Below are 227,419 nucleotides of genomic sequence, written 5' to 3'. Positions count from 1 at the left end.
CATCGAGGAGGACTTGACCTCGAAGTCGAGCTGGCCAATGTCGGCGGACCCCTGCCGAAGGCGGCGCGATGACCGCCGTCGAGCCGTACGAACATTACCGAGAGCGTACGGATGCCCCGCCCGGAACAGTGTGGGGGGCATTCGGAGACCGCGACGATCTCGGCATGCTCAACTTCCTCACCTCGCAACAGACGCGGGAGGCGGCCGCGTTGGTGCGGACCGGCGAGGTGATCAGTCTGGACTACCCCGTGAACACCTTCGTGCCGAGCATCTCGGGTACGCGTCCCGCCGCGCGGCACACGATTTTCTCGAACAACCCGAACCACCGGGATGACTGGCTCGACTCGTTCTACCTGCAGTCCAGCTCGCAGATCGACGGACTGCGTCATATACGGCATCCAGAAGCCGGATTCTACGACGGCGTCGCGGACGACGAGATCGCCGAGGGAACCCCACGGCTCGGGCTCCACCATGCGTCGGAGCGCGGAATCGCTGGGCGCGGAGTGCTTCTGGACATGACGAAGTACTATGCCGATCGTGGGCTCGAGATGCCCCGGACCGAGGCCTTCACACCGCAGATCCTTGAGGCCGCCGCTGCACATCAGGAGCTGGCGTTCCGGTCGGGTGACATCCTGCTGCTCCACACCGGATGGGCCGAGAATTACCTCTCTCGAACCCCGGAGGAACGGCAACGAGGATCGGCGGGGCTGCACCAATCGCGCGCCATGCTCGAATGGCTGTGGGACAGCCAGTTCAGCCTCGTCGCCGCCGACAACCCGGGGCTCGAAGCGTTCCCCGTAGATCCGGACTCCGGTTTCTTCTCGCCCGGGGAACAGCTGCCCGAGCGGGGACCCAGCCACAACGGCATGATGCATCGCTTTGTCATCCCCCTCCTGGGCCTCATGCTCGGGGAACTGTGGCGACTGGAACCCCTCGCCCGCGCATGCGCGGCCGACGGGCGGTACGAGTTCTTTCTCACGGCCAAGCCGCTCAATCTCGTCGGCGCTGTCGGGTCTCCACCCAACGCGCTCGCCATTCGGTGACCTCCTCACCGCCCGACTCCGACCAACGAAGGACCACTCATGACCATCAATGCCCTTTCACATCTCTACCGCGAGGACCTCGATGCGGATCGTCTGCACGAGGACGAGGAGGTCGATGCGATCCTGCAGGGCGCCGTCGACCTCCACGTGCACCCGAGCCCTAGCCCCTTTCCTCGACGCATCGGCATTCTCGACGCGGCCCGGGACGCGGCTGAGCAGGGGTTCTCCGCCATCGTCGTGAAATCCCACCACGCCTCGATGCAGACCGATGTGCTCGCGCTGCACGACGCGGGCTTGGCCGACGTCGGCATCCACGTCTTCTCCGGCATTGCGCTCAATCGCACTATCGGCGGCCTCAACCCGTATGCCGTCGAGCTTCACCTCGCGCTCGGGGCGAAGGTCGTGTGGTTTCCGACGATCTCATCTCAGGCGCACATCGACTTCCATCACGTTCACCACAACAGCCGGTTCCCGACGACGAACCTTGGCCTGCGCGAACACGAGCCCATCTCTATCCTCGGTGAGCACGGCGAGCTGGTGCCCGAGGTCCACGACATTTTCGATGTGATCAAGAACCACGATGCGATCCTGAACGCCGGACATCTCACTGCAGACGAGATCGACGTGCTCGTCCGAGGTGCGCACGACGCCGGAGTGAGCTCCATCGTCGTCAGCCACCCGACCTTCATCATCGGGGCGTCTCCCGAGCGCTGCGGCGAGTGGGTGGGGCTCGGCGCGAAGGTGGAGCACTGCCTCGCCCTGGCCGTCGGTCGAGCGGAGTCCCCGCTTACGCACGAGGCGATCCTGCCGTACCTCGAGGCGTGCGGTCCGGACGGGACCATCTTCTCCTCCGATCTGGGGCAGGCCAACAGCATCCTGCCGGTGACTGGGTTCCGCCGGATGGTGCGCCGGATGCTGGATGAAGGGTACGCGGCATCCGATATTCGCACGATGGTCGGGACGAACGGCCGCCAGCTGCTTGGTCTGGACGCACCGGCATGAGGCCTCGCGAAGCGGAGGGCGTACGAGCCGGCGAGGTGCGGCGCCGCGACATGTTCGGCGATGTGCTGGTCGATGCCAACTACACCTTCGCCGATGAGTTCAATCGGCCGGTGCAGGACTGGCTGGCCAGCGCGGTCTGGGCGGACGTCTGGACACGGGAGGAAGTCCTCGACCGTCGCACCCGGAGCCTGCTCACCATCGCGATGCTCGTGGCGCTCAATCGGCCGGAAGAACTCGAGATGCACGTACGGGCGTCACTAACAAACGGGTGCACGGTCGAGGACATCCGAGAGGTGCTGCTCCATACCGGTCCCTACTGCGGCGCCCCGGCCGCGCTTTCCTCGTTCCGGGTCGCGGAACGCATCCTCGCGGAAGAAGGGTTGCTACCTCCGCGCATTTCACCGAAAGGCGTCGACCATGTATGACCCCTCTGATCCCAGAGCCACACTGCAGAAGACCGCCAGCCAGGTGCCTGCCGCATCTGAGTTCTCGGAGGCGGACTACGTGCGCTTCTACGCCGAGCCCCCGCAGATCAGCGACGACAACCGCCGCACCTGGTACGCGCGGGGCCAGAACTTCGTGATCGAGTACACGGAACTGGCCGGCGAACTCACCCTCGAGCGCACAGGGCAGGCAGACGAGTACGTACTGTATCTGCCCGGCGAGGGCATCACCGCCGTGGTGTCCACTCCCAGCGAGCGTGCTGAAGCGAACGGGCGCAGCCTCGTGATCGTTCCGCCCGGCGATAGCACCGTGACGGTGCGGGGAGAGGGGAGAGTCATCCGGATGCTCTCCCACCGTGCCGAGGACCTGACCGCGATGGCCGCAAATGCGCAGGCCTACGCCACAGCGCATCTGAATCTCGCGCCGCTCGTGCCGTGGCCGGCGCCCGTCGACGGTTACCGGGTGCGGGTCTACGATCTGTCCGGACCGGCGCCCGCAAAGCCCGGGTTTCGTGTGTTTCGGTGCACGACCTTCATGGTCAACATCTTCGAGCCCTCAGCCGGCCCGCGGGACGCCAATCGGCTCTCGCCGCATTCCCACGACGACTTCGAGCAGTGCTCGTTCGTCATGCAAGGGGAGTTCATCCACCACCTGCGCTGGCCGTGGACGACGCGCCGGTCGGCGTGGCGTGACGACCAGCACGAGCCCTGCGCGGCGCCGTCCGTGACGGTGATCCCCGCTCAGGTCATCCACACCAGCCAGTCTGTGGCGTCCGAGACCAACCAGATGCTCGATATCTTCTCGCCTCCTCGCCTGGACTTCTCGCTGAAGGAGGGCTGGGTGGTCAACGCCGACGAGTACCCGCTGCCGTGAGCCGCTCGCCCCGTGATAGGGAGGGCCGCCGCTTCTCAGACCGCTTCGCCCCACTCCGGGTCGTACCCGAACGTCCCGTCGTCATGCGCGACCACCCTTCCGGGAACGCAGCCAGGGAAATGTGCGGGAAAGAGCAGATCGTCCGGGCCCATGCCCGCGAGCAGGTCGAGGCGGGCGGAGGTCGCTTCCTCTTGGTCGACGCAGTAGTCGGTGCTGCGCGCGGGGAAGGCGAGCTGGAGCGCGTGGTGGATCATGTCGCCCGAGAAGACGGCTCTGCGGCCGGCCGATTGCAGCTCGATGCAGACGTTCCCGGGTGTGTGGCCGGCCGCGGGGACCAGTCGCACGTGCTCGCTGATGCGAGCATCGGGCGAAGAGAGCTGCAGCCGGCCTGCGTCCGCGAGAGGAAGGATGCTGTCGCCGATGTAGTCGCCGAGGCGTGCCACTTCTTCTTCCGCTCCCGTGCTCTGCCAGTAGGCGAGCTCGGCCGCCGTCGTGTGGTACGTCGCGTGGGGAAACGTCGGCGTCCATTCGCCTCCGCGGAGACTGGTGGCGAAGCCCACGTGGTCTACGTGCAGGTGAGTGAAGAGCACGGTGTCGACCTCCTCGAGCGACGTGCCCGTGCGGGCCAGCGCATCGATCCAGGTGTCTCGGCGCCTGTCGAACACCGGGTTCGGCCGGCGTTTGTCATTGCCGATTCCGGCATCCACGAGGATGGTGCGCTCCGCGGTGCGCACGAGGAACGCGCCCATGTCGATCGCGAGAGCACCACCGACGATGTACGGCTCCTGCCAGTACCACGCGTCCCGATCGACGCACCACTGGGTGATCTCCGGAAAGAAGCGCGCTGGGTCGACGCGATATCGCAGCTGCACCAGCGGGTACACCTCGGCGTCGCCGACCTGGATGCGGCGGATCGGCTCGCGCGATCCGGGCGCGCTCGCTGAGGGAGGGATCGTCATGCGGGGACCAAGCTCTCGGCATTGAATGTCAGACGGTAATACATATTAACAATCCTCCGCTACGGCGAATGCCGGGTCAAGCGGTGGGCTTTGCGGGTCGAAAGGAAATGAACATGGATGTCATACGCACGGACTTCACGGTCACCACGGACGACGGGGTCACCATCGCCGTGCGGGAGGTGCGGCCCGACGGCCCCGCTCCGCGCGTTCCGATGGTGCTCCTGCACGGGACGACCATCCCGGGACTGAGTGAGTTCGATCTGCCCGTCCCCGGCGGATCGCTGGCGGAGGACCTCGCCCGCAAGGGGCACGTCTGCTACATCCCGGACGCTCGGGGATTCGGCCGCTCCGAGCGCCCGGCCGAGATGGAGGAGGAGCCTCTCGGGCAGAAGCCGCTCGTGCGCACCATCGAGATCACGCGTGATCTGGATGCCGTCGTCGATCACCTGCGCGACGCGACGGGGCAGAAGCAGGTCGGCATTCTGGGGTGGGGTGTCGGGGCCACGTGCGCCGCGATGCTTGCTTCGCTGCGGCCGGAGAAGGTGAGCCACCTCGTCCTCTACGTCGTCGTCTATGGGGGAGTGGGTGGACATCGCATGTTCCGCGACACGGAGCGGTGGGACGATCCTGCACATCCGTACCGCCTCAACCCGGAGAACTTCGGGGGATACAAGTTCAACGTGCTGGCCGGCCTTGAGGGCCACTGGAACAGGCAGATCCCCGTCGAGGACAAGGACAGTTGGCGTGATCCGGCCATGCTCCGCGCATTTCAGCAGGCGCTGCTCGACGGTGACCCGACGTCTGGCACGCGCCAGCCGCCGTCGTATCGGAGCCCGAACGGCATGCTCGAGGACCTCCATCTGATGGCCGGGCACGGTCAGCGGCTCTTCCATGCCGGTCAGGTCTCTGCGCGCGTGATGATCGTCCTCCCCGAGTACGACGATCTCGCCCGCAAGGAGGACATCGACGTGCTCGTGGAGGATCTCTGCCACGCCCAGGAGATCGACCTCTGGGAGCCGGAGGGCACGACCCATTACCTGTTGCTCGACCGCCCGGAGCGTGGGCGCGACGCCTTCCTGGAGCGACTGGACGGATTCCTCGCCCCGGCGGACACTATCCCGTATATTGTATGATCATCATATAATCTGACGGATACGAAAGGAGGCAGGAATGCCCGAAGAGCAGCGACGCCCGGACGCGCACACCGCCTCCCACCAGGTCGTCATCGCCAAGTACGGCACGCGGGTGGGCGCGCGCAGCGAGGTGTACCTCAACTACCCGCTTTATGGGGAGGCGGATGGCGATATCCGCATGGACTACTTCGTCTGGCTCATCCGAGGCAGCAGCGGTGTCGTCCTCGTCGACACGGGCTTCTCGCCGCAGGGCGGGTCCCGTCGATCGAGGACGACGTTGGTGCCGCCTGTCGACCTTCTGGAGCGTCTCGGTCATCGGGCCGAGAGCATCGACCGCGTCGTGATCACGCACGCCCACTACGACCACATCGGAAACCTCGATCTCTTCCCGAACGCGCAGTTCCTGATCTCCCAGCGGGAGCTGGACTTCTGGGGCTCCAAGCACGCGCAGCGCCGGCAGTTCCACCACTCCACGGAAGATGCGGAGCTCCACACCCTGCAGGAGCTGCATGCGGCGGGCAGGGTCCGCACCTTCTCCGGAAGCACACGGATCGAGTCCGGAATCGACGTGATCGAGATCGGCGGGCACACGCCCGGACAGTCCGCGCTCATCGTGCAGACCGACCAGGGCCCGGTCCTGCTGGCCAGCGACGCCGTGCACTACTACGAAGAGCTCGAACGAGACATGCCGTTCACGTCCGTTGCGAACCTCGTGGAGATGTACGAGGGGTTCGACACCGTCGGCAAGCTCGTCGGGGAAGGGCGGGTGCAACACGTGGTGCCCGGGCATGACCCTGATACGTTGACGCGCTTCACACCCCTGCGGGGCGTCGGTCTCGACGACCTCGTCGCCACCATCGGCACCTGGAAGGGGTCGCAGGCATGAATTCTCGAGGGCTGCGCGGGCGCACCGCGGTCGTAACGGGGGCCGGAAGCGGCCTCGGCCGTGCATCAGCGCACCGGCTGTCGGAGGAAGGTGCCGCTGTCGTGGTCGTCGACATCGATAGCGACGCGGCTGAGCGCACCGCCACGGAGGTGCAGGGGCCCGCCATCGCGGTCCAGGCCGATGTGTCCTCGGAATCCGACGTCGCGCGCTACATGGCAGCGGCACTGGACCGCTTCGGGGGCGTCGACCTGCACCACCTCAACGCGGGCATCTTCGGTGATTTCACGCAGTTGCCCGACCTGTCGGCCGACGAGTTCGACCGGGTGATGGGCGTGAACGTGCGCGGCTCTTTCCTCGGCATCCGCGCCGCCTTCCGCGAGTTCCGCCGAGCGGGAGCCCCGGGATCCATTGTGCTCACCGCCTCGATTGCCAGTCTGAAGGGAAGTGCCGATCTGTTCGCGTACCACGTGTCGAAACACGCCGTCGTCGGTCTTGTCCACAGCGCCGCGATGTACGGGGGGCCGCTGGGCGTGCGCGTGAACGCCGTCGCCCCAGGCATCGTCCCCACCGAGCTGTTCCGCGCGGCACCGAGCGTCGCCGGCGGCAAGAACGACATGGAGCTGCGCGCATCGACGACCCCCTTGCGTCGCGCCGGGACACCCGAGGAGATCGCGGCGGTCTCCACCTTCCTCCTCAGTGATGAATCGGCCTACGTGACCGGACAGGTGTACGCGGCCGACGGCGGGGCGTCCATCGTGAACACCGTTCGTCCCTCCGGAGGCGCGGGCGCCTGGGACGCAGCGGCCGTCGACCGGGCGATCTACGCGGACGCGGGGGTGCAGCAGTGATCGGGCTCAGTGTCGGATTCATCGGTCTGGGCAACATGGGAGGGCGCATCGCGCAACGACTCGGGGGAGCGGGGGTCGAGGTGCGGGGGTTCGACCTCGACCAGGCCGCTGCCGGTCGCGTCGGCGCGGTTGCGGCCCAGAGCGTCGCGTCCGTCGCGGGCGCCAGCACGCTGATCCTCCTGTCCTTGCCGGACAGTCGCGCCGTGGAACGGGTCATATACGACGATGACGGCCTTCTGGCGAGAGCACGCAAAGGGCAGATCATCGTAGATCTGAGTACGGCGGCGCCCGCGTCGACGCGGGGGATCTCGGCCGACTTCGCCGCCCGTGGTGCGTTCTACCTGGATGCCGGGGTATCCGGGGGCGCGGCCGCAGCCGAATCGGGAACGCTGACCCTGATGGTCGGCGGCGATGAGGAGGCCCTTGAGCATGCGAAGCCGGTCCTCGACCGGTTCGCAGCAAAGATCTTCTTTCTCGGGCCGAGCGGAAGCGGGCACACCACGAAGCTGCTGAACAACTTCCTCAACGCGGTCGCTCTGTCGGCGACGGCCGAAGTGATGGTGGCTGCCCGGGCTGCGGGGCTGGACCTGGCGTCGGTGCTGGACGTGCTCAACGCCAGTTCGGGAGTGAACTTCGCGACGCTCAACCGCTTCCCCAGGATCATCACAGGCGATTATCTCGAGGGCGGTCTGTCGAACACCCTCATGCTCAAGGACGTCACCCTGTATGTCGAACTGCTCGCCCAACTGCGGGTGGCGAGCCTCAATGCGGCTGGCCCGATCGCCAGCTTCGGTCTCGCGCGGGCGCTCGGCTACGCGGATGCCATCAGCAACAGCGTCGTCGACGCGCTCGGCGACATATCCGGCGGCATCCGCATCACCCCCGACGGCGAGGAGAATTCATGATCGTCATCCGCCCTCACGAGCAGGTCGGCGCGCAAGGGAAGACGGGGTCGCGGTTCACCGGCGACGTCTATCCGTACCTCACCGGCTCTGTCGATGGTGTGACGGTCAACACGGTGACCTTCAGTCCCGGAGCGCGCACGCATTGGCACGCCCACGAGTCGGGCCAGATCCTGCTGGTGCTCGCCGGAAGCGGGCTCGTGCAGAGCGCAGGCGGCCGCGTCGAGGTGCTGCACGCCGGCGACACGGTGTGGTCGCCGGCTGGCGAGTCGCACTGGCACGGCGCCGCATCCGACTCGCTTATGACGCACATCGCCATTTCGCTCGGCACGACTTCCTGGGCGGCCCCGGTCGCAGACCACGAGTTCGTCGCCCCGACCCCGGAGGTCACGCCATGACCGAAGTCAACAGCAACGACACGCGAACGCGCCAAGAGACTCTCGAGCGAGGCGAGCGCGTGCGCCGAGAGGTCCTCGGTGACGCGCACGTCGAGGCATCGCTGGAAAACGCTACCGCTTTCGCCCGGCCGATTCAGGAGCTGGTCACGGAGTATTGCTGGGGGGTCGTCTGGGGAGGTGACGAGCTCCCGCGGGCGACCCGCAGTCTCGTGAATCTCGCAATGCTGACGGTGCTCAACCGCCCGCACGAGCTCGCGATCCATGTGCGGGGGGCGATCAACAACGGAGTGCTCCCGAGCGAGATCCAGGCCGTCCTGATGCAGACCGCGATCTACGCGGGTGTGCCGGCTTCGCTGGACTCGTTCCGCATCGCACAGCGGGTGCTGGTCGAACTCGGCCACGATGTCTGAGGCCGCGAGCGTCGGGTTCATCGGGCTGGGACGCATGGGAGTGCCCATGGTGGCCAACCTCGTCCGCGCCGGTCACGATGTCCACGGGTTCGACTTGTCATCCGTGGCGCGTGACAGGGTGCAGCAGACCGGGGCGACCGTGCATCCGGATCTGGCCGACATGGCCGGGCGCGTAGACGTGCTCATCCTCATCCTTCCGGACTCCGGCGTGGTCGAGCGCGTGGTGGAGGACTGTCTGGCGTCCGGCGTCTTGAGGCCGGGAGTTCTGATGATCGACATGAGCTCGTCCGAGCCTGCGCGCACTCGCGCACTTGCGTTGGGCCTCGCACCGGCCGGCGTCCGTGTGGTGGATGCTCCCGTTTCCGGCGGAGTCGGCGGCGCGGAGCGCGGCGATCTGACGATCATGGCGGGCGGCGATCCTCGCGACGTGGAGGACGCTCGAGTATTCCTGGAGCCGCTGGGGAGCGTCTCGGCTGTCGGCGCGCTCGGTGCGGGGCACGCGATGAAGGCGCTGAACAATTTGCTGTCCGCAACTCACCTGTGGATCACCGGCGAGGTCATGGCCGCCGGGGCACACTTCGGACTCGACCCGCACGTCATGGTGGACGCCTTCAACTCGTCCAGCGGGCGGAGCGGCTCGACGGAGAAGAAGTGGCCGTCATTCGTGCTGCCCGCGACATTCGACTCGGGCTTCGCCCTCGGGCTCATGGTCAAGGACATGCGCATCGCCCTAGATCTGTGCGAGACGGTGGGCGGTTTCCGGACGCTCAGTGAGGCGTCGGTGGCGATGTGGGAGCAGGCGGCGGAATCGCTACCAGCCGAGTCAGATCACACCCAGATCGCGACGTGGATCGTGGAGAGAGGAGGACGAGTCGACGTATACTCTGAAGGATCGTATGATCGTACGCCAAAGAGAGCATGAAGTGGCATCGACGAATTCTCTAGCGGGAACATGGACGGCTGAGCCCGTGGGACGTGTCGCGGCGCCCTTGCGCGAGCAGGTCACAGCCTCGTTGCGACAGGCAATCCTTGACTTCACACTCAAGCCGGGACAGCGCCTCGTCGAGCGCGAGCTGATCGAGCAGTTGGGGGTGTCGCGTACCACGGTGCGCGAGGCGCTCAGAGAGCTGACCTCGGAGGGCCTCGTCACGGTGATCCCGCAACGGGGCGCGATGGTCACCGCCCCCAGGTTGGAGGACGCTGCGGACCTCTACGAGGTGCGGGCATCGATGGAGTCGCTGGTCGCACGGCGGTTCGTTGAACGTGCCACCGATCGGGAGGTCGCAGATCTCGTAGCGGCTGTCGAGGAATTTGCCCTCGCGGCCGAGTCCGGTGAGGTCGAGGCCATCCGTGAGTTGCTGGGGTCGAAAGCACGCTTCTACGCGGTGCTGATTGCCGGCGCGCGCAGCGTTTCCCTGCAGCAGCTGCTGGAGGGAATCCAGGCCCGCGTGCAGGTGCTGCGTGCCACCTCGCTGTCTGAGACGGGGCGGCTTCCCGAAGCGGTCCGCGAGCTGCGCGCGATCGCGGCGGCGGTCGCTGATCGTGATGCTGAGCTGGCTGCCCGACTGTGTGCTGAGCACGTTCGAGCAGCTGCGGCGACCGCACTTCTGAGCTTGCGCGGTGTAGAAGCCGACGTCGCACAAGACTGATCATCGATCCTTCGCTGACCGTTCTGTCACGAAGGAGAATCACATGGCACTCAGTGCCCGAAAGCAAGAGATCAAAGACGAGTTCGTCCGCGTCCGCGGAGACTGGGATCCCGCGTGGGACTCCGTGCTCGAGCTCGATCCCGAGTTCATGCACGCTTACACCAACTTTGCAAAGGTGCCTTGGGAGAAGCGCCGGCTCGACCCGCTTACGCGGGAGTACATTCACATCGCCGTGGATGCAGCGGCGACCCACCTCTACGCACCAGGAATTCGCGCGCACATCCGAGCGGCACTCCGCCTCGGATCCTCCGCCGCGCACATCATGGAGGTGCTCGAATGCACCGCCACCCTGGGGATCCATGCGATGAACATCGGTGTGCCGGTGCTCGTTGCGGTGCTCGAAGAGCGGGGTTTGCGCGAGGAGCCTGCTCCGCTGTCGCCGGAGCAGGAGCGGATGAAGGAGGAGTTCACGCAAACGCGCGGCTACTGGCACTCCTTTTGGGACGACATCCTCGAATTAGATCCGGAAATCTTCGACGCCTACACCGAGTTCTCATCCTTCCCGTGGCGCACCGGCACGCTGGAACCCAAGGTTCGCGAGCTCGTCTACATCGCTTTCGATGCTGCGGCCACCCACCTCTACGTAAAGGGGCTGAAGCTGCACATCGAGAACGCCCTCGGATACGGAGCCACCGTAGGTGAAATCCTCGAAGTGATGGAGATCGCCAGCCTCCTAGGCATGCACGGCGTCGCGACGGCGATGCCCATCCTGAAGGAGGAGCTTGATCACGTCTCGGAGTGAATCGCGTCGGCCGTCGGAGGCTCGAGGCGGAATACGCGGAGCTGGAGAGCCATGAGTCGGTACCAGCCGACCAAAGTCACCACTTCGAAGATCGCGCGATGACCGAGCGCAGATTCCGCGGCCGACCACTCCTTTGCGTTAAGCCCCGCACGGCGGAGCAGCGATGTGGTTGCCTGCACGAGTACGGCCTCCACAGCACCGGCGGGGGTGAAGGTGCCTGCCTGAATCTGGCCGATCTCGGCATCCGTCACTCCCGCCGCACGTGCGCCTTGACGGTGTGCGAACCGCTCGAAGGCGCTGTCCTCGTGCGCGGCAACCATCAGGATGACAATCTCGCGCCAGCGATCAGGAAGCGCCAGGGCGAAGCGCAGCGCAAAGCCTGCCCGCTCGAGGCCGATTCCGACTGGGGGGCTCAACATCCAAGCGGCGGGGGGTCCGAGAAGCTGCCCGTCCTCGGCGACCAACCGGAACCCCACGTTCGCAGCGACGCGTTGGCCGGTCGCATAACGGTCGTACAGCTCGCGCTGGTCGCCTTCGAGAGCGACGAGATCGAGCGGTGGCACTCGATTCGTCGAGTTCCCCGCTGCAGTTGGCCCGTTGCTATCGATCGACGTCACTCAGCGCACCGCCCTGTCTCGGTTGGTGTATGACAGTATGTCAAACTGACTCGAAGGAGTACAAATGTCCGTTCGAATGGCACTGACCCGCGCGTACGTCAGGTGGCGCTATCGCGCCCGCCACGATCTTGTGCGAACCATGCGACTTCTTCCTGCGCGGCAGGCGCCCGCTCCGGTCCCCGAAGACGTCACCCGGGCGTGTGTTGTGTCCTCCGTCACTCTTCTCGGGGACCGCACCGTGGTCACCGTAGCCCCACGTAGGCAGCCGCCAGGACCGCATGTCGTCTATCTGCACGGCGGCGCCTACGTTTACGCGATCCAGGAGAAGCATTGGACGGTGATCGCGCGCCTCGTCGAGGAATCCGGTGCAACATTTCACATCCCGCTCTACGGGCTGGCCCCGGCATCGACCGTCGACGACGCCTATCCGCTGATCGACGAGGTAATGTCCCGAGTGCGCGCGGAGGCGGGATCGCAGCCGGTCTTCCTAAGCGGTGACTCGGCAGGCGGAGGTCTTGCCCTGGGGCAGGCAATCCGGATGCGCGACGCCGGCGATGAGCCCGTGCGGCAGATCCTGCTGTTCTCGCCCTGGACGGATCTGATGCTCGACGACCCGGCCCTCTTGCGATGGCACCAGCGGGACCCGATGCTCTCGCGCGACATGCTCATTGCGTGCGGTGAGTTGTGGTCGGGTGACCGTGATCCGGCAGATCCGGTAGCGAGTCCGCTGCGGGCGGATTTGCGAGGCCTTCCTCCGCTGGTGACATACATCGGCGGGCACGACCTGCTGCTTCTCGACGCGTGCCACCTGCACGCGAACGTGCGCGCGGCCGGGGGGCAGTCGGAGCTTCAAGTCTGGCCATCTGGCTTCCACGTGTTCATGGCGGCACTGTCCACGCGTGAGGCTCGTGAGGTGATGGCGGACGCCAGTCGGCGTTTCGCCGGCAACGGCATGCGCTCTCCCGCAAGTAGTCAAATTTCGGGGCGACCGTAGACGCCGAAGGATGCAGTCTCCCGCCGGCTATCTCGATCGTCGGAGTGGGTCGCTATATCGATAGCTCAGCGAAGTTGCTAACACCGCACCTCGCCGTTTCGGCTAATGATGGGAAGAGGTGAGGCGAATTGCCTCGCAGGAGGCGTGAAGTGTCCGACAGCTTCCCGGCGCCCCGGCGCGGGTGACGTCCCCTGGAGTGGTGTAGTTCTCGGCGGTGGTGTCGACGTCGTAGACGTTGGTGAGCCATCGTGCGATGGTCAGTGAGAACCGATCAAAGTCACTCACAGAAAGACACAACGCACGATGGCTCTAGACCAGTCTGCCCTCCTCGAGCTCCTCGGGGAACTGAAACTCACCGACGTCACCGACCGGATCCGGACAGCGACCGAGACGCTCTACCAGGAGCTGATCGACGCGGAAGCGGCCGCGTTCATCGGCGCCGCCCCGTACGAGCGGTCCGGCGCACGGGTCGCTCAACGCAACGGCACCCGACCCCGACCGTTGCTCACCACCGCCGGTGAACTCGATCTGCGGATCCCGAAGCTGCGGGCGGGGACCTTCTTCCCGTCACTGCTGGAACGCCGCCGACGGGTCGATCAAGCCTTGTTCGCGGTCGTGATGGAGGCGTACGTCCACGGCGTGAGCACCCGCAAGGTCGACGACCTGGTCAAAGCGCTGGGCGCCGACACGGGGATCTCGAAGTCGGAGGTGTCGCGGATCTGCGCGAACCTCGACGAGGACGTCGCCGCGTTCCGGGACCGGCCGCTCGCGGACACCGGCTACCCGTACGTGTTCCTCGACGCGACCTACTGCAAGGCCCGCGTCGGCCGGCGGGTCGTCTCCCAAGCGGTCGTCGTCGCGGTCGGCGTCGCCGCGGACGGGCGTCGGGAAGTGCTCGGTTTCGAGGTCGGCGACACCGAGTCGCAGCCGTTCTGGACCACGTTCCTGCGCTCGTTGAAAGCGCGCGGGCTGGACGGGGTGAAGCTGGTCATCTCCGATGCTCACACCGGCCTGATCGCCGCGATCGAGACCGTATTCCAAGGCTCCAGCTGGCAGCGATGCCGGGTTCACTTCATGCGCAACGTGCTCGCCAACGTGCAGAAGACCGCCGGACCGATGGTCGCATCGATCATCCGCACGATCTTCGCGCAACCCGACAAGAAGCACGTCCACGCCCAGTTCGACGAAGTCGTGCGGATGCTCGGCCGCTCCCACCCGAAGGTCGCCGAGATGCTCGAAGACGCCCGCGACGACCTCCTCGCGTTCGCGGCGTTCCCCTACGCGCACTGGCGGCAGATCTGGTCCACCAATCCGCTGGAGCGGGTGAACAAGGAGATCAAGCGTCGCACCGACGTCGTCGGCACGTTCCCCAACCCGGCCGCGCTGCTGCGCCTGGCAGGGCACGTCCTGATCGAACAGCACGACGAATGGGACGGCGCCGACCGCCGCTACTTCAGCGAGCACTCCATGAAGCTCCTCGACGTCACCGAAGAGGAGGTCGCAATCCCAGAACTCGCTGCGGCATAATCACAACAGCTGAACTCGCACGGTGTCGAGAAACTCCACCACTCAGAGGGACGCCACCCCCGGCGCGTGACCGACAGCGCGTTGCGATTCTCGAGATGTCTGGAGGCGTAAAGGTGCCGAGGCCGGGTACCCGGGCGACCGCCGCCAGATTAATTCCGCGCCCACACAGTGCCCAGAACTGAAGACGATTCGCCCGGATCGAGCAGGATCGTGGTCAAAATCTGCCAGGCTTGAACGGCGTGAATCCGGGGCCTTCTGAACAAGAACGAACGAGAAGGACGAACCTCTCCAGGTTCAGAGCCCACCCCAACTATGATCGGTCGCGGACTCTCTGGGGAGCGCCTTGCTGACACCGCCTGATCGTGACATTCTGTCTCGCGCCTGCCGGGACTGGCTTGCATGGATGGACGATCACCGAGCGGGAATCGACTACTACGCCGTCAAGATTCGTGCCCACGTGCTGCCCACGAACGACTCGGATCGAGGTTGATTGTGGTCGGATCAGAACTGAGTTCACCAGGTTCAGATCCGCGAAATTTCGGGGATCCCGGGCGCAGAAGAAACGAGCAGGATCAAGAAAGACGTAGCTCGGCGGGATTCAAATCCCTCCGTCTTCGCCAGTAAAAGACCTGATCAATTAGCATTTCTGATCGATCCTGCCACGCGATCTGCCACTTCTGCCACGTTTGGGGCGTCGCGATTGCTGAGCGGATAGTGCAGCGCGGCGCCCGACGCCCAGGCGATGTGCGAAGCTCCGACGGTACTGTTGGCCAGTTCGGCAGGGCTGCACTGGCGACCGTGAGCGCGAATCCCTCGGTCTCGGTGCGGGCGTCGTTCGGGCGCTCGAACTGAAGACGACGTCTTCTCACTTGAGTTCGGCGCTGCCATTCCTCCACAGGGCGACGCCTGTTCGCGTTGTCCCCCATCGGCCAGATGCTGGGCTGCCGGCCCTCTCTGGGAACGGGATCATCGGCGCATGGGAATCAGATACTACGCATACGCGTTCGACGCCGACCTCGCGCAGCAGGCGGTCGACGACCCGCACAGCATCCTCTCCAGCGACCCGCTCGCCGACGCGTGGGGCATGGAGCCGCATGCGAGCGTCAGCGTCGCGACGTTCGAGCAGACCTCGCCCAAGCACGAGATGCTCTACCTCGACAAGTCCTGGTCGGCTCTGCAGTCGCTCACGCAACCGCAATCGGGCGGGACCAAAGTCGGTTCCTCGCATCGCATGTTCGAGGGACACGTGACGATGCACGAGATGGGGTGGGACCCGTGGGTGAGGACGATCCTGCCGGAAGAGGTGCCGGCGATCCGCGACCACCTCTGCGCGATCGACGAGTCGCGGGTGCGGACGTGGGCGCAGACCTGGCGCAGCCGGCACGGAGCCGACGATGAGGACGAACTCCGATATGTCCTCGATTTTCTTCGACGGGCTCAAGAGTTCGTCGAATCGCTCGCGGCTGATGGCCGTGGAATGGTCTACCTCATCGGGTGACTCCGTTCGAGGGGACGCTCTCCGGATCGGCTGATGTCGGCGTCGCCCCGAGCAGGAATGTGGAACTATGCGCTGGCGGGGCTGGGGCGTTCTGAGCCGACCGCCGATGCGCTGCACAGGACGGTCCGACCGTTTGTCGATGGACCCGTGCTAGCCTAATCGCAACAAACGCAAACTGTTGCGTTCATGCTTATCGAGGTGATTTCTGTGTCCCGCGCTGCCGTGGTTGAAGAGACATATCTCCCGAGCGGGGTCGACGAGCTTGCTCCCATCTCGGACTTCCTGAACGCCCATGAGGCGGCGGGGCGGATCGTGCCTGAGCTGCGCTACTTCCTCGCCGGGGCGCGCCCCGGTGACCAGGTCGAGCTTCCGGAAGAGGTCTACCTCGCCCTCCGCAAGGTCGTTGACGCGATGCGAAGTGGCCTTGCTGTCTCGGTTGTGCCGCAGACGACACGCCTGACGACGCAGCAAGCGGCGGACCTGCTGAACGTGAGCCGGCCAACCGTCGTGAAGCTCCTCGACGAAGGTGAGATCCCTTTTGAGAAGGCCGGAACGCACCGCCGTGTTCTCCTTGCGGATCTGCTCGAGTATCGGGACCGTCGACGCGAGCGCCAGTACGACATGCTTGCCGCGACCCGCAACGACGTCGATGAAGAGAACGTCGCTCAGGCGCTCGAGGACCTCAAGTCGGCCCGAAAGGCTGTCGCGGCACGGCGATCTTCCAGGCTCCGCTCCGCTGACTGACAGGATGGGGTCGTGTTCACGGCCACTCTCGACACCAGCGTGCTGTGGCCGAGTCTGCAACGCGACTTCCTCCTGTCCCTCGCGATCGAGGGCTCCTACCGACCGACGTGGAGTTCAGCGATCCTCGAGGACTCGAGTTCCATGAGGAAGCCAAGCTCGTTGGACGCGGCACGGCGAGGGATGAGGCCGCCGAGCGTGCGTCGGACTCTCGTTGCGGCGATGCGACGTGAATTTGCCGACGCGGAGGTTGAAGGCTGGGAGCCACTGGAGGGGACTTTCGGGCTGCCCGATCCAGATGACGAGCACGTCGTGGCGGTGGCGGTCATCGCGGGAGCCGGAGCAATCGTCACCGACAATCTCAAGGACTTCCCCGCCGACAAGATCCCGCCAACGATACAAGTACTCAGTGCGCGTGAGTTCGCGAGGAATACTGTCGCGCTGAACCCGCAGCGTGCGGTGGCTGCCGTGCAGGAGATCGCGCAGCGCTCTGGGCACCACGGAGATACGCTCACCGTCGATGCGATATTCGCCATTCTCCGCGACCGATACGGCATGATCGGAGCTGTCGAGATGATGGTCGAATCGTCGAGTGAGAGCGAGCGTCCGGACGTGTTGTAGGCACTCACATCGGCTCGTTCCTGCCGCCACGTTTCTGCCACGAATCGAACCCAACCGACCTGATCGAGATGACACATCGCGCCGCTCCGTCTTCGCTAGTTCTCGCGTATTTCGTCGGCCTCCCACGCTCGCGCCTCAATCAACGGCCCCATGCCACCGCCTGCTCGGGGCGGGCGGCCCGGTTCCTGCGCCGCCGACCTCATTCGGCGCTGAACGCCTCGAGGAACCGGTCGCGGAAGTCACTCATCGGCCAGATGGGTGCGTGGGGTGAGGGCAGCATGCCGTCTTCCCATTGCCATGCGTCGATCGCGTCGAAGACCGCCGGGTCTTGCGCGACGATGCTGATCGGCACCTCGTGGCCGGCGTCTGGGCCGCTGACGATCCTGGCCGGCTGATGGTCGCCGAGGACGACGAGCACCAGATCGCGGTCGTCGGATTCGTGGAGGAACGCGAACATCGCACCGAGGGAATAGCGGATGGACTGGGCGTACGCCTGCTTCACGCGCTCCGGGTCCCGCCATACGTCGGATGCCGACTCACCTTGCAGAGGTTGCGGACCGAACACGGAGCCGTCGCCGATCTCGGACCAGGGCACGAGCGTGGGCAGCGGTGCCCATGGCGTGTGCGACGAAATGAGTTCGACCTCCGCCATGACCGGCTGGTGGGGCCCGGCGAGCTCGTGGTCGGCGAAGTGCTTCCAGGTGTACTGGTCGGGGATCGGCGCATACCCGAACGGCGGCCCGCGATAGCCGACGTTGTTCGCGTCGAGCAGGGTGTCGAAATGGTAGAACGACGTGCCGAACGACCACGTCTGCGTGTTCGCCGGCGACACACTGACCGTATGCCACCCGGCCCGCCGGAATGCCTCGCTCAACGTGAGGCGGTCACTCCGGATGACCTTGCTGTAGAGCGGCTGCCGGTCGATCCACAGCCCGGTATGGAGGGTGGAGTGCGCCAGCCAGCTGAGGCCGCCGAACGTCGGCGAGGTGAGGAACGCGCTCTGCGAGCCGTAGCCGTCGGCACTGAGCTGCGTCTCGCCGTCGCGCAGCACACGCCGGACGCCTGCCGAGAAGCCCGAGTCGTGCACGGCAACCCGCCCGTAACTCTCGACGAAGGCGAAGACCACGTCCTTGCCTGCGAGCGCGGTCAGGAGAGCGGTGCCCGGGGTGTCGCGGTACGGGTCGTCCGCGATCTGGCGCGGCAAGTCGGCGACCGCCGCAAACGCGCCCGCTGCGTGCGCGACCGACGCGCCGATGGCGTCGAGCGAGGGAGCGACTGCGGCCGGTTGGCCCGCCACCAGGTGTGAGCCTGTGAGAGCGGCGACGGCCCAGGCCGCGGTGACGACCGAGAGCGCGACCATTCCCTGCCCGCGAGCGCGCTCGCGCACTTGAGCAGGACGGATGGCCGCGCTCACGCGAAGTGCCGCCCATCCGAGCAACACGACGACCCCGACGGCGAGGACAGCGATAAGCACCACGAGGGCGCTCGCGGCGGATCCGCCGATGGCGCCACGCACGACGCCGAAGGCGTCGCCCAGCTGCTGCCAGTCGAGCGGATCGAAGGCGATGTCGAGCACCGCCCGGTACCCCGCGTCGATGCCCGCGATCGCGATCGCGACGACGATGACGATGGCGAAGGCGGCCGCGACGGTGACGCGTGCGAGTCGCCAGGGAAGCAGAAGCAGCAGGAGGACGGCGATGATCGGCTCCGCCGGCAGTGCGATGAGCGCTGCCGGAGAGCCATCCGCCACCGCTCCCGGGACGAGCGGTACGAAGACGAGCAGAACGATCGCGGCCACCAGCCAGGCCCGCCCGTTCGGGAGGACCTCCAGGCCGATTGAACTCCCTCTTCCGCCAGCTCGTGACCGTGCTGATCCCGACTGCTCGTCACGCGGGCCGACTCCTACGCCGGTCACGACGCGCGCGCCTCAGCCTCGGGATCGGCATGGTCCGCCGCACACCGGGCGTGGCCGTAAGCGGCCAGCCACACGACGTCTCGGCCGAACGACTCGACGAGCAGGGCGAGAGCGAGGGCTACGAGCAGTGCGCTCGCGAACACGGGGACCAGGCCGGATGCCGCGGTTGCCAGCGTGATCCCTTGCGCGGCGGTCACGACCTTGCGCCAGTAGCGGTACGGCAGCGGCGCGCGAAGCCACGGCAGCATCCATCCGGCGGCCAAGAAGGCGTATCGCATGAGCCCGATCGCGAGCACCCAGGGGCCGAGTGTCTGCGCGACGTACGCGCTGAGCGCGAGCAAGAGGAACGAGTCCACCTCCATGTCGAACCGGGCACCGAGCTCGGTCACGCTGTCCGTCCGTCGTGCGACCCAGCCGTCGACCGCGTCGAGCGCGAGCGCCGGCACGGTCAGGCCGATGAGGAGCGGCACCGGGATCGGCGCGACGAACGAAGCGACGACCAGCCCGGTGATGATGGCGACCAGCGCCGACCTCGTCGCAGTGACGACGTTGGCCTCGCCGAAACGCGAGGTGCGCCGGCGTCGCAGCCCGACGACGAGGATCGCCGTGCTCGCGGCGAGGTACGCGAGCGCGGCCGTCGAGCCGATTGCGGGCAGCCCCTCGACTGCCCAGATCAACGCCACGCCCACCGCACCGAGCCCCGCGAACCCTATCGGCGCGATGTGTACCTCGGTCATCGCGATCACGTGAGATCGGTGGCGCATACCCCGGTGGCGACGAGCGTGACGAGAAGTTCGTCAGATGGTGGATCGTCGAGTTGTGCCGTGTGCCTCTCGAACGGAGCGGCATGGTCGGGCAGCAGGGCGGCCGTGACATCGCGTGGCATCGGCGGTCTTCTCTTCTCGCTCTCAGGTCGGCGTCTGAGGGTGAAGATGAGGCGTGCCGGGTCGACCACGTCCCGTCTTGGTGCCTCACTATAGCCATCCGCGGGCATGGCCTCTACAGCGGGTCTCGCGCCCTGCGCTGACGTATCGCGGATCGGGCTCGAAGTCGGCCACCGCCGTCAGCGAGGGGTTTCGGGGCCGGACCCGGCGGCGAGGAAAGCAGTCCCGAAGCACAGCGCAGTCCAGGAGGGGTCAACCAATCGGTCCTGGATCTCCGCGCGGATCGTCTCCCACGGACGGCGCATGATCCACGCGTCAAGGGAGGCGGAACCCCGCACCGTTGCGATTCCCAGCCGCGACAGCCACCCCGGCGTGATGTCGGGGATCTTGAGATCGAGCACTACCCAGCGTCCGCCGCCGGAGAGGGCCGCGGCACCGTGCGCGATGACCTGTCCGCACTCCGGCACCTGCGTCAAGGCGTAGGTGGACAGGATCGCGTCGACCCCAGCCGGAAAGCTGAAGTCGGCCGCGTCGGCCTGTACGAGGCTCACGTTGCTCCAGCCGTTCGCTTCGACCCGGTCTTCGGCACGGGCGAGCATCGCGTCGGTGAGGTCGACTCCCACGATGTGACCGCGGGGACCGATCGCCGCCTCCAGCAGCCCGAAGTTCAGGCCCGTACCGCAAGCGATGTCGACCACGGTGTCTCCAGCGCGGAGGCCCAGCTCACGCAGTGCACGCAAGCGCTGCGACCGCTGCGGGTAGCCGGGCACCGGGTACAGCCGGGAGGTGATGTCATAGCGCCTGGCCTTCTTGCGGTAGATCGCCATCAGGCGCTCTCGAGTATGGTCGGCCTCGTTCACCGTGACCACGCGCCTGCCTGCGCGCCCGACTCGACCGCCGCCTTGATCCCCGCCATCTCGATATCGCTCACCCGCTGAATCTGAGCCCGGAGGGCACGGCCGGGGATGGCGCGCATGAAGCGGGCCGGGTCGACCTCGACCCACATCATGGCTTCGGTGTATCCATCGCCCGCCGGCCCGAACTCCATTCCCCAGCGCGCGACCGAGGTTCCCATCGTGCCGACGAACGCCATCGAGCGCGGTGCCTCGACGGTGGTCACCTGCTCACTCCGGCTGTGATTCCAGCCGAAGTCCCTCGCCCGCTGCTCCACCCACGCGCCGGGCCGGAGCACACCGCCGCCGCGAACCCGACATTCGAGCACCGTCGGCGCCCACTCCGGCCAGCGTCCGACGTCGCACATGTAGTCCCACACGTCGCTGACGCCCCGCGCGACTGTGATGCGGCTCTCGGTTCTGATCGTCATTGCGTCGGCTTTCGGTAGATGAGTTCCATTGCTTCAGGTTCGCGGTCACGTCCACGTCGGGACCTACGCGTCGCGTCCGCCGTTTCCGTTGTCGACGATCACGGCGCCTGCGCGGGGCGTGGACAGGACATATTTGAGAACCACCATGTCGCCGATACGACGGGTCTCGGCGAGGGGTGCGTGCCGATCGGGCGTCCAGGGGATTTCGCCGTCGCCGGTCAGCCGGGGCGCACGGCGGTCAGCGACGAAGAACGGTGCGATGGCCAGCTGCAGCTCATCCACGAGCTCGGATGCCAGGAACTGTGTGATCACCGTTCCGCCGCCCTCCACCAGGAGCGTGCGCACGCCGCGATCGCTCAGTTCGCCCACCAAGTCGGATACGGTGACCGCATCACCCAGTCCGACGACCGTCGCGCGTTCGCCCAATCGGTTGCGCGTCCGCCGGACCGCCGATCGCGGGCAGTACACGAGCTTCGTCGCCTCTCCGGCGGTGAAGAATTCCGACCGAGGATTGAGGTCGCCCGTTGCCGTCAAGGTCACCTTGAGGGGCGACGGACCCAAGCCCGCTGCGCTGCGCCTTGCCCGTCGCTCTTCGCTGCGTACCAGCAGTCTCGGATTGTCTGCGCGCACGGTGCGCGCTCCGACCAGGATGGCGTCGCTATGCGACCGCAACTCGTCCACTCGATCGAAGTCCGCCGCGTTCGAGAGGGCCAGCCGCGGCGGAGAAGCGGTGTCCAGGTACCCGTCGAGCGACATGGCGGCGCTGAGGATCACGTACGGCCTGTCGATGACGAGCTCCCCTCTGGATGGATGCCATCCCACGCGGCGGCGAGCGCGCGCGCGACGACGGCGAACGCCCCGCCGGCAACGCCCTCGCGCGGCATCCTCGCCCTGATTCTCAGCGGGATGGATGCCGCGCGCAGGACGAGCGCGACGACGGCGACGCTGCGCGGTGCCACGTCTGCTCCGACGTACGGCGCGCTCATCTGCACGGGCATCACGGCCACGCCAGCAGATCGGTGTGCGCCAGGACGGCGCAGAGGTCGCCGCGCTGTCTCTGCGCGGTACGCGATTCGCGGTACTCGGGGCCTGACGAGCGACGACCACCGAGCTGTTCCGAGGCCGCATCGACCCAGCCGTCGAACCACTCGTCGAGAAGCCGAGGGTCGTGGTCTCCCAGCCGCCAGAAGGTGGCGGCCGATCGCACCTTCCACCCGGACTCCACGAAGAGGCGCTGCGCGAGCGCGCCACCGGTCGGTCCGAGGAGTGGACGTCCGCCGACATGACGTCGCTGATGCGCGTTGAAGGCCTCCTCGAAGAGACCGTCGCGCGGATCCGCCGGGTCGAGGCGGACCTCGCCGGTCACGCTCAGGCTCAGGAGCACCGGGCAGCCGACGGCCACGCACGCCTGGACCAGCGCGTGCAGTTCCTCGGTGGTCAGCACATCGAGCAAGGCGGAGGCGGTCACCAGTGACGCGGAGTCGAGATCCCCGGCGGCAAGGTGTGCGAGCTCCCCGCTGCGGGTTCGGATGGCGACGGGCCTGCCCTCGCGATCGAGCGGGGCGACCCCGCCGGCAGCCCGTTCGACGAGCTCCGCGTTCCAGTCGTGCAGGATCCAGGTCTGCGGTCCGGGGAGGATCGGTGCCATCCAGCGCATCATCGACCCCGTTCCGCTGCCCAGGTCATGGACGACGATCGGACCGGACTCGAGCATGCCGGCTGCGGTGAGGGCGAGCTCACGGGAACGGGCCCGGGCGTCCTCGTGCTCTCGAAGCGCCAGCCAGTCGCTGCTGACCTGAATGATCTCGCTCACCCCGCGAGCCGCCTCTCGTATCCGGCGCCGTCGACTCCCCGGCGGGCACCGATGAGGACCGCGGCGGCGATCTGCGCGGACTCGCCCCATGTCCGTCCGGCCGTGCGCACCAGCGCTCTCGCCTTGAGCGCAGCACGCACATCGGGGTCCCCCGCCCACTGCCGCAGGACGGCGCGCAGCGTCTCCGGATCGTCCGCCGGAACGAGGACGCCGGCCGCGCTGCCGTTGATCGCCTCCGGCAGTCCGCCGACGTGGGCCGCCACGACCGGGATGCCGCGGGCGAGAGCCTCAGCGGCGACCATGCCGTAGCTCTCCGTCCGCGAGGGAGCGACGACGAGGTCCGCAGACAGAAACATCTCCGTCCGCCGCTCACCCGTGAGAGCCCCCGTGAGGACGACTCGCTCCTCGAGACCGGCGGAACGGATCGCGGCGGCAGTCCGCGCTGCGAACGCGGGGTCGGCGTTCAGCGAGCCCACGATCGAGCACGTCCAACCGGGCAGATCGGTCATGCCCGCCAAGGCGTGAACGAGGACATCCTGCCCCTTGTGGGGCGCGACGGCGCCGACGCACAGCATGTGGGGGACCGGGACTGATCCTGTCGCAACGGGTGCGGCATCCGTGCCGGGATGGACGACCGTGATCCGCCGGGGCATCGCGAGCGCGCGGGCGATGAGCTCAGCCCGGGTCCATTCGCTGGTGGCGATCACATGCCGCGCGGCACGCAGAGCACGGCGCTCTCGTTCGATGGTCCCCCCGGCGTCCCCGATCCCGGTCATGGCGCTCGCGACCATGTGCGCCAGCACGACGATGCGAAGGCGGCTCGAGTGCGCGTCCAGCGCGTCCGGCGCCGCAAGGGCGATCAGTCCGTCGATCAGCACGACGGAATCCCGCGGGAGATGGGACAGCGCGCGGGACAGCGCGTGCGTTCCGCCGGGGATCACCGACCTCATCCGGATGTCGAGACCGTGGGCGCGCAGCGCCTCAGCGATGCGAAGGTCGTAGACGTTCCCGCCGCTGACACGATCGGCGTCCTCGATGCCGTCGGGCACGACGAAGTGCACGGCCGCATCGTCCGCCCTGTTCACAACGTCCTCTCGTAGCTCGCCCAGGCGATGTGAGACTCGTGCAGGGTGACGCCGACCGACGACAGTCGCCCGGCCGCCGGCCCGAGTCGCCCATCGGCGACATGGGCGGCGAGTCGGTCGGCGATGACCTGGCACATCCGCTCCGTCGTGGTGTTCACCCCGTCGAATTCCGGTTCGTCGTCCAGATTGCGATAGGTCAGCGCGCTCGTGATCTGGTGGAGCGCGTCGGCGGCCCGCCCGATGTCGACGACCACGCCGTCCTCGTCCAGCTCGTCCGCTCGGAACGATGCGTCGACGACGAACGTCGCGCCGTGCAGCCGTTGCGCGGGGCCGAACGACTCCCCGGAGAAGCTGTGAGCGATCATGATGTGGTCTCGCACCGTCACGGCGAAGGTCACGCGGCATCCCCCCAATCGATCGTGTGGCACAGGTCCCCGCTCCGGCCGGTCGCGAGCCCCGCCATCACCGCGGGCAGGTCCCGCCAGGAGGAGTGGCCGGTCAGCAGCGCATCGAAGGCGGGGTCGCGCAGGAGCTCGAGCGCGAGCGTCAGCCGGTCGCGAGTCGTGCGCGTGTTCCGTCGGCGTTCGGCGACGGCGCCCACCTGGCTCGAGCGGATGGTCAGTCGTCGCGAGTGGAAGTCGGCTCCGAGCATGAGCGTCACCGGGCGGTCGCCGTACCAGCTGGCCTCGATCACCTCGCCGTCGGTCACCACGGACTCCAATGCGAGCCGCAGCCCGGACTCCGATCCGCTCGTGTTGACGACCAGATCGCGATCCGCCGGCGCGTCGCCCGGCCCGGCGAAAGCGACGCCCAGTCGCTCGGCGATCTCGCGACGCGATTCATCTACATCGACCAGCACGACGTCGAGTCCGGGGATGCTGCGGATCAGCCGCGCGACGCAGCATCCGATCATCCCAGCGCCGACGATCGTCACCCGGTCCCCGATGAGGGGGGCGGCATCCCACAGCACGTTCACCGCGGTCTCCACCGCGCCGGCGAGCACCGCGCGGCGGGCGGGCACGCCGGGCGGCACGGGGACCACAGCGTCGGCGGGAGCGACGAAGAGGGACTGATGGGGGAACAGGGTGAAGACCGTGCGGCCGCGGAGCGCTTCGGGGCCCTGCTCGACGACGCCTACGTTGAGATAGCCGTACTTCACCGGGCCCGGAAAGTCCCCCTCCTGGAAGGGCGCGCGCATCCTCTCGTGCTCGCCGGCCGGTACGCGACCCAGAAAGACGGATGCCTCGGTGCCGCGGCTGATACCCGTGTAGCCGGTGCGCACAAGGACGTCCCCCTCGCCGGCACGAGCGATCGGCCCGCGGCGGAGAACGCCGACACCCGGTCCGTCGATCCAGAAAGCCATGGCCTCGAGCAACCGAACCTCCTTGAACCTCGTGTGGGAGGGAGCGCGTGGCTGCCCTGCGTGTGAACGAATATGCTCCACGCGACGCTCCTTGACAAGGACACGGCAGGGCCACGAACGAGGTTCCGCTCACCTCGATCGCGTCGGAGCCTCTTTCGTGGCGTTCATGGGCTCGGCGTTGATCGTGGAGGAACATACGTGCTCGCGCTGCCGTACCGCTGACGGCGGCCACTCGAACTTTGCCGGTCGTCACCGTGCTCGTGCCGGCCTGACAAGGCATCGTGCCTCTTTCTTACGCGAGGCGCGGGTTCGTTGATGCAGGGCCCGGGCGAACCGTCACGTGAGGTGGTCAGCGAGCGTTTCGAGGATGCCGCGCATGCCCTGTTCGCGTTGCGGGGCGTCGGCCCAGAACCGGTCGAAGAAGATTCCGTGCTCGACGTGCGTGAGTCGCGTGCCGTCCGGGATCGATTCGAACTCGAACGAGGCGATCGATGTGGACATGTGGGCGCCGTCGAGCCACATGTCGTAGGTCGTGACGATGCGTTCGTGCTCGACGATGTCGGTGTACACGCCCTCGTAGCGCGAGAGTGGTCCGCCGTGAAACTGTGCTTCGTCGACGTCGCGGCCGCCGACGCGGAAGTCGAACGCCCACGCGCCGCGGGCGAAGGTGTCGCCGTCGCCGAACCAGTCGCGCTTGCGGTCTTCCTCGGCGAAGGCGCGCCACACGTTGTGGACGGGCACGGGGTAGTCGCGGACGAGGGTGAAACCGGAGTGCGCGAGTCGGCGTCCATCAGTCATCGGTGTCTCCTATCGGCGGAAGGTGACATGGATCGTGCCGCTCTCGGCGACCTCGGACGTCACGGTATGGGTGAGCTCGAGCCCGCGCAGGTCGTCCCAGACGCGGTTCCCTCGGCCGAGCACGATGGGGGCGATTCCGACGTGCAGGTCGTCGACGAGGCCCGCGCGGAGGAAAGCGCGCGCCGTTCGGATGCCGCCCCCGACGCGCACGTCGAGGCCGTCGGCGGCGACCGCCGCCTCGGCGAGGACGTCCTCGATCGCTCCGGTTCGGAAGTGGAACGTGGTGCCCCCCGCCATGGGTATCGGTGGTCGCGGCGCGGAATGGGTGAGGACATAGACCGGGCAGCCGAAGGGCGGCTCGTCGCCCCACCAGCCTTTCCAGTTCGGGTCGTCCGCGTTGACGTGGAGCCCGAACATGGCGGCTCCCATGATCTCCGCGCCGACATCTGTGAAGAAGGCAGCAGCGTAGGCCTCATCGATACCGGTCGTCCCTGCGCCGCTGTCGTCGCCGAATACCTTCTCGCGGAATGTGCGGGTTGCCGCGTACGAGGCCGTCAGAGGACCCCAATCTTCACCCATGGGGTTGTCTGAAGTGCCGTCTGGTGCTGCGGTGTATCCGTCGAGAGACGAGAACAGGTCGATTCGAACGCGAGTCATTTTGTGGTCTCCTCACAAGGTTGCGCGGGATAAGTGGATGCCCAGACGGTCCGCCGAACGTTCGGCCGGCGTCCGCTGCTCGCCGAGCCAGAGGTGCAGGACGTCGAGAGCGCCAGGTTGCAGAGTCGCGGTGCGCACGCGCCCCTGCTTGGTCGACGTGATGACCCCCGCGTCCTCCAGGATCCGGAGGTGCTGGAGCAGCGACGGCAACGCCATCGACAACGGGGCCAGCAGCTCGGACACCACCGCCGGCGACTTCGCCAACCGCTCCACGATCGCGCGACGAGTCGGATCAGCGAGCGCGCGAAGCACCACGTCAACTTCTTCGCGATAGCTAGGCATATACCTAACTATGGCACGATTTCGTGATCGCCTGGGTGAATGGGGGATTGGACGCGCATGGATCGTGGTGGGAACCTGACGTGGTGAACACCTTGCGAATGCGAGAGGGCAGCGACCGGCTCGTCGTCGAGCTGCATCGCCCCGACGTGCGGAATGCCATCGACGATGAGATGGTCGCCGAACTGCACGAGGTGTGCTCCGGCCTGGAGCGCGATCCTCGTGTCTTGATCCTGACCGGCGCGAGCCCAGGGGAGACGAGCACAGCGGAGACGAGCGCAGGGGAGACGAGCCCAGGGGGGACGAACACAGCGGAGAAGGGCATATTCGCCTCGGGCGCCGACATCCGGAGCCTCCTCGGGCGCGGCCGCGATCAGGCTCTCCAGGGCATCAACTCCGGGCTGTTCACGCGGATCGCGCGGCTGCCGATGCCGGTGATCGCCGCCGTGGACGGCTACGCCCTCGGCGGAGGGGCCGAGCTCGCCTACGCCGCCGACATCCGGATCGCATCCACCCGTGCCGTGTTCGGCAACCCCGAGTCCGCGATCGGGATCATGGCCGCGGCCGGCGCGACCTGGCGGCTCCTCGAACTCGTCGGAGAGCCGCTCGCGAAGGAGATCCTCTTCACCGGTCGCCGACTCACCGCCGAAGAGGCGCTGCGCGTCAACCTGGTTGCCTCCATCCACGATCCGCAGGATCTGCTCGCCGCCGCCGACGCGCTCGCCGATCGCATCGGCGAGCAGGATCCCCTCGCCGTTCGTCTCACGAAGAGGGTGCTGGCGGCGCCTCGCTCCGCGCATCCGCTCGTCGACGATCTCGCCCAGGCGATCCTCTTCGAATCGGACGCCAAGACGGAACGGATGACCCGTTTCCTCAACCGTTCGAAGGAGTCCACATGACCACCGTCCCCGCATCCGTCGGTGTCATCGGCGGGGGACGGATGGGCGCCGGCATCGCGCAGGTGTTCGCTCAGGCCGGTTCCTCCGTCCGCGTCATCGAGCGCGACGAGGCCGCTGTCGCCCAGGCCCGCTCGCGTCTCGAGGACGGCGTGGCGAAGGCGGCGGTGCGCGACGCGTCGGTGGATGCGGCATCCGTGCTCGCCCGCCTGGATGTGAGCGATGACTACGCGGCGCTCGCGGGCGCGGAGTTGGTGATCGAGGCGGTTCCGGAGGTCATCGCGCTGAAGATCGAGGCGCTGACCCGGGCCGAGCGGGTCATCGGCGCAGCCGCCTGGTTGGCGACGAACACGTCGTCGCTGTCGGTCACGGGGCTGGCGGATCAGCTCCAGCGGCCCGAGCGCTTCTGCGGTCTGCACTTCTTCAACCCGGTGCCGCCGTCCGCGCTGGTCGAGATCGTGCTGACACCGCGCACCACCCCCGAGTTGCGCGTGCTCGCCGAGGCGTGGGTCGCCGCGCTCGGCAAGACGCCGATCGTGGTCAACGACGCCCCCGGCTTCGCCAGCTCACGCCTCGGCGCGGCGATCGCACTGGAGGCGATGCGGATGCTGGAGGAGGGCGTCGCCAGCGCCGATGACATCGACACCGCGATGGTGCTGGGCTATCGGCACGCGACTGGGCCGTTGCGCACGTCCGATCTCGTGGGCCTGGACGTGCGTCTGGGGATCGCCGAATACCTGCACGAGACCCTCGGCGACCGGTTCGCCCCTCCGCAGATCCTGCGGGACAAGGTCGCCGCAGGCGAGCTCGGCCGCAAGACCGGTCGCGGGTTCTTCGACTACCGCGACGGCGCCTGACCGACACAGGGGCACCGCAGAGCGTGCCCTCACACACGTGCGCCGACCGCCATTGCGGCGGCCGGCGACGGGGAATGCTGTCTGTGGGGTTATCGCGATCCTGCGACGCGCCGACGCGTGACGAGGACATAGATGCCCAGCACGATGATCGCGCCGATGATGGAACCGATGATGCCGGCGGGCTGGAGGAAGCCGCCGTTGGGGTCACTGCCGAAGATGAGGAAGCCGAGGAATCCGCCGACGAACGAGCCGACGATTCCGAGGACGATCGTCAGCAGGATGCCGATGCTCTGCTTGCCGGGGATGACCGCACGCGCGATGAGGCCGGCGATCAGGCCGATGACGATGAGGCCGATGATGGTCCAGAGCATGATCTCTCCTTAGAGTGGGTGACCCGCGTTCCGGAGCAAGGCGCACCGGGGCGGGACGGATCCAAGGTTATGACTCGGCTGATCTTCTCGTCGCGGCCTTCCCATCGGGACCGCGGCGCTGTACGATCACGTCGCTCTGGACGGGGCTGGGCTCAGCCGAAGGCGATCGGGACTACGCGATCTCGCCGGCGGCCACGGTGTCTGCGAGCGCATACGCGCGGGGTAGGTGGTGCGCCCCGTAGAAGTCGGCCATCGTGAGTCGCTCTGCGTCGCCCGCCGACATCTCGCCCTTCGAGAGCACGGCCTCAACCGCGAGGGCGTGCATCCATCCCCCGGACAGGGTGCCGAGCAGCATCAGGTAGGGGACGCTGACCGCGTACGCGTCGCGCGGTGAAGCGCCGTGGCCCAGCAGATCCGCGGTCGCCCGGCGGGCAGCATCCACCGCCCGTGTCAGGCGATCAGCCGTCCGGGTCGCAACGGGGTGGGCGTGCTCGCGCAGACGCTCGGTGGTCTCGGTGATCCGGGTCAGCAGCGCGTCGACGGTCTCGGCCCGGTTTCGCAGGACCTTGCGCCCGACGAGGTCGTTCGACTGGATCGCCGTGGTTCCCTCGTAGATCGTCATGATCCGTGCGTCGCGATAGTGCTGGGCGACTCCGGTCTCCTCGATGAAGCCCATTCCGCCGTACACCTGGATGGCGTCGCTGGTGACCTGCAGGGCATCCTCGGTCGCCCAGCCCTTCAGGATCGGCACGAAGAACTCCGCCAGCGCGGTCGTGGCGGCGTCGGCCGATGCGGCGCGATCGAGCAGGTCCGCGACGTAGACGCCGAGGGCCCGCATCGCGAAGATCTTGCTCGACATCGACAGCAGCAGGCGGCGCACGTCCGGATGCTCTGCGATGGTGGTCCCGGCCGAGCGCTCCAGCACCGCGCCTTGGGTTCGCTGCGCGGCGTAGGCGGCTGCCTGCTGGTACGCCCGGTCGGCGATTCCGGTCGCCTGGAACCCCATGCCCGCCCGTGCGGAGTTCATCATGACGAACATTCCCGCCAGGCCGCCGTGCAGCTCTCCGACGAGATGACCGGTCGCGTCCTCGTAGGCCAGGGCGCACGTCGGGCTGCCGTGGATTCCCAGCTTGTGCTCGACCGCGAGCGTGGTGATCGCATTGCGCTCGCCGATGCTTCCGTCGTCGCCGATCAGGAACTTCGGTGCGACGAACAGCGAGAGGCCCTTCGCCCCCTCGGGGGCGTTGGGGGTGCGGGCGAGCACGAGGTGCACGATGTTCTCCGCGACATCGTGGTCACCCCAGGTGATGAAGATCTTCTGGCCGCGGATCGACCAGGTGCCGTCCTCGCGAGGGGTGGCCGTCGTGCGGATCGCGCCCAGGTCGGTGCCGGCATCCGGTTCGGTCAGGTTCATCGTGCCGGTCCACTCGCCGGAGACGAGCTTCGTGAGGAATCTCTCGCGCAGATCGTCGGATGCTGTCGCATCGAGAGCGTGGATCTGGCCAGAGGTCAGCAGCCAGCAGAGTGCGAACGCCGCGTTGGAGGCGTTCCAGATCTCGCCCAGTCCGGCCCGGATTGCGCCGGGCAGGCCGTCTCCCCCCGCCGAGACGGGGGCCTCGGCGGTGATCCAGCCGGCCTCGACGAACGCGCGGTACGCCGGCGCGAACCCGTCGGGCAGATGCACGGAGCCATCGACCAGGCGGGCGCCGTCGCGGTCGCCCACGGTCTGCAGCGGGGCGAGGACGGATGCCGCGAATTCGCCCGCGGCGGCGACGATCTCGGTGCCATCCGAGGCGGTCAGTTCGCGCCCGGTGGCACGTGCGACCACGTCGAGGCCGAAGGCCTCTCCGAAGAGGAACGCATAGTCCTCGACCGGCGGCCGGTAGGCGGAGTCAGCGGCGGCCATGATGGATCCTCCTGCGTTGGGATTTGAGACTTAGGTTCATGGTACCTGGAACTCAGTCTCAGCAGAAGGGAGTGCGCCCCGGTCGCACCGCCGCTGCCGTGGCGCATGGATTCCGTGAGGATGAGAGCTTCCACGCGTCTGCAGCCCGCCGGCGAGCGTAATGTCGCTCGCCGTGACCACTGAATACCGCCAACCGAGCGATGAGGCACCGCTTGCCAAACGCCTCATCATCGGCGATGCACTGACCTCGGAGCAACTGGACGAGCAGCTCCTGCCCAAGAAGCGAGCGCTTCCGATTTTCGCCTCCGACGCATTGAGTTCGGTCGCGTATGCGCCGCAGGAGTTGCTGATGATCCTCCTCATCGGCGGCACCGCGTTCCTCGCGTTCTCACCGTGGGTGGCCGCCGGCGTCGTCGCGCTGCTGATCGTCGTCGTCGCCAGCTACCGTCAGCTGATCAAGGCCTACCCCTCGGGTGGCGGCGACTATGAGGTCGCTCGGACGAACCTGGGTGAGGTGCCCGGCGTCGTGGTCGCCGCCGCGCTGCTCGTCGATTATGTGCTGACCGTCGCGGTGTCGGTCGCATCGGGCGTGGACAACATCATCTCAGCCATTCCCGAGCTCAATCCGGGCCGCATCGAGATGGCCGTCGGTTTCGTGATCCTGATCGTGATCGTGAACCTCCGCGGGGTGCGTGAGGCGTCGTTCGCCTTCGCCGTCCCTACCTATGTCTTCGTCGGGTCGGTCGCCGTGATGATCGTGGTGGGCCTGACGCGCACGCTCCTCGGCGACCCGCCCGTGGCATCCAGCGCGGAGTTCGCCGTGCAGGCGGAGTCGCTCACCCAAGCGGCGGTCATCCTCCTCGTGCTGCGCGCCTTCTCGAGCGGATGCTCGGCCCTCACGGGCGTCGAGGCGGTGTCCAACGGCGTGCCCGCCTTCCGCACACCGAAGGTGCGCAACGCGCAGATGACGTTGACCCTGATGGGCGGCATCGCGATCCTGCTCTTCTCAGGCCTGGTCGCGATCGCGCTCGTGTCAGGGGTCCACTACGCCGAAAACCCGTGTCACCTGATCGGCTTCGACTGCGAGGCGGGACCACAGCCCAGCCTGATGGCCCAGGTCGCCGCGGCGACCTTCGGCACGGGCTCGATCCTGTTCTTCATCATCCAGGCGGCGACGGCATGCGTGCTCCTGCTGGCCGCCAACACGGCGTTCAACGGGTTCCCGCTGCTGGGTGCAGTGCTGGCCCGCGACGGCTTCGCGCCGAAGGCCCTCAACACACGCGGCGATCGCCTCGTGTACTCGAACGGCATGGTGCTGCTGGGCGTCGCGGCGATGGTCGTGCTCGTCATCTACCGGGCCAACCTCACCACCCTCATCCAGCTGTACATCATCGGGGTGTTCGTGTCCTTCTCGATCGGGCAGATCGGCATGGTCCGGCACTGGCGACGGGTGTTGCGACAGACGCCCGCACCGTCACCGGATGCCGCGGCCGCAGCATCCGCCCGCCGCGAGCGCCGCTCCGCACACAGGGGCCTCGTCATCAACGCCGCCGGCGCGGCGATGACGATATCGGTGCTGCTGATCGTCACGATCACGAAGTTCACCCACGGCGCCTGGCTGGTGTTCATCGCGATCCCCATCCTGGCGATCCTGATGATCGGGGTGAACCGCTACTACCGCGACGTGGAGCACGAGATCCGCGTCGACGACACGACCCGCTTCGGAGCGGACGGCGACCTGGCGATCGTTCTGGTGAATCGCCTGCAGAAGCCGGTCCTGAAGGCGGTGGATTACGCGCTGGCCGCACAGCACGACAAGGCCGTCGCCGTCCACGTCGCGGTCAGCGATGAGGAGTCGGCGGCCCTGCAGAAGCAGTGGGAGGAGCACCGCATCCCGATGAAGCTGGTCATCATCGAGTCGCCCTACCGGTCATACACGGCGCCGGTCACGAAGTTCATCAAGCAGTACCGCGAGAAGTTCGGTTCCTCCGTCGTCACCGTCTACCTGCCCCAGTACATCGTCGGACATTGGTGGGAGTCGCTGTTGCACAACCGCCGGTCCCGGCGCATCGCACAGCAGCTGATGCTCGTGCACGGCGTATCGATCACTCTTGTGCCGTGGCTGCTGGACTCATCCCGACTCATCTACGGCCGCCGCTCGCGCCCGCTTCCGGGCGACCAACGGGCCGGCCGACCCGCGCCGGAGCCGCAGCGGGCAGGGCGCCGCGCGAGCCGCCCGGCCGGACCGCCCACACCCGAGACCGAGGGGCGATCCGCCGCAGCGGTACGCTGACGCGGATCATGTGGGTCCGACAGGACTGCGCACACGCGGTCTGAATGGCAACTCGAAGGGTGGTGGATCGAGGTGGTCGACGACATCGATGAGAAGACGGCGGACAGCTACCGTTTCGTGCTTCCTCGTGTCACGGGTGGTGCGCTCAGCCGACAGCGGGTCGGGCTGGGCTTCGCGCTCGCCCTTGCCGGGGGGCCGCTGCTGACCTGGTTGCTCTACTCGTTCCGTACACCCGAGTCGATCACCGCGGAAGTGCTCGCGTTCCAGCTGCTCGTCGTGGTGGTGGCGCTGATCGGCGGGATATGGCCCGCGCTTCTTGCTGCGGTGCTGTCCGGCCTGACCCTCGATTTTCTCTTCGTGGCACCGCAGTTCTCGGTCCAGATCTCTGATCCGCTGCACCTGTGGGCTCTGTTCCTGTACGTGCTGATCGCCCTCCTGGTCAGCTACATCGTCGACACGGCCGCCCGTCGAGCGCGTATCGCACAACGCGCTGCCGCCGAGGCAGAGCTGCTCGCGGCGGTCGCGGGCAATGTGCTCCGCGGCGAGAGCGCCCCGCTCGCGCTCGTCACGCGTACCCGCGAAGCCTTCGGCCTGTCCGGGGTTCGGCTCCTCGATGCGCACGGCGCCGTGATCGCCACCGACGGCGAACCGGTTCGCGACAGCCGCTTCGTCTCGGTCGCCGTCGGCCGACTCGGCGCCGCGGACCGCGCGACTCTTGAACTGCACGGGCGCGCACTGGATTCCTCCGAGCGTCGCCTGCTCGAGGTCATCATCGCCCAACTCAATGCCGCGCTCGAGCGCGCCGAGCTCACCGAAGCAGCCAGGGCGGCGGAGAGCCTCGCCGCCGCCGACCAAGTCCGCAGCGCGCTCCTCTCGGCGGTGAGTCACGACGTGCGCCGGCCCCTCGCGGCCGCCATCGCGGCCGTCGGCGGACTTCGTGCCAGCGGGCCGAACCTGTCGGACGAGGACCGGGACGAACTCGTCGAAACCGCGGATGAGAGCCTCGCCGCCCTCTCGAAACTGGTCACGGACCTGCTGGACGTCAGTCGCGTCGAGGCCGGCGTGCTCGCCGCGGCGCCGCAGCCCATCGACCTGGCCGACGTGGTGCTGGCCGCGTTGGAGGAGCTGAGCCTCGGACCCGATGTCGTCGATCTCGCGCTGGATCCGGAGATCCCCGCGGCCTGGGCCGACCCCGTGCTGTTGCAGCGGGTGCTCGTCAATGTGCTCGCGAATGCCGAGCGTCACGCGCCCGTAGGAACCCGTGTGAGTGTGACGACGGCTGTGCACGCGACGGCCGTGCAGCTGCGGATCATCGACCACGGAGCCGGCATCGCCCCCGACCGGCGCGAGGACATGTTCGCGCCCTTCCAGCGACTGGGCGACACCGACAACGGCACGGGCCTTGGCCTCGGACTGGCGCTGTCCAAAGGGTTCACCGAAGGAATGGGCGGCACGCTCACACCGGAAGACACCCCCGGAGGGGGGCTCACCATGGTGATCTCGCTGCCCCTCGCGGAGCGACCGTGAAGGTCCTCGTCGCAGACGATGACCCCCAGCTGGTCCGCGCTCTGCGGATCACCCTCTCCGCGCACGGCTATGAAGTCATCGCCGCGCCCGACGGCGCCGCCGCCATCGCCCTCGCGGGGGCGGAACGTCCGGACATCGTGATGCTGGATCTGGGGATGCCGCAGCTTGACGGCGTGGCGGTCATCGAGGCTCTTCGCAGATGGACGAGCATCCCCATCATCGTCGTGTCCGGGCGGGCCGGGTCCGCCGACAAGGTGGAAGCTCTGGATGCCGGTGCCGACGATTTCGTCACGAAGCCGTTTCAGATCGACGAGTTGCTGGCACGCCTGCGGGCACTCTCACGGCGGGCTCCGGCATCCTCCGACCAGCCGGTCGTCTCGTTCGGCGATGTTCGCGTGGATCTCGCGGCGAAGGCGGTGACCCGCGCCGGTGTGCTCGTGCACCTCACGCCGACCGAGTGGCAAATCCTGGAGATGCTCGCCCGCAAGCCCGGCGCGCTCGTGACCCGGACCGCGCTGCTCGAAGACATCTGGGGCACCGCTGAGGTGACGGACACCGGCTACCTGCGGCTCTACCTCTCGCAGCTGCGCAAGAAGCTGGAGGAGGAACCCGCCCATCCCGTGCACCTGCTCACCGAGGCGGGGATGGGATATCGACTGGTTCTCGACGGTCCACGCCGCGCAGAGGCACATCCGCCGAACCCGTGAGGTCCTGGCAGCGACCGCTGCTGCGCGCTGACGACGACCATTTCGCGGTCGGCGCCGGATCGGGGATCCTGACAGGTCCGTTGGAAACGGGAGTATCGTTTCCTTCCGTGATTCAGGACGCCGATCGATTCCATCGCCTGCGTTGGTGGGGGCTCGCCGCGATCTCGCTGGGCGTGGCGCTCATCATCATGGACGCCACGATCGTGGCGGTTGCGACTCCGGCCATCATCGAGTCGCTCGACCTCACCACCACTCAGGTGCAATGGGTGCAAGAGGTCTACACCCTCGTGTTCGCGGCTCTGCTGATGGTGTGGGGCACGATGAGCGACCGCATCGGGCGGCGCCGGCTGCTGTTGATCGGGCTCGGCATCTTCGTGGGGGCGAGCATCCTCTGCGCCTTCGCCACGAGCGGCACGTGGCTGATCGCCGCCCGCGCCCTCCAGGGCGTCGGCGGGTCGATGATCCTGCCGACCACCCTGGCCCTGCTGAACGCCACGTTCCGCGGGAGCGAACGCAGCATCGCGTTCGCCGTCTGGGGATCCACGATCGGCTCGATGGCCGCGGTCGGCCCGGTCGTCGGCGGGTGGCTGACATCGGCGTTCTCGTGGCATTGGGCGTTCTGGATCAACCTGCCCTTCGGCATCCTGGTCATCATCGGAGTTCTGATCTGCGTCCCCGAGTCCCGCCAGCGCGGGGCGAGCCGCTTCACCGACTGGGTCGGTGCGGGCGCGTCCATCCTCGGCTTCGGCATGCTCGTCTTCGCGCTGATCGAGGGACGCGCCTACGGCTGGTGGGAGGCGACGGACTCAGCGCCCGTCAGCCTCGGCGGCTTCAGCATCATCCCGATCCTCTTCGTGCTCGCCGTCGTCGTCCTCGGCGTGCTCGTCCTCCGAGAACGATCGCGGGTCGCTGCCGGCAAGTCGGTGCTGCTGGATGTCACGCTCTTTCGCATCCCCACGTTCAGCAACGGCAATGTCACCGCCCTGACCGTCTCGCTCGGCGAGTTCGGACTCATCCTCTCGCTGCCCCTGTGGTTCCAGTACGTCCTCGGCATGGATGCGCTGCAGGCGGGCCTCGCGCTCCTTCCCCTCGCGGTGGGGTCGTTCGTGGCCAGCGGATCCATTCACTCGCTGGGCAAGTACCTGAGCCCGGTGCAGATGGTCCGCCTCGGCATCCTGCTGGAGATCGTCTCCCTGGCAGTGATGGCGCTTCTGATCCGCCCCGACTCGACGCTCTGGGTCACGGGTGTGCCCCTGTTCTTCTACGGCATGGGTGTGGGGTTCGCGACCGCGCAGCTGACGCAGCTGATCCTCGTCGACGTCCCCCTGGACAAGTCGGGACAGGCGTCCTCGACGCAGTCGACCGCTCGCCAGGTCGGGTCCGCCCTCGGTATCGCGATTCTGGGAACCGCGCTGTTCACGACGCTGCGCGCAGGTACCGAGGCGCGCCTGAGCGACCAGATCGCGGCCGACCCCGCCGTCGGGGACCTCGTCGCGGGCGTCTCCGACTCGGCTGGTGCGCTCATCGCCGAACTGGCGGGCAACCCCGCAACGGCCCCCATCGCGGATGCCGCTCGCGAGGCACTCACCCAGGGTGTGTCGGTCGCCGCTTGGATCGCGATCTCCGCGCTCGTCGTCGGGTTGCTCACCACGATCCCGCTCGGGCGACGGGTCGCGGAGGAGAGTGCCGAAGAGCCGCGGGCGGTCGACGCGGAGAGCTGAGGCCGTCCACCGCGCTGGAAGGGCCATTCGCGCTTTTCATTTAACCGACAAGGTGTCGGTAAGATGGTCGCATGGAAATCCTGAAGAACGTCATCCTCGCCCTGCACATCATCGGCGTCGCCGCGCTGCTGGGAGGCGTTCTGTATCAGATCGGAGCGATGCGCCAGGGCAAGGCACGCGTGCTGCCCGCCATGATGCACGGCGCGTGGACGATGCTCGTGACCGGAGTGCTTCTGGTCGGCCTGCAGTATCCGCTCGGCAACGATGTGAACAACGTCAAGATCTCCGTGAAGCTCGCGATTCTCGTCGCCATCATCGTGATCGCCCTCGTCAACCGCAAGCGTGAAACCGTCGCCGCGTGGGTGCTCCCGGTGATCGGCGGACTGGCCGTGGTCAACGTTCTGCTGGCGACCGTCTGGCGGTAGCGCCGCACCGAGTGGGCGGTCCAGGCCGCCCCGTCCGGGGCCGCTGACTCAGTCGAACGTGGACGTGATGAACTCGAACACCGAGGCCAACAACTGGTCGCCGGTGGCGGCCTCGCGGAACAGGTCGGTCCCGTGGTAGCCGCTTTCGTCGATCAGCAGCTCTTTTTCCGGTGCGCCGGACGCGGCGTAGAGCGCTCTCACCTCGCGTTCCAGCGCACCCTCCATGTCTCCGGGCGAAACGATCATCAACGTCGGGGCCGTCACGCTGCTGATCGCCGCCTCCGCGTCCAGGGGGCCGCACTGCGCGGGCGAAGACATCACGAGCAGACCGGTGATCTGAGGCTCGGCGGCGGCGAGGATCGCAGAGACGCTCCCACCGCACGACGCGCCACCGATGAACACCCGTTCCGCGCCACGGCGGTGCAGCTCGGCCAGCGCCGCCGCGCCATCGCGATCGATGTTGTCATTGTCCGGTGACTGTTCGGATGCTCCGTGGTTGCGGTATTCGGGAAGGATGACCTGGTATCCGGTGTGCGCCAGTCGCTGCGCCAGCGGAACGAATGAGCAGATGTGGTAGCCCTGCTCGTGAGACAGCAACACCCCTCGGGGCCCCTCGCCCAGCACGAGCGCCGAGAGGTGGACTCCGTCAGAAGTCGTGAGACTGGTGACGTTCGACCGAAGCTCCTGCGGCACGCAGTCGTTGACGAGGTAGCCGTCCGCGGTGATCGTGGACTGGTGCGGCCAGGACGGCGGGTAGTCGACCGGCGGATTGCCGGGTATCGGAGCGACCGCGTCGTCCGCCGCGTTCCCCTCCACGGTGATCGACGGTGACGGTGATGGGTCATGCGCTCGGGCGCTGGTGCAGCCGGCCGTGGCGATCGCCAGCGCCGCGGTGATGCACGCCAGGCCATAGCGGATCGTTCGCGTGCCGGACGCCGCCGGAGGCTTCATCCGCGACCGGGCCGGGGGAGTCTCAATGTCGAAATCGCGCTTGTTCACGAGATGACCCTAGGTGGCGGCGTGTTTCGCAAACGTATGCTCCCCGCGCTGGCCCAGTCGAACCGACCGCGAGTGGACCACGGTCGCGGATCCGCGCATCCCTAGTCTCGGAGTGTCACCGCACGAACCACCCTGTGAGGAGGCGTCATGCCTGCCGTTGTTCTGATCGCATCGATATCCCTGGACGGATTCGCCGCCGACCGCCACCGCAGTGTGGAGCGGCTCCATCGCTGGTTCATCGGTCCCGACGCGGATGAATCGTCTGCATCAGACCCCTTCCTCACGCGCTTCCGCGCGACGGGAGCGATCGTGTTCGGCCGCAACACGTTCGACGACGGCCAGGAGCCGTGGGGAGAGGATGACGTGTTCTGGGCGCCGGTCTTCATCGTCACCCACGAGCGTCGCGATCCGGTCGTGCGGAACGGCGCGCTGTTCACCTTCGTCGACGGCGCTCGGGCGGCCCTCGAAGCCGCCGGGATCGTGGCGGGTGAGAAGGAGGTTCACGTGATGGGCAGCGCCGATGTTGCGCGGCAGCTTCTCGGCGACGGTCTGATCGATGAGATCGACCTGCACGTCATTCCTGTCATCCTCGGCGCGGGTGCGCGGCTCTTCCCGGACGACCTCGTTGACGCGATCGAGCTCGAGCTCACCGACAGCGCGGAGTCCCGTGGTGTTCAGCGTCTCCGGTACCGGGTCATGCGCTGACCGGCCGGCCTTGCAGCCGGGCCCCGAGGCGGTCGATGGGGATCCTCCGGGATACGAATGAGGTTCGGAAAACCCGCCCGGTCAGCGACCGCACCGTTCGCGGCCTCAGTCGCGAACCCGGCTGCGGGGGCGCCGGCGCGCGGGCGGCAGCTCGGGTGCCGAAACGGCAGCGCCAACGCGTGCGGTGAGGTCGCCGATCCCGTCGATCGTCATCGAGACCTCGTCGCCCTCGGCCAGCGGCGGCGGTGAGAGCCGTCCGTTGCGACCCCACAGCTCGCCCAGGCACCCGCCGTTGCCGACCGTCCCGGAGCCGAGCACGTCCCCGGGCACCACGCGCGCGTTGCGGGACGCATAGGCGACCAGCTCGGGGAACGGCCACCCCATGTTCGACACCAGGTCCTCGCCGATGATCTCGCCGTTGACCCGCACCTCGGCGCGCAGCGCGAGGAAGCCTTCGTCGTCGAGGTACGGCGCGAGCTCGTCCGCCGTCACGATCCACGGTCCGAGAGTGGTGCCGAAATCCTTCCCCTTGCACGGGCCGAGGCGCACCTTCATCTCGCGTGCCTGCAGGTCGCGCGCGGACCAGTCGTTCATGATCGTGTACCCGAAGATGTGCGATGCCGCCTGGAGCGGGTCGAGATTGGCTCCGTCGGACCCCGGTACGCCACCGATCACGGCGGCGAGCTCGAGTTCGAAGTCGAGTCGTTCGGTCACCGGTGGCCGCACCGGCTCGTCGGGGCCGAGGATCGTGTGCGGATTGGTGAAGTAGAACGTGGGCGCCTCGTACCACTCGGCTGCGACATGGCTCTTGCCCTCGACGCCCGCGCTGACACCCTCCACATGCTCTTCGAAGGACACGAAGTCGCGCACCGAGGGCGGCGTGACAGGTGCCAGCAGCCGGACTTCGCCCAGCGGACGGCGACCGGCGCCGGGATCGCCGACGGCTCGCGCGTGGAGCGTGTGCGCGGCATCCAGCCCTTCGGCGAGGACGGACGCGACGCTCCGACCGTCGGGGAACGGAATCACGTCCGGACCCTCCACGAAACCCTCTCGCACCTGGGTGCCGTCGAGCCAACGGGCGATCCTCATGCGCTGCCGCGCGTTCCGATCAGTGCCGCGGCGTTGCCACCGAGGATCCGCCGCGTGAGCTGCTCGGGCAGCTCCGCTTCGCGGATCTTCGCGACCGGGTCATCGAGCCCCATGTCGAACGGGTAGTCGCTGCCGAGGACGACACGATCCTCGCCGGCCACCTCGACCAGCGCACGGAGGGTCCGCGAGTCGTGCACGACGGTGTCGAACCAGAGTCTGCGCAGATACGTGGAGGGCGGATGCTCGCAGCCCCGGGCATCCGGACGCACGTGCCACGCGTGGTCGGAGCGCCCGATGACCGTGGGCAGGTAGCCCCCGCCGTGTGCGGCGACGATCTTCAGGCCAGGATGCCGATCCAGCACGCCGGCGAAGATCAGGTGTGACAGGGCCACCGCGTTCTCGGCCGGCTGGCCGACGGTGTTGGCGAGATAGAACCGGTCCAGCCGCTCGTCGAGGCTGCAGCCGAAGGGATGGAGGAAGATGACGATGCCGAGCTCTGCGGCACGTGCCCAGAACGGCTCGAGGCGCGGGTCGGACAGTTCGACATCCCCCGCGAACGAGGAGATCTCCACTCCGGCGAGCCCGCGGCCGAGCACGGCATCATCGAGGTACTCGACCATGCGCTCGGGATGCTGCATCGGCACCAGGCCGAGGCCCGTCAGTCGATCGGGCGCCTGGGCGACGTGCTCGGCGATCAGGCGGTTGGCCTCGCCCGCAGCCCAGACGGCCAGCCCCTCCGGGGCCCACGGATAGAAGTGGTTCGGCGAGGCGCTCACCCACTGCGTCTGGACGCCTTGCGCGTCCATGTCGGCCAGACGCACGCCGACATCGGTGAGCTTCGGGATGCGCATCCCGATCATCGGACCCGACACCGCCTGGCTCGCGGCGCCGTTGCGCCTCAGATCCAGCGCGGCCGCCTCGGCCACGAGCTCGGGCGCGCGGCGCTCGACCTCGGCGTGCAGGGAGGGGAGCAGCACGTGCGCGTGAACGTCGATGACGCCCGTCTCGGAGGCGCTCATGCCGGCTGCGCCATCTTCTGCGCGATACCGAAGATCAGTCCGCCGGTGTCGGCATCACGATTGCCGTCGATCTGCCACTGGCCGAGCTGCACGGATGCTTCGACCACCGCCTGCGCGCGGGGAATCCGACGCTCATGGAAGTCATCCCACAGTGTCTGATCGAGGTGGTCGCGGGTGGTCAGAAGTTCGGTCAGCACGTAAGAGTCCTCGAGTCCTTGGGCCGCGCCTTGCGCGATGGTGGGTGGGCAGCTGTGGGCGGCGTCGCCGATGATCACGACACGGCCGCGATTCCACGGCGCCGTGACGAGGTGTTGCGTGAACCACGTGTAGTTGGCATGGGCACCCTGTTCCAGATCCGTTCTGATCTGATGCCACGGCCCGCCGTACGCGCGCGATTCGTCGAGCATGATGCGCGTCGCCTGTTCATCGGAGACGCCCGACCGGTCCTGGGCCTTCTCGACGAGGAACGCGTACATCGAGTCCTCCCCGGTGGGCGTGTAGCCCGCGATGTAGACCGGACCGCCGTAGTACAGCTGGGTGCGCTCCACTTCGGCCGGCCGCGAGACGAACGTGCGCCAGATGCCCATGCCGGTGGGCTGTGGTTTGACAGCGATCCCGATCAGGTCGCGCACGGTCGAGTTCACCCCGTCCGCACCGACGACCAGGTCGTACAGTCCCACGCTCGTTGAGTCGATGAACAGTTCGACGGATGCCGGTGACTGCGTCAGTCCGGTCGCCTTCGCACCGAAGTGCAGGGTCGCGCCGGCACGCTCCGCGTGCGCCAGGAGGATGCGGGCGAGCTCGGCGCGCGGCATCCCCATCGCTGCGGGGTAGTCGGGTCCACCGGTCTTGACGTCCGGCAATTCCGCCACGACGGGAGCGTCGGGACCGGGTGCCCGCAGTGTGAGGCCCTCGAACGCGTATCCTGCGGCGCGGATGTCGTCCCAGGCGCCGAGCGCGTCGAAGACCCGGAGGGCGTTGCCCTGAAGCGAGATGCCCGACCCGAGCGCGGCGAGTTCGGGTTTGGCTTCGAAGACGTCCACCTCGACGCCGGCTTTCGCCAGCTGGATGGCGGCGGCGAGCCCCGCGACCCCGCTGCCGATGACGGCGACCTTGTTCACTGCGGTCATTTCAGAACCTCTCTGTTCCGGGTTGAGTGGAGATGGCTAGAGCAGGGCGACAGGGTTGATCGGTGATCCCACGGCGCCGGTGATGGGCAGCGGGGGCGCGGAGAGGAGGAACTCCCACCGGGCGAACTCCGCGCACGCGTCGGCGAGCTCGTCGAGATTCCACATCTCGCCGATCGTCAGACCCATGTTGGGGATGACGATCTGGTGCAGCGGCTGGAACGCCGGGGCATCGAATTCGTTCGGCCGGACTTCGAAACCCCACGTGTCGGTGGCGATCGCGGCGATCTCGGTGCGATGCAGCCAGCCCGCCGTCGTCAGCGAGAGTCCGGGTGCCGGGCCGCCCGCGTACTCGCCCCAGCCCTCGCGGCGTGCGCGTGCGTAACGACCGGTCCGCACGAGCACGATGTCACCGCGGCCGACGGCGCTCGAGGGTCCCTGCGCGGCGATGCACGCCTCGAGCTCGGGCGTCGTGATGGCGTAGCCGTCGGGCAGCTCGCCGGTGTCGGGGGAAAGGTGACGACCGAGGTCGAGGAGGACTCCCCGCGAGACGATGACGTCCCGCGCGTGCTCGATGCCCGTCACCAGGTCGCCCTCACTCGTGACCACGTCGCCCGCTCGCCGTCCGTTCCACGCGTTGCCGTGGTCGAAGATGTGCCCGAGCCCATCCCACTGCGTGGAGCACTGGAGCGGCATGGTGATGTAGTCATCGGCCCCGCCGATGCCGTGCGGGAACCCCTGGGTGCCGCGTTCGGCATCCGTCCCGGTGTCGGTCATCGTGTGGATGGGGTTGATGCGGCGGCGCCATCCCTTCTGGGGGCCGTCGGTGTCGAAGCTCTGCGCCAGAGAGATCACCCGGCCACGCGTGACCAGCCCCGCGGCCGCGGCGCGCTTGTCGTCGTCGATGAAGTTGAGCGTGCCGATCGCATCGTCCTCGCCCCAGCGTCCCCAGTTGCGGTAGGCCTCGGCGCGCAGGCCGATCTCAGCCTCGGGATCCTGGCGGTCCAGGTCGCCAGGGTCCTCGGAGGGCTCGAGGGCCGACCGGTCGACGGTCATCGGACGCTTCCGTCCGCAACGCACCGCACGACCTGGGCCCCGAGCCCCTGAATGGTGCCGGTCATGACGTCACCGTCGCGGAGGAACCGCTTCCAGTGCTGGCCGTTGCCGGCCGGGCTTCCGGTCAGCAGCAGGTCGCCGGGATTCAGCGGCGCAGTCTGGGATGCCGTGGACACGAGCGAGGGAACGTCGAAGATGAGCTCGGCGGTCGTGGCGTCCTGCATGACCTCGCCGTTCAGCTTCAGCACGACCCGCAGATCGGTCGGGTCGACGAAGGGAGCAGGGACGAGGAACCGTCCGGTCGGAAGGAAGCCGGGCGCGTTCTTGGCCCGGTACCAATCCGCCCCGATGTCGCCGACATCGGTCGGGAAGAGAAGGTCGCGCGTGGTGATGTCGTTCACGATCGTGTACCCGGCGACGTGGTCCATCGCGTGTTCGCGGTCGACCTGGAACGCCCGGCGCCCGATGACCACCGCCAGCTCCAGCTCCCAGTCATGGGTCTCGCTGTATCCCGGCAGCACGAGAGGGACAGCATCCCCCACGACGCACTGCGGCAGGCCCACGAAGAAGAACGGGCGTCCGCTGGCTGCCCGCGCATCCATGATCTTCTCCGCGTGCGCGCGGGTCTCTTCGGGGGTGCGGGTGGAGTCGCCCTTGGTCAGGCCCCCCATGATCAGCTGGATGACGTGCGTGCGATAGTTCGCGCCCGCCTGCAGCACCTCGCGGGGCTCGACCGGGGCGGCGAGCGACACGTCGTCCAGGGAACGCCACGGGCCCTCCGTCACGGCGAGGTCCCCCAGCCGGTCCCAGTCGGGATCGGCGAGGAAGGAGTTCAGGTCTTCCGCGCCCAGGTCGGCGGGAGTGAGCGCTCGGATGCGCTCACCGGCGACCAGACCCAGAACGGTGCGTCCCCCGTCGTCGAAACGTGCGAGCGCGAAGGGGGCCTCGAGGCCTGCGGTCATGGTGGTCATCGTTCACTCCTCTGCCGATCCGTGGTGCGGGCCGGGCGGTGCGATCGGCGACACCGCCCGGCCCGGTCTGTGGGCTCAGCCGTGCTGAGTGTAGGGGTTGAGCAGAGCGGCGCGGATCTCCTCCGGAACGCCCTCCTCGGTCGCGGACGGGCCGTCGGCCGGGGGGAAGGACTCCGTCATGGACATGGGCATCGCGCTGTTGCGGTAGATGTTGCTGGAACCCAGCGACGGCTTCCACGTGTTCGGCGTCCAGTCCGGCACGTAGTTGCGGTAGCCGCCCGTGTTGATCTCGATGCGCATCGTCGACGGCTCGCGGTAGTAGAGGAACGTCTGCTCGCCGATCCCGTGGATGGACGGCCCGTACTCGATGGCGACATCGTTCTCCATGAGCGTGTCGGCGGCGATCAGCAGCTCTTCGTAGGTGTCGACCCAGAAGGCGTAGTGGTTGACGCGACCGGCGCGCGACGAGCCGTCGAGCACGACCCCGAGGTCGTGGGACTTCTCGTTGGTGGTGAGCACCGAGAAGACCGAGATGGGGGCCTCGTCCAGGACGGTCCGCGCCATGATGCGGAAGCCGAGGACCTCGTTGTACCACTGGGCGAATCCGTCGACGTCGCTGGCCGCGATCGTGACGTGGTCGAGCTGGCGGGGTGCGCCGGCGACCTTGCTGCGCTTCTCGGGGCGATCGGGGAACACCGAGGCGGTGGTGCCCGAGGCCTGGTGGCGTTCGACATCCCAGTGCAGGGTCATCCGGTGACCCCACGGGCCCACGAACCGCAGCGCGCGACCGACCTTGTGGCCGTCGAACCACTCGACGTCCACGCCCGCGGCTTCGAGGCGCGTGGCGGCCTCTGCGAGCGCTTCGGCGCTCGAGGTGCGCCACGCCATGGTCTCGAGGGATGGCTCGTCGCCGGCCACGACGACGACGCTGTAGGAGTAGTAGTCGCCCCAGCAGCGCAGGTAGACACGGCCGTCGACCCGGTCGACCTCGGTCAGGCCCACCTGCGTCGTGTAGAACTCGACGGATGCCTCGACATCGGGTGACGTGATCGTCACGTAGGACAGGTGGGAGAGAAGCTTGATCATCTTCGATCCTTTCGATGCAGAGTGCGGTTGCCTGTCTTCAACTGTCCCGGTTGACGGGGCATAAGGAAACCGGTGAGTGCCTATGGCTTCCATCACTGATGCTTATGACGACAGACGGGCGCGCGGCATTCGCCGCGCGCCCGTCTGAGGAGGATCGACTACTTGACGATGCCGAGTTCCCTGACATCGACGATGTCGGCCTCGGGCTGCCAGCTCGCCCCGTCGAACCGATTGAGCTCGAACTGGAACACGATGCGTCCGAACGGACCGGAGTCGAAGCTGATGCCGGGGAGCGTCAGCGGGTTCTCCAGACCCGACAGGGAATCCCACGCCGCAGCGAATCCTTCGCTGTCGAGCGTCTCGGCCTGCTTGAGGGCACCGACGATCGCCGCACCCATCCCGTAGCCGCTGATCGCCAGCGAGTCGCCGATCCCGGCCTCATGGCCCTGAGCGGTCATGGCGTCGGCGTAGGCGAGGTAGCGCTCGTCGTCGGCGAAGCGGGGGTCGGAGGGATCCATGTACCACTTGAAGGCGTACGCTCCCTCGACCGCCTCGGGACCCGCCTGATTGATGGCTGCTGTGAAGTCCGACGTCGTGGACCCCAGCATCAGCGTCGGCTTCCAGCCGATCTGGTGGATGTATCCCAGCAGCGCACCGACGGTCGGGGCGCCGATGTTGACGACGAGGGTATCCACGCCGGCGGCCTGGAACTGGCTGACCTGGGCGCTGAGGTCGGAGGTGCCGGGCGCGACAAGTGCCTGCTCGGCGGGAACGATTCCCCCGGCGGCGAGTCCAGCGAGCTGACTCTCGCTCAGGTCATTGTTGAAGCCCACGTATCCGACGACGGCGTTGGGGTTCTGTTCGGCGATCCACTGTGCCTGGAGTTCGCCTTCCCACGCGACATCGGGCCAGAAGGCCCGCTGCAGCGGGTAGTTCTCGACGTCGCCGAGCGGGCTGTTGGCGGCCAGCGAAACACCGGCGACACCCTTCTGCTTGAGGTAGTCGCGGCCGGCGATCGAGATGCCCCCGAAGTTCACGACGAGGATCGCGCCGTCCTTCTCGACGAATTTGCGCTGATTCTCGACCAGGCGGGCCGGGTCGTACGCGTCGTCGGCGGTCACCAGTTCGATGGGGTGACCGTTGACTCCGCCGGCCTCATTGGTCTCTTCGATGTACGTCTCAAGACCGGTCAGACCCGGTGCGACCGAACCGGCCGGACCACTCTGAGGCCAGCTGACGCCGACGACGATCGGGGTGGTGTCCTTGCCCGCGCCGTCGCTTGACGGCGCATCGCCTCCGCGAGCGGTGCAGGCGGATAGCACGAGGGTGGCGGCGCCGAGCAGCGCGAGGGTCGTCAGCGTGCCGCGACGGATGGATTTCGTCATGGGGTCTCCTGTGGGTTGCGGTGGGTGGGCAGGGGTGGGGGTGATTCGGCGGTGCGCGCCCGCCAGATTGATCGGTACAGGCGGCTGATCAGGCCGGCGATCCCGCCAGGGGCGACGATGATGCAGACGCCGAGCACGATGGCGAAGATCAGCTGAGCCAGGTACGCCGAGGTGTCGCCGGGCACCGCCTCGCTGAACCAGGTCGGGAGGTAGACGATGACGGCCGCACCGATGATGGCGCCCCACCACGAGCGGCTGCCGCCGACGACGGAGGCGACCAGCAGCGTGATGGAGAAGACGAGCGGATAGGACTCCGGCACGACCAGACCGAGGACGAAGGCGTAGAGCGCGCCGCCGAGCCCTGCGATCGCCGAGCTGATCACGAACACGGCCAGCTTGAGCCTGTCAGCGTTCACTCCCATGGACGACGCCAGGATCGGGGACGCCCGCACGGCGCTCAGGGCCCGGCCGGTGCGACCCGCGACGATGCCGCGGAGGACGATCACGCAGATCAGCAGCACCACGAGGATGACCAGATATGCCCACTGCGCGTCGGTCAGAGCGTCGGTGGGGGAGATCAACCCGGCGCCGCTGAGGGTGATGCCGGCCTGCCCGCCGGTGAAGTCGGAGAACCGGTAGAGCAGGATCGGGAAGAGCGCCGCGATGACGATGGTCAGAAGCCCGAGGTTGAAGCCGCCGAGGCGAACGCCGGGCAGACCGATGACGACGCCGAGAAGCGTGCACAGGGCGACGGCGCCGAGGGTCGCGAGGCCGACGGGCCACTCCAGGTAGCGCATGAGCATCATCGCGGCGTAGCCGCCGACCCCGAAGATCGCGCCCTGGCCCAGGCTGATCTGTCCGGAGAACCCCATCAGGAGGTTGAGGCTCATGACGCCGATGGCGACGGCGAGCACACGGCTCATCGCGAAGAGGTCGTAGTCGGTGACGAGGAAGGGCATGATGATCGCGACCGCGATAGCCACTGCCGCGATGCCGCGCGGCAGCCAGGTCCGTAGTGAGCCGATCATGCGCGCACCGCGCTTTCGCGTCCGAGCAGTCCGGCTGGTTTCAGCAGAACCACGACGATCACCACGGCGAATGCCAGCAGCACATTGAGGTCTCCGCCCAAACCTGGGACGTAGCGACCGCCCAAGGCGGCCAGCACGCCGATGATCAGGCCGCCGAGGACGACACCGACCCGGCTGGTGATTCCGCCGAGGTTGGTTGCGGCCAGCGCCATCAGCAGCGGCACCGTCATCATGGCGGGCGACAAGCCCAGCGTGGGGGCGGCCACAACACCGGCGATCGTGCCGACTCCGCTGGCGACCGCCCACCCCGTGGCCAGCCACAGTCCTCCGGAGAGGCCCAGCAGCGCGGCCGACGATTGATTCTGCGCGACGGCGCGAAGGCGCAGGCCGAAGTTCGTTCGTGTGAGGACGAGTGCCATCGCGGCCATCGCGCCACCGACCAGCAGGACTCCCGCCACCTGCTGGCTGGTCAGCCGGAGCCCGGCGAAATGGAATACCCAGGTCCCGAAGAGCGGCGGGAAGCGACGCGGGTCGGTTCCCCAGATCATGCTGACCACGGCACTCACGCCCAACAGGAGGGTGACGCCGAGGGTGGTCAACGCGGTCTGGTTCCGGCGATCCACCCAGCGCACGACGAAGAAGTAGATCGCGGCCCCCACCGCGGCCGACACGACGATCGCGATCGGAATCGCAAGCCACAGAGGAAGCCCGAGAACCAGCGCGGTGTAGGAGATGTAGGCGGCAAGCACGGCCATCTCACCCTGGGCGAGGTTGAGCATCCCCGTCCCCTGGAAGATCACACTCAGGGCCAGGGCGAGAGCCGCGTAGACGAGCCCGGTCATCAGCCCGTCGAGCGTGATCTGGATGAACTCGATCATGCCGACTCCTCCTTCTGGCCTGTGGTCGACGATGCGGCCCCGAGGTAATGCGCCTGGAGGGCGTCGGTCGAGTGGTATTCGGCGGCCGGGCCGTCGTGCACGACGCGCCCGCGACTCAGCAGAACTGCGCGATCGGCGACAGCGAGCGAGAGTCGTGCGTTCTGCTCCGCGAGGAGGATCGTGAGGTCCCATTCGGCGCGCAGGGCGGCGAATTGGGAGAACAGTTCCTTGGTCGTCAGGGGCGCCAGACCGAGCGACGGCTCGTCGACGAGCAGGAGGCGAGGGCGTGCCAGCAGCGCCCGGGCAACCGCGAGCATCTGCGCCTGCCCGCCGGACAGTGCGCCCGCGGGCCGCCGTCGGAACTCCGCCAGCACGGGGAACGAGCGGAAGATCCGCGCCAGGTCGCCCGCGGTGTCGGATCGCCGCGCGGCCGGCCGGGCGACGCTGCCGAGGCGGAGATTCTCTTCGACGGTGAAGTCCGAGAAGGTGCCGCGTCCTTCCGGAACATGCCCCACCCCCAGACGCGCGATCTGGGGTGTGCGCAATCGTGCGATGTCCGCGCCCGCGAACGTGCGTGTGCCGCGCACGGTGATGGTCCGGCTGATCGCTCGCAGCAGCGAGGTCTTGCCGGCGCCGTTCGGCCCGAGAACGGCCACGATGCTGCCCTCCTCGACATCGAGGTCGATGCCGTGCAGCACCTCGACCTTCCCGTATGCGGCGGTGACGCCGCGCAGACTCAACAGGTTCACGCCGCCTCGACCTCCACATCGCTGCCCAGGTAGGCCGCGACGACCGCCGGGTTCTTCTGAATCTCATCCGGGCCGCCGACGGCCAGGAGCCGGCCGGCGTCGAGCACGGCGATCGTGGTGGCGTAGCGCATCACGAGGGCGACATCGTGCTCGACCAGCACACAGGTCATTCCGGTCTCCTCGCCGTGCGCGACGACGAGGTCCATGAGCGAATTCGCCTCCTGCTCGCTCAGTCCGGCCGCCGGCTCATCGAGCATGAGCAGCCGCGGACGAGCGATGAGCGCGCGTGCGATCTCGACTCGGCGCCGGTCGCCGTGCGCGAGGGCGCCGGCCGGAATCGACGCAAGGGCACCCAGGCCGACGCGCTCGATGATCTCCAGAGCCCATTCACGTGCGGTCCGTTCCTCACGGCGTGCCCGAGGAGGGGCCCAGAGCGGCGTGAAGAGACCGGCGCGGGTGCGGGTGTAGGAGCCGAGCATCACGTTCGTGAGCACGTCGTCGGCGTCCAGCAGCAGCGGAGTCTGAAACGTGCGGGCGATGCCCGCATCGGACCGCCGGAACGCGCGCATGCCGTCGAGCACTTCGCCGTCGAGGGCGATCGATCCCTCGTGGCGGTAGATGCCGCTGACGCAGTTGAACAGCGTGGTCTTTCCCGCTCCGTTGGGTCCGATCACCGCGCTGACACCCCCGCGCGGAATGTCGAAGGTCACGCGGTCCAGGGCGCGCACGCCCAGAAAGCCGATCCCGACGTCCGTGAGTCGGAGCGCCGGTGCAGACGATGTCGTCATCGAGAACTCCTTCGTTCACTGTCCATGACAGCCGATGCGCGCGCATCACGAAAGATGAACCTGCTTATGCCGTACATCAATCGCGGTGATACCCCGCGCAATCGCGTCAGGCCGTGGCGGAGTCCTGCGCAGCCAGCCCTCGGCGGACGATGAGATCCCGGGCCGCCTCGGCGAAGAGGTTGCGCATCCAGGCGTGCTCCGGGTCGCGGTTGTGCACCGGATGCCACCAGAGCGCGTTGAGCACAGGGGTGGCGTCGAAGGGAGGGTCGTAGAGCCGGATTCCGCCTCCGCTGAGAGCGACCGCGGCAAGGCCGGACTGGATCAGGCCAAGACGATCCGTACCGGCGATGAAGTGAGGCAACGCGAGGAAGCTCTCGACGATGGCGTCGACGCGCGGTTCGACGCCGAGCTGCTGGAGCTGACGACTCGCAGACGTGAAGGCCGTTTGCGACTGGTAAGTGAAGACCCAGTGCGACTCGGCCATCATCTCCATGGTCACGCCCGCCGCCGCGCGTTCATTCGTCTCCGAGGCCATGATCAGCCAGTGATCCTTGCCCAGGTCGACGTGGGGCAGATCGGAGAGGAACCCGTGCGGGATGAGCAGTCCATCCACGGACCGCAGCCGCGTGTCCACTTCGTCGATCACGGTCGGATTGTGCAGCTTGAACCGGAACCGCACACCGGGCGCGCGCTCAGCAGCCCATGCCATGGCTGCCGCGCCGACGGTGGCGAAGGCGTAGTCGGAGCCGTACACCGAGAACTCGCGGGTGGACGCTTCCGGCGACCAATTCGCCTGGATCTCGAAGATCCTCCGCGCGGATTCCAGCGCCGTGGAGGTGTGGTCGGCCAGACGCACAGCGAGCGCCGTCAGCTCGTAGCTGTTGCCGCGCCGCACGAGCAGCGGGTCGCCGAAGTGCGTGCGCAGACGCGCGAGCGACGCGCTCAGAGCCGGCTGGCTCAGATGCAGCCGCTCGGCCGCCTTCGTGACGCTCCGCTCGGTGAGGAGGGCATCGAGCGCCACCAGGAGATTCAGGTCGAGGCGCGACAGCTTGGGGCGATCGGTCATGGGGCTCTCCGCGAGTGAGTATCAGTCACATCTATGTAGCGGCCAGCTAACCATGCTTTTCCTGATCCGACGTGCGTTGTTCGCGCTGGCTGATCAACGGCGCCCGCCGGATGCGGGATTGGACCCGCATCCGGCACCGCGAGGATCAGAACGGGTAGCGCTCGACCGCGCTCTGCATCGTGATCCACTGCGTCTCGGTGAAGGTATCGAGGTTGGCCTGCGGACCGCCGAAACGACCGCCGACGCCTGACGCCTTCGTTCCCCCGAACGGGATCACGGCTTCGTCATCGACCGTCGCGTCGTTGATGTGGACCGCGCCCGATTCGATGCGGTCGGACAGCTCATAGGCGGCGTAGGGGTTCGACGTGATGATCGACACCGACAGCCCGTACTCGGAGGAGTTGATGACGTCGATCGCCTCATCGATGTCGTCGTAGATCTGCACCGGCGCGACCGGGCCGAAGATCTCCTCGGTCCAGGCGGGGTTTTCCACGGCGACGTTCGTGAGGACGGTGGGGCGGTAGTACAGGCCGTCGTACTCACCGCCGGCGGCGAGGGTGGCGCCGTGCTCGACCGCTGCCAGAACGTATCCGTGCACGCGATCACGCTGGCTCTCATCGATGATGGGTCCGAGCGGCAGACCCTGGGCGGGGTCGCCCACGGGGATCCCGTTCGCCTTCTGGGAGAGTGCGGCGATGTACTCCTCGGCGATCGAACGGTGCACCAGGTGACGACCCGTCGTCATGCAGATCTGCCCCTGGTGCAGGAACGACCCCCAGGCGCCGACGGATGCCGCGGCCTGCACATCGGCGTCGGGCAGCACGAGCATGGCATTGTTGCCGCCCAGCTCGAGGTGCACGCGCTTGAGCAGCGGGGCCGCTGCGGCCCCGATCTTGCGCCCGGCCCGCGTCGAGCCGGTGAACGAGATGCACGGCACACCCGGGTGCGTGACGAGCGCGGCACCCAGTTCGCCTCCGCCGGGCAGGACATGCAGCACGCCCTCCGGGAGTCCTGCCTCTTCGAACAGAGCGGCAAGTGCGAGGCCGCCCGAGATCGATGTGCGCGGATCCGGCTTGAGGATCACGGCGTTGCCGACGGCCAGAGCAGGGGCGACCGAGCGCATCGACAGGATCGCCGGGAAGTTGAACGGGGAGATGACGCCGACCACGCCGAGCGGCACGCGCCGCGCGATCGATGTGCGGTCCTTCACGCTGCGCAGCAGTTCGCCATAGGGGTGAGAAGCCAACGCCGCCGCCTCTTGCAGCTCGGAGACGACGAGGCCGACCTCGAACGCGGCCTTACCCTGACCCGAACCGCTCTCGGGGATCAGGACGTCCGCCAGGCGGGCCGGGTCGGACTCCAGCAGTTGTGCTGCCTTGAGCATCACGGCAGCGCGAACGGCGTAGGAGAGCTTCGACCAGCTCTTCTGCGCGGCGGTGGCCGAGACGACGGCACGGTCGAGGTCGGTGGTGTCCGCCTGAGCGATCGTCGCCAGCGCCGCGCCCGTGCCAGGGGCGGAGACCACGATCGGCTCCGCAGCGCCGGCGCGCCAGCCGTCCGAGAACAGCGTGTGGTGCCACAGGGGAGTGATGGTGTCGATTGTCATGATGTTCCGTTCTTCATCGCGGGTGGAGGGCATGCCATGTGGAGGGGAGCAGCTTCAGGACACGTACCGGGAGCCATCGCGCACGATCATGTCGCGCAGTGCGCGGGCGGGTCGGCTGAGTGTGGCCGACGCGCGCCACGCGACGACCACGTCGACCGGATCGACGATCCCGTCGGGGAGGTCGCGCGTGACGACCGCGAGGCCCTCGTGGCTCAGAGGCGAGCGCGGCCGCTGCATCGTGATCGACCAGCCGAGGCCGCGGCCCACCATGGACCGGACGGTCTCGAAGTTCTCGGACGAGTACCGCACCTCGGGCGGCGTGATGCCGGTCGTGCGCCAGATCCGGGTGAAATGAGCGTCGCTCGTCTGCGATTGCAGGGCGACGTAGGGTTCCCGCGCCAGACGCGCCAGGTCGACATCGACCAGGGGATCGGCGGCCCAGTGCCCGGCGGGCAGCAGGACCCCGACGCGCAGCTGCCCCAGCGCGGTCTTCTCGAGATCGTCGCTCAGCCCGATGTCGTAGGACAGCAGCAGATCGATCCGGCCGGTCTGCGCGTCGGTCTCGAGCCGATCGGAGTGGTCCTCGTTGAACCGCACGCGCACAGCGGGATGATCGACGAGGAATGTGTGGATGATCGTGGGCAGCATCGTCGGCCCCATGCTCGGAAAGCACCCGACGGCGACGGATCCGCGCAGTTCGCCGCCGACGCCCACCTCATCGACGAGACGGGATGCCGCGGCGAGCACGGCGCGCGCGTGCGGGAGGAGGGACTCTCCCAACGGGGTGAGCGCCGCACCGTGCGCACGGCGGCGGATCAGCAGTTCGGTGCCGAGCAGTTTCTCCAGCTGCGTGAGTGAGAGGGAGACGGCTGTCGGAGAGACGTAGAGCAGCTCCGCGGCCGCGGTCACCGAACCCTCTTCGGCCGTAGTGACGAAGTACTGCAGTTGGCGAAGGCTGAAGTCCGCTGCGCCGAGCGCAGCGCGGCCGCTGGTGGTCATCCTGCCCCTCCTTCGCTTCTATGGTGGTGCCGTTCCGGGGACGGCACCACCATAGGGTCTGTCTCAGTGCTCTGACGACCGCGCTGTGGTGACGGTCTCGTCGATCTCGACGTGGCGACTCTCCTTCGTGAAGACGGCGAGCACGACGGCGCTGATCACGCAGCCACCGATGAGGAACCAGATCACGCCGGTGATCTCGCCACCAGAGGCAGCGAAGATGCTTGCGACGATCACCGGTGTGAAACCGGCACCCAGCAGCGCGGCGAGCTGGTAGCCGAGAGATGCCCCGGTGTAGCGCGAGGTCGTTGCGAAGTTCTCGGCGAGGAATGCCGCCATGGGCCCGAACGTCATGCTCTGCAGGAGGGACAGCGCGACGAGGAACACGCCGAACACCATCCACGTGGTTCCGCTTGCCAGCGCCCAGAACAGGGGGAAGGCCAGCAATGCCATTCCGACGTAGCCGCCGAGCATGACGGGTCGACGGCCGACCCGGTCCGACAGGGCGGCGAACGCCGGGATGGCGAACGCGGCGAACAGCTGCGAGAAGGCGAACGCCCAGAGGACGACCTCGCGGGAGATCCCCGACCCGACGGCGAATGTGACGCCGAAGGTCGAGAACAATGCCTGGATGACGAACGCGCCCATGCCGACAAGACCGACGACGACCAGGACGCGCGGCCGCTGCAAGACCTTCGCGATGGGCGTGCTGCGGGTCAGCGCCTTCTTCTCTTCGGCGGCCTTCAACGCTGCGATGAAGATGGGGCTCTCCGCCACCTGCGCGCGGATGTACAGACCCACCACGAGCAGCACCACCGAGAACAGGAAGGGCACTCGCCAGCCCCAGGCCAGGAACTGGTCCTCAGGAAGCATCGCGAACAGTGCCAGGGCCGCGGTGCCGAGGAACGCGCCGGCGGGTCCGCCGGCGTTGGCGAACGACGCGGCGAAGCCGCGACGGGATCCCTTGGCGTGCTCGAGCGACATCAACGCCGCGCCGCCCCACTCCCCGCCGATCGCGATGCCCTGGACCAGACGCAGCGTGAGCAGGAGGAACGCCCCCCAGACCGGCACGGCGGGGACGAGGCCGATCAGGACGGATGCGACGCCCATGACCGTCATCGAGACCATCAGCATCTTCTTGCGTCCGATTTTGTCGCCGAAGTGGCCGAAGATGAGCCCGCCGAGCGGCCGGGACACGTACCCGGCGGCGAACGTCAAGTACGACGCGACCATGCCGAGCAGCGGATCGAGCGTGGAGAAGAAGACCGGCACGAATACGGTCGCGGTCGCGGTCGCGTACAGGATGAAGTCGTAGAACTCGATCGTCGAGCCGAAGAAGCTCGAAATGAGCACCTTCCGGAGCTGAGTCTGATCACCCTGCGGCGGGGCGGCGGATTGCGTCATCTGGGACATTGTCTCTCTCTTCGTTGATAAGACAGGCGAGCTGGTTTGTTCAGGCGGGCGAGCGGGGGTAGGTGTCAGTTGTGCGCGGACCACGCGGCGATGGCGTCGGCGGCGGGGACCGCATCCGGGATGGCGGGCGCGTCCGGGCGTCCTGCAGCAGTGCGGCTGAATCGGGGCGCGGGCGCGGGTTCGTAGGCGCCGTCGCGTTCGATGAACGTGCCGCGCGCGGCCAGCTGGGGCGCGGTGGGCGCTTCGGTCATGGACAGGACCGGGGACACGCACGCGTCGGTGTCAGCGAAATGAGCTGCCCAGTCGTCGCGGGTGCCGGTGCGGAACGCCGCCGCGAGCCGCTCTCGCAGTTCCGGCCAGCGCTTCTCATCCCACTGCCCTGGGAGATCTCCGGGCGCGAACCCCAGTCCTGCTTCCAGCTGCGCGAAGAACGGCGGCTCGAGGGCGGCGACGGCGACGTGCCGGCCGTCGGCGGTCTCGTAGACGTCGATGAACGGCGCTCCGGAGTCGATCAGGTTCGTTCCGCGCTCGTCACGCCACGCCCCGCCGGCCAAGAGCGAGTACGGCGAGGCCATGAGGTGCGAGACTCCGTCGACGATCGCCGCGTCGACGACCTGCCCGATCCCCGAGCGCTGCGTCTCCCACAGCGCGGCGAGGGTGCCCGCGATGAGGTACATGGCGCCTCCGCCGAAGTCTCCCACGAGGCTCAACGGCAGCTGCGGGGGACCATCGGCGCGGCCGACGGCATGCAGTGCGCCGGTCTGGGCGATGTAGCTCGGGTCGTGACCGGCCCGCTGTGCGAGCGGCCCGTCCTGACCCCAGCCCGTCATCCGGCCGATCACGAGGCGCGGGTTGCGCTCGAGCAGCACGTCCGGACCGAGCCCGAGACGCTCGAGCACGCCGGGGCGATACGAGTCGAGAATCACATCGGCTTGCTCGGCCAATGCCCGCACCAGCTCGGCGCCGTCCTCGGTCTTGAGATCGACCGTGACCCGCTGCTTGCCGCGTTGGAGCGTGTCGAACTTCGCGTCGATCGGCATCTGGAACGCACCGTGGGCACGGTCGATCCGCAGCACGCTCGCGCCCAGGTCGGCGAAGAACATGCCGGCGAAGGGCACGGGACCGATGCCGCCGAGCTCGATGATTCTGAGCCCCGCAAGCGGTCCCGAACGTACTGTCGGAACGCTCACACGAAAACCCGGGTCTCGTCGCGGACGTGACGCATCTCGCTGCCGAACGTGCCGTTCGCCGCGATGAACTCCTCGTTGAGATCTATCCCATAGCCGGGGCCCTCGTTGGGATACAGGACGCCGTCCTTGAAGACGGGAACCTGCTGGGCGATGTCGGCGGTGATCTTCTGCTCGGCGTTCTCGAACTGGTTGTTGATGATGAGCGGGCCGAGGTTCTCATGCGTGAACTGCGAGGCCCATTGATTCGACATCATCAGATGCGCCGACGGACTCGCCTCGAGCCCGGAGCCGATCATGCACCCGCTCATCACGGGAAGATCAGCCAGACGCGCCAGCGTCAGCCAGCGCTGTGCCTTCACCAGCCCGCCGACCTTCTGCAGCTTGATGAAGAGGCCGTCGGCTGCGCGGCGGTCGATGATCTCTTTGAGGTGGTGCAGCTCCTGCGCCGACTCATCGGCGAAGATCGGGGTCCCTACACGCTCGCGGAGGCGGGCAAGACCCTCGATATCCCAGTGGGGCAGGGGCTGCTCGACGCAGTACAGGCCGAACTCATCGAGCTTGCGGATCGTGTGCAGCGCCTGGTCGTAGTTCCAGAAGCCGTTGATGTCGATCACGAGGCGCATGTCATCGCCGATCGCTTCGCGCACCGCCCGAACGTTGCGGACGTCCTGCGCTTCGTCGCCGCCGCTCTTGATCTTGATGAGCGAGAAACCGTTCGAGACCGCGCGAAGCGCCTGATCGACGAGGAACTCCTCGGTTCCGGCGCCCGCGACCCAGCCCTGCTTGGATCCGTCCGTGGTCTTGCCGCCGAGCAGCTCGTACACCGGAAGGCCGGCGATTTTGCCCTTCAGATCGTGCAGCGCGAAGTCGACGAGCGACTTGGCCTGGTTGTTGTCGCGCACGAACGTGTCCATCTGGCCGACGATCTTCTCAATCGCCAGGGGGTTCTGGCCGATGAGGAATCGGGGCGCGATGTGCTTCTCGATGATGGCCATGATGGAGTCCGGCGTTTCGCCCCGGTACCAGGTGGAGGTGTCGCCGCTATCGCCGATACCGACCTCGCCGGTGTCGGTCGTCACGCGCATGACAACGCTGTGGATGTGCGTGATCTCGGTGCCGGGCATGTGGAACGGCACGACCAGCGGGGTCGACACCGGGATGAGTTCGACGTCTGTGATCTTCATCGATATTCCTTCGTCAGTTCTTGTTCGGATGAGAAACATGCCGCTCCGGCCCCGACCAGTGCGTCCTGCTGTGCATCGTCGTAGCCGGCCTCGGTGAGGATCTCGGCGGTGTGCTCCCCCAGCAGCGGTGCGCGATGGCGCACCTGACCGGGCGTGCGGGTGAGTTTGGCGACGGGTCCCGTCACGCGGGACGTGCGCCCCGTGCGGGGGTTGTCGACTTCGGGGAGCATGCCGCGGATGGCGAAGTGCGGGTTCGCGAAGATCGCCTCGGCATCCAGCACGGGGGCGAGGGGAACCTTGCCCCCGAGCAGCTCGACGAGTTCGGCGACGGTGTGCTCGCCCACCCAGCCCTCGACGACGGCGTAGACCGCGTCACGGTTGATCCAGCGGTTGTTGTCGCTGTTGAACCGCGGGTCCACGACCAGGTCCGGGCGCTCCATGATCGTGCAGAGCTTCGCCCACTGCGCGTCATGCGGTGCGCCCAGGGCGATCTCGCCGTCCTTGGCGCGCACCGTGTTGAACGGCGCAAAGCCCTGCAGCGCATTCCCCATGGGCTGCGGGGAGGCGCCTGTGGCATCGAACACGTTCACGACGATCTCGCTCACGGCCAGCACGGCGTCGGTCATCGCGGTGTCGACGTACTGACCCTTGCCGGAGGACTTGGCCTCGAACAGGGCCATCACCGTCCCGAGCGCGGCGAACAGACCGGGGACGGTATCGCCGATACCCGATCCGACCCGCACCCGCGTGTCTGCATCCGGGCCGGTGATGCTCATCAGGCCGCCCATCGCCTGCGCGATGATGTCGAATGCGGGCCACTCGCTGTACGGGCTTTCGCCGCCACGCTTGTCGCCAAAGCCGCGGATGGACGTGTAGACCAGACGGGGGTTGATCTCGGCGAGCGTCTCGTAGCTCAGCCCCAAACGCTCCATGACACCGGCGCTGAAGTTCTCCACCAGGGCGTCGGCGCTGCGAACCAGTTCGATCAGCACGTCCCGTCCTTCGGGCGTCTTGAGATCGAGGACGATCGAGCGCTTGTTCCGGTTGGCGTTCTGGAAGACGTTGCCGAAGTCGTGGTGCTCATCATCCGCGGCGAACGGGCCGGTCCGACGGATCATGTCGCCGCGCGGTGGCTCGACCTTGACCACGTCGGCGCCGTAGTCGGCGAGGATCGAGGTGCAGTACGGGCCCGACAGGGCTTGTGTGAGGTCGACCACGCGCACGCCGACGAGGGGCCCGGTCACTGGGTGTACTCCCGTCCGATGAGGGAGCGGGCGATGATCAGCTTCTGGATCTGGGGAGTCCCCTCGCCGATCTCCAGTCCGGACACGTCCCGGAACATCGACTGCAGGGGCAGCTCCTCGGAGTAGCCGCTGTGCCCGTGGGCGATGATGCAGTCGTGGATCGCTGCGAGCGAGACCTCCGTGGCGTACCACTTGACCATGGCAGCTTCGGTGGTGTGCCGCTTGCCCTGGTCGGCCAGCGACAGGGCGCGGTAGGTGAGCCACCGAGCCGCTTCGAGCTTGGTGGCGTGCTCGGCGATGGGAAAGCTGACGCCCTGGTAGGCGGCGATCGGCTTGCCGAAGGTGTTGCGGATGCGGGAGTACTCGATGGTCATGTCCAGCGCCTTGCGGGCCACACCGGTGGACATGAATCCGATCACCGAACGGGTGTAGTCGAACTCGCCCATGACCATCCGGAAAGCTCCGCCGACGTCGGCCAGCACCATCTCGTCCGGGACGAAGACATCGTCCATGAAGACAGCCGAGCGACCCAGCGGTTTCCACCCGGGATCGTCGAACTGCTGCACCTCGATGCCCGGCGCGTCGAACGGCACGAGGAAGCAGGTGATGCCGCCGCGGTGTTCCTGGCCGCTCGCGTCGACGAACGGCTCCGCCTTAGCGAGGGTGATGATGCCCTTGGCATGCGGCGCGAACGTGATGGAGGTCTTCTCGCCGGAGAGCTTCCAGCCGCCCTCGGCCCGGATCGCCTTCATCCGCATCGCCGAGGCGTCGGACCCGCTGCCGGGCTCCGTCAGGCCGAACGCGACGATGTGCTCTCCGGCCACGATGCCGGGGACCCATTCGGATGCCAGGTGCGGGGGGAGGAATCTCTCCAGCAGAGGGGCCGTGAAGTTGCACGTGTATGCGATCTGTGCGAGGTAGAAGTTCGCGTAGGCGAGCTCCTCGTGCGCGATTCCGAGGTGGACCTTCGTCAGCTCCCCACTCAACCGGCCCATCCCGCCGTACTCCTCAGATGTGCCCAGGCCGAGCAGGCCCTGGGCGCCCATCGCCTGCGCGAGTTGCCAGGGGAACTCGGTGCCCCGGGCGATCTCGAGGTAGCTGTCGGCGTGGGACGCGGCGAACTCGCGAACCCACGCGGCGAAGTCCTCGTACTCCTCGCAGAATGCAACCGGGGGAGTGAGCGTGGCGGCGGTGGTGGTAAGGGACAACATGGCCTCCTCTTCGAGACGTTCTGGTCGCTGCGGCAACAGCGCCGAAACTCAGGTTCGCATCGTGGATTCATATGCACTAACGCGAAAATCATGAGTCGCTCTGAAGGAAGTCTTCATATGTCCGTCGCATCGGGCGCGCCGAGGCGTGGCGAGACAGCGCTCGAGAAAGCGCCGGTGAGCAGTACGCCCAACCGGGATGGCGTAGGCGCCGCCGACGTGGAGAACGCCGCAGCCCCGCCGCCGCCCGCCGGCATCGCCGAAGGGCGGCCGGACGACGTCTGTTCGTCGCCCGGCGCGTGCCCTTACCCCGCCAGCGGCGGGAAGTGCGGGATCGGGCGTGGTCGTTCTGTCCGCTGGCCGTCCAATTCGTAGACAGTCGCCTCGGTCGCGCGCAACGCCTGCTCGAATGTGGCGAAATCCTGCTGCCCGCTGCGCTGGCGCAGCCAGAGGAGGGTCACGTGACCGTTCTTCTTCTCCGCGAAGGCGATGATGCGGCTGGGGTCGCTCTGCGGCAATGCGCCGTCACATAGGCGCCAGCAGTCATCATCCACCCGCGTCAGCTCGATGCGTCCGTACATGCTGTAGGTCATCTCAGCCTCACGCTCCGGTGGTGCTGTCGTGGGTTCAGCTCACGAATTGTCGACGTCGTTCTGGCAGGCGACGCACGTCTCTCCGTAGGGGAGCACCTCGAGGCGGCCGGCCACGATCGCGTTGCCGCACCGGACGCACCGTCCGTACGTGCCGTCCGCCAGTCGTTCCAAGGCGGCCTGGATCCGACCCACCACCTTGCGGGTCGCAGCCGTGGTGGCCCACGCGACGGGGTCGATGTTCGGCGCGGCGCGGGGTGCGAGGTCGCTGATCAGCTCTTCGCGCTCCCGCAGCTGCTGTTCCAGCGATCGGCGGATCGCCGGCACGTCGAGCTCGGGGGCGGGGCTGGATACGGATGAATTGTCGGTCAGCATGACCTCTCCTCAGGTATAAAAAAAGGCGCCGCAGATGCGACGCGCTGGATAGCCGGATGGGCCGTGGATGACACGGGATCAGGGCAGAGCGCGGAGCGGCGGGCGGAGGGGCGATGCGCCTCCGTCGAGGATCATCCGGGGCGGAAGAACCTCGTGCCGGGCTCCGGCGATATCCATGGCTCGTACCACCACGGTGGCGTCGTCAGGACGCTCCCGGGTGCACGAAGTGACAGCCATGGACATAGCCTCACCATAGCCCGGACCTGGAAAAAGGCAAGTCACCGGCATTTTTCATCGAGCGGATGCCGCCGCCTACGCCGCCGCACTCCGGCGCACGCACGCCTCAAGCCATCGGCGGACCCTGTCAGCGCAGACGGATCGCGGCGGGCTGGAGCGACACCGTGAAGGATCGTGTCTCGCCGATCTCCTCCCCGTCGATCTCGAAGGCCCGCGCTTCGGGGAGAGTCACCTCGAGCTTCTTCGCGCGGCCGTGATTGACCGAGTCGGTGTTGGTGAGCTGATCCTTCTGGAGGATGAGCCGCTTCAAGGTGTTGTCCCAGATCATCGTCTTGAGCGTGCCTGCCCACTGGGCGAAGCCCTCCGCACTGAGCACGAGGTAGTTGAGCTCGCCATCCGCCGGATCGGCGTCCGGAAGCAGGGTCAGACCGCCCTGGATCATGCCGCAGTTCGCGATGAGCAGGGTGTGACCGTCTTCGTTGCGACCGGGCTGCCCGTCCGTGGTGATGTGGAAGGGGACGACTTCGCTCGCGGCCAGGGCACGGCCGAGCGACTCGACATACGCGAGCCATCCCGCCTTGTCCTTCAGATCGTCATCGGTCTCCGCCAGCATGTGCGCGTCGATCCCGAACCCGACCATGACGACGAAGGCGTGGCGCTCCGTGCCGCCGGTGAGCTCGATGTCGACCCAGCCGACATCGAGCGGACGCGGATCGCCCGTGAGCGCCTGGGCGAATGCCGCGGGCACGTCGTTGATGGGCACGTCGAAGTTCCTGGCGAGAAGGTTTCCGGTGCCCAGCGGCACGATCGCCAGGTCGACGTCGGCGGACACCTCAGCGAGCTGCTGGGCCACGGCGCGCACCGTGCCGTCGCCGCCCGCGACGATGATCAGCTCGGCGCCCGCGGCCAGCGCTTCGCTCGTGGCTCCCTGGCCGGGGTCCTCTGCCGTGGTCTCCCACCACCCGATTTCGCCCGGGGCCGACTCTCGGCCGGCCGCGGCGAGCCCGGCTTCCAGCGTCTCTCGATCCGTCTTGGTCGGGTTCCAGATGACGGCGGTCTGCACACTCACGATGGCTCTTCTCGGGTCGATGGTCGGGGGTCGATGATCTGACCGTCGCGCGGCGACAGGTCGGGCAGGGCGCGGGTTCCGAACTCATGGCGCAGCGCGCTGAGCGCGGCGTGCCACCCGCCCAATCCGTGTACGCCCGGTCCAGGGGCGACCGATGCCGAGGCGAGGTACACCCCGTGAACCGGCGTGCGCCACGGGTCGGAACGGAGCACGGGTCTGCGAATGAGCTGCGCGAGCGACGGGGCACCGGCGGCGATGTCGCCGCCGACGTAGTTCGGGTTGTGAGCCTGCACCTGGACGGCGGTCCGCGAACTCGTGGCGAGGATGGTGTCGCGAAAGCCCGGTGCGAAGCGCTCGATCTGGCCGATGACGGCCTCCCGCCGGTCCTGCGGGCTGCCGGCCGGAACGTGGGTGTACGCCCACAGGGTGTGCCGCCCGGCCGGTGCGCGGGTGGAGTCGAACAGCGACTGCTGTGCCGCCAGCACGTAGGGCCGATCGGGTAGACGCCCGCGGTTGACCTGGTTCTCGGCATCCGCGATCTCGGCGCGCGTGCCGCCCACGTGCACCGTGCCCGCCGCACGCAGCTCGCCGTTCGCCCACGGCACCGGGTCGCTGAGCGCGAAGTCGACCTTGGCGACGCCGCCTCCGTATCGGAAGCGCTGGAGGGCGCGGCGGTACAGCGGCGGCATCCGTGACGCCGCCATCCGCAGAAAAGCGCGAGGGGTGACATCGAGCAGGATGACCCGCGCGCTCGGCAGCTCTTCGAGAGATCGCACATCGTGGCCGGTGACCACCTCGCCGCCGTGCGCGCGCAGGTCCTCGACCATCGCGTCGACGATCGCCTGGCTTCCGCCGACCGGGATCGGCCAACCCCGGGCGTGCGCGTACGCGCCCAACGCCAGGCCGGCGCCGGCAGCGGCGATGCTCGGCTGCGGCAGGATCGTGTGCGCGGCGACGCCGGTAAGGAGGGCCGGTGCGACCTCCTCGCGGAAACGGGCGTTCCACGCGAGGGTGCCCTGTTCCAGAGAGCTCACGCCGAGCGCGATCGCCGTGAGCGGATCGCGCGGGACGCGCAGGAGCGACGAACCGGTGAACTCGGCGATCTCCGCGGCGCGCTCCACGAGGGGGCGCATCAGGCGTGCGTATGCAGGGCCGTCCGGACCGAGTCCTGCGCTGGTGCGTTCCAGGTCTCGGTAGGCGATTCCGGCGCGACCGCCGTCGAGCGGGTGCCCGAACGAGATGTCCGGCGTCGCGAACCGCACCCGGTTCTGCAGTCCGAACTCACGGAAGAAGCGCGATTCGAATGCGAGAGGGTGAATCGCGGAACAGACATCGGAGAGGAAGCCGGGCAGCGTCAGCTCGCGGGTCGCCGCGCCGCCGCCGGGCCGCTCATCGCGTTCGTATACCCGCACGTGCAGGCCCGCGCGCGCGAGGGTGACCGCCGCGGCCAACCCATTGGGTCCGGCGCCGACGACGACGGCGTCCCACGCCGCCCCGCCCCTTCTCGACCGGCCACTGCTCACGAGGTCGAGGCCTCGTCGCTTCCCATCTCGTGCTCGGCCGTCGTCGCGCGCGATTGCGCCTCTGCTCTGCCCTCCGCGAGGTAGGCGAGGCGGTGGAGTGTCTCTTCGTTGCGCCAGTGCAGTCCGAGATCCAGCAGCGGCGCGGGGACGAATCGACCGGGGCCGGCTACTGCCTCCTCCTGTATGCGGACCACGGTGGACTCGCCACGCTGCTTGATGTCCAGCGTCACGCGCGCCTCGCCGATGGGCCAGCCACGCGCCCGCATCACCATCCGGCGAGGGGGGTCGTACTCCTCGACGAGCGTCGCGTCGTTGATCAGCAGCGGCCACACGCCGAACGAGTGATGCAGGCGAGAGCCCACCCGCGGCCAGGACGCGTCGACCTCGCGCATGCGCGACGCTCCGACGACCCAGGACGGAAAGAGCCATCCGTCGCCCAGCACCTCGAAGACGTCCTCGGGCGCACAGCGCAGAATCCTCACGTTGCGAGACATCGCTGCATCCTTCCGTCCATGACATCCACTATCCGGGTTCGTCGGTCTTTCCGCTGGGGCTGGCCAGGAGCCCGCCGACACGCTACGGGAGCGAGTGTGCGTGCCCCGCGCCCATTGCCTGCCTCCACTTACCGGAGTAGCGTGTTCGGCAGTTGCCCCAGACCTTGGTCGCGTTTCTTGTCGCCGACGTCGCGAATGCGCGGACTGGGAGTCTGATGGAGCTTCGCAGTGGGTCCCCTGAGGACGCCGAGGAGATCGCCATCGTGATCGAGCGGCTTGCGATGCGCTTTCCCGATGTCCCGCTGGTCGAAGTGGCCGAGATCACTCGCGAGGTCCACATCGCGCTGACCGGGCGCCCGATCCGGCGATACGTTCCTGTGTTCGTCGAGCGCGACGCCCGTGACCGTCTGCGGGAGCGCGCGCGGCACGGCTGAGGCACTGCACAAGCCAGGTCCTCCGAGGTCTTCCACCCCCCACTTCCGTGACCTCGGAGGGCCGCCCTTTGTCAAGGCCTTCCCGGCCGAGGTCGGGATGCGCCTGAATGGACGAAGGCGGTGCCGCACGGCCGATCATGAGCAGAGGGGCAGGACCCGATGGAGTCAGCGAACGAGCAGCGCGAGGGCGCGCGATCGGCGGGGACGCCGCGGAGCGAAGATCCTCCGACCGTGGCGACGGATGCCGCAACCGTCGTCGATGAGATGACCGACGACGAGAAGCGGCGCGATCAGTTGCTGCGCGCCGCCGGGTCGACCGAGCAGGACGCGGCTCCGAGGATCGATGTGACCAAGCGGGACGGCGTGACGCGCATCGACATCGTCCCCGACGCCGTGGTGCGCCCTGGCTCCCCCGACTGAGCCCTCATAGCGAGCCCCCGCTGCCGAGGGTGCACGTCCCCGCGGCCGAGGGTGCACGTCCCCGCGGCCGAGGGTGCACGTCCCCTCACCGAGGGTGCACGTCCCCGCTGCCGAGGGTGCACGTCCCCTCACCGAGCCAGCGCGCCGCGCAGGCCGCGCGCGTCGCGGACCGCGTTCCCGCCGCCGTCGTTGTTGAAAAAGGCGTAGACCTGATGACCCTGCGCCTCCCACTCGCGAATCCGGTCCGCCCACCACGCGATCTCGTCGTCTGAGTAGGAGCCGGCGTACAGGTGCGCGGTGTCCGGCCCGTGCAGGCGGATGTACACGAGGCGGGCCGTCGCGCGCAGAATGCACGGCAGGCCGGCGCCGCTCATCACGCAATACGCCGCACTACGCCGCTCGAGCAGGGAGAAGACGGCCTCATCGTTCCAGGACGGATGCCGCAGCTCGACCGCCGGACGCATCCATTCGGGTACGTGCGCCAGGAACCAGTCCAGGCGCTCATCGTCCCGCTGCATCGTCGGCGGCAGCTGCACGAGCAGCGGGCCGCGGCGCCCGGCGAGCTCATGAAGGCCGGCGGTCATCCGCTCCAGCCACTCCTCGGGCTGGAACAGGCGTCGGGCGTGCGTCAGACTGCGGGGGGCCTTCACCGTCAGCTCGAAGCCCTCGGGCAGTCGTCCGCGCCACGATGCGAAGGTCTTCGGCGGCGGCCAGCGGTAGAAGCTCGCGTTCAGCTCCACCGTGTCGAACGCGCGCACGTAGTGGGCCAGCCGGTCGCGGGGCGGAAGGCGCGGCGGGTAGAGCACGCCCTCCCAGTGGTCGTAGCTCCAGCCGGACGTGCCGACACGCGCCATCGCGTCCCCTCACCGTGCGCGCAGGCGCTTCCGCATGAACACCTGCGCCGTGCCGTCGCCTTCGTCGACGCGCTCCGTCTGCGCGTACCCGCACCGCTCGTAGAGCCGGATGTTGGCTTCGCTGAGACTGCCGGTGAACAGTTCGGCCTCGGTGGCCCGAGAATGCGCTTCGGCCGTTTCGAGGAGCCGCTGCCCGATGCCCGCGCCCTGCATGTCGGGCGCGATCGCGATGCGGCCGATCAGGAGCACCCCGTCCGCTTCGCGCGTGCGGATCGCGCCGACCAGGCGGCCGTCGACGCGCGCGACCCAGCCGCCGGCATCCTGAAGTTCGGCCTCGAGCTCCTCGAGAGTCTGGACGAGTGGAGGCATGTCGGGATCGCCGTAGATCAGCGCCTCCGAGACGAACGCGGCGCGCTGGATCGTCAGCACCTCGCCGGCGTCTTCCGGACTGATGCGAGTGAGGACGACGTCCTGCGCGGGTTCGGAGCCGCGTGACTGCGCAGTCACCGGGGCTCGGGGGCCTGGTCATCGTCGTCAGGACGAGGCGGTGCAGACGTGACATTCGACACGATCGATTCCTCCCGTTTCGTGCGATCACTGTATTCCGCAGCGCGGCGGCGCCGAACGGGCTTGACCGCCCTCCCTGCGCACGCTAATCGCTCGGATGCCGCACGCCGGCGTCGGCATCACCGCCCGGGGTGGCGCTTGTCAAGCTCTGTCGTCGCCGAATCCGGGCACGTAGCCTGACGCGATGACAGTGACGGAACTGTGGCTGGTGCGGCACGGTGAGAGCATCGCGAACACGGCCGCGACCCGAGCCGAGCTCGAGGGACTCGAGGTGATCCCGATCGACATCCGAGACGCCGATGTTCCGCTCTCTCGCACCGGCCGAGATCAGGCCGCGGCGCTGCGCACGTGGGTCGGCGAACACCGCTCCGCGCTGGACGCGTTCTGGGTCTCGCCGTACCTTCGTGCGCGCGAGACACTGGCGATCGCGCTGGGCGGCAATGCGGTGGATGCCGCGATCGACGTCGACGAGCGGCTCCGCGACCGCGAACTCGGAATCCTGGATCTGCTCACCACCCGCGGGGTGGCCACGCGGCATCCCGAAGAGGCTGCGCGTCGACGTCACCTGGGCAAGTTCTATCACCGGCCGCCGGGCGGGGAGTCCTGGGCGGACGTCGCGCTCCGACTGCGGTCCTTTCTCGGTGATGCCCTCTCCCGTCCTGCGCAGAGTGCTCTGGTCGTCGCGCACGATGCGGTCGTCATGCTCCTGCTCTACCTCCTGCTGCCGATGGAAGAGGCGGAGCTGCTCGAATTCGCGGCATCCCACACCGTCCTGAACGCCTCCGTCACGCACCTCGTTCGCGTCGAATCGGGATGGCGGCTCGTCGAATTCTCGGCCGTGGATCACCTGACCCGCGAGGGCGCCGCGGTGACCGTGCACCCGGGGAGCCCTGATGTCCACCCCGAGTGAACGCGTCACGCGAGAGCTGCTTCGCGAGTGGGGGCTGCCCGACCCGGGGGGCTCGAAGAAGTCGCGCGGACGGGTGATGGTGGTCGGCGGCTCGCGCCGTTCGCCCGGTGCGGTCGTGCTCGCCGGTGAAGCCGCACTGCGAGTCGGCGCCGGGCGGCTGGGACTTGCCGTACCGGCATCCGTCGAGGGTCAGCTCGGTGTCGTTCTGCCCGAAGCCGCCGTCTTCTCGCTTCCGCAGCACGCGTCCGACCCCATCGCCGAGCCCGCCCGCGGCGAGCTCGAAGCGGCGGATGCGGTGCTCGTGGGTCCCGGATTCGACAACGGCGACGAGACGAGATCGACGCTGCTCGCCGTCGCCGACACCGGTGTCGGGTGCGTGGTCCTGGACGCGTACGGGCTGGGGGTTCTGGCCGACGTCCCCCGCGAGCGCCTGCCCCGCGCACTGATTCTCAACCCCAACGAGGAGGAGGCGGCGATCCTCCTCGACCGCGACCTGGGCGATGACCGCGAATCCGACCTCCTCGAGATCGCGCGGCGGTTCGACGCCGTCGTCAACTGCTACGGCGTCATCGCCGACCCGCAGGGTGCCACGTGGCAGGTGCCGGCCGGAGGACCGGGACTCGGCACATCCGGCAGCGGTGACGTGCTGGCCGGCGCGATCACCGGTTTCGCGGCACGTGGCCTCGACCCGTCGCGCGCGGCGGTATGGGGCAGCTGGGTGCACGCGCGCGCGGGCGATGCGCTGACCGAACGGCTCGGCATCGGCTTTCTCGCCCGCGATCTACCTGCCGCGCTCACCGCGTCGATCAAGGACGTTCTGGGTTGAGAGGGCGTCCCGGACGCAGAACAGCGCGTTGTCAACCCCCGTTCCGACTTCGTCCTGCCTGACGCACAATGGAGGTGTTCGCGCTCATCAGGGGGTGAGAGATGAACAGCGAAAAAGTTCGGGGCGGGATCGATGACGATCTCGACGACGACATGGACGGTGTCCGGAACGACGATCTCCGTGACGACGCGGATGACTTCGAGGACGCGCTGCTGGCGGAGATGCGGCAGAAGGGTGCGATCGAGGTGTGGTGACCTCAGCCGATGCGGCTGTCGCCGGGGGGTGAGACCCGCAGCCAGCGGTAGCCGAACGGGGCCAGTTCCACTTCGACCTGCCCCTGTGGCTCGACGTCGATCCGCTCCGGGCCGCCGAGATCGAGCAGCGCGGTGCCCTCTTCCACCGTCCCGATCTGGACACGCACGCGCACCGGCACCTCGGTGAAGTTGTGCAATGCGATCATCCGACCGACGTCGGAGTTCACTGCGTGGGCGAGGATGCCGTCGCCGTCGTGCGCGAGGATTTCCAGTTCGCCCCAGCCGATCTCGGGGGACACCCGGTAACGGCTGACGAGGTGGCGGATGAACTGCAGGAGCGATCCGTCGTCGTTGCGCTGCTGCTGGACGTTCACGTGTTGTGGTGCGTAACCGTCGCCGGGAATGGGTGCGACGAGACGCCCCCGCGCGGCGCTGGAGAATCCGCCGTTCTTGCCGTCCGTCCACTGCATCGGCGTCCGGACCGACCCGCGACCGGCGATCTCGGGGTTCTCGCCCATCCCGATCTCTTCGCCGTAGAACAGCACAGGAGTTCCGGGCAGCGAGAAGAGCACGCTGTAGACCATGCGGATCCTGCGTGGATCACCCCCCAGCATCGGGGGCAGCCGGCGCGTGATCCCGCGGCCGTAGACACGCTGGGCCTCGTCGGGAGCGAAGGCTTCGAAGACCTCCTCACGCTCGGCATCACTGAGCTTGTCCAGTGTCAGCTCGTCGTGGTTGCGCACGAAGTTCGCCCAGCCCGCATCAGACGGGATCGCTGGGCGGGCGGTGAGTGCGGCGATCAGGGGCGCAGGATCACTGCGTGCGAGCGAGAGGTACAGCGCCTGCATGGAGATGAAGTCGAACTGCAGATCCAGTTCGCCACCCCGCTCGCCACCGAAGAACTGCAGCTGCTCGCCGAACGGGAGGTTCACCTCGCCGAGCAGCGCCGCATGGCCGGCCCGACGTTGAAGGAACCGCTTTAGGTCGCGCAGCAGTTCGTGCGGGTCGCCCAGGTCGACGCCTTCGGGGGGCTCGATCAGGAACGGGACCGCGTCGATGCGGAAGCCGCTGACGCCGAGGGCCAGCCAGAACCCGATCGTCTTGGCGATCTCGTCGCGGACTCGCGGGTTGGCCACGTTGAGGTCGGGCTGGTGCTTGTAGAACACATGCTGGAAGTACTGGCCACTGCGCTCGTCCAGCTCCCAGACGCTGGACTCCTCGCCGGGGAAGACGGTCGGCTGCTGCTTCTTCGGCGGCTCGTCGCGCCAAACGTAGAAGTCGCGGTAGGGGGATGTTCTGCTCCGGCGGGCCGAGACGAACCACGGATGCTTGTCGGAGGTGTGGTTGACCACGAGGTCGACGATCACGCGCATGCCACGGTCGTGCGCCGTTCGGATGACCTCGACGAAGTCGCCGTGGTTGCCCAGACGGGGATCGATCCCGTAGAAGTCGCTGATGTCGTAGCCGTCGTCGCGGTCGGGCGAGGGGTAGAACGGCATCAGCCAGAGGCAGGTGATTCCGAGGTCGGCGAGATAGTCGATGCGTTGCGCGAGTCCCGCGAAGTCGCCGGTTCCGTCGCCGTCGGCATCCATGTACGTCTCGACGTCGAGGCAGTAGATGACAGCGGACTTCCACCACAGGTCGCTGGTGTCGGTGATTCTCACAGCGCCTCCCGCAGTGCCGGAAGCAGATCTCGCTCGGCGCGATCCAGGAACGCGCCCTGGTCTCGGCCGATGCCGTGGACGTAGACGCGGTCGAATCCCAACCCGACCAGCGCGGCGATCCGCTCTGCCAGTTCGTCGGCGTCGGAAGAGACGAGCGCGCCGCTCCGCAGCTGCGCGTCGGTCGGCTCGCCCGCCAGCGCATCGAACTGCTCGGGCTGCTCGATGTCCCACAGTGATTCCGTGATCGCGGAGTGGCGCCACTGCTCCCGGGTGACGCGCAATGCCTCTTCCTCGGTGTCTTCCAGTGAGACGTGCACCTGAAGAACGCGCGGACCGGTTCCCCCCGCGTCGGCAAAGGCCTCGAGCACGGCGACCAGCTTGTCCGGGGGCTGGGCGACGGTGGCCAGTCCGTCCGCCCAACCGGCGAGCCACCCGGCCGTCTCCGGGGTCACCGCCGCGCCGAGAAGCGGTGGCGGTGTGTCGGGCAGGCTCCATACGCGCGCCCGGTGGACCGTGATCTCGTCGGCGCGCGAGACCTCCCGCCCGGACAGCAGGTCGCGGATCACCTCTACGGATGCCTCGAGCCGGGCGTTGCGGCGTTCCTTCGTCGGCCAATCGTGGCCGGTGACGTGCTCGTTGACGGCTTCGCCGCTGCCCAGCGCGGCCCAGAATCTTCCGGGGAACATCTCCTCGAGGGTCGCGAGAGCCTGGGCGCTGATCACGGGGTGGTAGCGCTGACCCGGCGCGGTGACGACACCGAGCGAGAAGGATGTCGAGGCCAGGGCGGCTCCGAGCCAGCTCCAGGCGTAACCGGACTCACCCTGCGCGACGCCCCACGGCGCGAGATGATCCGAGCACATCGCCCCATCGAAACCCGCGTGCTCCGCGCGGATCACGGCCTTGAGCAGGCTGCTCGGTGGGACCTGTTCATGCGAGGCGTGATAGCCGACGAAGACCATCCCGCAAGTGTGAAGCCTCAGGGCAGGGCCGACCAAGGCCTTGCGATGAGTGCCGAATGCCTCTATGGGCCGACCTGACGGCCGTGTTGCGTGGGTGGCGGAAAGTGGGGGATCGGGATGGGTTTGGTTCCGCCGTGCGGTCTGGCTTGCCACATCTCCAGGCTGGCCAGGACGTCTTCGGGCGTCGCGTAGACCACGGGGAGCGGCGTCACCGCCAGCCAGGTGACGTGCACCTCGTCATCCTCGGTCACGGTGATGCGCGCGGCCACCCGGGTGGTCGCGCGGTGCGACTCGCGATCGTGGATCACCCAGTTCTGCCCGTCCTGGCGCAAGAGCACGAATCGCCGCGGCACGCCCGAGCCGTTCGTCTGATCGTGCCGTCGCTCGTTCATCTCCCCGACCTCCGTTCCGTCTGCCGCGCGTCTCGTTGATCGTCGACACGCGCCAGCCCCTCTTCCACTGTGCGCCGGGGAAGGCGCTCCGGGACGGGGGTTGACAAAGCAGTGGCGGGTCATGGCGCCGCGCTGTACGGAGCTCGGGTCGAGCGGCGGGCAGACCCCGCGACGGGCTAGCTGTCGAGGTCGATCTGCGTACGGGGGTCGATGTGGGAGGTGACGACGACCGGAGGGTGCAGGAGCCGGGTGCGTCGGTCCAGTTCTGCGACCGACGCCGCATTGCCCCGATCGTTCGCGCTGTCAGCGGCAGGCATCGCGTACAACTGGCTTGCCGGCCCCAGCAGGAATTCGGCGTCCACGAGCTCGCCACCCTCGGCGAGGACGGGAACGGACACGACGTCAGACGTCTGGCTGCCCGCCAGTGCCTTCGCGTAGCGCAGCACCGCCTCACAGATGTCGGTCGGCATCAGCACGGACCTGCCGGTGTAATGCAGAGTCATCATGACCCCATGATGGGCCACTGTGCCCGCGCGGCGGCGGGGCTTGTGCAATCAGGGCCGGGCCCATAGCCTGCCCCGCGCCGTCCGGCAGCGCCGCCTTCAGGCGGTGTCCTGCTGCGTGACGGGTGCGGAAAGCGCCGTGGACTGCAGGTGCAGCATGGCCAGGGTCTCGCGCACTGCGCCGATCGGCGCCTCGATCCGTTCGTACTGATGCGAGAACCCGTTCTCGTCCACCACGACGACGGTCACCAGCGCGCATCCACGCCGCGGCAGTCTGGATCCGCCCCGTGCCGCTCGTGCAGCCATATCCGTTCCCCGAACTCGAGTGGAAGGTCGGGTCAGGACTTGCGCTGGGAGTGCACGACGAGCCCGAGCGCCAGCGAGACCGCGAAAATACCGGCGGAGAAGATCAGTCCCTGCCACGCCTCGGCGTTGAAAGCCGCGCCGAACAGGTAGAACCCGCCGAGAAACAGCACCACGTACACCAGGAACAACATCGCGCCCTCTATCCTCTTCGTCTCCATCGATCGTATCGACAGAACGACCGTCCGCACACCAGCGCGGTCGGGCTCACGCGAGCAGCTGGCTGACCAGCGTGTCGGCGAGCCAGCGTTCGAAGCGATCCGGAGACCATCCCGATTCGACCACCAGTCCGCCGTAGACACCCGTGGCGGCCAGGGCCCGGTAGATGGCCTTCGCATCTGCCGGCGAAAGCGACAGCTCCGGCTCCACCGATGCGATGAATCTGTTCATGATTCGATTGCGTCCACGCAGCTTCGCGCGCAGCAGTTCGCGTGTCTCGGGGTCCTCGTCCAACGCGGAATCCAGGATCAGCGCGACGTCGAAGTCCGTCGCGTACAGGGCGGTGATCCAGCTCGCCGCCCCACGCAGGCGTGCGACCGGGTCCGGCTCCTCGAGAACCGCATCCGCGAGGGGAATGGCGCGCGCCCGCTCGAGCCAGCGCTCGCAGATCAGCGTCAGAATATGGCGCTTCGCGCCGACTGCGGCGTACACGGTGCGGTTGGCCACGCCGGCCGCGCGCGCGATGGCGTCCATGCTCGTGGCGCCGTACCCCTGGGCGGCGAACAGCGACTGAGCGGCATCCGCGATGCGCAGTTTCGTCGCCTCGGCCTGTTCCTGCCGATAGGACGACCGAGGGGTCTTGACCGGAGCCACCATAGGCAAGAGACTATCCACTGCAGTGGATGCAGTACCACTGCACTCATTACATCAATACTGCAGGGACGAGGCAGTCATGGATGACCAACGATCGATGCCACCAGCGGTGCGCGTGCTGGAGAGGATGCTCACCGAGGGATTCGCGACCGGCAACACCGACATCGTGGACGAGCTGTGCGCGCCGGACATCGTCGAACACCAGTTCGGGATGACGGGGCAGGGGCAGGAGGCGATCGACAAGGTGAAACGCGGGATCACCGAGGTGCACCGGGCGATGCCCGACATTCACTTCACTGTGGGCGACTGGACGCAGGACGGCGACACGGTCTGGATCCGCGCCGAGGCGACCGCCACGCACACGGGACCCTTCCTCGGACCGGCGACGGGTGCGCCCGTGCACCTGACCGTGATCGACATCGCGCGCGTCGTGGACGGCAGGATCGTCGAGCATTGGGGGGTGCCGGACCGGTTCGCGATCCTCGCTCAGACCGGCCAGCTGCGCCAGCTCATCCCGACGTCGTGACCGCGACCGTGCCACGCTGCTCGGCCTCGAGCAGTTCGGCTTCTTCGCCGCTGATGGCCTCGCCGCGAGCGACCAGGCCCGCCACGTCCGAGAGCGGGATCTGCTTGAGGAACAGCGACAGGAGGAACGCCAGACCGATGAACGGCAGCAGATACCAGAAGACCGGCGCCAGCGCGTCCGCGTAGGCATTCACGATGCCTTCGCGGATCGCGTCCGGCAACTGCCCGAGGGTCTGCGGGTCCAGCGTGGCGGTCGAGTTCGCGGCATCCGCTGTCGATGCCCCCGCACCGATGAAGACCTCTTCGAGGTTCTGGGTCAGCCGCGTCGTGAAGATCGTGCCGAACACCGCGGTGCCCAGGGCGGCACCCACCTCGCGGAAGTAGTTGTTCGTGCTCGTCGCGGTTCCCACCTCTGCGGCCGGCACGGCGTTCTGCACCACCAGCACCACGACCTGCATGATCAGCCCGAGCCCTGCTCCGAAGACGAACAGGAACACGCAGATCAGCCAGATCGGGGTGGATGCCGTCAGCGTCGTGAGCGCGACCATGGCAATGCCCGTGATGAGCGTGCCCAGAATCGGGAAGATCTTGTACCGGCCGGTGCGCGTGATCAGGATGCCCGAGGTGATCGAGGTCCCGATCAGTCCCACCATCATGGGGATCATGAGCAGGCCGGATGCCGCGGCCGACGTCCCCGAGGACATCTGCAGGAACGTCGGCACGAAGCCGATGGCCGCGAACATCCCGAGGCCGAGCGTGAGGCCGATGGCGGTCGCGTTGACGAACACCGGGTTCCGGAACAGGGCGAGCGGGATGATCGGATCCTTGGCCCTGGCCTCGGTGAAGATGAACGCCGCGACGGCGGCGAGCATGCCGACGCCCCAGCCCCACGTCGCGAGCGATCCCCACCCGAAGTCGCGGTCGCCGCCGAAGTCGGTGAAGAAGATGAGACAGGTCGTCGCGGCGGACAGGAACACGACGCCCAGGACATCGATCGGCTTGGTGGCCTTCTTGCTGGGCAGGGTGAGGGCGAACAGGGCGATGACGAACGCCGCGATCCCGACCGGGATGTTGATGTAGAACGCCCACTGCCAGGTGAGGTGGTCGACGAAGAACCCGCCGAGCAGCGGTCCGGCGATCGCCGACAGGCCGAAGACGGCCCCGAGGGGGCCGAGGTATTTCCCGCGCTCGGAGGCGGGCACGATGTCGGCGATGATCGCCTGCGACAGGATCATCAGGCCGCCGGCGCCCAAGCCCTGCATCGCGCGGAAGACCACGAACATCCAGAAGTCGCCGGCGAATGCGCAGCCGATCGAGGCGAGCGTGAACAGCGCGATCGCGATGAGAAAGAGGTGGCGACGGCCGAGCACGTCCCCGAACTTCCCGTAGATGGGCATCACGATCGTCGTGGCCAGCAGGTATGCCGTCGTGATCCAGACCTGGTGCTCGACCCCGCCGAGCTGACCCACGATCGTCGGCATGGCCGTCGAGACGATCGTCTGGTCGAGGCTGGACAGCAGCATTCCTGCGATCAGGGCGCTGAAGATGATCCAGATGCGCCGCTTCGTCAGCAGAAGCGGCGCAGGAGCGGTGAGTGACATGCGGGTCCGATCGGGAAGTTCAGGGGGAGAAGACGCGGCGCGCCGCGTCGAGGCGCAGGGTGAGGACGGTGCGGAAGTCGCGGGAGTCGTCCGCGAAGTAGTCGAGGATGGCGGGGCGCAGCAGCGCGCCGAAGACGCTCACCGCCGTCGCCGTGCGGAGGTCGTCGGCAGGCGCATCGGGCCGGCGGCGCACCAGCGCGATGTCGTCGCGCTCGCCTTCGGCGGCGAGGCCGACGAAGTGGGCGAGCAGCCGCGGCTCGCGCTCGAAGACCCGTGTCAGCTCCTCGGCTTCCGCCGCAGTCAGGTCCAGGTGCTCCCAGCGCGCGACGTGCAGTTCCAGAAGATCGTCCAGCAGCGCTCCCGAGCCGGCGACGAACGCCTCCTCCAGGTCCGACGTGTCGGATCGAACCGGGATGCCGAGGACGGCGTTCTCCTTCGAGGCGTAGTAGTTGAAGAATGTTCGCCGCGACACCCCGACCTCCGAGCAGAGCTCTTCGATCGTGAATCCGGACAGCCCACGCTCGACGGTCATACGTCGCGCCTCCGTCCGCAGGCCGAGCGACGTCTGAGCCGTTCGCTGCCGGCGCGGTGAACTTGCACTATCAATCACAGAGTGCATTCTTGCACTATGTCGACGTGTGCGCAAAATCAGCGCTGAGTCGAACGACTCAGAGTGGGGGGAGGCGAGGGGAGACCGCGATCAGAGATGCGGGATCGGTCTCGTCCCAGCGCTGCCAGGTCTGCAGCCACCAGAACGCGACGAATGCCCCCAGCGCGACGATCTCGCCGATGAGGATCCACGGGAAGACCGCGTCGACGGCATCCCGCGTCGAGATCGTGATCACCACCAAGGCCAGCAGATCCACGATCATGACCCCGGCGATGGCGACGTAGACGATGCGCAGCCATCGCGGCGGCGTGGCACTGGTGGTGCGCCAGAACGCGTTGATGACGGCATCCGCTGCAATCGATCCGAGGAACAGGACCGTCGCCACGAAATGCGCCCAGCCGAGCAGCACCTCGGGCAGGGTGAGCCCGACGATCATCACGACCGCGAAAACGACCCCGCCCAGCAGCAGCGACAGCTGCGCACCGCGCACCGCACCGCGGATCGAGAGCACGATCCCGAGCAGCAGAACCCCGGCGAGGACGATCAGGTAGGTGGCCACGCCGTTCACGACATCGCTTTCGAACCCCGCGGGGACGCACTGGGCGCACTCGACCTCCACGCCGGGCACGGTCCCGGGCCGGATCACCGAGGGAACCACCGCGATGAGCGGTGCGAACAGCGCCGCCGCATCGAGCACCGCGCGTTCCGGGTCACGACCCGACAGGGCGAGAAGAGCGAGGGATGCCGCGACCAGCGCTCCGACGAAGACGTTGCGCGCCGGAGTGTAGAAATAGTCGCTCAGCGAGGGCAGCCAGCCCACCGTCGGCACGGTGAGCAGGATCGCCACCAGGATCACGACCAGTGTGCCGCCGATGCCGAGCCGAAGATACCGGTGCGTCCGCTGCGCCGAGGTCGACTCGACCGGGCGCGCGTGCGCCGCGTATGGACCCGTCTCGCTCACATCGGCTCCCTTCGTCGTCCGTGCCGGACTACCCACGGTAGGCAAGTCCGCGGGCCGGCGCACTGGGTAGGCTCGGAGGGACGGAGAGGCGGTCGCATGATCGCGCGGTTCGAAGAACTCGACTGGCAGCCGACCCGGATGGGCGAGCTCACGCTGCGCCGCCGTACCGAGCCGATGACCGGTCAGCTCATCTACGAGGTCAAGCTGGGCGACGAATATCTGATGTCGAGCCTGTTCACCGTGGCAGAGGAGGAGCTCGCCCGGCTGGGACTGGCCGCCGCCGTCGGGAGCGAGCTCGCGGTCCTCGTCGGCGGGCTCGGGCTCGGCTATACGGCGGTCGTCGCCCTGCGCGATCCGCGCGTGCGGTCGCTTACGGTGATCGACGCACTGCCCGCCGTCATCGGCTGGCACCAGCGGGAGCTGCTCCCCGTCTCGAGCGAACTGGTCCGCGATCCGCGCACGACGCTCGTGAGCAACGACTTCTTCGCCGTGATCAGACAGGAACCTGTCGAGGATCGCCGCTACGACGTGATCCTGCTCGACGTCGACCACTCACCGCGGCACCAGCTCGACCCCACGCACGCCGATCTCTACACCGTCGACGGGCTGGACGCACTGAGCCGGCACCTCACTGTCGGCGGCGTCTTCGCGCTGTGGTCCGACGACCCGCCGGACGCGGAATTCCTCGCCGTTCTCGGCGCCGTGTTCGACCGTCCCGAGGCGCACGTCGTGGAGTTCGACAACGCCCTGACCGGCGGCGTCTCGTCCAATACGGTCTACGCCGCCTCCCGTCGAGGTGGGACAGACGCATAGCGCGTCGGTGTCGCTACGACGCGGCGATGGTGGCCGTGTCGATGACGAAGCGGTAGCGGACCTCACCCCGGACGACGCGCTCGTAGGCAGCCGTGACCTCATCGGCGGAGATCGTCTCGATCACCGACGCGATGCCGTGCTCGGCGCAGAAATCGAGCATCTCCTGCGTCTCTCGGATGCCCCCGATGTTCGAGCCCGCGATCGATCGACGAGCACCGGTGAGCGAGAACACCCGGAACTGCTGCGGGGTCTCGGGCAGCCCGACGAACACCAGTGCCCCGTTCAGGCGCAGAGTCGCCAAGAAGCGGTCGACCGGGATCTCCGCGGACACCGTGTTGATGATCAGGTCGAAGCGACCGCGCAATGATGTCAGCGCCTCGGGGTCCTCGGTGGCGTAGTACTCGTCGGCGCCGAGCGCCCTGCCTTCGTCCTGCTTGGCCAGCGAGCGTGAGAGAACCGTGACGTGCGCGCCCATCGCATGGGCGATCTGGACGGCCATGTGCCCGAGCCCACCCAAGCCGATCACGGCGACACGCGTGCCGGGACCCGCGCCCCAGTGTCGCAGCGGCGAGTACGTCGTGATGCCGGCGCACAGCAGAGGTGCCGCGGTGTCCAGCGGGATCGCATCCGGGATGTGCAGCACGTAGTTCTCATCGGCGACGATCTGCGTGCTGTACCCGCCGTACGTCGGTGTGCCGTCGAGCGGCCGGGGGCCCGGGTAGTAGCGACCATTGTAGGTGGCGACGTTTCCGCGCAGGCAGAACTGCTCTTCGCCCGCGAGGCAGTTCTCGCATTCGCGGCACGAATCGACGAAGCATCCGATGCCGACGCGATCGCCCACGGCATGCCTGGTGACCGCATCGCCCACCTCACGCACGATGCCTGCGATTTCGTGGCCCGGAACCATCGGGAAGATCGCGCTGCCCCACTCCTCACGCGCCTGGTGGATGTCGGAATGGCAGATTCCGGTGAAGGCGATGTCGATCAGCACATCGTGCGGGCCCACATCCCTCCGCTGGACGGTGCCGCGCTCGAACGCGGAGCCGGTCGTGGGGACCAGAAGGGCGGGCGTGGTGATGGACATTGGAGAATCCTCGCACGGACGGGTCGGAGACGGCCGTGAGCGGGGACGGTGTGGGCGGAGGGTCGGGCGTGCTGCGCGCGAACCAGGCGCGGCCATCGATTGTCAAGGCCCCTCTCGCTGGTGGGGCGGGCCGGTAGCTTCGCACGCAGGAGGTTCACACGAACATGGCCACTACTGAGAAGTCCGCAGGCGCATCCACGAAGAGCAAGCGATCCGCCCCTGGCGGCGCGGGGGCGAAGACCACCCGGCGGCAGAATGCCGAGAAGGGCTTCGTCGCATCGAAGGAGCTCGGCGAGAACATGCAGGCAGTCCTCGTCGACCTGCTGGAGCTTCAGATGCAGGGCAAGCAGGCGCACTGGAACGTCGTGGGCCGCAACTTCCGCGACACCCACCGGATCCTGGACGAGATCATCGAGGCCGCGCGGGAGTTCAGCGACACCGTTGCCGAGCGGATGCGGGCACTGCACCTGGTGCCTGACGGACGCAGCGACATCGTCGCGGCGACCACGACCCTGCCGGAGTACCCGCAGGGCGAGATCGACACTTCCGAGACGGTCGATCTGATCACGGCTCGACTCGAGGGGACCGTGGCGACGATGCGCGACGTGCACGACGACGTCGACGAGGAGGACCCCACCACCGCCGACATCCTGCACGCGGTGATCGAGAGTCTCGAGCAGTTCGCCTGGATGGTCAGCGCCGAGAACCGCAAGCCGGCGGCCGCACGTTCCTGACTCGGTACGGTGAAGACGAACCGCTGACGACTCCGTCGCGGTCCGCATCAGCGGCATGACACCCTGGAACGTCAGACCGCACGAAGGAGAGCTCATGGCCGGCAAGTACGACCTCGACGTGACCACCCTCGGCCAGCTCCTGGAGGACCCGGAGGCGCGCGCGATCATCGTCGACGTGGTTCCGGAGCTGCCGGACCATCCCATGCTCGCCATGGTGAAGGGCATGCCGGCCAACACGGTGCTGGCGATGGCGGCGAGCCAGTTCCCCGCCGACAAGGCTGCGCTCCTCAAGGAGCGGATCTCCGCGCTGTAAGCACGAGCCCGCGTCCCATACGACCGTGCTTCCCCGCCCGCTGCCTGTCAGCGAGCGGGTGCCTGTGTCGACGTGCGAACGATCAGATGGGTCGGCAGCGGTGTGTCTTCCGTCACGCTGTCGGGCTCTTCCACCGCAAGCAGGACCTTCTGCATGATCAATTCGCCGAGCGCCGCGAAATCCTGTCGCACCGTCGTGAGCGGGGGGTAAAGGAATGCCGCCTCGGGCACGTCGTCGAAGCCCACGACGCTGACGTCCTCGGGCACGCTCAGCCCTCTTTCGCGCAACGCCGACAGCAGCCCGATCGCCATGTGGTCGTTGCCGGCGAACACGGCCATGCCCGGTTCGATCGCCAGCGCGGCGCCGATCCGGTGACCACTCGCTGCGGACCAGTCGCCATGGACCGGCTCGACCATCTCCAGCTGACGCGCCGCGAGTTCGTCACGCCACCCGCGCATGCGCTCCAGCGCGTCGGGTGCGCGCCCGGCGCCGGCCACGTGCAGGATTCGCCGATGGCCCAGTTCGGCGAGATGGCGCACAGCGGCGCGGGCGCCCCGGTATTGGTCGATCGAGACCAGGAGCGGGCTGCGGCGCGCTGTCGCGGCCGCGGCGACGACGGGGATGCTGAGATCCAGGCCGCGCACCACCTCGAGCACTCCGACATCGACGACGATGAGCACGATCGCATCCACGCGCTGCCGGAGCAGCCCCTCGATGACTCCGCGGACCCCGGCGGGAGCGGGGTCGAGAGCGCTGACCGTCTCGACGTTGTAACGCTCAGCCCGTGCGGCGAAGTTGAAGTGCATCGCGATCGATGTCGGGCCGTAGTCGGACACACCCGGTGCCACCAGGCCGATCGTTCGCGTGCGGCGGGTGACCAGCGCACGGGCGGCGGGGGAGGGGCTGTAGCGCAGCTGCGCGATCGCGTGCTCGACACGCTCCCGTGTGGCCGGACGGACGTTCGGCAGATCGTTCAGAACCCGCGAGACGGTCTGGTGGGAGACGCCCGCGAGCCGGGCCACGTCGAAGATGTTCGCCACGCGCGCCGGTCGGTCCGCCGGTCTGTCCACCGTCACGCCGGTCCTCCGCTCGTCGGTGTGACCGGTGACGGGGGCTCGGCGGCGGGCACGCTCGAACTCGCGATCTCGCTGTCTTCGTCGGGTTGCGCGACCAGCGCCATCAGCGAGTCGACCGTGAGGCCCTCTGCGGGGAGCGTGCCGACGATGCGCCCGGCGCGGAGGACGGCGACTCTGTTGGCGACCCGAAGCACCTCTTCGAGCTCGGCGGAGATGAATACGACCGACAGGCCGTTGTCGGCCAGCTCGCCGACCAGGTTCTGGATCTCGACTTTCGCGCCGACGTCGATGCCACGGGTGGGTTCGTCCAGGACGATGACCCGCGGGGACAGGGCCAGCAGCCGAGCCAGCAGCACCTTCTGCTGATTGCCGCCCGACAGCGTGCCCGCGGGGCGATCGGGGTCCGCGGGTCGGATGTCGAGAGCCTCGATCCAGCTCGCGGCCAGCTCGCGGCGCTGCTGCGGACGCAGGCGACGCAGGATGCCGCGCTCGGCCTGCAGTGCCAGGGTGATGTTCTCCTGGACGCTGAGTTCGCTGATGATCCCCTCGACCCTGCGGTTCTCGGAAGAGTAGACGAGGCCGAGGGCGATCGCCTTGCGCGGGCTGGTGAGATCCGCCGTTCGTCCGCGGACCGTGATGACCCCGGCATCCACCCGGTCGATTCCGGACAGCGCGCGGGCGAGCTCTGTGCGACCCGATCCGAGAAGACCGGCGAGGCCCAGGACCTCGCCCTCGGCCAATTCGACGTCGGCGTCGATGATTCCCGGAGCCCGGGTGATGCCGTCGCCACGCAGAACCGCTTCGGCATCCGGGGCGGCCTCGACGCGACCGCGCACTCCGAGCTCGGCGACTCCGCGTCCGAGCATCTTCTGCACCAGGTCGATCCGCAGGAGTTCGGACGGAACGTACTCGCCGACGAGTCGGCCACCGCGCAGAACCGTGATGCGGTCGCAGATCTCGTAGACCTGCTCCAGGAAGTGCGAGACGAACAGGATCCCGACACCTCGCTGTGTCAGGTCGCGCATGACCCGGAAGAGCTCGGCGACTTCGTCGGCGTCCAGGCTGGACGTCGGCTCGTCGAGCACGAGTACCCGCACGTCCGTCGAGATCGCCCGCGCGATCGCGACCAGCTGCTGCACGGCAAGGGAGTGGGTCCCCAGAATCGACGCCGGGTCGATCGCCAACCCCAGATCCGTCAGCACGTCGCGCGCACGCGCGCGCATCGCCGCCCAGTCGAGCGCTCCGAATCGGCGCGGCTCCCGCCCGAGGCTGATGTTCTCCGCCACCGTGAGGTTCGCAAGCAGATCGATCTCCTGGTAGACCGTGCTGATGCCGGCCTGTTGCGCATCGTGCGGCGTCCGGAACCGCACGGCGCTTCCCCCCAGGGTGAGAACGCCCGCGTCCATGGGGAGCGCGCCCGTGATCGCCTTGATGAGGGTGGACTTTCCTGCGCCGTTCTCGCCCATCAGGGAGTGCACTTCGCCGGCGAACATGCGGAAGTCGACATCGTCGATCGCCGTCTCCGCACCGAACCGCACCGTCGCGCCAGCCAGCTGCAGCAACGGGTGAGACTCCTCCATCAGGCCATTATCCCGGCCGAGGAGTCCGCGACCGCGCTGTCCGGGCGTGGCGTCACCTCTCTCCGCGCCACCGCGGTCTATCTGCGTCTCTGCGACCTGGTGACGATCACGCGCTGGACGACGATGAACAGCAGGAGCAGCGCTCCGATGATGATCTGCGTCCACGCCTGCTCGGCGCCCATGAACGAGATCACCTTCTTGATCGTTCCGTAGACCAGCACGCCGATCAGCGATCCGAGGACATAGCCCGTACCACCGGTAAGAAGCGTTCCTCCGATGACGACCGCGGCGATGGCGTCCAGCTCGGTGCCGATTCCGTTGCGCGGATACCCGGCGCCCGAGTACGCGGTCAGGAGCAGCCCGGCCAGCCCGCCACACACGCCGCTGATGACATAGACCAGGATCTTCGTGCTTGCGACGTTCAGCCCCATGAGCCGCGCCGACTGCTCGCCGCCGCCGATCGCGTAGACCGTCCGCCCGAAGCGGGTCCACAGCAGTACGTACGCGGCGATCGCGACCGCCACGAGCGCGATGATGCCCGTCGGGGTGATGTACCAGCCCGCGACCTGGAACCTGGTCCGCTGCAGCCAGAGAACCATCGGGTCCTCGACGCGGATCGAAGAGAGACTGACCACGAACGCGAGTCCGCGCGCCAGGAACAGCCCGGCCAGAGAGGCGATGAACGGCTGCACGTTGAAGTAGTGCACCAGGATCCCGATCAGCAGCCCGATCAATGCGCCCGAGACCAGCATGATCGGCACAACCACCGCGGCGGGCAGGCCCTGGGAGAGCAGACTGGCGCCCAGGATGCCGGTGAAGGCCATGACCGAGCCGACGGAGAGGTCGATGCCGCCGGTCAGGATGACGAAGGTCAGCCCCACCGCCAGAACGACGAGGTACGCATTGTCCAGCAGCAGTGCCGAGAGGTTTCCCGGGCTGAGGAATTTCGGGAACCGGGCTTGCGCGCTGATCAGGAGCACGATCAGGATCGCGAGGGCGGCGAAGGTCGGCATGAGCGAGGCGCGCCTGCTCATGAAGGTCGCGTAGCGGGATCGCGAGCCGGTGCGACGCGGTGCGAGATCGAGACTCTTCGTCATGACGCCACCCCCGCTCGGTCGCGGGAATCGGACCCGCTTCTGCTCCGGGCGGCGTTGATCGCGCTGCGGCCCCAGCTGTGCAGCCGTGGGGATTGGACGAGCACCACGATGATGACGACGAGTGCGAAGAAGACCGGGCTCTGTGCCGAGGGCACGCCGAGAAAGAGGATGGTCGCCTCCAGCGTCTGGATCGTGAGCACGCCGATGACGGTTCCGGCGATGGTGAATTTGCCGCCCATCAGCGAGGTGCCACCCAGTACGACGGCGAGGATGGCATACAGCTCGATGAACAGGCCCGCGGCGTTGGCATCCGCCGCCCGGATGTTCGAGCTGTAGATGATCCCCGCGATACCGGCCAGCAGGCCGCTCGCGGCATAGGCGCTGAAAACGATGCCGCGGGCGCGCACGCCCGCCAGTCGGCTGGCTTCGGGGTTGATGCCCACGGCCTCGGTGAGCACACCCAGCGCGGTACGTCGTTCGATGAGGGCGATGGCGGCGATCGCCGCGAGCGAGATCAAGAACGCGAAGGGCAGGCCGATCAGGTAGCCGGTCGCGATGAATTCGTACGGCGCGCTGTTCACGGTGGTGATGAAGCCCTCGGTGATCAGCAGCGCGACTCCGCGACCGGCCAGCATGAGCACGAGAGTGGCGATGATCGGTTGGATGCCGACGACGGCGACCAGGAATCCGTTCCATACGCCGAGTACCAGTGCCACGACGAGCGCGACGACCAGCGCGAGGAGTACGGTGCCGAGGCTCCCCGCCTCGGGGGCGGCGTCGATGATCGTCAGGGCAACGGCGCCCGAGACGGCCATGATCGCGCCGACGGAGAGGTCGATGCCGCGCGTGGCGATCACGATGGTCATGCCCAGGGCCACGAGCATCAGCGGTGCGCTGTTGCGGAGGATGTCGATCAGCGCCCCGTACAGCTCACCGTTTCGCACCGTGACGAGGATGAACTGGGGCCTGGCGATGGTGTTGATGGCGATGAGTGCGACCAGCGCGACGACCGGCCAGAACAGCCGATGCTTCACGATCGTCTTCATGCGACGCTCTCTTCTCTCTTGTTGGCGATGTACTCGATGAGGTCATCGATCGACACACCACTGGAATCGAGCTCGCCGATCTTGCGTCGGTCGCGCATGACGACGACGCGCTGCGCCAGACGCAGCACCTCCTCCAGCTCCGAGGAGATGAAGACGACCGAGAGTCCCTGGGCGCTGAGTTCGGCGACCTTGCGCTGGATGTCGGCCTTGGCTCCGACGTCGATGCCTCGCGTCGGCTCGTCCAGGACGATCAGTGTCGGCGCCGTCGCCAGCCAGCGGGCCAGCAGCACCTTCTGCTGGTTGCCGCCCGAGAGGTTGCCGGCCAGCATGCCCGGCGCGGCAGGCCGGACCCCGAGGGCGGCCATGTACTCCGCGACGACGGCATCCGCTTCGGCACGGCTGACCCTGCGCATCGCGCCGCGTCGTGCCTGGATTCCGAGGACGATGTTCTCGGCGACGGTGAGGTCGGCGATGATGCCTTCGGCGCGCCGGTCCTCCGACGAGAACGCGATCCGGTTCTCGATCGCATGCCGCGGAGTGGTGTGCCTGGTGGTTCTGCCCCTCACCTCGAGCTGACCGGAGTCTGCCCGATCGGCACCGTAGAGCAGGCGGACCAGTTCGGTACGACCTGAGCCGAGCAGGCCTGCGATGCCGACGACTTCGCCGTCATAGACCGCGATGTCAGCGGGTTCCAGCACGCCGCGGCGACCGACGCCGGTCGCCTGCAGGACGGGGGTGCCGGTGCGGTCGATCGCCCGATCGGCCACCGAGGCGAGCGCGGCGAGTTCGTCGAGCTCGCGGCCGATCATCTTCGTCACCAACGCGCCGCGCGGAAGCTCGTCGATCGCGTACTCACCGACCAGCTGTCCGTTGCGCAGGACGGTGATCCGATCGGATATCTCGTACACCTGGTCGAGGAAGTGGCTCACGAACAAGATCGCGACTCCTCGTCCGCGCAGGTCGCGGATGACGCTGAAGAGCTGCTCGACCTCACCGCGATCGAGGCTCGACGTCGGCTCGTCCAGGATGAGAGCCTTCGCGTCGAGAACCATGGCACGGCCGATGGCGACGAGCTGCTGGACGGCGATCGAGTGGCTGGAGAGCATCGACTGCGTGTCCAGGGCCAGCCCGAGGTTCTCCAGGTGCGCCGCGGCTTCGCGATGTGTGGCTTTCCAGTCGATTCCGCCACCGCGGCGCGGCTCGTGTCCGAGCATGACGTTCTCGCCGACCGAGAGGTTCGCGCACAGATTGACTTCCTGGTACACGGTCGAGATTCCGGCGCTCTGCGCATCCGCCGTGCTGCTGAAGCTGCGCGGCCGGCCGTTGACGACGATCGTCCCCGCATCCACCGAGTAGACGCCCGTCAGCGCTTTGATGAGGGTCGATTTGCCGGCGCCGTTCTCGCCCATCAGTGCGTGGACCTCGCCGGGGCGAAGAGAGAAGTCGACGGCGTCCAGCGCGAGCACGCCGGGGAATCGGATCGTGATCCCGGTCATCTCGACGACCGGGGGGACGGCGGTGTCCGCGGGCATGGTGACTCAGCTGCCTTTCCGAGCTTCTCGTCCGCACGCCGGCCGGGGGACCTGAGGGGTCCCCCGGCGGCGTGCTCTTGACCTACCTTGGTACAGGATCGGTCGGTCGATACAGGTGATTCGCGTCGCGTCAGTACAGGCGGTCGTCGAGGACCTCGGCTGCCTGCTCCTGCGTGAAGGTCTGGTCGCTCACGTAGACCTTCTTCTCGACCTCATCGCCGGCCAGGACGTCCTTCACGAGTCCTGCCGCCAGTTCGCCCAGAAGCGGGTTGCATTCGACGATGAAGTTGATCTTGCCGTCGACGAGTGCCTGCATCCCGTCCTTGACCGCGTCGATCGAGACGATCTGGATGTCCACGCCCGGCACGGCGCCGGCGGCCTCGATCGCCTCGATCGCGCCGAGGGCCATGTCGTCGTTGTGCGCGTACACCAGGTCGATCCCGTCGGCGCCGTACTTCTGGAGGAAGCCCTCCATGACCGTCTTGCCGCCGTCGCGGGTGAAGTCCCCGGTCTGCGAGTCGATCTTCTCGATGGCGGTTCCGTCGATCGCCTCGTCGAATCCTTCCGCTCGATCGTTGGCCGGCGCGGAGCCGGTGGTTCCCTCCAGGACGACCATCTTGGTCGGGGTGTCGCCGAACGTCTCGGCGGCCCACTCGCCCGCCATGACGCCCTCCTTCTTGAAGTCAAGGCCAACCCAGCTGGCGAACAGGTCGTCCGAAGATGAGACCGTGCGGTCTTCGAGGATGACCGGGATCTCGGCATCCGCGGCCTCCTGCAGGACGTCGTCCCAGCCGTCTTCGACGATCGGGGCGATCACGATCGCGTCGACGCCCTGGTTGATGAAGTCGCGGACAGCGGCGATCTGGGCCGCGGTGTCGTTGTCGGCGGCGTTGAAGGTGAGCTCGAAGCCGTTCTCGGTGGAGAACGCCGTCTTCATCGACTCGGTGTTGGCACTGCGCCAGCCCGATTCCGAACCCGTCTGCGCGAAGCCGACCGTGATCAGTTCGTCACCGCCACCGCCGTCGCCGCCCTCACTGCTGCCGCCACCTGAGCTGGCACAGCCCGTCGCCACGAGCGCCAACGCTGCCAGCAGGGCACCGCCGGCGAGAATGTTCTTTCTCATAACCACAAACCTCCTCGTTCGGGTCCGGCACCGCTGCCGGTTGGTGCCGCCGCGTCGCGGGCGGCGGCGTGACTGAATGTTAGCCTTCACATTCGCTGGGTGCGCAAGATGTTAGCGGTAACATTTCGGTAACGCAGGGGCTCTCCCTGACCTGGATGGAGCCATCCGACCACGGTCGCCGCGCGTGCCCGAGTGAGCGATCACATCCGTGCGCTGGGTGCGCGCCCGTCGGGTCGGAGGTCGGGTCTCGCGCGGCTAGCCTGGGCCCATGAGTGAATCCGCGTCCTCCCGGTCATCGGAGCGCGTGGGCGTACGCGACGTGGCCCGTGCCGCCGGGGTCTCGACGCAGACCGTCTCCCGCGTGATCAACGATCACCCCGGCATCCGCGAGGAGACCCGTCAGCGCGTGGTCGATGCCATGGCCGCGCTGGACTACCGCGTCAACAATGCCGCGCGCGCGCTCGGCACGAAGCGCACCCGCACCATCGGCATCCTCGCGTCTGACGCGAACATGTATGGACCGGCGATCGGCATCCTCGCCCTCGAGGCTGCGGCCCGCGCCGCCGGACGCTGGATCACTGCGGCGTACGCGGACGCCGGGGATCCGGCATCCGTCGTCCACGCCGCCCGGCACCTGTCCGCGCAGGGTGTGGACGGCATCGTCGTCGTGGCCCCGCATGCGCGCACTCTTGCCGCGATCGGGTCGGCGGGGGTCGGCGTGCCCGTCGTGGCGCTCCACGGCCCTGATGCGTCGGAACTGCAGCGGGACGCCGCGAGAATCGCCGTCGATCACCTCGTCGAGGCCGGGCACGCGCGGATCGCTCACCTCGCCGGTCCGGAGGAATGGCTGGAAGCTCAGGCGCGAGCCGAGGGCTTCGATGCCGCGATGAACGCGCACGGGCTCGCATCCGCCGGCGTCTGGCGGGGGGACTGGAGTGCCGCGTCGGGGATGAGGGCGGCGACCGAGATCGCCGCGGCGATCCGCGCCGGCGAGGGTCCCACCGCCGTCTTCGCCGGGAACGATCAGATGGCGCTGGGGCTCATCGCCGGTGTCGTCGATGCGGGGCTGTCCGTTCCCGACGACGTGAGCATCGTCGGTGTCGATGACAACCCGGATGCCGCGTTCTACCGCCCCCCGCTGACCACGGTGCGCCTGGACGTCGCGGGCGAGGCGGCGCGTTGCATCGCGCACGTGCTCGCCGAGCCGCAGGCCGCGGCATCCATCGCCATCGCCGCGCCCGAACTGATCGTGCGCCGGAGCGCTCGCCGCGTGTGAGGTCCGCCAACGCGGTGAGCCGAGTGGCGTGCGAAGGATGTTACCGGTAACATGCTTCGCAGCCGTATGCCGGCGTCTCGTGGCGCCGCTCCCACGTCCCAATGGAGGGTCCGCGTGACGACTTTCAGCCCCGAGCTCGAGACGACCATCGCCGGTGTGCGCAGCGACGTCGCGCGACTGCATGGCGAACTGGTCCGCTACGGGCTCGTCGTATGGACTGGGGGCAACGTCTCAGGACGCGTGCCCGGCGCCCCTCTCTTCGTGATCAAGCCGTCGGGCGTCGCGTACGACGATCTGGCACCCGAGAACATGATCCTGTGCGACCTCGACGGCGCGGTCGTCCCGGGTACACCCGGCAGCGAGCGTGGTCCGTCGAGCGACACCGCCGCGCACGCGTACGTGTACCGGAACATGCCCCAGATCGGCGGGGTCGTGCACACCCACTCCACCTATGCCGTGGCGTGGGCAGCCCGCGGCGAGGAGATCCCGTGCGTGATCACCGGGATGGCCGACGAGTTCGGCGGGCCGATTCCGGTCGGCCCATTCGCGATGATCGGCGACGACTCGATCGGCCGCGGCATCGTCGATACGCTCCGCGGCCACCGCTCCCGTGCGGTGCTGATGCAGAATCACGGCCCGTTCACGATCGGCGTCTCGGCGGAGGACGCCGTGAAGGCGGCGGTCATGTGCGAGGACGCCGCGCGAACCGTCCACATCGCTCGCGAAGCCGGACCCCTCATCCCCATCCCGCAGGACAGGATCGATTCGCTCTTCCGGCGCTATCAGAACGTGTACGGCCAGGCGACCGATGACCGCCGTGCTCTCGAGGAGCCGCGATGAGCGCCGAGGCCATCCGGGCCGGACGGACCTCGCTGGGCATCGAACTCGGATCGACGCGCATCAAGGCGTGCCTGATCTCCAGTGATGACGGGGCCGATGTCCTGGCCGTCGGCAGCCACGAGTGGGAGAACCGCTTCGAGGGCCGCGTGTGGACGTACTCCCTCGAAGACGTCTGGTCGGGGGTTCAGGCCGCCTACACCGGAATGCTCGAGGATCTCCAGCGGCGACATGGCGAGCGTGTCGAGACGATCGGCGCGATCGGGGTCTCCGCGATGATGCACGGCTACCTCGCGTTCGGCGACGACGACGAACTGCTCGTGCCCTTCCGCACCTGGCGCAATACGAACACCGGGCGGGCGGCATCCGAGCTGTCCGAGGCGTTCGGGACCAACATTCCGCTGCGATGGTCGATCGCGCACCTTTATCAAGCCGTCCTCGATCGTGAGCCGCATGTCGCCCAGGTGCGGCGCATCACGACGCTCGCCGGTTACGTGCACGAGCGCCTCACCGGCCGCTCGGTTCTCGGGGTGGGCGATGCGTCGGGGGTGTTCCCCATCGACTCGGCCACGAGGAACTACGACGCGGGGCTGCTGCGGCGCTTCGACGCGCTCGTGGCGGATGCCGCGCCCGAGGTTCGGCTCGTCGACCTGCTCCCCGAGGTGCTCGTGGCGGGGCAGCCGGCGGGCGAACTCACAGCGGCGGGCGCCGCCCTTCTGGACCGTTCCGGCCGTCTGCGCCCCGGCATCCTGTTGTGCCCACCGGAAGGTGACGCGGGCACCGGGATGGTCGCCACGAACGCGGTCGCCCCACGCACCGGCAATATCAGCGCAGGGACGAGCATCTTCGCGATGACTGTGCTGGAGCGGCCCCTGGACGAGGTGCACCATGAGCTGGATCTGGTCACCACGCCCGCAGGCGACCCGGTGGCCATGGTCCACTGCAACAACGGCGCGAGCGAGCTCGCGGCGTGGGTGGGGTTGTTCGGCCGGTTCGCCGCCGCGGCAGGCAACCCGATCGGCCCCGACGAGGTGTTCGACCTCCTGTTCCGCGAGGCTCTCCAGGGCGAGCCGGATGCGGGCGGCCTGCTGGCGTACAACCACCTCGCCGGCGAGCCCATCGCCGGGCTCGACGAGGGACGGCCCCTGTTCGTGCGCACGCCCGACAGCCGCCTCTCGCTGCCGAATTTCATGCGTTCGCAGCTCTACGGCGTCTTCGCGACGCTCAGCCTCGGAATGCGTGTCCTCGCGGGCGAGGGCGTCACCATCGACCGGATGTATGCCCACGGCGGCATGTTCCGAACCGCGGGTGTGGCGCAGCGGCTTCTCGCCGGGATGCTCGACGCGCCGGTCGCGGTCGGCGACACGGCGTCGGAGGGTGGGGCGTGGGGGATGGCCGTGCTGGCCTCGTACCTCGGCCACGCCGCACGCAGCGATCTGACCGGATACCTGGAGGGGCGCGTGTTCGCCGGCGCCGGCATCCATGTCGTCGAACCGCAGCCCGAGGACGTCACCGGATTCGCGTCCTACATCGAGCGCTACCGCGCCGGTCTGGCCGTCGAGCGCGCGGCGGTCGAGCACCTCTGAGCCCGAATGAACGCAGCACCAGCCGCTCCTGCGGGAGCGATCGACCGAGGAGAAATGCGATGACCCGCACCCCCCTGAACACGACCCTCGACGGCTACGAGGTCTGGTTCGTCACCGGCAGCCAGAGCCTCTACGGCGAAGAGACGCTGCGGCAGGTGGCAGCGCAGTCGCGAGCGGTCGCCGACGGTCTGGGCGGCCTCCCGGTGACCGTCGTGTGGAAGCCGGTGCTCAAGGACCCGGACGGCATCCGCCGCCTCGCGCTCGAGGCGAACGCCCGCGATGACGTCCTCGGGATGATCGCCTGGATGCACACGTTCAGCCCGGCGAAGATGTGGATCAGCGGCCTGGACGCGCTGCGGAAGCCGCTGCTGCATCTGCACACGCAGGCCGATGTCGAGCTGCCCTGGGCCGACATCGACTTCGACTTCATGAACCTCAATCAGGCCGCGCACGGCGACCGCGAATTCGGCTACATCCAGACGCGTCTCGGTGTGTCCCGGAAGACGGTCGTCGGACACGTCAGCAATCCCGTGGTGCGGCGGCAGATCGAGGACTGGCAGCGCGCGGCCGCCGGATGGGCGGCCGTCCGCACCCTCAAGCTCGCCCGCTTCGGCGACAACATGCGTTACGTCGCCGTCACCGAGGGCGACAAGACCGAGGCCGAACTGCGCTTCGGAGTTCAGGTGAACACGTGGGGTGTCAATGAACTGGTGGAGGCAGTGGAGGCCGCGTCGGACGTCGACGTCGACGCGCTCGTCGCCGAGTACGAGGACCTGTACGACGTCGCTCCGGAGCTGCGCGTCGGGGGAGCACGGCACCAGTCGCTGCGTGACGGTGCGGCCATCGAGCTGGGTCTGCGATCGTTCCTGGAAGGGGGCGGCTTCGGCGCGTTCACCACGTCGTTCGAGGACCTCGGTGCGCTGAAGCAGCTGCCCGGCCTCGCCGTCCAGCGCCTGATGGCCGAGGGATACGGCTTCGGTGCCGAGGGCGACTGGAAGACCGCGATCCTCGTTCGTGTCGCGAACGTCATGGGCACGGGCCTGCCCGGCGGCGCCAGCCTGATGGAGGACTACACGTATGACCTGGTCCCGGGCCATGAGCGGATCCTCGGCGCTCACATGCTCGAGGTCTCGCCGTCGCTGACGACCGCGAAGCCGCGCCTCGAGGTGCATGCTCTCGGCATCGGGGGCAAGGAGGACCCGGTGCGTCTGGTCTTCACGGCGGATCCGGGTCCTGCGCTCGTGGTCGCCATGAGCGACATGCGCGACCGGTTCCGCCTGGTCGCGAACGTCGTGGAGAACGTCACGGCCCCCGATCTGCCGAACCTCCCCGTGGGCCGCGCCGTGTGGAAGCCCGAGCCGGACTTCGCCACCAGCGCGGCGTGCTGGCTGGCTGCCGGGGCGGCCCACCACACCGTCATGACGACCGCCGTCGGAATCGAGGTGTTCCGGGACTTCGCCGAAATCGCCAAGACCGAGCTGCTCGTCATCGATGAGGCCACGACCGTGCGCGACTTCCAGAAGGAGCTTCGCTGGAACCAGGCGTATTATCGACTGGCCCAGGGCTTCTGATCCGTCCGTGGGCACCTCTCTTATGCGCACAGTTCTCTCAGGTACCCAGCACGCCCTGCGGGCGGGGGATTACGAGGCGGTCATCGCCAGCGTCGGGGCATCCCTGCGCTCCCTCACGTTCGGCGGACGCGACCTCGTCGTCCCCTATGACGCCGATCAGGTCCGCCCGTCATATCGGGGTGCGACCCTCGCGCCGTGGCCCAACCGCATCGTCGATGGTCGCTACAGCTTCGCGGGCGCCGAGCGGCAGGTGCCGCTGACCGAGCCGGCGCGCCACCACGCGCTGCACGGCCTGGCAGCGTGGCTCGACTACCAGCCGATCGACAAGGGCCCGAGCCACGTCACTCTCGCCGCGACGATCGAGCCGCAGACCGGGTACCCGTGGCGCGTCCTCGTCGCGACGACGTTCTCCCTCGGTCCGGACGGCCTGACCCAGTCCGTGCGGGCGACGAACGAGAGCCCGGATGCCGCGCCGTGGGGCACCGGACCGCACCCGTACCTGGTGGCCGGGCCTGGAAGCGTCGACGAGTGGACCCTCGAGCTGCCCGCCCGGGACGTCCTCGCCGTCACCCCGGATCGCCTCATCCCCGTCGAGCTGCGCGCGGTCGATTCCGACGACCCCGGGCGTTTCGACTTCCGCGAGGCCCGCCGGATCGGCACGGTCGAACTCGACCATGCATACACCGCGCTGACGCGCGACGAGGCGGGATTCGCCGCGGTCCGCCTCACCGTCCCCGGGCCCTCTCCGGACGCCGCCAGTGCGTCGCCCGGAGCCTCGGGGCGCGAGGGCATCGCAGCCGGTTCCGGGGTCGAGATGGTGTGGGATGCTGCGTGCCCCTGGGTGCAGATCCACACCTCGGACAAGGGAGCTGGCGTGCCGGGTCACCGAGCAGGCCTCGCTGTCGAGCCGATGACCTGCGCGCCCGACGCCTTCAACGCCGCGTCGTACGACTACGACACCGGTCTGCTCGTGCTCGACCCGGAAGCGTCGGCCGAGGCATCCTGGCGCATCGCCGCCATCTCCTGACGCCGTCGGCGATCCTCCGCCCGGGTGCGCGCATCTGCGATGCGCGCCTGGGGTGATGCTCGCCTGAGCGCGATGCTCGCCTGTCACGACACGCCGGTCACGCCTGCGGATCGCGACAGGTGAGCGGGGCTGCAGACCGCGACAGGCGAGCGGGCCCGCGTGATGCTCGCCTGTCACAACATGCCGGGTGGGCCTGCCGATCGTGACAGGCGAGCGGGCCCGCGCGATGCTCGCCTGTCACGACACGCCGCCCGCGCCTGCGGATCGCGACAGGTGAGCGGGGCCGCGTGATGCTCCCGTGAGGGCGATGCTCGCCTGTCACGACACGCCGGCCGCGCCTGCCGATCGCGACAGGCGAGCGGGTCCGCGCGATGCTCGCCGTCACGACACGCCGCCCACGCCTGCCGATCGCGACAGGCGAGCGGGTCCGCGCGATGCTCGCGTGAGGGTGATGCTCGCCTGTCACAACATGCCGGGTGGGCCTGCAGATCGCGACAGGTGAGCGGGGCCGCGCGATGTTCGCCTGTCACAACACGCCGGCCGCGCCTGCCGATCGCGACAGGCGAGCGAACGGAGAACGGCAGACAGAAGGCCCCGGAGTCTTCTCCGAGGCCCTCCGCGCTTCGCCACGACCGAGCCGGGCGGGTCGGCGCGCGTCAGCTCTTGCGCATCTTCTCCTTGAGAGAGTTCCGCGTCTCAACGGAATCGCGTTCGGCTTCCGCCTTCTTCACGTCTGCGTCCGCCTTCGCCTCGTCGATCTTGTCGCCGATCGCGTCAGTGGTGTCTTCCCACTTGTCCTGGATCTTGCGTCCGGCGGTCTCGGCCGTCTCTTTGGCGTCATCCATGAATCCCATGTGCGCCTCCTTTCGTGAAGGTAACGGTGCGAGGCTACGCTCCCAGCCTCCGCGCAGCGGGGGGTTGCGCGCGCTGAGGCGGGACGCTAGGGCAGCAAACCCCGCCGGGCGGATCGCCGCGGTGGTCGACACGCTCGCCACGTAGGTCGCCCGCGCCCGCGGAACGCGGAACGGCCGGGCGGAAGAATCCGCCCGGCCGTTCACTTCGTTGCTGTGGCTCAGCCGCGCGGGGCGCCGGAGCGCGTTCCGTTGTGCTGCGCGCGACGGTTGCCCGTCGGGCGGGCGGCCTGGCCGGCGCGCGGGTTGTGCGCGGCGGCGGCGGGCTGACCGGTACCGGTCGAGTACACGGGACGCCCGTGCTGGGCTGATCCCGACGCTGCGCGATCGCGTCCCGCGGCACCGCCCGTGGCGTTGCGTCCGGAGGCACCGCCGGTGGCGTTGCCGCCACGGCCCTGACCGCCACGGCCCTGGCCGCCGCGACCCTGCGAGGTCTGGCCGGTCCGCGGCTTGGAGGACCGCTGGACCTCGGGCTGGATCGGCGCCGGGCGGACGTGTTCGGCCCGCTCGCCGACGAGCTCGGAGATCGGCGCGGACTCGGCGTTGACCTGCTCGAGGGGGGCCTGGATGCCGGCCTTGCGAAGGAGGTCCGCCACGTCCCTGCGCTGCGAGGGGATCACGACGGTGACGACGGTACCGGCGGCGCCGGCACGCGCGGTGCGACCCGAGCGGTGCAGGTACGCCTTGTGCTCCATCGGCGGGTCGACGTGAACGACCAGTTCGACATCATCGACGTGGACACCGCGGGCGGCGACGTCGGTCGCGACCAATACGCGCACGCCACCCTTGGCGGCATCGGCGCCGAACGCCGCGAGGTTGCGCTCGCGGGCAGCCTGCGACAGGTTGCCGTGCAGATCGACGGCCGGGATGCCGGCTGCCGTGAGCAGCTTGGCGAGCTTCTTCGCCTGGTGCTTGGTACGGGTGAAGAGGATACGACGGCCACGGCCGGCGGCGAGGTGCCGGACCAGCGCCGGCTTCTCGTCGTCGCTGATCATGAACACGCGGTGAGTCATCTCACCCTGCGGGACGCTCTGGTCGTCCACCTCGTGGCGCACCTCATCGCGCAGGAAGCGCTTCACGAGGCCGTCGACACCGCGGTCGAGCGTCGCGCTGAACAGCATGCGCTGGCCGCCCTGCGGGGTGGCCGCGAGGATGCGGGTCACGCCGGGCAGGAATCCGAGGTCGGCCATGTGGTCGGCCTCGTCGAGCACGGTGATCTCCACGCGGTCGAGCCGCACGACGCCCTGCTTCATGAGGTCTTCGAGCCGGCCGGGGCAGGCCACGACGATGTCCACGCCATTGCGCAGCGCCGTTTCCTGCGGCTTCTGGCTGACGCCGCCGAAGATGGTGGTGACGGTCAGGCCGGCGGCCGCCGCGAGGGGCTGGACGGTGGCCGCGATCTGCGTCGCGAGCTCACGCGTCGGTGCGAGGATCAGGCCGCGGGGGCGGCTGGTGGTGCGACTGGCGGCGAACGCGCCGGAGAGCCGCGCGACGAGGGGGAGTGCGAACGCGATCGTCTTACCGCTGCCGGTGCGGCCGCGGCCGAGCACGTCGCGACCCGCGAGCGAGTCGGGCAGTGTGTCGCGCTGAATGGGGAAGGCCTCGGTCTTGCCTTCTGCGGCGAGAACGTTGGCCAACGACGTGGGCACGCCGAGGTCGAGGAAAGTAGACATAGAACAGCTTTCAGGCTGGGCACGCCGCAGGAAGGGCGTTGAAGGGGCGACGGCGCGGGTTCGCGCATCGGTTCGCCGTATGTAAAGAGCCGCGGCAGGAAAGCCGAGGAGCGTGACAACGACGCTGGGCGGAGCGAACCGCCGCATCCACGCTAGCACGCCAGGATGCGCATCCCCTGTGCGCGCGACAGAGCCATATGTCAACCCCCCGTAGCACATTCCCGGGCGCGCATGTGCCGACGCGTAGGGTAGGGACCAGCGATAGGCGCCCGCCTTTGGCTCTCCGCCCCTCCCGCCCCGCGGGATCCCCCGATCTGGCAGGTGTCGCAATCACTACAGTCTCCGCACCCGTGTCCACCCTCGGCGCCGTACGTCAGACGTACGCCCGCAAAGAGGACTTCCCGCCCATCACGCAGGCCTACACGAAGGTGTCGCAGGTTGTGCGCGAAACCGGCCTTCTCGATCGTGCACCGTGGTTCTACATCCTCGTGGGCACCGCGATCGCGCTGGGTTTCGGTGGGGCGATCACCGGATTCATCCTGCTCGGCGACAGCTGGTTCCAGCTGCTGATCGCCGCGGCCCTCGGCATCCTGTTCACGCAGGTCGCGTTCCTCTCTCACGAGGCCGCCCACCGCACGATCTTCACGTCCGGCAAGGCGAACGATCTTCTGGCGCTCATCCTCGGTAACGGCATCGTCGGCATGAGCCGCGACTGGTGGGGCTCCAAGCACACTCGCCACCACGCCAACCCGAACCGGGTCGGCAAGGACCCGGACATCGAGATCGACACCATCCGCTTCCTCGAGGAGGACGCTGTCAAGGTCCACGGGGCGATGAGCTTCATCACGCGCCGTCAGGGCTGGCTGTTCTTCCCGCTGCTCACGCTCGAGGGACTCAACCTGCACTACATCGGTCTGCGCCACCTGCTGGACTTCCGCCAGCCGATCAAGGGCCGCTGGCTCGAGCTGGGCCTGATCGCGCTCCGCTTCGCGGTCGTGCTCACCCCGATCTTCGTCTTCCTGCCCCTCGGTATGGCGTTCGCGTTCCTGGGCGTCCAGCTCGCCGTCTTCGGCGTCTACATGGGTGCCGCCTTCGCGCCGAACCACAAGGGCATGCCCATCATCGACGCCGACGCGAAGCTCGACTTCTTCACCAAGCAGGTGCGGACGTCACGCAACGTCTCCGGCGGCTGGTGGGCGACGTGGCTCATGGGTGGACTGAACTACCAGATCGAGCACCACCTCTTCCCGAGCATGCCCCGCCCGCACCTCGCGCAGGCCCGCGAGATCGTGATCGAGCACTGCAAGACGCTCGACGTGCCCTACACCGAGACGACTCTCCTGAAGTCCTACGGAATCGTCATCCGGTACCTCAACGAGGTCGGGCTTGCTGCCCGCGACCCGTTCGAGTGCGGCATCGTCGCGAAGTTCCGCACCAAGGGAGTCTGACCGCCGCGCGGACTGACCTTCGCGCACTTTCGACGCCGATCGCCCGCTGTGCTCCGAGCACTAGGCGATCGGCGTCGTCGTGTCTGTAGCCGCCCGCAGCGGCCGACGCATCGCGCGCCAGTACCGTGTCGGCGCCAGCCTGGCCAGAAGGTCGACCAGCCGCGCTTGTCTTCCGATGAGCGTGCGAGCTCTGCGCCGCACCGTCGCCTCGACGACGCGATACGCGGCATCCCTCGGATCGGTGTGATACATCTGAGCCTGGGCCTCAGCTGCTCTCTGGGCGACGGCCGGATCGATGGCCGCGGCGAAGCGGCCGTGCAGGATGATGCCCGTCTTGACGCCGGCCGGGTAGACGGCTCCGACCGTCACCGCGGAACGCTCCAGCTCGTGCCGCAACGACTCGGTGAAGCCGCGCACCGCGAACTTGCTCATCGCGTACGGGACGCGCCCCGCCGGTGCCGCAAGCCCATAGATGCTGACCAGATGCGTGATGTGCGCGGCCGGCTCCCGTCGCATCGCCGGCAGCAGCGCCTGGGTGATGCTCACCGTCGCCCACAGGTTCACGTCCATCAGCCAGCGCATCTCCTCCATCGTCAGCTGGCTGATGTTCCCGAGCATGGACGAGCCCGCGCAGGTGATCAGAGACTGCACGTGCGGGTGGGATGCCGCGATGTCTGCCGCGAGGGCGAAGACGGCTGCGTCATCGGTGAGGTCGAGCGCATGGGTGGTGTGGCCGGTACCGGAGAGTTCATCGGCCAGCGCACTCAGGGCGACAGCATCCCGGTCGATCAGGGCGAGCCGCGCACCGCGGCGATCGAGCTCCCGGGCTATCTCGGCGCCCATCCCGTTGGCGGCGCCGGTGATGACGCTCGTCTTGCCCCGCACATCGAGGCGCCGCGTCCTGGCCACCTGCTCCTCCACCCGATCGTCCTCGTCCGATTCTCGCCGACTTCGGGGTGGCGCCGCTGACGGTAACCTCGTCGTGAGGGGGTGCGGTGTATGGGAAAGACCTCCGATGCCGTTTTCGAGGGCGTGTCGATCGCGTCGGCTGCGGCGCGCTTGGCCGTGCGCAACCACATCCTGGTCGAGACGATCGCCCACGACGCGCAGTTCGAGGCGGAGGTCGTTGCCGCCTACGCGCGAGAGACGCTGATCGCGCTCGCCGAGGAGCAGGAGGCGGCCGCGGATCTCGCACGTCGCCAGCGCAAGACCGCGTGGGGCAAGTTCTCGGACCCGGACAGCACGCACGACTACCGAGATCGCGACACCCGCAACCTGCGCAAGCGCGACAAGCAGTACCGCGCTGTTGCGCAGGAGCTGCGCAATCGCGCCGCCGACTCCGAGGCGGTCGGCGAACTCGTCGAGCAGGCACGGGATGCCGCGTGGGGCGACGTCGAAGCCAATCTTCAGCGCAGACTGCATGTCGAGGGCATGCGCTCCGACACCGATCCCGAATACGAGACGATGCGCGGCGCGCGCATGCAGGCGCTGCGGCTCGTGGATCTGCCGCGGCTGGCCGCCCACCGTCGCCGGCTGTCAGCGGGGGAGACCCTTCAGGCGGCCGAGCTCGAACGGGAGTGACGTGCCGTGGAGACCGAGCCGCATCCGCTGCGTTATGAGTCGGACGCTCCGCTGGTCGAGCGGATGCGAGCGCTCTGCATGCGCTACCCCGAAGCGGCTGAAGTCGTCGCGCACGGCCGCTTCACGTTCCGCGCCGGCAAGCGGCAGTTCGCGATCGTCGGGGCGGCTCACGATGATCGGGACGCGGTGGAGTTCGTGCCCGATCCACTGGAGCGCGAAGCGCTGCTGGAGCGAGCGGACGTGTTCGTGCCGCCGTACGAGGGCGCGTATGGCTGGCTCGCCATTCGGGTGGACTCGGATGCCGCGGACTGGGACCTGATCTCGGAGCTGCTGGATGCCTCGTACCGTCGCGTCGCGCTCGTCCGCCAGCTCCGAGCGCTGGACGCGGACCCCGTCGTGCCTCTCAGCGACTGACCCCGGCGGGTTCATCTCGGCTCGATTCGGCGTGAGCGGGATGCTGGGGTATTCTGGACGCTGGTTTGCACGCGAGTGCGCACCATGCGCCCGTAGCTCAATGGATAGAGCATCTGACTACGGATCAGAAGGTTGGGAGTTCGAGTCTCTTCGGGCGCACACTGTGTTGAGACAGTGATTTGGGAAAGAGTGTCGGGAAACCGGCACTCTTTTCTGTTTCTGCCTGCCGCCGCCCACGTCCTGCACCGCCGGTAGCCCCTCCCCGCCGTCCACGAAGACGGGGCGAGCGAGCGTCACCGACTCGCGACCAGACGCGGGCCGGCGGGTCATTCGCGCAGCGCCCGCGAGGTATTGGGAACACCAATGGAGCGCATCGGTGAACCCGCCTTCCCTGATGGCTCCGGTGCCGCCGATAGTGGGAGTTAGGTCGCGGTGGTCCCACCCCGCCCAGCAGCAGATGACGCATCAAAGGAGATGAAATGGAACATCACCGACCACTTCGCAGACTGCGTGGTGCCGCGCTGGTCACAGCAGCAGCACTCATCGTCTCGGTCATGGCAGGTTGTTCGAGTCCCTCAGCACCGGCCGGAAATACCTCCGCCACTCCCGCGGCGAGCGCCGAAGAGGAACTGATCTCCATTCGCGTTGCGCGCGGCGCGGTGAACCTCGAGAGCGCAATCATCGCTCAGGAGCAGGGCTTCTTCGAGCAGGAGGGCCTGGAGGTCGATCTGCAGGTCACCGGTGGCGGTGGTGGTGCGGCGACAAACTCCGCACTCATCGCCGGCGAGTTCGACATCGCCGCGACGGACGCGGTCACCGCGATCCGCGCGATCAACGAGCGGATGCCGATCCTCGTCGTCGCCGGTACCAAGTCGGCCAAGCCGGATTACGAAGGCGAGGTCTCGGATGGCCTGATCGTCCCGCCGGGAAGCACGATCACCGACTGGAAGGACCTCAAGGGCAAGAAGGTCGGCGTTCCCGAGCTCGGCGGCCTGCCGTACCTGACGGTCGTGACGGCGCTGGAGGAGAACGGCGTGAGCCTCGACTCGGTCGAGATCGTTCCGGTGCCCATGGACGCGCTCGTCGCCGCCGCTCAGAACGGGCAGGTGGACGCGGTCTTCACGTTCAGCATCTTCATGCTCTCAGCGCTGGATGCCGGCTTCACCCGCGTCGGTACCGGTGTGCGGGAGTTCCTTCCCTACGCGCCGCAGTCGCTCTGGGTATCGACCGTCGAGTTCGCGGAGAAGAACCCTGAGGCGCTGGAGCGTTTCCGCGCGGCCCTGATCCTCGGCACGGAGTATGGGAACGAGAACCCTGACGCAGTGCGCAAGGTCTACCACGAGAACACGGAGCTTCCTGCTCCGTTCATCGACAACGTGATGATCCTCGAGCCGCTCGATGTGACGTTCAACCCGAAGGGCTGGGATGTCGTGCTGCGCGGGATGAAGCAGGCCGGCGAGGTGCGGGAGGACCTGACCGTCGAGGACATCGTCTGGGAAGGGGCTCGCTGAGACCGGGTTCGGTTTCCGGGCGGGGGTGAATCAAGATGACGTGGACTCAAACCATTCGTTCGAGCGCAGCGGCGACGCAGCGCGCAAGCGCGTCGCGCGGCGTGATGCTCTGGCGCGTCGGTGTCTTCGTCGCCGGGATCGCGCTGTGGGCGATGATCGCCGCGGTGGATATCGTTCCGGCAGGTCTTGTCCCCGCCCCCTCCGCTGTGGTAGTGGCCCTGGCCCAAGAAGTCGTCACGGTCGGCTATTGGCAGGCACTGGCGCTGACGCTGTGGGGAGCCCTGACCGGGCTCCTCGCAGCCGCGGTGGTCGGCATCACGATCGGTGTCATCACGGGGGCGTCGGCCGCAGCTGAGCTGTCCACGCGCTTCCTGGTCGACTTCGGACGCGCGTTCCCCGCGGTCGCTCTCATCGCCGTCCTGGTGCTGATCCTCGGTCGCGGCGTCGAGCTGAAAGCCGTGCTGGTGTTCGTGGCCGTCGTCTTCCCGATCATCCTGCAGACGCAGCAGGGGGTGCGCCGTGTCCCAACGTCAGTCATCGAGACCGCGCGCGCGTTCCGCGTCCCCCGCGCGTTGCTCGTGCGCAAGGTCATGCTGCCGAGCGCGACGCCGTCGATCCTGACCGGGCTCCGGCTGGGCGCTTCGGTGGGGATCCTGGTGGCGATCGCCACAGAGGTGCTCAGCGGCTCGCCCGGAATCGGCAACCAGATCACGGATGCTCAGATGGGGGCAAACTCCGCGCTGTCGTTCGCATACATCGCCACCGCCGGTCTCCTCGGATACGCCGTGAACGCCGGGCTCGAGAAGCTGCAGTCCACCCTCCTGAAATGGCGTCCGGCGATGGGCGGGGATGAGTGACATGAAGATCAAAACGTACGGTCCCGTCGCGACCATCCTTCTGCAGGCATGGCTGCCCATCGCCCTGGTGGCGCTCTGGTTCGTCACCTCGGCGGCCTCCACTTCGGTGTTCTGGCCCTCGCTTTCCACCATCCTCCAGACAGTGGTCGATTGGGCCGCGTCGGGCGAGCTGTGGACAGACCTGATCTTCAGCTTCGGCAACTACTTCGCCGCGCTCGCCCTCGCGATCGTCGTGGGGCTGGGATTCGGGCTCGCCATCGGTCTGCTGCCACGCGTCGGCGAGGTGCTCTCGCCGTATCTGGACTTCTTCCGGACGCTGCCCATCGTCGTGTTCGTGCCGATCGTCATCCTCGTCCTGGGGGTGGGACGCGGGCCGAAGGTCTTCCTCATCTTCCTCGCATGCGTCTGGCCGATCCTGCTCAACTGCATCGAGGGCGTCCGCTCGATCGCCCCGAGTGTTTTCGAGACCGCGCGCGGATATCGGATCCCGCTCGGATTGCGGATCCGCCGAGTCGTACTGCCGGGCGCAGCTCCGCAGATCGCCATCGGCATCCGTCTGGCTGTGACCATCGGCCTCGTCATGCTGGTCGTGAGCGAGATGTACGGTTCGACCGAAGGCGTCGGCTACTTCATTTTGCAGAGCGGCCAACGGTTCCAGCTCGCAGCCGCGTGGGGTGGCACCCTCCTGGTCGGCGTCATCGGGTGGGCGTTCACCGTGGTCTATGTCCTCATCGAGCACCGGGTGCTCGCCTGGACGCGGGAAGACGCCGACGCGACGCGTCGCGTGAGAGCACTGAAAGGAGACAGCAAGTGACTCATAACTTGACGGCGGAGGTGGCCCTCAGCGCAGTGCACGTGGGCAAGTCCTTCGGCACGGGCGCCGAACGGGTGGCTGTGATCGAGGATCTCCATCTGGACATCCGGTCCGGCGACATCACCTGTCTCGTCGGTGCCTCAGGCGTCGGAAAGACCACGCTTCTGCGGCTGCTGGCCGGGCTGGCGACTCCGAGCACCGGGACCGTCTCCCTCGCGGGCAGCGTGATCACCGAGCCGGTCGAGCAGATCGCCGTCGTCTTCCAGGACTACCGGGGGTCACTCCTGCCCTGGATGAGGGTGGCACAGAACGTGGCATTCCCCTTGGAGGGCCGCAAGGTCGCGAAGGCCGAGCGTCTTCGTCGAGCTCACGAGGCGCTGGAAGTGGTCGGCCTCGCAGAGAGCGCCGACAAGTATCCGTGGCAGCTCTCCGGCGGCATGCAGCAGCGGGTGGCGATCGCGCGCGCGCTGGCGTACGAGGCGCCGATCATGCTCATGGATGAGCCGTTCGGGTCGCTCGACGCCCAGACCCGCTTCGAGCTCGAGGACCTCGTCCTCGGGCTGCGGGACAAGCTCGGGATCACGATCGTCGTCGTCACGCACGACATCGACGAAGCGGTCTACCTCGGCGACCGCGTGGTCGTGCTGGGCGGGCGCCCGTCGCGGATCGTCGACGACGTCGAGGTGCCGCTCGGCCGGGAACGCGACCAATTGGTCACCCGGGCAACTCCGACGTTCGTGCAGCTGCGCACGCGCGTTCTCGAGGAGATCCAACAGCACGGATTGATTCAGCAGGTCGCTGCGGGATGAAGGTACGCCCCGTGCGCGGATGCTCGCGGGTGATGTGGGAGGAAACACGATGACCAGCACCGGACCCGAGGCACCTTTTGCGCTTGCCCGCTACCGCGAAGACGACCGCATCCGACTCGGTCTGGTGGCAGGCGACCGCATCCGCCCGTTGGACCAGGATGATCTGGGCGCGGCCGGCCTCAATGACTTCCTCGCCGCCGACGGTTGGGACCGACTTGAGAAGCTGGTCGGTGCCGATGGTCCGTGGCGGCCGCTGTCCGAGGTGACCTTGACGGCACCCGTCGAGCCGCGCCACGTACTCCAGGCCGGCGCCAACTACCGCACGCATGTCATCCAGCTCATCATGGCCGGCATCGCCAAGGAGGACCGCGACGTCGCGCCTGAGGAGCTTCGGACGCGGGCGGAGCGCGTGATGGACGCGCGGGCTGCCAGCGGCAGGGCCATCATCTTCCTCGGGCTCCCCGGTTGCGTCGTGGGCGGTGATGAGCCGCTTGTGCTCCCCGCGTACAGCGACCAGCACGACTGGGAGTTGGAGCTCGCCGTCGTCATCGGGAAGGAGGCGTACCGTGTGACGCCGGAGGCCGCCCCGGCACACATCGCCGGTTACACCATCGCCAACGACATCACCACGCGCGATCGCGTTTTCCCCGGGGGCGTCGGCGACATGGGAGCGGACTGGTTCCGCTCGAAGAACGCGCCGGGGTTCCTGCCGACCGGCCCGTTCCTGGTGCCGGCGCGCTTCGTCGATCCGCGCGACGCGCGCGTGGTCCTCGAACTGAATGGCGAGGTGATGCAGGACGCGACGACCGCGGAGCTGATCTACGACGTTCCGGCCATCGTCTCGGATGCTTCGCAGACGACGCGGCTCTACCCCGGCGACGTGATCCTTACCGGGAGTCCGGCGGGGAACGGTCAGCACTGGGGGCGGTTCCTGAAGGACGGGGACGTCATGACAGGTCGCATCTCGATGCTGGGCGAGCAGGTCGTCCGGTGCGTCGCCGCCGTGGATTCGTGAGGCCTGCCCTCAGGCGGTCCAGCGCGTCCCGGTAGCGAACGCGAAACCGCGCGGGACGAGCGACCTCGGCTCAGTCCAGCTCGCGAGCGGCTGCGGCGAACATCTCACGCAGCCACTCATGTCCGGGATCGTTGTCGTGCGCGGGATGCCACCACAGCGCCTCGATGAGTGGCACGGCATCGAACGGCAGTTCGTAGACCCGCAGACCGCCCATCCTGGTGATGAGCGGGACGAGCTTGCGTTGAATCAGGGCGAGCCGCTCGGTGTGCTCCACGAACAGGTGAAGCAGCGCGAAGCTCTCCGCGACCACTTCCACGCGTGGCCGGAGTCCGAGCTGCTCGAGCTGGCGGCCGACAGCGGTGAAGGCGGCCCGGGTCTGATAGGTGAAGACCCAGGGCAGCGCCGACAGATTCGCGAGGGTGGGCACGGTGTCGCCGAGCGGGTTGTCCTCTGCGGCCAGGAGTACCCAGTCGTCGCGCCAGAGGTCCAGGCTCGGGCGATCCTTCACGATCCCATGAGGGAGCAGGACGCCGTCCAGCGACGCCAATCGCGCCATGACATCGTCGATCGCCGGGCTCGACGTCGGCACGAACCGGAACCTCACGTCCGGCGCCTCCGCAGAGGCCATCCGCGACACCAGGGGCGCGATGGTGGCAAGAGCGTAGTCCGAGCCGTGGATCGTGAATTCGCGCGTCGACTCGCTCGCGTTCCAGCGAGCCTGGCTCTCGAAGACTCTGCGGACGGTACTCAGGGCAAGCGTCGTGTGTTCGAGCAGACGCGTCGCGAGGGGTGTCAATTCGTAGGCGTTGCCCCGGCGGGCAAGCAGATCGTCGTCGAAGTGGATTCTCAGGCGCGACAGCGCCGTGCTGAGGGACGGTTGACTCAAGTGCAGGCGCTCGGCCGCCCGGGTCACATTGCGTTCTCTGAGCAGGGCGTCCAGAGACACCAGGAGGTTCAGATCCAGTCGGGACAGCAGCGGGTCTTGTGGCACGTCGAACGCCTCTCGTCACGAAACAGACTATCGGTGATCCCGATGGCGGACATAGGGATTATTCGGTTGTCCAATAATCACCGGGGCCGAATGATGGAGGGAAGCACCCCACTTGCGCCGCGAAAGGCTCGAAGATGATCACTCTGCTCTCACACCTCTCCTACGTCGCGCTGACGACCCCCGACGTAGAGGCCTCGGTTGATTTCTATGTCGACCAGGTCGGCATGACCGTCGTCGGGCGCGACGACCACGGCGTGTACCTGCGCTGCTGGGGCGACTACTACAGCTACAGCCTCGTCATCGTCGCCGGCGAAGAGGTCTCCCTCGACTCCATGGCCTGGCGGACCACGAGCGCTGAGGCGCTGGAAGCAGCCGTGGGCCGAGTCGAGGCCGCCGGTGCGGCCGGTGAGTGGTTCGACGCGTACGGCATCGGGCGCGCATACCGTTTCGTCGGTCCTTGGGGCCACACCATGGTGCTGCACTGGGAGGCGACGCACCATCGCTACACCGACGGCGACCTCGCCTCTTCGTTCCCGGATCGCCCCCAGCGCCGCTCGAAGATCGCGGGAGCGCCGCGGCAGCTCGACCACGTCACGATCTGCGCGAGCGATGTCGATGCATTCGCGCAGTGGTACAACGACGTGCTCGGCTTCCGGCTCATGGCGCGAACCGTATTGGAGCAGGCGCCCATCTCCGTCTTCTCCGTTCTGACCACCAATGAGAAGTCCCACGACCTGGGCGTCGTCCTCGACGGTTCCACCCGACCTGGGCGGGTCAACCACTTCGCGTTCTGGTACGACACGCGCGAGGAAATGCTGATCGCGGCGGACCTGCTCATGGAGAGCGGCGTGCAGATCGAATACGGTCCGACGATCCACGGCATCGGGGAGCAGTCGTTCCTCTATTACCGTGAGCCGTCCACGATGCGCATCGAGCTCAACACGGGCGGGTACCGCAACTACGTACCGGACTGGGAAGCGCCGACCTGGGTCACCTCGCAGGGGTCGTTCGACATCTACCGCAACACCACGATGCCGCTCTCGCTCAGCGAGTCCTTCCCGCCCGCCGACGGCCCCACCGCCACGGAGGAAGGCGTGCCCGAGGAGATCCGGGCGCAGCTCCTGAAGGGAAAGGTCTGATGCGCGTCATGGCACCGTCCACCCCGCTCGGGCAGGGAACGTCATGAGCTCGCTGTCGGAGAATCCCACGGACCTGGATCGTACGGACCCGTCGGGCGAGGTCTTCATCCGCGCCGAGGCCTACCGCAACTGGGGTCGCTGGGGCGAGGACGACGTCCTCGGAACCCTCAACTTCATCGACGAGGCGAAGCGGGTGCAAGCCGCCCGCCTCGTGACCGAAGGCGTGAGCGTCTCGCTCGCTCAGGCCTTCGATGAGGACGGCCCTCAGCGCGGATGGAAGAAGCGCAACAATCCGGTGCACACCATGACCGGCACGGGGCTGGACCACGAGCGCGATCCCCACGCCAACCCGCACAGTATCGGCGGTGCAGACGACGTCATCATGATGCCCCTGCAGTGCTCGACGCAGTGGGACGGGCTCGGGCACATCTTCGACCGAGGGCTCGCCTACAACGGTCGCCCGGCGGGCGCGGTTGTCACAACGCGCGGTGATCTGGTCACCGGGATCGAGCACGCGGCCAGCGTGATCGTCTCCCGCGGCGTGCTGCTGGATATGGGCCGCCATCTTCGTCCGGAGACGGGCGAACTCGAGGACGGCTACGCGATCTCGGCCGAGGACCTCAACGACTGCATCGACGCGCAGGGCTCCTCGTCGCAGGTCGGACGGGGAGACATCCTGCTCGTCCGGACCGGGCAGCTCGCCCGCGTCCGACGCAACGGCTGGGGAGAGTACGCGGGAGGGCCCGCCCCTGGGCTTTCCCTGTCGACGGCGGGTTGGCTGCATCGCAGCGAGATCGCCGCGATCGCGACCGACACGTGGGGCTTCGAAGTGCGTCCGAACGAATTCGATGAATCGTTCCAGCCGCTGCACCAGATCGTCATCCCGAACATGGGTCTGACGGTCGGTGAGATGTGGGACTTCGAGGAGCTCGGCCGCGTCTGCGCCGCGAAGGGCCGCTACGAATTCCTCCTCTCCGCGCCGCCGTTGCCCATCACGGGTGCCGTGGGTTCGCCGATCAACCCGATCGCGCTCCTCTGAGCGCCGTCGCCCACCCCGTCGCAGCACGAACAAGGAGGTTCTGACGTGACAGCAGTACAGAACGTCGCCGTCATCGGCGCAGGCGTGGCCGGGCTGGCGGCAGCAATCCGGCTCGCCGACGCCGGGGTCGCTGTCGACCTGATCGAATCGCAACCCGAACTGACAGCTCTGGGGTCGGGCATCTCGCTGCAGAGCAACGCGCTGCACGCGTTCGCGACCTTGGGAGTGTGGGACGAGGCCGCTGCGGCGGGGTACGCCTTCGACGGTCTCACGCTGCGGGCCCCCGGTCCCGGCGCTCCGGTGATCGCCCGCCGCACCGAGGGCGCCACGGCCACCGAGGGTCTGCCCTCCGCGGCTGGGCTGCGCTCAGCGGGCGGGCTCCCCTCGGCAATGGGCATGCCTCGCCCGGCGCTTGCGCGGATTCTCCTGGATCGGGCGGAAGCCGCCGGCGTTCGCACGCGTTTCGGCATCCGTGTGACCGGAACAGAAGAACGCGGCACGCTCGTCGCCGTGCTCTCCGACGGCGGCGAGGTCGGTGAGTACGACCTCGTGATCGGCGCAGACGGGCTGCACTCCGCCGTGCGCACGGGACTGGGAATCGACACCGGCCCCGAGCCCACCGGCATGGGGATCTGGCGGGCCTTCGTCTCTCGCCCCGCAGAGGTCCAGACCACAGAGCTCTACTACGGCGGTCCCGCCTACATCGCCGGCTACACGCCGACGGGCGAGGACTCCATGTACGCCTTCCTCGTCTTCGACGCAGAGAAGCACTTCGACATGTCGGCGCAGGATGCCGCCCACTTCATGGTGGAAAGCTCACGCAGTTACGGCGGCCCGTGGGACGCCGTGCGCGCCGATCTTGAGGCCGGCCACGCCGCGGTGAACTACACGTGGTTCACCCAGCACGTTCTGCCGGCGCCGTGGAACAGAGGGCGCGTCGTGCTGATCGGCGACGCCGCTCACTCGTGTCCGCCCACCATCGCGCAGGGAGCGGCTCAATCGCTCGAGGACGCGCTCGTGCTCACCGAACTGCTCGAGGCGCACACGAGCGTCGACGCTGAGCTGTGGGACGAGTTCCACCGGCGACGAGTCGCTCGGGCCACCGCCGTCGTGGACGCGTCCGTCCAGCTCGCGGAGTGGCAGCGTGACGGCCAGGATCATTCCGCAGACATGCCCAGGCTGATCGGGGAGCTCGCACAGCGGCTCGCCGAGCGCGTCTGAACCGAAGAGAGGAACACTCGATGAAGATTGCGCGGTGGATGGACGGGGAGACCCTCGGTGAGGGTTTCGTCGTCGACGATCAGGTCGTCGCTTTCCCAGATGGCCAGACGGTGGCGGACGTGCTCCGTGGCGGTCTGCGACGAGCGCACGACCTGTACGCGGCTGTCGATCGCAGCGCGGCCCGACCCCTGCGGGACGTCGGGCTCCTGCCCCCCTTGGTTCCCGCATCCGTGCGAGATTTCGCCGTCTTCGAAGAACACGTGGAGGGGATGAGCGCGGATGCCGATGGCGTCAGCCACGTACCCGAGCAGTGGTATCGCGCTCCGACGTTCTACTTCACGAATCCGCATGCCATCTACCCCACCGCCGCGGTGATCCGGCCACCTGCCACCGTCAGACTCGACTACGAGTTGGAAGTCGCCGCGGTGCTGGGTGGCGACCCGGGGGAGGACCTGGACCCTGCCACGGCCGACGAGCGGATCTTCGGTTACGTGATCATGAACGACTGGTCTGCGCGCGATCTGCAGTCCCAGGAGATGAATGTTCGTCTCGGACCGGCCAAGGGCAAGGATTTCGCCACCTCTCTCGGGCCGTGGATCGTCACCGCGGACGAAGTCGCCGATCGCGTCGACGCCGACGGCTTCCTCGCGCTGCGCGCCGAGGTCTACGTGAACGACCGGCTGCTCGGAGCGGACCTTCTCTCCAACATGGCCTGGACGTTCGCCGAACTCGTCTCCTATGCATCGCGGGCATCGCGTGTGCTCCCAGGTGACGTCCTCGGCTCCGGCACGGTGGGAAACGGCGGATGCCTCGGCGAGTTGTGGGGACTTGCCGGCGGCGCCCTCACGCCGCCTCCGCTGGCAGAGGGAGACGTTGTCACGATGCGGGTGGAGCGGCTCGGAGAGTTGAGCGGCACCGTCGGGCCCGCGCGTGCGAACCCGCACCTGCTGCCGACCGCACGCGCTCGCCCGAAGCCGCGGGCGCGCACTTTCGCCGAGCCCTCGGCGTGAGCAGCACACCGCTCTAGACGGACACCCCGCGCTGGCGCGGACGGTCCTCACGGCCGAGTTCCCGAATGCGAGCGGGAGGGCGGCCGTACCGTCGTCAGACGACCCGCGCCGCCGACGTCGCGTCCTCGCGGACCGCATCGACCACATGAGCGAAGCCCGTTGATTCGCGCCGGACGATGTGAAAGTCCGGCTTGATCCGCCGCGGCGGCACCGGGGCACCCTTCTCTGCGATGCGCTCCACGAGCATCTCGACGGCGACCTCCGCGATGGCCTCGCGGCCGGGGTCGACGCTCGAGAGCGAGGGAATGGTGAACCTCGTCGCGTCGATGTTGTCGAAGCCGATCACCGCAGCATCGGCCGGCACGCGCACGCCGGCCTCGTCGAGGGCGCGCAGTGCGCCGATGGCCAACGTGTCGTTCAACGCGAAGAGTGCATCGAAGGCCGTTCCCGATGCCACCAGCGCCCGCGTGGCGGCGGCGCCGGTGTCGTAATGCCAGCTGCCGGCGGGGCGAACCAGCGCCGGTTCGTACGCGATACCCGCCTTGGCGAGTGCCTGACGATACCCGCGAACGCGCAGTGCTGCGGACCCGACGGACGTCGTCTCGTCGGGGTCGTCGGCACCGATGAGGGCGATCCGTCGACGCCCGATCTCGAGCAGATGCTCGACGGCCGCCTGTGCCGAGGACACATTGTGCATGGTGACGTGGTCAGTCGGCCCACCGAAGACGCTCTCGCCCAGAAGCACCAGCGGGAACTGTGCATGGAGCAGTTCGGCGTCCTGCTCGCCGATGTGCACAGGGCTGAAGACGATGCCGTCGGTCAGGCGGAGACGCCGACCCGCGATGACATCCAGTTCCGACGCCCGCACCCCGTTGGTCTGGTCGACCACCACCCCGAGGCCCCGCTTTTCCGCCGCCACGATGATCGAGTCGGCCAGCTCCGCGAAATACGCTTCGCGCACCGACGGGATCGCGAGTCCGATCACCCCGGTCTTTCCTGACCGGAGACCGCGCGCAGACAGATTGGGCTGATATCCCAGCTGGCCGATCGCAGCGATGACCCGGTCGCGCGTCGTCGGTCGGACGTGCGGGTGGTCGTGGACGACATTGGAAACGGTCTTGATCGATACGCCGGCGACGCGGGCGACATCGTGCAACGTGGGATTCATCTCCCGGCCCTTCTGGGTCGCCCCGCCGCCGTGTGCGTATCCGCCAGCCTATCGGCGGCCGTTTGCGCGGCGGTCGGCGGCGGCGCGCGCGCTGCGGGGATCGTGAACTTCACAGAACCCGTTGACACCTCCGCCGGCATCCGCGATCATCTCTTACAACGTTGAATATACAACGTTGCAAACGCGTTCGAGAAGCAAGGCTTCCGCGGGAGCAGGCACACGCGAAGTCCGTGCGAACAGCGGAACCGCATCGATCGTGGGCGCCCGACAAAGTTGTCCAGCATCCGAAAGGAATCACAGTGAAGACCACCCCAGTCGTCGCTGCAGCAGCCACGCTCGTACTCGCGAGCGCCCTCGTGTCATGTTCCGCAGGCGGAGATGACGGGGATGGCGGCGGCGGAGGAAACGACGCGACCAACTGCACCAACACGATCCCCAAAGAGGACCTCCCCGTCGTCACGATGTGGGCCTGGTATCCGAACATGGAGCTCGTCGTCGACAACTTCAACGAGCAGAACGACGAGGTCCAGGTCTGCTGGACGAACGCAGGCGCCGGCGGCGATGCCTATGACAAGTTCCAGACGGCCATCTCGGCCGGAAGCGGCGCCCCCGACGTGATGATGGTCGAGGCGGACCGTATCCCGACGTTCCAGGTCCAGGACGCGCTCGTCGACCTGAGCGACCTCGGCTACGAGGACGTCAAAGCGAACTTCAGCGACGGCGCGTGGAAGGACGTCTCGGTCGGCGACGCCGTCTACGGCGCCCCGGTCGACGGCGGTCCGATGGGCATGATCTACCGCACCGACATCTTCGACCAGTACGGTGTCACGCCGCCCACGACGTGGGCCGAGCTCGAGACCACCGCCCAGGCGCTCAAGGACGCGGGAGGTCCGGTCTTCGCGAGCTTCGCGGCGAACCAGCCTGCCACGACCACGGCGTACTTCTACGGGAACGGCGCCGAGCCCTTCACGTACGACCCCAGCAAGGAAGGCGAGATCGGGATCAACCTCAACAGCCCCGAGATCAAGGAAGTCCTCGACTACTGGGACGGTCTGGTCGACAAAGGACTGGTCGGCACAGAGGACCAGTTCACTCCCGAGTACATCGCGGGCGTGATCGGCGGTGACTACGCCACCTACCTTTCGGCAGCATGGGCTCCGGGATACCTCCAGGGAGCCGGCGTCGGCGAGGGCGCGGATGCGGGTGTGTGGGCGGCAGCCCCCATGCCGCAGTGGGACACGGCCGACTCGGTCGCGATCAACTGGGGCGGCTCGGCCTTCGTCGTGAGCAGCCAGGCGCAGGATCCCGAGCTGGCAGCCAAGGCGGCGTTCGGCGTGTACGCGGACCCGGCATCACTGGATGACGGCTGGCAGAACCAGATCATCTTCCCACTCAACGTCGGCGTGCTCGACTCGCCGGAGTTCCAGGACTACGAGGTTCCGTTCTTCAGCGGTCAGCAGGCCAACAAGGAGGTGTACGTTCCGGCGGCGAATGCCTACACCGGCATGACGTACACGCCGCTCGGGCAGTACTACTACTCCGCATTGACGAAGCAGATCGCCGCCATCATCGATGGCTCGGCGACCGGTTCCGAGGCTGCGGACGCCCTGCAGGCGGACGTGGTGGCATACGCCGAGGAACAGGGGTTCACCGTCAAGTGACCTGGGCCGGGGGCCGGTCCGTGCACGCGCGGACCGGCCCCGCTCATTCCCTACACAGACCCGGAGAAATCATGACTGCCACGCTCGCCAGCGCTGTGCCCACGAAACGCCGCAGATCCATCACGGCTCGTCAGAACCTCACCGGCTGGCTCTTCGTCGGCCCGTTCGGAGTCGTCTTCCTTGCGCTCCTCGTGCTTCCGATCGGCTTCGCCTTCTACCTCAGCATGTTCCAGAAGTCGATGATCGGCGGCACGAAGTTCGTGCTCTTCGGCAACTATCTGAAGGCGTTCAGCGACCCGTCGTTCCTGGACGGCGTCTGGTTCGTGATCCGGTTCTCGCTGGTGCTCATCCCGCTGCAGATGGCGGTCTCGCTCGCGATCGCGCTCATCCTCGACATCGTCATCACGCGGTACGCGCGCTTCTCGCGCCTCATGATCTTCCTGCCCTACGCGATCCCGACGGTGATCGGCGCCCTCATGTGGGGGTTCCTCTACAGCGACAACTTCGGCCCGCTCGCCGAGATCTTCGAAGCCTTCGGTCGATCAGCCCCTGACTTCCTCAGCTCGAGCCTGATCTTCTACGGGCTGCTCAACATCGTGACGTGGCAGTGGGCCGGCTACTACATGATCATCATCTACGCCGCGCTGCAGGGGATCGACCCGACCCTCTACGAAGCGGCACGCATCGACGGGGCGTCGCAGTGGCAGATCATCCTCCGGATCAAGATCCCGCTCCTGACCCCCGCACTCCTGCTGATCCTCGTGTTCGCGCTCATCGGCACCCTGCAGTTCTTCAACGAGCCGCAGATCCTCCAGCAGCTCGCCGCTGGAGCCATCCCGAATGACTTCACCCCCAACATGTACGCCTATCAGCAGGCGTTCTCGCTCGCGAACTACAACTACGGCGCGACGATCTCGTTCGCACTGGGCGCGGTGGTGTTCATCTGCGTCTACATCTTCCTGTTCGCGACCCGCAAGCGAGGGAGCTTCACGTCATGAGCGTCACACCCCTCGAGAGCACGCGCGCACGCCGACCGGCTCGAAAAACCATCGAACGTCGATCGATGCCGCGCAAGCCCGGCCGCGTGCCCTTGAACATCGTGCTCGGGCTGCTGATGCTGTACTTCCTGGTGCCTTTCTGGTGGCTCATCGTCAACAGCTCCAAGAGCGCGGCGGGCCTGTTCGGCGGCGGCAGCTCGCTCTGGTTCGCCGGCGACATCAACTACGTCCAGAACTTCATCGACCTGTTCACCTACGGTGGCGGGATCTACGCGCGCTGGCTGGCCAACTCGGCGCTGTATGCGCTCGTCGGGGGTATCGGAGCGACGGTGCTCGCGGTGCTCGCCGGCTACGGATTGGCCAAGTACAGCTTCGCCGGTCGGCGCTTCTCGTTCGCGATCCTGCTGGGCGCCGTCATGGTGCCGACGACCGCCCTCGTGATCCCGACCTTCGTGTTGTTCGCCCAGGTGGGGTGGACCAATACGATCTGGGCGGTGATCTTCCCCACGCTGCTGAATCCGTTCGGGGTCTACCTCATGAACGTCTACGCGCGCGACGCGGTTCCCGACGAGCTTCTGGACGCCGCTCGGGTCGATGGCGCGGGAGAGTTCCGAACGTTCCTGCAGGTCGCCCTGCCCATGCTGAGGCCCGCCATCGTCACTGTGCTGCTGCTGTCGGTCGTCGCGTCGTGGAACAACTACTTCCTGCCGCTGGTCATGCTGTCGGACAATCGCCTGTTCCCCGTCACCGTGGGCATCGGGCTCTGGCAGTCGACGGCGTCCACGTACGGTGCGGCGGGGAGTCAGAGCCTGTGGAGCATCATCATCCTCGGCTCGCTCGTGTCCGTGATCCCACTGATCATCGCGTTCCTCACCCTCCAGCGCTACTGGCGCGGCGGGCTCGCGATCGGAAGTCTCAAGTGACGCTGACGCGCCCTGCGGAGCTCGCCGCGTCGCGACCACTGTTTACCGTTCTGCTCGACACCCAATGAGGATCATGACTTCCGCACATCTCACCATCGACCCCCACTTCATCGTCGGACCGGTAAATCGCCGCCTCTTCGGATCCTTCGTGGAGCACCTCGGACGGTGCGTGTACGACGGCATCTATGAACCCGGCCATGCGACCGCGGACGAGCACGGCTACCGCGGCGATGTGATCGAGCTGGTCCGCGAGCTGGGTGTGTCCACGATCCGCTACCCCGGGGGTAACTTCGTGTCGGGCTACCGATGGGAAGACGGAGTCGGGCCTCGTGATCAGCGCCCGCGACGCCTGGATCTGGCGTGGCACTCCACCGAGACCAACCAGGTGGGCCTCGATGAATTCGCGGTGTGGTCCAAAAAGGTCGGCAGCGAGCTGATGTACGCCGTCAACCTCGGCACGCGCGGTGTGCAGGAGGCATTGGACGTTCTGGAGTACGCCAACATCCGTTCCGGGACCGCACTGTCCGATCGGCGAGTCGCCAACGGCGCCCCGGAACCGCACGACATCCGGATGTGGTGTCTCGGAAACGAGATGGACGGCCCGTGGCAACTCGGACACGGCACGGCACGCGACTATGCCGAACTCGCGTCCAAGACCGCCCGCGCGATGCGCCAGGTCGATCCTGATCTCGAACTCGTGGTGTGCGGAAGCTCGGGTGCACAGATGCCCACGTTCGGTACGTGGGAGCGGGTGGTCCTGGAAGAGACCTACGACGACATCGACTTCATCTCGTGTCACGCGTACTACGAGCCGCACGAGGGGGACTACGACAGCTTCCTGGCGTCGGCGGTCAACATGGATCGGTTCATCGACTCCGTCGTCGCCACGGCCGATCACGTCAAAGCGGTCCGCGGCAGCGACAAGTCGATCAACATCTCGTTCGACGAGTGGAACGTCTGGTACCAGTCCCGGTACAACGAGGTGGACCGGATCACCTCGGTCGATGACTGGCCGGTCGCGCCGCGATTGCTGGAGGATTCATACTCCGTGGTGGATGCCGTCGTGTTCGGCAACCTGCTCATCTCACTGATTCGCCACTCCGACCGCGTCACCGCGGCGAGCCTCGCCCAGTTGGTGAACGTCATCGCGCCGATCATGACCGAGCCCGGTGGGCCGGCGTGGCGGCAGACCACGTTCTTCCCGTTCGCGGTGACGTCGCGGCTCGCCCGCGGCGTGAGCCTGGAGCTGAAGCTGGACTGCCCGACGTACGACACGGGCAGCTATGGACAGGTCCCCGTCGTCGACGCCGTGGCCACTTTTGACGAAGAGAGCGGCGAGACGTCGGTCTTCCTGGTGAACCGCAGCATGGACGAGCACGTCGCAATCGACATCGACGTCCGGATGCTCGGGGATGTCAGTCTCAGTGAGGTTCGGTCGCTCCACGACGAAGACATGCACGCGGCCAACACGCTCCAGGACCCGGATCGCGTGCGCCTGCGCGGCAACGACACAGCACGCCTGCGGGACGGGACGGTCGCTCTGTCCCTTCCTCCGGTGTCGTGGACCGCGCTGACGCTGGTCACGCCATGACCCACGATTACTCGTCCAGCGCGAACTGGCCGATCGCGGCCGCCATGCTGCCGTTCGCTGCCAGCCACGATGCCGGCGCCGACGTGTGGCTCGACCACTTGGCGCAGGTCGTCTTCGAGGGGCTCGACTGCGTCGACATCACCGACAGCTGGGTCCGCCCCGGAGACCTCGACCAGGCGGCGTTGACCGACCTGGGCGCGACGATCGCCCAGGTCGGGCTTCGTCCGGTGGCCATCTCCGCGATCCGACGCAGCGTGATCGACCCCGTCGACGGCAAGGTGAATCTCGCCTACAGCCATCGCACGCTGGACGCGGCCGCGGCGCTCGGCGTGCCGGTGGTCAGCTTCGGACTGCATCGGCCCCTCCTGCCCGACCAGAAGAAGGTCCAGTGGTTCTGGACCGAGCCCGGCGCCGCCGATGAGCAGGATGCCGCCACGTGGGCGCTGGCGACCGCCCGCCTGCGCGAACTGGGTGAGCACGCGGCGACCCTCGGTATCGACGTGTCGCTCGAGATGTACGAAGACACGCTCATAGGAACGGTCGACGGTGCGCTGCGCCTGGTGGAATCCATCGGCCTCGACAACGTGGGCCTGAACCCGGATCTGGGAAACATGTACCGACTGCATCGGGATGTCGAGGACTTCCTGGACGCGAGCGCCCGGTGCGCACCGGTCGCGAACTACTGGCACGTCAAGAGCTATTCGCGCGACGAGGATCGCGCCCGAGGGCTCATCACCGCGGTGCCGGCGCCGATGGAGTCCGGCTCGCTCGATTACCGATCCGCGATCACGACCGCGATCTCTTTGGGATTCGCCGCCCCGTTCTGCGTGGAGCACTACGGAGGAGATGGACTCTCGGTGGCCGCCCGCAACGCGGAGTACGTTCGACGCATGATCGCGGTCGCTCTCGGCGAGGCGACCGCCGCGGTGCGCGAGAGGACCGTCAACCCATGACCAACGTGACCGTGATCGGACTGGGCGCCATGGGGCTGCCCATGGCGCTGCACCTCGGGCGGTCGTTCCCGGTGAAGGTGTACGACATCGACCCCGTGGCCGTGGACTCCGCAACACAGGGCGGCGCGACCCGCGCCGGAACGCTTCGCGATGCGGGCAGCGGAGCAGATGTGGTCGTGCTCGTCGTCCGCGACGCCGGTCAGCTGGAAGAGGCCCTCTTCGGCTCGGACGCTCTCGCACCCTCGCTCGCACCGGGCGCCGTCGTGGTGATCACATCGACCGTCGGCGAGCAGGCGCTGCTCAGCTCCGCTGCGCGGCTGGCGGAGCGCGACATTCTCTGCGTGGATGCCGCACTCTCGGGTGGCCCCGTGCGTGCCGGGACGGGGGAGCTGCTGGTCATGGTGGGCGGATCGCCCAAGGCGCGCGCCGCCGCCCACGGCGTCCTCGATGCGCTCGCCTCGACGCTGTGCATCGTCGGCGACCAGGTGGGGCAGGGTCAGCAGCTCAAGGTCGTCAACCAGCTGCTGTGCGGCATCCATACTGCGGCGGCGGCCGAGGCCCTCGCGCTCGCGCACAGCTTCGGCCTCGACCTGGACATGGTCATCGACGTTCTCGGGGCGGGGGCGGCGGCGTCGTTCATGCTGGCGGACCGTGGTCCGCGAATCGCACAGCGAATCCGCGGAGAAGAACCCCCACTTCGATCCCGCCTCGATGTCATCGGCAAGGACATGGGGATCGTGGGAGACGCGACCCGGGCGCACAAGGTCGCCGCGCCGGTTGCGGCTGCCGCCGAGCAGCTGTACCGCATCGGAGAGGCCGCCGGCCTTGCCGCCGAGGACGATTCGATCATCGCGATGATCCTGGCCGGAGTCAGAGGATGACGGTCATCTTCAACGATCCCGCGTCGTTTGTGGACGATCAGCTCGAGGGTTTCGCCGAACTGTACGCGGACCGGCTGCGCATGGTCCCGGGTGGTGTGGTCGGGCACCGCGAAGGGCCGCCGCGCGTCGCGGTCGTGATCGGCGGCGGCTCGGGTCACTATCCCGCGTTCGCCGGTCTGGTGGGGCCCGGGTTCGCCGCGGGGGCCGTGGTGGGCAACGTCTTCACCTCGCCCTCCGCCGCTCAGGTCTACTCGGTGGCGAAGGCATCGGATCAGGGTCGGGGCGTCATCCTGAGCTTCGGCAACTATGCCGGCGACCTGATGAACTTCGGCATCGCCGCCGATCGGCTGCGCAGCGAGGGAGTCGACACCCGGATCGTCACCGTCACCGATGACATCGCTTCGTCGCCGACGGTCGCCGGCCGCCGCGGGATCGCGGGCGACTTCACGGTCTTCAAAGTGATGGGTGCGGCCGCCGAAAAGGGGAGCTCGCTCGATGACGTCGAGCGACTGGGTCGCCTCGCGAACGACCGGACCCGTTCGTTCGGGGTCGCGTTCACGGGATGCACGCTGCCCGGCGCGGCGGCCCCGTTGTTCGTCGTCCCGGATGGCGAGATGAGCATTGGTCTCGGCATCCATGGTGAGCCCGGGGTGAGCGACACGCCTCGACTGACATCGCGGGAACTGGCGGCCGTGCTCGTCGACGGTGTCCTCTCCGAGCGCCCGTCCGCGGCGTCAGCCCGCGTTGCGGTGATCGTCAACGGACTCGGCTCGACCAAGCACGAAGAGCTCTTCATCCTGTGGCGGGACGTCGCGGAGCTGCTTCGCCGGCACGACCTCGCTCCCGTCGGGGCCGAGGTCGGCGAACTGGTCACGAGTCTGGACATGGGCGGATGCTCGCTCACCGTCATGTGGCTCGACGACGAGCTGGAGGCAGCGTGGCAGGCGGATGCCTACACGCCGGCGTACCGCAAAGTAGGCGCGGCCACCGCGAGGTTGCGCCCGGCTGACCTCGGGGCGGTCGCGGACGAGCTCGGACGCGTTCCCGAATCGACAGCAGCTGCTCGTGCGCTCGTCCCCGCGTTTCGCTCGGCCGCGGGGTTGGTCAGCCGCGTTCTGCACGACAACGAAGCCGAGCTCGGCCGCATCGATGCCGTCGCGGGTGACGGCGACCACGGTCGCGGCATGGTCAAGGGCGCCGACGCGGCCGCCGCCGCCTTGAGCGCCGCGGACGGCGGCGGTGTGGCATGGAACCTTCGCCGCGCCGGGCGGGAGTGGGCAGCGCAGGCCGGCGGCACCTCCGGTGTGCTGTGGGGCGCCGGTATCGAGGCCGCGGCAGCGGTGATCGGAGACGATCGCGAGACGTACGACGCGACGATCGCGCCGGCTGCCGTCGACGCGTTCCTCGCCGCGGTGATCGAACTGGGCGGAGCGCAGCCGAACGACAAGACCATGGTCGACGCGCTGACTCCGTTCGCGGCGACGCTCCGCGAGCGGGTCGAGAGCGGCGTGCGCCTTGAGCTGGCGTGGGCGGATGCCGCCGACGCCGCTGCCGCCGCAGCTCAGGCGACAGCGGCCATGCGGCCCAGAAAAGGTCGAGCACGACCACTCGCCGAACGGAGCATCGGAACGCCGGATGCCGGGGCCACATCGTTCGCCTTGATCGCGGCGGCGCTCCGAGGGGTGCTCGCGAAGGAGGGACCAACGTGACGGACATGACCCCGGATGCCGAACCGCTGCGCATCGTCGTCGGGAGCGACGAGGCCGGACTCGCGTACAAGCAGCTGCTCCGGGCGGACCTCGAGGCGGACCCGCGCGTGGCGTCGGTCGTCGACGTGGGAGTGGCCGCCGGTGAGTCGACCGACTACCCGCACGTCGCCGTGCAGGCCGCGCGCCGGGTCGCTGCCGGGGAGGCCGACCGTGCGCTGCTGATCTGCGGCACGGGACTGGGCGTTGCCATATCGGCGAACAAGGTGCCGGGAATCCGGGCCGTGACCGCGCATGACTCCTATTCAGTGGAGCGCAGCGTACTTTCGAACGACGCACAAGTGCTTTGCCTGGGTCAGCGCGTCATCGGCGCGGAGCTCGCGCGGCGGCTCGTTCGGGAGTGGCTGGGATATCGGTTCGATTCGTCGAGTCCCTCAGCCCAGAAGGTCGCAGCGATCCGCGACTATGAGGTATCGCCCGACGCAACGTAGGGTTCTCGATCCAACGAGCGGCGCACCGGACCATCGACAACTCCAGCCTGAGCGCTGCCCGCAGCCGCATCGATCGGGATCACCGGCCGCGTGTCATCGTGCTCCGAAGACAAGCAGGATGCGCCGCCTGTGCACTTCACCCAGACCTTGCCGCGGCAGCCCCGGAACCCGCACAGCACGCCGCCTCGGCGACAACGTCGCAGCTACGCTCACACCAGACGCCGCTCGCCGACCGAGCGGGTCGCCGCGCACCCCGCGGCACACCGTACGCAGTTCGTTGTCCGCGAAGCCGGGACAGCGCGCCGGGCACTGCGCGAAAAGGAAGGCAGAACGCCGATGTCGTTTGAATACCGCTACCGCGACCGCCGGAACACCGTTGAAGAACGCGGCGGCCGGCCGGTGCAGCCGCGAATCGAGCATCACCCGGGCATCATCGTTCACCGCGACGTGGCTGTGCCGACGCGTTCAGGAAAGATCGTGTGGGCGGACCTCTTCTTGCCTGCCGACGGCGCCATCGCGCCCGCGATCGCGTCGTGGACGCCGTACGGCAAGTCCAACCCCGCTCCCATCGGCAAGAGGTTCCCGCGCAGCGGGGTGCGGGATGACCAACTCAGCGACCTCGTCTCTTTCGAAGCCCCGGACCCGGCGTACTGGGTGCCGCAAGGATACGCGGTGATCGCCGCCGACATGACGGGGATGTGGAACTCGACCGGTCCGGCACACTTCATGGCGCCCGAGGAGGCAGAGGACTACTACGACCTGATCGAGTGGATCGGGACGCAGCCGTGGTGCTCCGGAAAGGTCGGCCTGTCCGGCGTCTCGTATCTCACTGTGTCGCAATGGCGGGTCGCCGAGCTCAATCCACCGCATCTTGCGTGCATCAACCCGTGGGAGGGATGGACGGACACCTATCGCGAGGTGGCGCGCCACGGCGGCATTCCGGAGACCTCCTTCTGGCCCTACATCTGGGACCGATGGGGCGTGGCGCAACCTGGCTCGCTCCTCGAGGACCTGGAGGCCGAGGACGCAGAGCACCCGTGGTTCGACGAGTACTGGGCGTCGAAGGCCGCACAGCTGGAGAAGATCACGGTCCCGGCGTTCGTCACCGCAAGCTGGACCGACCACGGCCTGCACACACGGGGGACGCTGGAAGGGTTCCGGCGGATCTCGTCCGCGCAGAAGTGGCTGTTCGTCCACGGGCGCAAGAAATGGGCGGAGTACTATCTTCCCGAGAACCTGGAGAGGCAGAAGGCGTTCTTCGATCGATTCCTCAAGGACGTGCCGAACGAGGTCGACGAGTGGCCGCCGGTGCGGGTGGAAGTGCGCAACGATCATTACGACGGCGCCGTGCGCGAGTCGACTGACTGGCCTTTGCCCGACGTGGAGTACCTCCCGCTGTACCTCGGTCCTACCGGCGCGCTCAGCGAAGAGGTGCCATTGGAGTCGGGGACCGTCGAGTACGACGGCAACGCGGCCGGTCTGACGGCGCAGCGCGCCGTGTTCGAGCACATCTTCACCGCGGACACGGATGTCGTCGGCCACGCCCGTGCGCTCCTTCACGTCGAGGCACCCGAAGCGGAAGACATGGACCTGTTCCTCGCGGTCTTCAAGAAGCGCGCAGACGGAACGGTGGTGGGGTTCCCCTATTACGCGCTCTTCGACAACGGCGCGGCCGCACTCGGATGGTTGAGGGTCTCGCACCGGGAAAAGGATGAGCAGAAGTCGCTGCCCTACCTTCCGGTTCTGAAACACGAGCGGGCGCTTCCGCTGGAGAAGGGGCGCCCCACCGAGGTCGAGGTCGAGATCCTGCCGTCGGGAACGCATTTCGCCGCGGGGGAGTCGCTGGTTCTGGTCATTCAGGGCGTCGACGTGTTCCGCTACCCCGAGGGCCTCCTGCAGAAGGCTCACACGCACTATGTCAACGAAGGACCGCAGATCATCCATTATGGTCCGGCGACGCCCTCGCGCCTCGTCATCCCACGGATGCCGGTTTCGACGCGGTTGCCGGAGGAAGGGCTGCGCTGACCGGAGCGGTGGCGGGAGAGTGTTGCATGGTTCCTTCTCTGTCGTCAGAAGAATGTCCGCGCGTGTTCAGAACGGCGGGACATTTCGACGAACGAATACCGATTGTGCGACAACCGGAACGCGTTCGGTCCCTTTACAAAGCAGCGTAAACATTAGGGAATTGCTCACAATTGCCACTCTTCGCTCGCGCTACGGTTTAGACGTGTCCTCGAATTGAGGCTCCGCGAGACCCGGTAACGGATTCGGAGGACATCGCCGATCGGGGCGGCTTTCCGCTGAGGGAGCGGCGCGGCTCCGACATATTCGGCGTGCCTTTCTGGCCGGGCCGAACAAATGGAGACCACATGTCCAAACAACTCGCTCTCGCCATCGGCGCCGGCGTCCTGGCTTTCGCGGCCGTGGTCGCCTCGGCCGCAAGCCTCGGCACCGTCACATCAGACAACCTCGGCGCAGGCACCACGGTCGTCGCGTCCTGCGACACCGTCGGCGGCGTCAACGTCAGCTACACGACGGTTTACGACGCGACCGCGTCGCAGTACAAGGTGTCCAGTGTGACGCTGTCCGGCGTGGACGCCGCGTGCAATGGGCAGGCCGTGAAGATCAGCCTCTACGGTGCCGCCGGTGCGGAGCTCGGAACGGCGTCGGGCGCCGCCGTGACCGGAGCCAACACCTTCACGGTGGTTGCGCCGACTCCGCTCGCACAGGCCGTGACCGGGGCCGCCGTCGTGATCAGCGGCGTAACGACTCCTTAGCACCAGTCGGTACGCGGTGTCCATGGACGGGATGACCGGCGGGGGGCGGCGGGGGCAATTGCTCCGCCGTCTCCGCAGCCTTGCCGGGTGGCTGGTCATCGTTTCCATTCTCGCCGTGAGCGTGCCGGGGCCCTGGGGTCCCGCTCCTGTCGGGATCACGGTGGTCTCGGGGGAGTCGATGCTGCCGACCTATGACCCCCAAGACCTGCTGGTCACGTGGCGCAGCGGCGCTTACCCGGCCGGAACTCCGGTCGTCTACCGCATCCCGGAGGGCGGCCCCGGGGCAGGAATGAACGTCGTGCACCGGGTGGTGAGCGTGGCGCCCGACGGCACGCACCTCATGCAGGGCGACAACAACGCAGCGGTGGACCCGTGGCGCCCGCTGGACAGCGATGTCCGCGGCGAGGTCATCCTGCGGATCCCCGGCGGCGCCTACGCCCTGCGCATGGTCGCCTCGCCGCTGTTCCTGGCCGCGCTGTGCGGAGTCATGCTCGGCGCCGCCGTATTCATCTGGCAGCGCGAGCGCGGGGGACAGCCGCCGAAGGGGCCCGACAGCCCGCGGCGTGACGGGCTGTCCGGCCCGCGCAGGCGGTCGACGCGAACGCGACGGGAACCGCGCACGGCAGGCGCCGGTGTCACCCTGCTGACCAGTGCGCTCGCCGTCGCGGTCCTGGTCGTTCCCGCGAGCGCGGCGGCCGGCAGCGTGTCCTCCGACAACCTGTTCGCCACGACCGTCTCGGGGACCATTCCGCCTCCGGCACCGCTGGTCACCGCCGTCGTGAACGTGACGTCATCCGACCGCCAGCAGTACTGCGCGACCGTGACCGTGTCCACCACCTCGCCCACTGATATCACCTGGAACGCGACGCTGGATCACAGCACACCCGGAATCACCGACACCGCCTACTGGCTGGCGGCGGCGCCGACCAACCTGCACAACTCGGCGACCACGGTTTCCTTCGACGCAGGCGCGGGCGCGTGGGTGACTAAGGGCGTCTCGCGGAACGCACAGATCAAGGCCGGCGCCCCGACGACTTTCAGCTACTGCGCACCGACGGGCGCTGCCGCGCCATACGTGGACACGGCGCTGAACGTGTTGATCGACTTCAGCGGTGGTCAGCAGTACTGCGTGAATGTGACCGTCTCCACGACGTCCACCGGCTGGGTGAAGTGGCGCGGCACGGTGGACCACAGCACCCCGAACCTCACCAACCCGCTGTACTGGCTCAACGCCGTGCCCGGTTTCCAGAATGTCGTCAGCCAGTCGTTCGACCCGGTCACCGGCACATGGGTGATCGCGGGTGTGGGGCACAACGCGATGATCAAGTCGGGTACGCCCGCGACCTTCGGATACTGCGCTCCCGTGAACCCGTCGGCACCGCTCGTCGACGCGATGGTCTCGGTGGTTCCGCGCAACACGCCTACGGTGCCGGGAGGTCAGTACTGCGCCGACGTCACCGTGTCCACGACATCCACCGACTGGATCAAGTGGCGAGCGGTGCTCACCCAGGCGACGCCGAACATCACTGGACCGAACTTCCTGCTCACTTCCCGGCCGGGCAACTTCTGGGATTCGACCTCGATCGACTTCACCGCCGGAAGCGGAACCTTCACCTGGCGTCTGAGCGGCGCGTCGTACAACTCCGTCATCAAGGCCGGCACGCCGAAGACGTTCGGATTCTGCCGGGGCTGATCCGAACGTCCGGCACGCCGGAACCCGTCGGGTGGCTTCTGGCGCGCGCGCCAACTCCCCTCGGCACTGCTGGCGCGGGCAACGTGTGCCCGTCAAGACGTCGCGGCTTGGATGGAGACAGGACGGATGCCGTGTCACCGACGTCGTATGAGCATTGCGCGGACTCTTCGGCTTCGGCGCGGAACGCCGGCCGATACGGCGAGCGCCCGGCATCCTGCCCCTGATCATCACGCGGCACTACACAGTCGGCGGAAACGCCTGAGAGGAAGATCGATGACGATCAACGAACGGCAGTCTCTGTACGTGCAACCGCAGTTCCACACCGTCCCGTCGTTCTATGGACGACAGTTCGAGCCGGTCCGCCTGGAGGCGGACCTCTTCGACTGTCAGATCGAGGGCGTCTTTCCCGAGCAGCTGAAGGGCACCTTCTTCGGTCTCGGTCCCGACCACCAGTACCCGACCTTCGAGGACGACATCATCCTCAACGGCGACGGCAGCCTGCTGTCCTGGCGGATCGAGGACGGCCACGTGGACTTCAAGTCCCGCTACGTCCAGACGGAGCGATTCACGGCGGAGCGTGAAGCACGCAAGAAGCTCTTCAACGCCTACCGGAACCCCGCGCGCGACGACCCCGATGCTCCAGGACTGATGCAGCGCGACAATACGGGAAACACGTACGCCTGGTACTTCAACGGACGTCTGTTCGCCCTGCGTGAGGACTCGCACCCGAACGAGATCGATCCCGTCACACTGGAGACCAAGGACGTCTTCAACTTCGATGGCGCGCTGAAATCCACTGCGCTCTCGGCGCACGGCAAGGTCGACCCCGTCACCGGCGAATGGTGGGCGTTCGGAATGTACGCCGAGCGCCAATGGGCCGGCGAGTGCGCACTCATCGTCGCCGACAAGAACGCCAAGCTCATTCGCGAGGAGTACTTCGTCGCGCCGTACCCGGGCATGATGCACGACTTCGCGGTGACCAGGGAACACGTGATCTTCGACATCCAGCCGTTCCGCGTGGACGAGGAGCGGATGAAGAAGGGCGGCCAGTTCTACGCGTTCGACCCTGACCAGCCGTCACTATGGGGCATCATGCCGCGCGACGGCAGCACGTCCGACATCCGGTGGTTCCGGGCTCCGGGCGTGGTGTGCGGACACATCATGAACGCGTATACCGAGGGGAAGAAGGTCATCGTCGATGCCCCCGCCGCCCCGGGTAACTCGTTCCCGTTCTTCACCGACGTCGCCGGCAACCCGACCGATATCGAACTCGGCAACGCGACCATCACACGGCTGGAGTTCGATCTGGTCGGGGAGTCGGACCAGCCGAAGGTGACGCGCATCCACGGTGCGGTCGGCGAAATGCCGAAGATCGACGACCGGTTCGCCATGATGCGCTATAAGTACGGATTCTTCCGCGGCGCCGACGGACTCAACCGCATCGACTGGGACACGCTCGAGGTGCGCAACTACCCGATGGTCGCACCCAACGTGCTTCACGAGTGCACTTTCGTCCCGCGCTACGAGGGCGCCGCCGAGGGGGACGGATGGCTGCTGGCCGTCGTCAACCATGCGGCGACCAACCGAGGCGCGCTCGTCGTCTTCGACGCGATGAAGATCGAGGAGGGACCGATCGCGAAGGCGAAGATCCCGTACTCGACGCACATGACCTTCCACGGGAGCTTCGCCCCGGGAGTGCTGTAGTCCGCAGACGAACGAACGCAGGGTCCGCGTCCCCGGTGCGGGATGCGGACCCTGCGTCGTCGGTTGCTACAGCTTGAAGACGCGTTCGGCGATCCCCTGGAAGAAGTCCACCTTCTCGCCGTCGGAGTAGGGCAGGGCGTCCTGGTCGGCGACCTCTTGCGCCACGAACTGGTACGGATAGTCCATCGCGTACATGACCCGGTCCGCGCCGACGACCTGCCGGGTGAAGGAGATCGCGGGCTCCCACGGCATACCGCTCGTGGTCAGCCAGATGTGGGACTTCAAGTACTCGCTCGGCCGCTGGTTCAGCGGCTTGATCGCCTCGTAGCGTCCCGATGCGACCTGCTTGGCGTGCATGTGGTCGATGCGACTCATGAAGAACGGCAGTCCCTCACCCAGGTGACCGCAGACCACGCGCAGGTTGGGCAGCCGGTCGAACAGACCGGAGGTGATCATCCGCAGAAGGTGCAGACCTGTTTCGGCTGCGAATCCCCACACGGCCCCGTCGAGGCCGGCTTCCTGCCATGGCTTGATGACATCGCCCGGCAGGGTCTGCGGGTGGAGGTACACCGGAACATCCAGGTCAGCCGCAGCCTCGAGGATGGGGAAGAAATCGGGGTGATCCAGGTAGCGACCCTTCACATGGGAGTTCGCGATCAGCCCCTTCAGGCCGAGCGTGTTCACCGCGCGGTCCAGCTCTGCGATCGCCGAAGAGCTGTCTTCGAACCCGACGGCGGCAAGGGCGGCATACCGGTCCGGGTGCGCGGCGACGGCCTCTGCGAGCCGGTCGTTGGTCAGCTCGGCCGCCCACTTCGCTGTCGCGACATCGAGCACCTGCGTGCCAGGTGCCGTCAGCGCGAGCACCTGCTTGTCGATGCCGGTGGCGTCCATGTCCTGCAGGCGCGATTCCCCGAGCGAGCTGATCTTCTCCATGACGCTGCGCGGCTGAGGGTGCTCGGAGCCCAGGAAATAGCCCATCAGCGAGACGAATCCGGGGTCGGCGTCGCCCGAGTCGAGGATCTTGCGATACTCGTCCAGGACTTCCTGAGGAGCATAGGCCTCTTCGGTGGCGATCCTGAGGTAGGGGCGGGACTCCCAGCCGGGAGCGCCACCTTGGGTTGTCGCAGTCATACGTTCTCCTTCGCGGTGGGGGCGGCCAGCACGTTCTGCCAGCGTGTGATCCCCGGCAGCTGCGCTGCCGGGGAACTGAAGCCGACGATGCCGTGTTCGTCGGTGACGTGTTCGAGCGAGTAGAGCAGGTGCGTTCGTCCCAGGCCGGACTGCTTGACGCCGCCGAAGGGCACGAGCGGAACGCTGGCGCCCAGGCGGTGCGCATTGATGAAGGTGTTGCCTGCCTCGATCCTGCGCGCCACGGCCTCGGCGTGAGCGAGGTTCTGCGACCACACCGAGGACGCAAGACCGAAGTCGGTGCGATTCGCCTCGACGATAGCTTCATCATCCGTGTCGAACGGGACGATGGGAATGATCGGGGCGAACTGCTCGTCGAGCACGAGTTCGTGATCGGTGGGGATGCCGGTCACAACGGTCGGAGCGACGTAATAGCCCGCTGACCAGTCGGCCGAGTCGGCGCGGATCCCGAGCTCGTGGACGACGGCGCCGGCGGCCCGCGCCTCAGCGAGCAGACGCAGCGCGTTCTGGTATCCCTCCCGCGTCGTCAGCGGGCCGATGTGCGCGGTCGGATCGAAGGCATCACCCACGACGATTCGCGACGCCGCCGCCGAGAACTTCTCCACAAGCTCGTCGTGCCGCGAGTGATGCACGTAGATGCGTTTGATGTTGAAGCAGATCTGGCCGGTCATCGAATAGCACCCGGCGACGAGTTCGGTGACGAGCGAGTCGGTGATCTCGGCTGAGCCGAGCACGATCGCCGGGTCGTTCCCCCCGAGTTCCAGCGCGATCTTCTTGATGTTCCCGGCCGCCGCCGCGGCGATGCGCCGCCCGGTTCCGGTGCTGCCGGTGAACGACAGCGCACGGACGTCGGGATGCTCGGCCAGTCGTTGACCGACGATGGACCCGCGGCCGGGGACGATGTTGATGACGCCCGGGGGCAGATGAGCTGCCATCGCTCGCAGGGTGGCGGTCAGGGCGAGCGGCGCTTCGACGGCGGGCTTGACGACCAGGGTCGCGCCGGCAGCCAGCGCGGGGGCGATCGCGTTGAAGGTGAGGAAGACGGGAGTGTTCCACGGTCCGATCACCGCGACCGGACCGACCGGGACGTGGCGCAAACGCACGAAACTGGCCTGGCCGGTGCCGGGTAGTCCGGTCCTGTCCTCGCCGGCCTCGAGTTCGGCCACGAGCTGGACCATTCCGCGCACCATCGCGAGCGCACCCCGGATGTCACCTTGCGCCTCGTGCAGCACCTTGCCGACCTCGAGGCTGATCAGCGCGGCGACCTCGTCGGCCATCGCCTCTACCGCCTCGACTGCGGCCAGCACGATGGCACCACGTTCGGCGGTCGGCATGTCGCGCCATGCCGGAAAGGCGCGCCGGGCCGCGGCGACCGCGTCATCGGCGCGGCGCACATCCGCGAGGGCGACCCTGCCGATCTCGTCGCCCGTCGCGGGATTGGTCACTGCGAGAGTCTCGGCGACCTCGGGGGTGATCCCGTCGATCAGGGGTGCGGCGAGCCGCCAGTCGTCGCGCAGGCGCGCGTGAGCGTCATTAGTCACGCACCCTACGATCCACGGCGGCGGTCACCCGGTCATTGGGCGAGCCGACCAATCATCGCGGGCCTGATGTGTGCGCACGCCAGTGACGGGTCCGCGTTCGCCCCTGCAGACTTGAGTCGGACGCAGGCACGCGCCTCAGGATGAAAGGTGCTCATTCGACATGGTGACCATGACGGCGGCTGTCGCCGCGCAGGCCGGAGCGGAATTCGAGCTCCTCGACATCGAACTCGACGAGCCGCGCGCCGAAGAGGTGCTCGTCCGCATCCTCGCAGTCGGGATCTGCCACACCGACATCAACGCACTGAGCGGCCGGCTGCCCGTGACGATGCCCATCATCCTGGGTCACGAGGGCTCGGGGGTCGTCGAGCGCGTCGGCTCTCTGGTCACTTCGGTGCAGCCCGGTGACAAGGTCGTGATCGCCCCCGACTTCTGCGGTGCGTGCACGCAGTGCCGCCTCGGTCACACGGCATACTGCGAGAAGTCCGGAACGCTCGTCTTCGGCGGAACCAGGCTCGACGGCTCGACCAAGGCGAGCCACCGCGGGGACCCGGTGCGAGGCGCGTTCTTCGGCCAGTCCTCATTCGCGCAGTACTCGCTGGTCACCGAACGCAACATCATCCGGGTTGCCGACGATGCCCGGCTGCAGTATCTCTGCGCGCTGACCTGCGGTGCCAATGCCGGGGCGGGAGCGGTCCTCAACACGCTCAAACCTGATCCGGACCACTCCCTCGCGGTGTTCGGCGTCGGAACCGTGGGACTGGCCGCGATCGCGGCTGCGCGCATGCGCGGCACCCGGGAGATCATCGCGATCGACGTCCACGACTCGCGCCTGCAGTTGGCGCGGGAATTCGGCGCCACGCACACGATCAACACGACCGGCGGAGTGGACGCAGTGGCCGCCATCAAACAGATCGTGCCGGCGGGTGTCGATCGCGCGTTCGACTCGACGGGCGTCAAACACGTCGTCCTCAGCGCGATCTACTCCCTGACCTATCACGGCATGTTCTGCTACGTCAGTGGCACCGGAGGAGTGCCGTTGGATCTCGACTTGAATCGGATCCTGACGAAGGGCGTGACGATCCGTGGTGTGATGGGTGGGGACGGTACCGGTCTGGTCTTCCTGCGCGAGCTCATCCGGCTGTTCGAAGAGGGTCGCCTGCCGATCGATCGACTTGTGCAGACATACCGGCTCGATCAGATCAATCAGGCGGTCAGCGACATGAAGGCGGGCACCACGATCAAGCCGGTCATCGTCTTCGACTGAGACCGGACTCCGCGCACCGTCTGAGCACAGCGACTTTGTGCATGCGGACCAGACGACTGGTCCCGGGTTGTGTTCGGGGGCCAGTGAGCCGGGTCGGGCGATCAGCGAGAATGAGAGCGCGCGCTGCTCTTCGTTGCTCGCTGTGGTGAATGCGAGACCTCGACGAGGAGGCACGGATGGCAAACGACGCACCGATGACTTCGGACGCGCCCCGAGGCGGCCTGGCGCGACTCCGGCGCGAGTGGGCACTGCGGCCCGAACGGAATATTCAGATCCTGATCGGGATCGTCGCCGCGCTGCTGTTCGTCTCGCCCGCTCTCGCGGTCATCATCGGCGCATTCCGCACGTCACCATTCACCGAAGGCCCGCAGGCGGGCGTCTGGTCGCTCCAGCCGGTCATCGACGTGTTCACCAACCCGGAAACCTGGGGAACGCTGTGGAACACGGTTCTCCTGACCGTGGCGTCGGTCGTACCAGCGATCATCCTCGCGGTGTTCTTCGCGACGCTCGTCACCCGGACCAACGCACTGGGCAAGTGGTTGATCACGGGCACCATGGCCGTTCTCGTCGCCCTCCCGCCGCTGTTCTACGCACTTTCGTGGTCGATGCTCGGCAACGAGACGGTGGGTCTGATCAACGTCTGGCTGCGCGGCATCAGCTCCGGATTCGCCGAAGGCTACCTCTGGGGTCAGGGCCCGCTGAACATCGAGTCGTGGGGCGGACTCATCCTCGTGTCGATCTTCCGCGCGACGGCCTTCATGTATCTGATCCTGATCGGTCCGTTCTCCACCATGGACCGCTCGCTGGAAGAGGCAGCCCGAGTCTCGGGCGCCGGGCCGATCCGAACGTTCTTCGGCACGCAGATCCCTGTCCTCATGCCCGCCATCTCCGCGGTCGTCGTCATTTCGACGGTCGCCTCGATGGAAGCTTTCGACGTTCCGGTCGTCCTCGGGGTCCCGGCGGACATCTACGTCCTGCCGACCGAGGTGTACCGCTACCTGAACGACGCACGCAACCCGTTCTACGGTCACGCCAGCGCCGTGTCGATCCTGCTTCTCGTGATCCTCGTCGGCCTTCTGGTGATCGAGCGCCGGCTGCAAGGCCGACGGCGTTTCACGACGGTCACCGGCAAGGGATCTCGACAGGGCGAGTGGAGCCTGGGCAGATGGCGGCTCCCGCTCTTCGCGTTCAGCCTCCTGTACGCGGTCGTCGCGGTCCTTCTCCCGCTGCTGCAACTGGTGCTGGTGTCGTTCTCCCCGTATTTCGGCTGGAACCCGACCGACTGGTCCAAGATCCTCGACCCTCAGGCCGGTCTGACCACCAAGTGGTTCGACACGATCCTGAGCAGTCAGCAGAGCGTCAACATCTTCCTGCAGACGGCAGCCGTCGCCGCACTCGCGGCGGTGCTCGGAATGATCGCCGTCATCGTCATCCTCTGGGCGGTGAAGCTGCGGCGCGGGCGGTTGGGGACGCTGCTTGACGGCAGTCAGATGCTCCCGATGGTGGTGCCCGGGCTACTCCTGGCGCTCGGTATCATCACCGTCGTTCTGATCGGCCCGTGGAAGACCATGTACGGGTCGCCGCTGCTGCTGATGGCGGCATTGTTCATCGCCGTCGTGCCGCTGGCCAGCCGCACGATCGCCGGTGCGATCGTGCAGATCCCCGCCGAGCTGGAGGAGGCCACAAGGGTCTCCGGTGGCAGCCGTGCCCGGGCGCTGATCGCGGTGGTGTTCCGGCTTCTGCTGCCCAGCGCGTTGAACGGCTGGTTGCTCTGCTTCGTGGTCGCGTCGGGGACACTGGCCATCCCGATGCTGCTCGGTGAACGCCGCGCCCCGATGCTCGCCATCAAGGTGTACGACGACTACCTCGCCGGCAACTTCTCGCTGGCGGCGGCATCCTTCGTGCTCTTCGTGGTGGAGATCCTTCTCATCGCGATGGTCATCGAGGCCCTCAAGCGGTTCCTGACCCGACGGGCGAGGCCCCGCAAGCTCGTCATGGCGAGGAGCACGGACTCCGACTGGACCGGAGCCGTCCACGTACGTCCCACGCGTCTCCTGCCGAGGAAGCTCGACGTCGAGCCCACGGTCGACGCGTGAGGCACCCGAAAAACACCAAGGAGCAATGCATGAAAACCAAGCCCATCGCCGGCGTCGCGTTCGCAGCATCGATGTTGCTGCTGATCAGCGGATGCACGAGCACGCCCGCACCGGACTCCTCGACCGACACCGATAAGGGCGCCGCGAGCGGCGACTACTACGTCGATCCGAAGGCCGAGCAGATCTCCGAGGAGGCTGCGCAGCGGATCACCGAACTCTACGAGGCTGCGATCGCCGACGGCGAGAACGAGTTGAGCATCATCTCCGGTCTTGCCGACGACATGGCCGCGACCTGGGAGGCCTTCGAGGCCACGTTCCCCGAAATTTCGGTCACCTCTGCGTCGCTGATCGGGGCACCCCTGATCACCCAGCTGCAGTCCGAGGTCCAGAGCGGGAATCACGTCACCGACGTGCTGCACAACCCGAACGGCCAGCAGTACGTCGACTTCGCGCAGGAGTACGAGGTCGTCGCCATGACGGTTCCCGAGGACCTGGCCGACAGCGCGGACCAGCTGATCGACCCGAACCACAAGTTCACCTCGCCCTTCATCGGCTTCTTCGGTTACGGCGTCTTCCTACCGCGAGCCGGAGAGCTGCACCCGAAGCTCTGGAGCGATCTGACCGACCCCGAGTACGCCGGCAACGTCCTGATGGGCGACCCGAACCTCCCCGGTCCGTCGCAGGATGCTCCGATCTACCTCGCCCAGAACGGCGCCTACACCGACGCGGACATCAAGGCCCTCGCCGGCAACACGGTGATCAAGGGCACATACGGCGACGCGATCGCGGCGCTGATGCAAGGCGAGGCGGCCTTCATGTTCGCAGCTCCGTCGTCCGCAGTCGTGGGCGCGCAGCGTGCCGGCGCGCCGGTGGAGTTCCGCCTCATGGAGAAGGACAACTACGTGGTCACGCACAAGCAGCTCCTGCTCGCGGACGCGCCCCACCCCAGTGTGGGCAAGCTGTACCTGGAGTGGCTCAACACGCTCACGGCGCAGGAGGCCATCGGCTCGGCAGGGCTTGCCCCGCTCAACGTCAAAGCCGCCGATCCTGCAGCGCCGTGGACCAACTGGGTCGAGGCCAACCTGACCGGGATCGTTCCGTCGGCGGACATCGACGAAGCGCGTCCGGGCTACATCGAGCAGTTCAAGACGATCTTCGTTCCCTGAGTCTGAACGAGATGGACTGATCGGCTCGCCGATCGGAGAGGTGTGCAGGAATGCGCTCACTGGAAATCGACGCAATCGCCAAGCATTACCCGGGCGGCAGCATCGCTGTGGAGGACATCACGCTCTCGCTGAGCGAGGGTTCCTTCACAACGTTGCTGGGCCCGTCGGGATGCGGCAAGACGACGACTCTCCGTTGTCTTGCCGGCCTGGAAGTGCCTGACGCCGGCCGTATCCAGTTCGGCGACGATGTCTTCGTCGACATCGCCGCCGGCACATTCCTGGCACCTCACAAGCGCAAGCTCGGCATGGTGTTCCAGAGCTACGCGCTCTGGCCCAACCGCACGGTGCTCGGCAATATCGCGTACCCGCTGCGGCTGCGCGGCGTGAACAGCCGCGCAGCCGCGGCGCGGGCCACGGAGGCGCTGAACGCCGTCGGGCTGACGGGCCTGGACGCCCGTTATCCGCATGAGCTCTCGGGTGGGCAGCAGCAGCGTGTCGCGCTCGCCCGGGGGCTCGTGTCCGCGTCGGGCCTGCTGCTCTTCGACGAGCCGCTGTCGAACCTCGACGCGAAGCTTCGCCTCGCGATGCGCACGGAGATCCGTCGCCTGCACGACGAGTTCGGCTACTCGTCGGTGTACGTCACCCACGATCAGGAGGAGGCGCTCGCGATCTCCGACCACGTCGTCGTGATGAACCAGGGTCGGATCGAGCAGTCGGGGACTCCGCATGAGATCTTCGCGAAGCCCAAGACGGCATGGGTGGCCGATTTCGTCGGGTTCGACAACATCCTCACCGTCACGCACATCGATCCCGATGTCGGCCGCGTCGATGTCGTCGGTGGCGGATCCTTCCATCTGCGTGGCGACATGATCCGCTCATGGCGCGGCGCGCAGATCGCGTTCCGCGCGTCGGACATCGTCTTTGCGGCCGACGCGCCCAGCGCGCAGCCCCAGGCCACGTTCCGCGGCAGGGTTACCGCGTCGAGCTATCTCGGGGACGCCTACCGGCTCGCCGTGGAAACGGCGGCGGGGACGACCGTCATGGCCAACATCCCCGACTCCTCACGCGTGCAGACGCAGGAGAAGTACCTCGGCGAGATCCACGAGTTCGCGATGCCCGCCGAGAGCCCGATCATCCTGGACTGATTGCCCCGGCATCCGCACGGGTGGTGGACCCTCACTCGGAGAGGTAGTCCGCCAGCAGGAGCGCCGTCCGCGTCTCGACCGGCCGCGCCATCGGATCCCGGCCGAGGATCTCTTCGATCCGCTTCAGCCGGTACGCGATCGTGTTGCGGTGGACGTACAGAACCTCAGCCGCCCGGACGAGGCTCCCATTCAGGCCGATCAGCGTGCTCAGCGTCCGATGCAGGTCGTCCCTGAGCGGCCCCGGCCCGAGAAGCGGCCCGATCTCGCTCTGGACGAACAGGCGTGCCAGTTCGGGCGACTGGGCGGCCAGTGCCAGCATCCCGTCCGCGGCGAACGTTACGACCGGACCGGCCTTCGGTGAGAGCCGATTGAGCGCGTGCGCCGCGGTGGCCGTAAGGCACGAGGTGCGCAGTCCGGAGGTGCCCGAGCCGACCAGCCCGATCGATACGAGGGAGCCGGGCATCTCAGTGGCGACGCCGGCCAGCCATTCAGCTACCGGCTCATCGAGCTGCGATGCGCCGGTGATGAGGATCCACACGGTGTCCTGATCCACGGGCACGGAGTTCACGATCCGGTCGGCGAAGCGGCGAGCGACGGACTGGCGGAAACCCGCGAAGTCGAGCTGGGGCGCCCGCGCCTCGGCGTGGGCGGACGGCGAGACGACGACGCAGACGTGCTCGCTGTGCGGCTGCACGCCGAAGACTTGGAGGATGACCGCGTCGTCGACGTGAACGCCGCTGATCAGCCGTTCCAGAAGCTGCCGCTGCCCGACGACGCGCTGGTCGCGCAGGCGCTCGTGCTCGTCGGTGTAGATGCGGGCGTTCTCGTCGATCAGCGCCCCGAAGTACGTGGCGAGCGATCGGTCGATGTCCGTGAGCAGCGCGACCGCGTGCTCATGCGGCATCGACTGCACCACGATCTCGATGAACGTGCGTCGCCAACGGTGGTCCAGCGCACGCATTCCCCCGATGATGCGCTCCAGGGGGATGCCGATGTGCACCGCCTGGAGGGTGGACGTGCGCTGCGCCTTGCTCACCCGGACACCGGCGGCGTTGTCCCTGCCGGTGAGCAGATAGCGGATGAGATTGATCGAGATCGACTCGATGGCCATGCCGATCATCTCCGCGAGAATCTCGAATCGCGCGGGGGCGACATCGCCGTACGCCTCTTCGGCCGCCGCGTGCGCGACGCCGAGCGACCAATCCACGAGGCGCGGTTCGATCCCCTCGCTCAGAGCCGCGATGGTGCGCGCGTCATTGAGGGGCTGAGGCCGCTCACGGAGCGGAACATGTCGGAGGACGTCATCGATTCGGTTGACCATCGGCCTTGTGCCTTTCCGGCCGGCGACTGTGGGCCGGAAAGACCCATTATGCAGGATGAACAACGGTGCCTTGTGAGCTTGGCGAATCGTCCGTGGAATCCGGGGCCCGCCGATCATAGCTTTGTGGAAAGAGTCGAGTGAGTGTGCTCGGCCTGGATCAGGAGGACTGCAATGACCATCGAGCAGAGCGCGTCCGCGCCCACCGGGACACGCACCCTCCCGCAGACCGGCGACGAGTATTTGGAGTCGATCCGGGACGGTCGCGAAGTCTGGCTGTACGGCGAGAAGGTCGCCGACGTCACCACGCACCCCGCCTTCCGCAACTCGGCTCGATCGATGGCGCGCCTGTACAACGCCTTCCATGACCCGGCGATCGCCGACCGGATGCTGAAGCCGACCGACACCGGCAGCGGGGGGCTGACGCACCCCTTCTTCCGCGTGGCGCACTCGCAGCAGGATCTGCGCGACAACGTCACCGCGATCCAGACCTGGCAGGAGCTCGTCTTCGGCTGGATGGGACGGACCCCCGACTACAAGGCGGCGCTGCTGACCAGCTTGGGTCAGGACCCGGAGTACTACGGCGAGTTCGCCGACAACGCGCGGTACTGGTACCGCCAGGCGCAGGAGAACGTGCTGTTCTTCGCGCACGCGATCGCCAATCCCCCGGTGGATCGCGGCAAGCCGATCGAAGAGGTCCGCGACGTGTTCGTGCACGTGGAGCGGGAGACGGACGCGGGACTGATCGTCAGCGGCGCCAAGGTCGTCGCGACCGGATCCCCGATCGCCCAGTACATCCTCGTCGGTCATACGCGCGTCGAGGTCGCCGACAAGGCCTTCGCATTGATGTTCGTGGCCCCGGTCAGCGCGCCGGGCGTGAAGCTCGTCGCTCGCGCCTCGTACGAGGAGGTCGCCGCGCGCACCTCGTCACCCTTCGACTACCCGCTGTCGAGCCGGTTCGACGAGAACGATGCGGTCCTCGTCTTCGACGAGGCCCTGATCCCCTGGGAGAACGTCCTCATCTACGACGAGGCGAAGATCTTTTCGTTCATCCGGGACAGCCGGTGGACCGGCCGCGGCATCCTGCAGGCGAACGTGCGGCTTTCCACCAAGCTCGGGTTCCTCGCCGGCCTGATGAACCAGGCACTGGAGGTCGTCGGCAGCCAGAACGAACGATTCGCGAACGTCGCCCTCGGCGAGATGCTCGTGAACCGGAACGTCCTGAACGGGCTGCGGGCCGGAATGATCGAGCACGCGGTCCCCGGGCCAGGAGGCTCGATGGAGCCCAACCCGGTCTACGCTTCCGCGTCCGCCGCGATAGGTCCGTCGCTCCAGAAACGGAGTCGTGAACTGGCGGAGAAGTTCACAGGGTCGGGCTTGATCTACCTGAACTCGCTCGCGAAGGATTTCGCCAACCCCGAGCTGCGACCCACGCTGGACCGCTACCTGCGCGGCTCCAACGGCAAGACCGCGATCGACCGCTCGCGCATCATGAAGATGCTCTGGGATGCTGTCGGCAGCGAGTTCGGTGGTCGGCACGACCTGTACGAGCAGAACTACCTCGGGCAGGAGGACGTCCACTTCATGTCCTCGCACCGCACCGCGCTGGCAGACGGGACCATGTCCTACCTCGAGGGCCTCGTGGGCAATGCGATGAGCGACTACGACCTCAACGGGTGGACCGCGCCCGATCTGATCTCCAACGACGACGTCGACACGCACCGATGAGCCCCATCGACAGCCGGGCGTTCCGGAGCGTCGCCGGAAAGTTCCCCTCCGGCGTGACCGTCATCACGACGTGCTCCGCTGACGGGGTCGTGCACGGCATGACCGCGAACGGCTTCGTCTCGGTGTCGCTGGACCCGCCGCTGATCCTCGTGTCCGTGGGCGAGCACACGCGCACGCACGAGTACCTGACGGTCAATGAGCGGTACTCGGTGAGCATCCTCGGACACCAGCAGAAGGACGTCGCGGTGCGCTTCGCCGGCAAGCCGACGGATGTCGCTGCACCCGAGTTCGACTGGGTCGACGGGCACCCGTTCGTGCCGGACGCCATCGGCCGGCTCGGCTGTCGGATCGTCGACCGTCACAAGGCCGGGGACCACACCCTGTTCATCGGCAGCGTCGAGCACCTCGATCTGCGTGATGGCGATCTGCCGCTGGTGTTCAGCTCGGGGCAGCTCTTCTCACCGCTCGAGCGCCCACTCGCCTGACCCACGGGGCCCGACCCGGCGCGGCCGGCCCTTCCCGATGGGCCGGCCGGCCCGCATCCGTCCCTACTGGTCGTCCGTGCGGTAGCTCGCCGGCCAGATGCCCTGCTTGCCCGGGGACAGGATGCCCTGCGGGTCCAGCGCGTCCTTGAGTCGTTCGACGAAGCGCCGGTATGCGTGCTCGTTCCAGTCGTACTGGTCCTGGATGACATCCATGCCGCGGACGTGGCCGCGGTACAGCGGATAGCCCTCGGCGCCCAGTCGTCGGACCGCGGAATCGTAGACGTCGTACGCCGCCTGGATCCGCTGCGGGTCCGAGTGATCGAAGTTGATGACGCCGAGGTAGACGAGCGAGCGCGGGAAGAGACAGATGCTCGGCCAGAAGTCGAAGCCCGCACCCTCCATCTCCTCGCGGAGGATCTCGCCGATGCGCACGGCATCCCGGCCGGTGTTGGGCGCGACCGGGGACAGCTCCAGGTGGCCGCCATCCGGTCCCCACCATTCGACCGACTTCAGCAGGCTCTGGCTCGGGCGTCCAGCCTGAACGCGGTCCGGGTGCAGGGGCAGTGTCTCCTCGGACACATCGTGCCCTTCGGTCGGCAGCGCCGAGAATTCGCCGCTGGGCACCGCCGCTTCGAGGACCTCACGAATGCGCTCCAGTTGAGCCTCGACGACGGCGCGGGGTCCAGAGACGGCGGCGCGGAGATTCCACCAGCCGGCGCCGAGTTCCTTCATCATGCGCCGGTAGTCGCTCTCCGTCATCGGGCCGTCCAGCCACTGCGAGCGCGGTCCGCGCATCGCTGCGGTTCCGAGTACTCCGCCGATCACCGGAATGTTGCGGATCGTGCCTTCGAGCATGAGGGTGCGGGTGGCGTCGATGAGGGGCACCAGATCGGCGTCCTCCCACACGCGAAAGCGCAGGGGGGCGAACAGCTCCGGTGCAGGACTGATCCGGCGCCCCAGCTTGGTGACGATGCCCAGGTTGGACTGCATGAAGAGGGACTCGACGTTCGGGCCGAATCCGCGCGGGTGTGCATGGCCCGCCTGGCTCGTCGACGAGGCCCACATGCCGGTTCGCAGCAGAGACCCGTCCGCGAGCACGATTTCGAGTCCGCTCGCCGCGGCGGCGTGATCGCCGAACTCCGTGTAGCCGACGCCATGGTCGACGGTGTTGCCGACGACCGAGCCCCAACCCAGGTCGGGCGTAGACGGCCACCAATCCCCGCCGCGGGCGGCGAGCTCGTCGACGAGCTCGTAGAAGGTGACGCCGGGCTCGACCACGACATATCCGAGCTCCTCGTTGATCTCGAGGATGCGGTTCATGCGGCGGAAGTTGAGCGTGATCGACCCGCGAACCCGCGGCGCGCCTCCGCCGTAGCCGTTGTTCTTGCCCTGGCTGTGCGTCCACAGCGGAACGCCATGATCGTTCGCGATGCGGACGATCGTCTGCACATCCTCGACGGAGCCTGGCTGCACGATGGCCGAGGGCCAGTGCGTGTCCCACTCGGGCCAGTCGTAAGGGTCGCGGAATTCTTCGATGCCCTCGAGCTGCACGGCGTCGGCGCCGAGCGCATCGACCAAGGCTGCGACCGCGCGTGCGTAGTCTTCGCGTTCGACGCCGTCGGGGAGGATCGAGGGGAGCTCGATGGTCATTGGTTGTCTTCCTTCATTCGTGAGCGTGTGGGTTCGTGCTCGTGCGGTGCGGATGAGCCATCCCGTTCGGCGCGAAGCCGTCGCGGCCAGATTCCCTGCTTGCCGGGGGAGAGGATTCCGACCGGGTCGAGCTCGTCCTTGAGACGCTCGACGAAACGGCGCATCGCGTGATCGTTCCAGTCGTAGATGTCCTGCATCATGTCCATGAAGCGGATGTTGCCGCGGTACGGGGTGTAGCCGGCGGCAGCGAGTGCGGGATATGCCACGCGGGCGACGCGGTATGCCGCCTCGATCTGGGAGGGGTCGAAGCGGTCGAAGTTGAGGACACCGAGGAACATCAGCGAGCGCTTGATGACGTACACGCTCGGCCAGAAATCGAAGCCCTCCGCCTCGACGATCGGTCGGAGGATCGCGACGATCCGCTCCACATCCGCTCCCGTCGCCGGGCCGATCGGAGAAATCTCCAGGTGGCCGCCTTCGTCGCCGCGCCACTTAGCCGTCGCGAGCATCACCAGGCTGGGCCGCCCGGCCTGCACGCTCTCCCGGTGGGTGAGAACGCCGTCGTCGATCTCCCCGCCCTGCAGAAGCTTCGCGCTCACTTCCGCGCGCGGCAATGCCTTGAGCACCACTTCGCGCACGCGCTCCAGGCGCGCTGCCACCACTGCCGCCGGCCCGTACAGCGCCGCCGCGCAGTTCCACCATCCGATGCCGAGCGTCTCGCACATGTCGCGATACACGTCGTCGGGGATCGGAACAGGGCCGTCGTACCAATCGCGCCGCGGCTTGCGCATCGAGGCGGCGCCCAGTGCGGAGGTGATGTTGGGGATGTTGGGGATCGTTCCCTCGATCGTCAGCACGCGCATCACGTCGACGAGCGGGCCGAGATCTTCGGCGTCGGGCACCCGGATGGTGATCGGAGCATAGATCTCGGGCCGGGGGCTGAGCGGTCGGGCGAGCTTGGTGACGATGCCGAGATTGGACTGCATGAACAGTGGGGTGAGGTTCGGCCCGAAACCGCGAGGGTGTGCAGCGCGGCTCGTGGACGACGCCCACATACCGGTGCGCAGCAGCGAGCCATCCGCCAGCACCACCTCGAGGGCGGGTACGTGTGCGGCGTGGTCTCCGTATTCGGTGTATCCGAACCCGTGGTCGAGGGTGTTCCCGACGACCGAGCCCCAGCCGAGGCTGGGTGTTGCGGTCCACCATCGACCGCCGCGTCGTCGCAGTTCATCCACGAGTTCAAAGAACTGCACGCCCGGCTCGACCACGGCGATGCCGAGCTCGTCGTCGATCTCGAGGATGCGGTTCATCTTCCGCAGACTCAACACGACAGATCCTCCGACCACGGGGGCGGATCCGCCGTAGCCGTTGTTGCGGCCTTGGCTGCTCGTCCAGATCGGGATGCCGCGGGCCGCGGCGATCCGGACGACGGCCTGGACCTCCTCGACCGTCGTCGGCTGCACCACCGCTGAAGGGAAATGCGCTTCGTCGAACCCGTCATACGGATCGCGGAACTCGTGGCCGGCCTCTCCGGTGAGCACGGCGTCAGCGCCGAGCGCGGAACGGATCTCGGCAAGCGTCGCCTCGAGTCCGGCGGGATCAGTCTCTGGTGGCAACGTTGACACAGCACCACGATCGCCGATCGCTTCGCTCGGCGGCACGGTCGCTGCGACAGTGCCGGTGAGCGATTCTGGCGCCGGCAATAGGGGCGGTCCCACCGTCAGGCGTTCGCTTCGACGAACTGCGTCAGAAGCGGCCCGAAGGCGTCCCACGGCGAGCCGATCGCGTAGACCGGGGTCAGGTGGTTCTGCGAGTAGAGCAGGTGCAGGGGAGCGAACGTCTGCTTGCGCGCATACCACTCGGCGACGAACTGCGTCGCATGATCCTGGAACTCCGGCTCGTCGAACTCGCTGACCGTGCACAGCAGCGGCAGGTCGGTCTCGATGAGTCCCTGCAGCGTGCCTCGTTCCGCCCAGAGGTTGGTGTCCTCACCCCAGTAAGCGAGGTGCATGTCCTTCTGCTTCGCCCGGCCGACGTCGTAGAGGCACGAGGCGATCACGGCGCCCGCCAGTGCACGTCCGTGCGGACCGTAGCCGCCGTGGCCGACGACGTAGTCGGCGACGTGCATCGATCCGGCGGACTGACCGCACAGGAACACCTTTGCGGAGTCGCCGCCGTACTCGCCGATGTGATCGGCGACCCACGTCATCGCGGCAGCCACGTCCTCCGCTCCGGATGGGTAGGCGAACTCGGGCGCCAGCCGGTAGTTGATGACGACAGCCACCCAGCCCTGCTGCACCGCCCAGGAGCCGATGTTCTTGAAGTACGGAGTCTGTTCGGAGTCCTTCGCGCCGCGGACGAAACCGCCGCCGTGCACGTAGACCAGGACGGGGCAGCCGGCGACATCCGCAGCCTCGGGTGCGTACACGTCGAGGGCATGGCGCTCGTGCTGGCCGTAGGAAAGATCCTTCGTGACGAGGACTCCGTCGTAGATTGCAGGGTCGATATCGGGGGCGGTCAGGCCGATCGTCCCGGCGACCATCTCGGGGGAAAGATCCAGGCCGAGGGCGAGAAGCGCAGCGCGGCGCTGCTTGGACGACTGCGTCATAGGGTTCCTAACGGAGGAGAGCGAGAGCACTCCGACCCTAGTTCGGTCCGCAGGCTGGGACATGTCACGTCAGGCCAGGGAAGCGGCATCCGATTGTGCGCCCACGACAGTCTTGGTGGGTGCGCCGGCGAGAGCTGCTGCGCGCGACAGCCGGACGCTCGAAAGGCTGCTCCGCGTGCGCTGACGACGGGGGATCGGCCGTGCTTACCATGGCCGGGCGGCACGAGTGGCTTGGTGACACGCACAGTCGCAGCACAGGTCGCAGGCACAAGGAGTACAACGATGACGCTCGCCGGCAAGTTCTACAACATGCACAGCTTCCAGGGGAAGCAGTCGCCCGCGACCCGGCTGGAAGCCGAGCTCTACGACGCCGAGATCATCGGGGAGGTTCCCCGCGAGATCAATGGCGCGCTGTACCGCGTCGGCGGCGATCGCTACTACCCGACCCTCGAGGACGACGTCATCATCAATGGCGACGGTCTGTTCTCGATGCTCCGCTTCGAGGACGGCCACGTCGACTTCAAGTCGCGCTACGTTCGCACGCCGCGGCTGATGGCCGAGCGCGCCGCACGGCGCCGGCTGTACGGCAAGTACCGCAACAAGTACACCGACGACCCCGAAGCTCCTCAGGTCGATCGCGACAACACGGGCAACACGTACGCGCACTGGCACGCCGGCCGGCTGTTCGCGCTGCGCGAGGACAGCCACCCGTACATGATGGACCCCGAGACGCTGGAGACGAAGGAGCAGTGGGACTTCGACGGCAAGCTCAAATCGATCTCGGTGTGCGCGCACCCCAAGCTCGATCCGGTCACCGGCGAGTGGTGGGGGTTCGGCCTCTTCGCCGACGGATCGTACATCGAGCCGGTCCTGGCGCTGCAGGTGGCGGACAAGGAGGGGAACCTCATCCGTGAGGAGATCTTCAACAGCCCGTTCCCCGGGCTTTCGCACGACTTCGCGGTCACCCGCGAGCACGTCATCTTCGACATCATGCCGCTCACTGTGGACGAGGAGCGCATGAAGAAGGGCGGCGATTTCTACAACTACGACCCGAGCAAACCGAGCGCCTGGGGCATCATGCGTCGCGACGGCTCGGTGAACGACATCCGCTGGTTCCACCTGCCCAACACCTTCTCGGGCCACATCATGAACGCTTTCACCGAGGGCGACAAGGTGTACGTCGACGCGACGATCTCGCCGGGTAACGGGTTCCCGTTCTTCCCGACGACCATCGGTGAGATCTCGTCCCTCGAGGAGGGCATCGCGCAGATCACGCGTCTGGAGTTCGACCTCTCGGACGAGGCCAGCATCCCGAAGCAGTATGCGGTGCCCGGATCCGTCGGCGAGATGCCCCGAAATGACGGACGGTTCCAGATGGAACGGTACCGCTGGGGATACTTCCGCCACGACCGCGGGATCGCATCGCTGGACTGGGACAACCACCAGGTCAACCTGCACGAGCTGCCCCCGGGCGTCGTCGCCCAGGAGCCGATGTTCGTCCCGCGGTCCGCAGACGCCCCGGAGGGAGACGGGTGGATCATGTCGATGGTGAACTTCATGGCAGAGAACCGAGCCGAGTTCTGGGTCCTGGATGCGAAGAACGTCCAGGCCGATCCCATCGCCCGAGTGCTGCTGCCGTACCGCCAGTCATTCTCTTTCCACGGGTCCTTCGTGCCGCTGGACCAGATCTCGAACGCGGTCAAGTAGTCGACCCGGTCCGCACGCCGTGGCGGCGACGCGGGCCCGGGTCCGCACAGGCTCAGGAGGCGATGTCCGGTATGAGCTCGACGAGTTGCAGCGCGAGAAGCGTCGGAACCGGCCGGTCGCGAAAGGCCGGGCCCAGGATCTCCTGAGCCTGCGCGACCCGGTACGCGACAGTGCTGGGGGCGATATGGAGCTCGTCGGCGACGCCGACGCGACTGTTTCCGGTTTCGAGGTAGCGGCGCAGGGTCGTGCGGATCTCGGCGACGCGGTCACCTGCGTCCATCAGCGGACCGAGGTGGTGGATGACGAAACGTCGGGCGGCGGAGCGGTCATGGAGCAGCAGCGCGAGGTGTGCAACGCGGTCATACGCCCAGATGCCGTCGGCATCGGCCGCCCTGCCCACCCGGGCAGCCTCGTACGCACCGTGGTATGAGGCTCGAAAACCGTCGATGCCGATGCCGGTCGGGCCGACGCTGATGCTGACCCCCGACGGTCTGTCCGCGTCGCGGAGCAGCTCGGCGGCATCGGACGGCTCCCGTGACGCGAACGTCCACCACATCTCAACGGCGGCATCGTGGGGAACCACGATCACCCGATCCGCCCCGAGCAGGTCGGCGGCAGTGCGCGCGAAGGAATTCACCGACTCTTCGAGCTGGGACACGTGTCGCCCCGTGGCGCTGAATGCGAGACCGAACAGGTGTCCACCGACGAGCGACAGGCCGAGAATCTCTTCAGCGTCGACGGGTGCAGGTCCGCCCCGAGCGAGATCAGCGATTACCCTGCGGCGCGCCTCGCGAGTCTTGCCGTCCCATTGCCGCCGTTCCTCCCGGTAGGCATCGGAGAGGGCGCGGACCGTGGCGTTCCCATAGGCGAACATCGCCGTGCTCATGGCGCGGATTGCCGCGATCTGGTGCTCCGTGTCGACGAGCGCGCCGATCCTGTCGAGCATCTCATCCTGCGATGCGGCGTGGCTGGCCCAGGCTTTGTGGATGAGCGCGTCGATCGGCATACCCTGCCGGACGGCGATGCGGGCAAGCTGCGGCATCGCCGGTGAGATCCGGATCTTCTCCAGCGGCGATTCGCTGACCATGGCGACCAAGGCCATCAGCAAGCCGACCTCCGCGCCTTGGCGCGAGAACCCGGTGGACTCGCTCGGAACGCCCAGCATCTCGCCTTCGTCCCGGAATCGACCCATGATCCGATCGGCCGTCTCGACGGCCCACGCCACGGGGCCGGCGCCGATCGCGTCCACGGCCGAGCCGATCGTCTCGGCGTCGGCCGCGCGTCGCTGGGCGAGCTCGGCGGGCGACCAGCTGTGCTCCGTTGGCGTCAGCGCCAGGATCCACCGCGATGAGTGACGCATGCATCCCCCTTTCGCCGTCCCTTCTCCCAGGATGCACGATGTGGGAGAACCGACGATTGTGCGATGCGACCAAGGCCGCGCCGAAATCTGGCGCACGGGACGAACAGAACCGGCCACGAGATTGGTTAGCGTTGTCGTCGGCGTGGAATTGAGAGAGGACGTGGGATGTGGTCGATCTCGACTTCGGGGTGTTCGACTGGCTCGACGTGCATCGCGATCGGAGCATTGCGGACACCTACGACGATCGGATCGCGATAGCACGACGAGCCGATGAGGGGAACTTCGTCCGGTTCCACGTCGCCGAGCACCATGGGGCGACGCTGGGCCTGGCCGCGTCACCCGGACTCTTCACGGCGGCGCTGGCCCGCGAGACGCAGCGGCTGCGGCTGGTGCCGACCACCTTCATCGTCCCGCTGTACGACCCGCTGCGGCTCGTACAGGAGATCGCGATGATCGACCAGCTCTCGCACGGCCGGCTCGAGCTCGGCATCGGAAAGGGCTCGTCCCCGCACGAGGCCGCGATGTACGGCTACTCTCCCGCGGAGATGCAGTCCCGCTACGAGACATTTCTGCCCGCGATTCTGCACGCGCTCAAGACGGGGGTCTTCCAGCCACCCCACGGCGGTGCCCCGGTCGAGCTGACGCTCAGGCCTTCCGGTGAGATCCCGGTGTGGTACCCCACCTCCAACCCGGAGTCGATTCAGCGGACGGCGGAGAACGGGCAGAACACGATCTTCGGCTTCGCGTTCAAGTCGCCCTCGCTCCCCGTGATCCGAGAGCACAGCGACCTGTTCGCCGACGTGCACTCCGCCACGCTGCCGGATTCGCCGCTGCCGCGCTTCGGTGTGCTGCGGCACGTCGTGGTCGCAGACACCGACGAACGGGCGTTCGAGATCGCCGAGCGGGCCTTCGTCGACCACTACGACAACTTCACCTGGCTCTGGCGCAAGATGGGCTCGGAGCAGCCCGCTCGGCCCGATCTGCGCCGGCTGGTCGACGAGCACCTGTTCTTCGTCGGCTCGCCCGAATCCGTCACCGCGCAGGTCGCGCACGTCGTCGAGGTGGGCGGGGTGAACTACCTTGCCGGCGCCTTCTCGTGGGGAACGCTGTCGCGTGAGGACGCGCTGCGTTCGATCGATCTGTTCGACACCGAGGTGATCCCGGCCGTGCGCGAACGCCGCAGCTGAGGCTGCGCGCTCTCACGCTCGCGGCGGATCGATCAGACCCGGCAGAGTGTGCACCAGTTGAAGGGCCAGCAGTACCTGTTGCGAGCGTTCGGCGACGGGACGCCCGAGCAACTCGCTCGCCTTGCCGACTCGGTATGCGACAGTGTTCGGGGCAAGATGCAGTTCCTTCGCCACGAGCACACGACTGTTCCCGCTCTCCAGGTAGCGGCGCACCGTGTCGCGGATTTCCGCGAGCCTCGTGCCGGGCCCAGCGAGCGCTGCGAGCTCCTGGCGTACGTACCAGGCCGCAGCGTCCCGGTTCTCGACCAGGAGCGCAAGGTGGCCGACCTCGTCGAATCTCCAGACCGACCGCTCCTCGGCCTCAGGCAGTCGGGCCATCCGCTCGGTGAGCCTTGCTCCGCGCACCGCGGCGCGGAAGCCGTCTACGGTCTGACCCTGCGGACCGACCGCGAGGCGCATCCAGTCGGGTCGGCGGGCGCTCCCGACCAGCGACGCGGCGTCGGGTGTCAGTGCACCCGGCGCGCTCCACCAGAGCTGCGTGGTGCCCTCGTAATCGATGACCACGACCCTCTCGGCGCCGATCAGTTCCCCGACGGAATCGGCGAACTCGCTGATCGACTGCTCGACGTCGGGGGTTCCGGACTGCTCTTCGAACCAGCTGAGGGCGTAGAGGTGACCACCGGGCCAGTGGACATCCAGAGGGCCGCCGTCGCGATCGGGCGGAGATGAGCCGTCGACGACCGCGGCGATGGTGCGACGCTGCGTCTCGGTGCGCCAGCCGCGCCAAGCCCGCTGCTCCTCCGCATACGCCATGGCCACCCGGTAGGCGTGGGAGTTGGCATAGTCGAGCATCGCGGCGCCCAACTCACGGAGAATGCTCGGGCGCTCCTCTTCCGGGAGGATGCGCTGCAGTTCGGCGATCATCTCATCGCGGGTGACCGTATGGATTCCCCACACCCGGTTCAGCAGGACATCCAGCGGTAGTCCCCGCCGCACGCCGAGCCGAACGATTTCGAGCAGGTCATCGCTGAGGATGCGGTAGACCTCGTCGCCGGGATCGGCGGTGACGGCGATCAGCAGCTGGAGGAATGCGACCTCGCTCGCGCGCCGCACGTGGCCCGACGACGCTGTGGGGAAGCCGCCGGTTCGCTCCAGGCCGCGAATCTGCTCGGCCGCGCGTGCCGCCACCTCCACCGCCCAGGAGGTCGCCGACAAACCGACGATGTCGACGGACCGAGCGAGGAGTTCGGGCGGGCTCAGCGCGCGCGATCTCAACTCGTCCTCGGTCCATGCGCCACCCTGGGGCGTGAGCATCCGGACCGACTCCATCGTGTCGAGTGTACGTGCTGTCGTGCACGACATTCGCCGAGCCGGCGACTGTCGCGTACGCGATGCTCACAGTCGACTGGATTCGCGATGATGAGGTGACCACAGCGGTGTGCTGCGCCGACGCGCGCCGTGCGAAAGGAAATCACGACATGAGCACTCGCACGCTCCCCGTGCGCAACCCGCGCTCCGGTGAGATCGACCACGAGATCGCTGTCGCGGACGCGGCAGATGTCGCGAGCACGGCGGCGCGTCTGCGCCGGAACCAGCCGGCCTGGGCAGCGCTGTCGATCGGCGAGCGACTGGAGGTCATGCGTCGCTGGTCCGGGGAATTCGCGAAGATCGCCCAGCAGTTCGGTGAACTGGAAGCAGTCGACACCGGTGGCACCCACACGTCATTCGTCCAGGGCTTCATCACGCTGGAGACGGTCAACGGCTGGATCGCCGACGCCGAGTCATCGTTGGAGTCGGCCGGAGTGCACCGCACCGCCGTGTCGATGCCGACCGTCGAGGTCCGCTCGCAGCTCGTCGCCTACCCGCTGGTCGGGGTCATCTCTCCGTGGAACGCACCGACGATGCTCGCGATGCTCGATGCGATACCGGCACTGTGCGCCGGATCTGCGGTCCTCTGGAAGCCCTCGGAGGTCACTCCGCGGTTCACCCGGCTGTTCTTCGAGTCGGTGGCCCAGGTTCCCGAACTCGCCGCCGTGTTCGATTTCGTGCTCGGCGACGGACTCACCGGCCAGGAGGTCGTCGCGAATGCGGACATCGTCTGCTTCACCGGCAGCGTGGCCACGGGGCGAAAGATCGCGGTCGCATGTGCGGAGCGGCTGATCCCGTGCTATCTGGAGCTCGGTGGCAAGGACCCGGCGATCGTCACCGAGACGGCGGACATCGATCGGGCTACCACGGCGATCCTTCGCGGTGGCGCGTATGCCACGGGAATGGTGTGCTTCTCGGTAGAGCGCGTCTACGTCCACGAGTCGATCCACGACGAGTTCGTCGCGGAGCTGGTGCGCAAGGCGCAGCTCGTGCACCTCAGCCACGACAACGCCAAGGCCGGCCACATCGGCCCATTCACCTTCGCGGCGCAGCCGCAGACTGTGCTGCAGCACATCGCCGACGCCCGGTCGAAGGGTGCACAGGTCCTCACCGGGGGAGCGGTCGAGCAGCACGGCGGCGGCCTGTACATGCGGCCGACCGTGCTGACCGGCGTCGACCACGGCATGCAGATCATGGTCGACGAGACTTTCGGGCCGTGCCTGCCGGTGATGGCCTACCGCGACATCGACGAGGCGATCCGGCTGGCCAACGACACCGAGTACGGCCTGACCGCATCCGTGATCGCCGGAACCGCCGACGAGGCGCTGGAGATCGGACGGAAGATCGACGCCGGCTCGATCTTCATCCAGGACACCTTCCTGATGGCGGGCAAAGGTCGCACGATCGGGACGAACGCGTTCGGGTTCTCCGGCGTCGGCGGCGGACGCACGGGGCCGGAGTCGATTCTGCGGTTCGTCCGCCGCAAAGGCCTGCTCATCCAGAACGGCGAACCGGCCGACCTTCTCGACGACAAATTCGAAGACCGCTGATCAGGAGAACGCAATGGCAAATTGGAAGCTCACCGCCGAAGACCGATTCGAGATCGAGGACCTGTACGCACGCTATGCGTGGGGGATCGATCTCGCAGACGAGGACCTTGTCTGCAGCGTCTTCGCGCAGGACGGATGGTTCGATCACCTCTGGCAGGGCAGGGTGCAGGGGCACGACGCGATTCTGGAGAACTTCCGTTCTCTGTGGACCGACCGGCAGTCGTGGTGGTACGGGCGCCAGCACATCCAGAACACCAAACTGTTCACGGAGCGCGAAGAGGAGGGCGAGGTCGACGTCAAGCTCTTCTTCCAGATCCTGCAGTACAACGTCGATTACAACAACAACTTCGTGTTCGGCATCGGAACGCGGCAGGATCACCTGACGAAGAAGGAGGGTCGCTGGCTGTTCCAGTCCCTCCACGTCAACGCATGGAACTCCTTCGACCAGGTTCCGTGGAAGGGTCCGCTCGTGATCAAGGGCCGGCCGAAGTACCAGATGGCGCCGGTTCCGGAGCACGCCGACCGCGCATAGTCGCCGAACCGTCTGATCCGCTCCGCGCACTCGTCCTGCGCGGAGCGGAGCGCGGCGTTCACACCCCGTCGGGCTCCAGGTCGTCCTCGTCGTCCTCCACGATCCGAGCACGGACGACGACCGGTGCCGGCGTGACGGCGATCCGAACGATGTCGCCGTATTCGAGGCGTTCGGATGCCGCGTGCTGCAGTCGAACGAGATGGCCGTCGTCGGTGCGGACGACGGTGCGACGGAAGCTGCCCAGGAAGGTGCTCTCGTGGACGACGGCTCCGATGCCGGGGTCTGCCGCCGCGACGAAGCGGAGATTCTCCGGCCGGAGGAACACATCCACCGGTCCGTCGCCGACGGGAGACGGAACCGGAAGTGCCTGGCCCCAGACCGTCGCGACACCGGAGGCGAGAAGGCCGGGAACGAGGCTGGACAGGCCGATGAACGCGGCAACCTCCGCGGTCGCGGGACGCAGGTAGAGGTCCTCGGGGGTGCCGACCTGAGCGATGCGCCCGGCGTTCATCACCGCGATCCGATCCGACACCGCCAGCGCCTCCTCCTGGTCGTGCGTCACGAACACCGTCGTGGTCCCCAGACGCAGCTGGATGCGACGGATCTCGTCGCGCAGCTGGACGCGCACCTTGGCGTCCAGCGCCGAGAGGGGCTCGTCCAGCAGGAGCACCCGCGGCTCGGTCACCAACGCGCGCGCCAGGGCCACGCGCTGCTGCTGACCGCCGGAGAGCTGGTGGGCGTAGCGGTCGGCCAGGTGCCCGAGGCCGACGAGGTCGAGGGCGTCGCCGGCGCGACGCCGCGCTTCGCCGGGCCGCACACCGCGGCGACGGAGCCCGAACGCGGTGTTGTCCAGGACGCGCAGGTGGGGAAAGAGCGAGTACGACTGGAAGACCATGCCGATGTCCCGCTTGTTCGTCGGAACCCGCGAGACGTCCTGCCCACCGAGGTAGACGGCCCCCTCGGTGGCGTGCTCGAGCCCGGCGAGCACCCGCAGCGCGGTCGTCTTCCCGCATCCCGATGGGCCGAGCAGGCATACGAACTCGCCGGGCGCGACGTCCAGGTCGACGCCGTGGAGAACACGATGGGCGCCGTACTCCTTGACCACGCCGCGCAATTGGGCGCGGGTGCCTTCGCCCGCGGCCGCGAGCAGGAGATTGTCCGACGTGCGCGGCAGGCTGCGGGCGAGGGTCATGAGGCATTCCTTCCGGGGTGGGCGCGTCCGGCGCGCCCGATGATGAGCAGCAGCACAAGCGCGAACGCGAGGGCCATCAGGGTGAACATCGCGGAGGCGTAGGCGTCGATCTTGTTCACGACGACCAGTCCGGTCTGCAGCACCTGCCGGTTCAGGAGCGAGGCGATGGTGAACTCGCCCAGGACGACCGCGACCGAGATGAGGGATGCCGCGAGCAGGCCGGGTCGCAGATTCGGGGCGAGGACGCGCCACACGACGGTGACCCACCCCGCCCCGAGGGAGCGCGCGGCCTCGGACAGCGTGCGCACGTGGACGGCGTCGATGGATGCCTGGATCGAGCGGTAGGCGAAGGGCAGCACCGTGATCCCGTAGGCGAACGCGAGCGTCCACGCGCCGGTGCCCAGGGTGCGTCCGATCTGCTGGTAGATCGGCGCGAGCCCTACGACCAGGACGATGGCCGGGATGGTGATCGGCAGCAGTACGAGGAACTCGAACGCCCGTCGCAGACCGGGGAAGCGCAGCGCGACCAGCAGCATCGTCGGGGTGAGGAGGAACAGGACGATCAGCACCGTGACGACGGACAGGATCAGGGAGTTGCCCAATCCGGTCCAGATCGGGGCGTACACGGCGGCCTTCGCCGGATCGAACAGGCCGGCCCAGTGTGCGAGCGAATACCCGTCCTCGCTCTGAAGCGTGAACAGCAGGGTCGAGACCAGCGGCAGGGCGAACAGCATCCCGACGGTCAGGCCGATGATCCAGCGGACCGACGCCCGGGGCGCAAGACCTCTCATGCCTGCCACCGCGATGCGCGCCGCTGGATGAGCGAGTACGCCCCCATCACGACCGCCACGACGACGATCATGCCGAGTGCGAGCGCGCCGGCCAGGTTCTCGCGTCCGAGCAGCGTCTCGCTGGTCAATGCCGTGCGGATCTGAAGCGGCACGATCTGCGATCCCTGGCTGGCGAGGGCAGCCGCCGTCGCGTACGACGAGAACGCGTTGGCGAACAGGAGCAGCAGGCTCGCGAGAAACGAGGGCGCCAGCACCGGAAGGCCGATGTGGCGCCAGAATCCGGATGCCGTGCCGCCGAGTGTGAGATTCGCCTCCGCCCACTGGGGCTTGAGGGCGGAGAGGGCGGGCATGAAGGTGATCACCATGAGCGGCACCTGGAAGTAGATGTAGGGGAGGACCAGGCCGGGCAGTTCATAGATCCACGGGCCGCTCGCGAAGATGTCGATCCCGAACCGATCCATCAGGAACGTCGTGGCCAGCCCCTGCAGGCCGATCGTCGCGATGAACGCGAAGGCGAGCATGACGCCGCCGAACTGCGCGAGAACGCCGGCCGCGGCATCCACCGTCGTTCTCACGGCGCCCGTCTCGGCGAGGCCGAGGAGCGCGTAGCAGACCAGAGCGCCGACGCCCGCGCCGACCAGCGCGGTCAGCATCGATACCCAGGTGGAGTTCCAGAAGGTCGTGAGGATGACCGGGTCGCCCAGCGCCGCAACGTTCGCCAGCGTGAACGAGCCGTCCTCGGCGAACAGCCCCGATCCGACCGCCAGCACGGTCGGCAGCGCCAGGAACATCACGACATACGCGGCGAAGGGGATCAGACCGAGCCATGCCCAGCCGCGCCCCACCGCACCCCGCCGTGCTGGAGTCTCGCGCCCGAAGGCACGGGGCTCCGGCATGGCGGGACGTGTCTTGCGAGCAAGATCCGGCCCCGCGATGAGGTCCGACGCGGTCACTGGATCGCCGAGGCCCATTCCGTGCCGAGCAGCTCACCGGCGGCGGCGCTCTGCGCCTCGGTCGGCACCACGGTGTCGGCGGGCACCTCGGGCAGAGCGTCGGCGAGGGCCCGATCGATCGTGCCGGCCTCGATCATGGCCGCCATCCGTGCGGGCCGTGCGCCGCCCTTCAGCCACAGGTTCTGCACCTCGTCGCTGAAGAGGAACTCCTGCCACAGTCGCGCGGCCGCCGGGTGGGGCGCATCCTTGTTGATCGCCTGGTTGTAGTAACCGGCGTATCCCGTTCCGGGAAGCACGACGACCTTCCAGTCGGGGTTGTCCGCGGCGTGAGCGGCGTTGAGGTAGTCCCAGTCGAAGACGACCGGAGTCTCGCCGCTGGCGACCGTCGCGCTGGTCACATCGACCTTGAGCATGTTGCCGGCCGCGTTGAGCTCCGCGAAGAAGTCGATTCCGGGCTGGAAGTCATCGAGCGTGCCATCGTTCTGGATCGTCGCCAGGCCCACCGCGGCGAAGGCGGCACCCGCCTGGGTCGGGTCTCCGTTGATGGCCACGGAGGACTTGTAGTCCTGGTCCAGCAGGTCATCGAGCGAGGTCGGAGCGTCGAACGTGGACGAGTCGTATCCGATCGACATGTACCCGCCGTAGTCACCGACGAACAGACCGGTCGGCTCTTTCAGGGCGTCGGGGATCTCATCCCACGTCTGGACCCGATACGGAGCGAACGCGTCCGTGCTCTGCAGGGCGACGGTGAGCCCGAGGTCGAACACATCGGGTGCGGTGTCCAGCCCCTGGTTCGTCTCGGCGGCCTGGATCTCCTCGGCGCTGGAGACATCCGGGGACTGTTCGTCGATCGTGATCTCGGGATACCGCTCGGCGAACAGGTCCAGGATCTCGCCGTAGTTGGCCCAGTCGCGCGGGAGGGCGATGACATTGAGTCCGCCCTCCGCTCTTGCGGCCGCCTCGAGGTCCTCGAAGGTGCCGAAGTCGCTGAGGCTCGCCGCCGACGCGGCGTCGGCTGCGGACCCGGCGGTGGCTGCCGGGCCGGCGCAGCCGGACAGGATGATCGCGGCACCGGTAAGCAGGGCGATGCCTGCCGCGGTGACACGTGCGGGGCGCTGAAGGTGGGCCATGTGGTGTTCCTCTCGCTGGGTCTTTCCACGCGCGCGACAGCGCAGCGGAAAGTTCGGGTGAGAGGAACCTACGAAGACAGGGTGACCGATCGTGACCTGCCGGGTGAACGAGACCTGAGCGAACGATGACGGTTGATCCGGGGAGGGATCAGAAGCTGCCGTCCAGCCCCCCGTCCCAGTGACCGGGCTCGCGGAGCGCGCGGTAGTGCACCTCGACAGCGTCCGTCGTCACGGACGCGACGCACACGAGCAGCGATTGCGTCGGATACCCGTGCGGCCGATTGTCGCGGATGATCGCCTCGTCGTCGGTGCTCGCCAGCGCCGCGGAGCGCTCCAGCAGATCGATCCACGGCGTCCACCAGCTGCCGGTGTCGGGCAGCTCGGCGGCGGCGAACTCCTCGAGCCACCGCTCGATGCGCGGCGTCGACGGGTCATCGACATCGTCGTGGGCGACCATGTGCGTCCCGGGTGTCAGCTTCACGCGGGACAGTCGCTCGCCGTCCCAGGACACGACGCTCGTACGGGATCCCTCCACCTCGACCAGGTTGAACCCGTGGGTGCGGGGGTGCACGGGAGTCCTCCCCGCGACGGAGTCCAGCGCCAGGCCTCCGCGTGTGACGATCTGCGACTCCGGCAGAGTCGACACGTCGGCCCGGTTGAGCAGCACGGCCAGCCGCCCTGCCGGGGAATCCGCGGCCAGCCAGGCGCCGCCCGCGCGGATGTCGCGAACCCCGACGACGCCGCCGTGGGATTCGGGCCACCAGCGGCCGAGCGGACTCCACGGGCGCTCGGGATCCTCGTCGCGGATCGCGAGCACGCGGGTGGGCAGGCTCGGGGACGCGGGGACGCGGACGATGACGGTGCAGATGGCAGGCTCCCGACTGGTGAGGTGGCTAGGAAGATCGTAGGCGCGCGTCGGCGCCCGTGGCCGCGCGGATCAGCCGGCGTCCAGCAGTGCGACCACGCGGTCCAGGACGGCATCCGCAACGGCCCGCTTGCTGCCGGAGATCTCCGCGACGATCTCACCGGATGCCGCGAGCACGACGGCCTCGTTCTCGTCCGCCCCGAACCCTCGTCCGCCGCCGACGGGATTGGCCACGAGCAGGTCGGCGGGCTTGCGGGCGATCTTGTCCCGGGCCAGAGCCACCAGCTCGTCGCGGTTCGCCGCGGTCTCGGCGGCGAAGCCGACCACGATGCGGCCGGCGACCGGGGACCCGACGAGCTCGCCGAGCACGTCCGTGGTTCGGGTGAGGACCAGCTCCATGCGCTCGCCGCGCTCGGACTTCTTGATCTTGCGGTCGGAGACCTCGGCCGGAGTGAAGTCCGCGACCGCCGCGGCCATCACGACGACGGATGCCGCGCCCGCCGTGCGTGCGACCGCGCGAGCCAGATCGGCCGCGGTGACGACGTCGATGGTCTCCAGCCCCGCGGCAGCGAGCGCGGACGCCGGATCATGGTCGAGATGAGCGGCGATGACGGTGACATCCGCGCCGCGCGCGGCCGCGGCGAGCGCGAACGCGACCCCCTGTTTGCCGCTAGAACGATTTGCGAGGTACCGGACCGGATCGATCGGCTCGCGCGTGCCGCCCGCGGTGACCACCACCCGTCGGCCGGCGAGGTCGTTGCGCGCGACCGCTCCGCTCGACGGCGCTGCGGTCATGGTGCCGGCGCCGGCCGCTCGGAGGACGGCCGCGACGATCTCATCGGGGTCGCTCATCCGACCCACGCCGACATCCGGTCCCGTCAGCCGCCCCGAACCGGGGCCGACGATCACGACGCCGCGGGCGCGGAGCGTCTCGACGTTCGCGACCGTGGCGGGGTGCTGCCACATCTCGGTGTGCATCGCCGGGGCGATCACAAGAGGCGCCCGGCTGGCGAGCACGGTCGTGCCCAGCAGGTCATCGGCGATCCCGGCGGCGAGCTTGGCGATCGTGTTCGCCGTCGCGGGCGCGATCACCACGACATCCGCCTGCTGGCCGAGGGCGACGTGGCGGACCGCAGCGACGTCATCGAAGATCGAGGTGTTCAGCGGCTGCCTGCTGATCGCCTCCCAGGTGGGCGCCCCGACGAATCGCAGTGCGGCGTCCGTGGCGATCACCCGCACCGTGTGACCGGCCAGCACCAGGTCACGCACGACCTGCACGGCCTTGTACGCGGCGATGCCGCCGGTGACTCCCACGACGATGTCGAGCGGTCGGTTCATGTTCTCCTCGATCGCACAGGCCCGGGATCAGAGCCCCGGCACTCGCGCGCCATCGTATCGGGCGGGCGCGCGCCGAGACCTGGCCGCCCGGTCGGAGGGCCAACCGGTTAACTTGCGAGAAAGTTCGCTGATTCTTTCGGCGCCTCCTGCATCGAGGAACCGTCAGATCTGCATATGTTCGAAGAGCGAGCCGGTGACAGGTCCGGCGCGCGCGGAGGAGCGAAGCGTGGCGAACCCACCGACCAGCGCGTCAGCGACGACCGGCGTGCGCGCCGCCGCCCGCGCCGCCTACTTCGTCTCGGACAGCACGGGCATCACCGCGGAGACCCTCGGCAGCGCGCTGCTGGCGAACTTCCCGGGCGTGACGTTCCGCCGCCACACGATCCCCTTCGTCGACACCGCCGGCGGCGCACGCGACGTCGTCGCCGACATTCAGCGCGCGGCCGATGGTGGCGCCGCACCCATCGTGTTCGCGACCGTCAAGTCGGATCTGATCATGCAGGAGCTCGCGCTCTCCGGTGCCGTGGTCATCGACCTGCTGGGCGGCCATCTGCGCGAGCTGGAGGCAGCGCTGGGCAGCACCGCGTCCGAGCAGCTCGGACAGTTCCACGGTGTCGGCGATCTGGAACGCTACTTCGCGCGGATGCGCGCGGTGGAGTACGCCATCGAGCACGACGACGGGCAGAGCATGCGCGCGCTGGACATGGCGGATGTGATCATCATCGCGCCTTCCCGCTGCGGCAAGACCCCGACGACGATGTACCTGGCCCTGCAGTACGGGCTGCTTGTGGCGAACTATCCCCTCACCGACGACGACTTCCCCGCGGACGGTCTGCCGTCCGCGGTGGCCCGCTACGTCGACAAGTGCTTCGGGCTGACCACGACACCCCTGCGGCTCAGTCAGGTGCGGCACGAGCGGCGACCCAGCTCGACGTACTCCAGCCTCGCCCAGTGCACGCTCGAGCTTCGCCGCGCCGAAGACCTGTACCGGCGCAATCGCGTGCCGTTCCTCAACTCCTCGACCAAGTCCGTCGAGGAGATGTCCGCCGTCATCATGCAGTCGATGCGGCTGCGCAGCTGACCATCCGCCCCGCCTCATGCACGAAAATTCAGGAGACCCCATGACGAACATCCTCTGGTTCACGGAGATGGGCATGGCCGACGTTCACCAGGTCGGCGGCAAGAACGCCTCGCTGGGCGAGATGGTGTCGAATCTGTCGCATCTCGGCGTCAGCGTGCCCGGAGGCTTCGCGACGACCGCGGACGCCTACCGGGACTTCCTCGCCGCCGACGGCCTCTACGAGCGCATCAAGACCGTCGTCGAGGAGCTCGACGTGGCCGATGTCGCCGAACTGGCCCGCGTCGGGGCGAACGTGCGCGAGTGGATCGAACAGCAGCCACTGCCGGCGCAGCTGGATGCCGACATCCGCACCGCGTACGCGTCCCTCGTGGCGGCCGACCCGCAGCCCGAGACCGTCTCCTGGGCGGTGCGTTCGAGCGCGACGGCGGAGGATCTGCCGGACGCGTCGTTCGCCGGCCAGCAGGAGACGTTCCTGAACATCAGCGGGATCGACAACGTGCTGGCCGCGATCCGCAGCGTGTTCGCTTCGCTGTACAACGACCGGGCGATCGCGTACCGCGTGCACCACGGGTTCGAGCATCACGACGTCGCGCTCTCGGCGGGGATCCAGAGGATGGTGCGCTCGGATGTCGGCGCCTCGGGCGTGCTGTTCACCGTCGACACGGAATCCGGGTTCGATCGGGCGGTGTTCATCACCAGCTCCTACGGACTGGGCGAGGCGGTCGTGCAGGGAGCAGTGAACCCCGATGAGTTCTACGCGTACAAGCCCGCCCTCCGTGAGGGCCGCCCTGCGATCCTGAAGCGATCGCTGGGCGAGAAGGCGTTGAAGATGGTCTACGCCGAAGGGACCCATATCGGCGGCAGCACCGTTTTCACGGATGTTCCGCGGCCCCAGCGCGCGCAGTTCAGCATCACGGATGCCGAGGTCGAAGAACTCGGTCGGCAGGCGCTGACGATCGAGGAGCACTACGGACGCCCGATGGACATCGAGTGGGGCAAGGACGGGATCGACGGCAAGCTCTACATCCTGCAGGCGCGCCCCGAGACCGTCGTCTCGCGTACGGACGGCAACGTGACCCGCCGGTTCGTCCTGGGCCGGCCGGGCACGGTGATCACGGTCGGCCGGGCCATCGGTCAGAAGATCGGCGCCGGATCGGTTCGTGTGATGACCTCGCTGGCACAGATGGATCAGTTCGCGGCCGGCGATGTCCTGGTCGCGGACATGACCGACCCCGACTGGGAGCCGATCATGAAGCTGGCCTCGGCGATCGTGACCAATCGCGGCGGCCGCACCTGTCACGCGGCGATCATCGCGCGTGAGCTCGGCATCCCTGCCGTCGTCGGCACCGGCGATGCGACCCTCGTGCTGCAGGACGGACGAGACGTCACCGTCTCGTGTGCGGACGGCGACAACGGCTTCGTGTACGAAGGCATCCTGGGATTCGAGGAGGTCGTGACCCGCCTGGACGAGATGCCGGAGAGCCCCACGAAGATCATGCTCAACGTGGGCACACCGGACCAGGCGTTCGCGTTCTCGAAGCTGCCGAACAAGGGCGTAGGGCTCGCTCGGCTCGAATTCCTCATCAACCGCCAGATCGGCATCCACCCCCGTGCTCTCCTGGACTACGACACCCTGGAGCCCGCGCTGCGTGCCGAGATCGCGGACCGCATCGCGGCGTACCCGACCCCGCGCGACTACTTCGTGCAGCGTGTCGCAGAGGGCGTGTCGATGATCGCCGCTGCCTTCGCACCGGAGCCCGTGATCGTGCGCCTGTCGGACTTCAAGTCCAACGAGTACGCGAACCTGATCGGGGGCGAGCTGTACGAGCCGCACGAAGAGAACCCGATGCTCGGCTACCGCGGCGCATCCCGGTACATCTCGTCCGATTTCCGCGAGTGCTTCGACATGGAGTGCGAGGCTCTGAAGTTCGTGCGCGACGAGATGGGCCTGACCAACGTCGAGATCATGGTGCCATTCGTGCGCACGGTCGGAGAGGCCCAGGCCGTCATCGAGCTGCTCGCGCAGAACGGCCTGCGTCGCGGCGAGAACGGGCTGCGCGTCATCATGATGTGCGAGCTGCCCGCCAACGCCGTCCTCGCCGACGAGTTCCTGGAGTACTTCGACGGGTTCTCGATCGGCTCCAACGACATGACTCAGCTCACCCTCGGCCTGGACCGCGACTCGGGCCTGGTCGCGGCAACCTTCGACGAACGCGACCCCGCCGTTCTGAAGATGCTGTCGATGGCGATCGAGGCATGCCGGCGCGCGGGCAAGTACGTCGGGATCTGCGGCCAAGGACCCAGCGACCACCCCGACCTGGCCGACTGGCTCGTCGGGCAGGGAATCGAGTCCATGTCGCTGAACCCGGACACCGTCGTGGAGACCTGGCTGCGGCTCGCGAAGCTGCAGGCGACCCTCGTGCATTAGATTGGACGTCTGCTCGGCCATGTAGGCCGAGGCGGTCGAGCCTCCTCGTGAGACCCGATCCGGGGCTAGAAACCTCCGGCATCCGTCAAACGATTCGGAGGTTTCTCCATGTCTACGCCCCTGCCCTCCCACCGCAGATGGTGGGTCCTCGCCGTTGTCTCCCTGACCCAGCTCGTCGTCGTCCTCGACGGCACGATCGTCAACATCGCCCTCCCGCAGGCGCAGGAAAGCCTCGGCCTCACCGACAGCCAGCGTCAGTGGGTCATCACCGCGTACGCGCTGGCGTTCGGCGCGCTGCTGCTCCTCGGCGGCCGGGTCGCCGACTACTGGGGACGCAAGCGCACGTTCATCGTGGGGATGGTCGGCTTCGCACTGGCATCCGCCTACGGTGGCTTCGCCCAGACCGGGGTCGACCTCATCGTCGCCCGGGGACTGCAGGGCGCGTTCGCCGCGCTGCTCGCTCCCGCCGCTCTCGCCCTGCTGACCGTGACTTTCCCGACCGGCAAGGACCGCAACATCGCGTTCGCCGTTTTCGGCACGGTCGCGGGAGCCGGGGCGTCGGTCGGCCTCGTCCTCGGCGGCGTGCTGACCGAGTTCCTGGACTGGAGATGGTGCCTGCTGGTCAACGTGGTCTTCGTCGCCGTCGGCCTGGTCGGCGCGTTCGCCGTGCTCGCAGAGAGCAGGGCCGACGGCGACAACCGCTACGACATCCTCGGGGCGGTCACCGTGACCCTCGGACTCGGGTCCCTCGTCTACGGATTCAGCCTGGCCGAGACCGGGTGGGGCAGCCCGCTCACGATCACGTTCCTTGCGGGGGGAGTCGCGCTGCTGGTGCTGTTCGTGTGGATCGAGACCCGCACCGCCCAGCCGCTGCTTCCGCTCCGGATCGTCACCAACCGGATGCGCGGTGGCGCGTTCCTGATCCAGGCGATCGCCGGGAGCGTGATGATCGGGTCCACTCTCTATCTGACCTTCCACCTGCAGATCGTGATGCAGATGTCGGCGCTGCAGGCAGGTCTGGCGAGCCTGCCGCTGCCCGTTGCGACCATGGTGGTGGCACCGTTGGCCGTTCGGCTGCTGCCTCGCATCGGTCCGCGCCCTCTCATGACCGTCGGCCCCCTGATCGTGGCGGGGAGCCTGTGGTACCTCAGCTTCATCACCGTCACGGGCAGTTACGTCGTTCAGGTGCTGCCCGCGCTGATCGTGATGGGTGCCGGGATGGCCCTGGTCTTCGTGCCGCTGCAGAACGTCGCGCTGAGCGGGGTCGCCCCCGACGACGCCGGTGCCGCCTCGGCCGTGGCCAACTCGGCGATGCAGATCGGCGGCTCCATCGGTCTTTCGATCTTCACCGCCGTCTACGTCGTCGCGCTCGGCAGTCACACCGCGGCCGAGCCCACGGCGCTGGCCGGCGCGTACTCGGCGACGTTCATCGCCGCGGCGATCGGGATGCTGGTGGCCGCCGTTCTCGCGGTGACCATGATCCGCGAACCCGCGTCCGAACTGCTGCCGCTGCCCGAGGACGAGCCGCAGCCGGCTCACGCCGGCTGACGACGCCCGTCGCCAAGCGAAGCGAGGGCTGGCAGACTGGGCCGTGCATTCCCACGGGAGGTCGTGATGAGACTCGTTCAGGTGGCCGTTCACGCGGATGATCTCGACCGTGCGACAGAGTTCTACACCGTGCTTCTCGATGCGCCGCCGCTCGCGCGCTTCGATCCGGGGCTGGTCTTCTTCGACCTCGACGGCGTTCGGCTGCTGCTGGATCGGAATGCACCGACATCCCTGCTGTACCTCCACGTGGAGAACGTGCACGACACGCTCGACAAGCTCGACGGACTGGCCGATCTCGTCTCGCCGCCCCACGTCATCTTCTCGCACCATGACGAGACGCTCGGGCCGGCAGGTCACGACGAGTGGCAGGCCTTCATCAAGGATTCCGAGGGCAACACGGTGGGTCTGGTCGCCTTCCAGAAACCCTGAGATCCGCGCGGTCACTGTCATCGGACCCCGCCGCCTGTCGCTACCCGCCGCCACGGCATCCGCATTCTTGACGTCGTCAGAGTATTGGCACTCGAAGGGGCACAGTGCTAATCTGGACGTAGTTGAGCCGACACGACTCAACTCTCAGATGCACATGCACCGGACAGTCATCCGGACGAAACGACAAGGAGACGAATCATGGCCGCTTACGACCCCTTCCGTGAACTCGACCGCTTCGCGTCGACTCTGTTCGACACGCGCCGCGGGCCACGCCGCATGCCGATGGATCTGTACCGCGACGGGGACCACTACGTGCTCACCGCTGACCTGCCCGGCATCGACCCGGGATCGGTGGACATCGACGTCGATGGTCAGCTGCTGACGATCCGCGCCGAGCGCACGCTCGCCGGGGGCGAGGGCGTCAAGTGGATCACACGCGAGCGCGAAGCGGCGAGCTTTCTGCGCCAGCTGAACCTCGGGCAGGGTGTCGACACCGGGAACATCGCCGCGACATACAGCAACGGCGTGCTCAACGTCACGATTCCGGTGAGCGAGAAGGCGAAGCCCCGCAAGATCGAGGTCTCCAGTGACAGCTCGTCGCCGGTGATTCAGGCCCACGAGGGCTCGGACGCGCCGCAGCCGGTCGAGCAGTAGTCACTGCGCCGCCTGACGCGAACGCCCCGGACCACTCAGGCCCGGGGCGTTCGCCGTCCCGCGTGCGGACCAGGTTAGCCTGGAGCGCGTGAGCGCCTACGTCTCCGCGTTCGAGCTGTTCTCCATCGGCATCGGACCCTCGAGCTCCCACACGGTCGGCCCGATGCGGGCCGCGCGTGATTTCGCCGTGCTCCTGCGCAGGGCCGGGCTCCTGGACTCCGTGGCGCGCGTGACGTGCACCCTGTACGGATCCCTGGGTGCGACCGGCATCGGACACGGCACGCCGGATGCCATCGTGGGCGGGCTCCAGGGGCTGTCGCCCGAGAGCGTCGATCCGGATGCTGTGCGCGCGGCGTGGACGCAATGGCCGGCCGGTCGGCAGCTCGCGCTGGACGGCACGCACCCGGTCCCCTTCGAGAAAGCCGACGTCGTCTTCGCTCCTCGGACCCGGCTGCCCGGACATCCGAACGCGCTGACGCTGGAGGCCTGGACGAGCGCTCGGCCGCGCGAGATCGATGACGGGGCGCAGCGGGCGGCAGCCGGCATCCGGACCACCGGAACCGCTGCCGTCGCGGCACGCGTGCAGGAGAGCGACGAGGGCCTCGTGCTCCGTGAGACCTATTACTCGATCGGCGGCGGCTTCATCCGCCGCGAGGGCGAGCCGCCGCGTGTTGCCACCAGCGCCTTCCCGCTCGCGTTCGACAGCGCCGAGGCGCTGCTCCAGCTCTGCGACGAGCGTGGAATCACGATCGCCGAGGCCGCCCGCATGAATGAGGAGGCGCTGCGCAGCGACGAGGAGATCGCCGCCGGACTGGACGCGATCTGGGACGCGATGGCGGCCTGCGTGGAAGCGGGGCTGTATCACGACGGTGTGCTGCCGGGCATGCTCAAGGTGAAGCGGCGCGCGTCGGCGATTCGCGCGCAGCTCGAGGAGGCCGAGCACGACGGCCGGCGCGAGCTGCCGGGGGAGTGGCTCGGCGCCTTCGCGCTCGCGGTCAACGAGGAGAACGCCGCCGGCGGCCGCGTCGTCACCGCGCCGACGAACGGTGCGGCCGGCATCCTTCCCGCCGTCGCGATGTACTGGTGGCGCTTCCTGGCGGACTCGGGCCTCGGCGCCGGCAACGCGGTCACTCCGTATGGCGAGCTGGTCGGCAGCGCCTTGATGGGATTCGCCGGGCGGCAGCAGCTCGGACCAATCGTGCCCGACGTCATCGACGAAGAGCTCATCGCCGACGCGAACCGGCGACGCGGCATCCGTCGGTTCCTGCTCACCGCGACCGCTCTCGGCTCGCTGTTCAAGGCGAACGCGTCGATCTCGGGTGCCGAGGGCGGGTGCCAGGCCGAGGTGGGCTCGGCGTGCGCCATGGCCGCCGGTGGCCTGACCGCCGTGATGGGCGGAACGAACCGGCAGATCGAGAACGCCGCCGAGATCGCGATGGAGCACCATCTGGGCCTCACGTGCGACCCCGTGGGCGGGCTCGTGCAGATCCCGTGCATCGAACGCAATGCGATCGCCGCGTCCACGGCCGTCACGGCAGCACGGCTCGCGCTGCGCGGCGACGGGAGTCACTACGTCTCGCTGGACGCCGTCGTCGAGACCATGCGACAGACCGGCATCGACATGTCGCACAAGTACAAGGAGACCAGCGAGGGCGGGCTCGCCGTGAACGTCATCGAGTGCTGATCCGCCGGCGGCAGCCGATTGCATTCCGCACCGTTCATACACCGCCGAGCACCATGGATGTGGCATAACGGTATGGAATATGCCATGCGGGAGGGCTGATAGCTTCTTAGGAAACTTCAGATTCGGAGCTCTTGCGTGACATCTCGCCGTGTACCCGCCCTTTTCGTCTCCCTGGTCGCTGCCGTCGCACTCCTCGCGGCGGGATGCGCGACCGCGGCGACCACCGCGTCTGCGCCGGGCGCGCGCGTGCCCGACTCTTTCACCCCGCTCACCCTCACCCCGATCGGGAACCCGCCGCTGCCGTTCCGCGGCACCGACGGCAGGTATCACGTCGCCTACGACCTGCAGCTGACCAACGCCACGCAGGTGCCCGCGAGCCTCGACGCGATCGATGTCGTGGACGCTGCGGACCCGACGAGGATCGTCGCGAGCTTCTCCGGCACGGCGCTGATCGACCCGACCTGCACCTTCGGCGACTGCAACAGGCTCCGGAACCTGCCTGCGGGCTATCTCGACACCGCCACCGTTCCCCCGCAGGAGAGCCGCGCCGTCTTCATCGACTTCGCCGTCGACTCGCTGGACCAGATGCCGGACGCGCTGCTGCACCGCATCGCCGGGACGGGTGCGGTATCGCCGGCATTCGGTGCGCCCGGACCCATCGAGTATCTGACGACCCCGCTGGCCTTCTCGACGCGGACCGTGCCGGTCATCGCGCCGCCCGTGCGCGGAGACAACTGGATCGCGCTGAACGGATGCTGCGAACCCGGATTCCCGCACCGCAGCTCCCTGATGTCGGTCAACGGAAAGCTGAACAACAGCCAGCGCTTCGCGATCGACTGGAAGCGCACCGACGACGAAGGCGAGTTCTATGCGGGGGACAAGACCCGCAACGAGAGCTACATCGACTACGGCGCCGACATCCTCGCGGTCGCCGACGGCACGGTGGTCTCGGTCCTGGACGGCATGGCCGCGAACGCGCCCGGCGTCCTGCCGGCCCACGACCCGGCGCTGGCCGCGAAGCTGACCGTCGAGAACGTCGACGGCAACCACGTCGTGCTCGACCTCGGCGACGGCGTCTACGCGATGTATGCGCACATGATCTCCGGCTCGATCACGGTCAAACCCGGCGACACGGTGACGGCGGGCCAGGTGCTCGGGCACCTCGGCAACACCGGCAACGCCAACGCCTCGCACCTGCACTTCCAGCTGATGGACGGACCGAGCCTGCTGAACGCGGACTCGCTGCCCTACGAGCTGACGAGCTTCGACTACGACGGGCAGGTCTCGCCGCAGTCGATCGCCGATGCGGACGACTACCTCAGCGGCACGTTCCTGGCGGGTGCGCTGCCGAAGGCGCAGGCGCGGACCAACCAGCTCCCGCTCAATCTGGCGATCATCGACTTCCGGTAACGGGATCGCTCCGAGGATCGACGGATGACTGCCCGTGAACTGACCGAGTCGGTCTCGCTGACGCGAGCGGGCCGCCTCAACCCCGCCGCCGTCGGCTGGGCCAGGCAGCCGATCATCGACACGGCGGGCATCGGGCGCGGGCACGGACGCAACAAGCGGTGGGAGTACTGGAACGTCACCACGCCGACGCACATCCTCGCGCTGACCGTCTCGTCGATCGACTACGCCGCCGTGCACGAGGTCTGGATCTTCGACCGCGCCACCGAGAGGACGTGGAGCAAGTCGGCCACGGTCATCCCTCCGCGGGGCGTGCAGCTGCCCGCATCGCTGGAGGTGAGCCCGGCGCACGCGCGGGCGAAGGGCCTAGTGATCGACATCGACCCGGTTCTGAGCCCCGGCAGTATGCCTGCGCAGACGGGGACGCGGCTGCGAGCGAGGATCGACGATGCCTCGTTCGACGTCCTCGCCGATCTTCCGCCCGGTCATGAGCGGCTCGCAGTCGTGGTGCCGTGGAGCGAGCGGTGGTTCCAGTACACCGTGAAGGACGTGGCCCGGCCCGCATCCGGGAGCGTCACGATCGAGGGCGTCACGCATCCGATCCCCGCCGGGGCGTCCTGGGCGGTGCTCGATCACGGTCGGGGGCGCTGGCCGTATGACATCCGGTGGAACTGGGGCGCCGGATCGGGCCGGACCGACGGCCGCGTGATCGGCATCCAGGTCGGCGGCAGGTGGACGGATGGCACCGGTGTCACCGAGAACGCGATGCTCGTCGACGGGCGCTTGCACAAGATCCACGAAGACCTGCGCTGGGACTACGACCTCGCGGATCACCGGCGGCCGTGGCGCGTCCAGGGCGGCGGGCTGACCGCATCCTTCGCGCCGTTCTACGACAAGGTCACCCGTACGAACCTGGGCATCGTCGCGTCGCGTACCGACCAGTTCTTCGGGCACTGGGGTGGCGCGTTCACGACCGCCGAGGGCGACACGATCGCCTTCGACGGCATCCTCGGGTGGGCCGAGGAGGTCCACAACCGCTGGTGAGGGGCGCCGTACTGCGGGGTCGTGTCGCAGGACAGTCGGCGGGCTGCGCGCGGGGGGCTTGACGCGTGCGTGTGGCGGGCGAACCATTCATTGCGTGATGAACGATGCGCGTGGTTCGAGCTCGACGGCGTCCGTCGCGACGGCCGTCCAGGTGCGCGGACTGCGGGTTCGGCGCGGGAAGAACATGGTGTTCGACGGTCTCGAACTGGACATCCCGCGCGGTCAGATCACCGGGCTTCTCGGACCGTCCGGCTGCGGCAAGACCACGCTCATGCGCTCGATCGTGGGGGTGCAGAGAATCGAGGCCGGCACCGTCTCGGTGCTGGGGAGTCCGGCCGGAACCGCGTCCCAACGGCTGCGCGTCGCCTACGACACGCAGGCCGCGTCGGTCTACGACGACCTGACGATCCGCCAGAACCTCGTCTACTTCGCGCGCCTCATCGGTGCGCCGCGCCGCGACGTGGATCGGGTGCTCTCTGAGGTGGGCTTGGCTGCGTACGGCCATCAGACCGTCGCCTCGCTCAGCGGCGGACAGGAGAGTCGCGTCTCGCTCGCGGTCGCGATGCTCGGCGCGCCCGAACTCATCGTGCTGGACGAGCCGACCGTCGGGCTTGATCCGCTGCTGCGTGCCGAGTTGTGGGCGGTCTTCCGCAGACTTGCCGACGCCGGCTCCACGCTCATCGTGAGCAGCCACGTGATGGACGAGGCCCTGCGCTGCGACCGCCTCCTGCTGATGCGCGCGGGCCGCATCATCGCTGACACGACCCCGGACGGTCTCCGCGCCGAGACCGGTGCGGATGATCCGGATGCCGCGTTCCTCGCCCTCGTCGAACGCGATGCCGCCGCGCACCCCCGTGAGGAAGCGGCGGCGAACGTGCACGCGCAGCAGCGCGACGGCACGGTGGGCGAACCGGGCCTCAGCCGCAGGCAACGGCGTGCGGCGGGGGGTGGCGGCCGGTGACCGTGGCGCGGACGTTCTCGACCGCCGGCCGCGTGCTCCGGCAGCTCAGCCATGACCCGCGGTCGATCGCGCTGATGCTGATCGCGCCGAGCCTGCTCGTCGGCCTGTTCGCGTGGCTGTTCAGCGACCAGGAAGGGGTGTTCAACCAGTTCGGCGGCGGCATCCTGGCACTGTTCCCGTTCATCGTGATGTTCCTGATCACATCGATCACGACACTGCGCGAGCGGCGGTCCGGCACGCTCGAGCGGCTCATGACGACGCCGCTCGGCAAAGCGGACTTCATCATCGGGTACGCCCTGGCCTTCGGGCTGATGGCCACGCTGCAGGCTGTTCTCACGGTGACCTTCGCGGTTCTCGTGTGCGGGCTCGAGGTCGACGGACCGGTCTGGCAGCTGGGGCTCGTCGCGGTCGTCGACGCGATTCTGGGGTCCGCGCTGGGCCTGCTCGCCAGCGCCTTCGCCCGCACCGAGTTCCAGGCCGTGCAGTTCATGCCGCTGATCGTCTTTCCTCAGATCCTCCTCGGCGGGTTGTTCATGCCGCGGGATCAGATGCCGGAGGTTCTGTCCGCGATCTCCGACTGGCTGCCGCTGAGCTACGCGATCGACGCGGTCAACGCGGTCACGGCGGGGGACGAGGGATGGGACCTCTACCGGCCGCTGCTGATCGTGACGGCCTTCGCGGTGGGATCGCTCATCGTCGCATCGGCGACGCTGCGGCGACGTACGCCGTGACGGCGCGGTGTGCCGAACGCGCCGTCAGTGGGGCTTCTTCTCCCGCAGCTTCGCGGTGAGGTCGCGCAGCTGCTGGAGTTCGTGATCGTCCAGCAGCGACATGCGCTCCGCGATCGATTTGCCGTGCAGTGAGGCAACCTTGCGGAACGCGGCGGCACCTTCGGCGGTCGCGCGCACGAGGGACCCGCGCCCGTCCTCGGGATCGGGCCACTTGGAGACGAGTCCGCGCGCGGCCATCTTGTCGACCAGGCGCGACACGCTCGGCTGGCTGATCAGCATGTTCGCCGTCACGTCGCGCAGGCGCGCGGTCATGTCCTCGGCGCGCGTGACGGTCAGCAGCACGTCGTATTCCGCTTGCGAGAGTCCGGTGTCGTCGAAGTCGCAGCTGATCACGTCGAACACCTCGTGCTGGGCACGGAACAGGCTCTCCCAGGCTTCGATCGCGAGGCGGCGGTCGGTCATACGCACCACTGTAGGCGAACCTCGCGGCATACTGGCGCGGCTGGCCAGGCCCATAGGCTGAGAGATATGGGTTCACAGCTGGTGCGCGTCCTCGTCGTCGCTTTCATCGCCGTCGGGCTGCCACTGGCACTGCTCTCGGGGTATCCGCTCAGCGCCTCTGCTGCCGACGTCGTCACCTCCGCGTCGAGCGACGTCGAGGACTTCTCGTTCGAAAGTCTCGACGTGGACTACACGCTCGGCAGGGACGAGGACGGGACGAGCACGCTGCGGGTGCAGGAGCGGTTCGTCGCACTCTTCCCCGACGAGGACCAGAACCGGGGCATGCGCCGCAGCATCCCCGATACCTATCTGGGCGCGCCGCTGCACCCCCAGCTGGTCTCGATCACCGACGCGGACGGCAACCCGCGTGAGGCCGAGACCGCTTCGGATGACGGCGACTTCACCATGACCTCGCGCGCTGACGACTACGTGCACGGCACCCAGACGTACGTGTTCACCTACACGCTGCGAAACGTCGCCCGGTTCTTCGAGAACACGGGTGTGGACGAGTTCTACTGGGACGTGAACGGCACGGCGTGGCCGCAGGAGTTCGGCCGCGTCAGCGCGCGCGTGACCGTGCCGGACGAGCTCGCCGGTGCGCTGACCGGGGCCTTGGCCTGTTACGTCGGCTCCGAGGGTTCGGAGCAGACATGTGAGATCACGACGGATGCCGCACCCGCCGGCGCCGCGGTGATCGACGCCTCCGCGGCACCGGTGTACTCCTACGAGACGGTCACCATTTCCATCGCGTTCGCGCAGGGCACCTTCACGCCTTTCGATTCGTCGTATCTCGCCTCGCCCTGGGGCTGGGTCCAGGGAATCGGCGTGTTGGGGGTTCTCGCCGCGGTCGTCCTCGCCATCGTCACGCGCGTACGCCGGCTGCGCGATGCCCCGGGGCGGCCGACGATCATCGCCGAGTACACGCCGCCCCCGGGGATCGACGCCCTCGAGAGCGCCGTGCTGCTCGGGCGTACCACGAAGGCCATACCGGCCGAGGTCCTCGAGCAGGCGGTGGTGGGCAGCATCCGCATCATCGAGGGGGCGCCGAAGCTGTTCGGCGGGGTGAAGCTCAAAGCGCAGTTGATCGATCCCTCCCGCGCCGACGGCGACGGGAGGCTGCTGCTGGGCGGGCTCTTCCCGTTCCTCGAGCCCGGAGCCGAGTACGAGTTCGGCGGCACCGACACGCGATTCTCCGCCGCGGCGCAGAAGATCCTGAAGCTCGCCAATGACGAGCTCACCCAGCGTGGTCTGCGCCGCGAAGTCCCGAACGCGGTGCGAGCATGGCCGGTGCTCGCGGCGATCGGAGCGCTGCTGCTCGTGGTTCTCGCCGGCGTGTTCGCCTTCGCCAACGCGGTGGATCCGGTCATCCCGATCCTGGTGATCGTCGGGGCCGCCTTGGCGCTGCTGCTGGTGATCGGGCTGATCTCGCGCAGGCCCCTGACCGCCGCCGGCGCAGAGGTGCGCGATCACCTCAAGGGGCTCAAGGAATTCATCGAGTGGGCCGAGGCTGACCGCATCCGCATGCTGCAGTCACCCGCGGGCGCCGAGCGGGTGCGTATCAACCCGAACGATCCGAGGGAGATGCTCAAGCTGTACGAGGTGCTGCTGCCGTACGCGGTCGTCTTCGGGCAGGAGAAGCAGTGGGCCGAGCAGCTCGCCGTGCTCTACGGGCCGGATGACTCACCCGGCTGGTACTCCGGTTCGCGCGGGTTCAGCGCCGCGTCCTTCGCCGCGGGGATCACCTCGCTGTCGGCGAGCTCGTCCTCATCAGCGTCGACCTCGGGCGGGTCCAGCGGCGGGGGCTCCGCGGGTGGTGGCGGTGGCGGCGGCGGCGGCGGCGGGGTCTAGTTCTCCTGCCGCGGCGTCGGTTGTCCAGGAGTGCCTTGCGCGTTCCCGCAGCGGGTACAAGTCAGGGCCGGTCGGAGAGGCTTCCCGACCGGCCCTTGTCCCTTGCACCAAGAGTTTCCTGCAATCACATGCGGTCGTTGCCACAGCAAAACAACTTCCGTACGTGAACTCTATAACGACGAGGTAACGGAAGGGAAGGGGTTTCCGTTACCTTTTCGTGATTCTTTTCAGGGGCGCCGTCGGAGGCTTTTCTGCCACGCGATGAACTGGTCGATCAGTGTGTCCAGGAGGGCGACCCGGCAAGGACTCGGCGCGCAGGTGATGACGCTCTCGCGCGTGCCGCATCGATCAACCGGCCGAGGTCTTCCGCCGGAAGGTTGGCTCCGAAGGTCGGATTTCCCGGCTGCAGGACGACGCCCGCCGCGAGGGAACCGGCGATGACCGGGTCGAAACCCAGGGCGTCCACGAACTCCGCGACGCGCGCAAGGTCGCCCGCACGGTCGCCGGCGATCGCGATCGCCTTGCGTCCGCCGGCGCCGGCAGGTCGGGATCCCTCCTCGAGGTCGTGATAGCCCATGTGGTTCAGTGCTTTCACGACGCGGGAGGCGGCAAGAAAGCCTTGGACGGTCTGGCTCGTGGAGGTGCGCGGGTCGTTCAGGTCGTCGCGGATGCCGTCGGTCTCCCACCAGTAGTTCATGGCATCGACGACGAGCTTGCCTTCGAGGTCGGCCGATGGAAGACGCCGGTACTTGCCGAGAGGCAGAGCGAGCACGACGATGTCGGCGGCGCGGGCTGCCTCCTCCGCACCGACGGCCGTTGCGCCAGGCGCGAGCACGTCGACCGTGAGAGCGATCCGTTCGGGATCCCCGGAGCCGGCGATGAGCACGCGGTACCCGGCGGCCAGTGCGAGGCGGGCCAGCACCGTGCCGACCTTGCCCGCCCCGAGGATTCCGACCGTCGTGCTCGCGCGCATCGTCATGTCCCTGTCGCTGCTCTCGTTCATCGCCGGAACGACGCTCCGGTCATGGCCGAGCGGGCGGGCGTGTCGGCGAGGAGCTCGCGGACCATCGGGATCACCTTCGTGCCGTACAGCTCGACGGCACGAAGGCGGGCGCTCGCGCGCAGGGCGCCGCCGGCGGTGTAGATGAGGTCGAAGCGGCCGACGTCCAGCGTTCTGATGGCCTCCGCCATCTTGCGGGCCACGGTCTCCGGCGAGCCGACGTACAGCGATCCGTGCTCGACGTCCGATTCGAACTCGGAGCGCTGCAGGGGCGGCCAGCCACGCAGCGCCCCGATCCGGTCCCTGATCACCTTGTAGCCGGGGTAGAAGGTCTCTCTTGCTTCCGCGTCCGTCTCGGCGATGAATCCGGGGGAGTGCATGCCCACCGGATGGGCGGTCGTGCCCAGCTGCTCCGTCGCACGGCGATACAGATCGACATACGGCGCGAAGCGAGCTGGCGCGCCGCCGATGATGGCGAGCATGAGTCGGAATCCGTAGTGTGCGGTGCGCACCACGGACTGCGGGGTGCCCCCGACGCCCACCCAGGTGCGCAATCGACCGGAGTCGGTCTTCGGGAAGACATCGGCTTCGTGCAGGGGCGGGCGAGTCGTCCCTTCCCAGGTGACCGGCTTCTCGTCGAGCAGCGCGTGGAACAGGTCGATCTTCTCGTCGAAGAGCACGTCGTAGTCGGAGAGGTGGTACCCGAAAAGCGGAAACGACTCGGTGAACGATCCACGGCCCAGGATGACCTCGGCACGGCCGTTCGAGAGGGCGTCGACGGTGGCGAAGCGCTGGAACACGCGCACCGGGTCGTCGGAGGACAATACCGTGACGCCGGAACCGAGACGGATGCGGTCGGTCGCGGTGGCGATCCCGGCGAGAACGGTTTCGGGGGACGAGATCGCGAACTCGGGACGGTGGTGCTCTCCGATGGCGATCGCGTCGATGCCGAGATCGTCGGCGAGGACGGCCTCCGCCAGGGTGGCGCGGATCGCCGCCCCGTGGGAGATGACAGCACCGCGGTCGTCGCGCGCCAGATCTCCGAACGTGTCGATTCCGAACTCGATGTCGGTGAAGTCGCTCATGGCTTGGGTTCCTTTTGGTCGCCGGTAGCTCCGGATTGACGTGTCAATGTCATAACCATAGGATTGACGTATCAATTCCCAAGGAGCAGAGCCGCGGGAAGCGCCAAGAGAAGGGCGAGGAGAAGAGTTGGGTGAGAAGCACCAGACGATGCCCACGCGAGAGCAATTGCGCATCTGGCGGGATTACATCGAGACGGCGGAGGTGCTGCGCACGCGTCTGGCGAGCCGTCTGCAGAACGAGTCGTCGCTGACCGCGGGCGACTACCAGGTGCTGCTCGCCCTCACCGAGGCGCCGCAGCGCACCGTGCGCTCATCGGAGCTCGCGACGCTGATCGGCTGGGAGCGCAGTCGGCTTTCACATCATCTTGGCCGGATGCAGAAGCGTCACCTGATCCGCCGGGTCGCCTGTGCCGACGACGTGCACGGGGTGGACGTGGTCGCGACGGAAGTCGGCCGAGAGGCTTTTCGGGCGGCATCCGTCCCGCACCTGCGTGCCGTTCGGGAGCTCTTCCTCGACGCGCTGACCCCCGAGATGCTCGCCCAGGTCGATGACGTCTCCGCCGCCCTGCGCGAGCACCTCGGCCCGAACTCGGTCGCCGTCACGAAAGAGGCATTCAGCGCCTCGATCGACGTGTGACCGATCAGTACCAGTCGGTCGACTGCGAGTGACCCCACGCGCTGCACGGGGTGCCGTAGACGGACGCGATGTAGCCGAGACCCCACGCGATCTGCGTCACCGCGTTGGTCTGCCAGTCCGAGCCCGCGCTGGCCATCTTGCTGCCGGGCAGCGCCTGGGGGATGCCCGTGGCACCGCTCGAGTCGTTGTAGGCCTGGTAGTTCCAGCCCGACTCCTTATCCCACAGCGACGCGAGGCACGAGAACTGGTCCGCGCCCCAGCCGTAGTTCGCGGAGGCCATCTGCTGAGCCATGACCTTCGCGCCCTCCGGGGTGTTGGCTGCGGCGAGCGCTGCGGCGGCGGCCTCTGCCTGACGCTGCGCCTCGGCGGCGGCTTCCTCGGCCGCCTTCTGCGCGGCCGCGGCGGCGGCAGCGGCCGCTTCCTCGGCAGCCTTCTGCGCTTGCGCCGCCTCGAGGCGCTCGCGCAGCTCGGACAGCTTCGCGAGGACCTTGCGTGTCTCGGTCGCGGCTTCGTCGGTGAGCCCGGGCAGCATCAGTGCGGGCACGACGTCCTTCGCGGCCAGCCGATCGACGTCCGCGCGCAGGGCGGCGGTGTCGACGATCGTGGTCTCCACGCCGATGTCCAGGCCGGACGCCGCGATGTCGGCGCTCACCGTGCCCGTCGCCGCCAGCGCCGCGCGCGCGGCGCCCAACGTCGACTGCGCGTCTGCGGAGATCTCGAGCAGGGTCTCCGCCGCCGAACCTCCCGGGGCGACCGCGACGACGGCCGGTGTCAGTGCGGCCGCGGGCAGGGCGGTGGTGATTCCCGCCCCCGCCAGAAGCGCGAGCGCGACGCCGAAGGCGGTGGCGCGGGGGGTGAGGAACGAACGGCGGGCAGGGCGGACTGGCTTGGCGTTGAGCATCGGGGGAGAAGGTCTTCCTGGGGGATGAGGCGCCGGCGAAGCGGCGCAATGCGCCCTCGGGTCGGGCACAAACCACCGAGTCTGCGCCCCCGGTCTGGACGAAACCCCTGCGCTTGCTGGCAGAAGCGTGGGAGCGCCGCCGCGGGAAAGTCCTGATCAGACGACTCCCGCGGCGTCGGCACGCCGCCCATCCGGTCAAAGATGGGGGCTTCCAGGGGCTCTGCCGCGGTCTGGCGATCGTGGTCCGCGCACGCCCGGGGGACTACCGTGGAAGCATCCGCGGCGCCGTCGCCGCAGAGCGAGACGTCACCCTTTCACCGGGCGAGCATGCCGGCGCGGGTGACCTCGAGAAGGGTCCGCACATGCAGAAGACGTCGCTGATCGCGCTCGCCCGGCACGAGCTCGGACACGCGCAGGATGCCCCGAGCGGTCGCAGCGCGAAGACGGTGGTCGGTGGGCACGAGCGCCAGCTCCGCCAGACCGTGATGGCACTGCGCGCCGGCGAGGGGCTCTCCGAGCACGAGAATCCCGGTGAGGCGACGGTGCAGGTGCTCACCGGGCGCGTGCTGCTTCGATTCGGGGATGCGTCGTGGAACGGGTCCGTCGGAGACCTGCTCACCATCCCCGACGGCCTGCATTCGCTCGAGGCGGTGGAGGACTCCGTCATCCTGTTCACGGTCGTGAAGAGGCTCTGACCGCCGCGTCGCCGGGGCCGCGGCATCCGCTCGGCCTACGCTGGCGAGCATGGCCGTCTCGCAGTCTCGCCGTGCGCGTGCATCGCGTCGTCGGAAACGACGGATGGATGCCGCGGACAACGACCTGACCCCGCAGCAGTGGGCGCAGATCCGGGCCGCGTGGAGCGGCTGCGCATACTGCGGCTCGCCGGTCGCCGCTCTTCAGCGCGACTGCGTGCTGCCACTGTCGCGCGGCGGACGCTACACCGTGGAGAACATCGTGCCGGCCTGCGGTTCGTGCAACGCGAGCAAGAGCAACGACGAGGTCACCAGCTGGCTGCGGCGGAAGCGATTGGACGAGCGCGCCTTCCTCCTGCGGCACCGGGAATTCCTCGACGGACTCCTGGCGCCGGCGGAGACGCCCACGACCTGAGTCTCGCTTCAGCGCCCGCGGTGGGCGGCGTAGTACTCCAGCAGCGCGCGGGTCGAAGCGTCCTGGGCCGCCAGGGCGTCCGCGTCGCCCTCGATCGCCGGCGCGATCTGCATCGCCAGCTGCTTGCCCAGCTCGACGCCCCACTGGTCGAACGAGTTGATGCCCCAGATGGCGCCCTGCGTGAAGGTGATGTGCTCGTAGAGCGCGATCAGCTGCCCGAGGACGCGAGGGGTCAGCGCCGGCGCGAAGATCGAGGTCGTCGGGCGGTTGCCGGCGAAGGTGCGTGCGGCCACGAGCGGACCCGTCGTCCCCTCGGCCTCGACCTCCTCGGCGGTCTTGCCGAAGGCGAGTGCCTTCGTCTGGGCGAGGAAGTTCGCCAGGAACAGGCCGTGGACGTCGCGCCCATCGTCCTCGAGCGGATAAGCGGGGTTGACGAAGGCGATGAAGTCGGCGGGGATCAGCCGCGTGCCCTGGTGGATCAGCTGATAGAACGCATGCTGTCCGTTGGTGCCTGGTTCGCCCCAGAACACCTCACCCGTGACGGTGGTCACCGGCGTGCCGTCCCAGCGGACCGACTTGCCGTTGGACTCCATCGTCAACTGCTGCAGGTACGCGGCGAAGCGGTGCAACTGCTGCGAGTACGGAAGCACGGCATGGGACTGCGCGCCGAGGAAGTTCGAATACCAGACGTTGAGCAGCCCCATGAGGACCGGGACGTTTGACCTGAGCGGAGTGGTCCGCACGTGCTCGTCGACATCGTGGAATCCGGCGAGGAGCTCGCTGAAGACCTGGGGGCCGAGCGTCGTGGCCAGGGAGAGCCCGATGGCGGAGTCGACGGAGTAGCGCCCGCCCACCCAGTCCCAGAATCCGAAGGCGTTGGCCGGATCGATGCCGAACGCCGCGACCTTGTCGAGCGCGGTCGAGACGGCCACGAAGTGATGCGCCACGGCATCCGTTCTCGACCCGGCGTCGCCGTCGATCGCGCCCGATGCCTCGACGCCTGCCCACAGCCAGTCCCGCGCGAGGCGCGCGTTGGTGAGGGTCTCGAGCGTCGTGAACGTCTTCGAGGCGACGATGAACAGGGTCGTCTCGGGGTCGAGTCCGGCCGTGGTCTGCGCCAGATCAGTGGGATCGATATTGGAGACGAACAGTGCGTGGATCCCGGCATCCGCATAGGGCTTGAGGGCTTCGTAGACCATGACGGGCCCGAGATCGGACCCGCCGATGCCGATGTTCACCACGTGTGTGACCCGCTTGCCGGTCACCCCGCGCCACTGCCCCGACCGCACCCGCTCGGCGAAGGCATAGACGGCGTTGAGCACCTCGTGGACCTCGGCGTCGATGTCCTGGCCGTCCACCACGAGCGCCGGCGCCGCACCGGCGGGCCGGCGCAGCGCGGTGTGCAGGACGGCACGGTCTTCGCTGGTGTTGATGTGCTCGCCCGCGAGCATCGCCGCGTACCGCTGCGCGACGCCGGTCTGTGCGGCGAGGTCGATGAGCGAGGCGAGGATCTCATCGGTGACGAGGTTCTTCGACATGTCGACGTGCAGGTCGCCGAGGGCGAAGCTGAGGCGTTCGACGCGGCCGGGATCATCGGCGAACCAGCCGCGCAGATCCGGTGTGAAGGCGGCGCGGGAGGCCGTGAGGGCTGCCCAGGCGGAGGTAGACGTGGGGTCGATCGGGCTCGTCATGCGTCCACGCTAGCCCGCAAGGCGCCGCTATAGGCTCGAATCATGGAGTCGCGAAACCCATACGCATCCCGCCCGTGGCTGTCGGCGTATGCGCCGGGGGTTCCCGACGCGATCGACGAGGTCACCCAGACCCTCCCGGACATGATCGAGGCCAGCATCGCCCGCTATGGCCCGGGCGTCGCGCTCGAATTCTTCGGCGCCACCACCACCTACCGCGACCTCGGCGAGCAGATCGACCGCGCAGCGGAAGGACTCCGCCGCCTCGGGGTGATGCCGGGCGACCGGGTCGCCCTCGTCCTGCCGAACTGCCCGCAGCACGTCGTGGCGTTCTACGCGGTACTGCGCCTCGGCGCCATCGTGGTCGAGCACAACCCCCTCTACACACCGCGCGAGCTGCGGCATCAGTTCGAAGACCACCAGGCGCGGTTCGCCATCGCCTGGGACAAGGTCTACGACACCCTCGACGGGTTTCCGTCCGACCTGACGCTCGAGCGCATCGTCAGCGTAGACATCACCGACGCGATGCCGCTGGGCACGAGGATCGCGCTGCGTCTGCCGATCGCCAAGGCGCGCGACGCGCGCGCGCAGCTGACGTCCACACCCAAGGCCCGGAAGGTGCTGACCTGGCAGAAGCTCGTGGGCGGACGACGGCTCAGCGCGCGGCATCCGCGCCCCACCCTGGATGACATCGCCCTCCTGCAGTACACCAGCGGAACCACCGGAGCACCGAAGGGTGCGATCCTGACGCACCGCAACCTGCGCGCCAACGCGATGCAGGGCCGCGCCTGGGTGCCCGGGCTGTCGGAGGGAGAGGAGACCTTCTACGCGGTGCTGCCCCTCTTCCACGCCTACGGCATGACCCTGTGCCTGACGTTCGCGATGAGCCTGGGCGCGCGTCTGGTCCTGTTCCCGAAGTACGACGCGAAGCTGGTGGCGGATGCCGCGGCCAAGAGTCCCCCCACGTTCCTGCCCGCCGTGCCACCGATCTACGACCAGCTCGCGCGCGCGGCCGAGCGGGGGAACATCGACCTGAAGAGTGTGCGCTTCGCCATCTCGGGGGCGATGAGCCTGCCGGTCGAGACGGTGGAGCGGTGGGAGAGCGCCACCGGCGGTCTGCTCGTCGAGGGGTACGGGATGACCGAGACCTCGCCGGTCGCCCTCGGAAATCCGATCGGCCCGTCGCGGCGCCCGGGCACCGTCGGCGTGCCCTTCCCGAGTACCGAGATCCGCGTCGTCGACCCCGTCGACTGGCACGTCGACCGACCGCTCGGCGAGTCGGGCGAACTGCTCATTCGCGGTCCTCAGGTCTTCCAGGGGTACTGGCGACGGCCCACCGAGACGGCCGCGTCTCTGCTTCCCGGTGGCTGGGTGCGCACCGGCGACATCGTCACGGTCTCGCCCGACGGATTCGTGACCGTCGTCGATCGACTCAAGGAGATCATCATCACCGGCGGGTTCAACGTCGCCCCGACGGAGGTTGAGGAGACGCTGCACGGACACCCCGACATCGTCGAGGCGGCCGTGGTCGCGCTGCCCCGCAAGGGCGGCGAGGAGGTCGTCGCCGCGGTGGTGCTGCGCGAGGGCACCGAGCTCAACGCCGACGTGCTGCGCGATTACTGCCGCACCCATCTGGCCGGTTACAAAGTGCCGCGCAAGTTCTTCGCCGTGGAAGAGCTGCCCCGCTCGCTCATCGGCAAGGTGCTGCGCCGCGAGGTGCGCGAGCAGCTGCTGCGCGACGCCGAGTAGACGGCGACGAGTCGCGATCCCGCGCACGCACCGCCGTCAGCTGATGAGCTGCTGCCAGCCGTCCCCGTCGGCGTGCTCGAAGATGAGGTTCGTCTCCGTGTGGGCAACGGCGGGGTGGCCGGTCAGGTGGGCGAGCACGAACTCGCGCAGTTCGGCCGCGTCCCGTGCGATCACGTGCAGCAGGAAGTCGTCGGCACCCGCCATGTGGAACAGGCTGAGGACGCCGGGCAGGCTCGGAGCGGCCCGCCGGAAGGCCTCTATCTCTTCGCGGGCGTGTTTGACGAGCCGGATCGCGATGAGAGCCTGCACGGTGGCGCCCAGCGCCATCGGGTTCAGATCCACCCGGTAGCGACGGATCACGCCGCTCGTCTGGAGCCTGCGCAGGCGCAGCGAGACGGTCGACTCCGCGATGCCCAGGGTCGAGGCGAGGGCTGCGCCGGAAGCGCGCGCGTTGGCAGTCAGTGCGCGCAGCAGCGCGCGGTCGGTTCGGTCGAGATTAAGGACCTGCGCCATGATGCTCCTTGGTCGGGACTCGAATGCAGCATCTTCGGCAAGAGCGCCCATCAGGAAGGCATGCTTCAGGTCGGATTGCTGCTGGCGCAAGTCTCTGCTGTTCTGGGCCCATGGACAAGAGGCATCCCCGGTTCGACACCCGCGCCGTGCACGCCGGCATGGCGGGTCTGCGCGAGAACGGGACGCATGTTCCGCCCATCGACTTCTCGACGACGTATCCGCTGCCCGATGTGGGCAGCGGCGGCCTCGCCTACGAGGAACTGGCGACGGGGCAGAGTCTCGGACCGGGCCGCAGCGCGGTCTACCAGCGTCTGTGGCAGCCGGGCGTCGCGCGCTTCGAGGATGCCCTCGCCGACCTCGAATCCACCGAGGGGGCCGTGGCCTTCGCCAGCGGAATGGCCGCGCTCACGGCGTGCCTGATCGCATCGGTCACCGCCGGCAAGCCGCACGTCGTCGCGGTCCGGCCTCTGTACGGCGGATCCGATCACGTCCTCGAGAGCGGACTGCTCGGCACGACCGTCACCTGGGCATCGGCGGACGGCATCGCCGCCGCCGTGCGTCCGGACACCGGGCTCGTCATCGTCGAGACGCCCGCGAACCCGACGCTCGAGCTGCTGGATCTCGCCGAGGTGGTCGCCGCAGCCGGCGGGGTCCCCGTGCTCGTGGACAACACCTTCGCGACTCCGGTCCTGCAGCAGCCGGCCCGTCACGGCGCCACTCTGGTGCTGCACAGCGCCACGAAGTACCTCGGTGGGCACGGCGACGTGATGGGTGGAGTCGTCGCGACCGATCAGCAGTGGGTCGAACGGCTGCGCCGCGTGCGTGCACTGACCGGAGGACTGCTGCACCCGATGGCCGCCTATCTGCTGCACCGCGGACTGCGCACCCTGCCTCTTCGGGTGCGCGCGCAGCAGGCGACCGCGCAGGTGCTCGCCGAGCGGATCAGCGCGCACCACGCCGTCGCCCGCGTCTTCTACCCCGGGCTCCCCGGCCAGGATCCCCAGGGGCTTCTCGGTCGCCAGCTCGAAGGACCGGGCTCGATCATCGCGGTGGAACTCGCAGGCGGGTACGACGCGGCGGCGAGGTTCACCGAGTCGTGCGAGCTCATCGAGCACGCGGTCTCGCTCGGCGGCATCGACTCGCTCGTGCAGCATCCGGCCTCGCTCACGCACCGACCGGTCGCGGGGCCGGCCAAGCCCGGTGCCGGCGTCGTCCGGCTGTCCATCGGACTCGAGCACATCGACGATCTGACCGACGACGTGATGGTGGCGCTCGCCGCGGCGGAGACCGCCACGCTCACGGATGCCGCCACCGCGGCACCGTTCGTCGACGCCCGCTGACCTCCGCCCGCGCAGGCCGCGTCCTTCGACGCGGCCCGGCACGTGCGAGAGTGTTCCACGTGCCAGTGACAGCCGCCCCGGAGAGTCTGCCCCGATGAGCGTTCTCCGCGACTACGCGGCGGGGCTCGCGCAGCCGACTCTTCCGCTCCCGCCCGGCAACGGCGCGAGGTTCGACGAGGTGGTCGGGCCCGACGGCGCGCTGCGACCGGCGTGGAAGGGCATGGCGACGATCGCCGTCGAGTTGACTCCGGCCGAGGTGGACCGGATCGACACCGAGATCACCACTCTGCTGGCCGACGACGGTGCGACGTACGGCAGCGGCGACGCCGGTTCGCAGCCGTGGCAGCTCGACCCCATGCCCCTGGTGTTGGATGCCGCGACCTGGGCACGTCTCGAGGTCGGGCTGGCGCAGCGGACCGAGCTGCTCAACGCGCTGCTCGCCGACATCTACGGCGACCAGCGGCTGCTCGCCGAGGGTGTGATCCCCGCCGCAGTCGTGTTCGGCCACTCCGGATTCATCCGCCCGATCGCGCGTCGACGCGGTTTCGACGCGAACCCGCTGATTCTCTCCAGCACCGACCTGGGGCGCGATGCCGCGGGGGAGTGGCGCGTGCTGACCGACCGTGTCCAGGCGCCGTCGGGACTCGGCTACGCCATGGAGAACCGCCGGGTCCTCTCGCGGGTGCTCCCCGAGCTGTACGAAGAGGCCGGGCTGCACCGTATGGAGCCGTATTTCTCGGTGTTGCGCGCTGCCCTGCTGCAGGCCGCCCACGCGGCGGCCGTCGACCCGCGCGTCGTCGTGCTCTCGCCCGGGACGCACTCGGAGACCGCGTACGACCAGGCCTTTCTGGCCAACATCCTGGGATTCCCGCTGGTGCAGGGCGAGGACCTCGTGGTGCAGGACGGATGGGTGTGGCTCAAACCTGCCGGCTTTCCGCAGCAGCAGCCGCACGAACGCGTGGATGTGGTCCTGCGCCGTGTGGACGCCGAATGGTGCGACCCGCTCGAACTGCGCGCCGGGTCGCAACTGGGTGTCGCCGGTCTCACCGAGGTGGTGCGCCGCGGGCGCGTGCGCCTCGTGAACGGGCTCGGCGAGGGCGTGCTGGAGAACCCCGGGCTCATGCCGTTCATGCCGGCCGTCTGCGAGCGGCTGCTCGGCGAGCAGCTGCGGCTCCCATCGGTGCCCACCCGATGGTGCGGCGACCCCGATGAGCTGGCGACGGTGCTGGAGGCGGTGGCCGATCACTCCTCGGAGATGATCGTGCGTGAGATCGACGGACGCGCCGCCGATCTGTCCGCTCTGGACCCGGCATCCCTTCGAGCCCGGATCCTCGCGGCACCGCACCGATTCGTCGGGCAGGCGCGCGTGCCCCTGTCGCAGGCGCCGGCCTGGGGCGAGACCGGCCGCGTGTCGGGGCGGGTGCAGCCCCAGCCGCTCGTGCTGCGCGCATTCACGGTGCGCGACGGTGCGATCTACCGGCCGCTCGTCGGAGGCTTGGCGACGCTCGTCGACGGCCGCACGGCCGCCCTGCGCACGAAGGACGTGTGGGTGCTCAAGGCCTCGCCGGGTGACCCGGACCAGGGTCTGGTCGAGGTGGCGCCCGTCCCGCTGTCCCGCGCCGTTCCGGTCCTGTCCCCGCGGGCCGTCGAGGACATGTTCTGGTCCGGCCGGTACACGGAGCGCGCCGAAGACCTCGTGCGTCTCGTCATCACCGTCAGCGCCTACGCGGAGCAGCTCGACTTCACCTCGACGACACAGGGTGGCGCGGCACTGGGCGCACTTCTCGGAGTGCTTCAGCGTCTCGGCGGATCGCGTTGGCCCGACCCCGATCTCGAGCAGCGCTCGCTGCTGGTCGATGCGGATCGGCCCGGCTCGGCGGCGCACTCCCTGGAACGCCTGCGTGATGCGCTCGAGGGCGTGCGCGACCAGCTCTCGGGCGATACCTGGCGCGCCTTCGGCAGCACCGACCGCGCGATGAAGGCACTGCGTGCATCTCGCCGACCGCAGATCGCCGAGTCCGCGAGTCGGATGCTGGGCGGCATCCTGTCCCTGCACGGAGTCACCGCGAACATGATGCGCGACGACGGCTGGCACGCCATCGAGGCGGGGCGCTACCTGGAGCGGGCGCTGCAGGTGTGCACGCTGCTCGGCGCCACGACCACCGTCTCGGGGGCGGGCACGGAACGCGCGGTGCTCGGCGGTGTGCTGATGGCGGCGGAGAGCTCGGTCACGCACCGGCGTCGGTTCCGGGGCGGCGTCCGCGCTGCCGACGTGCTGGAACTGCTGCTCGCCGACCCCGACAACCCCCGCTCGCTGGCGTTCTCGCTCGAGCGCGTACGCGTCCACCTGTCGCAGCTGGCCGGCTCCAGCGGGTCGACCCGGCCGGAGCGGCTGATCGAACACCTCGAGGAGTCGCTCGAGCAGACCGATCGCGTCGAGCTCGCGGTCTCCGAGGAAGACACCCGCCCCGGGCTCGGGGCGTTCCTCAGCGAGACGCACGCGCAGCTGCAGCGGCTGGGCGATGCCATCACCCACCTGCACTTCGGGGGCGGACCCCATCCGCAGCCGCTCTCGTCGCTGTCGCTGACCGAAGTGACGGCACAGGCGGCAGCCCCGTCGTCGGAGGTGACGAGGTGAGGTACCGGGTCACCCATCGCACGACGTACGCGTACGACGAGGACGTCGCGAGCAGCTTCGGCCTGGCCCACCTGCGACCGCGGGAACTGCCGTGGCAGCAGGTCGCCGCTCGCACGGTCGTGATCGATCCGGTTCCCGGTGACATCACCGAGGACATCGATTGCTACGGCAATGTCGTCTCGTACTTCCATGTGAGCCAGCCGCACACGCAGCTCACCATCGATGCGACCAGCGAGGTGACCGTCCTGCCGACCGTCTACGACACCGAGGCGCTCGCCGGAGCATGGGAGAGCGCGCGACCGCTGGCGAAACCCACCGCCTCACCGCGCAGTTGGGCGGCGACGGAGTTCGCGCTCGAATCGCCCAAAGTGCGGCACATCGGCGCCGCGCGGGAGTATGGCGCCGCGTCCTTCGCGCCCGGCCGGCCGATCGGTGACGCCGTCACCGATCTCATGCATCGCATCAAGGCCGACTTCCACTACGACAAGACAGCCACCACGGTCACGAGCACGGTGGCGGACGTCTTCGAGAAGCGGGCGGGCGTGTGTCAGGACTTCGCGCACCTCGCTCTTGCGTGTCTGCGCAGTCACGGCATCGCGGCCAGATACGTCAGCGGCTATCTCGCGACCCGCCCGGCAACGGGAACGCCGCGCCTGGTCGGCGCGGATGCGTCGCACGCGTGGGTCGCGGCGTGGCTGCCGGGCTCGGACCAATGGCTCGCCTTCGATCCGACCAACGACCAGTGGGTCTCGGACCGGCACGTCACCGTGGCATGGGGCCGTGACTACGGGGACGTTCCACCGGTGAAGGGCGTGATCTTCACGGAGGCCAAGAATTCGACTCTGCGGGTCTCGGTCGACGTCGCTCCGCTCGAGGACTCCGCAGAGCCCTCGCCGGGGCCGGCGCTGTCGTAGGGATAACCCGAACCCAGGAGTCGGGTCCACCGGGGGGCGTCGCGAGAGGCACGACCGTACCGTGGAGTCATGACCTCTCAGACCTTGACGCGACCCGTCGAACCGTCGTCGGCAGTACAGCGTCCCCCCACCCTCGCCGCCCCGCTGCGTGTCGCCGGCGCCATCGCGCAACTGGCCGCGCTCGGGATCATCGGTCCCATCGTCTTCACCGTGCTCGCCACGCTGCTGGGCGTCGGGCTGGGATTGGTCCCGGTACTCGGAATCGGTCTCGCGCTGCTGCTCGGCTTCATCTACGGCCTTTACGGCTTGGGTTGGCTGGAGACGGCACGCGTCGACGGTCTGTACTCGCTCGGACTGCCGGGTCTGCGGCCACGCGCTCGCACGCGTCCCGGTTTCGGTGGGTTCCTGCGGATGGTCTGGCACCAGTTCATCGACCCGTCGATGTGGCGCGCCATCGCCAGCGCCGCGATCTCCACCATCCTCGGGCTGGTCGTGTTGCCACTGATCTCGATCTTCGCGTCGGGCATCGTCCTCGCCTTCGCGCCGCTGTTCGCCCGCAGCGGCGCCGTGCGACTCGCGGCCACGTCGTTCGAGGTGCCCGTGGCGTGGGCGTCGATCGTGGGAGTGCTCGCGGCCGTGGTCGCGCTCGCCGCTGTCGTCGGCATCGCGCTGCTGCACGGTGTGCTGGCGCGCGTGATCGTGGTGCCCACCCGCGAGGCGCAGCTGACGGAGCAGGCTCGGACCTCCGATGCCCAGCGCGCCGGCGCCCTCCGCGCGTCCGAGGTAGAGCGCACGCGCATCGAGCGTGACCTCCACGACGGCGTACAGCCCCGACTGGTGTCGGTCGGCATGACCCTCGGCCTGGCGCAGCAGAAGATGGACGACGACCCGGCAGCGGCCAAGGCGCTGCTGGCCGAGGCGCACACCTCCACCAAAGCGGCGATCACCGAACTGCGACAACTCGCCCGCGGCATCCATGCGTCCGTCCTGGATGACCGGGGTCTGGATGCCGCCCTCTCAGCCCTCGCCGGACGATCCCACATCCCGGTCCACCTGGACGTACGGCTCGACTCCCGCTGCAGCCGTGACGCCGAAGCGGCCGTGTACTTCGCGATCGCCGAGACGCTCACCAACGCGGCCAAGCACTCCCGCGCCACTGACTGCCGGGTCATCGTGCGCCAGCGGGAGGGCGGAACGCTCTGGGCGCGCGTGGAGGACAACGGCATCGGCGGCGCGCAGGTCATCGCCGGCGGAGGACTGGACGGCATCTCGAACCGCATCCTCGCGGCCCGCGGCACGGTGCGGCTGGACAGCCCACAGGGCGGACCCACATCCCTGGAGGTGAGCGTCCCGTGCGCATCCTGATCTGCGAGGACTCGGTCCTGCTGCGCGAAGGTCTGGTGCGGCTGCTGGAGGATGCCAAGCACATCGTGGTCGCGGCACTGCCGGATGCGACGCTGCTCGACCAGACGGTCGCCGACACCTCGCCGGATCTGTGCATCCTCGATGTGAGACTGCCGCCCACCTTCACCGATGAGGGAATCCGTGCCGCACTCCGGCTGCGCGCGCAGCACCCGGCGCTTCCGGTGGTCGTGCTGTCGCAATACGTCGAAGAGCGCTACGCCACCGACCTCATCACGGCACAGGGAGGTGCGCTCGGCTACCTGCTCAAGGACCGGGTCGCCGACGTGACCGACTTCCTCGACGCGATCACCCGGATCAGCGAAGGCGCGACCGTGCTCGACCCCGAAGTCGTCGCGCAACTGCTGAGCCGGCGACCGCAGGACGAACGGATGCGTCGTCTCACCGATCGCGAAGCGTCGACGCTCGCGCTCATCGCCGAAGGAAAATCCAACCAGGCGATCGCCTCGACGCTGTTCGTCTCTGAGGCCAGCGTCGAGAAGTACATCACCGCGATCTTCCAGAAGCTCGATCTCGAACCGGACGAATCCGGCAACAGACGAGTGCTCGCAGCGCTCGTCCACCTCGAATACGGCGGCGGACAGCCGCAGGCAGGAGCACCTTCATGAGCACCCCGACCGACCCCGCCCGCCCGACCTATCCGCCGGACGCCGCGCGCCCGGTGACGCCCACTCCGCCGCAGAACCGTGAGACGCGGGGCGCATCGCGGGTCGTGGCCATCCTGACCATCGCACTCGGCGGGGCGGTCGTGCTCGGCGCAATCGGCTCCGCGACGTTCTCGACGATCGCCGCCGCGAGCGTGCACACCGAGTCGCAGTCGATCGACGCGGCCGGCGTCACCGATTTGGACATCTCCGTCAATGGGGCAGCCCTGCGGATCGAGTTCGACGACGTCGTGGAGGCGACCCTCGAGGTGACCAGCGGCGCCGGCGTCGGCCCCTGGACCCTGGAGCGCGACGGCGACGAATTGAACGTCGAATCACCACGCAGATTCGGTCCCGGATGGTTCTTCTTCGGCGAGGACGTGAAGGCGACCCTGACACTCCCGCGGGACATCGAGGGTGCGACTCTGGATGCCGACCTCGACCTGTCCGCGGGCGACCTCACTGTCGACGGAGACTTCGGTGCCCTCGACATCGAGGTCAGCGCGGGCTCGCTCACCGTCGACGGATCCGCGAAGACGCTTCTCGCCGACCTCAGCGCCGGCGGAGCGGACATCGACCTCACCGACGTGGCGGAGGCCGAGTTCACGGTGAGCGCCGGGACGATCGATGCGCGGCTGGAGGGATCGCCGCCGCGGACGGTGACGGTCGACGTCAGCGCCGGCTCGCTCGATCTGCGGCTGCCTGACGGCTCGTACGACGTCCAGTCGGACGTGTCGGCGGGTGAGTTCCACAACGAACTGCGCACCGATGCGGGTGCTCGGAACGTCGTCAACGTCACCGTCTCGGCCGGCTCCGCCACGATCACCAGCGCCCGGTAGCGCGCGCCGTCGCAGCAGGGAAACCCTGGCGGTGACGGCGTCACCACTCCGCTGACGTGGCCGCCTCGAAATCGCTCATCGACTGGTCGGCGTACGCGACCGACCAGTCGATGAGGGCGCGAGCGGCGGAGTCCGACCGGCCGATGTAGCCCAGCACCTGACCCGCGGTCGGGCTCTGCGCGTGCGCGCGGCCGAGGAGGCCGGCGCATGAGGCGACGTAGTCGCTGAAGGCGCCCACCGAGAGGGCATCGAGCTCGACCGAGCCCTTCATGTCGTGGAACTGCCGGACGTAGAAGTCGCGGCCGTTCGCTCGCAGATGCCCGACGAACGGATCTGTGACGGCTTGGAGCACGCGCTGCATGCCCACGACGCGGAAGCCCTGACCGTGGGTGGCGACCCCGGCGGTGATGCGACTGGGCTGCGCGATGCCGCCGTACTGCGCGAGGACCGATTCACCTGCCTCCTTCACCTGGAGCAGGAGCGCGTCCTCATCGGCGCCCTGCAGGAGTTGGAGGTAGCACCGGGTACCCACGCTGCCGACACCGACGACGCGCCGAGCGAGGTCGGTGGGCTCGTACTGCGCGAGCACCGTGTCGATGTCGATGCCCACGGTGTCGCGATATTGCGCGAACAGCGCGTGTATGGATGCGGGGTGCTCGGAGGGATCCACCGGTACCGCGTCGTCGAGACGAAAACGCACCATCGTCGGCGGGTTCGCCACGAACCGCAGCTTGCCGTCCGGATCGCGCTCGGTCGTGCGATGGATCGCCCGCGCCGACGTGCGGCGTTCGGCGGCACTGAGCGCCGCCTTCAGCACGCGTCGACCCTCCGTGCTGAGCTGCCGCCGGGCGGACTCGATGTTCAGATGCATGAAGTAGCGCTCTGCGGGGCTGAGCTCGACGAGCCGGCGAAGGAGCGAGACGTATTGCGCGAACGCGCGCGCGGCGATGCGGCGGATGTCCGATTCGTCGTACCCCGCTTCGCGCCCGCCCACCACGACGCTGGTCAGGAGGCGCTTGACGTCCCACTCCCACGGCGCGACGGCCGCCTCGTCGAAGTCGTTCAGGTCGAACACGAGTTGGCGTTCGGGTGAGGCGTAGAAGCCGAAGTTGCTGATGTGCGCGTCCCCGCACGCCGCCACCATGATGCCCGAGTGCGGGTCGCGTCCGAGGTCCAGCGCCATCAGACCCGCCGTCCCCCGGTAGAAGGCGAACGGGCTCGCGAGCATGCGTGCCATCCGAACCGGAACGAGGTCCGGCACGCGGGTCTCGTTCTGCGCGCGGAGGTGAGCGACGGCGTCGCGCCGGGGCGGGCGGCGTTCCGCCAACTCGGAGCGGGCGATCACGCGTCGCAGGCTCTTGCCCAGCTCGCGGGACTCGGCACGGCTGAAGTGCGCGCGCTCCCTCAGCAGATCAGGCGAATTCAGCGGCATCTGGTCATTGTGTCGTATATCCGCGACGCCGGTGCAGCCTTGCCGACTCAGCGCAGGACGAGAGAGCATCACGCGCACGGCCTGGTTCGCGCGGCGCGTCCTGGGCAGGATGGGAGCATGCTCAACATCCCCACCGCGACACTGAATGACAAGAGCGAGTTCCCCGAAGTCGGCTTCGGAACATACAACCTTCGCGGACCGGACGGCGTGGCCGCGATCGTCTCAGCGATCGAGACGGGCTACCGGTTGCTTGACACCGCAGTCAACTACGAGAACGAGCGCGAGGTGGGGCAAGCCGTGCGCGACAGCGGCGTGGATCGCCGCAAGATGCTGGTGACGACGAAGATTCCCGGCCGCAGCCACGGGTACGACGAGGCCGTCGAGAGCACGAACGTCTCTTTGGCCGTCCTCGGTCTGGAGTGGATAGATCTGTCGATGATCCACTGGCCCAACCCGCGCGTGGACAAGTACGTCGACACGTGGCGCGCCATGATCGACATGCGCGAAAAGAGGCTCATCCGCTCGCTCGGCGTCTCGAACTTCACCCCGGCGATGCTCACACGCCTGGTGGACGAGACCGGCGTCACGCCCGCGGTGAACCAGGTCGAGATGCATCCGTACTTCCCGCAGGCCGAACTGCGGGCGTTCCACGCGGAGCACGGCATCCGCACCGAGAGCTGGAGTCCGCTGGCCCGACGCTCCGAGCTTCTGCACGAGCAGGTGCTGCAGGAGCTCTCCGAGATCTACGGCGTGACACCTACGCAGATCGTCCTGCGCTGGCACGTCCAACTGGACAGCACGCCCATTCCGATGTCTGCGGATGCCGACCGCCAGCGCGAGAACGCGGACGTGTTCGACTTCGCGCTCACTCCCGACGAGGTCGACGCGATCTCGTCGCTTGAGCGTGGGCGACTCTGGGGCGGCGACCCCGACACCCACGAGGAGATGTAGTGCCGGCTTCTCGCCTCGGTTGAGGCGATGACCGGCGAGGTCGCGGCGGACCCGAATGTCGGGGCGGCTCCGGATGCCGCGGCGGCTACCGCCTTCGTCGCTGTTGCGCAGGCAGCGACGTCAGCCACTCAGCGTACGTCTGCGTCCCGAGCAGAGCGCCGGGGCCGGGCAGGAGCGAGCCATCGCGCTGGGCGCGCCCGGACGGGCCGGGCAGCGGGACGGCGGGAATCCAGGCGCGTGACCCGTTCTTGCGGGCGAAACCCCGCACCATGTCCGCAAGCCGCTCTTCGCGGGGGCCGGCGAGATCTGGTGCGCGTCCCGCCGGCGCACCCTCGGCAAGCGTGACGAGGTGCGCGGCGACCTCGCGGGCGGCGATCGGCTGCGTGCGCATCATCGGCGCGACGTGGACCGGGCCGATCTTCGCGCGTTCGTAGATCTGCTCGGCGAACTCGTGAAACTGCGTGGCGCGAACAACCGTCCAGGGCACATCGCCGCGCGCGATCGCACGCTCCTGGGCCAGCTTGCCGGCGTAATAGCCATAGGGTGCCCGGTCGACACCGACGATCGACAGAGCGACATGGTGACCGACGCCGGCCTCACGTTCCGCTGCCAGCAGCGTGTGCGTGGTCGCTTCGAAGAACCTGACGGCCTCATCGGCGTCCAGCGTCGTGACATTCACCACGTCTATCACGGCATCCACACCCCGCAGCGTCTCGGTCAGCCCGGCGTCCGCCGCGAGGTCCACGCCGGCACTGCGCGCGAGGACGATGACCTCGTGCCCGCGCACGCGCGCCTGCTCCGCCACATGGGTGCCCACGTGTCCGGTCCCACCGGCGACGGCGATTCTCACGGCGTGACCGCCGGCTACAGCTGCGCGCCGTTGTCGTCGGGGTCGTTCAGGCCCACATGTCGACCGCGCCACGATTCGTAGGCGATGAGCCATCCGATCGACAACGCGAACGCCAGAATGAGGCCGAGCCAGAGTTGTCCCCAGATGAGGCCGAACAGCACGCCGAGGGCGAGGATCAGCACCGTTCCGAGAAGCCACTGGACGCGCCCCTTGGGCCAGCCGCTGCGAGGTTCAGACATGCGCTCAGCATACGACCGTCGCGCGGGGGTGAGGATCCGGCCCGGGCGTCAGGACTCCGGGCTGTACGCGACCATCCAGTCGATGCCGAACTTGTCGCGCAGCATTCCGAATCGTCCGCCCCACGGCGGCACCTCGAACGGCATCGTGACGGCCCCGCCATCGACCAGCGCGTTCCAGAGCCCCTCGAGCAGCGGCTCATCGTCGCCGCTCACCGAGACCGAGATGCCCGCCGGCGGCGTGTACGGCATACCCGAGGGTGTATCCGAAGCCATCAGGACCATTCCGTCGGGGCTGGTCAGCTGCGCGTGCATGACGAGGTCGTTCTCGCTCGGGTCCTGCACCATCCCCTCGTACGAGCCGAACGTCGAGATCTCGAGGTCGCCTCCGAACACGCTCTGGTAGAACTCCATCGCGGCGCGGGCCTGATTCTGAAACGAGAGATACGGGTTGAGGGTGGGCATGTCTACTCCCGGATTGGGGCGCGTGTGCGCCGGGTCTTTTACACGGAACCCCATTCGGCGGCGCGAGGCGTTCGGTAGAGGCAATGCCGTCGGGCGCGCCCGCGGCAGATCACAGTGTCGTCGGGGCCCCCGACATCCGCAATGGGTCGGTGCGCGGTCCGGCGGAGGGCGATCGCTCGGCGCTGGAACGTCAGCGGCCGCGGTGATCCTCGGGGTGCAGTCGCGGGCCGCGGCGCGGCTCCCGGATGCCGCTGGCCCCGATGAGCCGGATCACGCGCTGGCGCTGGCCTGCCCAAGGGGCGAGCAGCTCCAGCATCCCGTCGTCGTCGACGCGCGTTCCGGAGAGGGCGTAGCCGACTTCGTGCGCGAGATGGAAGTCCCCGACGCTCACCGCATCGGCGTCGCCGACGGCGCGGATCCGGGTTTCGGCTGAGGTCCACGGGCCGATCCCGCGCTGGCTGATGAGCACGCGATCACGCGCCTCGCCGTCGGCCGCGGACAGGAATGTGCGGCCGATCACCTCGCCGCACCGTGCTGCCTCGACCACGGTGCGCGCCTGCGGCGGCTCGAGCCCCGCCCGGTGCCACGACCAGGACGGCACCAGACGCCAACCCTCGATGCTCGGGGGCGCGTACATCGGTCGCGGAGTGGGGCCGGGTGCCCGCTCGCCGTGCCACGTGACGATGCTCCGCCAGGCGGCGAACGCCTGCATGCCGGTGACCTTCTGCTCGATGATCGCGCTGGCCAGGGCATCGAAGAACAGGTCGGTGCGACTGATGCGTACGCCGGGGTTGCGATGGTGCGCCGCCGCGATGAGCGGATGCCGGCCCGCATCGAAGTCGCCCGGATCGTCCTCAGCCCCGCAGAGCGCGGGAAGCTGCTCGAGCGCCCAGGCGGCGCCGGCGCCCCACGCCGCCGCGCGGATCACGCCCGGGGAGACCTCGCGCAGAGCCAGCGTCGCCGTGCCCGCGGGGGTGCGGCTGGTGCGCCAGATCACTGCCCCCGAGACCTGCATGGTGGGGTCCCCGCGACCGTGTCGCTGATACAGCACGGTCCGCCCGAGGTCGAGCGGATGCCGCGGCCGGTACTCGGTCTCCAACGGTCTCGCGGCGTCGGAGCGCGTTTCGCGCCGGACCTCCGCGATCGTCATGCGCCCAGGTTACGCGGCGGGTCCGGACATCCGTCGTTCCCCTGTCGCAACCGGCGCCCCGCATCGGCGTGTTGCGACAGGCGAGCGGGGGGGCGGACGGGCGTCGTGTTGCTCCCCTGTCGCAATGTGCGCGCCGAGTCGGCGTGTTGTGACAGGGGAGCGGGGCGGGGCGCGCGGGGCGCGCGGCGCGGGCGCAGGCGGCCGGTGGCTCAGAAGCGGTCGGGCGAGGGGGTGCCGTGGCCGTAGCGGATCGACACGTCGGCGTGGCGGTCGAAGCGGTAGCCCACCCCGCGCACCGTCCGCACGATGTCTTCGTACCGGCCGAGCTTGGCCCGCAGACGCCGCACGTGCACGTCGATCGTGCGCTCGCCTGGAGACTCGTCCTCGGTGACGCCCTGCCAGAGCGATCCGACGAGCTCGGTCCGCTCGATCGTGCGTCCCTCCCGCAGCACCAGGTACTGCAGCAGCTCGAACTCCTTGAAGGTGAACGCGGCGGATTCGCCGTCGATCAGCACACGCTTGCGCGAGATGTCCACGACGACTCCACCGTGCAGGCGGTCTTCGTCCTCGGGCTCGTCCTGCTTGGTCCGGGCGATCGCGGACGGCTCGTGCAGGGCCAGGCGTACGACGTCGACGTCCCGGCCACCGGCGCCGACCGGCGCCAGCGCGACGGTCGCATAGGTCTCGGCATCCGGGGCGAGTTCGGCGAGGGTGCGGCGCAGCGCGTCGACCAGCACTCCGAGCGAGACTCCGGATGCCGCGGCCTTCGCCTCATCGATGCCGACGTAGAGGGCGAAGCCGCGCGGCGCGGTGCCCGGTGGCAGGTGCCGCGGTGAGGGGGCGGCGTCGACGGGAGCCGGCGCCAGAGCTTCGGCGGTCGGGGCCGTCGGGACGGCGCGAAGGTGACGCGCGGCCGCGGGACGTTCGAGGAGAGCGGTGTTCGACATGAGATGTGGTCCTTGCGATGGAACCCTGGCCGTGATCGACGTGGAGCGGGTTCGGCTGTGCTGCTGATCGGCCCCGATGGCGGGCCTGGGGTGCGAGGCGTCCGACGTGCGCGTGATCGACGCGCTTGTGGATGCTCGGGGATCCTGCGCGGCGTTCAGAAGCTGCGGGAGGATCCGGCGGGGGTCACCGTGTCAGCGACACATTCGACAACACATGACGATGCGGCCGGCCATCATGCCGGCAGTCCCGTTCGCCTCCCAGGCGGACAGAGAACGCGCGTTGTCAGTCATGTGCCCGATTATGTCCGACTGCGTCCTCGTGCGTCAAATCGCACACTCCACGCGGGGCGCGCGTGACGGAATGTTACAGATTGCTCAGTCGACTCCGGGCCGACGGCGGTCGGGTGCGGCAAAGTGTCTGCGCGTCATATGTTGGCCAATCCACCAAACCCCTTGCACTCCTCGCAGAACTGCGCTTAGTATCTCCATCGAAGCGTTTCCGCGAAGCGCTTCGATGATCTGCATATGATCAGACGGTTCGCGAATGCACACGACGGAGTTGGCATGGTGCTGGCATGGTGAAGATCAACGAGGTGGCTGCGGCTGCCGGCGTGTCCATCAGCACCGTCTCGTACGCGCTGAGCGGCAAACGACCGATCTCGCCCGCCACGCGACGCCGCATCGAAGAAGCGGTCCGCACGCTCGGCTACAGCCCCAACGCCGGTGCCCGCATGCTCGCGGGCAGTCGGACGCAGATCTTCGCCCTCACCGAGCCGCTCCGTCGAGACACGCACGCGCCGACACACATGGCGTTCGTCCTCGCGACCGCGGTCGCCGCCCGGCGCAGCGATTATGACATCCTCCTGCTCACCGACGAAGACGCGAAGGCCGGCATGAGCCGGGTGGCCGCGAACGGGCTGGTCGACGCGATTCTCGTCCTCGACGTCGCGCCCGACGACGAACGGGTCGTGCTCGCCCGGGCCATCTCGACGCCGACGATCTTCATCGGTGTGCCCGACGACTCCGACGGGCTGGTCTGCGTCGACCTCGACTTCGCCGCCGCCGCCGCGCTCGCGGTGGATCGGCTCGCGGATGCCGGTCACACGTCGCTCGGACTGGTCGGCCAGCCTGACGTGAGTTACGCGAAGTCCAACTTCCCGCCGCGCGTGCGTTCCGCCTTCGAGGCCACGGCAGAGAGACGAGGCCTCCAGGCCGCCTTCGGAACCACGGGCACCAAGCGAACGAGCCGCACCGCGACACGGCGCACGGTCTCTCAACTGCTGGATGCCGGGGCGACTGCGTTCGTCCTGCACTGCACCGAAGAGGCCCATGCGGTCGTCCTCGCCGAGCTGGCCGAGCGCGGCCTGAACGTCCCCGGCGACGTCTCGGTCGTCTCGGTGGGCGCCTCGTTCGACACCGGTGCCCTCGCGACTCCCGTCGATTCGATCCCGCTCGTGCCGGAGGCGTCCTGCGATCTGGCCGTCTCGCTGGCGATCCGCAGCCTTGGCGACGATCGTCCGGAACCGGGACTTCGGCTCATCCCTCCCACCTACGAGTCGCACGGGTCGGTCGCATCGGTCCACCGCGCGCCCGAGCCGGGCCCCGCCACGGATTCGGATATCCACCGCGAGGAGGCGGTGCACTGATCCCCTCCGTCACCGCTCTTTTCCTTCGCCGATCGTCGAAGCGCTTCAATACCCAGATCATCCGTCCCGACCACTGCCGGTCACCAAGAAAGGAATGCCACTGATGGCACGCACTATCCGAACAAACGCCAAGCGGGGAATCGCCCTCGTCAGTTCGCTGACGATCGCCGGCCTCGCGCTCGCCGCCTGCTCAGGCGGATCGTCCGACTCCGGCGGAGAAGCCGGCGACACCCTGAAGCTCTGGCACTACGAGGGCGCGGACAGCGCCATGGGAATCGCGTGGGCCGAAGCGATCAAGGTCTTCGAAGAGGAGACCGGCGCGACGGTCGAGTTCGAGGAGAAGAGCTTCGAGCAGATCCGCTCGACGGCGAGCCAGGTCCTCAACTCCGACGAAGCCCCCGACATCATGGAGTTCAACAAGGGCAACGCCACCGCCGGCCTGCTCGCGAGCCAGGGGCTGCTCACGGACATCACCGACGCGGTCGGTGAGTACGGCTGGGACGAGAAGCTCGCCCCCGCGCTGCAGACCACCGCCACGTACAACGAGGATGGCGTCATGGGCTCCGGCTCCTGGTTCGGCGTCCCGAACTACGGCGAGTTCGTCACCGTCTACTACAACAAGGATGCGTTCGCCGCGGCAGGTCTGGAGATCCCGACCACCTACGACGAGTTCACCGCGGTGCTCGACGCGTTCGTCGAGCAGGGCATCACGCCGCTCGCCGAGGCCGGGCTGGAGTACCCCCTCGGTCAGCTCTGGTACCAGCTCGCATTGAGCCAGGCCGACCGCCAGTTCGTGAACGACTACCAGCTGTACGAGAACCCGGTCGACTGGCAGGGCGAAGAGATCACGTACGCGACCGAGACTCTGCTGGACTACGTCGACAAGGGCTACATCGATCCGGACGTGTCCGGTGTCAAGGCCGAAGACGCGGGCGTCTCGTTCATCAACGGCACCGCCCCGATCTTCGTGTCGGGCAGCTGGTGGTACGGCCGGTTCGTCAACGAGATCACCGACTTCGACTTCGGCATCTTCCCGTTCCCGGACAGCGACCTCAGCCTCGGTTCCTCGGGCAACCTGTGGGTCGTGCCGGAGCGCGCCGCGAACAAGGAGCTCGCGTACGAGTTCATCGACATCACGATGCGCCCCGAGATCCAGGCGCTGATCGGCAACAACGGCGGCCTGCCCGTCGCCGCCGACACTGCCGACATCACCGACGCGAAGAGCCTCGAGCTGATCGAGGCGTTCAACGCCGTCAACGAGAAGGACGGACTGTCGTTCTATCCCGACTGGCCGACCCCGACGTTCTACGACACGCTCGTCGCCGAACTGCAGGAGCTCGTGAACGGCACCAAGTCGTCTGCCGACGTGCAGAAGGCGCTCGGCGACGAATACGAGTCGTACGTCTCGGACTTCCGCTGACACTCGCCTGATCCTGGGCGGCCTCGTCCCGATCGAGGTCGGGGCCGCCCAGCTCGCTCCGGATGCCGCGGCATCCCCCTTCTCTCTTCCGCATGACACAGGAGCCGGCCATGACCGCTGTTCCCTTCGTCCGACCGCCAAAGGCGTCGCGAGCGAAACTGCCCCCCGAGGAGCCACTGATCCCGCAGCGCGGGCGAGGAAGCGCGGCGGCCTACTGGCTGTACCTCATCCCCGGCCTCGTCCTGCTGACGATCGTCGTCATCATTCCGCTGTTCTGGAACTTCTACCTGACGTTCACCGAGTGGCGCGGGATCAAGCCCCCGGAGTGGATCGGGCTGGACAACTGGGTCGAGCTGATGGGCGACGCGAAGTTCTGGACGTCGTTCGGCAACAGCATCTGGATGATCGTCGCGATGGTGATCGTGCCCACCACCGTCGGCCTGATCCTCGCCGCCCTGCTGTTCGACGTCATCGGGCGCAAGTACGGCGGTAAGCTCGCGAGCTTCCTGCGCGCCACCTACTACCTTCCGCAGATCCTGCCTGCGGTGATCGCCGGCATCGTGATCGGATGGATCCTGCGGCCCGGCGATGGCGCACTGAACCAGATCCTCGAGAACATCGGCCTCGGTGCGCTGACCCACAACTGGCTCGGCAGCCCCGACACCGCGCTGGCGAGCATCATGGTCGTCCTGGTCTGGATCCAGATCGGCTATCCCGTCGTCGTGTTCATGGCGGCGCTGCAGCGAGTCGACCCCGAGCTCTACGAAGCCGCCGAGCTCGACGGCGCGAACTGGTTCCAGCGCTTCAGCGCCATCACGGTCAGCATCATCCGGCCCGAGATCTACGTGGTCACCCTGACCTGCACGATCGCGGCGCTGAAGGTGTTCGGCCCGGTCTACGTGCTCACCCGCGGCGGTCCCGGTACATCGACGATCGTCCCGGCCTACTACGCGTACACCGAGTTCTTCCAGGCACAGCAGGTCGGGTACGGCGCGACGATCGCGACGGCCCTCACGATCGTGATCGCGATCGTCTCCATTCTGTTCATCCGCGCTCAGAACGCGTCGGAGCGCAAGGAAAGGGCGGGTCTGTGATGGTCGCCGGAACCGCTATCGCCGTCGACACGAAGCCGACGAAGCCGACCAAGCCGACGAAGCAGCGGCGGCGGCGCGGGGGCATGTCGCGTCCGCGCGGCGTGGACTGGCTGATGCTCGCATTCGTGGTCGTCGCCGCGATCCTGATCATCGCGCCGTTCTACCTGATCCTCGTGAACTCGTTCAAATCCCCCGCGGACTACTCCAACGGCGGACCGCTGTCGCTGCCCACGTCGTTCTATTTCGACGGCATCGCAAACTTCTGGAACCGCGTCAACTTCCCCGAGAAGATCTGGAACTCGATCTTCATCTCCGGCATGGTGGCGGTGCTCGCGGTGCTCATCTCGGTACTGAACGCCTTCGCGATCGGCATCGGCCGCATCAAGGGCCGGTCCTGGATCGTCCTGCTGTTCCTGCTCGCGAACCTGCTGCCGCAGGAGGCGCTGCTGTACCCGCTGTACTACATGTTCAAGGCGGTCGGGCTGTACAACAACGTGTGGTCGGTGATCATCATCTTCACCGTCATCCAGGCGGCCTTCGGCACGTATCTGCTCTCGGCCGTCTACGGCACATTCCCCAAGGAGGTTCTCGAGGCCGCCGCGATCGACGGCGCTACTCGCTGGCAGATCCTGTGGCGCGTGATCTTCCCGATCAGCCGTCCCACCCTGTCGGTCCTGCTGATCTTCTTCTTCATCTGGACGTGGAACGAGTTCCTCATCCCGCTCACGTTCCTGGTCTCCAATGCGAACCAGACCGTGCCCGTCGCGATCAGCGTGCTGCAGGGCGACCGCCTGATGGATGTCACCACCACCAGCGCGTCGGCCCTGCTGGGCCTGATCCCCACGCTCATCTTCTTCCTCATCTTCCAACGCACCCTCACACGGGGCATCACGGCAGGAGCAGTCAAGTAATGAAGTTCACCGACGGGTTCTGGCAGCTCCGCCCCGGGGTCACCGCGCTCTACTCGCAAGAGGCCTACGACATCTGGCAGATGGATGCCGAAGACGATGGCGCCGGACTGCAGATCACCGCCCCGACTTCCGTCATCGCCAGGCGCGGCGACGTGCTCAACCGCCCGGTGCTGACCGTGTCGCTGTCCTCGCCGATGGAGGGCGTCGTGCGCGTCCGGGTCGCCCATCACACCGGGGGGCCCTGGCACGGCGGGTTCGATCTGCCCGGGGCCGTCGCCGGCGGAGCGGGCGCGGTATCGGTCACAGACCGCGGGGGAGTGCTCGAGAGCGGAGCCCTGACCGCGAGGATCGCCGCGGGCGCACCGTGGGATCTCTCGTTCGAGGTCGACGGCACGCGTGTGACCGGCAGCGGTCTCAAAGCCCAGGCGTACCTGAACGTCGCCGACGAGACCCAGCTCAGCCACGGCGTCGTCGGCAACGCACGCACGGGTGCGGCTGCGCCCAGCGCCCACGCGTTCGTGCGCGAGCAGCTCGATCTGGGTGTCGGCGAGTTCATCTACGGGCTGGGTGAGCGCTTCGGACCGTTGGTGAAGAACGGGCAGTCTGTCGACATCTGGAACGCCGACGGCGGCACCTCCAGCGAGCAGGCGTACAAGAACATCCCCTTCTACCTGTCGAACCGGGGCTACGGGGTGCTCGTCAACGACCCCGGCCACGTGTCGTACGAGATCGGGTCGGAAGCGGTCGAGCGCGTCCAGTTCTCCGTTCCCGGTGAGGTGCTGGAGTATTTCGTGATCGCGGGCCCCACACCCAAGCAGGTCCTCGATCGCTACACCGCCCTCACCGGCCGTCCGCCGATCGTGCCCGCGTGGTCGTACGGACTGTGGCTGTCGACCTCGTTCACCACCGACTACGACGAAGCCACCGTGACCTCGTTCGTCGACGAGATGGCCCGCCGCGAGCTGCCGGTGTCGGTGTTCCACTTCGACTGCTTCTGGATGCGCGAGTTCAACTGGTGCGACTTCGAGTGGGATCCGCGGGTGTTCCCCGATCCGGACGGCATGCTCGCTCGGCTCCGCGAGAAGGATCTGCGGGTGTGCGTGTGGATCAACCCGTATATCGCGCAGCGATCGCCGCTGTTCGCCGAAGCCGCGGCATCCGGGTATCTGGTGAAACGTCCGGACGGAGCGGTGTGGCAGTGGGATCTCTGGCAGGCGGGCATGGGTCTGGTCGATTTCACGAACCCGGACGCGACCGCCTGGTACCAGGGAAAGCTTCGGGCCCTGGTCGATCAGGGAGTGGATTGCTTCAAGACCGACTTCGGCGAGCGGATCCCGCTCGAGGTGGAGTACTTCGACGGATCCGACCCGTCCCGCATGCACAACCTCTACACGCAGCTGTACAACAAGGCCGTGCACGAGGTCCTCGTCGAGGCGAAGGGCGCCGGCGAAGCGGTGCTGTTCGCGCGGTCGGCGACCACCGGCGGCCAGGCGATGCCGGTCCACTGGGGCGGCGATTCCACCTCGACCTTCGAGTCGATGGCTGAGACGCTGCGCGGCGGCCTTTCGCTCGCGATGAGCGGGTTCGCGCATTGGAGCCACGACATCGGCGGTTTCGAGGGAACCCCGGATGCCGCGGTCTTCAAACGCTGGACCGCCTTCGGCCTGCTCGGCTCGCACAGCCGCTTCCACGGCTCCAGCTCCTACCGCGTGCCGTGGGCGTTCGACGAGGAAGCGGTGGAGGTCACCCGTGTCTTCACGCACCTGAAGATGCGGCTCATGCCGTACCTGTTCGCCGCGAGCCTCGAGGCGGCCGAGAAGGGCGCGCCGATCATGCGGCCCATGCAGCTGGAGTTCCCCGACGACCCGGCGGTGGCCCATCTGGACAGGCAGTACATGCTGGGAGCCGACATCCTCGTCGCGCCGGTGTTCACGGCCGACGGCGACGTGGAGTTCTACCTGCCCGCGGGCACCTGGACCCATCTGCTCACCGGCGACGAGGTCACCGGCGGCACCTGGCGACGCGAGCGGCACGGGTTCACCTCGCTTCCGCTGTATGTGCGACCGGGTGCGGTCATCCCGTGGGGTGCGCGCAGCGACCGCCCCGACTACGACTACCTCGACGGCCTGCGATTGCGGGTATTCCCGGGTGGGACGGGCACCGCCACGGTGACCGTCACGACACCCGAAGGCGCAGCGGAGACGTTCGCCGTCGACCTCGCGGAGGTGACAAGGTGAGTCTCGTGAAGACGACGCACACCGAGGGCAGTCCGGACTATCGGGACAGCGGTCTGGTGTTTCCTCCCGGATTCACTTTCGGCTCCGCCACCGCGTCGTACCAGGTCGAGGGTGCCGCAGCCGAGGACGGGCGCGGGCCGTCGATCTGGGACACGTTCAGCAAGACACCCGGCAAGGTGTGGAACGGCGACACCGGCGACATCGCGTGCGATCACTATCATCGGGTAGAGAGCGATCTGGACCTCATGAAGGACCTGGGGCTGGACGCGTACCGGTTCTCGATCGCGTGGCCGCGCATCCAGCCCACCGGTACCGGTGCGGTGAACCAGGCCGGCATCGACTTCTATTCGCGGCTGGTCGACGGGCTGCTCGAACGCGGCATCAAGCCCGTCGCGACCCTGTACCACTGGGATCTGCCGCAGCCGCTCGAGGACGCCGGCGGCTGGCCGGTCCGGGCCACGGCCGATGCGTTCGCGGATTACGCCGCGATCATGGGCGCGGCACTGGGCGACCGCGTCCACACCTGGACCACTCTGAACGAGCCCTGGTGCTCCGCGTACCTCGGATACGGGCAGGGCGGACACGCGCCCGGTCGGCACGAGCCGGCCGCCGCTCTCGCCGCGGTCCACCACCTGAACCTCGCGCACGGCCGTGCCCTCCAGGCGCTGCGGGCGACCTCCACCGGTGCCCCCGAGTACTCCGTGACGCTCAACTTCCACGTCCTGCGCGGGCTGGGGGATGCCGCGGCCGAGGCGACGCGTCGGATCGACGCACTGGCGAACCGGGCGTTCACCGGACCCATGCTGCACGGGGCGTATCCGGCGGACCTGCTGGAGGACACGGCATCCGTCACCGATTGGTCGTTCGTGCAGGACGGTGACCTCGCCTCGATCCACCAGCCGATCGACGTGCTGGGCGTGAACTATTACTCCACCGCGACCGTGCGGATGTGGGACGGCGTCTCGCCGCGCCAGCACAACGACGGGCACAAGACGACCGCGGGCGGCACGGCGTGGCCGGGCAGCGACCGCGCGGTCGAATTCGTCGAGCAGCCGGGCCCGTACACCGCGATGGGATGGAACATCGCCCCCGAGGGTCTGGAGGAGCTCTTGCTGAACATCTCGGCGGAGTTCCCGGACCAGCCGCTCATGATCACCGAGAACGGCGCCGCGTTCGACGATACGGTCGCCACCGACGGCTCGGTGCCCGATCCCGAACGCCTCGACTACCTGCGTCGCCACTTCACCGCCGCCCACCGAGCCATCGGGCGAGGGGTCGACCTGCGGGGCTATTTCGTGTGGTCGCTGCTGGACAACTTCGAGTGGGGCTATGGGTATGCCAAGCGGTTCGGCATCGTCCGCGTCGACTTCGACACCCTCGAACGGACCGTCAAGGATTCCGGCCTGTGGTTCCGCGAGCTGGCGACGACGGGTGCTCTGCCGGGTCCAGGGAACGCCCAGGCGCCTACGCGCCCGGAGCCAGTGATCGGAAGTACCCTATCGACGTGACTTCGCTGACCTTCACCCACGAACCCGACGCCTCGCGCTACACCCTGCACCGCGGCGATGACCTCGTCAGCGTGCTGGACTACCGCGATGACGGCCGCACGGTCGCGATGACCCGCGCCTACACCGTGCCCGGGTTCCGAGGTCACGGCTATGCCGGCGAGCTGGTCGATCGCGCGGTCACGCTCTTGGAGGGCCAGCAGAACCGACAGGTGATCCCGGTGTGCTGGTACGTCGCGGACTGGTTCGCGGAGCACCCCGAGCGCGGCGGCATCCTGCAGCACCGCGCCACCGCGTAGGCACCCGTTGCGCGGAACGCGCAGCTCTTAATGGCTCCGCCCCACACCCCCGTTGCGCTGAACGCGCAGCTCTCAATGGGGCTCCGCCCCACACCCCCGTTGCGCTGAACGCGCAGCTCTCAATGGGGCTCCGCCCCAAACCCCCGTTGCGCTGAACTCGCACCTACACTGAGCCCGTGGACTTCGAGACCGTCTTCACCTACGTCGCTCTGACGTTCGAGGCCATCGGCGCGTTGTCGATGATCGTCGGGTTCGTCATCGCACTGGCGCTGGGCTGGCGCTCGCTGCGCCGCGGCGAGGGCGGCAGCACCGCGTTCTCCGTGCTGCGGAACACCCTGGGTGCGGCGATCCTCCTCGGGCTGGAAGTGCTCGTCGCCGCCGACCTGATCCGCACGATCACCTCAAAGCCGTCGCTGGAAGACGCGGTGATTTTGGGGATCATCGTCGTGATCCGGACCATCCTGTCGATGTCGATCCAGATCGAGATCGAAGGCGTACTGCCGTGGCGTCGCGCGCTGACCACCAGCGGCGGCCAGCTGATCGGGCGCGCGATCGCCAAAGACCGGAGGGCGGCAGGTGCCACCGACGGAACAGCGGCGTCGTAGCCGATTGCGTACTCGCGGGTGTGCGTGCGCGTCAACCCCTTGGAACGATCCGCGTCCGCAGGAGAGTGTAGGAGGCGTCGATAAGGAGACGTCATGAGCACGGATGGATATCTACCGGAGGCTGTCGTGAACGCGGACCCGCCCGGCGGGTGGGAAAGCGGCGAGGTCGCCGACCGCGAGACGGCTGCCCGCAATGTCGATGCGATCGACTCGCCGTCGCTGAGCGACTCGGGGCTTCCGCCGAATGCGCCCGACGGCACCGACGCCACGGCGGACACGCCGGGCACCGTCGAGGGCGACGCGGCCGGCCAGGGGTCTGACCCCGACCTGATCACGGACGACGACCTCGCCGAGGGCGACTCCTGATGTCGGGCACGGCGAACGAGTTCGAGAACCCCGGGGCGAACCACCCCGACCGGAAGGACACGGAGGGCGTGCAGCCTGCGCCGGCCGAGCAGCGCAGCGATGCGGGCGTGGGCGGCGCCGTGAACCGGTCGGATGACGCGCCGCGGGGCGAGGAGACGCAGGACGAGCCGGTGCTCGCTCAGAATCAGGCCACGCGGCAGGAGAAGATCGACGGGATCGTCGCGCAGACGCGCGTCGACCTCGGCGGCGAGACCGACGAGCGCTATGCGGAGGTGCTGCGCCAGCGCTTCGTGGACTCCGGCATCGAGATGACCGACGAGGATCGGCAACGCCTCGCCGGTGACGTCAATCCCCGCTCCGGCGGCGGCGGCGTCTGAAAACGCGGGGTCGACGCGCCTGACGCGGTGTCCGACGCGCGCTTACCGCGGGGCACCAGCCGGAGACGCGGGCGATCCTGCACGGGTCCGGACGTGGGCGACCCGGCGGTCAGCCCACGTCCGGACTCAGGTTCAGGCGACGGCGCACACCGTCGCCGGACTGTCGTGAATCCCGATCGGCCGTGGCCATGCCGCGCGTACCGCGGTGCGGCGGGCCTCCTCGCGGGGGGTGAGGCGAGCAGCGGCCACGACCCGGGGCGCGACGAGCTCGGTCTGCGCGGCGCGCCGTTCCCGGATCGAGGCGAGAAGTGCGAGTTCGCGCTGGCGCATTTCGACCTCGTGATGGAACTGCGCTTCGGCTGCGTGAACGATCGAGAGCATGATTCCTCCTAGGATCCGATGACTCCAACGTACGGAGGGGTTCCGACATTGCTCGGCCCGGCGCGGTTGGCAGGATTCGGCGCATCGCGGGCGGGAATCCGTGCACGACGGCGCGCTCCGCGGGCCGATTCCGGATCTCCGCGCGAGCGAGGTCTCAGCCCGGTTGCGCGAACTCCCGGATCAGGGTCGCGGCCGGCGCGGCATCCCGGATCATCGTCTCGTGCCCGTGGCCGGGCACCTCGGCGAGTCGTGCGTGCCGCAGCGACGCGACCACGATCCGGCACCAGTCCCGGGAACTGACGTAGTCGTTCTCGCCCCGGAGCACCAGAACGCGGGCCCGGATATGCGCATACGTCTGCTCCGGGCGGTGCGCCAGCATGGCCTGGAACTTTCCGCGCAGGTGGGGTCCGGCGCGAAGGTATTCGCGCGCCCCGACGACGATCACGCGGGGACTCTCCACCGCCAGGTCCTGTCCCATCCGCAGCAGCTGACCCATGGCGGTGCGCTCGCGCGCATTGACCGTCGGCCCGATGAGGACGACACGGTCGACCAGGTCAGGATGCCGCGCCGCGACCTCTCCGGCCACCTGCGCACCCATCGAGTGCCCGACCAGGACGAACCGTGCGGGGTCGAGGCTGCGCAGGTATGCGGCCACCAGATCGGCGGTGCGCTCCACCGTGAGGATGCGTGGCGGCTCTGGCGCCTCACCGTATCCGGGCAGATCGACGGCGATCGTCGGAGCGTCGAGATGTTCGATCAGGTCCGCGAAGACGCTCCGGCCCATGCCGATGCCGTGGATCAACACGAAGACGGGGGACTCGGCTCGCGTCGCCCGGCTGACGCTGGTCTCCGCCACGAGCGTCGCTCCCCCGTGGGAGAAGTACGCGATGTCGCTCACCGGTAGAGGCTATCTGTACGGCACCGCTGTCCCCACCGTGGCAGAGCCGCCAGACTGGGTTCACCGGGGCCGTCGACTCGGGAAGGGCGATGATGGGGCGTTTCAAGAGCGCATATCTGGACGTGCTCAACCGCACGCTCAACCCGCTCGCGGTCCGCCTCGCCAAGCGCGGACGGGGGCCGTTCTCTCTCATCCGTCACATCGGCCGCAAGAGCGGCCGGACGTTCGAGACGCCGGTGATCCTGGCCGACTCGTCGAACGGGCTGGTCGCGGAGCTGACGTACGGCGATCAGGTGAACTGGTACCGGAACATCGTCCGCGGCGGCGGGCAGATCGTGCACCGTGGGCGCACTTACCGGATCCTGTCGGTCGAGCCGCTTCCGGCGGCGGACGGCCTCGCCGCCTACGGACCGCTGCGCTCGACGATCCTCCGCCTGCTGCGCCGGCGCGAGTTCCGGCTCATCCGGGTAGCGCCGTCGCCGTCTGTACCCGGCGGGGAGGACTGACCCGACAGATCGGCGTCGCTCACCGAAAACCCTTGCTGACGGCATCCGCTCGCCCGACTAGCCTGGGTGCGATGTCGGATTCCATCTCTCCGAGCGCCGCGGCCGCCCCGGCGGCGACGACGACCACGGCCGGCGCGGCCCGTCCCGTCGGCGGCGCGCACCCGCCGACGACCGACATCGCACTGACCTCGCCGCAGCGCTGGCGCGCGTTCTGGGTCTGCGTCACCGTCGCGGCGATCACGATCCTCGACCTGTCGAAGGTCAACGTCGCGCTGCCGTCCATCGAATCCGCGCTCGGCGCCGGCTCGACCGAGCTGCAGCTCATCGTGGCGGGCTACGTGCTGACGTTCGGGCTGGTGCTGGTGCCCATGGGCCGACTCGGCGACCAGCGATCGCGTCGCGGGCTCTTCATCGTCGGGCTCTCGCTGTTCACGGTGACCAGCCTGGTGTGTGCGCTCGCGATCAGTCCCGTCATGCTGCTGGTCGGCCGGCTCCTGCAGGGCGTTGCGGCCGGCATTCAGATGCCACAGGTGCTGGGGCTCATCCAGCAGCTGTTCCAGGGCAAGGAGCGCGGGCGCGCGTTCGGCCTCTTCGGCGCCACGGTCGGGATCGCCACCGCATTCGGTCCCACGCTCGGCGGACTGCTGATCCTGATCGGCGGCCCGACCGACGGCTGGCGCTGGATCTTCTGGATGAACGTCCCGCTGTGCCTGATCGCGATCGCCCTGGCCGTCTGGGTCCTGCCCGGAACCCGGACCCGCTCGCACCGGGCGCTCTCGTTCGACCTGTTCGGAGTCTTCCTCTTCGGCTTGGCCGTGCTCTCCCTCATGTGGCCGTTCCTGTTCACGACCGGCTCGCCGGACGACAATCCGCAGCGGTGGTGGCTTCTGGTGGCCTTCGTCCTGTTCGCCGGGGCGTTCGTGGCATGGGAGCGGCACTACGAGTCGCGCGGCAAGCAGCCCCTGATCCGGTTCGGCCTGTTCCGGATCTCGTCGTTCCGCAACGGAACGTTCCTGATCGCGGCGTACTTCACCGCGATCCCTGCGCTGTTCCTGCTGACCACCCTGTTCCTGCAGACCGGCCTGGGGCTGGCGCCGGTGTTCGCGGGTATGGTCACGATCGGATTCGCACTCGCGAACGCGCTGTTCTCATGGATCGGCGGAAATCTCGTCGGCACATACGGTCGCACCATCGTCGTCTGGGGCCTGGTCGGGGTGCTGGTCGCCGTCCTCGGTCTCGCCGCCGCGGCCCTGTTCGTGCCCGCGGACGCGGTCGTGTGGGTGATGGCGGGCATCATGGTCGTCGGCGGCGCGGGGGGCGGGCTGGTGCTCTCGCCCAACCAGACACTGACGCTCGCCGACATCCCGGTCAAGCAGGGGGGCATCGCCGGATCCATCGGTCAGCTCGGCCAGCGGATCGGAACCTCCATCGGCACCGCCGTCGCGCTGTCGCTGTTCTACGCGACCATCTATCGCGAGGAGGGCGGCACCGCCAGTGAGCTGGAGGTGTACCACGACGCCTACGCGTACGGCATGACCGCTGTCGCGGTCTTCATCGCGCTGGCATTCGTCATCTCGGTCATCGATCTGAGTTCGCGGCGACGCAAGAAGGAACGCTGAGGCTTCGCGAGGAGCGAACCCTCCGCACGCCTCGACGGTGATGTCGCACGGCGCACGTAGCGTGTGAGCATGCGCATCCTGCACACCTCGGACTGGCACATCGGGCGGTCGTTCCACGGCCACGCCACGCTCGATGCGCTGCGGGGCGTGCTCGACACCCTCGCCGCGCAGGTCCGCGAGAACGACGTCGACGTGGTGATCATCGCGGGGGATGTCTTCGACTCGGCCGCACCGGCGGCTGCCTGCTACACCGTCCTCTCCGATGCTCTCCGCGCGCTGTCGGAAGCAGGCACCCGCATCATCGTCACAACCGGCAACCACGACTCGGCGGCGCGGCTCGGATTCCAATCCGGGCTGCTGCGCGACGGCATCCATGTCGTGACCGACCCGTTGTCCGCGGGCACGCCGATCACGATCGACGACGAGCACGGGCCCGTCCACTTCTACGGCATCCCATTCCTCGAACCGGCGCTGGTCCGCCACCTGTGGCCGGAGGCCGAGCTTCGTTCGCAGCACGCGACGATCGCACACGTCATGGGACTGGTGCGCGCCGACCACGCCGGTCGGGGCGGCCGGTCGGTCGCGATCGCCCACTGCTTCGCCGCGGGCGTCGAGGCGACACCCGGTGTGGAGCGGGAGATCCGGCAGGGGAGTCTCGACGTGGTGCCTCTGGGCGCGTTCGAGGGTCCCGACTATGTGGCGCTCGGTCACATCCACGGCCGGCAGCAGCTGTCCGAGCGGGTGCGATACGCGGGTGCGCCCCTGCACTACAGCTTCGGCGAGGCGGACAAGCCCCGCGGGTCCTGGCTGGTCGACCTCGATTCGGCAGGGCTCGCATCCGTCGCCTGGCTCGACCTGCCCGTTCCGCGACGGTTGAAGACGCTGCGCGGCACCTTGGACGAGTTGCTGAACGACGCGCGCTTCACCGAGCACGAGGACGCCTGGGTCTGCGCGCAGTACACCGACCCCACGCCCCAGCTCGACCCGATGCGGCGACTGCAGGCGCGCTTCGGCTACTGCGCGACGGTGATGCACACGCCCGAAGGCGTGCGCGGACCCGACGGGCTGACCTACTCGCGGCGCGTCCGCGCCGCGCGCAACGACGTGGAACTGGTCGACGCCTTCCTGACCCACGTGCGGGACGGCGAAGGGGCTTCCGAGCGCGAAATCGGCGTGCTCCGTGACGTGATCGAGGAACGGTCGCTCGTCGAGGCGTCCGCGTGAGGCTGCACCGGCTCGAGCTGGAGGGGTTCGGACCGTTCCGCGAGCGGCAGGTCGTCGACTTCGACGCGTTCGCCGCGGACGGCATCTTCCTCATCGCGGGTCGCACGGGCGCCGGCAAGTCGAGCGTGCTGGACGGCGTGTGCTTCGCGCTGTACGGCGGCGCGCCCCGGTACGACGGAGCCGAGAAGCGGCTGCGCAGCGACCACTGCGCCCCCGACGACCCGACGAGCGTGGCCGTGGAGTTCAGCGCCGCCGGAAAACGGTGGCGGGTCACCCGCTCGCCGGAGTACGAGCGGCCCAAGCAGCGGGGCTCGGGGTGGACGACCGAACCGCACCGCGCGCAGCTCGACGAGCTCGTCGACGGGTCGTGGCGCGGCCGCGCCGCCCGCCCGGTCGACGTCGCCCGCGACCTGGACGAGATCCTGGGGCTCAACCAGCAGCAGTTCCTTCAGGTCATCCTCCTCGCCCAGGGGCGCTTCGCGGAGTTCCTGCTGGCCAAGAACGACGACCGCCAGCGCCTGCTGCGCAAGCTCTTCGGCACGCGCACGTACGAGGACTACCAGAATGCGCTGGAGCAGCGTCGCAAAGACGCCGAGCGCGCGCTCGCGGCGGCGGACGACGGCGTCGCAATGCTGGTCGGCGAGGCCGAGCGTCTCATCGACGGCGACGCGCTCGTCGGCGACGGCACCGATGGCGGCACATCGAGCGCCACCGGCGTCCCGGGCGCCGCCGAGGACGTGCCTCCGATCGCCGTCCGCTTCGAAGCGGGCGAGCGCGCCATCCAACGGCTGGCGTACCGCGCCGACACCCTTGCACGAGAGCGGGACGCCGCCGATGCCGCGCATCGTGCCGCCGAAGCCGCGCACGCCGCGGCCACGTCGATGCGCGACAAGCAGGAGCACCGCACGCGCTCGCGCGCCGCGCTGGCGGCGCTCGAGGAGCGCGCTGCGTTCATCGTCACAGACCGCGAGACGCTGACGCGCGCGGCCGCCGCCGAGGCGCTGCGTGCACCGATCGAGTCCACTGCGCGCGCCTGGCTCGCCGCCGCTGCTGCCGCCGACACCGAAGACGTCGCGCGGGTCGCGTGGGCTGCAGCGGGCGAAGGTGCCGACACCGCGGGCCTGGCCCGGCGGATCGAGGAGCTCACCGGCGACCTCGCCGTCGCGACCGCAGCCACTGCCGAGGAGCGCCGACTCGAGGAGGGCGAGAGGGCACTGGCCTCGGCCCGCGCCCGCATCGAGGAGTTCGAGGCGCTTCTGGGCCGCATCGATGCCGCGCGCGCGGGTCTTCCGGAGCACCTGGCCGAGCTGGACGCCGAGCTCGCGGTGCACACCGCCGCGGCGGCAGCGCTCGATGCCGCACGGACCGGTCTGCAGGACGCCACCAGCCGCCTCGAGGCCGCCCGCGAGGCGGAGCGTCTCGCCGCGGCGCAACGGCAGGCCGAGTCCGCCCACGCGGACGCGCTCGCCGCGCTCGAGCACGCGGCATCCGCCGTCACCGTCCTGCTGCGACGGCGATTGGCCGGTCATGCGGCCGAGCTCGCCGCGGCACTGGTCGACGGTGAGCCCTGCGCGGTGTGCGGGTCCGTCCAGCACCCGCACCCGGCGGATGCGACGGACGAGCCGGTCACCGATGGGCATCTCGCGACTGCCGAAGAGGTCAAGGATGCCGCGGCCGCCGCCGAGCGGGCCGCCGCCGACCGCGCCCGCAGCGCACGGGTCGCCCACGCGGACGCCGCAGCCCGAGCGGGTGGCGCCGAGATCGCGATCCTCGCCGAAGGCCACGGCCTGGCCGAGAAGGCGGTGCACACCGCAGAAGCCGCCGTCTCAGACCGGGACCGGCTCGCTGCGCGACGGCAGCAGCTCGTGGAGACGGATGCGGCAGCCGTCGCGGAGCGCGACGGCCTGGCCGCCGATCTTGCGGGAGCACGCGAGTCGCTGGCGGCACTGATCGAGCAGACGACGTCCGCGCGCCGCGCGGTCGACGCCGCCCGCGGCAGCTTCGTCACGGTCGCCGAACGGATCGCCGACGCGACCTCTCGTCGCCGGCTCGCCCGGACGCTCGCCGACGCCCACGCCGATGCCGCCGTGCGCGACGCGGCAGCGCGCGACGCGGCGGCCGATCTCGATACGCGGGTCGCGGCATCCGTGTTCGCGTCCGTCGATGAGGCGACCGACGCGCTGCGGGACGCCTCGACGCGCGCCGTCCTGGACGAACGCATCCGGGACCATGACGCTGCGCTGCGCACCGAGCGCGACCGGCTGCGCGACCTCGAACTCGAGCTGGCCGGTGCTTCCGAGAGTCTCATCGATCTGGATGCCACCGCCGGCGAGCTCGCGGGCGCCCGCGAACGGTGGAGCACCACGGTGGATGCCGCGGCGCACGCCGCACAGACGGTGGCGCGACTGCGCGACCTCCTGGAGCGCGCCGCCGCGGCGCACGCGAAGATCGCCGACCTGTCGGACGAGCACGCGGTGGTCGCGCGCCTGGCCAACACGGTCGCGGGGAAAGCCCCGAACACTCACCGCATGACGTTGGAGTCGTTCGTGCTCGCCGCCGAGCTCGAGGAGATCGTCGAGGCGGCGAACCTCCGGCTGGACGACATGTCCTCGGGTCGTTACCGGCTGCAGCATTCCGATGCCCGCGCGGCGCGGGGCGCGGCATCCGGACTCGGCCTGCAGATCATGGACGCGCACACCGGTCAGGCCCGGCCCGCCCAATCCCTGTCGGGCGGAGAGACCTTCCTTGCGTCGCTCGCCCTCGCACTGGGGCTCGCCGAGGTGGTCACCGCCCGCGCCGGCGGGGTCACCCTCGACACGCTGTTCATCGACGAAGGGTTCGGATCTCTCGATGAGGACACCCTCGAGCTCGCGATGCGCACCCTCGACGAACTCCGCCAGGGAGGGCGCACCGTCGGCCTCATCAGCCATGTCGCGGCGATGAAGGAGCAGCTCCCCGCCCAGCTTCTGGTCGAGGCGACGGCGCAGGGTCCCAGTGTCATCCGCCAGGAAGGTGCCGTCGTCCGCTGAACGGGAGTCGCCCCGGCGCGGCGCACCGACTCATCCGGTCTTAGGCTGGGGGAGTGAACAAGGGCACAGTCTGGACCATCGTCGGCGTCATCGCGGCGATCGTCATCGCGTGGTTCCTCGTCAACGTGCTCTTCTCGGTGGTGGCCTTCTTCATCAAGCTTCTGGTCGTGGCCATCGTCGCGGTCATCGTGTTCCTCGTCCTGCGGGCCGTGTTCGCCCGCAGCGACGACTCCGAGTCCTGATCGCCCCGGTCGGGCCTCAGACGCCGTAGTCCGCGCGCACGCGCTCGCGCAGCTGTGCGCTGCACGCGGTGACCGTGGTCCGCCAGTCGGTGATCGCGTCGTCCTCGGCGCGGTCGGAGACGGCCTTGAGCACCCGGATGGGGATGCCGAACCGCTCGGCGACCCACGCGTAGGCGTAGGTCTCCATATCGACCAGCCCCGCGCCGAGCAGCCGAATCCCCGCCACCGCATCGGAATCGTCCACGAAGGAGTCGCCGGTCGCGATGGTGACACTCTCGCCGCCGAGCTTCTCCTGCCTCGGGTCGGGCTCGGTCGGGATCGCGCCGAGTTCGACCCGCATGGGCAGCGAGACGTGCTGGCCGACGATCCCGTCGATGTCGGTCACGTCGTGCTGGATCGCGGCGTCGATCTCGTAGACGGTCCCGTCCAGTCGTTCGTCGATTGCGCCGGCGGTCCCCACGACCACGATCTCGTCGTAGCGCGCCGCGTCCAGAGCGCGGGTGAGCGCGTACGTCGCCTGGAGCTTGCCGGGCCCGGTGACGAGACGGTCGAATCCGGTGAGGACGGGAGGGAAGGCGACGAGTTCGGATTCGAGCGCTGCGACGAGAAGTTTCACCGGTCTATCCTTCCAGGCCGCCGAGGCACCTCGCGCCGCTGGGTCGTGTGCGGGCCGGCGCTGGGGTTCGCCTGTCGCGATCTGCGGCCGCGCTCGGCGTGTTGTGACAGGCGAGGGGGGTGGGGCGCCGCGCTCCGAGGGGCGGGGGCGAGTGCGCGGGACCTGCGGGCATGGGGTTCTGCTGTCGCGATCTGCGGCCGCGCTCGGCGTGTTGTGACAGGCGAGCGGGGTGGGGCGCCGCGCTCCGAGGGGCCGGGGGAGTGCTCCGCGGGCGGGGGAGTGCGCGGGACCTGCGGGCATGTGGTTCTGCTGTCGCGATCTGCGGCCGCGCTCGGCGTGTTGTGACAGGCGAGCGGGGTGGGGCGCCAGGCGAGCGGGGTGCGGAGGCCGCGAGCGGGGTGGGGCGGACGCGGGCACAGCGACCGCGCGGCCGCGGGGTCAGCGGTGGAGCCCCACCGGACCCAGGACGACGCGACGCTGATCGCGCCGCCACCGCGCACGGCTCTCGCGGAATTCGGCGCGCGTCGTGAAGCGGTAGCGGTACGACACGGCGCGTACCCAGCGCGGCTGCTCTCCGGCGAACGGATCTGCGGCGAGCAGGCGCAGCGTCGGCCGGTCAGCCTCCAGCAGCCGGACCAGGAACGCGGTGAACCACTCATCGAGCGAGCGCCCGAGGGGCAGGAACCACATCAGCCAGTCGAGCCTGAGGTGGTACGGAGCGAACTGGCGGGGGATCCGGGTGAGATCGCCCGGCTTGCCCTTGAAGGCGTATTCGTGCCAGGTCGCGGCATCCGGGTTGTGATCCCTCGTGCCCTCGACCACGATCTCGATGCGCACTTTCGTGACCGTGCCGAACGCACCGTACGCGTTCGCCAGCTGCCAGCGGTTGAAGCTCGCGTTCATCAACTGCCGGTGCGCGAACAGGTTGCGCAGGGCCGGCCAGCTGAGCAGAACGTACGCGACGCCGAGCAGCGACGTGGCGACGAGCCAGGGGAGCGCGATGCCGTCGATCAGCCACGGCGGCTCATCGCGCGCCCGCTGCGAGGGCGCTCCGATTCCGGGGATGCCCACCGCTGCGAAGGCGATCACGATCGTCGCCCAGTTCAGCCAGGCGAAGTTGCCCGTCGCGACGAGCCACAGCTGTGTCGCCAGGACCACGCCGGCCGCGGTCGCGCCGACGAGAGCCGGGACGGGACCGGGAATCCAGAGCCCCAGGACGGGCGCGAACAGGAACCACGGCACGACGAGTTGGGCGAAGTGGTTGCCGAGTACCTCGCCCTTGTGGAACCAGCGGGGCAGCAGGTGCGCTTGCCGGCTGAGGGGTCCCGGCATCGGCTGGGTCTCGTGGTGGTAGGTGAGTGCGGTCAGATCGCGCCACTCGCGCCCGCCCCTGATCTTGATCAGGCCGGCCCCGAACTCGAGCCGGAACAGAAGCCACCAGAACAGCACGATCACGACGGTCGACGGCGGCTGCGCGTCCGACCCGAGGAACGCCGCGAGAAATCCCGCCTCCAGAAGCAGCATCTCCCAGCCGAAGGAGTAGAACGTCTGGCCGATGCTCGTGATCGACATGTACCCGAACCACAGCACGAGAAAGACCAGCATCGGCACCCAAGGCGGGGCGAGTTGGGGGATGCCGCAGACCAGCGTCGCGGAGAGCACGATGCCGCCCGTGCACAGCGCGACCAGGCGTCGATCCGTGTAACGCCCCCACCGGAACACGGTGGGACCGTGGAGCCGGCGAGCCCGCGGGGACGAAGCCGCCCACTGCAGCAGGTCTGTCGCCGGCAGGAGCCCGTGCTCGCCGAGAAGCGGCCGGAACTGGTTCAGCGTCGAGACGAAGGCGATCAGGTAGAGCGCGGCGATCCCGCGCTGCAGCACCTGCCGAGCGAACTCGAAGTCGACCGCCGCGAACCCGTCCATCGCGTCATGTCCTGAGGAGGTCCGAAGGTTGCAGTCGCAGGCCGAGCGTGTCACGCAGCGCCTGACGGGCGGCGTACCAGCCCGGCATGCCGTTCACACCCGGCCCGGGCGGGGTCGCCGCCGATGCCAGATACACGCCCCGCAGCGGTGTCCGCCATGGCGTCGGCGAGAGGACCGGCCGACGAATCGCCTGCGCGAGCGTGAAGGCGCCGCCCAGGATGTCGCCGCCGACGTCCGAGGGATTGAACGACACGCGCTCGGCGGCGGTCATCGCCGCCGAGGCCAGGATGCTGTCACGCACGCCCGGCGCGAACCTCTCCAGCTGCCGGATGACCGACTCGGTCGGGTCCAGCACCGAGCCGGCCGGGACATGGATGTACGCCCAGAGCACCTGCTTGCCCGGCGGCGCCCGGGTCGGATCGAGCACCGAAGGCTGCACCACGAGGACATACGGGTGCTCGCTGACGGATCCGCGCGCAACGGCGTTCTCGCTCGCCGCGACCTGCGCCGCGGTGCCGCCCAGGTGCACGGTGGGGGAGCGCGCGACATCCGGATGCAGCCATGGCACGGGTCCGTCGAGGGCGAAGTCGACCTTGGCCGCTCCCGGACCGTACCGATAGCGCGCCACCGCGCGCGCGTATCCGGCCGGCACGTCGGGGTGTGTGAGCATCAATCGCGGGGATGTGTCCAGCAGCAGCAGATCGCCGGCCGCGGGATCTCCCCAGTCGAGGTCGGCGAGGGAGGTCACGAGCACCCCGGTGCTGACCTCGCCGCCGTGCGCGCGCAGATCCGCGATCAGCGCGTCGGCGATCTGCTGCGCACCGCCGCGGGGATATGCCCAGCCGTCGCCGGCGTGCGCGTGCGCGGCCAGGAGAAGACCGGATGCCGCCGACCCTACGGAGGGCAGGCGGGTGTTCGCGTGTGCCAGCACCCCGGACAGCAGGGCCCGCGCCTCCGGAGCAGCGAAGGCCCATCGCCCGAACGGCGAGCCCGACTGCAGCACGCGAAGCCCGTAGCGCACCGCCGCGAGCGGATGCCGCGGCATCCGCAGCAGCTGTGAACCGGTGAAGTCCACGACGTCGTCCAGGTGCGCGCTGAGCGGGCGCAGAAGCGCGAGCCACCGCTTCTCGTCGCGGCCCAGATCGCGTGCGGTCCGTGCGATGTCGCGCCACGCGATCGCAGCGCGTCCGCCCTCGAGGGGGTGCGCGTACGAGATCTCGGGAGAGATCCAGGTGAGCTTGTCGCGCAGGCCGAAGGCCCGGAAGAACGGCGATGTCAGTGCCGCGGGGTGCACCGCCGAGCCGATGTCGTGGTGAAAGCCGGGCAACGTCAGCTCTGCGGTGCGAACGCCGCCACCTGCCGTGGCCGACGCCTCGAGCACGTGCACCTGGTAGCCGACGCGGGCAAGGGTGACGGCCGCGGCGAGCCCGTTGGGCCCGCTGCCGACGATGGTCGCGCGCCTGGCCATGCCGTCATCCTCCCATCGCGGGGAGCGACCGCGCAGGACGTGACCCGATGGAGGTCCCGCCCGCCGGAGGTCCTAGGACGCGGTCTCGGGCAGCGCGGCATCCAATTCGGCGAGCCATGCGGTGGCGTTCCCGTCCGATGGCGCACGCCAGTCCCCTCGGGGGGACAGCGAGCCGGCGGATGACACCTTCGGCCCGTTCGGGATGGCCGAGCGCTTGAACTGCGCGAACGCGAAGAATCGCTGCAAGAAGACGCGCAGCCACTTCGTGACGGTCGGAAGGTCGTAGGCGAAACGATCCTCGGGCGGGAATCCGGGCGGCCAGGCTCCCTGTTCGGGGTCGGCCCATGCGCGCTCGGCGAGGAACGCGATCTTCGAGGGCCGCATGCCGAAGCGCAGGATGTGGAACAGCGTGAAGTCGTGGAGCGCGTACGGCCCGATGCGGTCCTGAGTGGACTGCATCTTGCCGTCCTGCCCGACCGGCACCAGCTCGGGGCTGATCTCCGTATCCAGCACGGCCTGCAGCACGTCCTTCGCGTGAGCGCTGAGCTCGGTCGCCCCGGCGTGCAGCGGTGTCGAATCATCGGCGATCACCCACCGGATGACGTGCTGGATGAGTGTCTTGGGCACGCCGGCATTGACCGCGTAGTGGCTCATCTGATCGCCGACGCCGTACGTGGACCAGCCGAGCGCGAGCTCGGAGAGGTCCGACGTGCCGATGACCATCCCACCGTTCTGGTTGGCCAGCCGGAACAGGTAGTCGGTGCGCAGCCCGGCCTGAACGTTCTCGAACGTTATGTCGTGCACCGGCTCACCGTCCGCGAACGGGTGTCCGATCTTCTCGAACATCTCCGTCGCGGCCGGCCGGATGTCGATGGTCTCGATCGATGCGCCGATCGATTCGGCCAGCGCGATCGCATTCGCCTTCGTGTGATCGGATGTCGCGAACCCCGGCATCGTGTACGTCAGGATGTCGCTGCGCGGCCGGCCCATGCGGTCCATCGCGCGGGCGATGACGAGCAGGGCGTGCGTGGAGTCCAGGCCGCCGCTGACGCCCAGGACCGGCTTCGGTCCGCCGATCGCCTGCATGCGCTGCACGAGACCCGATACCTGGATGTTGAAGGCCTCGTAGCAGTCCTGGGCGAGCCGTGCCGGGTCGTCGGGAACGAACGGGAACCGGTCCAGTGCGCGCCGCAAGCCGACGTCGCGGGCGGGAGGGTCGAGGAGGAAATGCACGGTGCGGAACATCGCATCGGCATGCTCCGCGCGGCGGTTGTCGTCGAACGTGCCCTGACGCAGGCGGTCCTGACGCAGTCGGTCGAGATCCACGTCGGCGATCGAGCTGCGCGGACCGTCCGGGAACCGCTCGGTCTCGGTCAGCAGTGCGCCGGCCTCGTAGATCATGGTCTGGCCGTCCCACGAGAGGTCGTTCGTCGACTCGCCGGCGCCGGCCGCCGCGTACGCGTAGGCAGCCAGGCATCGCAGCGACTGCGACTGGCACAGGATCTTGCGATCGTCCGCCCGCGCGATCGTGATCGGGCTGCCGGAAAGGTTCAGCAGCACGGTCGCCCCCGCAAGCGCTGCCGACGATGACGGTGGAATCGGCACCCACACGTCTTCGCACACCTCTGCGTGGACGACCAGGCCGGGCACATCCAGCGCCTCGAACAGCAGGTCGGGTCCGAACGGGGCCTCCAGATCGCCGACGCGGATGTCCTGGCCGACCTGGTCGTCACCCGGGGCGTACCAGCGGCGCTCATAGAACTCGCGATACGTGGGCAGGTACGACTTCGGAACCACCCCCAGCAGTTCACCGCGGTGGATGACGACGGCGCAGTTGTACAACCGGTTGCGGTGGCGCAGCGGTGCACCCACCACGAGCATCGGGAGCAGCTCCTCAGACTCCTCCACCAACCGTGCGATGGCCGTCTCGACCGCGTCGAGCACGGCATCCTGCATCACGAGATCGTCGATCGCATAGCCGGTCAGGCACAGCTCGGGGAAGACCGCGACGGCGACCGCATCCGCGTCGCACTCGCGCGCGGCGGCGAGCACGGCATCCGCATTCGCCGAGGGATCGGCGATCGAGACGGGAATCGTGCAGGCCGCGATACGGGCGAATCCGTGTCGGTACGCGCTCTCGAACGGAAGGCTCATGCGCCCAGTCTGTCAGCACGTCGCCGGTACGGTGCAGCGCAACCGCGTGGTCATCCCACGGACGGCTCGGTAGGAACGGAGCCGGGTCGCCGGAGGGGGTGAATCGCAGCGTCGGCGTCGGAGCATCGATGCCGGCGAGGCCGATCGGACGGGCGGTCAGTCGTAATCTGATCTCATGGGCGTCATCGAGTTCGACCTGACCCGCACGGTTCATGCCGGCATCCCAGAGGTCTTCGCTCGTCTGGCCGACATCAGCGGGTACAACGACTGGATGCCGGATCACGGAAGCATGCTCCGCCGCACTCAGCTGACCTCCCCGGGAGCACCGGCCCTCGGGACGACGTACCTCGATGAGACGTCTTTCGGCCCGACGCCCGGCGAGATCTCGGCGTTCCAGCCGCCCCGCACGCTCGTGTATCACTGGTGGATCAGGTCCAAGGCGGGCCGGCTCAGAGTCGAAGGGTGGCCCGCCTACCGGCTCGAAGCGAGCGATGATCACACGACGCTCGTTCGTCACAACGCCAAAGTGCACACCTACGGGATGTACCGGCTGGCAACGCCGATACTCCGCAGGATCGCGAAGAAGGAGCGCGCCGCCACGCTCGAGGCTCTCGCGGCGTCCTTCGAACCCGGCGGCGATCGGCGCGCCGGGTGAACGACCGGCAGGCCTAACGCCTCCTGCCGCCGATACCGGGCACGGAGGTGATCTGTCTCATCCATGCCGAGACCTGGTCGCTGTCGAGGTCGTCGATGCTCTTGAGTTCCACGCCTCGGGTCGTCTTGCCCATCCCCACCGGAGTCACCGGAGGCACCGGATCGAGCAGGGTCGCTCCGTTGACGAACATGAGTTTGACGTCGGCGGTGAACCGCCGCAGCTGAAGCACCATCCGTCACCGACGCCGTAGTACGCCATGCCCCACTTCACGGCTCGCTGGAGGTTGGGCAGGGTCGCGGCAGCCAGTGCATCGACGGCCTCGGCGAGGCCACGCTGCGGCTGGGGAAGACTGGCGATGTAGGCGAAGACCGGTTTGTCGCCGACAGCCGCCTTCGCAGGGCTTGCTCTGCCGGTCATGGCATCCCGCAACCATGGCGGTGCGGGACTCGGGTCGTTCTCGCTGCTGGCCATTTCGAACCTCACCTTGCTCCGCACGGATCACTCGGCCGACGACCACACTAGGCACGTCGTCGATGCGGTGCCAGGTAGCGCCCGTGGCGGTGTGGTGTCCGCGGCCGCCCGTACGATCGGGGAGACGAAGGGGAACCATTGCGATATATCCCGGCAGAGGCGCGCGTGATCTGGAGTGCGAGCGACCTCAAGGCGGCCGCCGAGTGCGAGTTCGCGTGGCTGCGAGGGATCGATTCTCGGATCGGGCGGATCGCCGCGGTGGAGGAGCCCGAGGACGCCACGCTGGAGCGAGCCGGCCGCCTCGGCGGCGAGCACGAGCAGCGCGTGCTGGCCGCGTACCGGGCGCGGTTCGGGGTGGGCGTGATGGAGATCCCCGATACCTTCTCGTCGAACAGCGCGGGCCTGGAACAGGCCGTCGCCCTGACGGAGGCGGCCCTCGCCTCCGACGCCGACGTCATCTATCAGGCCGCGTTCGCGACCGACGAGTTCGTCGGGTTCGCCGACTTCCTGGTACGCGACGAGGTGGGCCGGTGGGTCGTCCAGGACAGCAAGCTCGCCCGCCGCGCGCGTGTCACCGCGCTCATGCAGCTGTCGGCATACGTCGACCAGCTCGACCGGCTCGGTGTTCCTCGTTCCGACCGTGTGGAGCTGCTCCTCGGTGACGGCACCACCAGTGTGCACCTGGCCGACGAGCTCCTTCCGGTCTTCGCGCTGCGCCGGGCTCGGTTGCGCGCTCTGATCGCCGACCGCCGCCTGGACCTCGGGCTGGAGTGGCCGGCGATCGCGTGGGGAGATCCTCGCGGAGAGCTCGGCGTCGTGGCCTGCGGGCGGTGCGCGACCTGCGATTCCGAGGTCGTCGCGTCCCGCGATCTGCTCCTGGTGGCCGGCATGCGACCGGTGCAGCGCGATCGACTGCGCACCGGCGGGATCACGACCATCGACGCGCTGGTCCAGGCCACCGTCGCCCCGAGTCGCATGAATCCCGACACATTCGCGATGCTCCGCACGCAGGCCCGCCTGCAGCTCACCGCGCCGGCGGGAACCGGCGAGACCGCATCGGTGAACCCGGATGAGGCGCCGGCGATACCGCCCTACGAAGTGGTCGCACCGAAGGCGCTCGGCGCCCTGCCGCGCCCCGACGCGGGCGACCTCTTCTTCGACTTCGAGGGCGACCCGCTCTACACGGAGGGTGAGGCCACCGTCTGGGGAATCGACTACCTGTTCGGCTGGGTGGACATCCGCGAGCAGTACAGCGCTCTGTGGGCGCACTCGTTCGACGAGGAGCGCGATGCCCTGGAACGGTTCCTCGACATCGTGAACCTGCATCGGGCACAGCATCCGGATATGCACATCTACCACTACGCCCCCTACGAGCCGACGCATCTGCTGACCATGGCCGCGCGGCACGGTGTCCGCGAGGCGGACGTGGACCGGCTGCTGCGCGACGGCGTCTTCGTGGATCTGTACCCGATCGTGCGGCGCGCGCTGCGGGTCGGATCGCGGTCGTATTCGATCAAGAAGCTCGAGCCGCTGTACATGGGCGACGAGGTGCGCACCAGCGACGTCCAGAAGGGCGACGATTCGATCGTCAAGTACGTCGAAGCGCGGGCGCTCCTCGAAGACGGCGCAGAGATGCAGGCACGCGAGATCCTCGAGGATCTCGCCGACTACAACCGCTATGACTGCGTGTCGACGAGGCGCTTGCGCGACTGGCTCGTGGATCGCGCGCGCGCCGCAGGGCTGCGCCCGTCACCGAACCCCGAGCCCGGCGAGAACGTCTACGAGCCCTCGCCGCGTGCTCTGGCCCTGGCGGATCTCGCGCGCGAGCACCCCGAGGACTCCGCGGATGCGATGGCTCTCCGTCTCGGCGCGGCGGGTATCGACTACTACGCGCGCGAAGCGAAGACCTTCTGGGCGACGCACTTCCTGCGGTTGCGCGAACCTGTGTCGCTCTGGGAGGACACGCGCGATGTCGTGGTGCTCGACTCGACGCGCTGCCGGCTCGTCGAGGACTGGCACCGCCCCGAAGGCGCCCGGACGGATCGACGCGTTCTGGAGCTTCGTGGCGAGCTCGCCCCCGGTACTCGCCTCAGCGAGGGGTCGAATCCGTTCGCGCTGTACGACCTTCCGGCGCCGTTCCCCTTCGAGCCGTCGCCGCGGTGGATCCACGCCGATCACCGCGTCACCGTGATCGAGGTGCTCGATGACGGGGCCGTGGTCGAGGAGAACGCCGTCGACGGCCGCACGTGGTCCGAGCTGCCCATCGCTCTGACGCCGTCCCCGCCGCCGCGCGCCCTCAACCAGCAGGTCGCGATCGATGCCTGGGCTGATGCCGTCCTGTCCGCCGCTCCACACCTGCCGGCCGACCCGGCCACCGACATCCTGCGCCGCGTTCCGCCCCGCACCCGGAGCGGCGCGCTCGCCGCCTCCACGGGCGATGACGTCGACGCGATCGTGCGCACCCTCGTCGACCTGGACCGCAGCTACCTGGCCGTCCAGGGGCCCCCAGGCACCGGCAAGACCTACGTCGGGTCTCACGTCATCGCGCGGCTCGTGCGCGAGCTCGGCTTCAAGGTAGGGGTGGTGGCACAGTCCCACGCCGTCATCGAGAACATGCTCGATCGGATCGTCGCCGCGGGCGTGCCGAGTGACCTCGTCGCCAAGGCGCCGAAGGATCCGACCGCCACAGGCCTGACCTTCACGCCGATCTCCAAGAACGGCGTCGCTGCGTTCACGGCCGAGCACGCCGGGAGCGGGTACGTGATCGGCGGGACGGCGTGGGACTTCGCGCACGAGGGCCGTATCCCGAGAGGCAGTCTCGACCTTCTCGTCATCGACGAGGCCGGACAGTTCTCGCTGGCCTCCACCATCGCCGTCTCGCTTGCCGCGTCACGCCTGCTGCTGCTCGGCGATCCGCAGCAGCTGCCGCAGGTCAGCCAGGGAACTCACCCCGAGCCGGTCGACACCTCCGCGCTCGGGTGGATCATCGACGGCGCCGACGTCATCCCGGCGGAGTACGGATACTTCCTTGCACGCACGTGGCGCATGCACCCGCAGGTGGCTGCGCCGGTATCGCGACTGTCGTACAGCGGCGAGCTCGCGGCGCATCCATCCACCGCGATGCGCGAACTGGCGGGAGTGCAGCCCGGCCTGATCCCCGTGTCTGTGCGGCACCACGGCAACGCGACGCAATCCCTCGAAGAGGCGGCGGTGGTCGTGGAGATCGTCCGCGACCTCGTCGGGCGAGCGTGGACCGGCATCCTGATCGGCGACGCGGGCGAGACGACCCTGCTGGAGCCGCGTCCGCTGCAGGAGAGCGACATCATCGTCGTGACCCCGTACAACGCGCAGCAGGTCGCCGTGGAGGAGGCGCTGGCGGATGCCGGTTTCCCGAGCGTCCCCGTGGGCACCGTCGACCGCTTCCAAGGTCAGGAGGCGGCGGTGGCGATCGTCTCACTGGCAGCCTCTTCGGGCCGCGACGCGCCGCGAGGACTCGAGTTCCTGCTGCTGCGGAATCGCCTCAACGTGGCCGTCTCCCGCGCGATGCACACCGCGTACCTGCTGTCCTCGCCCGGCCTGCTCGATGACCTGCCCTACACCCCCGAGGGTGTGGTGCGGCTGAGCGGGTTCGCCCGGCTCATCGGTGAGGCCTGAGGCACACGGTCCCGCACCCCGCGAGCGGCTGACTCTGTCCGCGTAGACTCGCGGCAGACAACGGAGGAGACGGCCATGCCCGATGAGCGGCAGTTCGAGATCGACTTGCCCCCCGAGCTCATCGCAGGCGCCTACGCGGACTTCGCCAACGTGTGGCACACCTCCACGGTGTTCATCATGGACTTCCTGACGCTGGCCAAGCCGCCGGTCGAGATCGTCGACGACGAGACGGGCGAGAATCGCACGATCGTTCCCGCCCGGGTCGTCAGCCGTGTGCGCATTCCTCCCGAGCAGGTCTTCGAGCTCGCGAAGGCGCTGACGCAGCAGCTGGAGTTCTGGGAGCAGGAGACCGGGCGCCGCCCGCCGACCGACCCCATGATGGACGGATAGGCCCCGACGCCGAACCGGTAGACCGCCCGCCGCGCCCTGTCAACCCCGTTGGGTGTGCGCGGTCCGGCACGTAACCTGACCAAGCGCCCCACCATAGGCGCGGGCCGCGGCATCCGTTCGGCGAGGGGTGGATGCCGCGGCCGTCTGCGGTCGAGGCGGCCACCCCTCTCCGCGCGGAGCGCGGCAAGGGCATGGTGGATGCCGCGGCCGTCTGCGGTCGAGGCGGCCACCCCTCTCCGCGCGCGGTCACACCGTGCCGTACAGGCGATCGCCGGCGTCGCCCAGACCGGGGACGATGTAGCCCTTCTCATTGAGGCGCTCGTCGAGTGCGCCGAGTACCAGGGTGACGTCCCTGCCCTCGACCTGCTTCTCGATCGCGGCGACGCCCTCGGGGGCGCCGAGCAGGCAGATCGCCGTGACGTCGCGGGCGCCCCGGTTGAAGAGGAACTCCATCGCCGCGCCGAGTGACCCGCCGGTCGCGAGCATGGGGTCCAGCACGAAGCACTGTCGATCGCTGAGGTCCTCGGGCAGGCGCTCCGCGTAGGTCGTCGGCTCCAGCGTCTCCTCGTTGCGCGCCATGCCGAGGAAGCCGACCTCGGCGCTGGGGAGGAGTTTGACCATGCCGTCCAGCATCCCCAGCCCGGCGCGCAGGATCGGGACCACCAGCGGACGCGGCTCGCTGATCTTGACTCCGGTCGTCGCCGTGACCGGTGTGCGGATCTCGTGCGGGCTCACGCGCACGTTGCGGGTCGCCTCGTAGGCGAGCAGCGTGACGAGCTCTTCGGTGAGCTGGCGGAAGACCGGCGAGGGGGTGTTCTCGTCGCGCAGGACCGTGAGCTTGTGGGTGATGAGCGGGTGATCCGCGACGTGCAGGCGCATACGCACAGGCTATGACACTCGCGGCGCCGGCGCGGGCCCGAGAACGCCGGGCCTACGCTGGGCTCGTGGCACTCTCGGCATCCGAACGCGACGCTGCGCTGATGGCGCGGGCCCTGGTCCTCGCGGCGGACGCGGGCCAGGCCGGTGACGTCCCGGTCGGGGCGCTGGTGTCGGATGCCGCGGGGGTGGTGATCGGCGAAGGGCGCAACCTGCGGGAGCTGACGCACGATCCGACGGCCCACGCTGAAGTGGTCGCGTTGCGGCAGGCGGCCGCCGCGATCGGCTCATGGAACCTCGAGGGGTGCACCTTGGTCGTGACTCTCGAACCGTGTCTGATGTGCGCGGGGGCGCTCCTTCAGGCGCGTGTGTCGCGGCTCGTGTTCGGCGCGTGGGATGAGAAGGCCGGCGCTGCCGGTTCCCAATACGACGTCGTGCGCGACCGTCGACTGCCGTACCGTGCGGAGGTCATCGGCGGGGTTCGTGAGGACGAGGCCTCCGATCTCCTGCGGCGTTTCTTCGAGTCGCGCCGCTAGCTCGCTCGACTCGAAGCGCCCGCCTCAACGGGGCAGCCCAGGCAGGACCTCCTCGCCGAGGTAGGCGGTCTGTTCGAGGTCGCGCATGTCGACCGTTTGGAAGTAGATCCGCTGAGCGCCGAGCGAGACGAGCCGATCGACCTTCGCGGTGATCTCGTCCGCGCCGCCGCAGATGTTCGTACCGTCGCGGAACTGATCCAGCGGTCGCCCGGTGGCCTCGGCGCGCCGACGCAGTGTCTGCTCATCCGGCGCGGCGATCGTCGGCAGCGCGACCGAGAGCTTCAGGGTGTCCGGGTCTCGCCCGATCCGTTCGCAGGCCGCGCGCACGCGGGCGAACGCGTCCGCGATCTCGGGCTCCGGGCGGAATCCGATGTTGAATTCGGTGGCGAAGCGGGCCGCGAGCTCCGGCGTCCGTCGCGGCCCGTTCCCGCCGATGATCACCGGCACGTGCTTCTGCCTCGGCTTCGGCAGCGCCGGTGCGCCGACGAGCGTGTAATGCTCGCCAGTGAAGTCGAACGTCTCGCCGACGGGTGTGGCCCACAGACCCGTCACCACCGCGAGCTGCTCCTCCAGGATCCCGAACCTCTTCGCAGGGAAGGGGATGCCGTATGCCTGGTGTTCCGCATCGAACCAGCCGGTGCCCAGCCCGAGCTCGATGCGCCCGCCCGACATGTCGTCCACCTGGGCGACCTGTATCGCGAGGACCGCCGGCACCCGATGCGTTGCCGAGGAGACCAGCGTGCCGAGGCGGATTCGACGCGTCTCGCGCGCCAGACCGGCGAGCGTGGTCCAGGCATCCGTGGGCCCGGGGAGGGGATCGCCGGATCCCATCCGCATGTAGTGGTCGGACCGGAAGAAGCCGTCGAAGCCCGCGCGTTCGGTTGCCAGGGCGAACGCGAGTTGTTCCTCGTAGCTGAATCCCTGTTGCGGCTCGGTGAAGGTGCAGTACTCCATCGACCCAGTCTCGCAGCGCGGGAGGCGGCCTCAGTCCACGGACCGGATGACGACTTCTTCTGTCGGCGGCGAAGCCGATCCGCCGGCGTGCAAGATGTCGGGTTCGAGGTAGATCGCCCGCGCGGTCGGGACGGCCCTGCGGATGCGCGCCTCGACGATGTCGATGTCCGCGGCGACGTCGGCGAGGGGTCGATCGCCGGCGAACGCGAGCTTCGCTGCGACAAGAAGCTCGTCCGGGCCCAGGTACAGCGTCTTGATGTGGATGAGGTGCTCGACCTCTGGGCCTTCGGTGATCGCGGCGACGATCTTCTTGTGATCGGCGTCCGTCGCACCCTCGCCGACGAGCAGGCTCTTCGTCTCGATCCCGAGCGTGATCGCCACGAGGATCAGGAGCGTTCCGATCATGAGCGTGCCGATCGCGTCGAAGATCGGATTCCCGGTGATCGCGGTCATGCCGACGCCGAACATGGCGAACACGAGACCCGTCAGCGCGGCGATGTCCTCGAGCAGGACCACGGGCAGCTCTGGCGCCTTCGAATGCCGGATGAACGCAACCCACGACTGGCCCTTCGCGCGGACCAGGTTGCTCTCCCTGACCGCGGTGCGCAAGGAGAACGACTCCAGCACGATGGCGATGGCGAGGACGACGAGGGGGATCCAGAAGTTGGTGATCTCGTGCGGATGGGTCAGCTTGTCGACGCCTTCGTAGATCGAGAACAGGCCACCCACCGAGAACAGGATGATCGAGACGACGAAGGCGTAGACGTAGCGCTCGCGGCCATA

At 68.2% G+C, this 227,419-nt stretch carries 218 protein-coding genes, 1 tRNA gene and 1 pseudogene (2 of these 220 only partly in view); 117 read left to right on the top strand and 103 right to left on the bottom strand.

Features of this window, described 5'->3' with window-relative positions; all coding sequences use genetic code 11:
- The 5 genes in view from ABD655_RS16255 to ABD655_RS16235 are tightly spaced (at most 50 nt apart) and all read left to right on the top strand, a layout consistent with a single transcriptional unit that may run on beyond the window.
- A protein-coding gene (locus tag ABD655_RS16255; protein WP_344715598.1) for an ABC transporter ATP-binding protein crosses the window boundary here: on the top strand, positions 1-72 show its final stretch. 1,089 nt of this gene lie to the left of the window's left edge; 72 of the gene's 1,161 nt are visible here — the last part of the coding sequence; its start codon lies off the left edge, out of view; the stop codon is at positions 70-72.
- The gene (locus ABD655_RS16250) at positions 69-1,043 is read left to right on the top strand and encodes a cyclase family protein (protein WP_344715596.1); all 975 of its coding nucleotides are present in this window, start codon (positions 69-71) and stop codon (positions 1,041-1,043) included. The genes ABD655_RS16255 and ABD655_RS16250 overlap by 4 nt, the downstream gene beginning before the upstream one ends.
- A gap of 39 nt (positions 1,044-1,082) precedes the next feature.
- Entirely contained in the window at positions 1,083-2,045 is a 963-nt protein-coding gene (locus ABD655_RS16245) for a DUF6282 family protein (RefSeq protein ID WP_344715594.1), read from the top strand.
- Positions 2,046-2,095: 50 nt separating this feature from the next.
- Positions 2,096-2,470, top strand: a complete 375-nt coding sequence (locus tag ABD655_RS16240) for a carboxymuconolactone decarboxylase family protein (protein WP_344715591.1) — start codon at positions 2,096-2,098, stop codon at positions 2,468-2,470.
- A complete protein-coding gene (locus tag ABD655_RS16235) occupies positions 2,463-3,362 on the top strand; it encodes a cupin domain-containing protein (protein ID WP_344715589.1) in 900 nt (299 codons plus the stop codon). The genes ABD655_RS16240 and ABD655_RS16235 overlap by 8 nt, the downstream gene beginning before the upstream one ends.
- A 35-nt stretch (positions 3,363-3,397) precedes the next feature.
- Here ABD655_RS16235 and ABD655_RS16230 read toward each other — a convergent pair whose 3' ends face one another.
- Positions 3,398-4,321 carry an MBL fold metallo-hydrolase gene (locus ABD655_RS16230; RefSeq protein ID WP_344715585.1) on the bottom strand — a complete coding sequence of 308 codons (924 nt, stop codon included), beginning with the start codon at positions 4,319-4,321 and terminating at the stop codon, positions 3,398-3,400.
- A gap of 113 nt (positions 4,322-4,434) precedes the next feature.
- Here ABD655_RS16230 and ABD655_RS16225 point away from each other — a divergent pair, with 113 nt between their 5' ends.
- From ABD655_RS16225 to ABD655_RS16185, 9 genes are all read left to right on the top strand, one after another.
- Positions 4,435-5,454 carry an alpha/beta hydrolase gene (locus ABD655_RS16225; RefSeq protein ID WP_344715584.1) on the top strand — a complete coding sequence of 340 codons (1,020 nt, stop codon included), beginning with the start codon at positions 4,435-4,437 and terminating at the stop codon, positions 5,452-5,454.
- A gap of 37 nt (positions 5,455-5,491) precedes the next feature.
- Positions 5,492-6,340 (top strand): N-acyl homoserine lactonase family protein, encoded by an 849-nt coding sequence (locus tag ABD655_RS16220; protein WP_344715582.1) that lies wholly within the window; start codon positions 5,492-5,494, stop codon positions 6,338-6,340.
- Positions 6,337-7,188, top strand: a complete 852-nt coding sequence (locus ABD655_RS16215; RefSeq protein ID WP_344715577.1) for an SDR family NAD(P)-dependent oxidoreductase — start codon at positions 6,337-6,339, stop codon at positions 7,186-7,188. The genes ABD655_RS16220 and ABD655_RS16215 overlap by 4 nt, the downstream gene beginning before the upstream one ends.
- Positions 7,185-8,093 carry an NAD(P)-dependent oxidoreductase gene (locus ABD655_RS16210; protein ID WP_344715574.1) on the top strand — a complete coding sequence of 303 codons (909 nt, stop codon included), beginning with the start codon at positions 7,185-7,187 and terminating at the stop codon, positions 8,091-8,093. The genes ABD655_RS16215 and ABD655_RS16210 overlap by 4 nt, the downstream gene beginning before the upstream one ends.
- The gene (locus tag ABD655_RS16205) at positions 8,090-8,488 is read left to right on the top strand and encodes a cupin domain-containing protein (protein WP_344715572.1); all 399 of its coding nucleotides are present in this window, start codon (positions 8,090-8,092) and stop codon (positions 8,486-8,488) included. The genes ABD655_RS16210 and ABD655_RS16205 overlap by 4 nt, the downstream gene beginning before the upstream one ends.
- Positions 8,485-8,898: a carboxymuconolactone decarboxylase family protein gene (locus ABD655_RS16200; protein ID WP_344715571.1), complete on the top strand. Its 414-nt coding sequence runs from the start codon at positions 8,485-8,487 to the stop codon at positions 8,896-8,898. Before ABD655_RS16205 ends, ABD655_RS16200 begins: the two co-directional genes overlap by 4 nt.
- A complete protein-coding gene (locus ABD655_RS16195; RefSeq protein ID WP_344715569.1) occupies positions 8,891-9,820 on the top strand; it encodes an NAD(P)-dependent oxidoreductase in 930 nt (309 codons plus the stop codon). The genes ABD655_RS16200 and ABD655_RS16195 overlap by 8 nt, the downstream gene beginning before the upstream one ends.
- A 67-nt stretch (positions 9,821-9,887) precedes the next feature.
- A complete protein-coding gene (locus tag ABD655_RS16190; protein ID WP_344715567.1) occupies positions 9,888-10,547 on the top strand; it encodes a GntR family transcriptional regulator in 660 nt (219 codons plus the stop codon).
- A gap of 43 nt (positions 10,548-10,590) precedes the next feature.
- Positions 10,591-11,349 (top strand): carboxymuconolactone decarboxylase family protein, encoded by a 759-nt coding sequence (locus ABD655_RS16185; RefSeq protein ID WP_344715566.1) that lies wholly within the window; start codon positions 10,591-10,593, stop codon positions 11,347-11,349.
- Here ABD655_RS16185 and ABD655_RS16180 read toward each other — a convergent pair.
- Positions 11,334-11,912, bottom strand: a complete 579-nt coding sequence (locus ABD655_RS16180) for a carboxymuconolactone decarboxylase family protein (RefSeq protein WP_344715562.1) — start codon at positions 11,910-11,912, stop codon at positions 11,334-11,336. The two genes, ABD655_RS16185 and ABD655_RS16180, sit on opposite strands and share 16 nt — an antisense overlap.
- Positions 11,913-12,030: 118 nt before the next feature.
- Here ABD655_RS16180 and ABD655_RS16175 point away from each other — a divergent pair, with 118 nt between their 5' ends.
- The 5 genes from ABD655_RS16175 to ABD655_RS16155 all read left to right on the top strand — a co-directional run bounded on the left by ABD655_RS16175 (position 12,031) and on the right by ABD655_RS16155 (position 17,347).
- Positions 12,031-12,960: an alpha/beta hydrolase fold domain-containing protein gene (locus ABD655_RS16175; RefSeq protein ID WP_344715559.1), complete on the top strand. Its 930-nt coding sequence runs from the start codon at positions 12,031-12,033 to the stop codon at positions 12,958-12,960.
- Positions 12,961-13,263: 303 nt separating this feature from the next.
- The gene (locus tag ABD655_RS16170; RefSeq protein ID WP_344713540.1) at positions 13,264-14,487 is read left to right on the top strand and encodes an IS256 family transposase; all 1,224 of its coding nucleotides are present in this window, start codon (positions 13,264-13,266) and stop codon (positions 14,485-14,487) included.
- Positions 14,488-15,463: 976 nt separating this feature from the next.
- Positions 15,464-15,985 (top strand): DUF1877 family protein, encoded by a 522-nt coding sequence (locus ABD655_RS16165; protein ID WP_344715557.1) that lies wholly within the window; start codon positions 15,464-15,466, stop codon positions 15,983-15,985.
- A gap of 207 nt (positions 15,986-16,192) precedes the next feature.
- Positions 16,193-16,729, top strand: a complete 537-nt coding sequence (locus tag ABD655_RS16160; RefSeq protein ID WP_344715553.1) for a helix-turn-helix domain-containing protein — start codon at positions 16,193-16,195, stop codon at positions 16,727-16,729.
- 195 nt (positions 16,730-16,924) lie between these two features.
- Positions 16,925-17,347: a hypothetical protein gene (locus tag ABD655_RS16155; RefSeq protein ID WP_378721544.1), complete on the top strand. Its 423-nt coding sequence runs from the start codon at positions 16,925-16,927 to the stop codon at positions 17,345-17,347.
- Between the two features lie 199 nt (positions 17,348-17,546).
- On the opposite strand, the gene ABD655_RS16150 is transcribed toward ABD655_RS16155, so the two are convergent.
- The 14 genes from ABD655_RS16150 to ABD655_RS16085 form a co-directional block, all read right to left on the bottom strand.
- On the bottom strand, positions 17,547-19,145 hold the full coding sequence (locus ABD655_RS16150; protein ID WP_344715549.1) for an alkaline phosphatase family protein: 1,599 nt from the start codon (positions 19,143-19,145) through the stop codon (positions 17,547-17,549).
- Between the two features lie 113 nt (positions 19,146-19,258).
- Positions 19,259-19,999, bottom strand: coding sequence for a CDP-alcohol phosphatidyltransferase family protein (locus tag ABD655_RS16145; RefSeq protein ID WP_344715548.1), 741 nt, complete (start codon positions 19,997-19,999; stop codon positions 19,259-19,261).
- A 5-nt stretch (positions 20,000-20,004) separates the two neighbouring features.
- Entirely contained in the window at positions 20,005-20,148 is a 144-nt protein-coding gene (locus ABD655_RS16140; protein WP_344715546.1) for a hypothetical protein, read from the bottom strand.
- A 177-nt stretch (positions 20,149-20,325) separates the two neighbouring features.
- Entirely contained in the window at positions 20,326-21,015 is a 690-nt protein-coding gene (locus ABD655_RS16135) for a class I SAM-dependent methyltransferase (protein ID WP_344715545.1), read from the bottom strand.
- Positions 21,003-21,470 (bottom strand): SRPBCC family protein, encoded by a 468-nt coding sequence (locus ABD655_RS16130; RefSeq protein ID WP_344715544.1) that lies wholly within the window; start codon positions 21,468-21,470, stop codon positions 21,003-21,005. Before ABD655_RS16130 ends, ABD655_RS16135 begins: the two co-directional genes overlap by 13 nt.
- Before the next feature lie 63 nt (positions 21,471-21,533).
- Positions 21,534-22,244 (bottom strand): RibD family protein, encoded by a 711-nt coding sequence (locus ABD655_RS16125; protein WP_344715543.1) that lies wholly within the window; start codon positions 22,242-22,244, stop codon positions 21,534-21,536.
- Entirely contained in the window at positions 22,241-22,468 is a 228-nt protein-coding gene (locus ABD655_RS16120) for a hypothetical protein (protein WP_344715541.1), read from the bottom strand. The genes ABD655_RS16125 and ABD655_RS16120 overlap by 4 nt, the downstream gene beginning before the upstream one ends.
- Entirely contained in the window at positions 22,468-23,283 is an 816-nt protein-coding gene (locus ABD655_RS16115; protein WP_344715539.1) for an SAM-dependent methyltransferase, read from the bottom strand. Before ABD655_RS16115 ends, ABD655_RS16120 begins: the two co-directional genes overlap by 1 nt.
- Positions 23,280-24,368: a glycosyltransferase family 4 protein gene (locus ABD655_RS16110; RefSeq protein ID WP_344715537.1), complete on the bottom strand. Its 1,089-nt coding sequence runs from the start codon at positions 24,366-24,368 to the stop codon at positions 23,280-23,282. Before ABD655_RS16110 ends, ABD655_RS16115 begins: the two co-directional genes overlap by 4 nt.
- Positions 24,365-24,766 carry a 6-pyruvoyl trahydropterin synthase family protein gene (locus ABD655_RS16105; RefSeq protein WP_344715535.1) on the bottom strand — a complete coding sequence of 134 codons (402 nt, stop codon included), beginning with the start codon at positions 24,764-24,766 and terminating at the stop codon, positions 24,365-24,367. Before ABD655_RS16105 ends, ABD655_RS16110 begins: the two co-directional genes overlap by 4 nt.
- The gene (locus ABD655_RS16100) at positions 24,763-25,743 is read right to left on the bottom strand and encodes a zinc-dependent alcohol dehydrogenase (protein WP_344715533.1); all 981 of its coding nucleotides are present in this window, start codon (positions 25,741-25,743) and stop codon (positions 24,763-24,765) included. Before ABD655_RS16100 ends, ABD655_RS16105 begins: the two co-directional genes overlap by 4 nt.
- Positions 25,744-26,067: 324 nt before the next feature.
- Entirely contained in the window at positions 26,068-26,529 is a 462-nt protein-coding gene (locus ABD655_RS16095) for an SRPBCC domain-containing protein (RefSeq protein WP_344715531.1), read from the bottom strand.
- 9 nt (positions 26,530-26,538) lie between these two features.
- Positions 26,539-27,186, bottom strand: coding sequence for a dihydrofolate reductase family protein (locus ABD655_RS16090; protein WP_344715528.1), 648 nt, complete (start codon positions 27,184-27,186; stop codon positions 26,539-26,541).
- A 12-nt stretch (positions 27,187-27,198) separates the two neighbouring features.
- Positions 27,199-27,528, bottom strand: coding sequence for an ArsR/SmtB family transcription factor (locus tag ABD655_RS16085; RefSeq protein ID WP_344715526.1), 330 nt, complete (start codon positions 27,526-27,528; stop codon positions 27,199-27,201).
- An 83-nt stretch (positions 27,529-27,611) separates the two neighbouring features.
- Between ABD655_RS16085 and ABD655_RS16080 the strand changes: the two genes are divergently transcribed.
- Together ABD655_RS16080 and ABD655_RS16075 are read left to right on the top strand one after the other, a co-directional pair.
- Entirely contained in the window at positions 27,612-28,424 is an 813-nt protein-coding gene (locus tag ABD655_RS16080) for an enoyl-CoA hydratase/isomerase family protein (RefSeq protein ID WP_344715524.1), read from the top strand.
- A complete protein-coding gene (locus ABD655_RS16075) occupies positions 28,421-29,278 on the top strand; it encodes a 3-hydroxyacyl-CoA dehydrogenase family protein (RefSeq protein WP_344715522.1) in 858 nt (285 codons plus the stop codon). Before ABD655_RS16080 ends, ABD655_RS16075 begins: the two co-directional genes overlap by 4 nt.
- 89 nt (positions 29,279-29,367) lie before the next feature.
- Here ABD655_RS16075 and ABD655_RS16070 read toward each other — a convergent pair whose 3' ends face one another.
- Entirely contained in the window at positions 29,368-29,649 is a 282-nt protein-coding gene (locus ABD655_RS16070; RefSeq protein ID WP_344715521.1) for a GlsB/YeaQ/YmgE family stress response membrane protein, read from the bottom strand.
- A 172-nt stretch (positions 29,650-29,821) separates the two neighbouring features.
- The gene (locus tag ABD655_RS16065; protein ID WP_344715519.1) at positions 29,822-31,555 is read right to left on the bottom strand and encodes an acyl-CoA dehydrogenase family protein; all 1,734 of its coding nucleotides are present in this window, start codon (positions 31,553-31,555) and stop codon (positions 29,822-29,824) included.
- A gap of 160 nt (positions 31,556-31,715) precedes the next feature.
- On the opposite strand from ABD655_RS16065, the gene ABD655_RS16060 reads away from it, so the two are divergent.
- The 5 genes and pseudogenes from ABD655_RS16060 to ABD655_RS16040 all read left to right on the top strand — a co-directional run bounded on the left by ABD655_RS16060 (position 31,716) and on the right by ABD655_RS16040 (position 38,228).
- Positions 31,716-33,848, top strand: a complete 2,133-nt coding sequence (locus ABD655_RS16060; protein WP_344715518.1) for an APC family permease — start codon at positions 31,716-31,718, stop codon at positions 33,846-33,848.
- A gap of 111 nt (positions 33,849-33,959) precedes the next feature.
- Positions 33,960-35,375, top strand: a pseudogene (locus ABD655_RS16055) (sensor histidine kinase); the annotation flags it as partial.
- On the top strand, positions 35,372-36,082 hold the full coding sequence (locus tag ABD655_RS16050; protein ID WP_344715515.1) for a response regulator: 711 nt from the start codon (positions 35,372-35,374) through the stop codon (positions 36,080-36,082). The pseudogene ABD655_RS16055 and the gene ABD655_RS16050, both read left to right, overlap by 4 nt.
- Before the next feature lie 107 nt (positions 36,083-36,189).
- Positions 36,190-37,803 carry an MFS transporter gene (locus ABD655_RS16045; RefSeq protein ID WP_344715513.1) on the top strand — a complete coding sequence of 538 codons (1,614 nt, stop codon included), beginning with the start codon at positions 36,190-36,192 and terminating at the stop codon, positions 37,801-37,803.
- 71 nt (positions 37,804-37,874) lie between these two features.
- On the top strand, positions 37,875-38,228 hold the full coding sequence (locus ABD655_RS16040) for a hypothetical protein (RefSeq protein ID WP_344715510.1): 354 nt from the start codon (positions 37,875-37,877) through the stop codon (positions 38,226-38,228).
- A 48-nt stretch (positions 38,229-38,276) separates the two neighbouring features.
- On the opposite strand, the gene ABD655_RS16035 is transcribed toward ABD655_RS16040, so the two are convergent.
- Positions 38,277-39,227 (bottom strand): alpha/beta hydrolase, encoded by a 951-nt coding sequence (locus tag ABD655_RS16035; protein WP_344715507.1) that lies wholly within the window; start codon positions 39,225-39,227, stop codon positions 38,277-38,279.
- 147 nt (positions 39,228-39,374) lie between these two features.
- On the opposite strand from ABD655_RS16035, the gene ABD655_RS16030 reads away from it, so the two are divergent.
- On the top strand, positions 39,375-39,932 hold the full coding sequence (locus tag ABD655_RS16030; protein ID WP_344715505.1) for a dihydrofolate reductase family protein: 558 nt from the start codon (positions 39,375-39,377) through the stop codon (positions 39,930-39,932).
- 105 nt (positions 39,933-40,037) lie between these two features.
- Here the strand turns inward: ABD655_RS16030 and ABD655_RS16025 are convergent, their stop codons facing one another.
- The 24 genes from ABD655_RS16025 to ABD655_RS15910 all read right to left on the bottom strand — a co-directional run bounded on the left by ABD655_RS16025 (position 40,038) and on the right by ABD655_RS15910 (position 65,303).
- Positions 40,038-41,021, bottom strand: coding sequence for a fumarylacetoacetate hydrolase family protein (locus tag ABD655_RS16025; RefSeq protein ID WP_344715502.1), 984 nt, complete (start codon positions 41,019-41,021; stop codon positions 40,038-40,040).
- Positions 41,018-42,040: an amidohydrolase family protein gene (locus ABD655_RS16020; RefSeq protein WP_344715499.1), complete on the bottom strand. Its 1,023-nt coding sequence runs from the start codon at positions 42,038-42,040 to the stop codon at positions 41,018-41,020. Before ABD655_RS16020 ends, ABD655_RS16025 begins: the two co-directional genes overlap by 4 nt.
- On the bottom strand, positions 42,037-43,170 hold the full coding sequence (locus tag ABD655_RS16015; RefSeq protein ID WP_344715496.1) for an FAD-dependent oxidoreductase: 1,134 nt from the start codon (positions 43,168-43,170) through the stop codon (positions 42,037-42,039). Before ABD655_RS16015 ends, ABD655_RS16020 begins: the two co-directional genes overlap by 4 nt.
- 36 nt (positions 43,171-43,206) lie before the next feature.
- The gene (locus ABD655_RS16010; protein ID WP_344715492.1) at positions 43,207-44,223 is read right to left on the bottom strand and encodes a cyclase family protein; all 1,017 of its coding nucleotides are present in this window, start codon (positions 44,221-44,223) and stop codon (positions 43,207-43,209) included.
- On the bottom strand, positions 44,220-45,194 hold the full coding sequence (locus ABD655_RS16005; RefSeq protein ID WP_344715489.1) for a fumarylacetoacetate hydrolase family protein: 975 nt from the start codon (positions 45,192-45,194) through the stop codon (positions 44,220-44,222). Before ABD655_RS16005 ends, ABD655_RS16010 begins: the two co-directional genes overlap by 4 nt.
- A gap of 75 nt (positions 45,195-45,269) precedes the next feature.
- Positions 45,270-46,280 (bottom strand): VOC family protein, encoded by a 1,011-nt coding sequence (locus ABD655_RS16000; RefSeq protein ID WP_344715487.1) that lies wholly within the window; start codon positions 46,278-46,280, stop codon positions 45,270-45,272.
- A gap of 158 nt (positions 46,281-46,438) precedes the next feature.
- Positions 46,439-47,665, bottom strand: a complete 1,227-nt coding sequence (locus ABD655_RS15995; protein WP_344715485.1) for an ABC transporter substrate-binding protein — start codon at positions 47,663-47,665, stop codon at positions 46,439-46,441.
- Positions 47,662-48,693, bottom strand: coding sequence for a branched-chain amino acid ABC transporter permease (locus ABD655_RS15990; RefSeq protein ID WP_344715482.1), 1,032 nt, complete (start codon positions 48,691-48,693; stop codon positions 47,662-47,664). Before ABD655_RS15990 ends, ABD655_RS15995 begins: the two co-directional genes overlap by 4 nt.
- Positions 48,690-49,571 carry a branched-chain amino acid ABC transporter permease gene (locus tag ABD655_RS15985; protein WP_344715479.1) on the bottom strand — a complete coding sequence of 294 codons (882 nt, stop codon included), beginning with the start codon at positions 49,569-49,571 and terminating at the stop codon, positions 48,690-48,692. The genes ABD655_RS15990 and ABD655_RS15985 overlap by 4 nt, the downstream gene beginning before the upstream one ends.
- On the bottom strand, positions 49,568-50,320 hold the full coding sequence (locus tag ABD655_RS15980; protein WP_344715477.1) for an ABC transporter ATP-binding protein: 753 nt from the start codon (positions 50,318-50,320) through the stop codon (positions 49,568-49,570). Before ABD655_RS15980 ends, ABD655_RS15985 begins: the two co-directional genes overlap by 4 nt.
- The gene (locus ABD655_RS15975; RefSeq protein WP_344715475.1) at positions 50,317-51,108 is read right to left on the bottom strand and encodes an ABC transporter ATP-binding protein; all 792 of its coding nucleotides are present in this window, start codon (positions 51,106-51,108) and stop codon (positions 50,317-50,319) included. Before ABD655_RS15975 ends, ABD655_RS15980 begins: the two co-directional genes overlap by 4 nt.
- A gap of 106 nt (positions 51,109-51,214) precedes the next feature.
- Complete coding sequence (locus ABD655_RS15970; RefSeq protein ID WP_344715472.1) at positions 51,215-52,174, bottom strand: LysR family transcriptional regulator; 960 nt, start codon at positions 52,172-52,174, stop codon at positions 51,215-51,217.
- A 145-nt stretch (positions 52,175-52,319) separates the two neighbouring features.
- Positions 52,320-53,780 (bottom strand): aldehyde dehydrogenase family protein, encoded by a 1,461-nt coding sequence (locus ABD655_RS15965; RefSeq protein ID WP_344715470.1) that lies wholly within the window; start codon positions 53,778-53,780, stop codon positions 52,320-52,322.
- Between the two features lie 54 nt (positions 53,781-53,834).
- The gene (locus tag ABD655_RS15960) at positions 53,835-54,779 is read right to left on the bottom strand and encodes a LysR substrate-binding domain-containing protein (RefSeq protein ID WP_344715468.1); all 945 of its coding nucleotides are present in this window, start codon (positions 54,777-54,779) and stop codon (positions 53,835-53,837) included.
- Between the two features lie 63 nt (positions 54,780-54,842).
- On the bottom strand, positions 54,843-56,180 hold the full coding sequence (locus ABD655_RS15955) for an MFS transporter (protein WP_344715466.1): 1,338 nt from the start codon (positions 56,178-56,180) through the stop codon (positions 54,843-54,845).
- A gap of 74 nt (positions 56,181-56,254) precedes the next feature.
- The gene (locus ABD655_RS15950) at positions 56,255-57,379 is read right to left on the bottom strand and encodes a CaiB/BaiF CoA transferase family protein (protein ID WP_344715464.1); all 1,125 of its coding nucleotides are present in this window, start codon (positions 57,377-57,379) and stop codon (positions 56,255-56,257) included.
- Positions 57,376-58,563, bottom strand: coding sequence for a mandelate racemase/muconate lactonizing enzyme family protein (locus tag ABD655_RS15945; RefSeq protein WP_344715462.1), 1,188 nt, complete (start codon positions 58,561-58,563; stop codon positions 57,376-57,378). The genes ABD655_RS15950 and ABD655_RS15945 overlap by 4 nt, the downstream gene beginning before the upstream one ends.
- The gene (locus ABD655_RS15940) at positions 58,560-59,807 is read right to left on the bottom strand and encodes a CaiB/BaiF CoA transferase family protein (RefSeq protein WP_344715460.1); all 1,248 of its coding nucleotides are present in this window, start codon (positions 59,805-59,807) and stop codon (positions 58,560-58,562) included. The genes ABD655_RS15945 and ABD655_RS15940 overlap by 4 nt, the downstream gene beginning before the upstream one ends.
- Positions 59,804-61,018 carry an acyl-CoA dehydrogenase family protein gene (locus ABD655_RS15935; RefSeq protein ID WP_344715459.1) on the bottom strand — a complete coding sequence of 405 codons (1,215 nt, stop codon included), beginning with the start codon at positions 61,016-61,018 and terminating at the stop codon, positions 59,804-59,806. Before ABD655_RS15935 ends, ABD655_RS15940 begins: the two co-directional genes overlap by 4 nt.
- Positions 61,019-61,320: 302 nt before the next feature.
- A complete protein-coding gene (locus ABD655_RS15930; protein ID WP_344715458.1) occupies positions 61,321-61,596 on the bottom strand; it encodes a hypothetical protein in 276 nt (91 codons plus the stop codon).
- Between the two features lie 51 nt (positions 61,597-61,647).
- The gene (locus ABD655_RS15925) at positions 61,648-61,980 is read right to left on the bottom strand and encodes a TraR/DksA family transcriptional regulator (protein ID WP_344715456.1); all 333 of its coding nucleotides are present in this window, start codon (positions 61,978-61,980) and stop codon (positions 61,648-61,650) included.
- Between the two features lie 364 nt (positions 61,981-62,344).
- Entirely contained in the window at positions 62,345-63,286 is a 942-nt protein-coding gene (locus ABD655_RS15920; RefSeq protein WP_344715454.1) for a diacylglycerol/lipid kinase family protein, read from the bottom strand.
- A complete protein-coding gene (locus tag ABD655_RS15915; RefSeq protein ID WP_344715452.1) occupies positions 63,283-64,809 on the bottom strand; it encodes a phytoene desaturase family protein in 1,527 nt (508 codons plus the stop codon). Before ABD655_RS15915 ends, ABD655_RS15920 begins: the two co-directional genes overlap by 4 nt.
- Positions 64,806-65,303, bottom strand: a complete 498-nt coding sequence (locus tag ABD655_RS15910) for an SRPBCC family protein (RefSeq protein WP_344715450.1) — start codon at positions 65,301-65,303, stop codon at positions 64,806-64,808. Before ABD655_RS15910 ends, ABD655_RS15915 begins: the two co-directional genes overlap by 4 nt.
- Positions 65,304-65,518: 215 nt before the next feature.
- Between ABD655_RS15910 and ABD655_RS15905 the strand changes: the two genes are divergently transcribed.
- Together ABD655_RS15905 and ABD655_RS15900 are read left to right on the top strand one after the other, a co-directional pair.
- Positions 65,519-65,737, top strand: a complete 219-nt coding sequence (locus tag ABD655_RS15905; protein ID WP_344715449.1) for a three-helix bundle dimerization domain-containing protein — start codon at positions 65,519-65,521, stop codon at positions 65,735-65,737.
- 159 nt (positions 65,738-65,896) lie between these two features.
- Positions 65,897-66,157: a hypothetical protein gene (locus tag ABD655_RS15900; RefSeq protein WP_344715446.1), complete on the top strand. Its 261-nt coding sequence runs from the start codon at positions 65,897-65,899 to the stop codon at positions 66,155-66,157.
- Positions 66,158-66,285: 128 nt separating this feature from the next.
- On the opposite strand, the gene ABD655_RS15895 is transcribed toward ABD655_RS15900, so the two are convergent.
- Both ABD655_RS15895 and ABD655_RS15890 read right to left on the bottom strand, forming a co-directional pair.
- Positions 66,286-67,011, bottom strand: a complete 726-nt coding sequence (locus tag ABD655_RS15895; RefSeq protein WP_344715444.1) for a DUF72 domain-containing protein — start codon at positions 67,009-67,011, stop codon at positions 66,286-66,288.
- A gap of 9 nt (positions 67,012-67,020) precedes the next feature.
- On the bottom strand, positions 67,021-67,518 hold the full coding sequence (locus tag ABD655_RS15890) for a GNAT family N-acetyltransferase (protein ID WP_344715441.1): 498 nt from the start codon (positions 67,516-67,518) through the stop codon (positions 67,021-67,023).
- 244 nt (positions 67,519-67,762) lie between these two features.
- On the opposite strand from ABD655_RS15890, the gene ABD655_RS15885 reads away from it, so the two are divergent.
- From ABD655_RS15885 to ABD655_RS15875, 3 genes are all read left to right on the top strand, one after another.
- Positions 67,763-68,488 (top strand): histidine phosphatase family protein, encoded by a 726-nt coding sequence (locus tag ABD655_RS15885; RefSeq protein ID WP_344715438.1) that lies wholly within the window; start codon positions 67,763-67,765, stop codon positions 68,486-68,488.
- Positions 68,472-69,314, top strand: coding sequence for an NAD(P)H-hydrate dehydratase (locus ABD655_RS15880; RefSeq protein ID WP_344715435.1), 843 nt, complete (start codon positions 68,472-68,474; stop codon positions 69,312-69,314). Before ABD655_RS15885 ends, ABD655_RS15880 begins: the two co-directional genes overlap by 17 nt.
- A 101-nt stretch (positions 69,315-69,415) precedes the next feature.
- A complete protein-coding gene (locus ABD655_RS15875; RefSeq protein WP_344715434.1) occupies positions 69,416-69,568 on the top strand; it encodes a hypothetical protein in 153 nt (50 codons plus the stop codon).
- Between the two features lie 2 nt (positions 69,569-69,570).
- Here the strand turns inward: ABD655_RS15875 and ABD655_RS15870 are convergent, their stop codons facing one another.
- The 7 genes from ABD655_RS15870 to ABD655_RS15840 form a co-directional block, all read right to left on the bottom strand.
- Positions 69,571-71,232, bottom strand: a complete 1,662-nt coding sequence (locus ABD655_RS15870) for an alpha-amylase family protein (RefSeq protein WP_344715432.1) — start codon at positions 71,230-71,232, stop codon at positions 69,571-69,573.
- Positions 71,229-72,191 carry a TIGR03885 family FMN-dependent LLM class oxidoreductase gene (locus ABD655_RS15865; RefSeq protein ID WP_344715430.1) on the bottom strand — a complete coding sequence of 321 codons (963 nt, stop codon included), beginning with the start codon at positions 72,189-72,191 and terminating at the stop codon, positions 71,229-71,231. Before ABD655_RS15865 ends, ABD655_RS15870 begins: the two co-directional genes overlap by 4 nt.
- Before the next feature lie 62 nt (positions 72,192-72,253).
- On the bottom strand, positions 72,254-72,583 hold the full coding sequence (locus tag ABD655_RS15860) for a hypothetical protein (RefSeq protein WP_344715428.1): 330 nt from the start codon (positions 72,581-72,583) through the stop codon (positions 72,254-72,256).
- A 176-nt stretch (positions 72,584-72,759) separates the two neighbouring features.
- Complete coding sequence (locus tag ABD655_RS15855; protein ID WP_344715426.1) at positions 72,760-73,089, bottom strand: hypothetical protein; 330 nt, start codon at positions 73,087-73,089, stop codon at positions 72,760-72,762.
- Between the two features lie 96 nt (positions 73,090-73,185).
- The gene (locus tag ABD655_RS15850; protein WP_344715424.1) at positions 73,186-73,335 is read right to left on the bottom strand and encodes a hypothetical protein; all 150 of its coding nucleotides are present in this window, start codon (positions 73,333-73,335) and stop codon (positions 73,186-73,188) included.
- 89 nt (positions 73,336-73,424) lie between these two features.
- A complete protein-coding gene (locus ABD655_RS15845) occupies positions 73,425-73,583 on the bottom strand; it encodes a hypothetical protein (protein ID WP_344715423.1) in 159 nt (52 codons plus the stop codon).
- Positions 73,584-73,656: 73 nt separating this feature from the next.
- Positions 73,657-74,265, bottom strand: a complete 609-nt coding sequence (locus ABD655_RS15840; RefSeq protein WP_344715421.1) for a TetR/AcrR family transcriptional regulator — start codon at positions 74,263-74,265, stop codon at positions 73,657-73,659.
- Between the two features lie 76 nt (positions 74,266-74,341).
- Here ABD655_RS15840 and ABD655_RS15835 point away from each other — a divergent pair, with 76 nt between their 5' ends.
- Positions 74,342-74,788 carry an ester cyclase gene (locus tag ABD655_RS15835; RefSeq protein ID WP_344715419.1) on the top strand — a complete coding sequence of 149 codons (447 nt, stop codon included), beginning with the start codon at positions 74,342-74,344 and terminating at the stop codon, positions 74,786-74,788.
- On the opposite strand, the gene ABD655_RS15830 is transcribed toward ABD655_RS15835, so the two are convergent.
- The 3 genes from ABD655_RS15830 to ABD655_RS15820 form a co-directional block, all read right to left on the bottom strand.
- Entirely contained in the window at positions 74,772-76,388 is a 1,617-nt protein-coding gene (locus ABD655_RS15830) for an MDR family MFS transporter (RefSeq protein ID WP_344715417.1), read from the bottom strand. The two genes, ABD655_RS15835 and ABD655_RS15830, sit on opposite strands and share 17 nt — an antisense overlap.
- Positions 76,389-76,407: 19 nt before the next feature.
- Entirely contained in the window at positions 76,408-76,920 is a 513-nt protein-coding gene (locus ABD655_RS15825) for a TetR/AcrR family transcriptional regulator (protein WP_344715415.1), read from the bottom strand.
- 136 nt (positions 76,921-77,056) lie between these two features.
- Entirely contained in the window at positions 77,057-77,959 is a 903-nt protein-coding gene (locus ABD655_RS15820; RefSeq protein ID WP_344715414.1) for a hypothetical protein, read from the bottom strand.
- A 96-nt stretch (positions 77,960-78,055) separates the two neighbouring features.
- Between ABD655_RS15820 and ABD655_RS15815 the strand changes: the two genes are divergently transcribed.
- A complete protein-coding gene (locus ABD655_RS15815; RefSeq protein ID WP_344715413.1) occupies positions 78,056-78,772 on the top strand; it encodes a spermine/spermidine synthase domain-containing protein in 717 nt (238 codons plus the stop codon).
- A 13-nt stretch (positions 78,773-78,785) separates the two neighbouring features.
- On the opposite strand, the gene ABD655_RS15810 is transcribed toward ABD655_RS15815, so the two are convergent.
- Positions 78,786-79,856, bottom strand: coding sequence for an NAD(P)-dependent alcohol dehydrogenase (locus tag ABD655_RS15810; RefSeq protein WP_344715412.1), 1,071 nt, complete (start codon positions 79,854-79,856; stop codon positions 78,786-78,788).
- 164 nt (positions 79,857-80,020) lie between these two features.
- Here ABD655_RS15810 and ABD655_RS15805 point away from each other — a divergent pair, with 164 nt between their 5' ends.
- Together ABD655_RS15805 and ABD655_RS15800 are read left to right on the top strand one after the other, a co-directional pair.
- Positions 80,021-80,590, top strand: coding sequence for a Dps family protein (locus ABD655_RS15805; RefSeq protein WP_344715409.1), 570 nt, complete (start codon positions 80,021-80,023; stop codon positions 80,588-80,590).
- Positions 80,591-80,684: 94 nt separating this feature from the next.
- Complete coding sequence (locus ABD655_RS15800; RefSeq protein WP_344715407.1) at positions 80,685-80,903, top strand: hypothetical protein; 219 nt, start codon at positions 80,685-80,687, stop codon at positions 80,901-80,903.
- A gap of 47 nt (positions 80,904-80,950) precedes the next feature.
- On the opposite strand, the gene ABD655_RS15795 is transcribed toward ABD655_RS15800, so the two are convergent.
- From ABD655_RS15795 to ABD655_RS15770, 6 genes are all read right to left on the bottom strand, one after another.
- Entirely contained in the window at positions 80,951-81,979 is a 1,029-nt protein-coding gene (locus tag ABD655_RS15795; protein ID WP_344715405.1) for a LacI family DNA-binding transcriptional regulator, read from the bottom strand.
- Positions 81,976-83,559 carry a sugar ABC transporter ATP-binding protein gene (locus ABD655_RS15790; RefSeq protein ID WP_344715403.1) on the bottom strand — a complete coding sequence of 528 codons (1,584 nt, stop codon included), beginning with the start codon at positions 83,557-83,559 and terminating at the stop codon, positions 81,976-81,978. Before ABD655_RS15790 ends, ABD655_RS15795 begins: the two co-directional genes overlap by 4 nt.
- A 77-nt stretch (positions 83,560-83,636) precedes the next feature.
- Entirely contained in the window at positions 83,637-84,656 is a 1,020-nt protein-coding gene (locus tag ABD655_RS15785) for an ABC transporter permease subunit (protein WP_344715401.1), read from the bottom strand.
- A complete protein-coding gene (locus ABD655_RS15780; protein ID WP_344715399.1) occupies positions 84,653-85,702 on the bottom strand; it encodes an ABC transporter permease in 1,050 nt (349 codons plus the stop codon). The genes ABD655_RS15785 and ABD655_RS15780 overlap by 4 nt, the downstream gene beginning before the upstream one ends.
- Positions 85,699-87,234, bottom strand: a complete 1,536-nt coding sequence (locus ABD655_RS15775) for a sugar ABC transporter ATP-binding protein (protein ID WP_344715397.1) — start codon at positions 87,232-87,234, stop codon at positions 85,699-85,701. Before ABD655_RS15775 ends, ABD655_RS15780 begins: the two co-directional genes overlap by 4 nt.
- Positions 87,235-87,364: 130 nt before the next feature.
- On the bottom strand, positions 87,365-88,357 hold the full coding sequence (locus tag ABD655_RS15770) for an ABC transporter substrate-binding protein (RefSeq protein WP_344715396.1): 993 nt from the start codon (positions 88,355-88,357) through the stop codon (positions 87,365-87,367).
- Between the two features lie 268 nt (positions 88,358-88,625).
- Between ABD655_RS15770 and ABD655_RS15765 the strand changes: the two genes are divergently transcribed.
- From ABD655_RS15765 to ABD655_RS15745, 5 genes are all read left to right on the top strand, one after another.
- A complete protein-coding gene (locus tag ABD655_RS15765) occupies positions 88,626-89,633 on the top strand; it encodes a LacI family DNA-binding transcriptional regulator (RefSeq protein ID WP_344715395.1) in 1,008 nt (335 codons plus the stop codon).
- A gap of 114 nt (positions 89,634-89,747) precedes the next feature.
- The gene (locus tag ABD655_RS15760) at positions 89,748-90,473 is read left to right on the top strand and encodes an L-ribulose-5-phosphate 4-epimerase (RefSeq protein WP_344715394.1); all 726 of its coding nucleotides are present in this window, start codon (positions 89,748-89,750) and stop codon (positions 90,471-90,473) included.
- Positions 90,470-92,056, top strand: a complete 1,587-nt coding sequence (locus tag ABD655_RS15755; protein ID WP_344715393.1) for a xylulokinase — start codon at positions 90,470-90,472, stop codon at positions 92,054-92,056. Before ABD655_RS15760 ends, ABD655_RS15755 begins: the two co-directional genes overlap by 4 nt.
- A 59-nt stretch (positions 92,057-92,115) precedes the next feature.
- The gene (gene araA / locus ABD655_RS15750; RefSeq protein WP_344715391.1) at positions 92,116-93,627 is read left to right on the top strand and encodes an L-arabinose isomerase; all 1,512 of its coding nucleotides are present in this window, start codon (positions 92,116-92,118) and stop codon (positions 93,625-93,627) included.
- A 22-nt stretch (positions 93,628-93,649) separates the two neighbouring features.
- Positions 93,650-94,654, top strand: a complete 1,005-nt coding sequence (locus ABD655_RS15745) for an aldose 1-epimerase family protein (protein WP_344715893.1) — start codon at positions 93,650-93,652, stop codon at positions 94,652-94,654.
- A gap of 656 nt (positions 94,655-95,310) precedes the next feature.
- Here ABD655_RS15745 and ABD655_RS15740 read toward each other — a convergent pair.
- Positions 95,311-95,508 carry a hypothetical protein gene (locus tag ABD655_RS15740; protein WP_344715390.1) on the bottom strand — a complete coding sequence of 66 codons (198 nt, stop codon included), beginning with the start codon at positions 95,506-95,508 and terminating at the stop codon, positions 95,311-95,313.
- 218 nt (positions 95,509-95,726) lie between these two features.
- Positions 95,727-97,238 (bottom strand): DEAD/DEAH box helicase, encoded by a 1,512-nt coding sequence (locus ABD655_RS15735; protein ID WP_344715388.1) that lies wholly within the window; start codon positions 97,236-97,238, stop codon positions 95,727-95,729.
- 350 nt (positions 97,239-97,588) lie between these two features.
- Between ABD655_RS15735 and ABD655_RS15730 the strand changes: the two genes are divergently transcribed.
- Complete coding sequence (locus tag ABD655_RS15730; RefSeq protein ID WP_344715386.1) at positions 97,589-98,686, top strand: fatty acid desaturase family protein; 1,098 nt, start codon at positions 97,589-97,591, stop codon at positions 98,684-98,686.
- A gap of 60 nt (positions 98,687-98,746) precedes the next feature.
- Here the strand turns inward: ABD655_RS15730 and ABD655_RS15725 are convergent, their stop codons facing one another.
- Positions 98,747-99,607, bottom strand: coding sequence for an SDR family NAD(P)-dependent oxidoreductase (locus ABD655_RS15725; RefSeq protein ID WP_344715385.1), 861 nt, complete (start codon positions 99,605-99,607; stop codon positions 98,747-98,749).
- Between the two features lie 78 nt (positions 99,608-99,685).
- Between ABD655_RS15725 and ABD655_RS15720 the strand changes: the two genes are divergently transcribed.
- From ABD655_RS15720 to ABD655_RS15685, 8 genes are all read left to right on the top strand, one after another.
- Complete coding sequence (locus tag ABD655_RS15720) at positions 99,686-100,267, top strand: asparagine synthase (protein WP_344715383.1); 582 nt, start codon at positions 99,686-99,688, stop codon at positions 100,265-100,267.
- 6 nt (positions 100,268-100,273) lie between these two features.
- Entirely contained in the window at positions 100,274-100,681 is a 408-nt protein-coding gene (locus ABD655_RS15715) for an MmcQ/YjbR family DNA-binding protein (RefSeq protein WP_344715381.1), read from the top strand.
- Between the two features lie 86 nt (positions 100,682-100,767).
- A tRNA-Arg gene (locus ABD655_RS15710) sits at positions 100,768-100,840 on the top strand.
- Positions 100,841-101,235: 395 nt separating this feature from the next.
- Positions 101,236-102,192, top strand: coding sequence for an ABC transporter substrate-binding protein (locus tag ABD655_RS15705; RefSeq protein ID WP_344715379.1), 957 nt, complete (start codon positions 101,236-101,238; stop codon positions 102,190-102,192).
- A 35-nt stretch (positions 102,193-102,227) separates the two neighbouring features.
- On the top strand, positions 102,228-103,049 hold the full coding sequence (locus tag ABD655_RS15700; protein WP_344715377.1) for an ABC transporter permease: 822 nt from the start codon (positions 102,228-102,230) through the stop codon (positions 103,047-103,049).
- A gap of 1 nt (position 103,050) precedes the next feature.
- A complete protein-coding gene (locus ABD655_RS15695; RefSeq protein WP_344715375.1) occupies positions 103,051-103,863 on the top strand; it encodes an ABC transporter permease in 813 nt (270 codons plus the stop codon).
- Positions 103,860-104,672: an ABC transporter ATP-binding protein gene (locus ABD655_RS15690; protein WP_344715373.1), complete on the top strand. Its 813-nt coding sequence runs from the start codon at positions 103,860-103,862 to the stop codon at positions 104,670-104,672. The genes ABD655_RS15695 and ABD655_RS15690 overlap by 4 nt, the downstream gene beginning before the upstream one ends.
- 49 nt (positions 104,673-104,721) lie before the next feature.
- Positions 104,722-105,687 (top strand): fumarylacetoacetate hydrolase family protein, encoded by a 966-nt coding sequence (locus tag ABD655_RS15685; protein WP_344715371.1) that lies wholly within the window; start codon positions 104,722-104,724, stop codon positions 105,685-105,687.
- Between the two features lie 70 nt (positions 105,688-105,757).
- On the opposite strand, the gene ABD655_RS15680 is transcribed toward ABD655_RS15685, so the two are convergent.
- A complete protein-coding gene (locus ABD655_RS15680; RefSeq protein WP_344715369.1) occupies positions 105,758-106,678 on the bottom strand; it encodes a LysR family transcriptional regulator in 921 nt (306 codons plus the stop codon).
- 134 nt (positions 106,679-106,812) lie between these two features.
- Between ABD655_RS15680 and ABD655_RS15675 the strand changes: the two genes are divergently transcribed.
- From ABD655_RS15675 to ABD655_RS15660, 4 genes are read left to right on the top strand one after another with little or no spacing between them, the layout of a single operon-like run.
- A complete protein-coding gene (locus ABD655_RS15675) occupies positions 106,813-107,817 on the top strand; it encodes a VOC family protein (protein WP_344715367.1) in 1,005 nt (334 codons plus the stop codon).
- A 43-nt stretch (positions 107,818-107,860) separates the two neighbouring features.
- On the top strand, positions 107,861-108,856 hold the full coding sequence (locus ABD655_RS15670) for a cyclase family protein (protein ID WP_344715365.1): 996 nt from the start codon (positions 107,861-107,863) through the stop codon (positions 108,854-108,856).
- 45 nt (positions 108,857-108,901) lie between these two features.
- Positions 108,902-110,077, top strand: coding sequence for an FAD-dependent monooxygenase (locus ABD655_RS15665; RefSeq protein ID WP_344715363.1), 1,176 nt, complete (start codon positions 108,902-108,904; stop codon positions 110,075-110,077).
- A gap of 20 nt (positions 110,078-110,097) precedes the next feature.
- Complete coding sequence (locus tag ABD655_RS15660; RefSeq protein ID WP_344715360.1) at positions 110,098-111,087, top strand: fumarylacetoacetate hydrolase family protein; 990 nt, start codon at positions 110,098-110,100, stop codon at positions 111,085-111,087.
- A gap of 94 nt (positions 111,088-111,181) precedes the next feature.
- Here ABD655_RS15660 and ABD655_RS15655 read toward each other — a convergent pair whose 3' ends face one another.
- Positions 111,182-112,255, bottom strand: coding sequence for a LacI family DNA-binding transcriptional regulator (locus ABD655_RS15655; protein ID WP_344715358.1), 1,074 nt, complete (start codon positions 112,253-112,255; stop codon positions 111,182-111,184).
- A 299-nt stretch (positions 112,256-112,554) separates the two neighbouring features.
- Between ABD655_RS15655 and ABD655_RS15650 the strand changes: the two genes are divergently transcribed.
- The 12 genes from ABD655_RS15650 (at position 112,555) to ABD655_RS15595 (ending at position 127,633) form a co-directional block, all read left to right on the top strand.
- Positions 112,555-113,916, top strand: a complete 1,362-nt coding sequence (locus tag ABD655_RS15650; RefSeq protein WP_344715356.1) for an ABC transporter substrate-binding protein — start codon at positions 112,555-112,557, stop codon at positions 113,914-113,916.
- A gap of 71 nt (positions 113,917-113,987) precedes the next feature.
- Positions 113,988-114,914 (top strand): carbohydrate ABC transporter permease, encoded by a 927-nt coding sequence (locus ABD655_RS15645; RefSeq protein WP_344715353.1) that lies wholly within the window; start codon positions 113,988-113,990, stop codon positions 114,912-114,914.
- A 65-nt stretch (positions 114,915-114,979) separates the two neighbouring features.
- Complete coding sequence (locus ABD655_RS15640; protein WP_344715351.1) at positions 114,980-115,837, top strand: carbohydrate ABC transporter permease; 858 nt, start codon at positions 114,980-114,982, stop codon at positions 115,835-115,837.
- Between the two features lie 73 nt (positions 115,838-115,910).
- Positions 115,911-117,428, top strand: coding sequence for an arabinosylfuranosidase ArfA (arfA, locus tag ABD655_RS15635; protein WP_344715349.1), 1,518 nt, complete (start codon positions 115,911-115,913; stop codon positions 117,426-117,428).
- On the top strand, positions 117,425-118,381 hold the full coding sequence (locus tag ABD655_RS15630) for a sugar phosphate isomerase/epimerase family protein (protein WP_344715347.1): 957 nt from the start codon (positions 117,425-117,427) through the stop codon (positions 118,379-118,381). The genes arfA and ABD655_RS15630 overlap by 4 nt, the downstream gene beginning before the upstream one ends.
- A complete protein-coding gene (locus ABD655_RS15625) occupies positions 118,378-119,262 on the top strand; it encodes an NAD(P)-dependent oxidoreductase (RefSeq protein WP_344715345.1) in 885 nt (294 codons plus the stop codon). The genes ABD655_RS15630 and ABD655_RS15625 overlap by 4 nt, the downstream gene beginning before the upstream one ends.
- Positions 119,259-120,971 carry a dihydroxyacetone kinase family protein gene (locus ABD655_RS15620; protein ID WP_344715343.1) on the top strand — a complete coding sequence of 571 codons (1,713 nt, stop codon included), beginning with the start codon at positions 119,259-119,261 and terminating at the stop codon, positions 120,969-120,971. Before ABD655_RS15625 ends, ABD655_RS15620 begins: the two co-directional genes overlap by 4 nt.
- Positions 120,972-120,976: 5 nt before the next feature.
- The gene (locus ABD655_RS15615; protein ID WP_344715891.1) at positions 120,977-121,459 is read left to right on the top strand and encodes a ribose-5-phosphate isomerase; all 483 of its coding nucleotides are present in this window, start codon (positions 120,977-120,979) and stop codon (positions 121,457-121,459) included.
- Between the two features lie 336 nt (positions 121,460-121,795).
- Positions 121,796-123,484, top strand: a complete 1,689-nt coding sequence (locus tag ABD655_RS15610) for a CocE/NonD family hydrolase (protein WP_344715341.1) — start codon at positions 121,796-121,798, stop codon at positions 123,482-123,484.
- A gap of 344 nt (positions 123,485-123,828) precedes the next feature.
- Positions 123,829-124,236 carry a hypothetical protein gene (locus tag ABD655_RS15605; RefSeq protein ID WP_344715339.1) on the top strand — a complete coding sequence of 136 codons (408 nt, stop codon included), beginning with the start codon at positions 123,829-123,831 and terminating at the stop codon, positions 124,234-124,236.
- A 22-nt stretch (positions 124,237-124,258) separates the two neighbouring features.
- Positions 124,259-125,929, top strand: coding sequence for a S24/S26 family peptidase (locus ABD655_RS15600; protein ID WP_344715337.1), 1,671 nt, complete (start codon positions 124,259-124,261; stop codon positions 125,927-125,929).
- Positions 125,930-126,202: 273 nt separating this feature from the next.
- Complete coding sequence (locus tag ABD655_RS15595; protein WP_344715335.1) at positions 126,203-127,633, top strand: carotenoid oxygenase family protein; 1,431 nt, start codon at positions 126,203-126,205, stop codon at positions 127,631-127,633.
- Positions 127,634-127,699: 66 nt separating this feature from the next.
- Here the strand turns inward: ABD655_RS15595 and ABD655_RS15590 are convergent, their stop codons facing one another.
- The gene (locus ABD655_RS15590) at positions 127,700-128,764 is read right to left on the bottom strand and encodes an amidohydrolase family protein (RefSeq protein WP_344715334.1); all 1,065 of its coding nucleotides are present in this window, start codon (positions 128,762-128,764) and stop codon (positions 127,700-127,702) included.
- The gene (locus ABD655_RS15585; RefSeq protein ID WP_344715332.1) at positions 128,761-130,323 is read right to left on the bottom strand and encodes an aldehyde dehydrogenase family protein; all 1,563 of its coding nucleotides are present in this window, start codon (positions 130,321-130,323) and stop codon (positions 128,761-128,763) included. The genes ABD655_RS15590 and ABD655_RS15585 overlap by 4 nt, the downstream gene beginning before the upstream one ends.
- Before the next feature lie 160 nt (positions 130,324-130,483).
- Here ABD655_RS15585 and ABD655_RS15580 point away from each other — a divergent pair, with 160 nt between their 5' ends.
- The 4 genes from ABD655_RS15580 (at position 130,484) to ABD655_RS15565 (ending at position 135,994) form a co-directional block, all read left to right on the top strand.
- Complete coding sequence (locus tag ABD655_RS15580) at positions 130,484-131,587, top strand: NAD(P)-dependent alcohol dehydrogenase (RefSeq protein ID WP_344715330.1); 1,104 nt, start codon at positions 130,484-130,486, stop codon at positions 131,585-131,587.
- Between the two features lie 176 nt (positions 131,588-131,763).
- Positions 131,764-133,683 carry an ABC transporter permease gene (locus ABD655_RS15575; RefSeq protein WP_344715328.1) on the top strand — a complete coding sequence of 640 codons (1,920 nt, stop codon included), beginning with the start codon at positions 131,764-131,766 and terminating at the stop codon, positions 133,681-133,683.
- Between the two features lie 29 nt (positions 133,684-133,712).
- A complete protein-coding gene (locus ABD655_RS15570; RefSeq protein WP_344715326.1) occupies positions 133,713-134,849 on the top strand; it encodes an ABC transporter substrate-binding protein in 1,137 nt (378 codons plus the stop codon).
- A gap of 50 nt (positions 134,850-134,899) precedes the next feature.
- Positions 134,900-135,994: an ABC transporter ATP-binding protein gene (locus ABD655_RS15565; protein ID WP_344715324.1), complete on the top strand. Its 1,095-nt coding sequence runs from the start codon at positions 134,900-134,902 to the stop codon at positions 135,992-135,994.
- Between the two features lie 31 nt (positions 135,995-136,025).
- Here ABD655_RS15565 and ABD655_RS15560 read toward each other — a convergent pair whose 3' ends face one another.
- A complete protein-coding gene (locus ABD655_RS15560; RefSeq protein ID WP_344715322.1) occupies positions 136,026-137,315 on the bottom strand; it encodes a PucR family transcriptional regulator in 1,290 nt (429 codons plus the stop codon).
- A 171-nt stretch (positions 137,316-137,486) separates the two neighbouring features.
- Here ABD655_RS15560 and ABD655_RS15555 point away from each other — a divergent pair, with 171 nt between their 5' ends.
- Both ABD655_RS15555 and ABD655_RS15550 read left to right on the top strand, forming a co-directional pair.
- Positions 137,487-139,040 carry a 4-hydroxyphenylacetate 3-hydroxylase N-terminal domain-containing protein gene (locus ABD655_RS15555; protein WP_344715321.1) on the top strand — a complete coding sequence of 518 codons (1,554 nt, stop codon included), beginning with the start codon at positions 137,487-137,489 and terminating at the stop codon, positions 139,038-139,040.
- Entirely contained in the window at positions 139,037-139,525 is a 489-nt protein-coding gene (locus ABD655_RS15550; protein ID WP_344715320.1) for a flavin reductase family protein, read from the top strand. The genes ABD655_RS15555 and ABD655_RS15550 overlap by 4 nt, the downstream gene beginning before the upstream one ends.
- Positions 139,526-139,588: 63 nt before the next feature.
- On the opposite strand, the gene ABD655_RS15545 is transcribed toward ABD655_RS15550, so the two are convergent.
- The 3 genes from ABD655_RS15545 to ABD655_RS15535 form a co-directional block, all read right to left on the bottom strand.
- A complete protein-coding gene (locus ABD655_RS15545) occupies positions 139,589-141,175 on the bottom strand; it encodes an FAD-binding oxidoreductase (protein WP_344715318.1) in 1,587 nt (528 codons plus the stop codon).
- Positions 141,172-142,800 carry an FAD-binding oxidoreductase gene (locus tag ABD655_RS15540; protein WP_344715316.1) on the bottom strand — a complete coding sequence of 543 codons (1,629 nt, stop codon included), beginning with the start codon at positions 142,798-142,800 and terminating at the stop codon, positions 141,172-141,174. The genes ABD655_RS15545 and ABD655_RS15540 overlap by 4 nt, the downstream gene beginning before the upstream one ends.
- A 95-nt stretch (positions 142,801-142,895) precedes the next feature.
- Entirely contained in the window at positions 142,896-143,783 is an 888-nt protein-coding gene (locus ABD655_RS15535) for an alpha/beta hydrolase (RefSeq protein ID WP_344715314.1), read from the bottom strand.
- A 282-nt stretch (positions 143,784-144,065) separates the two neighbouring features.
- Between ABD655_RS15535 and ABD655_RS15530 the strand changes: the two genes are divergently transcribed.
- Entirely contained in the window at positions 144,066-145,490 is a 1,425-nt protein-coding gene (locus ABD655_RS15530; RefSeq protein WP_344715312.1) for a carotenoid oxygenase family protein, read from the top strand.
- Positions 145,491-145,542: 52 nt separating this feature from the next.
- On the opposite strand, the gene ABD655_RS15525 is transcribed toward ABD655_RS15530, so the two are convergent.
- Positions 145,543-146,850, bottom strand: coding sequence for a PucR family transcriptional regulator (locus ABD655_RS15525; RefSeq protein WP_344715310.1), 1,308 nt, complete (start codon positions 146,848-146,850; stop codon positions 145,543-145,545).
- 167 nt (positions 146,851-147,017) lie between these two features.
- Between ABD655_RS15525 and ABD655_RS15520 the strand changes: the two genes are divergently transcribed.
- Entirely contained in the window at positions 147,018-148,037 is a 1,020-nt protein-coding gene (locus ABD655_RS15520; protein WP_344715309.1) for an LLM class flavin-dependent oxidoreductase, read from the top strand.
- Positions 148,038-148,049: 12 nt separating this feature from the next.
- Here ABD655_RS15520 and ABD655_RS15515 read toward each other — a convergent pair whose 3' ends face one another.
- Positions 148,050-149,366 carry a helix-turn-helix domain-containing protein gene (locus ABD655_RS15515; protein ID WP_344715308.1) on the bottom strand — a complete coding sequence of 439 codons (1,317 nt, stop codon included), beginning with the start codon at positions 149,364-149,366 and terminating at the stop codon, positions 148,050-148,052.
- A gap of 149 nt (positions 149,367-149,515) precedes the next feature.
- Between ABD655_RS15515 and ABD655_RS15510 the strand changes: the two genes are divergently transcribed.
- Both ABD655_RS15510 and ABD655_RS15505 read left to right on the top strand, forming a co-directional pair.
- Positions 149,516-150,955 (top strand): aldehyde dehydrogenase family protein, encoded by a 1,440-nt coding sequence (locus ABD655_RS15510; RefSeq protein ID WP_344715306.1) that lies wholly within the window; start codon positions 149,516-149,518, stop codon positions 150,953-150,955.
- 13 nt (positions 150,956-150,968) lie between these two features.
- On the top strand, positions 150,969-151,487 hold the full coding sequence (locus tag ABD655_RS15505; protein ID WP_344715305.1) for a nuclear transport factor 2 family protein: 519 nt from the start codon (positions 150,969-150,971) through the stop codon (positions 151,485-151,487).
- A gap of 58 nt (positions 151,488-151,545) precedes the next feature.
- Here the strand turns inward: ABD655_RS15505 and ABD655_RS15500 are convergent, their stop codons facing one another.
- The 6 genes from ABD655_RS15500 to coaBC form a co-directional block, all read right to left on the bottom strand.
- Entirely contained in the window at positions 151,546-152,679 is a 1,134-nt protein-coding gene (locus ABD655_RS15500; protein ID WP_344715304.1) for an ABC transporter ATP-binding protein, read from the bottom strand.
- Positions 152,676-153,470, bottom strand: coding sequence for an ABC transporter permease (locus ABD655_RS15495; protein WP_344715303.1), 795 nt, complete (start codon positions 153,468-153,470; stop codon positions 152,676-152,678). The genes ABD655_RS15500 and ABD655_RS15495 overlap by 4 nt, the downstream gene beginning before the upstream one ends.
- Entirely contained in the window at positions 153,467-154,366 is a 900-nt protein-coding gene (locus ABD655_RS15490) for an ABC transporter permease (protein WP_344715302.1), read from the bottom strand. The genes ABD655_RS15495 and ABD655_RS15490 overlap by 4 nt, the downstream gene beginning before the upstream one ends.
- A 53-nt stretch (positions 154,367-154,419) precedes the next feature.
- On the bottom strand, positions 154,420-155,553 hold the full coding sequence (locus ABD655_RS15485; RefSeq protein WP_344715301.1) for an ABC transporter substrate-binding protein: 1,134 nt from the start codon (positions 155,551-155,553) through the stop codon (positions 154,420-154,422).
- 148 nt (positions 155,554-155,701) lie between these two features.
- Positions 155,702-156,409: an NRDE family protein gene (locus ABD655_RS15480; protein ID WP_344715888.1), complete on the bottom strand. Its 708-nt coding sequence runs from the start codon at positions 156,407-156,409 to the stop codon at positions 155,702-155,704.
- An 81-nt stretch (positions 156,410-156,490) separates the two neighbouring features.
- Positions 156,491-157,756: a bifunctional phosphopantothenoylcysteine decarboxylase/phosphopantothenate--cysteine ligase CoaBC gene (coaBC, locus tag ABD655_RS15475; RefSeq protein ID WP_344715300.1), complete on the bottom strand. Its 1,266-nt coding sequence runs from the start codon at positions 157,754-157,756 to the stop codon at positions 156,491-156,493.
- A 226-nt stretch (positions 157,757-157,982) separates the two neighbouring features.
- Here coaBC and ABD655_RS15470 point away from each other — a divergent pair, with 226 nt between their 5' ends.
- From ABD655_RS15470 to ABD655_RS15425, 10 genes are all read left to right on the top strand, one after another.
- Complete coding sequence (locus ABD655_RS15470) at positions 157,983-158,837, top strand: pyruvate, water dikinase regulatory protein (protein WP_344715298.1); 855 nt, start codon at positions 157,983-157,985, stop codon at positions 158,835-158,837.
- A gap of 40 nt (positions 158,838-158,877) precedes the next feature.
- Positions 158,878-161,265 (top strand): phosphoenolpyruvate synthase, encoded by a 2,388-nt coding sequence (gene ppsA / locus ABD655_RS15465; protein WP_344715296.1) that lies wholly within the window; start codon positions 158,878-158,880, stop codon positions 161,263-161,265.
- Positions 161,266-161,373: 108 nt separating this feature from the next.
- Positions 161,374-162,813, top strand: coding sequence for an MFS transporter (locus ABD655_RS15460; protein ID WP_344715294.1), 1,440 nt, complete (start codon positions 161,374-161,376; stop codon positions 162,811-162,813).
- Positions 162,814-162,879: 66 nt separating this feature from the next.
- A complete protein-coding gene (locus tag ABD655_RS15455; RefSeq protein ID WP_344715292.1) occupies positions 162,880-163,242 on the top strand; it encodes a VOC family protein in 363 nt (120 codons plus the stop codon).
- Between the two features lie 198 nt (positions 163,243-163,440).
- Positions 163,441-163,896: an Hsp20/alpha crystallin family protein gene (locus tag ABD655_RS15450; protein WP_344715291.1), complete on the top strand. Its 456-nt coding sequence runs from the start codon at positions 163,441-163,443 to the stop codon at positions 163,894-163,896.
- A gap of 88 nt (positions 163,897-163,984) precedes the next feature.
- Positions 163,985-165,580 carry an L-serine ammonia-lyase, iron-sulfur-dependent, subunit alpha gene (locus ABD655_RS15445; protein ID WP_344715289.1) on the top strand — a complete coding sequence of 532 codons (1,596 nt, stop codon included), beginning with the start codon at positions 163,985-163,987 and terminating at the stop codon, positions 165,578-165,580.
- A gap of 135 nt (positions 165,581-165,715) precedes the next feature.
- Positions 165,716-166,990, top strand: a complete 1,275-nt coding sequence (locus ABD655_RS15440; RefSeq protein ID WP_344715287.1) for a M23 family metallopeptidase — start codon at positions 165,716-165,718, stop codon at positions 166,988-166,990.
- A gap of 24 nt (positions 166,991-167,014) precedes the next feature.
- Entirely contained in the window at positions 167,015-168,031 is a 1,017-nt protein-coding gene (locus tag ABD655_RS15435; RefSeq protein WP_344715286.1) for a DUF2804 domain-containing protein, read from the top strand.
- Positions 168,032-168,128: 97 nt separating this feature from the next.
- Positions 168,129-168,992 (top strand): ABC transporter ATP-binding protein, encoded by an 864-nt coding sequence (locus ABD655_RS15430; RefSeq protein ID WP_344715283.1) that lies wholly within the window; start codon positions 168,129-168,131, stop codon positions 168,990-168,992.
- Positions 168,989-169,723, top strand: a complete 735-nt coding sequence (locus tag ABD655_RS15425) for an ABC transporter permease (RefSeq protein WP_344715281.1) — start codon at positions 168,989-168,991, stop codon at positions 169,721-169,723. Before ABD655_RS15430 ends, ABD655_RS15425 begins: the two co-directional genes overlap by 4 nt.
- Positions 169,724-169,747: 24 nt before the next feature.
- On the opposite strand, the gene ABD655_RS15420 is transcribed toward ABD655_RS15425, so the two are convergent.
- Positions 169,748-170,185, bottom strand: a complete 438-nt coding sequence (locus ABD655_RS15420; protein WP_344715280.1) for a MarR family winged helix-turn-helix transcriptional regulator — start codon at positions 170,183-170,185, stop codon at positions 169,748-169,750.
- A 66-nt stretch (positions 170,186-170,251) separates the two neighbouring features.
- Here ABD655_RS15420 and ABD655_RS15415 point away from each other — a divergent pair, with 66 nt between their 5' ends.
- Positions 170,252-172,072, top strand: a complete 1,821-nt coding sequence (locus ABD655_RS15415) for a DUF2207 domain-containing protein (RefSeq protein WP_344715279.1) — start codon at positions 170,252-170,254, stop codon at positions 172,070-172,072.
- A gap of 274 nt (positions 172,073-172,346) precedes the next feature.
- Here ABD655_RS15415 and ABD655_RS15410 read toward each other — a convergent pair whose 3' ends face one another.
- Entirely contained in the window at positions 172,347-173,075 is a 729-nt protein-coding gene (locus ABD655_RS15410; RefSeq protein WP_344715278.1) for an NADPH-dependent F420 reductase, read from the bottom strand.
- Positions 173,072-174,157, bottom strand: a complete 1,086-nt coding sequence (locus ABD655_RS15405; protein WP_344715276.1) for an LLM class flavin-dependent oxidoreductase — start codon at positions 174,155-174,157, stop codon at positions 173,072-173,074. Before ABD655_RS15405 ends, ABD655_RS15410 begins: the two co-directional genes overlap by 4 nt.
- A 148-nt stretch (positions 174,158-174,305) precedes the next feature.
- On the opposite strand from ABD655_RS15405, the gene ABD655_RS15400 reads away from it, so the two are divergent.
- On the top strand, positions 174,306-174,794 hold the full coding sequence (locus tag ABD655_RS15400; protein WP_344715274.1) for a MarR family winged helix-turn-helix transcriptional regulator: 489 nt from the start codon (positions 174,306-174,308) through the stop codon (positions 174,792-174,794).
- Between the two features lie 4 nt (positions 174,795-174,798).
- On the opposite strand, the gene ABD655_RS15395 is transcribed toward ABD655_RS15400, so the two are convergent.
- A complete protein-coding gene (locus ABD655_RS15395; RefSeq protein WP_344715272.1) occupies positions 174,799-175,695 on the bottom strand; it encodes an aggregation-promoting factor C-terminal-like domain-containing protein in 897 nt (298 codons plus the stop codon).
- 362 nt (positions 175,696-176,057) lie between these two features.
- On the opposite strand from ABD655_RS15395, the gene ABD655_RS15390 reads away from it, so the two are divergent.
- Entirely contained in the window at positions 176,058-176,390 is a 333-nt protein-coding gene (locus ABD655_RS15390; RefSeq protein ID WP_344715270.1) for a cupin domain-containing protein, read from the top strand.
- Positions 176,391-176,439: 49 nt separating this feature from the next.
- Positions 176,440-176,802 carry an HNH endonuclease gene (locus tag ABD655_RS15385; protein ID WP_344715268.1) on the top strand — a complete coding sequence of 121 codons (363 nt, stop codon included), beginning with the start codon at positions 176,440-176,442 and terminating at the stop codon, positions 176,800-176,802.
- 8 nt (positions 176,803-176,810) lie between these two features.
- On the opposite strand, the gene pgi is transcribed toward ABD655_RS15385, so the two are convergent.
- Positions 176,811-178,493, bottom strand: a complete 1,683-nt coding sequence (gene pgi, locus ABD655_RS15380; protein ID WP_344715266.1) for a glucose-6-phosphate isomerase — start codon at positions 178,491-178,493, stop codon at positions 176,811-176,813.
- Between the two features lie 42 nt (positions 178,494-178,535).
- On the opposite strand from pgi, the gene ABD655_RS15375 reads away from it, so the two are divergent.
- A complete protein-coding gene (locus ABD655_RS15375) occupies positions 178,536-180,239 on the top strand; it encodes a long-chain-fatty-acid--CoA ligase (RefSeq protein ID WP_344715265.1) in 1,704 nt (567 codons plus the stop codon).
- A gap of 36 nt (positions 180,240-180,275) precedes the next feature.
- Here the strand turns inward: ABD655_RS15375 and ABD655_RS15370 are convergent, their stop codons facing one another.
- The gene (locus tag ABD655_RS15370) at positions 180,276-180,752 is read right to left on the bottom strand and encodes an Lrp/AsnC family transcriptional regulator (protein ID WP_344715264.1); all 477 of its coding nucleotides are present in this window, start codon (positions 180,750-180,752) and stop codon (positions 180,276-180,278) included.
- 110 nt (positions 180,753-180,862) lie between these two features.
- On the opposite strand from ABD655_RS15370, the gene ABD655_RS15365 reads away from it, so the two are divergent.
- The 6 genes from ABD655_RS15365 (at position 180,863) to ABD655_RS15340 (ending at position 188,549) form a co-directional block, all read left to right on the top strand.
- Positions 180,863-182,092 (top strand): trans-sulfuration enzyme family protein, encoded by a 1,230-nt coding sequence (locus tag ABD655_RS15365; protein ID WP_344715263.1) that lies wholly within the window; start codon positions 180,863-180,865, stop codon positions 182,090-182,092.
- A gap of 94 nt (positions 182,093-182,186) precedes the next feature.
- Positions 182,187-184,730 carry a circularly permuted type 2 ATP-grasp protein gene (locus ABD655_RS15360; protein WP_344715261.1) on the top strand — a complete coding sequence of 848 codons (2,544 nt, stop codon included), beginning with the start codon at positions 182,187-182,189 and terminating at the stop codon, positions 184,728-184,730.
- Complete coding sequence (locus ABD655_RS15355) at positions 184,727-185,644, top strand: transglutaminase family protein (protein WP_344715259.1); 918 nt, start codon at positions 184,727-184,729, stop codon at positions 185,642-185,644. The genes ABD655_RS15360 and ABD655_RS15355 overlap by 4 nt, the downstream gene beginning before the upstream one ends.
- Before the next feature lie 69 nt (positions 185,645-185,713).
- Positions 185,714-187,009, top strand: coding sequence for a sensor histidine kinase (locus tag ABD655_RS15350; RefSeq protein ID WP_344715257.1), 1,296 nt, complete (start codon positions 185,714-185,716; stop codon positions 187,007-187,009).
- Complete coding sequence (locus ABD655_RS15345; RefSeq protein WP_344715255.1) at positions 186,997-187,674, top strand: response regulator; 678 nt, start codon at positions 186,997-186,999, stop codon at positions 187,672-187,674. The genes ABD655_RS15350 and ABD655_RS15345 overlap by 13 nt, the downstream gene beginning before the upstream one ends.
- Positions 187,671-188,549, top strand: a complete 879-nt coding sequence (locus ABD655_RS15340) for a DUF4097 family beta strand repeat-containing protein (RefSeq protein WP_344715253.1) — start codon at positions 187,671-187,673, stop codon at positions 188,547-188,549. Before ABD655_RS15345 ends, ABD655_RS15340 begins: the two co-directional genes overlap by 4 nt.
- Positions 188,550-188,589: 40 nt before the next feature.
- On the opposite strand, the gene ABD655_RS15335 is transcribed toward ABD655_RS15340, so the two are convergent.
- The gene (locus ABD655_RS15335; RefSeq protein WP_344715251.1) at positions 188,590-189,981 is read right to left on the bottom strand and encodes a DUF2252 domain-containing protein; all 1,392 of its coding nucleotides are present in this window, start codon (positions 189,979-189,981) and stop codon (positions 188,590-188,592) included.
- Between the two features lie 117 nt (positions 189,982-190,098).
- On the opposite strand from ABD655_RS15335, the gene ABD655_RS15330 reads away from it, so the two are divergent.
- A complete protein-coding gene (locus ABD655_RS15330; RefSeq protein WP_344715250.1) occupies positions 190,099-190,932 on the top strand; it encodes an aldo/keto reductase in 834 nt (277 codons plus the stop codon).
- Positions 190,933-191,017: 85 nt separating this feature from the next.
- Here the strand turns inward: ABD655_RS15330 and ABD655_RS15325 are convergent, their stop codons facing one another.
- The 5 genes from ABD655_RS15325 to ABD655_RS15305 form a co-directional block, all read right to left on the bottom strand.
- The gene (locus ABD655_RS15325) at positions 191,018-191,782 is read right to left on the bottom strand and encodes an SDR family oxidoreductase (RefSeq protein ID WP_344715249.1); all 765 of its coding nucleotides are present in this window, start codon (positions 191,780-191,782) and stop codon (positions 191,018-191,020) included.
- A 14-nt stretch (positions 191,783-191,796) separates the two neighbouring features.
- Positions 191,797-192,021, bottom strand: a complete 225-nt coding sequence (locus ABD655_RS15320; protein ID WP_344715248.1) for a hypothetical protein — start codon at positions 192,019-192,021, stop codon at positions 191,797-191,799.
- A gap of 48 nt (positions 192,022-192,069) precedes the next feature.
- The gene (locus ABD655_RS15315) at positions 192,070-192,483 is read right to left on the bottom strand and encodes a VOC family protein (protein ID WP_344715246.1); all 414 of its coding nucleotides are present in this window, start codon (positions 192,481-192,483) and stop codon (positions 192,070-192,072) included.
- Between the two features lie 190 nt (positions 192,484-192,673).
- The gene (locus ABD655_RS15310; RefSeq protein ID WP_344715244.1) at positions 192,674-193,633 is read right to left on the bottom strand and encodes a DNA-3-methyladenine glycosylase family protein; all 960 of its coding nucleotides are present in this window, start codon (positions 193,631-193,633) and stop codon (positions 192,674-192,676) included.
- 209 nt (positions 193,634-193,842) lie between these two features.
- Complete coding sequence (locus ABD655_RS15305; RefSeq protein WP_344715242.1) at positions 193,843-194,580, bottom strand: winged helix-turn-helix domain-containing protein; 738 nt, start codon at positions 194,578-194,580, stop codon at positions 193,843-193,845.
- A 575-nt stretch (positions 194,581-195,155) separates the two neighbouring features.
- On the opposite strand from ABD655_RS15305, the gene ABD655_RS15300 reads away from it, so the two are divergent.
- From ABD655_RS15300 to ABD655_RS15255, 10 genes are all read left to right on the top strand, one after another.
- Positions 195,156-196,226 (top strand): LacI family DNA-binding transcriptional regulator, encoded by a 1,071-nt coding sequence (locus ABD655_RS15300; protein ID WP_344715241.1) that lies wholly within the window; start codon positions 195,156-195,158, stop codon positions 196,224-196,226.
- A 103-nt stretch (positions 196,227-196,329) separates the two neighbouring features.
- Complete coding sequence (locus ABD655_RS15295) at positions 196,330-197,646, top strand: ABC transporter substrate-binding protein (protein ID WP_344715240.1); 1,317 nt, start codon at positions 196,330-196,332, stop codon at positions 197,644-197,646.
- 110 nt (positions 197,647-197,756) lie between these two features.
- The gene (locus ABD655_RS15290; protein ID WP_344715238.1) at positions 197,757-198,740 is read left to right on the top strand and encodes a carbohydrate ABC transporter permease; all 984 of its coding nucleotides are present in this window, start codon (positions 197,757-197,759) and stop codon (positions 198,738-198,740) included.
- Positions 198,740-199,651, top strand: coding sequence for a carbohydrate ABC transporter permease (locus ABD655_RS15285; RefSeq protein ID WP_344715886.1), 912 nt, complete (start codon positions 198,740-198,742; stop codon positions 199,649-199,651). The genes ABD655_RS15290 and ABD655_RS15285 overlap by 1 nt, the downstream gene beginning before the upstream one ends.
- Positions 199,651-201,888, top strand: a complete 2,238-nt coding sequence (gene yicI / locus ABD655_RS15280) for an alpha-xylosidase (RefSeq protein WP_344715236.1) — start codon at positions 199,651-199,653, stop codon at positions 201,886-201,888. The genes ABD655_RS15285 and yicI overlap by 1 nt, the downstream gene beginning before the upstream one ends.
- Positions 201,889-201,893: 5 nt before the next feature.
- A complete protein-coding gene (locus ABD655_RS15275; protein ID WP_344715234.1) occupies positions 201,894-203,396 on the top strand; it encodes a GH1 family beta-glucosidase in 1,503 nt (500 codons plus the stop codon).
- Positions 203,393-203,692 carry a GNAT family N-acetyltransferase gene (locus tag ABD655_RS15270; RefSeq protein ID WP_344715232.1) on the top strand — a complete coding sequence of 100 codons (300 nt, stop codon included), beginning with the start codon at positions 203,393-203,395 and terminating at the stop codon, positions 203,690-203,692. Before ABD655_RS15275 ends, ABD655_RS15270 begins: the two co-directional genes overlap by 4 nt.
- Positions 203,693-203,868: 176 nt before the next feature.
- Entirely contained in the window at positions 203,869-204,297 is a 429-nt protein-coding gene (locus tag ABD655_RS15265; RefSeq protein WP_344715230.1) for a DUF1622 domain-containing protein, read from the top strand.
- A gap of 93 nt (positions 204,298-204,390) precedes the next feature.
- Positions 204,391-204,663 (top strand): hypothetical protein, encoded by a 273-nt coding sequence (locus ABD655_RS15260; protein WP_344715229.1) that lies wholly within the window; start codon positions 204,391-204,393, stop codon positions 204,661-204,663.
- Entirely contained in the window at positions 204,663-205,040 is a 378-nt protein-coding gene (locus ABD655_RS15255) for a hypothetical protein (protein ID WP_344715228.1), read from the top strand. The genes ABD655_RS15260 and ABD655_RS15255 overlap by 1 nt, the downstream gene beginning before the upstream one ends.
- A gap of 132 nt (positions 205,041-205,172) precedes the next feature.
- Here ABD655_RS15255 and ABD655_RS15250 read toward each other — a convergent pair whose 3' ends face one another.
- Together ABD655_RS15250 and ABD655_RS15245 are read right to left on the bottom strand one after the other, a co-directional pair.
- Positions 205,173-205,421 carry a hypothetical protein gene (locus tag ABD655_RS15250; protein WP_344715226.1) on the bottom strand — a complete coding sequence of 83 codons (249 nt, stop codon included), beginning with the start codon at positions 205,419-205,421 and terminating at the stop codon, positions 205,173-205,175.
- 154 nt (positions 205,422-205,575) lie between these two features.
- Complete coding sequence (locus tag ABD655_RS15245) at positions 205,576-206,319, bottom strand: alpha/beta fold hydrolase (RefSeq protein ID WP_344715224.1); 744 nt, start codon at positions 206,317-206,319, stop codon at positions 205,576-205,578.
- Positions 206,320-206,411: 92 nt separating this feature from the next.
- Here ABD655_RS15245 and ABD655_RS15240 point away from each other — a divergent pair, with 92 nt between their 5' ends.
- From ABD655_RS15240 to ABD655_RS15220, 5 genes are all read left to right on the top strand, one after another.
- The gene (locus tag ABD655_RS15240; RefSeq protein WP_344715222.1) at positions 206,412-206,825 is read left to right on the top strand and encodes a PNPOx family protein; all 414 of its coding nucleotides are present in this window, start codon (positions 206,412-206,414) and stop codon (positions 206,823-206,825) included.
- 71 nt (positions 206,826-206,896) lie between these two features.
- Entirely contained in the window at positions 206,897-208,444 is a 1,548-nt protein-coding gene (locus ABD655_RS15235) for an MFS transporter (RefSeq protein ID WP_344715220.1), read from the top strand.
- A 69-nt stretch (positions 208,445-208,513) separates the two neighbouring features.
- Positions 208,514-209,668 carry an exonuclease SbcCD subunit D gene (locus ABD655_RS15230; RefSeq protein WP_344715218.1) on the top strand — a complete coding sequence of 385 codons (1,155 nt, stop codon included), beginning with the start codon at positions 208,514-208,516 and terminating at the stop codon, positions 209,666-209,668.
- Positions 209,665-212,697 carry an AAA family ATPase gene (locus tag ABD655_RS15225; RefSeq protein WP_344715217.1) on the top strand — a complete coding sequence of 1,011 codons (3,033 nt, stop codon included), beginning with the start codon at positions 209,665-209,667 and terminating at the stop codon, positions 212,695-212,697. Before ABD655_RS15230 ends, ABD655_RS15225 begins: the two co-directional genes overlap by 4 nt.
- Before the next feature lie 53 nt (positions 212,698-212,750).
- Complete coding sequence (locus ABD655_RS15220) at positions 212,751-212,939, top strand: hypothetical protein (RefSeq protein WP_344715215.1); 189 nt, start codon at positions 212,751-212,753, stop codon at positions 212,937-212,939.
- 16 nt (positions 212,940-212,955) lie between these two features.
- On the opposite strand, the gene ABD655_RS15215 is transcribed toward ABD655_RS15220, so the two are convergent.
- The 4 genes from ABD655_RS15215 to ABD655_RS15200 form a co-directional block, all read right to left on the bottom strand.
- Positions 212,956-213,555 carry a phosphorylase family protein gene (locus ABD655_RS15215; RefSeq protein WP_344715212.1) on the bottom strand — a complete coding sequence of 200 codons (600 nt, stop codon included), beginning with the start codon at positions 213,553-213,555 and terminating at the stop codon, positions 212,956-212,958.
- 438 nt (positions 213,556-213,993) lie between these two features.
- Positions 213,994-215,478, bottom strand: a complete 1,485-nt coding sequence (locus ABD655_RS15210; protein WP_344715210.1) for a lipase maturation factor family protein — start codon at positions 215,476-215,478, stop codon at positions 213,994-213,996.
- Positions 215,479-215,482: 4 nt separating this feature from the next.
- Positions 215,483-216,946 carry a phytoene desaturase family protein gene (locus tag ABD655_RS15205; protein ID WP_344715209.1) on the bottom strand — a complete coding sequence of 488 codons (1,464 nt, stop codon included), beginning with the start codon at positions 216,944-216,946 and terminating at the stop codon, positions 215,483-215,485.
- A gap of 72 nt (positions 216,947-217,018) precedes the next feature.
- Positions 217,019-219,100: an NAD(+) synthase gene (locus tag ABD655_RS15200; RefSeq protein ID WP_344715207.1), complete on the bottom strand. Its 2,082-nt coding sequence runs from the start codon at positions 219,098-219,100 to the stop codon at positions 217,019-217,021.
- 175 nt (positions 219,101-219,275) lie between these two features.
- Between ABD655_RS15200 and ABD655_RS15195 the strand changes: the two genes are divergently transcribed.
- Positions 219,276-219,755: an SRPBCC family protein gene (locus tag ABD655_RS15195; RefSeq protein ID WP_344715206.1), complete on the top strand. Its 480-nt coding sequence runs from the start codon at positions 219,276-219,278 to the stop codon at positions 219,753-219,755.
- Positions 219,756-219,768: 13 nt separating this feature from the next.
- On the opposite strand, the gene ABD655_RS15190 is transcribed toward ABD655_RS15195, so the two are convergent.
- A complete protein-coding gene (locus ABD655_RS15190; RefSeq protein WP_344715204.1) occupies positions 219,769-219,987 on the bottom strand; it encodes a DUF1801 domain-containing protein in 219 nt (72 codons plus the stop codon).
- Between the two features lie 377 nt (positions 219,988-220,364).
- On the opposite strand from ABD655_RS15190, the gene ABD655_RS15185 reads away from it, so the two are divergent.
- The gene (locus tag ABD655_RS15185) at positions 220,365-223,880 is read left to right on the top strand and encodes a TM0106 family RecB-like putative nuclease (RefSeq protein ID WP_344715202.1); all 3,516 of its coding nucleotides are present in this window, start codon (positions 220,365-220,367) and stop codon (positions 223,878-223,880) included.
- Between the two features lie 75 nt (positions 223,881-223,955).
- Entirely contained in the window at positions 223,956-224,270 is a 315-nt protein-coding gene (locus ABD655_RS15180) for a DUF3467 domain-containing protein (RefSeq protein WP_344715200.1), read from the top strand.
- 246 nt (positions 224,271-224,516) lie between these two features.
- Here the strand turns inward: ABD655_RS15180 and upp are convergent, their stop codons facing one another.
- Positions 224,517-225,149, bottom strand: a complete 633-nt coding sequence (upp, locus tag ABD655_RS15175) for a uracil phosphoribosyltransferase (protein WP_344715198.1) — start codon at positions 225,147-225,149, stop codon at positions 224,517-224,519.
- A gap of 65 nt (positions 225,150-225,214) precedes the next feature.
- Between upp and ABD655_RS15170 the strand changes: the two genes are divergently transcribed.
- Entirely contained in the window at positions 225,215-225,682 is a 468-nt protein-coding gene (locus tag ABD655_RS15170) for a nucleoside deaminase (protein WP_344715196.1), read from the top strand.
- A 24-nt stretch (positions 225,683-225,706) separates the two neighbouring features.
- Here the strand turns inward: ABD655_RS15170 and ABD655_RS15165 are convergent, their stop codons facing one another.
- Entirely contained in the window at positions 225,707-226,636 is a 930-nt protein-coding gene (locus tag ABD655_RS15165) for an LLM class F420-dependent oxidoreductase (RefSeq protein WP_344715194.1), read from the bottom strand.
- A 30-nt stretch (positions 226,637-226,666) separates the two neighbouring features.
- Positions 226,667-227,419, bottom strand: the 3' portion of a protein-coding gene (locus ABD655_RS15160) for a cation diffusion facilitator family transporter (protein ID WP_344715192.1). It continues 213 nt past the right edge of the window; the window shows 753 of its 966 coding nt (coding positions 214-966); its start codon lies off the right edge, out of view; its stop codon occupies positions 226,667-226,669.

The organism is Microbacterium terregens (assembly GCF_039534975.1).
Lineage (GTDB): Bacteria > Actinomycetota > Actinomycetes > Actinomycetales > Microbacteriaceae > Microbacterium > Microbacterium terregens.
The sequence above is the reverse complement of the archived record's forward strand: the minus strand, read 5'-3'. Positions and strand labels throughout refer to the sequence as shown.

Bases quoted from the DNA above. Each gene is read 5' to 3' on its own strand.
- ABD655_RS16250 (WP_344715596.1), top strand. From the start codon at position 69: ATGACCGCCGTCGAGCCGTACGAACATTACCGAGAGCGTACGGATGCC.
- ABD655_RS16245 (WP_344715594.1), top strand. From the start codon at position 1,083: ATGACCATCAATGCCCTTTCACATCTCTACCGCGAGGACCTCGATGCG.
- ABD655_RS16240 (WP_344715591.1), top strand. From the start codon at position 2,096: ATGTTCGGCGATGTGCTGGTCGATGCCAACTACACCTTCGCCGATGAG.
- ABD655_RS16235 (WP_344715589.1), top strand. From the start codon at position 2,463: ATGTATGACCCCTCTGATCCCAGAGCCACACTGCAGAAGACCGCCAGC.
- ABD655_RS16230 (WP_344715585.1), bottom strand. From the start codon at position 4,321: ATGACGATCCCTCCCTCAGCGAGCGCGCCCGGATCGCGCGAGCCGATC.
- ABD655_RS16225 (WP_344715584.1), top strand. From the start codon at position 4,435: ATGGATGTCATACGCACGGACTTCACGGTCACCACGGACGACGGGGTC.
- ABD655_RS16220 (WP_344715582.1), top strand. From the start codon at position 5,492: ATGCCCGAAGAGCAGCGACGCCCGGACGCGCACACCGCCTCCCACCAG.
- ABD655_RS16215 (WP_344715577.1), top strand. From the start codon at position 6,337: ATGAATTCTCGAGGGCTGCGCGGGCGCACCGCGGTCGTAACGGGGGCC.
- ABD655_RS16205 (WP_344715572.1), top strand. From the start codon at position 8,090: ATGATCGTCATCCGCCCTCACGAGCAGGTCGGCGCGCAAGGGAAGACG.
- ABD655_RS16200 (WP_344715571.1), top strand. From the start codon at position 8,485: ATGACCGAAGTCAACAGCAACGACACGCGAACGCGCCAAGAGACTCTC.
- ABD655_RS16195 (WP_344715569.1), top strand. From the start codon at position 8,891: ATGTCTGAGGCCGCGAGCGTCGGGTTCATCGGGCTGGGACGCATGGGA.
- ABD655_RS16185 (WP_344715566.1), top strand. From the start codon at position 10,591: ATGGCACTCAGTGCCCGAAAGCAAGAGATCAAAGACGAGTTCGTCCGC.
- ABD655_RS16175 (WP_344715559.1), top strand. From the start codon at position 12,031: ATGTCCGTTCGAATGGCACTGACCCGCGCGTACGTCAGGTGGCGCTAT.
- ABD655_RS16170 (WP_344713540.1), top strand. From the start codon at position 13,264: ATGGCTCTAGACCAGTCTGCCCTCCTCGAGCTCCTCGGGGAACTGAAA.
- ABD655_RS16165 (WP_344715557.1), top strand. From the start codon at position 15,464: ATGGGAATCAGATACTACGCATACGCGTTCGACGCCGACCTCGCGCAG.
- ABD655_RS16145 (WP_344715548.1), bottom strand. From the start codon at position 19,999: ATGACCGAGGTACACATCGCGCCGATAGGGTTCGCGGGGCTCGGTGCG.
- ABD655_RS16140 (WP_344715546.1), bottom strand. From the start codon at position 20,148: ATGCCACGCGATGTCACGGCCGCCCTGCTGCCCGACCATGCCGCTCCG.
- ABD655_RS16130 (WP_344715544.1), bottom strand. From the start codon at position 21,470: ATGACGATCAGAACCGAGAGCCGCATCACAGTCGCGCGGGGCGTCAGC.
- ABD655_RS16120 (WP_344715541.1), bottom strand. From the start codon at position 22,468: ATGCCCGTGCAGATGAGCGCGCCGTACGTCGGAGCAGACGTGGCACCG.
- ABD655_RS16095 (WP_344715531.1), bottom strand. From the start codon at position 26,529: ATGACTGATGGACGCCGACTCGCGCACTCCGGTTTCACCCTCGTCCGC.
- ABD655_RS16090 (WP_344715528.1), bottom strand. From the start codon at position 27,186: ATGACTCGCGTTCGAATCGACCTGTTCTCGTCTCTCGACGGATACACC.
- ABD655_RS16085 (WP_344715526.1), bottom strand. From the start codon at position 27,528: ATGCCTAGCTATCGCGAAGAAGTTGACGTGGTGCTTCGCGCGCTCGCT.
- ABD655_RS16075 (WP_344715522.1), top strand. From the start codon at position 28,421: ATGACCACCGTCCCCGCATCCGTCGGTGTCATCGGCGGGGGACGGATG.
- ABD655_RS16070 (WP_344715521.1), bottom strand. From the start codon at position 29,649: ATGCTCTGGACCATCATCGGCCTCATCGTCATCGGCCTGATCGCCGGC.
- ABD655_RS16065 (WP_344715519.1), bottom strand. From the start codon at position 31,555: ATGGCCGCCGCTGACTCCGCCTACCGGCCGCCGGTCGAGGACTATGCG.
- ABD655_RS16060 (WP_344715518.1), top strand. From the start codon at position 31,716: ATGTCGCTCGCCGTGACCACTGAATACCGCCAACCGAGCGATGAGGCA.
- ABD655_RS16040 (WP_344715510.1), top strand. From the start codon at position 37,875: ATGGAAATCCTGAAGAACGTCATCCTCGCCCTGCACATCATCGGCGTC.
- ABD655_RS16030 (WP_344715505.1), top strand. From the start codon at position 39,375: ATGCCTGCCGTTGTTCTGATCGCATCGATATCCCTGGACGGATTCGCC.
- ABD655_RS16025 (WP_344715502.1), bottom strand. From the start codon at position 41,021: ATGAGGATCGCCCGTTGGCTCGACGGCACCCAGGTGCGAGAGGGTTTC.
- ABD655_RS16020 (WP_344715499.1), bottom strand. From the start codon at position 42,040: ATGAGCGCCTCCGAGACGGGCGTCATCGACGTTCACGCGCACGTGCTG.
- ABD655_RS16015 (WP_344715496.1), bottom strand. From the start codon at position 43,170: ATGACCGCAGTGAACAAGGTCGCCGTCATCGGCAGCGGGGTCGCGGGG.
- ABD655_RS16010 (WP_344715492.1), bottom strand. From the start codon at position 44,223: ATGACCGTCGACCGGTCGGCCCTCGAGCCCTCCGAGGACCCTGGCGAC.
- ABD655_RS16005 (WP_344715489.1), bottom strand. From the start codon at position 45,194: ATGACCACCATGACCGCAGGCCTCGAGGCCCCCTTCGCGCTCGCACGT.
- ABD655_RS16000 (WP_344715487.1), bottom strand. From the start codon at position 46,280: ATGATCAAGCTTCTCTCCCACCTGTCCTACGTGACGATCACGTCACCC.
- ABD655_RS15995 (WP_344715485.1), bottom strand. From the start codon at position 47,665: ATGACGAAATCCATCCGTCGCGGCACGCTGACGACCCTCGCGCTGCTC.
- ABD655_RS15990 (WP_344715482.1), bottom strand. From the start codon at position 48,693: ATGATCGGCTCACTACGGACCTGGCTGCCGCGCGGCATCGCGGCAGTG.
- ABD655_RS15985 (WP_344715479.1), bottom strand. From the start codon at position 49,571: ATGATCGAGTTCATCCAGATCACGCTCGACGGGCTGATGACCGGGCTC.
- ABD655_RS15975 (WP_344715475.1), bottom strand. From the start codon at position 51,108: ATGACGACATCGTCTGCACCGGCGCTCCGACTCACGGACGTCGGGATC.
- ABD655_RS15970 (WP_344715472.1), bottom strand. From the start codon at position 52,174: ATGACCGATCGCCCCAAGCTGTCGCGCCTCGACCTGAATCTCCTGGTG.
- ABD655_RS15965 (WP_344715470.1), bottom strand. From the start codon at position 53,780: ATGACAATCGACACCATCACTCCCCTGTGGCACCACACGCTGTTCTCG.
- ABD655_RS15960 (WP_344715468.1), bottom strand. From the start codon at position 54,779: ATGACCACCAGCGGCCGCGCTGCGCTCGGCGCAGCGGACTTCAGCCTT.
- ABD655_RS15955 (WP_344715466.1), bottom strand. From the start codon at position 56,180: ATGACGCAATCCGCCGCCCCGCCGCAGGGTGATCAGACTCAGCTCCGG.
- ABD655_RS15945 (WP_344715462.1), bottom strand. From the start codon at position 58,563: ATGAAGATCACAGACGTCGAACTCATCCCGGTGTCGACCCCGCTGGTC.
- ABD655_RS15935 (WP_344715459.1), bottom strand. From the start codon at position 61,018: ATGTTGTCCCTTACCACCACCGCCGCCACGCTCACTCCCCCGGTTGCA.
- ABD655_RS15930 (WP_344715458.1), bottom strand. From the start codon at position 61,596: ATGTACGGACGCATCGAGCTGACGCGGGTGGATGATGACTGCTGGCGC.
- ABD655_RS15925 (WP_344715456.1), bottom strand. From the start codon at position 61,980: ATGCTGACCGACAATTCATCCGTATCCAGCCCCGCCCCCGAGCTCGAC.
- ABD655_RS15910 (WP_344715450.1), bottom strand. From the start codon at position 65,303: ATGTCTCGCAACGTGAGGATTCTGCGCTGTGCGCCCGAGGACGTCTTC.
- ABD655_RS15905 (WP_344715449.1), top strand. From the start codon at position 65,519: ATGGAGCTTCGCAGTGGGTCCCCTGAGGACGCCGAGGAGATCGCCATC.
- ABD655_RS15900 (WP_344715446.1), top strand. From the start codon at position 65,897: ATGGAGTCAGCGAACGAGCAGCGCGAGGGCGCGCGATCGGCGGGGACG.
- ABD655_RS15895 (WP_344715444.1), bottom strand. From the start codon at position 67,011: ATGGCGCGTGTCGGCACGTCCGGCTGGAGCTACGACCACTGGGAGGGC.
- ABD655_RS15885 (WP_344715438.1), top strand. From the start codon at position 67,763: ATGACAGTGACGGAACTGTGGCTGGTGCGGCACGGTGAGAGCATCGCG.
- ABD655_RS15880 (WP_344715435.1), top strand. From the start codon at position 68,472: ATGTCCACCCCGAGTGAACGCGTCACGCGAGAGCTGCTTCGCGAGTGG.
- ABD655_RS15875 (WP_344715434.1), top strand. From the start codon at position 69,416: ATGAACAGCGAAAAAGTTCGGGGCGGGATCGATGACGATCTCGACGAC.
- ABD655_RS15865 (WP_344715430.1), bottom strand. From the start codon at position 72,191: ATGGTCTTCGTCGGCTATCACGCCTCGCATGAACAGGTCCCACCGAGC.
- ABD655_RS15860 (WP_344715428.1), bottom strand. From the start codon at position 72,583: ATGAACGAGCGACGGCACGATCAGACGAACGGCTCGGGCGTGCCGCGG.
- ABD655_RS15855 (WP_344715426.1), bottom strand. From the start codon at position 73,089: ATGATGACTCTGCATTACACCGGCAGGTCCGTGCTGATGCCGACCGAC.
- ABD655_RS15845 (WP_344715423.1), bottom strand. From the start codon at position 73,583: ATGTTGTTCCTGGTGTACGTGGTGCTGTTTCTCGGCGGGTTCTACCTG.
- ABD655_RS15840 (WP_344715421.1), bottom strand. From the start codon at position 74,265: ATGGTGGCTCCGGTCAAGACCCCTCGGTCGTCCTATCGGCAGGAACAG.
- ABD655_RS15835 (WP_344715419.1), top strand. From the start codon at position 74,342: ATGGATGACCAACGATCGATGCCACCAGCGGTGCGCGTGCTGGAGAGG.
- ABD655_RS15830 (WP_344715417.1), bottom strand. From the start codon at position 76,388: ATGTCACTCACCGCTCCTGCGCCGCTTCTGCTGACGAAGCGGCGCATC.
- ABD655_RS15825 (WP_344715415.1), bottom strand. From the start codon at position 76,920: ATGACCGTCGAGCGTGGGCTGTCCGGATTCACGATCGAAGAGCTCTGC.
- ABD655_RS15815 (WP_344715413.1), top strand. From the start codon at position 78,056: ATGATCGCGCGGTTCGAAGAACTCGACTGGCAGCCGACCCGGATGGGC.
- ABD655_RS15810 (WP_344715412.1), bottom strand. From the start codon at position 79,856: ATGTCCATCACCACGCCCGCCCTTCTGGTCCCCACGACCGGCTCCGCG.
- ABD655_RS15805 (WP_344715409.1), top strand. From the start codon at position 80,021: ATGGCCACTACTGAGAAGTCCGCAGGCGCATCCACGAAGAGCAAGCGA.
- ABD655_RS15800 (WP_344715407.1), top strand. From the start codon at position 80,685: ATGGCCGGCAAGTACGACCTCGACGTGACCACCCTCGGCCAGCTCCTG.
- ABD655_RS15790 (WP_344715403.1), bottom strand. From the start codon at position 83,559: ATGGAGGAGTCTCACCCGTTGCTGCAGCTGGCTGGCGCGACGGTGCGG.
- ABD655_RS15785 (WP_344715401.1), bottom strand. From the start codon at position 84,656: ATGACGAAGAGTCTCGATCTCGCACCGCGTCGCACCGGCTCGCGATCC.
- ABD655_RS15780 (WP_344715399.1), bottom strand. From the start codon at position 85,702: ATGAAGACGATCGTGAAGCATCGGCTGTTCTGGCCGGTCGTCGCGCTG.
- ABD655_RS15775 (WP_344715397.1), bottom strand. From the start codon at position 87,234: ATGCCCGCGGACACCGCCGTCCCCCCGGTCGTCGAGATGACCGGGATC.
- ABD655_RS15770 (WP_344715396.1), bottom strand. From the start codon at position 88,357: ATGAGAAAGAACATTCTCGCCGGCGGTGCCCTGCTGGCAGCGTTGGCG.
- ABD655_RS15765 (WP_344715395.1), top strand. From the start codon at position 88,626: ATGAGTGAATCCGCGTCCTCCCGGTCATCGGAGCGCGTGGGCGTACGC.
- ABD655_RS15755 (WP_344715393.1), top strand. From the start codon at position 90,470: ATGAGCGCCGAGGCCATCCGGGCCGGACGGACCTCGCTGGGCATCGAA.
- araA (WP_344715391.1), top strand. From the start codon at position 92,116: ATGACCCGCACCCCCCTGAACACGACCCTCGACGGCTACGAGGTCTGG.
- ABD655_RS15745 (WP_344715893.1), top strand. From the start codon at position 93,650: ATGCGCACAGTTCTCTCAGGTACCCAGCACGCCCTGCGGGCGGGGGAT.
- ABD655_RS15740 (WP_344715390.1), bottom strand. From the start codon at position 95,508: ATGGGATTCATGGATGACGCCAAAGAGACGGCCGAGACCGCCGGACGC.
- ABD655_RS15735 (WP_344715388.1), bottom strand. From the start codon at position 97,238: ATGTCTACTTTCCTCGACCTCGGCGTGCCCACGTCGTTGGCCAACGTT.
- ABD655_RS15720 (WP_344715383.1), top strand. From the start codon at position 99,686: ATGGGAAAGACCTCCGATGCCGTTTTCGAGGGCGTGTCGATCGCGTCG.
- ABD655_RS15705 (WP_344715379.1), top strand. From the start codon at position 101,236: ATGGCAGGTTGTTCGAGTCCCTCAGCACCGGCCGGAAATACCTCCGCC.
- ABD655_RS15700 (WP_344715377.1), top strand. From the start codon at position 102,228: ATGACGTGGACTCAAACCATTCGTTCGAGCGCAGCGGCGACGCAGCGC.
- ABD655_RS15695 (WP_344715375.1), top strand. From the start codon at position 103,051: ATGAAGATCAAAACGTACGGTCCCGTCGCGACCATCCTTCTGCAGGCA.
- ABD655_RS15685 (WP_344715371.1), top strand. From the start codon at position 104,722: ATGACCAGCACCGGACCCGAGGCACCTTTTGCGCTTGCCCGCTACCGC.
- ABD655_RS15675 (WP_344715367.1), top strand. From the start codon at position 106,813: ATGATCACTCTGCTCTCACACCTCTCCTACGTCGCGCTGACGACCCCC.
- ABD655_RS15670 (WP_344715365.1), top strand. From the start codon at position 107,861: ATGAGCTCGCTGTCGGAGAATCCCACGGACCTGGATCGTACGGACCCG.
- ABD655_RS15660 (WP_344715360.1), top strand. From the start codon at position 110,098: ATGAAGATTGCGCGGTGGATGGACGGGGAGACCCTCGGTGAGGGTTTC.
- ABD655_RS15655 (WP_344715358.1), bottom strand. From the start codon at position 112,255: ATGAATCCCACGTTGCACGATGTCGCCCGCGTCGCCGGCGTATCGATC.
- ABD655_RS15645 (WP_344715353.1), top strand. From the start codon at position 113,988: ATGACTGCCACGCTCGCCAGCGCTGTGCCCACGAAACGCCGCAGATCC.
- ABD655_RS15640 (WP_344715351.1), top strand. From the start codon at position 114,980: ATGCCGCGCAAGCCCGGCCGCGTGCCCTTGAACATCGTGCTCGGGCTG.
- arfA (WP_344715349.1), top strand. From the start codon at position 115,911: ATGACTTCCGCACATCTCACCATCGACCCCCACTTCATCGTCGGACCG.
- ABD655_RS15630 (WP_344715347.1), top strand. From the start codon at position 117,425: ATGACCCACGATTACTCGTCCAGCGCGAACTGGCCGATCGCGGCCGCC.
- ABD655_RS15625 (WP_344715345.1), top strand. From the start codon at position 118,378: ATGACCAACGTGACCGTGATCGGACTGGGCGCCATGGGGCTGCCCATG.
- ABD655_RS15620 (WP_344715343.1), top strand. From the start codon at position 119,259: ATGACGGTCATCTTCAACGATCCCGCGTCGTTTGTGGACGATCAGCTC.
- ABD655_RS15615 (WP_344715891.1), top strand. From the start codon at position 120,977: ATGACCCCGGATGCCGAACCGCTGCGCATCGTCGTCGGGAGCGACGAG.
- ABD655_RS15610 (WP_344715341.1), top strand. From the start codon at position 121,796: ATGTCGTTTGAATACCGCTACCGCGACCGCCGGAACACCGTTGAAGAA.
- ABD655_RS15605 (WP_344715339.1), top strand. From the start codon at position 123,829: ATGTCCAAACAACTCGCTCTCGCCATCGGCGCCGGCGTCCTGGCTTTC.
- ABD655_RS15600 (WP_344715337.1), top strand. From the start codon at position 124,259: ATGGACGGGATGACCGGCGGGGGGCGGCGGGGGCAATTGCTCCGCCGT.
- ABD655_RS15595 (WP_344715335.1), top strand. From the start codon at position 126,203: ATGACGATCAACGAACGGCAGTCTCTGTACGTGCAACCGCAGTTCCAC.
- ABD655_RS15590 (WP_344715334.1), bottom strand. From the start codon at position 128,764: ATGACTGCGACAACCCAAGGTGGCGCTCCCGGCTGGGAGTCCCGCCCC.
- ABD655_RS15580 (WP_344715330.1), top strand. From the start codon at position 130,484: ATGGTGACCATGACGGCGGCTGTCGCCGCGCAGGCCGGAGCGGAATTC.
- ABD655_RS15575 (WP_344715328.1), top strand. From the start codon at position 131,764: ATGGCAAACGACGCACCGATGACTTCGGACGCGCCCCGAGGCGGCCTG.
- ABD655_RS15570 (WP_344715326.1), top strand. From the start codon at position 133,713: ATGAAAACCAAGCCCATCGCCGGCGTCGCGTTCGCAGCATCGATGTTG.
- ABD655_RS15565 (WP_344715324.1), top strand. From the start codon at position 134,900: ATGCGCTCACTGGAAATCGACGCAATCGCCAAGCATTACCCGGGCGGC.
- ABD655_RS15560 (WP_344715322.1), bottom strand. From the start codon at position 137,315: ATGGTCAACCGAATCGATGACGTCCTCCGACATGTTCCGCTCCGTGAG.
- ABD655_RS15555 (WP_344715321.1), top strand. From the start codon at position 137,487: ATGACCATCGAGCAGAGCGCGTCCGCGCCCACCGGGACACGCACCCTC.
- ABD655_RS15550 (WP_344715320.1), top strand. From the start codon at position 139,037: ATGAGCCCCATCGACAGCCGGGCGTTCCGGAGCGTCGCCGGAAAGTTC.
- ABD655_RS15545 (WP_344715318.1), bottom strand. From the start codon at position 141,175: ATGACCATCGAGCTCCCCTCGATCCTCCCCGACGGCGTCGAACGCGAA.
- ABD655_RS15535 (WP_344715314.1), bottom strand. From the start codon at position 143,783: ATGACGCAGTCGTCCAAGCAGCGCCGCGCTGCGCTTCTCGCCCTCGGC.
- ABD655_RS15530 (WP_344715312.1), top strand. From the start codon at position 144,066: ATGACGCTCGCCGGCAAGTTCTACAACATGCACAGCTTCCAGGGGAAG.
- ABD655_RS15525 (WP_344715310.1), bottom strand. From the start codon at position 146,850: ATGCGTCACTCATCGCGGTGGATCCTGGCGCTGACGCCAACGGAGCAC.
- ABD655_RS15515 (WP_344715308.1), bottom strand. From the start codon at position 149,366: ATGGAGTCGGTCCGGATGCTCACGCCCCAGGGTGGCGCATGGACCGAG.
- ABD655_RS15510 (WP_344715306.1), top strand. From the start codon at position 149,516: ATGAGCACTCGCACGCTCCCCGTGCGCAACCCGCGCTCCGGTGAGATC.
- ABD655_RS15505 (WP_344715305.1), top strand. From the start codon at position 150,969: ATGGCAAATTGGAAGCTCACCGCCGAAGACCGATTCGAGATCGAGGAC.
- ABD655_RS15500 (WP_344715304.1), bottom strand. From the start codon at position 152,679: ATGACCCTCGCCCGCAGCCTGCCGCGCACGTCGGACAATCTCCTGCTC.
- ABD655_RS15495 (WP_344715303.1), bottom strand. From the start codon at position 153,470: ATGAGAGGTCTTGCGCCCCGGGCGTCGGTCCGCTGGATCATCGGCCTG.
- ABD655_RS15490 (WP_344715302.1), bottom strand. From the start codon at position 154,366: ATGCCGGAGCCCCGTGCCTTCGGGCGCGAGACTCCAGCACGGCGGGGT.
- ABD655_RS15485 (WP_344715301.1), bottom strand. From the start codon at position 155,553: ATGGCCCACCTTCAGCGCCCCGCACGTGTCACCGCGGCAGGCATCGCC.
- coaBC (WP_344715300.1), bottom strand. From the start codon at position 157,756: ATGAACCGACCGCTCGACATCGTCGTGGGAGTCACCGGCGGCATCGCC.
- ppsA (WP_344715296.1), top strand. From the start codon at position 158,878: ATGACGAACATCCTCTGGTTCACGGAGATGGGCATGGCCGACGTTCAC.
- ABD655_RS15460 (WP_344715294.1), top strand. From the start codon at position 161,374: ATGTCTACGCCCCTGCCCTCCCACCGCAGATGGTGGGTCCTCGCCGTT.
- ABD655_RS15455 (WP_344715292.1), top strand. From the start codon at position 162,880: ATGAGACTCGTTCAGGTGGCCGTTCACGCGGATGATCTCGACCGTGCG.
- ABD655_RS15450 (WP_344715291.1), top strand. From the start codon at position 163,441: ATGGCCGCTTACGACCCCTTCCGTGAACTCGACCGCTTCGCGTCGACT.
- ABD655_RS15435 (WP_344715286.1), top strand. From the start codon at position 167,015: ATGACTGCCCGTGAACTGACCGAGTCGGTCTCGCTGACGCGAGCGGGC.
- ABD655_RS15430 (WP_344715283.1), top strand. From the start codon at position 168,129: ATGAACGATGCGCGTGGTTCGAGCTCGACGGCGTCCGTCGCGACGGCC.
- ABD655_RS15420 (WP_344715280.1), bottom strand. From the start codon at position 170,185: ATGACCGACCGCCGCCTCGCGATCGAAGCCTGGGAGAGCCTGTTCCGT.
- ABD655_RS15415 (WP_344715279.1), top strand. From the start codon at position 170,252: ATGGGTTCACAGCTGGTGCGCGTCCTCGTCGTCGCTTTCATCGCCGTC.
- ABD655_RS15410 (WP_344715278.1), bottom strand. From the start codon at position 173,075: ATGAACGAGAGCAGCGACAGGGACATGACGATGCGCGCGAGCACGACG.
- ABD655_RS15405 (WP_344715276.1), bottom strand. From the start codon at position 174,157: ATGAGCGACTTCACCGACATCGAGTTCGGAATCGACACGTTCGGAGAT.
- ABD655_RS15400 (WP_344715274.1), top strand. From the start codon at position 174,306: ATGCCCACGCGAGAGCAATTGCGCATCTGGCGGGATTACATCGAGACG.
- ABD655_RS15395 (WP_344715272.1), bottom strand. From the start codon at position 175,695: ATGCTCAACGCCAAGCCAGTCCGCCCTGCCCGCCGTTCGTTCCTCACC.
- ABD655_RS15390 (WP_344715270.1), top strand. From the start codon at position 176,058: ATGCAGAAGACGTCGCTGATCGCGCTCGCCCGGCACGAGCTCGGACAC.
- ABD655_RS15385 (WP_344715268.1), top strand. From the start codon at position 176,440: ATGGCCGTCTCGCAGTCTCGCCGTGCGCGTGCATCGCGTCGTCGGAAA.
- pgi (WP_344715266.1), bottom strand. From the start codon at position 178,493: ATGACGAGCCCGATCGACCCCACGTCTACCTCCGCCTGGGCAGCCCTC.
- ABD655_RS15375 (WP_344715265.1), top strand. From the start codon at position 178,536: ATGGAGTCGCGAAACCCATACGCATCCCGCCCGTGGCTGTCGGCGTAT.
- ABD655_RS15370 (WP_344715264.1), bottom strand. From the start codon at position 180,752: ATGGCGCAGGTCCTTAATCTCGACCGAACCGACCGCGCGCTGCTGCGC.
- ABD655_RS15365 (WP_344715263.1), top strand. From the start codon at position 180,863: ATGGACAAGAGGCATCCCCGGTTCGACACCCGCGCCGTGCACGCCGGC.
- ABD655_RS15360 (WP_344715261.1), top strand. From the start codon at position 182,187: ATGAGCGTTCTCCGCGACTACGCGGCGGGGCTCGCGCAGCCGACTCTT.
- ABD655_RS15350 (WP_344715257.1), top strand. From the start codon at position 185,714: ATGACCTCTCAGACCTTGACGCGACCCGTCGAACCGTCGTCGGCAGTA.
- ABD655_RS15340 (WP_344715253.1), top strand. From the start codon at position 187,671: ATGAGCACCCCGACCGACCCCGCCCGCCCGACCTATCCGCCGGACGCC.
- ABD655_RS15335 (WP_344715251.1), bottom strand. From the start codon at position 189,981: ATGCCGCTGAATTCGCCTGATCTGCTGAGGGAGCGCGCGCACTTCAGC.
- ABD655_RS15330 (WP_344715250.1), top strand. From the start codon at position 190,099: ATGCTCAACATCCCCACCGCGACACTGAATGACAAGAGCGAGTTCCCC.
- ABD655_RS15320 (WP_344715248.1), bottom strand. From the start codon at position 192,021: ATGTCTGAACCTCGCAGCGGCTGGCCCAAGGGGCGCGTCCAGTGGCTT.
- ABD655_RS15315 (WP_344715246.1), bottom strand. From the start codon at position 192,483: ATGCCCACCCTCAACCCGTATCTCTCGTTTCAGAATCAGGCCCGCGCC.
- ABD655_RS15310 (WP_344715244.1), bottom strand. From the start codon at position 193,633: ATGACGATCGCGGAGGTCCGGCGCGAAACGCGCTCCGACGCCGCGAGA.
- ABD655_RS15305 (WP_344715242.1), bottom strand. From the start codon at position 194,580: ATGTCGAACACCGCTCTCCTCGAACGTCCCGCGGCCGCGCGTCACCTT.
- ABD655_RS15300 (WP_344715241.1), top strand. From the start codon at position 195,156: ATGGTGAAGATCAACGAGGTGGCTGCGGCTGCCGGCGTGTCCATCAGC.
- ABD655_RS15295 (WP_344715240.1), top strand. From the start codon at position 196,330: ATGGCACGCACTATCCGAACAAACGCCAAGCGGGGAATCGCCCTCGTC.
- ABD655_RS15290 (WP_344715238.1), top strand. From the start codon at position 197,757: ATGACCGCTGTTCCCTTCGTCCGACCGCCAAAGGCGTCGCGAGCGAAA.
- ABD655_RS15285 (WP_344715886.1), top strand. From the start codon at position 198,740: ATGGTCGCCGGAACCGCTATCGCCGTCGACACGAAGCCGACGAAGCCG.
- yicI (WP_344715236.1), top strand. From the start codon at position 199,651: ATGAAGTTCACCGACGGGTTCTGGCAGCTCCGCCCCGGGGTCACCGCG.
- ABD655_RS15260 (WP_344715229.1), top strand. From the start codon at position 204,391: ATGAGCACGGATGGATATCTACCGGAGGCTGTCGTGAACGCGGACCCG.
- ABD655_RS15255 (WP_344715228.1), top strand. From the start codon at position 204,663: ATGTCGGGCACGGCGAACGAGTTCGAGAACCCCGGGGCGAACCACCCC.
- ABD655_RS15250 (WP_344715226.1), bottom strand. From the start codon at position 205,421: ATGCTCTCGATCGTTCACGCAGCCGAAGCGCAGTTCCATCACGAGGTC.
- ABD655_RS15240 (WP_344715222.1), top strand. From the start codon at position 206,412: ATGGGGCGTTTCAAGAGCGCATATCTGGACGTGCTCAACCGCACGCTC.
- ABD655_RS15235 (WP_344715220.1), top strand. From the start codon at position 206,897: ATGTCGGATTCCATCTCTCCGAGCGCCGCGGCCGCCCCGGCGGCGACG.
- ABD655_RS15230 (WP_344715218.1), top strand. From the start codon at position 208,514: ATGCGCATCCTGCACACCTCGGACTGGCACATCGGGCGGTCGTTCCAC.
- ABD655_RS15210 (WP_344715210.1), bottom strand. From the start codon at position 215,478: ATGGACGGGTTCGCGGCGGTCGACTTCGAGTTCGCTCGGCAGGTGCTG.
- ABD655_RS15205 (WP_344715209.1), bottom strand. From the start codon at position 216,946: ATGGCCAGGCGCGCGACCATCGTCGGCAGCGGGCCCAACGGGCTCGCC.
- ABD655_RS15200 (WP_344715207.1), bottom strand. From the start codon at position 219,100: ATGAGCCTTCCGTTCGAGAGCGCGTACCGACACGGATTCGCCCGTATC.
- ABD655_RS15195 (WP_344715206.1), top strand. From the start codon at position 219,276: ATGGGCGTCATCGAGTTCGACCTGACCCGCACGGTTCATGCCGGCATC.
- ABD655_RS15190 (WP_344715204.1), bottom strand. From the start codon at position 219,987: ATGGTGCTTCAGCTGCGGCGGTTCACCGCCGACGTCAAACTCATGTTC.
- ABD655_RS15180 (WP_344715200.1), top strand. From the start codon at position 223,956: ATGCCCGATGAGCGGCAGTTCGAGATCGACTTGCCCCCCGAGCTCATC.
- upp (WP_344715198.1), bottom strand. From the start codon at position 225,149: ATGCGCCTGCACGTCGCGGATCACCCGCTCATCACCCACAAGCTCACG.
- ABD655_RS15165 (WP_344715194.1), bottom strand. From the start codon at position 226,636: ATGGAGTACTGCACCTTCACCGAGCCGCAACAGGGATTCAGCTACGAG.